The following is a 230,686-nucleotide window of genomic DNA, read 5'->3' on the forward strand; positions in this document are numbered from 1 at the left end:
GGCAAGCAGCTTCGCTGTGGCTGTGCTTTGATGAATACACAAATTTAACATTATGCAAAGGTCGAAAACTTTTACACATAAATGTGGACTTGACTCATTTTCATTGGTCACAAAGGCCAGCTTTTCTCCATCAGGAGACCGCTTAAAATCAACGATATCCCATTCAGCCTGTACTAATACTTGCTTTTCGCCGCTCTTCAGCTGATATTTGTTCACACTGGTAAATTCCCCCTCCAAATCAACCGCAACATATAAATGATTTGTATGTTCATCAATGTCTGCGCCATAACAGCGGGCAGGTCTCGGAAGCAAATGTTGTTTCAGCTCGTTTACTTGCAGGTCAAATACATGTAACTGATGGTGGATAAGAGTGTGTTCTTCCTTCAGTAAAAGGGTGTTATCGAACCATTTAACGGGCACCAGCTTAGAAGGGCTTGAGTAAATCTTCTCATTTCTTCCGGATGATGCATCATAGACCATGAGTTCAAACAATCCTTGTTCTTCATGGACCCTGGTGTAAACCAACTGCTTTCCATCTGGTGACCACGCACCAAAAAAGTGAAAATATGGATGATCTATCGCAATTGGTGTATACGTATTTACTTTCAAATCAAGCATTGTGATTTGATCCATTTCTTTTCCATCCACATCAAATAAAATCACCATTTTCTTTCCATCGGGCGAAAATACGAATTGATTCACCCTGCCATTAATCTCGGTTACTTGTCTTTTTTTCCCCGATGATTCATACCACACTTGAGGTGTTTCCGAAAGATCACAAATGAAGTAAAAGCCGTTATGGTATGCAATTGTTTTCTTTAGAACTTGTCCAATCTGTAAGATAGGTTCGATTGTTTTCAATTTGACTCCTCACCTTTTGAATGAAATATCTGTTAATTTAAAAATTGATTAACTCCCGGACCGATCGGCAAGCCCGCAATACTCCAGAGAACGAACATCACAATCCAAGAAAATAAAAATATTATTGAATAAGGCATCATGAGTGATAAAAGTGTCCCAAATCCTGCTTTGTGATCATATTGCTTCATAAATGTAAGAAGCATGGGTACGTACACATTCAATGGTGTAATGATATTCGTTGATGAGTCTCCAATTCTATAAGCCAATTGAATAAAAGCAGGATGGTAATTAACAATCGTAAGCATCGGAATAAAAATAGGAGCCATAATCAGCCACTTTTCCGATCCACCAAATATGAAAAGATTTAGAAAAGCGGTCAGAAGGATAAACCCAACGATAACAGGCAGGCCGGTTAAATGTAAATCTTGTAAAAGCTCTGCCCCATTTACTCCCAGCCATATACCCAAGTTTGACCAATTAAAATAAGCTATAAATTGCGCAGCAACAAATACAAGAACAATATATCCGGATATATCCATGATTGCTTCTGTCATCAACTTGGGCACATCCGCGCTTGTTTTTATTTTCTTGACTTTAATTCCGTAAGCTATAGACACCACAACAAAAAACAAAAAAATAAATGGTACGATTGAGCTTAAAAAAGGAGATGGAATCAGTCCCCCATCATCATTCCGCAACGGTGAATTTCCTGGTAAAATAAGACATAATACCAAACCAATATATATAAATCCGCTTATGCCGGCTGCGAGCAGTCCTTTCTTTTCAATGGCGGAAATGGAAAATTCATCTTGAGCCTTTGTCCCCTTAAATTCTCCCAGTCGCGGCTCAATTATTTTTTCAGTGACAAGCCCGCCTAAAAAAGTAAGAAGTACAACGGATGTCGCCATAAAAAAATAATTGTCTACAGATGTAACAACCAAAGTCTCATCTATACTTTTCGCTACTTCAGTTGAAATACCGGATAAAAGGGCATCCGTACCCGCCACGAAAATATTGGCGGTAAATCCTGCTCCCCCGCCGGCAAATCCCGCTGCCATTCCTGCAAGCGGATGTCTGCCAAGTGCATAAAATGCCATTCCTGCCAAAGGAGGGATAATCACAAATGCTGCATCAGAAGCCAAATTTCCTATTATTCCTGTAAAAACAACCGCATAAGGAACAACCCGCTTTGGCGCCCCTAAAATCATCCTTTTCATAAACGCATCTAAAAGTCCCGCCTTCTGAGCCATCCCAATTCCCAAAATCAATACTAAAACAACTCCAAGCGGATAAAAGCTTGTGAAGTTCGTAATCATATCACCAAAAATGAATTGTACCCCATCTTTTGAAAAGAAGCTTTTAATTTTCATAGTTTCTTGAGTTCTCGGATGAACCACCGAGACACCCAAAAAACTCGCCATTTCAGCAATGATCAATAACCCCACTATTAAATAGATAAAAATCATAAATGGATGAGGGAACTTATTTCCTACCTTTTCAACAAAATTTAAAAATTTCAACATAAATTTGTTTAAAGCGCTTACCATTTTCACATCCTCCTTTAATCCCCTTTTAGACAATTAATTAATTATGGAATATTTTCAGTATCTATTCCATAATTATATTCATTATACCTATTTTTCAAAAATTGAAAAGAGGGAATTTCTTTTTTAATTAGAGACTTTTTGCAAATTGACAATTTGCTGTAAGTGAAATGGATACTGCGTAAGAGCGCATCGTATCATTCGTATAATGGCAAAACACCACTGATACTGGTAAAATCTAATTTGAATAATGCGCCATGTCCGCCAAAAGTAAAACGGTTGGACGGACGAATTCGAAAAGCATGACTAGAAATGCTTGACAAACTTTCCATGGCTCTTTCAGTGTGACTCTCAACTCCGCGTTTACATCCTGAAAAATATCATTGTGATCGGCCATCGCCTCACCACCTTCCGAAAACATGATAGACTAAAAAACAATCGTGCGTTTACTGGCTATTGATCTTCACGTTTCATATCGATTCTTCATGGGACTTACTGCCAATGAACACCAGATAAAAAAATAAACTGAACCCCTATTGGATCCAGTTCAAATAAAAAAATATGAGATTGAAGAAAAACCAAAAGATTTACGATACATAAAGTCGGTACATAGAAGTTTCCTCATCCATCGATTTTGCGATCTCAAACGCTTCTAGCTGACTTTTTTTATTCTGTATGACCTCATACATAAATCTTAAAAGAAACATTAAATTGGCGTTGCCATCTATATAATCATCAGGTCCCATATAAGAACGACAACCACAATGAAGAAATGCTTTCGCAAGCGCTTCTGCTCCCAATGTACAGCCCGAAGCGATCACCTTCACATTTTTTAAGCTTGTATAACGCATCACATCGTGTTGATCAAAAAATTCTCCCCGAGGCTCACCAGGTTCATAGACTTCCTCACCAAGTTCAGGCAAACAAAACCTTTCTTCGTCCCCATGAAAATTCAAAATGAGATAATCAACCCTGTGATCCAGATCCTCACCGGACAACACATCCACCAGATCATTTGGCCGCCCTATCCAGTGTACAATAACCCTGGCTCCAAAAGATTCTAATGCTGTCCGAAGAGCAAATGATTCCAAATCACAATCTGGGCCTACAACTAAACTTACATATAACTCCGGTTTACTCATCTGCCATCTCCCTTTTTACAAAATATACAGCCCCCGACAGACGGATTCTATTTATCAAAACAATCAGATTCATCATCAGAGGGAATAAAGCCATTATACAAATGAACGCCCACTTTTTACCAATTATATCATTCGATCAAACATGAATTTTTTGTAGCGAATGATCGCCTGAACATATGCTTTTTTAAAAATGTACGAGATCAAAGTAGTTACAATGTCCGTAGTTTAAATCCACTATTTCCCAAATGACATTATTATACTCTCCTTGACGTTTCCCTTTTATTGCGTGGCATTTACTTAAATCAAACCAACTTTTATTTTATCCACATGGAGCACGTCGAGCTGGAAAACAAATGATGCGTACAACATCAATAACATTCAATCATGGAGTGGCGCACACCAGAGCCATTTTAATCCACGCACTCATATAGAGTGCGACAGCGAAAATTTCCTAATAAAAGGAAAATAAGTCCCTAAATCTAGTAGAATAACCTGTTTGTTAGGATTTTCGCCTACGTTCTTTTCAATTTTACCATATATTTACGTATTATACTGGGTTTTTTTGGTGCGGGTCCCCTGGAGATTTTATGTTCGCTTGGGGTCCGCACCAAGTCTACGTTTTATTTTATACGAACTGACGTTTCTCTTTTTAGATAAGAATTATTCAAGTTCTTCCATTAAAATTTCCTTTCCTTAATCAATTCGATCCTACCTAGCATTTGTCACTCCAATATTTATATAATAAAGGGTTGAAGAAAATATCGGAAATAAGCACTAAGCCGCTCAACACCAAAAAATAACAGCAATCCTAATGACACCATGCAAACTGATAACTTGCCCATATCAATCCAGTTACAATAACTAATAAAACAAGATGACCAATAACGTTACTAAAAATGGCTTGTCTTGAAATGCAATTGAGTTAGTTCATTTATCGAAAACATGTTCCCACTTCCAAATATAAATTCACCCATAAATACGATTGATTTATACAAATAGTCTCACCCGAATACATACAGTTTTACATTCCCCTTCCTATTTTTAAAAAAATCATTTGCAATAAAGCGAACTTCAAGCGGAGGATTGGGTCACAGAATGTGGTCAGTCAGACGTAACATTCTTACTTCTGCGAATCTCCACTGATGAAGAGCAAAACAAAGGCTAAGAGCGAAAGCGTCCTGTTGGCAAACTCAAGTAGCGACGACCTCGAAAAAGCTTACGCTTTTTCTAAGCGTAATATCGATTGTCGACCTGAACAAATCGGAGTTTTACTGGCAGTTGCCCCACTCTTTTTAACGAGGGAGCGTGCTGTAGTTGATGCGGGATAAATCTAAAAAGACTGGATTGGCTAGGAATCCAGTCAGAGGCAGGAAGTATTTTAGATTAAAAAATAATCAATTTTCTCTATATCCAATCGTTCTCTTTGAGAAAGTTTTATAGAGATTTAAATTTTTTATTCAAAATTCATTTGTATTCCTGTTTGTATTGCCGAGTTTATAAACAAATGGATATCAGCGGCAATCCCGAAAGAGGGATTGTTTATTCCCATTTCGTCGTGGTCGTTGGAGAATAGTGCTCCATTTTTTCTAATAAGTCGTTTATATCAGAATCAATAATAATCAAATCATTATATTTTGGATTCATAAATCCCTCATCAATAATATGGTTTAACATGGAAATTAATGGGTCGAAAAATCCATTTATATTTAATAAGCCACATGGTTTTTGGTGATAACCAAGTTGTGCCCAAGTAAACACCTCAAACCATTCCTCTAATGTTCCTGCGCTCCCAGGAAGAGCAATAAATCCATTGGCTAGCTCCGCCATTTTTGCTTTGCGCTCATGCATCGTTTCTACCACATAAAGTTGAGTTAAATGATTATGGGCTATTTCTACATCTATGAGCTTCTTCGGTATGACACCAATGACTTCTCCCCCATGATGAAGGGCTGAATCCGCTAATGCCCCCATACAACCGACCTGAGCACCGCCATACACTAACGTTCTATTACTAGAGGCCAACTTTTCACCAAACTTTTTTGCGTAATCCACATACATGCTATTCTTCCCTGTACTTGAACCGCAAAACACTGCTAAACTATTCAATTTCATGACACATCACCTTTACTGTTTTGATACCTTTTGGACAATTTTTCCTTATGTAGTAAAAAAATTTCTTCAATATCTATATCGTATTTATTAGCAATAACAACGGCGTTTCCCAATACATCGCCCAATTCTTCTGTTAAATTTTTCTTATGTTCCTCATACGGATAATCGGCTTCATCCGGCCTGTCTCTGCCTATTTCCAGTGCTCTAATTAATAGCCCTCGCTACTTCCCCGTTTCTTCTGATAAAAAACCAATCCGCACAAAGATATCTAGATCAGACCAGCCTCTTTGTTGATAATAATCCCGTATCCATTTTTGGAAATCTCTCGCATTCAACTTCAGGCTCTCCATTTTCAACCTATAGTTAAGCCTTATTTAGCATAACACAATATATAGATACTTAGAAGAATAGTTCTTTCATAATAGTTAGTTAGAAAGCTCCCCTCTTGTTTACTACGGCTGGAAAAAGGAGAAGATTCTTATTTCATTTTCCTTCCTTCGAAAATGAGTTTGATTGATAGGAAATGGTCAACTAAAAATTGTTCCTTACATTAGTACACACCCGACGTTACAATGAGCGATCTGATCTGCAAGAGATGATCTTCATCATATCTTAACGTTTTTTTAACAAAAAAATATAGACACGAAAATAATTTTATATTATTATGTCACCCTTGGCTTGATTAGAAGCAAAGGAGGTTTGGATCATGAAGCGTATTACCGCATCCAGACATATCGTTTTAATCATCTTTATGATTTCAACCTTTGCCATCGGGATGACCGAATACGTCGTAACCGGTTTGCTTACCCAATTTTCTTCCGATTTACATGTATCTGTCTCTACCACCGGATTGTTATTAAGTGTTTACGCTATCGGTGTAGCCATCTTTGGCCCATTATTACGGATCGTGACGATCAAACTTGCTCCAAAGCCACTGCTGATTGGACTCATGGCCATATTTATATGCAGCAACGTGATGGCGGCAACGGCAGCCAATTTTGAAGTGTTATTACTATCCCGGTTATTTTCGGCGGCTATGCATGCTCCATTTTTTGGGCTATGTATGTCAATTGCTTATAACATTTCACCTCCGGAAAAAGGAACAAGTGCGATTGCCGCGGTGCAAGGAGGTTTGACAATAGCAATTATGCTAGGTGTGCCTTTTGGTTCTTACCTAGGCGGAATTTTAGATTGGCGCTACGTATTTTGGTTCATTGTCTTCCTCGGGGTGCTGGCATTCATTGGCTTAATCGCATATACACCTGATCTCAAACCAGGAACGCCCCCTAATGTAAAGACCGAGCTGCGTATTTTTAAAAATAAACATGTCCTCCTTGTCTTGGCCATTATCATATGTGGATATTCCGGCGCTTTTACTGCCTATACATTTATCGAACCGATGTTGCGTGAATATGCGGGATTTGGCATTACCGGCATTACAACTGCCTTTTTCTGCTTCGGTCTCGGTGCAGTGATTGGGAATTTTATGTCCGGTGGAATTCGCACCGGCTTGTTAACGAAAAGATTGGCTTTCTCATTAGCCATCTTAGCCCTGACACTAGCCGCATTTACATTTGTGATCCGTATAACTCCATTGGCATTGGTCATGAGCTTTTTGTTTGGGGCCGGAACATTTGGAACAGCAACCATTCTCAACTCAAAGATTATTATTGGCGGCAAAGAAGCCCCCTCTCTATCGGGTACAATCGCTGCATCAGCCTTTAATTTAGCCAATAGCATAGGCGCTACATTGGGAACGTTCCTGCTGCATGGCGAGGTAAGCTACATGTGGATTACGATCATCGCGGCTTGCATGCTGGTAGTTGGTATGACGCTAACCGTCATGACAAAAAAAGTTGAAGATTTATCCAATTCATGACACAAACATAACCGGGATTAGGCGAACATAGTTCATGCAGACATTAACACATGATGGGCGTTATTAGTCCGCGCCCCCACTGATAGAAATCAGAACAAAGGCCAAGATCGAAAGCGCCCTGTCGGCAAGCTCAAACAGCGACATCATCGAAAAAGCTTTCCTTTTGGTCGTTGACAATGTTGTCGAAGCTTTCCTTGTCCTGCCGCGTCGCTGGCGCTCGTACGCCTATCCGTCACCACGCCTTTGTGATTCATCCTTGAAGAACATGCGATTGTCCTGCCAAAGTTTTTACTTTTCATGTCTACCCGAATCAATCGGGCTTCTATTGCCGTTGTTTTCCGGGATAAGCCTTTCTAATTTACGATCACTTTAAGCGGGAGTCCTACTACCGTTTCATGCGGGGTAAAAGAAGGAGTATGTGAATCTCCTCCTTTTGAGCCCTGTACCTTCCAATTTTCAAATGGCTGCTTTTCGCTCATCTCCGCTGGACAAGCAAGATACCAACGTTCTGATAAACGTTTTCTTAATAATCCTCATTGGACGGCACGATCTTGGCAAATTTCTTCATATAATATAGCGTTCTTACGTATTATGAGGTATTTTACAAAATTGATATTTTATAGCTTTACGTCAGTGTTGATAATGGGTTTTTTGAAAATAATAAATCCATAGAAACTCATTTCACTTCGTGCAATTTTGCAAAAAACAAGCGAAACAATCTCACTAAGCGCTCTCCTTCAATTGGAATTCGGGGTTGAAATTGTTAATGCCGTGAAAATGAAGCTTTGAATACCGCTCGCACTTTGTATGAGGACTGGATGGTAATACAGTAGTTCAAAAAAGGATTGAACTGATTCTGGGACTTTAATGAAGAACGGGACATAATTTTAATTAGAAAGAGAAACGCCAGCTCATAAAAAATTGAACGTAAACTTTGGTGCGGACCCCAAGCGAACATAAAATCTCCAGGGGACCCGCACCAAAAAAAACCCAGTATAATACGTAAATATATGGTAAAATTGAAAAAAAGATAGGCGAAACACCCAAAAAATAGTTTATTCTACTAGATTCAGGAAATGATTTCCCTTTTATTAGGAAATTTTCGCTGTCGCACTCCATGTGAGTGCGTGGATTGAAATCGTCAGTTTATCGGCGAATCCGAATAGCATATTATCGTCGCACTCCATGTGAGTGCGTGGATTGAAATTTTACACTTAAACCTGGCCGAAACGCATTGGCTATTGTCGCACTCTACATGAGTGCGTGGATTGACATTTAAATTTTTCTATTTTTTCTATTTTATTGTTTTGTCGCACTCTACTTGAGTGCGTGGATTGAAATCAAGAGTATAGCACGATATACTCTTCGCACTCTACTTGAGTGCGTGGATGAATGCCTCAGGAATGGCTCTGGTTTGATGGATGAGCACTTGATTAAAATCCATTTCGTAAAAAGAGGATTGAACTTTTAATACTAGGACTCTTAGGGACTAGAAATGATTTTTTTATTAAAAAAGCGAAATAAGAAGGGTGTAAGCTTTGGTGCGGATCCAAGCAAACATAAAATCCCTAGGGGATCCGCACCAAAAAAACCCAGTATAATACGAAAATATATGGTAAAATTGAAAAGAAGATAGGCGAAACACCCAAAAAATAGTTTATTCTACTAGATTCAGGAAATGATTTCCCTTTTATTAGGAGATTTTCGCTGTCGCACTCTATATGAGTGCGTGGATTGAAATTGGAAACTTTTGTTATTTATGATGAAACAATAGAGTCGCACACTATATGAGTGCGTGGATTGAAATTGTATCAATTAAATCAGATAATTTGCCACTTGTATGTCGCACTCTACATCAGTGCGTGAATTGATATCTTTACTAAAATATCCGCTTCTAAATAATGAGTCATGTTAACCTCCATTTTTCTTAAACGCCGTTTCCAGAACACACAAAAAAAGCCGTGAATGAACCACTTATCAGGTTCATCACGGCTTCCTGCAATCTATAAACTGTTTGACAATAAAGCGCAAACAGTTGTTATAACGGCATAATAATGATTGAGTTCGCTCATTAAATCATGATACTTGAAAAAAATCGCCTGGCACACTAATTCATCTACAGCAAGTTTTCAATTATCGATGTTATTCAATTTATGATGAGCGAATAACTGTCAAGAACACTGCCTTGTAGGATACCTCCACGACCATTATTTTAAAGATATCATTTAAAAATCAAGCCAAGTTTTACGTTATCGGATTCAGAAGCTCTCCCTGCTTTGCTAATGATTCAGTAGCTTTTCTCCGCAAATTATCACTACTACTTTTGCTTCCTTAGCTAAATCTATCTTTTACTTTTCTCTTCTATTCTATAATTTTCATGAGTAACTCCCTTTAATAACATCTTTATGTTAAAATTATTATATGAAATTTTCAAATTTCTTATTGAGTTGCTTTTATGTGCGTTGCTTCGGCAATAAGGAGCAAATATCCATAGGTTTTTCGGTCAACTCATTCCCTCTTTACCTTTTCCCACTTCACATTGTAAAATCGGAAAATGACTGTCTGCAAAATAAGAGATTGATCTAAGGGAGGTTTTATAGTGGAAAATCGAAATCTCATCAATTTAGGGAAACAGATATTGGAAGCGCAATCATTTAGTAAACTGATTGGTGCCACTCTCACAAAGTTTGCGGCAGGGGAAGTTATTTTGGAAATACCAATAAAAGATAGTTTGTTGCAGCAAAATGGGTTTGTGCATGGTGGTGTTTTAAGCTATGCCGCGGACAACGCGCTAACTTTTGTCGGTGGCTCTGTTTTAGGACCGCATGTTTTGACTTCAGAATACAAAATTAATTACTTGAGGCCAGCGGTAGGTGAAAAAATCATTGCGATCGGCACTGTTATTCATGCCGGAAAACGGCAAGCTGTATGCCGTTGTGATGTACAAGTACTGCATCATGGCGAAAAGAAAACTTGTGCCACCGCACAAGGTACAATCGTGACCATGGACCCAACAGCAAATAACAATAGTTGAACTATACATATACCTAAAGAATTAAAAATCTCGCAAATATGTACTTACTCATTTGGATTCTTTTATTTGTGTTTCGTCAAACAAATTGTAAAAGAAAAGGATCACTCATCTTATATGATTTTTGTTGCCGATAATTACATTATATAACGGCAATTCATATGGTTTGTGATTTAGTTACAGATTCGAAAAGATGGGGAACGTTGAAGAAAAGGGGTATAAAATGACTTTTCTACCATCTGCCATGAGTCTCGGCGCACCAGCTTATGAAGAAAAGAATACTCGTTATGCCTTCTAGAAAAACTTTAAACTCTCAGGGAATCAGTTGACTTTTCATTTTAAAATAGGGTGACAACGAGGGTGAACAAACAGCTTGTTAAAAAACTTTTGGTCTGTCTATTCTGATATGAAAGAACTATAGCTTTTCAACGCATGTGTCAATTGATCTTTTTATGAAGCATTAGTGGATGAACCTCTACGTTCAATGGAGTCACTGCAGTAAAACTTGCTTATTCATGTAAGTCATGTGGGGGCGACCAGATTTGCGAATCTCCAAACCTTTCTTGGTTTTAGTTCGCCCCAACTATGATTAGGTCTGAACTTATAAAGTGAAACTTCATTCAGTAGGCGTTTTCTTCCATCTCCTACTGAATGTTAGTTGAACCAATCGGGCATTTAGGTGCCGTTTTCTCCCACTTAGACCTTTTGTATCTATTCAGGTCTTGAAGGGGAGTCTTACGGCACCTTATGCGGGATAAAAATCACTGTATCTCAGCCCCGTCACTATAGACTTTATTCTAAGGGCTAAGGGCGACATGCCGCCCTTAGCACGATTATGTTGTTACGTTACTTATTCTCTCATCAAACTGCTAACGAAAACTATATTTTGCCAACATTTCTCCCCAATCAGCTATCCCTGCTTCTTGAAAACCCAAGCTCGCATATAGCTTTCTTCCTTGCTCGTTGTTCACGTGATACCCAAGCCATATGACATCAGTTCGATCTTCTCTGCTCTCGATGTCTTGAATGACCAATTTCATCGCACTCTTGCCATATCCGCGACCTTGAAATCGCTCATCAATCATGAATCTGTATATCCAATAGTTCCCATCATCGGAATCTAATCCGTACATTGCGAAACCGATCATCTTCTCCTCATAATAGATTGCCTTTATTTCCAAATTCGGAAAAAATTTACTTTCAGCAATAGAATACAGATTCGAGGCAATAAACACTTCCTGTTCTTGCTTAGGCTTTAGTTCAATACAATCTTCCCAATTACTCTCATCAATCAATTTCAAACTAATCAAATCTCGGATTCCTCCCCTTTAGTAGAGAAATCCATTGCGATGAATTCTCTACTACATTATGATGTACTACTGATGAAGCACCTTATTGATTTCATATACATACCACATCACTCCTCATAAGATGGATACCAACACTAAACTGTACAATGATAAAAAGAGAACGATCTCCCTATTTTGTACTTTCATATAATTCGACACAAGGAGACGAATTCCTTCTATAACTTTCGCTTTGTGTATTTATATGAAATTTATTGATCGAGATATCATCCAGAAACAGGCTCATTGGAACTTTTTCGTTTATGAGTTAATTTGTTTGATTTTTCCATTTAATATCATGCGCCAGCCTACCTGCTATTGGTTTCTACTTTTTCCATTTGTTTGCGTTATTATGGACTGTTGTGAAAAAAGCCAAATGCCCTCCAGCTTCAATCACAAAATGCGGGTTGCCACACGATGTCGCTGTTTTTGGTCTGCGAACCTCAGTCCTTCACTAATTATTAATAGAAAGAATCGGGCTTTTAATGGCAGCCGATTTCGATTTCTTGAAACGCGGGATCTTACTTTACTTAGTTAATACCGGATCAAATTAGTCTGTATCGCGATTTATGGCGGCAAGCGCATGAAAAATATGGATATGATATTAATGAATAGTCGCTCTATATCTATCAAACAAACAGTGTGTTGTCTCTATATCGTATCTAATATTAATATGGGCGCTTTGCCCTGGCTGTCAACCGTCAACCTCAGTCGTATAACCTTTCCAGCAATCCCAGCTCATAGCCCTTGGCGACCGCTCCAACCCTTGTCCTGACGTCAAGTTTTCGGTTAATAGCCGCCATATGATACTCTACCGTGCGCTGGCTCATCGCCAGCTCCCTGGCAATTTCTTTATTTGTTTTCTCTAGCGCGACCTTCTTTAGCACTTCCCTCTCCGTCGGCGTCAAATGATTGGACCCTGGCAGGGCGGCCATTCTCTCCGGCACCAGCCGAAGTCCGAGCATGCTCTGCCGAATGGCATTGATAATTTGCGGATAGGTCGCCTGTTTGGATAAATAAGCGTGAATACCCAGCTCGTAAGCTTTATGCACATATTCATCATAGACATACCCCGATAGCACAATCAGCTTGATTGCCATGTCGTAAGTCCGCTTCAATTCCGTCGCCAGGTCAAACCCATTCATGCCGGGCATTGAAATGTCGATCACGGCGACATCCGGATTAAGTGTGCCGATACGCCTGAGCAGTTCGTGTGGCTCACTAAATGTCCCAATGACCCGCATATCCGGCTCCCTTTCCAGCCGATTCTTCAATCCTTCCATAACCAACGGATGATCATCTAGCAACAGAACTTTGATCGGCGGTTCCATCTTTCGCTTCACCTCCCTGTTTCGGCAGTCGAATCCGGACAATCGTTCCGTGCCCAACTCCCGAATCAATATCAATTCCGCCTCCAAATTGGGCGACCTGACTGCCAATTGTGACTAGTCCGAATCCTTGAGGACCTGTCCGAATGCCGCTTACATTTTCCGGGTCGAACCCAATGCCATCGTCGCTGACCTGTCCACAGAATGCTTCATCAGTTTCCCATAACTTAATCTCTAATTTGTCGGCCTTCGCATGCTTGACCGCATTATTGACAAGTTCACGAACAATGCGGAACAGCGTCATCTTATATAACGGAGGCAATGATTCTGGTAGCCTGTTATCCAACTTGATCGGCGGTCCCCCATTCTCCTTTACGATACGTGTAAGCCAGCGCATCGCCGTGCCCAGTCCCGCCTGATCAACAATGTGCGGGTACAGATCATCACACAACATACGGATGTCATGCTGCGTATCATACAAACATTTCAACCAAACGGCGGTTAGCCGCTTTTCACTTTGTCCAGTATCATGTAATTCTTCCAAATCGCGTGTTAGGAAAATTAGATTTTGTAAAATATGATCATGCAGATAGTATGACATTCGTACTCGCTCCGCCTGTTGTGCTTCCAACAAATGGTATTCTGAGGTTTCCCCAGGCAGCCCGCTTTGTGCTCCGCGAAGCTCGTCAAGTAAGGCGGCTCCCGTCAACAAGCGGACGGTTTCCAACTTCACCTTGTCGATCAGGCCAAGCTCCTCGGGGGTAAAGGAGGTGTTATTTGTTTTCGAGCCAAGCCCTAAAAAGCCGATAACCGTCCCATCAGGCTGCATTAAGTCCATCACCTGCGCAAAGATGCCCGAGATAGATTTGCGGGGATCGGGAAGCTCCGCAATCTGAGTGTATGGCCCGGTTCCATATACAACTGCGTCATCCCCGCGATACCAGACGAAACACAGCCCTTCAATATCTGTCACGCTATGAATAAGCTCTGCAGGCATTCGCAATAAATCATGACTATTGCGATGCTCAGCAAATCGAATCGACATCTCTAGCCGCTGCCGGTCAAGCCGGTCTTCCCTTCGCTCGCGTTGTCGTTTGAAGCGGTTAAGGCTGAGCTGATGAAGCAGTGTCAGGACAACGAACCCGCCGCACAACGCAAGTGTTGCGGGGGAGGCACTGCTCCGGACAAGTGCGGCAATCAGCATCGTCGCAATTCCTGCATACAGACTATGAATAGCCAAGCGGGGAAGATAGAAACGTATGTCGAGCAGCTTCTGCCTGGCCCACAGCAATAATATAGCAGCGGGGAGAACGATGAGACCTGCCAGCGTCATATCCGGCAGCGCTATGTATTCTCCCCATAACAGGTCGGGCAGCGCGTACAAAAACAGGTACGGCAGCAAGCCGAATGCCAGCGCGGCAACAAATGTAAGCAGCCGATTCTTCTCAGCGCGATCCATCACGCGCCAATACGCAGCTGCAATCGCGAATATAGCAAGCAATGTGCCGATGAGAGTGGCATGAAGGACGCTCCGGGTCCACCACGGAATGGCTCCCCAGGCGAAGACGAGCAAAACATACACAGCGAATAAGGCAGCCAGTACCCGATAGGCCGCCATCGCCGAACCGATCCAACCAGGGACTGAACGAAATACGAAGGGTACAAAGAAAGCAAACAGCATGTAAGGTAGCCAACTTGCAACAACGGGCAAAACCAATCCGGTAAGTGCCGTTTCAGTCGAATAGACGAATAGCAGTGTGGCTGCCATGAATATATTTAGCGCGTAAAAGCGGCGCACCATATAAGATTCGGGCTTGTTCCGATAAGCCATCAGCCCGATGACGATTAGAGCCAGCTCCGCACTGACGGCGAACATGCCCTTGTATACGTCCGTCGCCGCCGCGTCGTTCCGGACTTCGAAGCGCCCCATGCCGTTACGCTTGAATAGAAGCGTCCCCGAACGCTTTAGATATGCGCGGTCGCCAAGCTTCATTAAATCCGGTTGTTTACCGTCAACGGCCATCAGGCGGTCGCCTATGCGCACGTCCCATTCTTCCGCCTGACCGGCGGGATCGATGGAGACGACGGTCCAGACGCCCGCATCTTCGCGGAACAGTAAGCCCGTATATGGATTCTGCAGTGTAGCAGTATGAATATAAGCCGCAACAATTAAGAAAAGCAGGGCCGATCCGTATACGGCCAAATTGTATTTGCGAACAATTTTCGGCAAATTGCATCACCCCTTTTCGAGTGTACCATCTTTCCGACAGCCATGAAATGCCTGATGATGCATTACACCAACATGATTTAGACGCCAACAAGATACAGCGTAATCATCCCCCATACAAAGTTTACGAACAGATGCAACAGGATAGCGCCGTAAATATTTTTGCGCAACTTAACCAATATTTCTTCCGGGATAAAGATGGCAAGCGGTACGAACGCCCAATTCATCGGGATTTGCCACATATGATAGAGTTGGAAAATGATAGCGATCCACATCCAATCAAACCTGAGGCGACCCACTTTTCTTAATAAATAGCCGCGAAAATAGACTTCCTCGCCGATGAAGTTGCCAACCAGACCAATCAACAGCAACAACCAAGGAAAGTCATAATACCCCTGATTGAAAATATGCCACTCTCCCATATGGAACGCCGGGAAGCCGTTCAACCAATCAAACAACGGTGGAAACACGTATTTCATATAAGGCAACGATATGAGAGTGAACAGTATCGTCAAGATTGGAAAGACAATTAGCAAGCCTTTCAGGTCAAGCCTGGCGAAGCCAAGATATACGAGTGATTCCTTGAACGATAGTCCGTCCTTGTAACGCAGCATGAGGAACGGAACGAACAAATGCCAGCCAAAGGACATAATGACGAGCGCTAGAAATTGTACATATAACGCGGATAAACCTGTCCACTCCATAATGGGCTCGCGCAACGGATAAGTAAACAGGTACGCTAGCAGACCGGGTAACAATCCTAAAAACAGGTAGAAGGCAATTTCTTTCTTCGTTTTGGCTTCATACTTTCGGACGAAACGGACATATTTCGGATCAGACAGGTTGAAAAAACCGGCCAATTTTTGATAAATCGTGGACATGACGAGATCCCTCCAAATAAGATCAAAGTAAGCGTTCATTTATTTTTACGCTCCTTGATCATACCGGAGTTCGCCGACAGATGAATCCGTATTTCCCGTCAATTTTAGACATGCTCACGCATTTTTTTTGCGTGATCACGCAATAAAATGCCTAGCTTCAATCTGCTATGAGACCTTCATTACATGCGCTTCCAACATCATCGAATTCTGTGCCATGGTGTTCTTGATGCCACTTCAATCTATTCCCGTTGCGCCCTTTAGAGTTTGAAAACACGAGCCGATTCCCTTCTTACCTAACTGGGCTTGGACCAGGCTCGCCAGCCTAGCTCGTAACCCGAATAGCAGGAATATCGCAAACGGGATTAGAGCGATTTCTCCAGAGTAGTTAGCAACGATCGTTCCGTTTGTCGGCAAAAACCAATTTTCCTCTCATGGATTGAAATACCCCAGCCTTCGGTGCGCAAAGAACGTCGCATTCTATTCCGCAATCTACCGCTTCGGGATTGATAATAATCGTTCATTTTTCTTTACAAACGTAATAACCACCTATCCCAAACCGGATAGGTGGCTATTAAACTTTAAACAATTCAGCATAAATCGCAAGTCATAACGATTTTTAATATCCTTTTACACGCCAATGAAAAATTATTAACGAGTTGAATTTAATAATCTCTCTTCTTCCCTCTGAAAGCCAGGCTATATCATCGTATTTTCAATAAAAAATTCAGATTCCTCATTCACACCTAAAACAGTTTGTTTATCAAGTGTTATTTCCATTGGAAAAATGGCGGATGTCTTTTCCGAAAACAGCCATCTTCTCCCTACACCCGTTAATAGAATAAAAACGCCATTTTCAATTTCTTGCATAAAACTTAAAGAAGAGTTCGTAATCGGATCATGATCACTTTCAAATATGTTGATTTTTTTCAAGCGCTCACCGACCCTTGGTGCATCTTGTACAACTAAACCAATTTCACTGATATTTAAAATATTATTTATTGAAAATGGGGATTCACAAATTGGATTTACATGATATCGAGCAATGAATTCTACTATATTTCCGGCTGGATCTGTACAATAACAAGCATGTGCAGGCCAAAATGAAAAGTCTGCCTCGTCTTCTCCGTCTTCTAGTAAAAGCGTTGTTTTTCCTTTCAACCATGCCTTTGCTTCTTGAAATTGATTGGCTGGAATATTGAAAGCAAAGTGATAATATGGTTCCCCCACCACATTTTCATTCGTAAATTCTAAAATGCTTGTTCCCGCTTGAATTTGAAAACTATTTGGCCCTTCCGCACACATAGAAAACTCTAAATCTCGCGTATAAAATCGTTTCATTTGTTCCAATTTATTTGTTTGTAACGTGAGTAATTTTATTTGCAAAAATATCAACCCCCTTTAAATGGCTCACTGAATATAAACTCCATTTTACTATATAGTTAAATTTTTTGATAGTTCAGGAATTTGTTTTTAACGTTACTATCATTTTCACTGGAATAGCTGCCACGCATACCAATCTAGCAGGAGAGATATTACCTCTCCTGCTAAAATAAATTTCATGGGGAAAATAAGGAAAATCACTCGTTTTTCAATATACCTAAAATGTACTTTGCACTTGGCTCACAACATCATCAAACGTCTTTTCCCTGTCTATCCTCATTGAAAGTGTGATTACATAACCATCAAGATCTCTCAACGTAAGCTCACGTGCGTTCCAGGGACGATCAATAGGACCTTCCACAATGAAGGCGTTGGCCGCACTTGCTTTTTCAGCATACAAATCAACATCTTCCACTGAAAAATGTAAAACAACTCCCTTCCCATTAGAACTCTTGTCATTTTCCTCCGACTCTAACACCAACAAGATGTCTTGATACTTTTTACCTCGAATATGTGCCATTACAACATTTCCATCTTTGTCCGGCAACTCAAATACAGGTTCAAAGCCAAGCACATTTTTGTACCAAGACAGAGAAGTTTCCATATGACTGACAAAGAGCTTTACAAAAAAAGGCATAGGATAAAATTCCATTGTGTTTCCCTCCATGATTAAGATAAGTCGAATATAAACTATTACGCAGCGTGGGGGTCAAGCAGGCATTTCCATATTGAACAGACATGCCTAATAATCATTCTTATGTTGGATATTCCAATCCATGGATAAATACTTAATTTTTTCCCTTTTAGGAAAGATTTTGATGCATAAACAGCAAGCTTGAGGTACAATAGAGCTGATTCATAAGGCCTATATTTGCTCATATTGGTCAAAATACTAAAAATGTTTCATTAATAGAATTCAAGTACAGCAGTTTTTGCGGCCCCAAGGAATTACTTGAAGTTTGCTCTACACCTCTTTACAGAAAACACCGAAATTTCTTGAAATAAAAGTGGGATGGGTTGTCCAATTGGCTGAGAATTGAAAGAATAGGAAGGGAAAACGATGACCAGGAAAAGAATAAGAAGATGGAAACTAAGAAAAAGGGGATTACTGACAATTTTTGTCACGTTGCTTGGGATAGGCATTATTATTTCGATTGTTACAGAAAATAAGCCAGCAATATCTGATGTTCAGAGTGCCAATAAGAAAATAGAAAAACCAGTTCTTACCAAAGAAGCTGTTGAAAGTCTCTCTAAACAAGCCGATGAGGTTTTAAAGCTGGTCGCCTCTTCGGGCGGATCAGCTGAAGCAGAACAAAAAATGAAAAAATTAATGTCTCAAATCAATCAATACAAGATGAAGGATGATGTCATTGGACAATATATGAAAATGTTAAACTCCTCTTTAGAAGCTGTTCATTCCTATCGAAAGGCGGATACTGATGAAAAAGTGTTGGGTCAGGTGTATCCAGACTATCTCACTGCTCTGGAAAAATTAAAAGAAACAGATTCTTCACTAAGTTTGGAAGAAATCGATCAATTCGTGTGGTTTTATGCCGCGGCGGCTAATTACGAGCAGGGACAAAGGAAGCCTGAAGAAATTACGATTAGCATGGTGGGCGATAATTCGTTCGGCACATATCCGGAAGCCCCTGAGCATTTGCAGTTCGATTATGTGTTTGAAAAGAATAATGGTGATAATCAATATGTATATAAAAACAGCCTTCCATGGTTTCATTCCGATGACTACACCGTGATCAATGCGGAAAGTGCTTTTACAACGGAGACGAAGGCCCAACAAAAAATGTGGAGAATTAAAAGCCATCCCAAGTATGCGGCCTTTTTACCGGCAAGCGGAATAGAAGCGGCTAATTTGGCAAACAATCATACAATGGATTATTTTGAGGCGGGATATCATGATACATTAAAAGCTTTTGAGGAACAAGATGTGGCTGTTTTTAATGAAGGTATGCCGCTCATTGTAAACATTAAAGATATTGAAACAGTTTTTCTAGGTTACGATTACCGCTACAGAAAATCTGCCGATACATACCTCCACAATATTATTAAGGATGTTAAAAAATATAAAAGAAAAGATAATTTAGTGATCGTCAATATGCATTGGGGAATTGAATACAAGCAAACACCCGTTGCCTATCAAACCAAATTCGGTCGTGCCGCTTTGGATGCCGGAGCTGATATTATCGTCGGCCATCATCCTCATTGTTTGCAAAGCATTGAAAAGTACAATGGGAAGTATATCATATACAGCATGGGAGACTATGCGTTTGGTGCCGACCCAACATTAAAATCACGTGAAACAGCGATCTTCCGTCTCACCTTTGCAAAGGAAAACGGTTCGGTAGTCACAAAAGGGCTGAGAATTGCCCCGGCTCTCGAAAATTCAAATAATAGCGAAACAGAAAATAACTATCAGCCGCTCCCGGTATTTGGCGAGAAAGCGAAGGAAATCGTGGATGAATTAACGAGGATAAGCACCCTTATCCCGAATGGTGTCAGTGAGATTGATTATTTTGACCCTTTTCTTGAAAAGGAAACTAAATAATGAGCTGTCCAAAAGCCGGTTACTCAGGCTTGCGGACAGCCCTTATATATTCGTTTTATAAAATCGCAATAATGAGAAGCACTAACAGAATAGCTTTTTTCCTGTGAAAAACACTTGATAGCCCCTATGTTTAATAACAAAACGATCGCTCATTCATCATTTACAATGATCAAAGTATGCTTCATTTTAGTAAAAGACCTACTATCGTGCTTCATGTAACAAATTTCTCAAGAAACGATCAACAATAGCAATCCGAACAGCAGCAAATCCCCCCACCCTCCCTTTATTAAAAAGGACACATTCTAGCTTGCAGTAAAGCTCACTGGATGAAAAGAGAATAACTTCGAGCTTATTTATACTTAAATCCATGAATGAGACTTCCAACTGCATTGCCATATTAAATAAAGCGAGCCAAGATCCAAACCATCTAATCCCCTTATCTTTTCAAAACTTTATTCTCTTTGAAACAAAGGGATGGTTCTCCTGCTTCATCGCTTGTGAAAATTGGCCAGCTTGGTGTTTCTTGAAAAAATTGAAACTTACATATTGTATATTCGTATTACATATTAAATAAGATTGGGGAGGTGATTTTAATGAGTGATCAAACATTAACATGTAAATCATGTGGAGGTTCTTCCTTTGCTGTAGGGCAATTGGGACATGGCTATGCAAATATCAGACCAGTGAACAAAAAGCTAACAACAGGTTCACCAATCCTGCTCACCTATTGCCAAGATTGTGGGGAAGTCGCTTCCATAAAAGTAAAAGAACTCTGTAATTTAAAGCAATATTAACATGTTTATTGCTCGATCTTCTGATTTAAAATAAACCCGATGAATTGATATTAAAGGGATATATACACTTTCATGAGCATGTCTTGCGAATGTCAGCAATGCCCGCAATGAATGTTGATTTGTTCGTCGGCTAAAAGATGTTCTGCCAATAATGAATCTCTTCTCAATTTCTTCCGTTTTCCCTTCACAATGCATCCTTCCCGAAAAAGTGGCAGCCACTATCTGCCCGAGCATTTCTTGACCTATCACCTCTCTGTTCATTAAGAGAACCTTGAGGATCGGGTGCGGACGGAAGCAATTTTCCTAGGTCAAGTGCCAAGGGAAATTTTTTTACTGATGAAAAAACGATGGCAAAATGAATTACTAAGCATTATAATAATACATATCACCCGATACATATTACATGTTTTATATAAGAGAAAGGAGATTTAACGATGGCCCCGCCGAAAAAATTTACACGGCAAAAAATTATCGATACCGCATTCGAGATTGCCAAAGCCGAAGGAATTGACGCCATCACGATCCGAAAAATAGCCGCAAAATTAGGCAGTTCTATCGCTCCAATTTACGTTAACTTCACGGATGTCGAACAATTGATTCAAGAGGTCGTAGCTAAAACCTTGGAAGTGTCAAGGCAATTGTTAAGCGAACAGCAATCGGGAGAGCCGTTCCGCGACATCGGAATCGCAAGTATTCGTTTCGCAAAAGAATACAGTGTACTGTTCAGAGATTTGGTTATGAAAAACAATAGTCATATGAAGCACAATGAAGACCACGTGAACATCTTGGTTCAGCAGATGAAGAGCGATCCGCTTCTTAAAGGCTTTTCCGATGAGGAGCTAAAGCAAATTTTGCTCAAGATGCAAATTTTTCAAACCGGTTTGTCGGTGATGGTAGCAAACGACTTGCTGCCTGACGACTTTAACGAGGAGAAAATGATAGAAATGCTTGACCGCACCGCGGATGATGTCATCACCGCCGCACGTTTACGCCAAAGTAACCAAATGTCAGAGGGGGAAAATTTACGATGAATCATAAGCTGACACAGTCGCTTCTTGATGCGTACATGTCCAAGGTCATTTCCAGAAAAAACATCCACGGTGCCGTGATTTGCGTAGAAAATGGAAGCGGCGCATTGTCTTTCACCAGCAGTGCGGGAAACATCCAGCCTTCTGATTTCTACTTTCTCGCAAGCGTCACGAAATTGTATGTTACTGCGGTCATGTTGAGATTAAGAGCGCAAAACCGTTTGCGGCTAGAAGATAAAATAAGCAGATATCTCCCCACGGACATGACAAGCGGCCTCCATGTCTATAAAGGAATCGATTACACACAAGCCATTACGATTAAACATCTCATGTCCAATACAAGCGGATTGCCCGATTACTTCTCAAATGATGTCTTTAGCGAATTTCTTAGCGGTAAAGATCAAGCGTGGTCATTGGAGAAGACGCTCACGCTGATCAAACAAAAAAAGCCTAGATTTATGCCGGGACAAAAAGGAAAGGCACAATACTCCGACACCAATTACCAGTTATTAGGCATTATCATCGAAGCAGTAACAGGCACAAGCGTCAAAGATGTGTTTAAACAGTTTATTTTTGACGAGCTCGGGCTAGAGGAAACGTATGTATTCGAGGATGTGAACGACTCGCGTCCAGTTCCTCTCTACTATAAATCGAAACCGCTCCATCTGCCCTGCTACATGGCATCAATTGCTTCGGAAGGAGGAATCGTCGCCACCGCGAAAGACACGATGACTTTTTTAAAAGCTTTTTTCAACGGGCATTTCTTCTCGAGGCAAGAATTGTCCGAGCTGCAAAAAAACTGGAATCTCCTCTTTTTACCGGGCACCTTTTATTACGGAGTCGGAATATCCCGGCAACCCTTGTCATTAAGGGGGCTAAAAAAGGGATTGCTGGGACATTGGGGCCAATCGGGGGCTTTCGCATTCCATGATCCCGAGAAAGATCTTTATTTTACAGGCACAGTTAATGAAGTTACAGGACATAGCGCCGCTGCGCGGTTAATGAATAAAATTAAGAAGTCGGCCTAGAGGGTAATCGTGTAGCATGTCCCATAACAGGATTCCTGGACACTTTGTCGGTTTGCCGCAAATGATATACGCGGATAAAGTGAAACTTCATTCAGTAGTAGTTTTCTTCCATCTCCTACTGAATGTTAGTTGAACCAATCGGGCATTTAGGTGCCGTTTTCTCCCACTTAGACCAATTTTCTTTGGGGAACGCGCCGTCCTGGCCACGAGCCAACGTCAATTCTAAGTTTGATAGACATTCAAATGTCCCATTTACTCAAACAGCCCTATGAAGGTAAAAAGGGGTCGTCAGAAAAGTCATGTTGCAGCTTGAAAACTAAAAAACCAAACCCAAGATTGCCGTAAAATCAACATTCTTGGGTTTTACATTTTAGTGCACTTACTCTAAATTGAACTTTTTAAACAGCCGCTTTTATTATTTGTTACTATTTTTAGGCAATACTGGTACCCACAGTTCGTTTCTTGGTTTGTGCTTTGGCGGGTAAAAACATTCGATACAAGGTATGTCGGCAAGTTCGTATCCAGAAGCGGGAACCCATTCGGCATATAAACGTTTCCTTACTTCCGCTATATTCGGAAAAACTGCCCAATCAGCATGGGTAATAGAAAGGCTCTCCATATCATTAGGGACATCTCCATCGTAGCGTACTCCCATAAAATACGTGAATTCTTCATCCATGATGGCTGCTTCGTTACCGCAAACCCCCAAAAGACTTTCAAGTGTACATTTTGGATTTTCCCAGGACATATCTATCAACTGCTGCGTAAAACCATCTTTTTTGGCGTTATTCCAAAGAGTAGGAATAGTTTTAAAAGCGCTATTTGTCTTCACTGACTTGCCCTTCCCTACAATCCTTAATTCAAAATCAAGCTTCTGAATTCGATACTCCATCTCGTATCTCCTTTTATTGAAATTTGAAGAAAGTCTTTGACAAGCTTAAGTATGTAATTGGCTATATCCAAAATGTATGAAGCAAGCATCATGGCTGCAAATATATCCCAAAAATATATACCCTCCTTTTCAATACGTCTGCATTTTGTCCATTTTGGAAAAATAGATTGAAAAATGTCTTCTCATATAGGAACTAGTGACAAATATTTTACCTCGATGCTTTCCAACATATTGCTTTCTAATCCTTAAACTAAGCCAATACTGTAAGATTGCTTTTGAAATTTCCCTATCTACGATCCTTTACATTCATCGTAAGAAGTGCTTCTTAAACCGTATTCCAAATATCCAATCGCATGCGGCAGGGGATGAATAGTAAGTATTAGGAACCAACGAAGCAATCTACTTGAATAATCACCATAATCGAATTGTGTGACACCCATTTTTAAGCATCCCAATTCTTTGACTCACATGCTATAATACAAACAAATGAAATAAGGTTCCTTACTTATGTCGTGGGTCATTGCATTGGCTGTATCTGCTTGTGCATTATTTCTTGTCAGTAATGCTGAATCGAAAATAAGAAAACTAGAAAAGAGAGTTTCAGAATTGGAGAAACAATGATAGGATCCATACAACGTAACAATGCCGATGAAGTAGCAATTGGTTATGCATTTTCCTGCGTTCATGAAAAGCATCAAGATTAGGGTTGTTTTCCGAAAATTGCGACCTTGAATTCAATTATAACATCTTTTTAAAACAAATAATCCGATTGGCTTCACTAAATCCCAATTTAAGATGTACCGCTAAGCTTTCCCTATTTTCTAATTCACAATCACTGGCAAACTCCTGGCAACTCTTTTTCTTGGCCCAACGTTCACAAGCATGAACTAATTTTTTCGCATAGCCTTGCTGGCGGAATGCTTCCTTAACATAAAGCCCTTCTAGATATCCTACCGGACTTGAACTTGTCCCTTCAACATAATCGTAGCGCAATTGGCATTGTGCAAATCCTATTGCGTCGTCGCCATGATAAGCCAAGATCACAACGGCATCCCGCTGCTCAATCAGCCCGCTCATTTCTTGTATAAATTCCTGTAAGGTGTGCTCGGGCCAAAGCAGCAAAGCAAGTCGGGCCGCATCTTCCGTTTCTGATATTGTCGCCTCTTTCAGCATACAAACACCTCCAAATGAATTTTCAATAAACCGCCGCTGAAACACCGAGTTTATCATAACAACTTGATTTTAAAACAGTTCGGCCAAGTGAAAACTCTGTCCAGAGATCAGTTCCCCTCACAATGTTTTCTTTAAAATAATCATATGGATTAACTGCTTTCCACCTTCATAAATCGGTTGATCATAATGACGAATAAAAAAGTCATCAATTTGGTGTGAAATCGTAAAGCCACAAGCCTGATAAAAAGGGATGGTTAATGGGCTGTCCCCTGTTCCAACGAGCATGGTATGCCCTTTATTTTTGTAATGCTCACAAACAAATTGAACCAATCTTTTTCCATACCCTTTGCGCTGTTCGGAAGGTTTTACTGCCAGATTTTTTATCTCAAAAACGCCCTCACCTTCATTTGTTACGACACATAACGCTTTTACTTCACCATCTATTTCAAGGACAAACATCTCTCCACGTTCTAAGTATTGATCAATCATATCTTCTTGCTCGTCAGCAAGAAGCAATAGATGCAAGAATCTTTTTTTATGCTCAAAAATTTGCTTAATCATGTTACTCTCCTATTTTTATTTTTGCAACTGCGCAATGACAATTCTTTAGGCGGAGGAGAAAACTTTTGGCAGCCTAAAAACCATTTACCTAATTATGCGAGTTAAACCACATCCATAACACATGAACCACACCATTAAATGGATACACGCTTGTCAATTTACAAAGTTTTTTTCTTTCTTTAATGTACCCATCCCAAAAGCATGGAAATCGGATTCTCTTGATCAAATTCTGAAACTTGCTTCAAAGAAAACAACTCCTAGAAAATGATTGAATTAACCAAATAGGCTATTCCATAACATTCAAACTCCGGTTCTTTACCTATCTACATTATACAAAAGAGTATCATGGATAAGAACAGATTTATTTGATATCAACAGAATGGCACTTAAAAAAAGAAAGCTTATTTTACTTTATAGAAAAAGAAAAGAATCTCATTTTGAATAGAGTTCATTAAATGAGATTCTGATTCCCTCTACAAAGACTTGTTCTTTCGTTTAACATCAGCTCCGTCTTCTTTCCGTGAGTTGTATAGAATTGAATGGATTCACAACATTTTCAACTTTATTTTTAGGCATTGATTCGTAAGTATAGAATAATCAGTTGGCTAGGGCTTCTATGTTATTCTAAAACTTGCTCTCACCTTGGCTGCTGCAACAGTGGATGAGATATTTCTTTGATAGTAATGGACAGTTTTAATAAAACACCCTACACATGAAAGGAAAAAAAGCAAAACCCTTTAAAAGTCTTCATTAATCAAATCAATTATGACCCCCATAGTAGCTTTACTTCCTCACTAAGAGCAATAAGAAGTTGAGATGGCCTCATATGAAACCATCTCCATCAGCATAAACCCTTCCATATTGGTTCTACCAAAGTACAACTGTTTGAATGCCCCCACCTTATTCATGGTTGTAGGAAGTGAAGATGATTGCTGTATTCCGGTTGTGACAAAGCCCCATGCCCTTTCTATATCGGATAAATCAAACGATCTATTGTTCGATTTTATTTATTTAGTCATTTTGTTTTCGTAAAATGATCCATTGCCCAAGTAATGCGATGAATACTAAAAATCCTGCAGCAAACGGAAGATGAGATGATGATAAGCCCTGAGCCATTGCCATTCCGCCAAGCGCTGCACCTATCGCACCACCTAGATAGTTGGCAGAGCTGTTTAGTGCAACAGCCACTTTGCCATGCCGGGGTTGTGTGTGTAGTAATGCATGTTGCTGTGGTGCCACTGAAGCCCAGCCCATTGCTCCCCAAATAAAAATAGGAAAGTATGCAAAAATAGGAAATGCAAGTGCGTATGGCAGGCTAAACATTCCAACACTCAATATTGCGAGAATCCCTACCATAAGTAATGCGGGACGTCCTGTTCTATCAATGAAATTTCCAATTGAAAGACTTCCTATAACACCTCCAAGGGCCCATGCCCATAAATATGGGGTGATCGAATGAATACCTTCCAGATTCTTTAAGACGGATGCAATATACGTATAGAGTCCTAGGCTTGCTATGCTGGCTAAAAATGTAATACCAATGATGGCTAATACGTTTTTATTGGTCATCATTGCAACTCGTTGACGCAATGATGGCGGAGCTTCTGTTGAAAAATCGGGGAAGAAAATCATCATCCCGATTGTCGTGATAAAACCCATGACCGCAATAATCCAAAAAGCCCCTTGCCACCCAACCTCGTTTGCCACAATTAATCCGAGGGGAACTCCCATCACCGTCCCTATGCTCATGCCTCCTAGCGTGATGCCAAGAGCTCGGCCGCGCTTTTGTTCAGCAACAAGTGAAGCGGCCGCAGTTGAAGCCAACGGTGAAAAAAGGCCGGCTCCAATCCCTGCAGCAGCACGTGAAATTAATAAAAAGGAATAATTCGTAGCAAGAGCACTGGCGCCATTCGCTACGGTGAATACAGCAAACGCCAAAACCAAAACCGTACGAATCGGTTTCCCGGCCAATAGTGTTGCAAAAATGGGAGCAGCCAATGCGTAACATAAAGTAAAAATACTGACGGCTTGTCCTGATTGTGAATCGCTTATATGGAATGTCGCACTCATATCGGGCAACAAGCCCGCTACGATGTAGGCGTCAAACCCGAGAGTGAACATTCCAATAGCGAGAAGAAAAACGTTTCGCATTGTCTTATCTCCTTCCTATTTTTACCATTTAACTATAAATATGGTATTCATGACTCATTTGTTATAACTGTATGTTATAATATGAGATACTTTAATAGTTAAGATATTACCAAATTAATGTTTATATAAGGAAGATCATATATGTTATAGGGCTATAGAATATTGTTATAACTATGGGGTGAGTGTTATGAATATGGAATGGATTCGAAATTTTTCTGAAGCTGCAAAGTATAAAAGCTTTTCTAAGGCAGCAAAAGCAAATAATCTTTCACAACCCGCTTTAAGTAAGCAAATTCGCAGTTTGGAAAATAATCTTGATGTTATATTGTTTCATAGAACACCTGCTGGGATAGAGCTGACAGAAGCTGGAGAATATTTTTATCATCAAATTAATACTGTGTTGGATGAACTCACTCGTATTCGATATGAGTTAAAGCAATATAACAAGAATAACCCGGTCGCAATAGGGAGCTTGCCTAGCATCGCGACCTATTATTTGCCATCAAGAACAAAAGGACAGCAACTGTGGGGCAGGCCTTTATCTTTGATGGTTCAAAACACTTCCGGCGAACTTGTACAGTCATTGCTGGAAGGGAGGCTTGATGCAGTCTTCGTTGATAGCTTGTATATAGGCGAATCGCTGTGGCACCGTGCATTATTTACGGAAAACTATTATGCGGTTTTTCCTAACCATCATCCATTTCGATCGAAAGAAACGATTGAGCTTGCTGAACTGTCCACAGAACCATTGATTGTTCATCAAGCCCCTTGTGATACAAGAAAGCATTTGATAGAACAAATGGAATCTCTTGGTCATAAGCCTAACATTATAAGGGAAGTTGCTTTCGGAGATTTTATATATGGTGCTGTAATGTCTGGAATGGGAATAACGATCGTACCTGAGTTAGTGGCTAAGAATATTGGGCATCTTGAACTTTTTGTATTACCGATTACTGATTTTGGAAGAAATAGAACCATTTCATTAGTCACGAAAAGCAGTAAAATAGGGGCAGCTGTATATCAATTTATAGAAAAAATAAGTGAAACGCCAAACAAAAATGAGAGATCTAAGGCAGGACAAAAGAGCGTAATGGAAACTGCCCGCTAAAGTGCCAGAGCAAAGGGGACATACGAAAAAATGACAAAGCGATAAAGAAATCGGTCAAAAGTAGAGGAAATTGAGATGCATACCCAGAAAAGAGCCAAGCGGTTCTTTTTACAAATAAAAAGCAACTGAGTGGCTTCCTAAAGGTGCATTCCGTTATATCCCCTGCGGGTAAAGTCGTTTCCGGCTCCTTTTTAAGCGCATCATTTTCATGTTTAAAAAGAATTTTTGGATGGTTATAGAGATGCTGAAGTGACAAGTTGCCTTTTGGGCAGTGTATGATGGTTTATAAAAAGTTTCATCCGTCTTGATCATAATACAAAAAAGCTAGCAACCTTCATGAAAACCTTCAAACAATTGACGTTTATCGTTTGGGAAACCGTCAATTATCTAAGAGCCGCCGTTCCCAAAAAGAGTAACATCCCACTGTCGCTGATCCATTCCATAAATTGACTAGCAGTAAATAAAAAAACATAGGAAAACGCAGAGGTTTTATTCCTCTGCGTTTTTCCGCACAACTCGCCCCTGATTGTAGAAGCCTGGGCTATATCATTTTTATTTTTAAATCGCCTGTATTGCCCCTTTAGGCAATCAGGTAGCATCCATGATATCTTGTATGGAAGTCTGGCGATAGCCTCTTTGATTAAACAGGGCTATTAACGTTCTAATAATAAAATCCCGTGTTTCATCTACCTTATTTTTTCCTCCGATTCATCAATATTCATTTCATCTAGATATCTATACTGCAGAGTAAAATATCATTATAAAAACGATCATAATCAACAACTCAATGCTTGTTATAGCGACTAAATCGTTCAGATGATTTGTGACTTAATGTATGTCCGGAAGCCACATACTCTTTTTTGAGAGAAAAAAAGTAAAATAGACCTCCGGCCATCCAATATGGCTCCCAAAACAATAACCTCCAAAAAGTGGCGTATCGATCCAATTCCAAGTCTAAAATACCTAACGCATGTAAAGCAATCGTCATGAAGTTGACCAAACCATATACAAATAGTAGAATACCCGCACTCTTTATAATAAAATAAAGAACCTTTTTGATCCAAGAGTTTCTCCAATTGACCAATAGCATTAACAGCAGGATCGCTCCAAGCAATTTTATAAATCCCGTAATCCAAACAACAATAATGAAGGCCGGATCTGGATGTAAAGCCTGTTCATAAATAGCGCCACCTAAGGACTTAACACCATTCATGCCGCCCATTGCCCAGTAGAAACTCATACCGGCAAATAAAACTGTCCATAAAACTCCTACATATAAAAAATATTGATTGATTTTTATTCCCATGAGTTCCCTCTCGTTTCATAAACAGTTGGATGACCTCACTAAAAGTTGAAAGGTATGTATGATTCCTTTTTTGTATGACACGTGATTACTTGAAAATTTAGATAAGTAAAGACTGATTTGCCACTTTACATTTATTCTACACTTCAACACAACGAGCATCAAACATACCTTCACGTGATGTCCCGGTTGAAGTCCAATCATGATTAGGTGAACTTTATTTGAAGATATGACGAAAGCTTTGTATGCTCGGATGATCAGAACTATATCGTTTATCATGGCCGGCTGCCTTATTTGGAATGCTCTTTTAAAAAGATTGCTAAACCACTAGCATTGTAAAAAATACAAAAAGTGATAAATTTTGCTTGCCGCAGGCTGGTCATTGATTGATTACTTAAAAAAGGCGCACTGAACTAAAACGTCGATGGTTGCCCAATGATGATGAGTCAGCCTTTGTTTTATTGTCGATTTATTAGTTTTAGGCTTGAGCTCCTTCAGCTATTTCCGTGGCCGGCCTTCCTTTATAAGCGCTTGATGGCTCAATATGCCGTTTCTGATAGTTGACACCAATAAGGCGCAGGAGCTGTAATATCCGTTATGTTGGTATGTTGCTTTTGTTTGGATTTTAATGGTCTCACACAACTCATACGCGATGATCGCTAACCATCTCTGGTTCGAGTTCCCCTCCGGCTTATAGGATAACGGTAATTTTCCAAATGTAATAAGCGTAAATCGTTTTCAACTACGTAGATTCGGGTATAGATTGATGAACAACCATTTTTACCATCTCCTAAAGTTGAAGTTGGTGGGTAACCACGCTTTTTGCGTCTTACTTCTTCTTTAGGAGACTTTTTTATGTCAATCTGTAATTTTTTTCCATATATAGCAGTCGTAAACAGCCTATTAGATTCCTATTTCCCGCATTTTTACCATGACTTTTTTCGTCCTGTCCTCCATATCGATGCCACTGGATTTCTCAAGTCGCATTTCGCTCACGATTTTACCGTCGCGCATAAACATAATACGCTCCGTCCTAGCCGCAACCTTTGCGTCATGAGTTACAAGAATAACCGCTGTGCCTTCGGAGTTAATTTCAGAAATGATATCCATCATTTCCTGTGCGGTTTTTGAGTTAAGCGCGCCAGTCGGTTCGTCACCGAAGATTATTTCAGGATTGCTAATCAGTGCGCGGCATATTCCCGCACGCTGAAGCTGTCCTCCCGAAACTTGTGTAATATCACGGTTTTCCAGCCCGGCAATACCAACCTTTTTCATAAGGGCTCTTGCTTTTTCAGTAATCTTCTCAGCGCTTTTTCTGTTATCCCGCATTGCAGGAAGAATGATGTTATCGAGAATGTTCAAGTTTTTAAGCAAAATCGGCTGCTGAAAAACGAAGCCCATTTTAGTTCTGCGTATATCCGCAAGCTCCTTTTCACTAAGTGATGATAAATCCTTGCCATCAAAAGAAACCTTTCCACCGTTAACGTCGTCCATTCCACTCAGCGCATACAACAATGTCGATTTCCCTGAGCCCGAAGGCCCCATAACCGAAACAAATTCTCCCTCGTTTATTTCAATGGACACGCCATCGAGAACAATTTGTTTTTCATGCCCTACCTGGAAGGATTTCACTATATTTTCACCGATCATAATCTTCTTCATAATGACCCCTTTATATTTTCAGATATTTTTATTTGTCCCGAGCTCGCTGTGCCGATTAAGGTTGCGATAAGTACTGTGCATATCATCAGCAATGGACTCCATACATATGCAGAAAGCGGATTGGTAACAAACTGAAACGACAACGCGCCAAACGATGAAATAACCGTGCTTGCAAGTACTTCTCCTAGAGTATTTGCCAGAAGCACACCCAGAACAACTCCTATCATCAGAACGAAAACCGAGCGCGAAACATACTGCGCCGAAATATCCGTGTTTGTAAAACCGAGCGCTTTTAATATGGCAATGGAATTTCTATCTTTTGTAACGAGCATTTTCATAAACAACACTGTAACCAGTGCCGTAATCATGAGCGCAACGGCAAGTGCGACATACGTGGCCTTTTTGACGGAACTTATTGTCGATCCGAATGTTTGTGTAACAAATTCATCAATATCGGAAACTTTCGCAAAAGCGAATTTATTCGCATATTCCGAAACCTTATCGTCAGCAAGAGAGGGGTCCGACAGTTTGGCACACACAATGCTCCATATAATATCCGCAGAATGATCGGTAAATACAGCCTTTGCGGTTTTGCCGCCGTTGGTAATGTCGGAATAAATTCCGCTTACCGTGAGATCTTTTTCTTTGCCGCCAATCACCAATGTAATGACATCGCCCACCTTTTTGCCCATCTCATCGGCGTTTAGTGCTGACAGCGCAATTTCGTTTTCTCCGGCGGGGGCTCTGCCTTTGGAATATTCGATAGGAAAGATGGAATGGTCGCCGATTTCAATTTTAATATTTTCCTCCGTTCCATCTTCCATTTTTGCTTTGAAAGTCTTTGTTGTCATGACGGCATACCGTTCAATGGCGCTGTCGCTGTCCATCGTTTTTACAATTTCATCGGCTTTTTCAGAAATATTGTCGGCCTTTTGTAGATCAATGCGCAAATCGTAGTTTCCAACCCCCATATATTCAATGAAGCTATTGGATGAAATCGTATTGTATAAGTTCTGCGGAACAATGATAATAAAAGTCGAAATCACCAGCACCGCAAGAATTGTGGCGTAAAGTCTTTTCCTTGCGAGCACATCTTTGATACCAAGAAAAACATTTGTATGAAACAGCCTGTTCGCGCTTAGATGAAAACGTTTTGCACCTGCTGTTTTTTCCTGTGAAGTACCAAAGCGTATCGCTTCGGCTGCAGATATTTTCCGAAAACGTCTCAGCACTCCGCTTACATAGGCAATAATCGCAAGAAATACGAGCAATATCCCGATGATGGCGAAAAGCAAGGCATATGAGGAATTTTCGCTTTCTCCCATATAAAGCCGTATATTTTCAAGAAGCATACCTTTGAACACAAACGAAAGAGCATAGCCGAGAATGCTGCCTGCCGCCGCAATCGCCGCATACTTCGCCAAATACATCTTTTTGATGTCGGAAACACGCAACCCGATTGCCTTCATAACGCCAATTTCCCGGTAATCATCTTCGATTTTCGCAAGGAGTGTAAATCGTACGCACATCAATGCGATGGCAATGACAAGTGCGCTGACAAGAAGGATAACCGCAATCATCATCCCGTCTGAAAGTGCGTTCATCATTTTGAAAAGCTTATATGTCACCGTTGGTCCGTTCGCTTCAAGTCCCGCGGACGTATAAGCAGTTTCAAATGCGCTTAGAGCTGACAAATCCTTTAATCGAAACTCAATCAGATACTCCGTACTTCCAAGGCTTTTGATTTCCTCGTAATCATTTTTGCTTACAAGAAATCGCTTTGAGGAGGAGAGTGAGGAATTCATCTGCGAATCACGGAGAAATCCCGCTACGATGAAATTTTTTCCAGAAACCTCCACTTTGTCACCAACTTTTGCCGTGCCATCCTTCATATAAACTACTGGAACATAAATCTCCCCATCGGAAACCTTTATCACATTTCCGTCTAGATCTAGGAGATAATCAAATTTTTCACTCTGTGTGCTGAAACCGTTGTCCTGAACACTACCCGCAAGCGAGTTTCCGTCAATGACAATTTTCGCACCTTCCATATTGAGAAATTCAACTATTTGAAACTCCTCGACATTGCTGTTTTGCTCCGCGAAATCAGCAAGCCTGACAGTATCAATAGCACCTGAGTGCATCTGCATAAAATGCGGCGTTTTCGCCTGCTTCATGAGTGTATCTATCGCACCCGAAAGATTGACGACAAGAATCGCCGAAAGAGAAACAAGCATCGCCGCGGCAACGACAAATATCATCGTTGTCAGCGTGATTAGCTTGCTCTTTGAAATGTCATTACGGATTATTCTGAAATACATAGGTCACCCCTGTTTATATTTTTTTTCGATTCTTGAATATACCAATATTGATTGCAAGCGGCGTTCATAAAGCTCTGCCATCGTGAGAACTCAACTATTTTTCCGAAGGGCAACCTATACAATCTTGCCAGTAAACCAATCTGCGACCGCAGTCTTGAGTCAAAAAACGAGCTTACCAATCTGCCATAGCCAGACTTATCCGAAAAGACACAAAGCAAATTAGATCATGCTCTTACAAAAAGACTGTCGTCTATCACCATTATAAAGCCTGCGTTTATAGAGACTCCTGACGCGGATGGCCTGCCTGTTTCCCAAAAAAAGCCTGAACGAGGGAAGCCCACTTTCTAAAGATGAAATAAGCAAACCTGATCAAAGAAGAACAAATCTTTGAATACTCATTCTCCATTTCCGCTGCCAAACATTTTCATCATGTGCATAAGACTTCCGCTTTCAACTTTAAGCATCCTTTCTACATTGAATATGAGCGCCTTTATACGTGAAACACGCTCTTCATCCGTCATATTCACCATATCACCATCAAAAACGGTATTCGTATATGCAACAACCATCTCCATACATTCATACGGGTACGGTGTACTGAACAGGCCTTGCTCAATGCCCTCCCGAATAATTTCCGTCAGTATTGGTGTAACTCCATTGATGATCACTTTTTGTATTTTCTGATGCATAAGCGCATTCTGAGGCCTGTGAATGTGCTCCATTATTTCTTGGCTGCTAGCTCCACTTATGTTCAGTGACATGACAACACGGATAATGCGTTCAATGACAGGTGTGCTCTTATCGGCGGCTATTTGCTGCGCCGTCCCTAAAAGACGGTTACTATACCGCTCAATCAGTGCATCCATAATATCCTCCTTCGATTTGAAGTGATGATATAATGTCCCACGCGCAATGCCGACCTTTTCAAGAATATCTTTCGTACTCGTGCCATCAAAGCCCTTCTGGCCAAAAAGCTCATCTGCCGCATCAAGAATTTCATTTTTGCGTTCCACTGCCTCTTTTCTCATTTTATCCCTCCTTACAGACCGACTGCCTGTCTATAAAATTGTAACATTGTAATGGAGGATGTCAAGAGTAAAAATAACAGAACCCTAGACAAAAAATGATCGGACATGGCAACCAATAAAATTTTATGTAAACTAACCAGGCTGATGCCATTTTTCGATCACAATGCCACGGGTTTGATCTCGATTAGGATAGCGTGGAATCCACTGTTGCGCCAATAGTCCCTTTGTGCAAAGTTCACTTGATCACCTGCTTAATAAAGCAATATGGTGAAAGTTTTACTCAATAAAAAAATAACCCCTTATACATATGACATTGAAGAGGTTATTTTTTGTAGGTAATTTAAAGAGCTGTTTAGCTAATGTTACGTGACAATAAAGTCTCGTAATATTGTCTTTATCACAAAAACATCATTTTCTTTTTTGCCTTCAAGTTTTTCCCAATATTACCCACTGTGATATTCATTACGGTCCTTACGTACGTTTTAGAAATTGAGAAATTCCCGATGATAGCATGCGCCTTTAATTTCCAATTTTTTTACCGTCAAAATGTTGCCGGCTTACTTAACCAAACCGACTATCCCAAGACTCTGATTCTACATTCCATCAGAAAAAGAAATAACCCCTGCCCTTCAGGGGTTACAGCCATATGCTAAGCTGTAATCCCTAACCCAGCGGCTGTTTCTACTTGATTGCTGGCATGATATTTGGGAATTTCTCAGTTCCAAGCCCAAACTTCTTACGGTACGGTCCCCGCTACTCATCTATTGACACTCTCTGCTTTTCCTCCTTGCATCACGACATTTTCTCGATCCGTTATTTCTCCCAAATTAATACGGCTCGTTCTAAAATTGAATCCCAAGTTTCTTTTCCAGCAGTGACTTTTTCTGCATCAAAATCTACATAATAGACAGCATCAACTTTTTTACTTTCTGGAAGTTCAAAGACATACCCTTCCTTATTAGGATCCTCCCCATTCTTAATAAGTTCTCTTGAAGGTGAATCAGCGATTGTTTTTGTATAATAAATAAAACTTACATTCTTATTTTCTCCTTCAATTTCCATTTTCATAGGATGGGTTACGTTAACACTAGCATAGCTTTCGCCATAATAACGGGAAGCCAATTGATGGTCATTCTGTTTTTCAATTTTGACGAGGTTTTCTGAATATGGAATGACCGTTTCATAATAAAAAACATACGCAAATACCCCAAATAAAACGATAGCCGTTGCGACAGCAGAAGCAATTGAAATCAGTATTTTTTTCTTGCGCCATTTTTTACTGATTTTCTTAAAAAGAGAGACTTTATTTTCTGCCGGAATATAAAGTTCACGCTTCATGGAGTCGTATTCCTTTTGACACGTCTCACAATGCTGTAAATGCTCATCGACCATTTCTTTTGTATCTTCGCTGACTACTCCATCAACATAAAGAGGCAAAACATCTTGTATGATGGTACATTTAATCTCTTTCATGATTTATCTCCTCCATATACTCCAAAATTTTCTTCCGGGCTCTGTAAAAGGTTACCCTTGCCCATCCGGCGCTTTTTCCAAAGAGTCTTCCTATTTTCTCAAAAGGCAGTTCGCCAAAAGTGCGTAGTGAAAACACTTCTTTGTATGGCTCATCCATCGAGTGAAGAAACTGATGAACAGTAAAAGCCTCTTCCTCGTTCATCAAATGTTGTACAATTTGCACTCCCGTCCCTGGTTCATCAATGAAGTCCGAGTTGATTTGCCTTTTCATTTTTTTATAATGAGAAAAATAGGTGTTTTTGGCAATTGTAAAAAGCCATGCTCGAATATCTTTAGAACCATCAAATTTTTCGATTGCCTTTAATGCTTTAAAAAAAGCCTCTTGCGTCATTTCTTCCGCTACACCTTCATCATGACTTAATGATTTCATAAACAAATAAACTTCTTGAAAGTATTCGCGATAGATTTCCTCAAAGTCCACCTCTTTTCACCCCTTATACTGATATAACTCCCAGAACTTGATTACGTTACAAAAAATACTGACATATTTTACACTCAGAGCCATTACATGATCCTCACGATTGCCGATCTTCCTTTAACATCGACAAATTTTCCACAAACGAAATAAGGCATATTCAAACGAAAATGAATATACCCGCCTCCATTACTTTATGATATGGTTGATTAAAACTTATATTAAACTGTATTATTTTCCGTATTTAGGATAATAAAATAAACACTGTAAACTCGCCTGCCTGTTAGCTTACGTATGTTTCTACTCTCTGAATGTTAACATAAATATCCTCTTCCTTGTCAGTTATTCTTCTGTAAGAAAACAACTCTGTTGCCACTTCACAGTTCCTAAAGTGTTCTTTTCCTTCTTACTATAAAACATCCCTCGTAAAAACATCCCTCGTAAAAAATATCCAAATCGCGATGTAACTAGTAAATCCAGAATACTTTCCGTTCCAATGCCATGCCGAAGTGTATGCGGGTACAGTTTTCCGCAAAGGAACAACGAGCCGCAGGGCTTTGCAAGAGCCTATCACATACCCGCCACTCCAGTGTAAAGCCGTGGAAATAACACTCATTTGTGAATATACTTGATTGCCAAATACTGCATCAGTAACCAGCAACAATTCTATTTTGTCGGCAAAGATATTTCATCTCTATCATTCATGTTGCAAATGGAACGAATATCTACATGATCAAGCAACTCTGCAGGTGAACCATATCCTTCAAAGGGCCAATTATGTGATATATTCGTTAGTAGTGATCTTCGAATTGCTCAAAAAATCGCACTTTCTGGATGTAGTGGTAGTTTCCTTAGCTGCTTTTGGACAGCGCCATATAACTTAAAGGAAAAGAGGTTTTTCCTATGAAAACAATACTGATTGTTGAAGACGATGTCAGTTTAAATAAAGGAATTATGCTGACGTTGGCGCAGGATGGTCTCAACATTAGGCAAGCGTACGACATCTCTTCAGCCGAAAGAATATATAATGAGGAACCAATTGATTTAATTATTTTGGACATCAACCTTCCAGACGGCAATGGCTTGGAGTTTTGTGAATCCGTTCGGCAGCGATCGCAAGTACCCATCATTTTTCTGACTGCAAATGATCTGGAAGTGGATATTGTCACTGGATTAGAACTTGGCGGAGATGATTACATTACGAAACCATTTAGCTTGATGGTCTTACGAGCCAGAGTAATGGCAGTGTTTAGAAGAGCGGATCCGGAACGAGCAGATAAGATGGAGATAGACGATCTTTCTTTTGATTTTGGAAAAATGGAATTTCGCAAAGCGGATCAGTCCATTCTGTTAAGTCGTACCGAGCAAAAATTATTAAAAGTGCTCTTGATGAATCGAGGAAATATATTAACGAGAGAACAGTTAATGGACAAAGTATGGGGCAAAGAGGCGGAGTTCGTTGATGAAAATGCCTTAACCGTGACGGTGAAACGATTGCGGGCCAAAATTGAAGATCATCCGTCTGAGCCAACCTATATCAAAACAATTTATGGATTAGGATATGCTTGGATGGGAACGAACGAGTCATGAGTAAGCGGCGCGAGAATGAGTTTAAACGAATATATGGTCTATTTGCCGCGTTGTTTCTTTTGCTGAGTGGATTATATATCGGGGGAATACTGTACATAACCGGATGGAAAGCGACAACAATTTGGTTGTCGCTTGGATTTGTTATTGCCATCTCTCTGACCGCTAGTGCATGGGTCTTGATCCTGCAATCAAAAGTGGGCTCAGTCATCCAAGCAGTCGATGAGATAGTGGAAAAAGCTATCAGTGGAAGAGATGGAATTGTAAGTTATGACGAGACTACCCTCTCTAAACTTGAACACAAAATGGCACGCTTTATTGGGATGGTTAACGCAATGGAGAAATCTCAAAAGGATGAGCAGCAAAAAATCAAGGCGCTTATCTCTGACATTTCCCACCAAACGAAAACACCGCTTGCCAATATCATTTTGTATAGTCAGCTATTGGAGGAACATATCCCAAAGGATGATAATGCCCGTACATATGTCGAGCAAATTATAAACCAATCGGAAAAACTGGATTGGTTAATCCAATCTCTCATTAAAATGTCACGGTTGGAAACAGGTATCATTAAAATCCAAACCGAAATCGGTCCAGTGCTGCAGACCATTAAAGCTGCCGTTTCACAAATCTATGCAAAAGCAGAAGCAAAAAAGATTTCAATTGAAATAGCGTGTCAGCATACACCGAAAGCGAAACATGATCCAAAATGGACGACAGAGGCGCTGTTTAATATATTGGATAATGCCGTCAAATATAGCCACCCCGGCGGAAAGGTCGTTATATCTGTCTATGCCGGTGAAATGTTTACCCGAATTGATGTCGCCGATCAAGGAATTGGGATTGATGAAAGCGAGCTGAACCTTGTATTCCAGCGGTTTTATCGGTGTGCTAAAACGAGCAAATGTGAAGGAATCGGGATCGGTTTATATTTGACCAGAGAAATTATTGCGGCTGAGAACGGATATATAAAAGTCTCCTCGAAACCAAGTGAAGGGTCGGTGTTTTCTGTTTTTTTGCCCGTAAGCTGATGAATGTGTCAACACTGTTATATTTGAGACATGTGCATGTTAGAGTTGCTTGATACATTTAGTCTGTACGATAAAGTGAAACTTCATTCAGTAGGAGTTTTCTTCCATTTCCTACTGAATGTTAGTTGAACCAATCAGGCATTTAGGTGCCGTTTTCTCCCACTTAGACCTTTTGTATTCACTCAAGATTTTGAGGTGGGAGTCTTACGGCACCTTATATGCGGGATAAATTGGTACAGACATTTTGTTTTGAGGAGATGAGTGTTTTGACTATATTACAAGTAAAAAACCTTAGGAAATACTACGGAAAAGGCGAAACGACTGTGAAAGCGTTGGATGGCGTTTCTTTAGACGTAAAGAAGGGAGAGTTTGTCGCCATTGTTGGTACGAGCGGAAGCGGAAAAAGCACACTGCTCCATATGCTGGGTGGACTGGATCGGGCAACAGCAGGCAAAGTCTATGTAGATGGGCATGATATTTTCGCTATGGATGATGAAAGTTTGACCGTTTTCCGGCGGAGATCAGTCGGGTTTATCTTTCAGCATTATAATTTAATTCCGATTTTAAATGTGTATGAAAATATTGTGCTGCCAATTCAACTGGACGGCGTAGAAGTAGATCGGCTATATGTGGATGAAATTATGGAAGCGCTGGGACTAGATCAAAAAGTGCATAGCCTGCCGTCCAACCTATCTGGAGGACAACAACAGCGAGTGGCCATTGCGCGGGCCCTGGCAACAAAGCCTTCCATCGTATTAGCAGATGAACCAACCGGAAATCTCGATAGTAAGACAAGTCAAGAAGTCCTGATTTTGATGAAGCAGATGAGTTCAAAATTTCATCAAACGATGGTAATGATTACCCATAATGATGAAATTGCCCAACTGGCTGATCGAGTCATTCGAATCGAAGATGGTAAAATCGTCAGCAAGTCTGACAGCCGAGGTGAGGAGGCGTGATTCGGACCAAGAATCGGAAAACAGTCATTCATACCGCTAAAAAAAGTATGAGGGCTAATCGGAAACGCAATATCATTATTGCCTGTGCCATCGTTCTCACAACACTGCTTATCACTGCTGTATTTACGGCCGGCTTCAGTATTAATAAATCGATTGAATGGGCACAAATGAAAACTGTTGGCGGTGATGCGCATGCCAGTTTTCAATATTTGACACCGGATGAAGCAGAGAAAATCGCACAGCACCCTTCCATTAAAGAATATGGAAAAAGAGTCGTTGTTGGCGAAGTAATGAATAAAAGACTAAAAGAAAAACGGGTAGAGGTCTTGCAAGCGGATGAACAAGTTGCCAAGCATTTTTTTATCGATTTGATCAAAGGAGAACTGCCTAAACGTGAGCAAGAAATTGTATTGAATACGTGGACACTTGATTTACTCGGCATTCCTCACAAGATTGGCGAAAAAATGCGGTTAGATTTGGATATCAACGGTGAAAAAGTGTCCAAAGACTTCATATTATCTGGGTACTATAAGGCAGATCAACATGTGGCAATGGCGGGGTTGGCATTTGTATCACAGGACTTTATAAAAAGTAACTTGAATCAGATTGACCCGCAAGAGACGAGAAAAACCGGGACATACACTAACACCACCACGGTTGATGTCATGTTCCATAATGCATGGGGTCTAGAAAAAAAGGCTAAAAAAGTGATGGCCGATACCGGAGTCGATGCAAATTACGGTGTGAATTGGGCCTACTCCAGCACTACTTTGTCAGAAAATATACAAATGCTTATACCTTTGCTCGTGCTTGTACTTATTATTATGCTAAGTGGCTACTTATTAATTTACAATATATTCCATATTGCTGTTGTGCAAGATATTAAGTTTTACGGTCTTTTAAAAACGATCGGCACGACGCCGAAACAATTGAAAAAAATTATTTCCATTCAAGCAAATCGTTTGTATATCATAGCGCTGCCTATTGGGCTGGCATTAGGTTATGGTGTCGGAATGTGGGTTACATCAATGGCGTCTACTACTTTATCTGGTATCAATGATAGTGTTATCTATTCCGTACATCCAATCATTTTTGTTGGAGCGGCGCTATTTTCTTATGTGACAGTACGAGTTGCCGCCAGTAAACCGGGGAAAATGGCAGCCAAAATATCGCCTGTTGAGGCTGTAAAGTTTTCCGGTGTCACTAAAATTGGCAAAAAGAAAACGAAGCGTTCCGTACATGGGGCTACATTGACGAAAATGGCCATGGGAAATTTATTAAGACAAAAGAAAAAGCTGTTTTTGATGCTGGCATCTGTATCTTTAAGTATTGTTTTATTCAGTATCGTCTACACGGTCATTTCTTCTATTAACGTCAATAAATACTTGAATTCTTTCATATCTGGAGACTTCGTTGTGATGGAAACACAAGATGGAAGTACGAATATCGAAGGAGGGGATCCGCTTACGGAAGAAGTCGCCGAGGAACTACGTGCGATAGACGGTGTGAAAAACGTTGACCACGTGTATTTTATAGAAACTTACATGAAGATGAACGAAACGATCAAGAACTTCTTAAAACCGTTGGCAGCATCTGAAGATCCGGATCAGCCAATTTATCGTTCTGTTTTAGAAAACGGGAAGATCAGCACCGAGCTTTTTGGCATTAGCCGCGGATGGTACGATGTACTTCAAGAGAATGATATCGTTGCTGGAACTTTTAATCCGGAGAAGTTTGCTTCTGGACAATACGTACTAGTGACCCAAGCTTTTTTAGCAGAAGAAGGAGACCTTCCGACTTATTTTACACCTGGTGATCGAATCCACATAGATACACTAGGAAAAAGTTATGAAGTAATGGCTGTTGGCAAGTTGGATGCCTTTTACGCTGCCGGGACAAAGTCCTATGTACCCGCAGGTATTAAGATATATTTGCCGGCTGCAGAGCTTAAGGACACTGACAGCGATGCCCAGATCCTTTCGCTCACCCTTCATGTAGAGCCTGAAGCGAAAGACCATGCAGAACTTGCGGCCCAAGCTATCACGGACTCTTCCGGTGGTTTGATATTAAAATCTCGAGATGATTACAAGGAAGAATTGAGTGGATTTATCCGTGTGTTCAAGTCTATTGGCTATGGATTGAGCTTTATCATCGCATTTATTGGAGTAATGAATTACATCAATACGATGATCACTGGTATCCTTTCACGCCGAAACGAACTTGCTGTACTGGAAAGCATCGGTATGACGAAAAAACAGCTCAAAAAGCTACTTTTTTACGAGGGATTGCTCAGCGTTATGCTGACAGGTACGATTGTTTTGACGGCAGGCCTGTATATAACATATGCGGTAGGGAAAGGCATAACAGAAAGTATGGACTTTACAGAGTTTCAAATGAGTATTTGGCCTACATCCCTAGCTATTCTGCTGTTAATGACTATTTCAATCACCATAACCTGGGTCGCTTATTCATTACTTTCGAAAGATACAATTATAGAAAGATTACGGGAAGTGGAATAGTGTTAAGAAGCTTAAGATCAATAATAGCAGAGACCGCCCCCCTTAACATGTAGTACTTGACAGTAACTTTAAAAATGAAAAGCACCTCGATGTTAGTATGATTAAAATAAAAATTCATTACAATCATCATTCAAAGAGGTGTCTTTTTCATTACAAGCTAGTTCTTTTTGGAATGGATGTCGATTTAATAAAGAAAGAAATGAATGTTATTCCACACTCATATTTGATGATGAAAGAACGGTTCATCATATAGGGACATATCATGTTTATACGATTGATTTTTGGGCTCATCCATTTATCGAATTGATTAGCTGAAAAAAGTATTCAGGCTTTTGAGTCTTATTGAGGTTATACCATGAATGCAGTGTATCTGGCGCAAATACATCTAAGGTTTTCAGCACTTCCATCGCAAATTCCAAAGGAGCTACTCCTGATGCGGTTACCAAATTCTCATCAGATACTGCGGGCCCTAGCTCATAATATTTTTCTCCTTTATAATGGGGACAAGTCATTTTCATATACTCCAAGTGATTACTTGTATGTTTTCTAGAATCTAGGTAACCAAAGTTTGCCAATCCCAGCGTTGCGCCACAAATTGCCGCAACAATAGTTCCTTTCTTTAAAGCTTCGCCAATCTTTTTTAAGATAGGGTCATGAATAGCTTCTTCCCACGTATTCCCTCCAGGCAAAACGATAAGATCTCTACTCTCAAACGCACACTCATCAACAGACATATCCGGTTTTATTTTCAGTCCACCCATTGTCGTAATCATTTCTTTCGTCGTTCCTACTGTCAGGACTTTTAAAGGCGCTACATCCTCTTTAAAATATCTGCCTGAATTTAGTTCGGCCATTAAATATCCATATTCCCAATCCGACATTGTATGAAATACATAAAGATACGCTTTTTTCGTTTGCATCCAACTACACTCCATTCACAATTGATATAACCTATTATAAAACACCTTCCCTGACAACTAGCGTCAGGGAAGGAAAAATACTTGAGCTCTCCCATCATGGCAGAGCTTCTGAACCCGTTTGTAACAACATTTGTATATTCAGAAAATAAAAAAATATAAACAGAGGTGATTTTCATATTTATGAAGAATCAGCCTTTTGTCATAATTGAGGAGGTCTAACGTAAAAAATGGCAGAAACCGTACCAGATCTTCAACCCCCTATTTTTAACCGTTTTCCACCAAAAAATTGATTGGTAGCGATTTTTATATTCCTCATATTTTGATATGATTCACTTCAGGCGTTTAGCATCTTTTCACTCCCCCGCCATTAATTGAATAGACACCATAAGACGGTAGGTTATTTTCTGCTGGCAAGCTTTTTATATACACCCTTCTAAGACTTTGGTTCCACCACTCTCTACTTTTATTTTGCATTGAACAGCAACTGAAAGTAATACAGTGAAACTTCATTCAGTAGGGCTCCTACTGAATGTTAGTTGAACCAATCGGGCATTTAGGTGCCGTTTTATCACACTTACACCTTTTGTATTCACTCAAAATTTTGAAGTGGGAGGCTTACGGCACCTTACATGCGGGATAAAGTGCGTACGTAAAACAAATAGTATGTATAAGAATAGGTGCGTTTAGACGTATAGCGAAAAATTTTTTACATTAAAAATGTAACGAAACAACATTTTCTTGGATATATAAAAGAGTAAACTCTTCCGACGTTTGCTACATATATGAAAGGAGGGAAACGGTGAACACAGCAGATGTCTATCAAAAATACGCCAGCTTTATATTTAAATACTTATTAACCTTGACGAATAATGAACAAGCTGCCGAGGAATTAACGCAGGAGACGTTTTATCAAGCCATTAAGTCTATTGATAACTTTCACGATAGCGGAAAAGCAAAATTTTCTACATGGCTCTGTTCGATTGCTAAAAATGTTTGGTTGCAGGAACTACATCGTGAAAAGAAAAGACATCAATTGGCGGAATCATTAAGTGATGAAAAAAAGCTAGCTTATAATTTGGAAGAAGAATACTTTAGAAATGAAGATAAAATTCAATTTTTCAAACTAGCACATCAGCTTAGTGAGAAAAAGCGAGAAATACTTTATCTCAGGTTATTAGGAGATTTATCTTTTAAAGAAATCGGCTCTATTTTTGGAGAATCAGAAAATTGGGCGAGAGTGACATTCTATCGTGCAAAACAACAAATGAGAAAGGGTGATAAAGGCGATGAATCATAGTGTTTTCAGAGATCTAGTGCCAAACTATATTGAAAATTTAACGACTGAAGAGACAAATAGACAAATGGAAAAACATATGGAGCAATGTGAGGATTGTCGGGAGTATGTAAAAGAAATGCGGGAAGACTTATCCATAGAACGTAGAAATGAACAAAAAGAAGAGAACAGAAATATTGACTATTTGAAAAAAGTGCGCTTAAAGAACAGAAAAAAGATTATTACTATTACTGGGGCACTGCTATCTCTTTTTCTTGTTTTATCGATCAGTTATTATTTCCTCTTTGTTCATATGTGGATGGCAGATAAAAATGATGTGGAAACAACCATCCAACAGCAAGATTCTAAAGTGACACTAACCTTTCAATCAAAAAACGACAATCGTTATCTGTTGGCTGTGGGAAACCAAACAGCAAAACATGATTATACCGATTTTATTACCATTTATGAAAGTTGGAATGTTTTTTCAGATACAAAACTAAATCCATTTTCAGAATTAGCAAAGGCTCGTCAAGATGGAGATCGTATTACGTATATTTTTTTAGATGAAAATACCTTACTATTGGACAATGGAGAAAAAAAGAAACTGACTGATGAGGATAAAATAACAATTGAATATAAAGACCATTCCGAAGTAATCCGATTAAAGGATCTGTATCGTGCAAAAAATAATAACTAAATTTGAGGAATAATTAACACGATACGATGGTGTTAAAAGACATTCCCATTGTGCTTGCACCGGGTGGTTATGGTCTACTGGAGGCAAAGGATTTCGTGGAATCAACATTATTGTGTATTATTTATGGGGCAATGGAGGGGGAACAAGTGGTCAGTTTTTTATTTCTGCCTGAATTTAGTTCGGCCATTAAATATCCGTATTCCCAATCCGACATTGTATAAAATACATAAAGATACGCTTTTTTCGGTTGCATCCCACTACACTCCTTCACAATGAATATTACCTATTATAAAACACCTTCCCTGACAACTGGCGTCAGGGAAGGCACCATTTAGGCTGTTAAGCAATCCCATGATTGTATCAATTCCGTTATAAACGTTAGCATAAAAGTGAAACCGCTTTAGTAAAAGCATCTTATCATAGAGTCAGTGAATTTTATGATTTTTCAAAAAATATGATAGTAAGATACGTGTACATTGTACCTTAAAGTTTCCGCAAAGATCGTGTGGAATTTTATTTAATGAATAACATAAAGTCTTTGGCGAGGAAAACTTGACTCATACTATCGCATCGTTTATGATTCAATTGATTTAATAATCAAAAAATATTTAGGAGGGCATTGCATTATGAAAAAGATTTGGGCTGTTTTATTAGCTCTTTTGCTAATCCCCACTGGCAGTTCATATGGGGAGACGCCCCCTGTTAATGATGGAAAACTATTGGTGGAATTTTATGATGCAGATGGCACATTCATAGAATCTTATTCTGGTCAAGAAGCAGAAGAACTTCTGAAACCACCTATAGACCCGCCAATTTTGGAAGTACCTGAAGTCACTGATGATATCCCTCATGTACATATTTATAATGAAAATAATTTCATAATAGATTCAACGGATGAAAATGTTCTGAAAGCCCAAAGTAAGGCCGAGGCGGCAGTGAAAGCAGCTTCTTTACAAGCTTATAAGTATGATCCTGCCTCGTTTACACACAATATTTGGATTGCTGATGGAGCATATTTTCATCAACCCCAAAGTATAGAAATAAGACCTAAGAAGAAAATGAACTCTATAATAACGAGAGTATATCGTCAAGGCTCTGCAACTCCAGTGGGAAGCGTGAAAATCGCAAACTTTTCAAGTGTAGCAAATATCCCTCTTCATAAGTTTACAAAGTATAGTGGAAATTATAAGATTCAGTTGCTAAATGAAGATCCCAATCAGCCAACGATCTATCTAGATACTGCGCATCTTTATTATAAATAAAATGATATGCTGCGGCTTCAACATGTCCGGTTTTTTGCACGATCTGTATCTTTTTTCTGATGGATGGTGAGTGCATATTGCTGATGAATCATCTTTTTTCGCTTACGCTAACCTTGACCTGAATGATCAGCCGTTCTTTGATTAAGTTTCTATATATATTTAAAAATGCATCATAGTATAGTTTGTCAACTAAAAACATTGAAACAGCTTCAACAGGAGCTATTTTTAACCATTCCCAATCAATTCATATAAGCTACAAATCAAATTCCCGTATGGTAACGGGCCATTCCAAATGATTATTTTTCAGACTCAACAGTAGAAATGAGATTGTCTATTTGTGGTTTGGAAGAGCCGACAAATTACATATATTAGATGTTGCATCCATATTCCCTTTATCCAAAAAACCCCTCAACGAATGAACAAAATGCTTATGGTTTCACATTGGGAAATTTGAGCGTTATGGTCAACCCCGAACCAAGCTCCGCTTTTGCCTCCAACTGAATAGCTTATAGGTTGTTGCTTGTGCAGTTTCTGTTGGAGACTGACGAATCGAGTCGGGCGAAACTTTTTCCCTTAACCTGTTTTAACGTCGCGACGATAAGAAAGCTAACAATCACCAATAGGAGCCAAGAACTCACCTTGCCCAGATGAACGAGATTCCACGCATCAGTTTGGTTTGGATATTTCCAAGCCCCAAAGAACGTTGCGATATTTTCGGCGATCCAAATAAAAAATCCGATGAGTACAAAAGAAAGGGTGAGCGGCATACGGTAACGGGTTCCACCAACCTCGTAGAGAACCCAGGATTGCCAAAAGACGATGATCACAAGTCCAGATAACCACCAACGAACGTCAATCCAATAATGGTGGGTAAAAAAATTCAAATAAATCGCGGCCGCAAGAGCCGCCACTGCCCAAAAAGGCGGCCATTTCACCAGTTCAATCTTGAGCCTCCTCCATGCCTGGCAAAGATAGCTAGCCACACTTGCGTACATGAATCCGCTATACAAAGGTACTCCAAAAATTTTGAAATACCCTTCCTCCGGATAAGACCAGGAACCCATATGTACCTTGAAAATTTCAAGCGTCAGTCCAATAAGGTGGAACACGGTGATCACCTTTAGTTCATCCCGTGTTTCAAGCCCGGACTTCACCATCCACCACTGCATGAGAAGGCAGATGATGAGCAGCCAGTCATACCGAGGCAGGAAAGGAAGTGGTATAACTTTTGTAATAGCCAAAGAAGCAAAAATAACGACTGGAAACAAACACGCGAGGGCCTGTTCCCAACCAAAACGAACGAATTGTTTGAATGCTCTCATCCTTGGACCTCCTGAGTTTTTTCTTTTAACCATATTGGGTGCTTTCATCGCTTCGGAAATATATTCCAGACAATTCGGACAGCTGTCCATTCTTGTGTATATGGCCAAAAGTCTCAAATGCCTAATACATACAATTCACTAAAAAACGTTATAGCCGTTATACACCCCTGTCAAACGAGGTATGGTAAAAAGCAAACTAGCGAATATGCTTTACTGTTTCATTCGCGATGCAAAGCACCCACCAAAGCAAGAAGCGGAATTCCGATAAGAAAAACAGAAAATCTTTTAAAAGCGAGTTGAACCGTTTTTCAGGCATCTCACTTATTTCGTATATCCTTGATTCTAACCGATTATTTATCGTTTATCAATAAATAATTATCTTTTTTGGTTATATTTTTATTGATATCCAATCGTCCCTATAAAAAAACGTCGCACCTACATTTATAGGCACAACGTCTATGCTTCATGCTCCAATATCATCAAATTGTATAACCAACCCATTGTATTCTTACCATGGCAGTAACACTTGAGTTAGATATTAATGGCGTATGATCTTTTAAGTCCTTTAAGGTGAAAAGAGTATTCGATAAGATATACTGACGTAAACTATATAACTAGGAAAATAATTGTAGGGGCTTGATGCTCTATCCTGCTCTATTTGCGCTGAACCGGCGGAAATAATGAATGGGGATAAAGCGGCATAATAAAAAGCCCATATGGAGGAACATCAAACCAGTAATTGCCGTTTGTATGTTGTCATCATCACGATAACGATAGTTCGTTACAGAATCTATAAAGGATGGTTTAAGCAATCCAATGTCGCTCTAGTAACGTAGTGTTTTTACAGGAACATTACATATTTCGGAAATCTCCCTATGGAATACACATTATGATCCTTTCAACGAAAGTTTCATGATAAACTGTTCACCAATTGGTCCCATTTTTCTCTTACCTATATCTACAAAACCTACTCTTGAATATAGGCGTTGAGCCGGAATATTTTTATGATTAACAGCTAAGACGATTTCATCACAATTAGGAAATTCAGCTTTAACAAAATCACGTAATAACAGCATACCTTGCTTGGCATAACCTTTTCCTTGTTTGGCATGATTAATTGATAATGCAGTTAGCAACATAGCTTTCGGATTATTTGAATACTCCTTTACACGTTCAGTTGAATGTAATAAAAAGAAACCTACAGGTTCATGATCACTGACAATCACAATCCGATGTTGTCCTTCCGCCACCTCTAACATATTGCTTGGCAAGGCCGTAAACTGTTCCTGTTCTTCAGGGAGTTTAAAAGAATGAAGCACTTCCAAATGTTCATCGGAAAACATTTTTAACGCAACATAATCCACTTTTTCCATAGCGTTACTGCTCCTTGGTTTTTATTTGTAATCTAACGAGAAATATCGTCATCATTACAGCAATTAGCAATCCTCCAAACACATAACCCCAGCTGAAAAATGAAACAGAATAAAGCGATCCTTCCTCAATCTTTCGCATAACATTTGCAATATACAAAGGATTCATATCATACATAAATGTGCTTATTAAATATATTAGAATTTTCTCTATGATACAAGGAACCAAAAAACCTAACGCATAAAAAGTTTTACTGTTTCCCTTACAGTAGACTGAATAGTACCATGCTCCAGCTGTATAGGGTAAGACTATCAATAAAACACCTAAAACATGCTTTAAATTCAAACCTATCAAGAACGGTACCGAGTATATCAGTACATAAGTCGATAGTATAATCAACCAGCCTAAACACAATTTAAGAAAAGCTATATATCTTTGTTTCAACTTTTACACCCCTCTTTTGTGGTGTTTTTACTGTTTCACATTTGGAAATTTGAGCGCTATGGTCAACCCCGAACCAAGCTCTGATTTTGCCTCCAACTGAATGGCTAAATCATAAGCCATCTTGCTCACTAAAAAGAGTCCCATACCTGTTGCTTGTCTTGTATAGGTACCTCTCCCTCCAGTAAAGCCCTTATCAAAAATAAATGGTAAATCTTCTTCAGAGACACCAGGCCCATTATCTCGTATAGATAAAATGGTTTGTTCACTCGCTCGATCATAACCCGTTTCAAACTCCAAAATGGGATCATTCTGATTCTGCGCAACGTATTTCGTACTGTTAAAAATGATTTGTTCTATGATGAAAGCTAATCCTTTGCGGTCGGATAAAATCTCCATCTCTTCACCTTTGAACTGTACTTGAAAACCGGATTCATCTAGTAGTGTTTGATGGTCTTCAACAGTCTGTTTGCAAAATGCGAGCACATGTATTGGTTCAAAAATATAATCTTTATGAGCAGCCCCAAGCCTTGCAAAATACAAAATTCGCTCTACGTCTCCATGCATTTGATCTCTAATATGAAGCATACGCTGTCTCACAAGGGGAGACATTTCGTCACTGCGGTTATCTAATAGCAATGTCATCAATGAGAGCGGCTTTTTAATTTCGTGAACCCATCCTTCGATATAGTTTTCATAATCGGCGAGTTCAATGACTTGATCATTCAGTTCCGCCTGATATGACCTAATGGTACTTCCCATCCTACGGATAAATGACCAATGAGTCTTAGGAGATACGCGGCATAATCTTTCTTCGTTCGCTTCATTCGGTTCTGACAAAAAATCTTGAAAGACAGCTTCGATGATTTTTTGCTTTCTTATCATCAGGAATACAGACAATAATATCATCGCCAGTGTAAAAATCATCATGAGTCCCACTAACACCTTAAAAGTTTCAGGGTAAGCCAGCCAAGCTAAATAACTAAAAAGGAGGCTTATAGCCATTAAGATAAGAAACCATTGTTTATGGGCATGAATACAATCATAGATTTGTTTTATCCATTTCATGGCTTCTCCTGCCCCCTCAGTCGATAACCTTTGCCCCTGATCGTCTCAATTTGATTCTCCAAGCCTAACTGCCGCAATGTTTTTCGTAAGCGAGTCAGATTTACTTGAAGGGCATTTTCGTCTATATATTGGTCTGTTCCCCATAAAATTTCACTCAGTGTTGATTTGGTTACAACCTCAGGTTTATTTTGCACTAAAGCCAATAAAATTTTTCCTTCATTCGCTGATAATAATAACGATTCGGATCCTTTATACAACGTAAACGTATTGGGATCTAATGAAAAACTGCCACCATCGATCAAGTCTGGTTGTCTTTCAAACCTTCTTAGCAAATTCTGAATGCGCGCCAATAATCGGTCTCGATTACATGGCTTAGTGAGATAATCATCTGCACCTAAATGAAGACCATGTAATTCATCTTGCAACTTATCTCTGGAAGTAAGCATCAATATGGGACCAATCCCTTTGGATTTTAGACTTTTACATATTTCAAATCCAGATTGTCCCGGTAAATTGATGTCCAATAAGACTAAGTTTGGTGCCAAAGTGGCAATTTGCGCGACTACATCATGAAAGTCGGTAATTGCTACTGCTTCAACCCCTTCTTTTTGCAATATATCCATTAACTCTTCTCTCATCAATAAATCATCTTCAACAACAGCAATCGTCGCCACTTTGACACCTCCTTCTACATAAAAATGTAACCTTTCTTTAATCTATATTTGGCTTCCAGCGCAATTTATCGATCTCATGACCTGCTGAACGGGCAACGGCTACTCCATAAATCACAAAAATGAGGATGACGACACATGCAAAGGCAAAGGAAATCGGATAAAGTAACGCATTGTCTTCGATGCGAATCACCACAAATGAAATCATTGCCTTTATCCCAACAGCCGCACTCACACATGCCAGAGACATAGGTAACAGAAAAGCCAACAACACTTGTCTATGCATCGACTTTTTCATTTGATTCCGTTTTGCTCCCAACATGGAAAGTGTTACATAGCGCTGTCCAGTCTGCTTCATCTGTGTCAAAAATTGTAAAGCTAATACCGTACAAGCAATAATCAAGAATAAGAATCCCACATATAGTGTCGTATAACTTCCCGCAACAACATAGAAGAGTTGACGTCCAAAGTTTTGCAAATAACTTTCAAACTGAAAGCCCGAAGATTGTAATAAGTCTCTGGCTTCCATCATGGGTTTCATTAAACCTTGCTCATCTTGCAGCTTTTGTGGGATGCGAAAATTCCAATAAGACACATAAGTTTCCGTATTTAAAAATTGTTCAAACATAGGGTCGGGGACGATAAATGCGGAATGAATTTCTACCGAACGGTCTGCGACTAACCCTCTCATCGGAGTGGATGCTCGTATAGATATTGCCTGATCATGAATGCTCATCAAACTTTGCCCTTCTTTTTCAGCCTTTTCAAGAATACGATCTAATACAGGCATGCGTTCTAAATTATCCATATGCAAAAGGTCTGGATTAAAGTATAGAGCAATTTCATCTGCATGCAGGTTCAGTGGTTTTTCTCCTATTGCCTTTAAAAGTCCATTATAAGATGATTCGGGAATGAGGTAAGGTGCTTTTGCATCAATCTCTAGGACCCCAAGCAAGTTAAGTGCATCGGGGTTTTCCGAACTAATCGTGTAACCTTGCATTTCTCCGGATAAAAGCTGCTCTTTATAGTCGCTTGGCAGAGCCATAATGAGCTGCTCTCTTAATTCAGACCAGTCTACCAACGATGAGGGCGAGTTGCCATCCCCTTGTTCATCCTTATATTTCATTTTCCCGATTTCTAATAGATTCAAGTCCTCTACATATGGTACCATTTTTTCTGAAGTAAGAAATTGCTCAACCTTTTGATGATCTCCATGAACCGTAAAATCATATAACGAGGAAGTCCTAGTAATAGCACTATCGAAACCGATAATCGTTGAAGCACCATTTGTGATCAAAATGATCGACAATGTGATGAGGATCGATGTTACAGCAACAGAAATGGATTTATTCGCTACATTTTCCTGGAACTGCCTTAAAGTAAATGTGCGCAGCCCTTTCGTAGATTTACCCTCGGACAAGCTTGCCAATAAGCCAAATAGTTTTCCAAATCCCCTCATAAAAAAGATCGTTCCCAAACATCCGAGAGCCAATGCCACAAACAAGAGCAGTCCTGCAAAATCCATAAAACGATATAAAACAATCCAGTAGGCAACACCTAGTAAGACAATACCCACTAAAATATGGAGTATGTTGCCTTTAAAATGTCCCCTATCTTGTTTCTTATCCATTTGCTCATAAAGTAATTGATGTACCTCTTGATTAAATAATCTTCCGCCAAGAATGACTAATGCGATGAGCTGGATGAATAAAAAACCAATGATCGTAAAGATTATCGCGCTTACCGACAAGCTTATTTGATGACCGATAATTCCCTGTCCGACTAGTTTAGAAACCGTCAAGCTGATGATTTCCGCTAAAAATCCGCCTATTAAAATCCCGCCAATGAGCGCCAAAATTGACGTCATAAGCCCCTCTGCTGCAAGTTGAAGAACTAGACGCTCTTTGCGCATTCCTAACATGAGATAGAGTCCAAACTCTTTGCTTCTCCGATTTAATTGGTACTGATTCGCAAATAAAATCAAGAAAAACAATAGGAATAAGGCAAATAGATACACAAGGGGCATGAGCGATAAGAGTTTATCGATCGCATCACTTTCAAATTCTTTCAAGAATAGGATCACATCTTGTCTTCCAAGTGAAAGAATGATATAAAACGAGGCCACTGCTGTGACTAGTGTTGCAAAGTAGATTAAATTTTCCTTCCGACTTCGATTCGCATTACGATAAATCAGCCTATAGAACATTTGCGCTTCCTCCCCCAAGCTGAGCTAATACCTTTAAAATTCTGTCATAAAATTTCTCGCGAGACTCATCTTGTTTGCGACGCAGTTCATGAAAGATGACACCATCTTGAATAAAAAGAATTCTGGAGCAAAAGCTTGCAGCATTCGGGTCATGGCTGACCATTAAAATGGTTTTTCCACTACTTCTATTAATTCCTTCCAGCTTATTCATTAAGATTTTTGCAGAGCGTGTGTCCAATGCTCCTGTCGGTTCATCTGCAAGAACGATATCTGGATCAGAAATCAAACTGCGGGCAGCAGCCACCCTTTGCTTTTGTCCTCCAGACATCTGAGATGGAAATTTATGAAGGATATCGGTAATTTCAAAAAAACTGGCCAGCTCATCTAACTTGGCACGTGCTTTCGCAAAATCCACCCCATGAATAGACAGCGGCAATAGGATATTTTCTTGTCCCGTTAAATTATCTAGCAGCGCAAAGTCTTGAAACAAGTACCCAATTCGACTACCCCGATATTCTGCTAAATCTTTACTGTCAAAAGCACTGATGTTTTTCCCATTTAAAAGTACCCGCCCGGCAGTTGGCTTGATGATCGTGGCAATGCAGTTTAATAACGTCGTTTTACCAGACCCGCTTGGTCCCATGATTCCTAAAAATTCTCCTGGGAGAATATCAAAACTGACACCGTTTAAAGCTTTTGTTATATTGTCTTTCTTTCCGAAGTTTTTTTGTAAGTCTTGAACCTCTAGTAATTTTCCTTCTCTGGCCATGCATAACTCCCCTTTTTTATGATCATTTTTGAAATCGAATTGAGTTATACACATTATAACCAGCATAAAAGTCTAGGAACACTTACAGATGATGTAAGGAAACGTAACTGATGTTAATCACTATATATAGTGTCCCGCGATCGTTCATTTATCCCGCATTAACTGGCAGTAAGCCCCTTTGCTTAGAAATCTAAAATGTAAGTAGAAAGTGCTGGGTCAACTGCCAGTAAATGCCCGATTGGTTCAACTAACATTCAGTAGGAGATGGAAGAAAACTCCTACTGAATGAAGTTTCACTATATGGAATAAGCATGACCTCCAAAGGACATGTGCCATTAAACAAGTTTGCCTAATAAAGCTCCTGCCCATGCCTGAACAAATCACATATGCAATAAAGCAAGATGTTTTTTAGTTGCTGTCGCCATTATGATTAAACATTTAGAAAAGATTATATCTAAGTATCGCCAGCTCGACTTTATCCGTTGACGACATCTTAAAATAACAGGATGTTAGTTCTTCTTCCGCTCAGTTCGATTGTTCAGTTTCTTTTAAAAATGACCCTTTTCTACAATAACCTCTTCATTTGAATTTTTGATAACAATATCAAAACTTCGATGAAAAGGATGCATAAACAAATCATATTGAATTCTACGCTCTTCATGAGATTGCCTTACATAATGGATGTCTATTCCTCTCTCCGAAACATCCCGTTCACTTCTTCTCATTAACTCCGTTTCTCCATCCGTATATAAGTAAATGGTTAAATCGTACAAATCAGGATTGGTAAATGCAACACTCATTCCTTCAACAATGGTTATTTTGTTTTGTGAAGAGAGTAAACTGCTCTTTATATAATGTGTCCCAATTGTATAGAGGTCTAAGCCATCCCTGATCATGTTTATGTCTCTCTCTAAAGCTGATACATGATGAGCTGCAGGGTGACAGGCGGTCATTTTATAATGATGATTCTTATTTTTGTATTCATAATCTATTACAGCATATTTCCTAAGATGAGAGCCAATTATATATGGATCAGTATTCAGCTCATTAACACCTTGTTGTTCCAAAAATTTTGCAAGACTAGTTGCAAACGTTGTCTTTCCCGAAGCACCATGGCCCGAAATCCCAATGATTAATCTTTTATCTGTTTTATTTATAAAGTTAGCTATCCCTTGTAATATCTTGTCCATCATTCTCCCCTTTTTCGGTTTATGATTGATTTTCATTAAGTATATTCCAATTCCTTCTACAAAACATGCGATATTACCGCTTTAATTGTCTTCTAGTAGTAGCAAAGCAACTTCGGGGGGCCTTTCAATATACCAACCAAAAAGAAGCATGCTAAAATACAGCACGCTTCTCCTATAGATATGTTATTTATATTCTGAAGCTATGATTTTTCTTTCTTACTAAACATTACATAAGCAATAACTCCAAATAAATAACCTATACCTGCACCTATCACAATTGTTAACAATAGAAAGTCGAGGAAAAATATGCCGAAAACGACACCAATGGCACAACCAAAAATCATTCCCAATGGTATTAAACTATCTATTAAAACTTTAGTGTCTTTTGATTTTTTCATACCGAATGTTCCCTTCTATGTTACTGATAAAGCAACATCATTGGCATTGCTAATCTTTTTCATGGCTAGCCTTAACCGATCATGTATTTGAACATTGGCTTTTAGGTGACACGGGATTTAGATTTAGGCATACTCATTTACGAATTTGCTCCCTGTCGTTGATCATGTTTCTAGTGCGTATCCTTCAAACCTCACCCGATCAATTCCAGGACTTGCCTTAGTTCACTTTATTTTTTAAGAAAAAAACAATCCTTTTTGTTAAAGGGTTGTTGTGAACAAAATTTATTTTAATCATAACATTTTAAAGACGCAAAAGCGCATCAGGTGAAAACTTTATTCAGTAGGAGTTTTCTTCCATCTCCTACTGAATGTTAGTTGACCGAATCGGGCATTTAGGTGCCGTTTCTCCCACTTAGACCTTTTGTATTAACTCAGGGATTTTGAAGTGGGAGTATTACGGCACCTTACATGCGGGATAAAATCATTCAAAAAACAGAACAGTTTAAAAAATTTATTTTTCTCCCAAGAAATAAATAATTCATCAAGTTGCTTCATTCTTCTTCATCACTTTTCAACTACACTTTCATTCTCCAAAAACTGGGTCCATAATCTGTATTCTCAACCAAAACATTTAAATCAGAGGCAGGTAAAGCTTCTCCAACTGTTAACTGATGCATGTTATTTTGTATAGGAGAGCCAAAGGAGAATTCCAGTTGTTTGGCATTCAAATCAAACAATATAGAATGCACGGTTCCAAAATGTTGTTGATAATTATGCACAGTTAACCCCTCAGGATACTCTTGTAATAGGAAACTTCGCAGATGATTTTTCGAGATAAGATCATTGCTTTTTAAACTATTTTCCATAAAATCATAACGTACTTTGGACTGTTCCAACATGCTATTTTCTATTCTCGAAATATGAGGGAATAGGGCATGGTTAGTGGCAATCATGTATTCTGATTTGTTGGTGCTCTTTTCTACAGCTCTTTTTCCATCATAAGTTTCGATTAAAGCTGCATGACCATCAGCATCTGCTAAAAGCAAATTCATATTTGTTCCAATAGGCATATCCTCTATATAAGAAATTCCTTCCTCAACGTCTTTACAATTTTCAAGTAACGCCCTGACGATCACCATAAACTGTAACCCTTTTATAGTCGGCTTTTTCATTCCCGGGTGTTTTCCAACTGGCATACCGCAAGCAGCAAAAGCTACACAAAACCCTTTTTCATTTAAGCCTTCGCTTCGACCGAAATATGAAACGGAAAATCCAGTATGACTGTATTTCCCCTTTACTTTTGTTGTGCAGAGTCTCATATCAGAGATGGCTGGGGACAGGTCGTAGTTTCTTAGGACATACGTTTTATGATCATTTGTCTTAATCGGTAAAACAGCACCCAAACTACATCCACCTAGTTGTAGCAACGCTTCATCGAAGAAGTTAAGATCACTTGGCTTTACATTAAGCTCATCTGCAAACCCTTGTAATTCTTCGTTTAAACCTGGACAATACTGGTTCATGAGCTTTTCCATATCCTTACATTTTGCCTCGTCTATTGGTTTGACTGATAAAACTGTATTCTTTGCTACAGGATTCTTTTTTATTTCTTCTCCTTGCCTTCTACCAATTTCATAACTAGTGCCTTCAAGATACGAAAAAGAAGCTTGAATGGTTTCTTTCATAATTTATCTCTCCCCGGTCAAAATGATGGATGCATATCGCGGAAATACATACCAGGTATTTCAAATACGCATATTCTTAAAAGAAATGAACTGACTTCTTCCCATAAAGAATGACAAGCATCAGCAAATCTTTGAATTTCCCTAAGCCAAATTCAATAAGAATAGATTTGCATTGCTCAAACCTTCAGGGATGGATAAAGGGTTCCCTCGTAAGTTTTGCCTTTTATTCCTGGATATACATCATAATTTCCCCCCTTTATTTCTATGTATATATAAAGAATAAACCCTCCAGCAGGTGGAGAGTTTACCCTATTTCTATATAAAAGCTGTTGTTTAATGATCGTTCTTGGTAACCCGTACACATATTTTCGTGATAAACTCGGAAGGATGTCTGTTCAAATCTGGTCGGATCTCTCTTATATTCAAATCGTAAGGAACAAGTCCTTTTTCATAGATCTCAAACGCATTCCCTACAGGGGATAAATTCTGTTCGATTAGCCAGCTTCTCAACTTTTCATATCCTGCATCCAACTCTGAATAGGGGCCTTTCACAGTCAGGCATGCGTATGTTCCACCAGCTAACATACTACAACCGTCTATTTTGTTCGTTTCTTTTATTGGAATCAGCAGCTCCACATCTGCCTCTTTTTGATGTAAGTCTCGTTCGTGAAAAACAGCCATGAGATTACCGATAATCTCCAGATTAAAAGCATAAACTCGATCAAACAACTTCTTAACCAACTGATCAATAAATGTAACGTTTATTTTCTCACGAACCGTATAAACTAGTAGTTCCTTTCGTTTTTCCATAAAACAGTCGGATAAAAGCGGTTCTGGTATGATAGAAGCCTCTTTTTCGATTTGTAGTTTTAATCGATTCATCTCTTCTATTTGTTTGGAAATTTTCTTTTTTTCAGCCTCAAGTTCAGTAACCTTATGTTCTAATATGCTTTTCCAGTTTATTTGATCAGAGTTTTCAATCAGTTCCTTAATTGTCGCCAAAGAGAGATGACAGCTTTTTAAAAGCTTAATTTTTTTCAAAGTTTGAATTTTATCATAGTCATAATAACGATAGTTGGTTACAGGATCTATATAAGAAGGCTTTAGTAATCCAATGTCGCTATAATAACGTAAAGTTTTAACAGGAATATTACATATTTCAGAAAATTTGCCTATAGAATACATTTTTTCATCCTTTCAACATATTTTCTTTAGCAAGTAAAAAATGTATGAAATGCAATTAACCATGCCTGCCTTACAAATGCAATAAGAATTCTTTATAACGGAGCTGTCGATGAAAATGATGGGTGAACTGGTCGGAGTTAATATACACACTTGAATAATGATTGTTTTCGGCCGCTTGGCAAACGGCTCCCAACAATCCGCCATTTTTAAATGATCCTCATGTCTCATATAATCAATCTTAACCGCTGCATCCTGTCAAACGTGGATGAACGGGAGTCTACAATTATTTTTGGAAGTTGGCAAGTGTCTTCTTTTTATTTACGCAAAAAGATTTTATCTGCTCGGAAACTCTCTTACAGCTTCTACCTTACATTTAACTCCTTTACTCCACAACTTTTATATTGATCATCGAAGAAGCAATAATAAGTCACAGCCTTTATAAAATAGCTTGATCATTTTCCAACCACTTCCACAATCGAGCCCGTTTGTTTTGAAATTGCTCATATGAAAAACCATGGAATCATCTGGTTTTAGATGCTCCATGGTTTTGATGAAGTGTGTTAAAGCTTTATATTTTATACTTTGGCTGCCCAAATTTCTATTTCAATTTTTATCTCAGGTAAACCTAGCTCAGAAAGATATCCAATCGTCATTGCCGGATAATCATTGCTAAATAAATGATCCCACTCTGAATCTAAGAAATCCCAATCAATTATCTCAGTAGCCCATATGTTTACTTTTATAATATTTTCAGCACGTAACCCTTCGGATTCCATCACTTTTTTTATATTGGTAAACGTATTACTCACTTGCTCATTCATATTTTGCGGAAATTGCCCATTTTGATCCATACCGACTTGACCTGATGCAACGTATAACTCTGCATTCCTTGGGATTTTTGTGATATGTGTGTAATTCCCCACCGGTGCAGGCATACTTGATGGGTTTTTCCTTGTAACTTTTCTGTTTTCCATTTATTCACCGCCATTTAGAAATTTTCTGCCGTTTTTCTAGAAAATCAAATGTAGACACACTTCACCTGTGGAATGATTTCTAGAAAAAAACAGCAGTAGAGTATCCATATCCAAAAGATAAGAACTTAAGTGATTTTTTCTTCATGGGTGGACACTCCTCTCTCTAAATGACAGCATTCTTTACGTAACTAAAAAAAGAATCTACGGTTTATTGCTAGTTTCAACCTAGCATTGCTTTAATTAGATTTTTATTATCAGGATAAAAAACTTATTCTGTACGAACATATTGTCACATAGAGCAAGGTTTTTATCAAGCTTTATCTTAAATAGTCGCTCTTTGTTTTATTGGTTGAAATAAAGTTTGATTAAAAAAACTTTTTTCACCAGAAAAGAGGTTGTCGTTGATGAAATACGAAATCAACGCTTCGTGTGCGCAGTGTTAAAAGAGCTTAATAGTAGTAAATAATGATTTGAAAAATTAGCTACTGAGTTCAATTATTCAAAACGGTAGAACCCAATTTGATGTTTTTTTATATTTACAAAATCAGCATTTTTTGCGTACTTTTGATTAACTTTTATTTACATTTATAAACGTCCATATTAAGGGATTTTAAGAACAAGATGTCATTTATGTAAAAATATTCTTGTTTAATAAAAGGGTGTGTGTTAACATTATTTCGAAAATTATATCAAATATTAGGAACTTTTCTAGTAAATCATGACACTGATGGTGTGCACATATTACAGAAGCATCTGCAGAACGATTAATCTATCCAAAATCAGTATATAAGGGGACATTGGACTATCTATAATAAAGGGGTGATAATGATTCATGCGGCTTCTCGTATTATTTTTGGCTACAGCCAATGCATTCATTCTTCTCTATGCACCTCAGCCCCTGCTACCTATATGGAAGAATGAATTTCAATTATCCATCTCGGCTGTTAGTCATACTATTTCTATCACCATTATCACCTTAGCTATAACCTCTTTTATGTTGGCATCAAAGTTTGATTTGTATAACCGAAAGAAAATTATTTTGTTAGCGAGTATAGCTTTAATTATTCCAAGTGCCATGATTGCCGTATCAGATTCATTCACTACGATCTTATTCTGGAGATTTGCATATGGTTTATTTATACCTGGTGTAACGGCTGTCATGATGGCTTATGCCTCAGAAGAGTTTCCAGCGAAACATCGAGGTAAAATCATGGGTATCTATGTAAGTGCGAATGTCGGAGGAGGATTATTAGGTAGGGTTATTTCTGGCCCAATAGCAGATCTCTTTTCCTGGAAAGCTGTTTTTGGATGTATGGCTGCGCTCTCTGCTGTTGTAGCTTTTCTTGTATGGATATATCTGCCCAACCCTAAAAATCAAACAAAAAAGAATAATGATAGTGCTCTTATTCACTTTAAAAACCCCACCTTAGTTGGAACATTCGCAATTGGTTTTGCACAATTCTTTGCATTTATTAGTTTCTTTACTTATATTCCGTTTTATGTGAGTGGAGCACCTTTTCACCTAACTGTTACGGAAGTTTCTTTATTATATTTAACTTATGCGTTTGGATTATTATCAGCACCCATATCAGGATATATATCAGATAAAATTGGAAGAAGATGGACGATGGCTAATGGGCATATAATCGCAGTTATAGGAATATTGTTAACCCTTTTCGGGACATTGCCAACAATTATTATCGGTGCTTCTTTATTAGCTTTTGGAAACTTCGCATCACAATCAGCTACTACAGCTTTTGTTACTGATATTGCAACAACATCTCGTGGAGCGGCTACTTCCCTTTACTTATTCTTTTTCTATCTAGGCGGAAGTCTCGGTTCTTGGATTCCAGGTATTATCTGGGATGAATTTGCATGGAACGGCGTTGTTCTTTCTACAACAGGTACAATTTGTATAGCGTTAATGATAAACGCCTCCCTAACAAAGAAGTCTTCGTCTCAACAAAACATTTCTGCGTAATAAAAAATAATTACTTTTATGTAAAAAGACTGGGGAAATTCCGCAACCTTTTTACGTAGACTAAATCTATTCCAAAATCAAATTAACATCTTTAACTGATTTCAGTTTTTTATAATGACTTTGCCAAGTTTTGCTTTTTCGTCATTGGTTGTTTCGTTTTCTAACTCAACAACAACTTTTATATGTTAAAGATTAAAAAGTTTACGTATGTTTTCTTTGTCAATAGCTACATGTGGCCCAAAAGGAAAAAAGTAACGGAGTTGCCATTGTTGTGTCTTCAGAGCCTGTTTGCTCGCAGGTTCAGTCCAGGGCGGATAGACTCGAAAAGCCGTTTTTCCTTTCTTGCCATTATGAGACATAATTCCCTTTTCGATAAGTATTTTTTTATCAAAAACAAACTGCCCTTGGTTTTGTGAACTGCTTACACCTATAACGACAAAATCTACACTATCCGTGCTGTCAAATGGGAGAATTATATCTATAGGTCGTTTCCATATGGTTACGAACTGACCTATTTTAACTGGTGTTGTCTTTGCTTCGCGAAAAACGATATCTTTCCCTTCCATTCCAAAACGGCAAGCACCATACTCAGCACTTTCTGGTTCTCGAATAACCTTACTCGTCACTGTCATTTCACAAGCTTCATAAACTTTCATAGCCATTTCCAACTGATGGGGCAGAATATTTGGATCAACAATTTGCTGCCCGGACTCCAATCTAATTTCCGATTTGTGAGTAGTCATATACCCTTCCTTTCTATGGAAACTATACATATTTCTTTGCGTTGTAAAATTATCCATCGAATACCAGTCTAGCACAATTACCTATTTTGCAAGTTTGAAATTTTTAATAAGTGAATTTAGCTTACTCAAAAGTTCAATTTTTGCCTTATCATCTAACCCAGTTAGCGGCTCGTCTAATAGTAATAATAGGAGATGGAAAAAACTCCCAATGCATGAAATTTCACTTTATGTGCCTCAAATATTTTCATGAATAACCTCTTCCATTTTCCTATAAGTTACTTACGGAAATTCTCTTGCAAATTAGAGAGCTATTACCCTGAGTTCTGACTCTCAATTTTATTCGAAAACAATTCCAGACTTTTTAAATTCAGGATCCGTTATCTAAATAACGAACATGCGCATAGCCCTTTATCCTTCTAAATGTTAAATAAGCAAAATTGAAATTGTTTGCGCCATTTTTAGATGCTCTGTAAGCATTAAGTTATCTGTCCGTAGAGCCTCGATAAAAAAAGCGAGCGATTGAATACCAAATAACATAAAATAGAAAAGCTCATTACGCCGTAGATTTACTTTTCTTAATACAAGCAAAATAGCAAAACCTATAAACAAAACTTCCATCAGTGGGGGGTTCCCTCCCCTAGATTCTCTATAAATCAATTTCTTTATTTTGTCTAAATGATAAAACCTAAACTTAGGCATCTCGTTTACGGTAAAATACAATAGCTACTGTAATAAATATCAGTGTCCATAACATGAAGATACCTGTTCCTTTCATTGGTGTAAGGATATTTATTTCATTAGAGGTAGGCGGCATGTACATATAATATCCTGCCGTATCCGGAAAAACATTTTTAATACGGGGTAGAAAATCTCTCAATAATGGACTGACAATGAAATAATGACCAAGCAGGACCACTAGAGCAGGAGTGGTTCGTCTGAGTAGAGCTCCGATAGCCGCACTGAGAAGGGTGGTTAATGTTAGATAGCCTGTTGCACCTGCTAAAGTTTTGATCATAGCGTCTATTTCAATCACGAATGCTGTGTCTCTTATCATCATAAAAGCATATAGTACGCCTGAGGCAGCAATGATAAACGCCATAGGAATGGTTACAATTGCCAAAGCTAAGAGCTTCATGGATAATTGAAACCCACGCCAAGGAATCGTAGTTAACGTAGTTCGAATCTGTCCACCCGTATACTCCGAACAAGTAGCTAAGATACCAAGAATAATGAACCCTGCTTGAAGATATCCCATAGAAGCAAGTCCTATATTCAGTATACTTTGCGTTCCTGCTGCCCCTTGTGGACCAGCAGAAGTAAAAGCTGCTGCTAAAACTACATTTAGAATGAATGTACCCATAAGAGTGCGCCATACCAACGGTAATGTAACTAATTTATCCAGTTCAGCACCAAGGATTCGTGTTATCTTTCTACTGGAAGAGGCACTCATGATGCAACGTCCCTCCTATGGAATACAATGGCGGCTACAATGAAAAGAACGGCTACCCAAGCAAACATGATGAAACCACCTGTGAATGGGGTGTGAAAGCTGTCGCTCCTAAACATAAACATATCAAGGCCAGCCATGTCTGGTAAGTAAAACGCTAATTCTGTAACCTTAGTAAGGAGGTAAGAGACTGTCACAACAGATGAATTTATCATGAGCACAGCAAGCGGGATAATCCCATTCTTAGTTAGAACCGTAATTCCAAATGCCAAAAGAGCGGTAAATACCCAGTAACAAACCGCGCCGATCAGTCTAGATGCCTCAAATGCAGGGGCGTATTCACCAAGAATAAGATTTGTTGCCAATACAGTTGTTAGAATAGCAACAATGGAAAGCAGTATGCTGATCACTGTCACAGCACTTGCTTTTGCCAGCAAAAAGTGGAAACGGGATGAAACAACGGTTAAACTCGTTGTAATCTGATTCCCTCCACCAGATTCACTGCTCTCTGTCAAATACTCACTGCTGACAGCAAGCACACCAAGAATAATCATACCTTGCACACCAAGACCTAATCCAATATAGCCAACTTCCGATAGTCGTGTGCTTACTCCAACTATAATATCCTCTTTTTCTACTATACTATCCAAGGAAGCAATGACCGCTGGGGCAAATGCTCCAATAAGAAAGGCAAGCCAAATGCCCGGCAGGGAAAACAATTTAGATAGTTCCGCGTTGAATGCCCTCATACAACATCACCTGCATATTTAGATGTCAGGGCAAAAAAGGCTTCCTCCAGCGTGGAATAGTTACCTATTACTTCTTCCAATGTTCCATCTGCAACGACTTTTCCATGATTAATAATCACAACATCATCAACAGTCTCTGCAAGCTCACCCATTAGATGACTGGATAGTAACACCGTTTTACCAGACGCAGCACGTTCACGTAAAAATGTCCGAATCCAACGAATCCCTTCTGGGTCGAGCCCATTTACAGGTTCATCTAAAACTAATATTTTTGGATCCCCAAGTAGTGCAGCCGCCATACCAAGTCTTCTCCCCATGCCAAGGGAATAACTCCCAACTCTTTTCCCAGCTGCATTCGTAAGACCTACGATTTCCAGAACTTCCTCGACACGTGACCGAGACAACCCTGCGGCACGAGCAATCCAACGCAAATGTGCCTGTCCTGTTCGCATACGATGAGCTCCAAATCCATCAAGTGCGGCACCTACTGTTGTTAGAGGATTCTGTAATTCTGCAAATGGCACTCCATTAATGAGTGCACTCCCTGAGGTGGCACGATCTAATCCAAGCAGGATGCGAAGTGTAGAACTTTTTCCTGCCCCATTTGGACCTAAAAAGCCAGTTACTCTTCCGGGTCTGGCTTTAAAACTGACACCTGATAAGATTTCTTGATTGCCGCGTTGTTTGACTAAGTTATGAATTGTAAGCAACCATAACACTTCCTTTCTGTTATGATTCTCATTATAAAGAAGCAAAGTTACATCTTGGTTATCATGTTGTTTACTTCTGGGTTAACTTTAGATTAAGCTCTGCCAATAGCTACTTTTGTGCCATTTTCAGTTGATATAAAGTCAGCTTTCAGCTTCATTTTTTTCAACATATAATTTGAAGCCGATAAACCAATTCCCGCTCCACGCTCATAGGATGAGTGATCCATGCCTGGACCTCTGTCTGCAACAATGATCTGTTCTTTTTCTACATCAACTACAATGTTGGCATACTTTCCCTCTGCTGCATGGCGAAGAATATTCTGAAATAAATTATCCAGAACTCGTGTCATCCATGTAGGATCTACTTCCCAATAAAAAGTCTTCTCTGTCGGTAAATCAACATCAAACTGAATTTCTTTTTCTTCAAATGCAGGATACCACGCAGCAACAGATGCTCTTACTAAACGTCCAATATCTGTTGGTGTCGGATCAAAAGGATATTTTCCTGATGTAAGCAATGTATAGGAAAGCAAATCATCCATTAGATCTCCGATTCTTGTAATCGTATGGTTCATCTCTGATAACGAGTTTTGTGCTTCTAAACTCATGGATTCTTTATTTAATTTGGTGATATGGCCCCTCAAAATAGTAAGTGGCGTTCGTAAGTCGTGAGATAAATTCGCAATCAGTCGATGTCGTAATAATTCCTCTTCATATTCTCGCTTGCGGCTATCTTCAAGCTGCTGAATCATCCAATTAAAAGAACTTCCTAATTGGTCTATTTCATCCATACGATCCGTTTGAACAGCTATTGGTGTAGGAAATGTGTTGTGATTAGCTGAAAATGACATAACTTCCTGTAAGCGGGTGAGGCGTTTACGGAGTCTCACGAAGAACAGCCCAGACATTACAACAAATGCGACAATAATAAAACCCAACAAGAGTAGTGTAATGTAAAATTGATGTAAGGTATTGATATTCAAATCTTCTTCATTGATAGAAACCCCAAAGGACGCAAAGAAGAAAATAAGCACAAGTGAAGGAAAAAAGATAAATAGAAAATGTCCTTTTAGAAAGCGACGAAATAATGATCTTGTCTGTTTCATAGTTTCACCCGATAGCCTATTCCCTTCAACGTTTCAATAATCTCTGGGGAATCTGGATGACGCTCCAATTTTTGCCGCAGTCGATGGATATGCACCATTAATGTTTTATCACCAGTTATGTAGGGTTCGTTCCAAATCGCTTCATAAATTTGTTCTTTTGGTAAAACTCGATTAGGGTGTCGTAAGAAGTACATTAAAATTTGATGTTGTTTCCCTGTCAATATAATTTCTTCTCCTGTGTACTTGTCATATACCATTTGGACTTCTGGATCTACTTCAATATGATTTCCTAATGCAATTCGTTCGGAATGTATACCACCACTTCGACGGATTAATACTTCTAATCTTGCAACTAATTCATCTGTATGGAATGGTTTCGTTAAATAGTCATCCGCAAATTGTAAACCATCCACCTTATCATCTATAGATGTTCTAGCAGATAACAGCAATATTGGAACAGCAGGTGCTGCCTTTTTTAATCGTTTTCCCACAGTAAATCCGTCTAAACCAGGTAACATAATATCCAAAATAATGATTTCATACAGATTTACTTCTTTTTCGGCTCCTTCACCAGAAAGCAGCCACTGAACTGAAAATCCTCGCTGTTCCAATTCTTCTTTTACCCAACTGCCTATTTTCTCATTATCTTCAATATATAATACTTTTCTTTTCAAGTAGCATCCCCCTCTCTGAACATTTTTCTATAAAATTCCTGAACCCTTAATACGCCTATACTTTCATTGAACAATATCCGAATATAAATATCCATTTTTTTTAGAAATACTTTCCATTAAAAGCCCGATTGTGGAAGAACACTAATTTTATAGAAATTTGTTAAATGAACTTGTTTAACAATATTTCTCTCCTATGACGAATACCTTTAGAACTATACTTCGCCTTCATTACAATAACATCCTGATTTTCAATAATCTTTAATGATTTACTCGTCCAAGCGCCATTGTCATTAATAAGATTCACAAGTAATTTATTATAAAGTGAAACTTCATTCAGTAGGCGTTTTCTTCCATCCCTACTGAATGTTAGTTGAACGAATCGGGCAATTAGGTGTCATTTTCTCCCGCTTAGACCTTTTGTATCAACTCAAGTCTTGAAGTGGTGTATACGGCACCTTACAGGCGGGATAAAAAGTCCGTTGTCATAACAATTGATCGCCTGTTTTTGGATCTCTAGGTGTTTAATCCCAAGCTCTTCAGCAATGATAATCGTCTCCTCTTGTGGTAATAAAGGAAATTGTTCGCGAATACCCAAAAACATCAGAAAATTCAGTCAAATGAAAGTAGTTTCGCTCCAAATATCCGATAAAAACTCATGTTGTCTGCCGGTTTTTATACCTTTTAACCTTGTAAACCGACCTAATGAGGAAACATCTTGAATTCTGATAATCTGCCCCACTGCCAGTTCCTCGACCCTCTTTAATCCACTTATCAATTTTAGATGTTCTTTTTCATTTCGACACAAAAACACCCCTCTAGATAATCATATCCAAAGGGGAAAAGCTTCGCAACTTTTTTATAAACGTTACGACTTTATTTTAAAGATGCATCTTTTTTATAAACATCGCAACTTAATTTTTAATTTACACAGATTCTATTCAAACAAACTCCCCCTCATTCCACCGTTACACTTTTTGCTAAATTTCTCGGTTTATCAACGTCACATCCGCGGTGTAGCGCCGCATAGTAGGCGATCAGTTGCAGCGGAATGACGGAGATGAGCGGAGTGAGCAGTTCATGGACATGAGGCAGTACGTAGCGGTCTCCCGCTGTATCAAGGCCTTTCATGGAAATGATGCATGTGTGGGCGCCGCGTGTCTCCACTTCCTTGACGTTTGCCCGAATGCTTCCGTTAACATTGGTCTGGGTTGCCAATGCGATGACGGGGGTTCCTTTTTCAATCAGGGCAATGGTGCCGTGTTTTAATTCTCCCCCGGCAAATCCTTCTGCCTGAATGTAGGAGATCTCTTTCAGCTTTAGCGCTCCTTCTAACCCGACAAAATAGTCGATGGAACGGCCAATGAAAAAGCAGTTGATAGTCGCGGGCAAATATTCAGCCGCAATTTGCTCGAATGCTTCTTTGGCGTCACATAATGTATCCATCGCGCTGGCGGCGATCCCCAGTTCTTTGACTAAGTCAAGGTCCGTAGGTACTCTTTTGGCAGCCCCCGCTACGGATGCCAAAATCGCAAGGACGGCAATCTGGGCTGTGTATGCTTTTGTGGAAGCGACGGCAATTTCCGGTCCGGCATGTAAAAGCAGTGTATCATCCGCTTCTCTTGAAAGGGTGGAGCCAGGCACATTCGTGATCGTGAGTGCGCGGTACCCCATTTCCTTCACTTTCACCAATACCGCTCTGCTGTCTGCTGTTTCTCCGCTCTGGGAAATGAAAATAAATAATGGTCTTTTGGAAAGTAAAGGCATATTGTAGCCAAATTCACTGGCGAGATGGACTTCCACCGGAATTTCCGCCAGCTTTTCAATCAGCTGTTTTCCAACCAATCCCGCATGATAGCTTGTTCCGCATGCCACAATATAAATTCGGTCGGCTTTCAGCATGGCATTTGTGATTTCCTCATTGATCTGTAGACGGCCGTTCTCATCCTGGTACGCTTGAATGATTTTTCTCATGACAAGTGGCTGTTCATCTATCTCTTTCAACATGAAATGCGGATACGTTCCTTTTTCGATATCTGTCATGTCAAGCTCCGCTTTGTAAGGCTCCCTGATGATGACTTCGCCTTGCAAATTATAAATGTCTGCACGATCTTTTTTCACAATAGCGATTTCCTTATCCAACAGTTCAACGAATTGATTTGTGACATGAATCATTGCCATGGCATCACTGGCAACAACTTGAAAGTCTTCTCCGACTCCGATCAACAACGGGCTTTTATTTTTTGCCGCAAAGATAACTCCTGGTGTTTCAATATCCAGCATCGCTATTGCATATGATCCGTTGAGCAAACGCAGCGTTTCACGAAAAGCTTCTTCCGCCTCCATCGTTTGGGAAAACTTTTCTACCAATTGAACGATGACTTCTGTGTCTGTTTCACTTTGAAGCGTCACATCACGTAAATAGGCTGCTTTTAATTCCGACTCGTTTTCAATGACCCCGTTATGAACCAAAGTAAATCGGCCTGACGCACTTTGATGGGGGTGGGCATTCCTTTTGCTGGGCGATCCGTGGGTTGCCCAGCGCGTATGCCCGATTCCTGACCGAGCACTAATATTTCCGTCCACTGCATTTCTGAGGTCTGCTATCCGTCCTTCTTCTTTAAAAACATGAATGCCGTCTTGATTCTCAACAGCGATTCCTGCCGAATCATAGCCGCGGTATTCAAGCTTTTCCAAGCCTTTTAATAAAATTTCCTTCGCATCATTTGTCCCAATATAACCTGTAATTCCGCACATTGTCTTTCCTCCAGTAAAAGGAGGGCAAGCAGCACGAGGGCATACTTGCCCTCTTTTTTCATTTTCTCGACCACATTTTCTTTCCTTTGTCCATCGAGTCGCCTCGATGCTTTCGAAAAGAAAATTCGACTGTGTGCCGCAGCCGGGAGGCATCCGCCGAACGTTCGATAAACCTCCTCCTCGTCAACTAGCGAGCTTATCAACCAACTTTCACTAGTTCTGGCGCTTATATAAAAAACCCCTATGCTCCTTTCCATTTAAAGTAAAGTGAAACATGAATATCATACTATATTCTTTTTTTGACGGTCAACCTATTACTAGATTTATATCTAAATTTTTTTAGGCATTATTTGATCTTTCTTTGCTTCAATAGCCCTGCCGCGATGGGGGTTAATAACAGGATGACCGCCACCGGCAAAAACCACACTCCAAATTCGCCGCTCCACCCCAGTGCAATGGATACTGATTCAAATGTGATGAGCACAAAAATAATAAGGCATATGTTTTTTATTTGATTGACCATCTTTCGGCTTAATAAGTAAAATTGTTTCGCATTGGATTCGTTTAAGCGTTCGGGATAATTATGAAGTTCCGGTCTTTTTTCGAAAAATCGCATGAATACAATGATGAATGCGCCCATCCCCGGCAAAATAAGCAATTTGGATTTAGAGCCCCAACGATCCACTTCACCAAGAGCATTATAATGTGCGGGCACTTTGTCGGGAAGTTGATTCCAGATGAAAATGAGTAAAAGAATGGAAGCCATATAAAGTGAACATCCGATAATATCCCAGAACCATTCACTCTTTGTTTTCGGTATCTTTAACTTGGGTCGTTCCCATGAATTTGACATTAGATCACTCCACAAAAAACTTTTATACACATTTTTATTGTCACTGAAATAAAAAACAGCGGTTATGAGTTATGATATAGATATGCTTTTAAGACAGAATCGTTGTTATGAGTTAGGAGGTTTCATATGAACAAAAAGGCGTTTTGGATAGCAACTTTCACGATTATCATATGGTCGTCGGGATTTGCCGCTGTTAGGGCCAGCTTACTCGGAGGATATACCCCTTCCCACCTTGTGCTTCTCCGCTTTTTGATCGCTTCCGGTGTTTTTTTATTATATGCTTTATGGCCGAGTGTTCATATAAAGTTGCCGGCAAAAAAGGACATTCCGCGCATTATTTTTCTTGGCTTCATGGGGATCAGCGTGTACCAAATCGGATTCACATTTGGCGTCCAAACGGTTTCCGCAGGCACCGCCAGTATGATCATCGGTTCAGCACCCATTTTTACATCAATTCTCGCCGTTATCATTTTAAAAGAAAAAATGGATTTGTTTGGCTGGATCGGCTTGGGGATAGGGTTTATCGGAATCATTTTAATTACTATCGGAACATCAGGAGCTTCTTTTACAATTTCCAAGGGTACTATTTATATTTTGATCAGCACGATCGCCACGTCCATCTTTTTTGTTTATCAAAAACCGCTACTGGCGAAATATCATCCGATTGATTTAACGGCATATTTTACGTGGGCCGGAACGCTGCCCATGCTTTTCTTTATGCCCGGGTTATGGGAAAACATTCAAAATGCCGACTTCGGCGCTCATGTATCTGCTCTTTATGTTGGTATTTTCCCTGCAGCGATCGCGTACGCCACGTGGGCCATCGCCTTGTCCGCAGGAAATGCCACGACCATTTCCAGCATGCTTTATCTGGAACCGGCGCTCGCCATCATCATCGCGTGGTTATGGTTGAACGAATGGCCCAATACTCTCTCCCTGATTGGAGGAGCCATTGCCCTCACAAGTGTATTTGTTGTGAATTTTGTAGGAAAAAAGCGATACATAACCAAAAAGAAACTTGAGTAATGAACGAGCTTCCAGCATGATGTGCCTCCAAAAGTTAGATTACCAATTCTAACTTTTGGAGTTCAGCACAAAATGGGGGAGTCTTTTTTGAGAAATTATTCATATGTTGATCTCCAAGGCAACCGGACAATGATCACTGCCCATTACGTCACAATGAATATATGAATCTATCAATCGTTCTTGCAACTTTTGTGAAACGATAAAATAATCGATCCGCCATCCAATATTCCTTTCCCTTACCTTGTTCATGTATGACCACCATGTATAAGCGCCTTCCTTATCTGGATAAAAGTGGCGGAACGCATCAATAAAGCCATGTTCAAGCAATCTGGAAAATTTCCCCCGTTCCTCTTCTGTAAATCCCGAGTTTCCCCTGTTCGACTTGAAGTTTTTTAAATCGATGTCTTGATGGGCCACATTGAGGTCACCACATAAAATGACCGGTTTTTGGCGATCTAATTCTTTTACATATACAAGCATGCGGTCTTCCCAATCCAAACGGTAAGGTAAGCGGGCCAAATCCCTTTGCGCATTGGGCGTATACACATTGACAAGGAAAAAATCCGCGAATTCCAACGTAATGATCCGGCCTTCTTCCTCAACGTCAGAATCACCAACCCCATATTTGACAGAGATCGGTTTGTGTTTGGTAAATACGGCTGTTCCGGAGTAGCCTTTCTTCACCGCATAGTTCCAATATTGTTCATACCCTTTCAGTTCCAAGTCAATTTGTCCAGCTTGCAGCTTTGTTTCCTGGACGCAAAAAATATCGGCATCCACTTGATGAAAGTAATCGAGAAAACCTTTACGTATGCAAGCTCTTAATCCATTGACGTTCCAAGATACAAGTTTCATCCCGTCATTTTCTCCTCTATTGCTATTCTCTCTACCTATTTTGCCACTGTTTTTATCAGTAAACAAGCAGCGCAAAACTTTGGTATGGGAGACGATACATTTTCATACAACAAAAGCGCCACCGCTACCCCATTAAAGGAACTGGGACACAACTAAATCAGCTGATGAAAAAACGAACAATAAAGTGAAACTTCATTCAGTAGGGATTTTTTTCCATCTCCTACTGAATGTTAGTTGAACCAATCGGGCATTTAGGTGCCGTTTTCACACACTTAGGCCTTTTGTATTCACTCAAGATTTTGAAGCGGGAGTCCTACGGCACCTTACATGCGGGATAAAGTGAAACTTCATTCAGTAGGAATTTTTTCCACCTCCTACTGAATGTTAGTTAAACCAATCGGGCATTTAGGTGCCGTTTTCACACACTTAGGCCTTTTGTATTCACTCAAGATTTTGAAGCGGGAGTCCTACGGCACCTTACATGCCGGGTAAATTGTCCTAGTGTATAATACGAAATCTTTTAGCGTAGTCAAAATAGGTAGTCTCCTGCGGGAATAGCTCGAGTTGGAGCTGTGCCCGCAGGAAAGCGACCTTTGCTTTCCGAAGAAGCTGAAAAGACCTGCGGAAAGCGAAATATGTTGACGTAGCGATGATAGGGATTTTTTAACACAAATAGGGGCATGTAAAAATGAAATAAACCGCATGGAATCAAGTTTAAAACCTTGATTTCACGCGATTTTATTCTCACGATCTTTATGATTATGAATCAGCTTTCAACCTATGTCCCAGCCTGTTTACAATTCCTTTTTAACTTCATATTTCTTCATTGTTTCAACAACCTTGTCAAAGTCCTTTTTTGATTTTACCGGTATTCCTTGTAGCAACTCCTGATGTTGTTTGCTTTCCAATTTTTTCACATCAATTTGAAAAAATGATTGGATAATGTCCGACTCCTCCGGCTTTCCATTGAAAATGGATAATGTGCCGTCTTCCGTAATGCCAAAATATCCGTTCATTTTTGACAAAGGTGAGATGTCATTCACTTTCTTTTCAAAAACAAGATAGTCTTCACTCATATCGACCAGCCGCCATTTTTCATACTTTGCCCAAAAGTCTTCGAGGGCCCATATTGTTTCAGTAAGCGTCTCTTCGCTTTCTTCTCCGTCAATATATACTCTTTTTAACTTGATGGTCAGTTCTAAGGGCTTTTCCGGAATCAGCAATTCCTTCTCTTCACTGGCTTGTACATGACTGGGTGATTGGTTGAGATCAACAATGAAAAAGCTGCCGCAGCAAATCATCGTGAAGGCTAATACAGCTTTCATTACAACACTCATCATGAATCACCTCAAGTTCTTAGTTCATTTTATACATATAGTGTGACCATACTTTTACATGATTATCCAATAAAAAAAAGCTTTTCCAAAAGAATTCCTCTTTTGGGAAAGCTTTATTTAGTTATGGTATACTTCTTGAACATCATCATCGTCTTCAAGCATATCGATGAGGTTTTCCAGCTTTTCTTCCTGCTCTTCCGTTAATGACGCATCGGTTTGTGGAACCATTGTCATTTCAGCCGTCATAAATTCAAAGCCGGCCTCTTCGAGACTTTCTTTTACATCCATGAAATTTTCCGGTTCTGTATATATTTCGAAGGCCTCATCGCTCGTTTCCATATCTTCCGCTCCAGCTTCGATTACCTGCAGCAACAGTTCTTCCTCATCTAAGTCATCATAGTTGCTCCTGTCGATCACCAAGTATCCTTTCCGGTTAAACATATAGGAAACACAACCGGTTTCGCCGAGATTTCCGCCATTTTTCGTAAAAGCGTGGCGGACGTTTGAAGCGGTCCTGTTTTTATTGTCGGTCAAACACACTACCATGACCGCTGCACCACCGGGCCCGTATCCTTCATAAATAATTTCTTCGTACTGTTCCGCATTTTGGCTGCCAGTGGCTTTGTCAATTGCACGCTTTATATTGTCATTCGGCATATTTGCCGATTTTGCTTTATCCACGACAAGCCGTAGCGCCGGGTTTGTATCCGGATCGCCCCCGCCACTTTTGGCCGCGACGTACAGTTCTTTGGCAAGCTTTTGAAATATCTTGCCGCGCTTTGCATCTTGTGCGTTTTTTCTGCGTTGAATATTTTTCCATTTGGAATGTCCTGCCATTTAAAATCCCCCTATCCTTTCACCTGTACTTAATCATATATTGAATCATCTTTTCTTGGCAAATAAGAAATTTTGGAATACCACCGAAAATATTTTACACTTTGAGCGAAACTGTTTGCAATCCGAAACTAGTTACAGACCGTTTTTCACCTTTGCCATCACGGTTTTTATAAATTGCATTCGCTTTTTGTACTGTTTGAACGTAATGGTTTCTAAATGATGCCTTCGATTGGTTCTTTCTTTTTTCCTGCTATTCATATAATAAATCCATTCACGGAAAATATCGGTTGGATACACGAGAGCAGCCAAAAACGGGGGATCGTTTTGATAACGATTGATTTCCATATAGTCGGAAAATAGCCGCTCGCTTGACCATTGAAGCGACGGCAAAATGCGATTGCAAAATTGAAGAAGATCAATGTGGCTCGGCCCGATGCTGATCAGGTCAAAATCTATTAAGTATAAAGAGCCGTCAGCTTTTCTTATAAAATTGTGGTGTGCAACGTCACCATGTAATATACAATACGGCCCCTCCAAGAAATAATCCGCATGGCGCTTCAAGAATTGAATGGCCCACTCCCCTGCAAACATGTAATGCTTCATATACGGGTAAAGGCCTGTATCTTCATAAGAACCCATTTTCTTTTTAAAATCCAGCAACCGTCTATCCCATTTTTTTAGTTGATCAAACAAAGCAAGATGGGGTGTAAACTGATCGGTAAATCGGGCTGTAGTAGCATGAAAATGAGAAAGAAGCGCGAGGGCGTCCTTTCGGCAGCGGGCGCTTCCATAGTGAAATGGTTCATCTTGCTTTTGTTCAATATGCCGGATTAAACCAAATACGCGACCATCAAAATAGATCGCCCCGATAGGATGAAAATCGTACGTATTCTGAAAGCCGTTTTCAAATAAATAATGAGTCAAACGGATTTGGGTATGCAACTTTTTTCGCGCGGCAAACTCCTTGACTATCCACCGTTCTTTTTCTGATTGTATGAGCCAAACCCCTTTTTTGACGTGAAAAATATGACGAAAATGGTGGCCAACTACCTTTTTTATATAAAGAAGGAGACGGTTTTCAAATCCGTCTCTCTTTCGTTTCGCTTGATTATTCATTTTCTTCTCCGGCTTCATCTCTTGGCATCTCGAATTGTCCCATTCCTCCCGGCATTGGCTGTGCGTATGGGTAAGACTGCCCCCCTCCATAAGGAGCGGCCATCGGGGTCCCATATGGTGCCGCCATCTGGGCACCGTATGGTGCAGCCGGCATCGCAGGGTATCCTCCATAAGGTTGTGTATATCCTTGCATTGGCATTCCCTGTGGCGGATCATCGTTATCATCATCCCAATCCATTCCATGCATGACATGACCGTGATGATATCCTTGATGATGATGACCGTGGTGATGATGCATGAATGGGCTTGATGAGCTGGAAGATTCGTCACCCCAATACTGCTGCGGCATCTCGTATTCCACTGCGGGCATCACTTGTGGCATTTGGCCATACATTGGCATTTGTCCGTACATCGGCATCTGACCGTACATCGGCATCTGGCCATACATCGGCATCTGACCGTACATCGTTTGCGGATAAGCCATTGCCCCTTGCACTTGCGGCATCATTGAATGCGGATACGGGTAACATGGATCACACACGGGCATAACCGGGTAGCAATAAGAATACATAGGCTGAGTATAACCTCCTTGTACAGGCATCACGGGCATTTCTATAGATTCTTCATGATGTACATGCTCTTTTTCTTTTACTGCTTGCTGAACTTGGGCCTGCGTTTGGCTCATATTCATCATATAATAATTATTAACGTCAATCTCCGGCAACGGCTGCGGCATTACTGGCTGATATATTTTGTGCGGTTTTTCTTTCGGCACTTCTTTAATCACCTCTTTTTTTGGTGGTTGTGCTTTTTTCGGCGGTTGTACTTTTTTCGGCGGTTGTACTTTTTTGGGCGGATGTGCTTTTTTTGGCACTTCTTTATGCCCATGCATTTGATGGTGATGCATTTCTTTTTTTACTGCAGCACCTCCTGCTGGCACCTTTATTTTCATACCGGGCATAATCATATCAGGGTTGGACAACTGTGCATTCATTTTTTTTAACTCTTCGAAATCCACGCCGTATTTTTGCGCGATCTTCCAAAGCGTGTCGCCCTTTTGAACGATATGAATCTTCACTAATTTCCCCTCCTCTTGCATACGTCCATATAGTGTATGATTGTGTGGGCAAATTGTTATTTTTTCCTCTTCAAAATACATATGAAATAATGAAAGCCTTTATGAGTCTTATAAAGATCCGTCTCGTACCGGAAGAGTTCAAGCGGCTGTAAATATGTGATACTATTTAATCGTAAGCATTGGAAACGGAGGACTCCTGATGAAAAAAGAAAGGAAATTGCTTGGGGAAGAAAGAAGAGCTTGGATACTGGAATATTTAAAACAAAACAATGGTCCGATAACCGGAACGGCTTTGGCGAAAAAAGCAAATGTCAGCAGGCAGGTTATTGTTGGGGATATTACATTGTTAAAAGCACATAACGAACCCATCATCGCCACGAGTCAAGGTTACTTATATATGCCGGTGATGAGCAGCGAACGTGTCGAGAAAATAGTAGCTTGCTGCCATGAGCGGGATATAACTGAAGAGGAACTCAATATCATCGTTGATCATGGGGTTACAGTGAAAGATGTAAAAGTGGAGCATCCAGTATATGGAGATTTGACCGCCTCCATCATGGTTTCGAACCGACAAGAAGTGAACGCTTTTTTAAAAGAAATTAACAAAACAAATGCACCATTATTGTCGCAACTAACAGCTGGGATGCATTTACACACATTGTCCGCACCAAATAGGCAAATGATTGAAAGGGCAGAGGCCGCACTTTCAAAAGCGGGGATTTTAGTCGAAGAAAACTAACAAGCGGAAATGCTTCAATAAGCGCACTTCCGCTTGTTTTCTTATCAGCCTCCCGAGCTGACAACTTCCACTTTGGCCACAAACTCGAGCCGGCGTAATTTCCCCAGAAGTTCATCCATATTGACATTCATTTCTGTCACATCCAGAGACAGTGTAACGTTTGCCCGTCCCTGTAACGGAATTGTTTGGTGAATCGTTAATACGTTGCATGAACAGCTAGCCACGATACTAAGCAGCTTAGATAGTGCGCCCGGCTTATCTTCAAGGAAAAAAAACAATGAAATGATTTTTTCTTTCACAACGGTATGGAAGGGAAATACCGTATCTCTATATTTATAAAAAGCACTTCGACTTAAATCGACTTGCTGAACGGCGTCCCATATCGACTCTGCCGTTCCCCGCTCCAGCAGAGCCTTTGCTTCCAACGTTTTTTTCATGGCTTCAGGCAAAACGTCTTCCCGTACGAGATAGAATTTTTGATCAATTTCCCTTTTCCCCACCATAGTTCCCCTCCATACAAAGAACTAATCCATAAATTCAAATTCGTAATCAAACAGGCGAACGGTATCGCCATCTTTCGCTCCCCGCTCTCGAAGCGCATCATCCACACCGATAGACCTTAATTGGCGGGCAAATCGGCGGACGGCTTCTTCCCGGGAAAAGTCGGTCATTTTAAATAATCTTTCAATCTTGTCACCACTGACAACAAAGCTTCCGTCCGGATCGCGCGTAATGGTAAACGGCTTTTCCTCCTCTTCATGTTTGTAAACAACCCGATGTATCTCCTTTTCATCAGGCAATTCTTCATGAAGGGGGAATTGAGGCGTCACTTCAAGTAAATCGGCTATGGCGAACAGAACTTCCCGTACACCTTCCCTCGTAATTGCTGAGATAGGATAAACAGGATATTCGTTCTGGAGCTTTTCTTTAAATGCCTTTATATTTTCTTGAGCAGAAGGGATGTCCATTTTGTTGGCAACAATGATTTGCGGTCTTTCCAGCAAACGCAAGTTATACTGCTGTAATTCCTCGTTGATCGTTATATAATCTTCGTACGGGTCTCTCCCTTCCATCCCCGACATGTCGATAACATGAACGATGACTCTTGTCCGTTCGACATGGCGAAGAAATTGATGGCCAAGCCCGACTCCTTCGTGCGCTCCTTCGATTAACCCAGGCAGATCTGCCATGACGAAACTTCGGTCATCATCCGTTGACACAACGCCAAGGTTGGGCTTAATCGTTGTAAAATGGTATTCCGCAATTTTTGGCTTTGCCGCTGATACAACAGACAGAAACGTGGACTTTCCTACATTCGGAAAACCGACTAGTCCGACATCGGCAAGCAGCTTTAATTCAAGTGTAACGTTTCTTTCCTGGCCAGGTTCGCCATTTTCAGCGACTTCAGGGGCTGGATTTGCTGGTGTGGCAAAGCGGACGTTTCCTCTTCCGCCGCGTCCTCCTTTGGCGATAACAGCTCTTTGACCGTCTTTGATCAAATCCGCAATCACTTCTCCTGTATCTTCGTCGGTCACAACAGTTCCAGGAGGCACTTTGACGATAAGATCTTCTGCACCTTTACCGTGTTGCCCTTTTGACATTCCGTTTTCTCCGCGCTTGCCTTTAAAATGCTTTTGGTATCTGAAGTCCATGAGCGTTCGCAGACCTTCGTCTACAACAAAGATAACGCTGGCTCCTTTGCCGCCGTCGCCTCCGGCCGGTCCGCCCATTGGTTCATATTTTTCACGACGGAACGCTACCATGCCGTTTCCGCCATCTCCACCTTTAACATATACTTTTACTCGATCGACAAACATTAAGGACACTCCATTCTGGCCATCTAACTTTCCAAACAAAACAATACTTGAATTTGATATTCATTTTCCGATAACTGTTCATATGTTACATGATCCGGATACACATCTTTGCGAAAGAGCCAACTTTTCAGTTCCGACTCATTTTCTATTATACCGTGGAATTGAAAAAGAAAACCGACGGTATCTTTTCCTGATTCGATTGTCAAATATAGGCAGTTATCATAAATAGGTAATGATACCCGGTTTAACTCTTCAAAAAATTCTCCCATCCAATCTGAAAGCAGTTGATCATCCAGATCCAGCTTTTCCACTCCGTTGACAATTTCATATTCAAGACGAAAACGATACCCTTTCCAGTTGTGTGTCAACAATAATTCAGCAAAGCGAAATAGCTTTAGATTGGAAAGAATTGCTTCCTGCTTCATTTCCAGTACAATTTCATCCATAATGCGCTTAGCCTGTTCTGTTTTTCCCATGGAAAGGTTTCCTTTAATTAACTGTAATCTATTTAACCACTCGTGGCGCGTATATCGAAGTATTTCTACTACTGTCCAATTTTCGCTCATCCCTTGTTCTCCCCAGTCTGGTCTTTACAAATTATATTATAGTATAACAAATTTCTCCTCTATGGAAGCGACTTAGAGTTGTACTTGAAGTAATTGTACCATTGATAAAATGACCGGTGAACATCTTTAGGAGGAAAACATATATTTTTGAGACATCAATTATTCACAAAAAAAACTCTAACCCCAAATGGTTAGAGTTTTTATCACTATTGTGCCTGCGGATATACGCTCACTTTTTTCTTATCGCGGCCAAGCCGTTCGAACCGAACAACGCCGTCCACTTTAGCAAAAAGGGTATCGTCTTTCCCGCGACCGACGTTTTCACCTGGATGAATCTTTGTGCCTCGCTGACGGTAAAGAATCGAACCGCCGGAAACGTATTGTCCATCTGCACGTTTAGCGCCAAGTCTTTTAGCTTCAGAGTCCCTGCCGTTTTTCGTGGAACCTGCTCCTTTTTTCGTTGCGAAAAATTGAAGATCCAATTTCAACATGTGATTCACCCCCTATTTTTAACGTTAACTTTTAAATAATCTTTATAATCACGTTCGATTGTTTCTAATGAAATAACCATGCCCTCAAGCAACAGCTGAACTTGTTTGGAAGTTTCCAACGGCAAGTCCGCGGGCAGCTTGCATGACAGATAACCGCTTTCCGACTGTTCTATGTTTAGAGTGACACCCGTCAGTGCCATCACTGCATTCAGGCTGCCAAAAGCAACTGCTGAAGCGCCGGCACAGACGATATCTGCGCCTTTTTCTGCAAACTCGGCATGCCCGGTCATCGTAAAAGATTCAATCTTGCCTTTGGAATCTTTATATATTTCAACGAGAATCATGGATCTGTTACGCGTTGATTTTTTCGATGATCAGTTTTGTATATGGCTGACGGTGGCCTTGTTTTTTACGGTAATTCTTCTTAGGCTTGTATTTGAAAACAACGACCTTCTTTTGACGGCCTTGTTGCTCCACCTTGGCAGTTACGGTGGCACCTTCAACAAATGGGCTGCCAACTTTCACATCTTCACCACCGACAAAAAGCACTTTGTCAAAAGTGTATGTGTCACCTTCAGTCGCATCCAACTTTTCAACAAAGATTGCTTGGCCTTCTTCAACCTTTATTTGTTTTCCGCCTGTTTCAATGATTGCGTACAATGTATCGCACCTCCTCAATAACTAAGACTCGCCAGACTCAGGTGTCTTATACTGGATAAGCGCTTGTGTACCTGTGCTGTGCGGTTGTAGCACGGGTGCTACAATCTAACATAAAAATACTATCACATTCTCATGCCTTATGTCAATAGCGCTTCTCTTCATTTTACTACTCTTTCTTTTACTTCGAAAGCGCTCTGATCAAAGATACTGCCAATTCATTTACTTGGTTTATTCTCAGATTCTATATTTGGGAGAATTTTGTTTCATATTCGATCATTGATTTCAAGTAGACTCAATGATGTTCAATCATGATACACGATATCCTTCAAGCGTGCACGTATTTGCTTTTCTGCAAAGAAGGCATGCAACATTTCGTTTTCATCCAGTTTTCCGAGCATTCGTTTCCCATCATCCACATGGATGACATGCTTACAGCCACGCCTGAATTGCTCCATGATCGAGGACACATATTCGCTTCCTTCCACCTCAATCACATCAAGCTTTTTAAAACCTGTTTGCTTCCCGCTATACCGCTCTAATAAAAACCGGATAAAGGAAAATCTCATTTGATTCCATTGGTGCCACAATGATGCATATAAATACACTAGAACAATCCACACATTCAGGTTAAACGGAAATACGATCAAAAAAAGACAAAGAAGAAACGTCAAAACAATAAAGGAACAAAGCAATGATTGTTTGAAAGCCGTTAAAAACGGTTGCCGGGAACTCAAATATAAATAAATAACCTTGCCACCATCAAGCGGCCATACAGGCAGAAGATTAAACAAAAAGACCATTATGTTAAACTGTTGAAACATTGTTGCAAATTCCATCGAAATGACTTCATTTGTCCCCAGAATAAAGACAGTTGCCGCCATCCATATATGCTGAAAAGGACCGGCAAGGACGACAAGCAGTTCTTCAATAACAGGCCGATTTCCATGTTCATCCACTTCACAAATACCACCAAACGGCATAATCAAGATGCGATTGATTTTCCACGAAAAAAAATGGGCACAAGTGGCATGTCCCATCTCGTGAATAAAAACAATCAAAAACAATGTGAGCAATTCCCAATAATAACCCGTGATAATGGCAAAACAAGCCACAATCCAAAAGAGAGGATGAAAATGTATCTTTCTTAAAAGTCGTCCGTAGTTATTCAACATTAATCACCTGGAGGGGATCAATAAAAACATCTCCCTTTTTAATGGCAATATAAAATTTTCCTGAATAACTTTCTTCACCAGATGACACGGTTCCCAACACTTTTCCGCCTTCAATACGTTCATGTGGTTTTACATGAAGCTTGTTCAGATGGGCATACCATGATTCAGTATCGTCTTCATGTTGCACAATCACTGTGTTGCCGGTATCTGCTTTTTTTCCTGCAAAAATAACGATTCCGCCGGCAATAGCTTCAACCTGAGCCTGATGTTCCGTTTCGATCATGATCCCACGGCCATCTTGATCGAAATTTTCGGCGATTTTAGCTCCAACAGGTAAGGCATAGTCTGTTTCTATCCCCGTTTGGATAATGTCTCCATCTGCCTTGTCCTTGTCGGGAAATAGAGCAAGCGGTTTGCCAAAACGGCCTTCATACCACTCAGAAACAGCGGCAAAACGGAATTCCGTTTCCATTGCTTCGTTGACGACTGATTTAGCCGCTTGAAATGCCGGGGATTCGGATTTGTAAATGATACTGACAAGGAGAATGAGCGTTATGGAAGCGAGAACTTTGAATATAAATACTTCACGATTCCAAAGAGGATGAAATTTTTCCTGATTTTTTGAATCATATAGAGAATGCTCATCCGTATAATTGCTGTCAATCCATTCATTTGACCACTGAATACCTTTATCCTTTTTCCGGTCATAGGACTTTCTTCTCTTGGCAATTCGCTTTTTTATTTGATTTACCCGATGGTTCACACCCCGCCATCTCCCTTACCAAGTTTCTACTACCCTATGACTTGTCTCTCCCTATTATGCTTCGGTTGTGAAGAAAAGACGGGGCGTTCCTTTGTAAAATTAATTGTATGCTGTTAGTTGTTCGCGAAGCAGAATACAAACTTCTCATAAAGTTTTTCCTCACTATTCCGAACGAACATTTTAACTTCCAAAGTCACTTTCCCGTAAAGAATTTTGATGTTCGTTTTGCGATGTTAACATCGCCACCGCTGTCTGTTCTCCTATTTCTGCTCCTTTGATGGCCGCTCGTTTCATTGCAAACAAACGATGTGCCCGCTAATAGGTAGACTTTTTTTCAGAAAATCTCTGGTTTGGACAGGCAAGATCAGAACCGCTTGATGACAACTTATTGGAAACTTGCGCTGGTTGAACACGACTACGCCTGAACCGAACCCTGTTCATCGAAAGCGTCGAGGCTGCCATCGCCATTGTCGCACTCTATATGCGCCTGAACCGAACTCTGTTTATCGAAAGCTCCATATCCGATCATGATCTCCCGGCCGCTGAAATGCCGATTTGCAAATTCCCAGTCCGAAACACAAAAAACCTATAAAAATGAATAAACCGCATGAAATCAATTGAAACACCTTGATTTCACGCGGTTTATTTTCACGATTGGACGAATAGCAATTCGTTTTCAACTTATGTCCCAGCTTCACCGATTATCGAGATCCAAAAAGCTGTTTAATTCGAGTGAAGAATCCGGATTTATCTTCTTCCAGGGGCTGAAGCGGTACAGATTCCCCAAGAATCCGTCTTGCGATATTTCGGTATGCGATTGATGTTTTACTTTCCGGATTGAGGGCAATGGGTTCACCCTCGTTGGATGACTTGATGACTTCTTCGTCGTCTTGCACGATACCGAGCAGATCGATGGATAAGTGCTGTGTAATATCATCCACGTCGAGGACATCACCCTCACGCATCATCCTCGGCCTGATTCTATTAATAATCAATTTGGGAGGCTCAATATTCTCTTCTTTTTCAAGAAGGCCGATAATTCTGTCCGCATCACGGACAGCGGAAATTTCAGGTGTCGTTACAACGATCGCCTTGTCTGCTCCGGCAATCGCATTCCTGTAACCTTGTTCAATTCCCGCAGGGCAATCAATGAGAACATAATCATAATCTTGCTTGAGCTCGGCCACAAGTTCTCTCATCTGCTCAGGTGTGACCGCCGTTTTATCGCTTGTTTGTGCCGCTGGAAGCAAAAACAGCTTGTCCTCAAACCTTTTGTCTTTTACAATTGCTTGGTGAGGCTTGCAACGCTTCTCAACAACATCTACAAGATCATAAATAATCCTGTTTTCAAGCCCCAGCACAACATCGAGATTGCGAAGGCCAATATCCGTATCTATCAAACACACTTTTTTCCCCTGCAAGGCAAGTGATGTACCCAGGTTTGCCGAAGTTGTTGTCTTTCCGACTCCTCCCTTGCCGGATGTTATTACAATCGCCTCACCCATAATAATGTCCCCCTTTAAATCTCGTAATATTCGGTCGTAAGTGTTTTAACACTTGTAATCGATCAATGATAATTTGATGATTCCTGTCTATGTAGGCACATTCCATTTGGTGACGTTCCTCCTGATCGTAATGGTCGGGAGAACGGCTGATGCAATCAGAAATTCTTAACTGTGACGGGGTCATGAATGAGGCAACGATAACGGCTTCATTTCTGCCCGTGTATCCGGCATGGGCAATCCCTTTTAATGCCCCCATGATAAAAATATTACCGCCTGCCCTTACCGTGCCGCCTGGATTAACATCTCCCACGAGAAGTAAGTCCCCCGGCACTTCTAAAATTTGCCCGGATCTTACGATCGTTGCGACGGAAGTTACTTCCTGGCTCTCGATGACCGTTTTGGCCTCTTCTTTTGAAATGACATTGCTGTCTATTTCCTCCACGATCAGGTTTTGTTTTTGCCGAATAAGTTCTTTGATTTCTTCTTCTTGTTCAGGATTTAAATAGCGGTTGCCCGTAAGAATGCGAACTGAAATAAGCGGACTTTCCTCTAATCCTTGAAATTCCGCAAGCTTCTCTTCCAGCTCTATTAAAATATCTTCATACGAACAACGATCATTTAACTGAAGCGAAAGACCGCTCTTCGTTCCTTTAATCATTACATTTTGTCTTTTCATGAATTAGCGGGCTTCAAGGAATTGCATTCATTGGGCCCTTACTTCTCCTTTCAACGACGAACATCTTATCCGGTACAGTTTGATGAACACCAGCAAGGTTCATTTCTTCTATTTTCGACAATCGCTGGCGATTTCCCTTTTTCGTGGGCAAATTTTCATCATCTCCGTATTATTCGGATGACAGTTGCTTATGCAAATGTTGCAGCCATCTTGTATATGGGATAAAAATGATGAAATAGAAAATTAAATTCAGTACAAGAGATGGCAGCAGTCTGTTTTCAAGAAACTCCATCATTGTTACAGGAACATTGAAAAGCAGTATGTTTAATCCAAAAATGAGCGATTCCACCAGTGAAATATTCACGATCACAATCAGCCCTACAGTCAGCACATTGATATGTAAAATCCTGATCATTTTAGAAGCTATGTAGACGGAAATGGGAAATAAAAACAGGTAAGCCCCGATAATTCCCGTAAAATATATATCAAAAATCAGTCCGAATAACGCCGCATATATGATCGTTGTGTTACGAACAAAGTATATCCCCATCAATGTTAATGCGATCAACAAAAAATGAGGGATAACCATCCGGTCTTTAAATAAAGAGGCTGTTGTAAAAAAATCAGTAAATAGGCTTTCAGCGTAAAAACAAGCAATCAATACGAGAGGAAGAAGAACCCGCTTCATTCGTCTTCCTCCTTATCCCCGGATTGCATCGAGCGGGCAACAACCATTACGTGTTCGAAATCATAGAATTCGGCAAAAGGTTTAATATAAGCGATTTGCGACAGTCCATATTGATCAAGGGTCACTTCTTCAACCGTTCCAATTTCAAGTCCTTTTGGAAAAATACCGCCTAAGCCCGAAGTAATGACATTTTGTCCTTTTTCAATTTGGGCTTCATCAATGGGCAAATCCTTCATTATCAGCATTTTCTTTTCTTTGTCGTACCCGTCAATTAAACCATGAACGGAACCCTTTGCTTGAATCAAAGCGGAAACCCTGTTTTTTGTATTATCCGAACTGAGCAATTCAATCGTTGATGTCATTTCTGATGTAGAAACAACTTTCCCAACAAGTCCTTTGGACGTAATGACGGCCATATCAGGCTTTATGCCGCTTTTTGCCCCTTTATCGATAACGATCTTTTCAAACCACCGGTCTGGTGTTCGGCCGATGACAGTGGCCTGAATCGGGGTAAAATCTCTCAAGCTTTCTTTTTTACCAAGAGCCTCGCGCAATTCAGCATTATCTTTTTTGAGCTCGGTCATTTCTTTTTCAAGTCTCGCCACTTCTTCCAAGCGAGCTTTTAATTTTTTGTTTTCTTTATATGTATTTTGCAACTCTTCAAAGCCCTCGAAAAAACCCGCTATCTTGTGTGCGGGTTTTGCAACGAGGGATTGGCCAAAACCCACGACATCTTTCACAAATTGCTCTGGCCGTGAGATATTGTCTCTGTCCCTTAATGAAAAACCGATTAAAGAAACAAGAATAATGATTCCGATTAACAAGATGATCAGCCGCTTGTTCAGAAAAAAATGTGGCATTAAAACCCACCCCAGTTTTCAATTAGCCGGTATCTGTCCCTTCTAAAAAGGGAGTCAGATGTCTGCATAGGAAAGCAGAAGGCCGCAAAATAAAGACGACCTCTGCCAATTTTCTCAATTAAAGTAAATAAAATCTTACGCACGATTTTTAAACATGTTAATATGGTCCAGCGCCTTCCCGGTTCCGATCGCTACACAATCCAGCGGTTCATCCGCAATCAGAACAGGCATTTTTGTTTCGTTGCTGATGACTTTATCCAAATTGCGAAGGAGGGCTCCTCCTCCTGCAAGGACAATTCCTCTATCCATTATATCTGCCGCAAGCTCAGGCGGTGTATTCTCCAACGTGTTTTTCACAGCATCAATGATCGTATAAACCGTATCACGGAGAGCTTCCGAAATTTCTTCCGCCGTAATTTCAATTGTTTTGGGGAGCCCTGTCAATAAATCACGGCCGCGAATTTCCATCTTTTCGTTCGTTTCGACTGCTCCAGCCGAGCCAATTTCAACTTTGATAGCTTCAGCCGTTCTTTCCCCAATGAGCAAATTATATGTTTTTCGGATATAGTTGACAATGGCTTCATCAAAATTGTCTCCGGCAATTCGAATGGAATTGCTTGTAACAATCCCTCCCAGGGAAATGACTGCCACTTCCGTCGTTCCGCCGCCAATATCCACGACCATGCTTCCAGTTGGTTCCCAAACAGGCAAATCAGCACCGATCGCAGCAGCGAAAGGTTCTTCGATTGGATAAGCTTCCCTGGCTCCCGCCTCTCTAGTGGCATCGAGCACCGCCCTTTGTTCCACTGCTGTAATTCCGGAAGGCACACATACCATAACGTACGGTTTGCCCCCAAAAGCTCCTTTTGCTTTTCCTGCATGTTTTATAAAATATTTCATCATCGTTGCTGTCGTTTCATAATCGGCAATAACGCCATCTCTCATTGGCCGCATCGCCACTATATTTCCCGGCGTTCTGCCGATCATCTTTTTGGCATCATTTCCGACTGCAACGATTTTCTTTGTCTCGGTGTTGATGGCAACCACTGAAGGCTCCCGCAATACAATTCCTTTCCCTTTGACAAAAACAAGTGTATTGGCTGTGCCCAAGTCAATTCCTAAATCTTTTGTACCGATTCCAAACATGTATGTATCTCCCTTTCTACCCCATTACAATTGGTCAGGATGGACTTTATTATGAATTGTGTTTTATTACGACCTCATTACAACTTTGAAAAAAAATCACAAGACTTATTATATCTTATCATTTATGAAAAGCATAGTGTCACTTAAATCCTTTTTCTTTCATGTTGACATATTGGTAAGCGACGACTGACGATACACTGAACCATGCGAAGTCAAAATGGTCTTTTTCGCGCTTTTCAAAGCCTCTTTGTCATATAGACATCTTCCCTCATCGGGTGGATAATTAGTGATGTAGCGGCTGCCTAATGCGATGCTTACTCCCCGGAGTGTATTCTCGAAGTATTGAAGCCACCGAAGTGGAAAACAGATTTTTCATGTTGAGGTATATACTTAATATAGCTGATATGGTTAAGATAAGAAACCACTTCCATAACATTTAGTCTAGATAATACGAACGAAAATGAATATGTTTAAAAAATGAAATCAAAGCCTTGCTCGACTGTGGGGCTTTTGATCCGCCTGTTAATCTAATTAGCATTCGAATCATTCATTCTGTAACTAGAAGTTACAAAAGCCTCGTAGAATTTTTCATGATCACAATGTATTTCTGATCTTTTATCTAATCATTCCTCTTCTAGAATTTTTTATGAAATTACCCATTTAAATCTACATCTGCCTAAACAATGATTACCCTGTTTGTCATAGATTCTTAACAAAGCGTCATACATGGCATCAGCCAAATGGCGCCTATTTATTATCGGATGAACCCTCCTTTTCAAATGCGCACAAATTGAAAAGTTAAGCCAAGTCAATGGAAGGCAATAGCTTCAACTGGTTCTACCCGCTAAGTTGCACTTTTATCAATATTTTAAAAATCTTCTTTTTTATTTGCTGGAACTTTAGCTGGCATAAAGGGAATTATACCTGATTCCTCCTCATATACCAAGGTGCATTTTATCGTGCGCCGTAGGTTTCAAGAAAAAAGCTCACTTTTAAAATGTTGAAGGGCTAGAATAGATGTCACTTTGTATATTCGATAAGAAAGTCTTTTTCCCATTGAAAAATGGCCATTATTTCAATTTATAGTACCTCGCGCATGGAATATAGCGTCTATTTTCTTCCATATAGGCAATCGTTCGAAACTTAATTATACCGAAAGCTGGCTCTCTTTTGTATGGTATATATGAGATATTAAAAAAATTGAAAGCTTTATCTTCTTATTTAAATGATCAGCTTATAATGCGGCAACAGACGCTCATTAACTCAGAAATTTCTGGTGGAAGAATCGGATTCATAGCCCGCTGCAGGGGGTCTATTTTTTCACCCACATCATTATTGGGAGACCGTTCTCCTGATAACTTTGCTATACCCGCACAACTTCTTTCTCTGTAACGATGATTCTTGCAATTTTCATCCTGAATCAAAATCTTGTTTATTTCCTACAGTTTGCCGAGGTTGGGCCGTCAGGATGCGGCTTTTGGTGCTTAGTTTGCGAATCTCCATTCCAAAAGTTTTGTTTGTCTATGTGGGAAAATCGTAAACCAGGTGGAGAAAACAACAAGATTACTTTCTCCACCTGGTTTTTCGGGACTTTTAAAAAACCCCATTATCCTAGCAAACATGTATCTCCCTTTCTAACCCCGATGCATTCCAATAAACATGTTGTACTCCCTAACGTCTTATCATATAAAACCTTTTTCTTTCATGCTGACATATTTATTATCGCCGATGATCAAGTGGTCGAGGATTTCGATTCCCATCATTTTACCGCATTCAACGAGCCTGTTTGTCACCTCAATATCCTCTCTCGATGGTGTCGGGTCTCCTGATGGATGATTATGAAAACAGATGATGGAAGCGGCCGATCGGCGGAAAGCTTCCTTGAATACTTCTCGAGGATGAACGATAGAAGCGTTTAAGCTTCCGATAAAAATGGTTTGTCGGTGGAGAACTTGATTCTTGGTATTCAAATAGAGGCACACGAAGTGTTCCTGTGTTAAAAAGCGCATATCGTTCATAACATAATTCGCACCATCTTCAGGAGTGCGAATGATGTAACGATCATCATAGGTGAGGTTGCCGATTCTTCTCCCGAGTTCTATCGCGGCAGCAATTTGTACCGCTTTCACTTTGCCGATTCCTTTAATTCCCATTATCTCTTCCAGAGCCGCCTCTTTTAGCCATAATAACCCATCAAATTGTGCCAGCAGCTTATTCGCCAGTTGAAGAGCCGATTTTGACTTTGTTCCTGTCCTTAACAAGATCGCCAATAGTTCCTGATTGGAAAGACTGGCTGCGCCATGTTGAATAAGTCTTTCGCGCGGCCTGTCTTCAATGGGAAAGTCTTTGATCATTAAAGTATCCAATTTCGCTGTTTTTTCATCCTTTCATTCGTATTGTTGAAAAATGGGGAAGCCGATTTTTTCAAGCATTCTTGCAACACGGGCGATTGGAAGACCGACAACTGAAAAGTAATCCCCGTGAATTTCTTTTACCAATAAGGATCCCCATCCTTGAATGCCATACGCGCCTGCTTTATCTAACGGTTCATCTGTTGCAATATAGCGTTCAATCTCTTTTTCTGACAGTTCCCAAAAAGTGACTTCCGTTTTTTCATAAAATGTTTCAATGGTGTCCGCAAAGAATACGGCCACCCCGGTAAAAACGAAATGGGTCTGTCCTGATAATGTTTGTAACATTTGAAAAGCATGCTTTTTGTCAAAAGGCTTGCCTAACATATCGCCATGAATCGCTACAATTGTGTCTGCGCCAACCACGCAGCTATCACCATGATGCTTAGCGACGGCTTTTGCTTTTCGAGCGGCCAATTCCATCACCATGTTCGCTGGAGATATGGAGTCGGAAATCGTTTCATCTACTTGTGGGGAACAAACCGTAAATGGAATATGAAGCATTTCTAGAAGTTCTTTTCGGCGGGGAGATGTGGAAGCTAAAACGAGTCGGGGCATAAAGTTTCTTCCTTTCTTGGGAGATACACTATTATCGTACCAAATCAAAACCGAAGAAACAATACTTGCTCTTGGTCCCAAAAAAGAGAGCCCGGCTTTTACGCAGCGGGCTCTTGACCTAGGTCATGATATGTTTTTAAAAAGAGCAACAGCGCTTGCTGGGCTTTAGCCAAGCTGTCCGGGCCTCCTGATTCCGTAAATTCAAGAAGAGCCTTCTGCGCTTCTGTTAAATATTTACCTAAATCGTTAATACCGTCACTTCCCTCATTATTTTTACTAATTGATCCTAACTTTTCCCCGATTTGCTTTAACTCATCTGGATCTGCTGCACCTTTCAGTTCAGCGCTGGAAGCTTGTCCAAGAAGACTCTGAAAGATTTGTATTGAATCTGACAATAGGGCAGATTCAGCCTCCGAACCTACCTTAATTTCCTTTTCCGGAATGGCAAATTCTTTCGGGTATACATCAATGCCCGATGTTGCAAGCTCTTGTGACCAAACCCTCGCCGAAGACACATCTGCCGTTACCCCGATAAACAGAAAATTTTGCCCGTCTACCGCAATCGTTGCGCTAGGTATGCCTTTCTCAGAAAGCTTATCGACAGCTGCTTTTGCGGCTTCCTCTGTATTAAATACACCGCCTTGGATGACCGCAGTGTTCATTTCCGGGGCTTTTACGGATAAATTAGCGGTTTCCGCTTTTCGATTGGCAGCGGGTGATACAGACGCATCCGTCAACTGGGCATCGTTTTCAGAGTTAACGACCAGCTTATACACAAACAGTCCAAACGCCAGTCCAACCACGATTGCCAACACTGTGGAGAGGGCGACCCCTGCTTTTTTTGGTGAAAAACTTTTGAAAAAATGTCGCGGACCTTTTTTGTTTGTTTCTTTCGGCAAATGGGTATTGATAGGTTCATATTCTACATCAGGCTCATTCTTTTTGTTTTCTGGCAAAACCCAGTCAAAGTCTCCCGTTTCGGCTTTGTCACCCGCTGCCGCCGTCTCGTTCTCTGCTTTTGTCCAGTCATTTATGACAATATCCTTTAAGACCTGGCTTTCTTGTCCATTAATATGAACCTTCATTTTTTGTTTGCCGGCTTTTCTTTTCTTTGCCATATGCTATATTCCTCCCGATCTATTTTGTATTTTGCCTTATGCTAGCATGTCAAAATAAAAAAAGGACAAGACTTTTGTCGTCTCGCCCGGGAAGGATTTTCGCCAAATTACTAGTGTATTCCTAAAAAAGGGAAAAATACCAAAGAAATATTTCATGATGAAAAAAATAGGCCGCTAACGTTCCAATTGAAATAAAAGGACCGAATGGAATGTGATCTCCCCTCTTGAATGTGCCTGTCAATAGCCCAAAAGCGCCAAAAACAGCTCCAGCCAACGAAGCCAGAAAAAAGGATAGTAAAACAATCTTTGTCCCGAGGGCAAAGCCGATCACGGCAAACAACTTGATATCTCCGCCTCCCATGCCTCCTTTGCTGACAATCGCAATCAGGAGAAGCAACGCAAATCCCGTTGCGGCTCCCGTGACTGAAGTCCACCAGGGGGAAAGCGGTTCTATAAGTCTTTCAATGAAAAAAATTGCTGTAAAAGCTAATAATATTTTGTCAGGAATCAGCATATAATTAATGTCTGTCATAAAAATAATAACAAGCAGAGAAATGAGGGTACAGGCAAAGAGAAATTCAAAGGTCCAGCCAAACCTGGAATATGCGTATACAAATAACAATGCGGTTGAAAGTTCCACCACCGGATAAAGAGGCGATATTTTTGAACGGCAATGCCTGCATTTTCCCCCCTGAATGACAAATGACAAAACAGGAATCAGCTCCAAAGGAGACAGCCGTTGGCCACACTTCGGACAAGCCGATCCCGGTTTTACGACAGACTTCTGGGCAGGTACTCTCATTCCCACCACATTAAAAAAAGAACCTAAAAGAAGACCGTATATAAAAACAGCAAAAGTCATGGATTGTGATACCTCTCTTTATGAAACTCAACTAGCTCTAATCAGTTTCTTTTTCTCCCTGCACGTATTTCGCAACCCTGTTTCTGCCTGCCCGTTTTGCGCCAATATACAATGCTCGGTCAGCGTACTTTACCAATGATACAGGATCATTGGCATGTTTTGGAGCGGTTGATACTCCGATGCTGGCTGTAATTGATACTTCGACTATATTTCTGGCAGGGTCGAGTTCATTATGCACAAGAAAAGGATGGTTGGCAATGGCTTGGCGAACCGTTTCAGCAAGCTCGTGTGCCTCTTTGTCATCTGTATCCGGGAGAAGGATGACAAATTCCTCACCTCCGTACCTGGCTAGAACGCCACGCACAGCAACAAGCGCTTGCAGCCTATCAGCCAGTGTGATTAAAATTTGATCTCCCGCCTGGTGTCCATATTGATCATTGATCGTTTTAAAATGATCGATATCGACGATAATGAGAGAAATGCATTCTATTTTTTTATCCTGAAGATCCTTAAATTTTTCATATATGTATTTATCAAAATATCTGAAGTTGGGAATCTTCGTCATTGGACAATATTCGCTTTCCCGTTTCGTTTCTTCATAATGACGGGCATTGCTTAGCGCAACCGCCAGATAAGAGCACATAATATCGACAATCATCAGTTGAAACTTATGAAAAGCATTTTTCCTGGAAGACGCGAGAAATAGAACGCCTTCGATTTGTTTTGCCTGCATGATCGGAACACATATGACACTCTCGGCATGATTCGGAGAATATCCATGTGAAAATTTTCTCCATTCTGACTTTTCCCCATATATAAGGCCTTTTTCCCGCTTTAAAACGATGCCGCAAATCCCCTTGTCCTTCGGAATAGGTGGAATCATGTTTAATATATCACTGTCTTTTTCATATTGTCTGACCACTACCAGCATGTCACCCTTTAAACCAAGTATATAGGCCCATTCAACTGGAAATGTTTTTGTGATTTTTTTCATAAATAAATTTAATACTTCTTCGACATTCAAGCGTTCAGCGAGTTGATGCCCAATTTCAGCGGCGGTTTGCAAATGCAAATTTACCCGCAAAGAAGATTGGTACATCTTTAACACGAGCAAAGAACTTAATACGGGAATCCCTATTAAAGCAAATGCGGCCGGACCTATAATATTATTCAAATAGAACAAGCCGATTCCTAACGGATAAACAACAAGGCGGAGACAAATGTCCCACAGCAATCCACTTCCAAAAAGCGTGCTTTTCACATTTGTAAAAAAACGCAACAAACCCCGTAATAATAATGCAGATGAAAAGCTAAGAATGACATAAGTTGCGATTGGAAATACAGCATTGTGTGAGGAGTCATAGCCAACTTCCCCACCTGCCGCAAAAAAGCCAATCCCTGATATGAATGATATGCACGTGAACATAGAAGAGTATAAGAGGTAACGGTAAAATTTCTGCGACTGATCTTTAATGGCAAGCATGGAAACGACCGTCGCCAATTGGAGAAGAACCATTTCATAAAACATCCCGTAAGAAAGAAAAACGGCAATCGATATCCATTGCGTTAAAAACACGACTGTTTTATTGACCGTCAGCGGAATACACGCGATAATAACAGCAGTAACTGAGAACGCAAAAATGTCCCAGAAGCCGACATATTGGGGTGGAGAAATTTGATAGGCATACCAGTGACATATCGGGACGATCATGAGCCATAAGGCCCATGTAATTATTTTTTTCCTCGTATTCACACACTCCACCCCTTATTTTATAGTTATTAAGACTTAGGCTTATAGTCATATTAACAAATTAAGGGGACCTTGTCATTGGTTAGTGGTTAAGCGAATGTTTAAGCTGGATGGTTCGTTAATAATTTTACGATAGCCGGTTTCACTTCCGAAATAAAGTAAAGCGAGCCGGTAACCGCCAAAACTTCGTCTGAATTCAATAATGGAATAAATCTTTTCAGAAGTGCCTGCCAATCTTTTTCCACTTTGGCTACTGCTATACCGCTCACTTTTTTTAACTTATCCGCAGGGGCAGCCCGTGGAAAGTCAAATTCAGTAAAATAAATATTTTCCCCGAGCTCTTTTAACAACGGGAGCATGCTCCCCAAATCCTTATCTTCAAGCGCAGCAAACACAACTGTCAACTTTTTCCCTGGAAAACGCTGTTTCATGGTAGCCACAAAAGCACGCAGCCCTTCGGGATTGTGCGCCCCATCGACGATGATCATAGGAGTCTTGCTGATCATTTCCATTCTTCCCGGCCAATACGCTTTGACCAACCCTGTTCGAATATGCTGTTCTTTCAACGAAATCATGTTGGCATCTTTTAAATAAAGCAAAGAGGCCACTGCCAGAGACGCATTTTCAATCTGGTGGGCTCCCATTAGAGACAATTCTAACTGATCAAGTTCCCTTCCATTTCCAGTAAAGCGGAAACGTTCTCCCGTAGCCCGGGGTTCGTACTGACTAACTGAAAAGTCAATGCCCAGTTGGAAAAAGGGAGCCGCTTTCTCTTTTGCTTCTGCTTTTAATACGCGCATCGCCTGATCTTGTTTCACAGCCGTAAAAACCGGGACACCGTCTTTGATAATACCGGCTTTTTCATAAGCTATTTTTTCGACCGTATTTCCCAATATCCGAGTATGATCCATTCCTATATTGGTGATCACAGAGAGTACTGGATAAACAACATTGGTCGAGTCAAAACGGCCGCCAAGCCCTACCTCCAACAAAACAAAGTCAACTGGACGAAGCTCGGCAAAGTAATACATCGCCATCGCCGTGATCACTTCAAATTCTGTTGGGGACCCCAGCTTGGACGATTCCAATTCCTCTACCATTGGCTTAATGGTATTGGCAAGTGATATGATTTCTTCATCCGAAATCGGAATCCCGTTCACACTGACTCTTTCGTTAAACTGTTCAATATATGGTGATGTAAAAGTTCCGACATCATATCCGGCTTCATTTAAAATAGAACGGCAAAAAGCCACTGTCGAACCTTTTCCGTTTGTTCCGCCAACATGTAGCGCCTTCATGCGTCTTTCGGGATGCCCGAGCCGCTCCATCAGCCATTCCATGCGATCAAGCCCTAAATTGATTCCAAACTTTAGCCGTGAATGAATCCACTCCATTGCTTCACTATATGTATTCATCCGTTGTCCTCCCATCGGTCCTTCAATAAAAAGAACGTGAATCCGCATGGCGGATTCACCCTTCTTGCCCCATCATGTAGCTGATTTTAATTCCGCCATGCGTTCTTCAACCGCTGCTCGCTTGGCAAGATAGTCTTTCTCTTTGGCACGCTCTTCTTCTACAATGGCCTGCGGAGCCTTGCTGACAAACTTTTCATTGCTTAATTTTTTCTGAACCCGCTCCACTTCTTTGTTCCATTTATCCCACTCTTTTTCCAAGCGGGCAATTTCTTCATCAATATTAATCAGGCCTGCCAATGGGAGATAAAGCTCGACACCGGTTACGACCGCTGACATCGCTTTTTCGGGCGCCTTCATCCCCACCTCCATTTTAAGCTCCTCGGGGTTGCAGAATCTTTCGATATATATACGATTCTTTTCCAGGACGGAAAGTACTGTTTCATCCTTCGCTTTTAACAGGAGAGTGATTTTTTTGCTCATCGGAGTATTGACTTCCGCGCGAATATTGCGGACAGCGCGAATGATTTCCATTAGCGTCTTCATTTCACTTGCTGCCTGTCGGTCGGTCAAATGTTCATTTACTTGCGGCCAGGAAGCAACTGTGATGGATTCTCCATCATGTGGAAGATTTTGCCATATTTCCTCGGTAATAAATGGCATGAACGGATGAAGCAAACGCATCGTATGATCCAAAACGTACGCCAAAACAGAGCGTGTCGTATTTTTGGCAACCTCATCATTACCATATAATGGAACTTTTGCCATTTCAATATACCAATCGCATAAATCATCCCAAATAAAGTGATAAAGCACCCTTCCGACTTCGCCAAACTCATATTTATCAGAAAGTCTAGTCACCATTTCGATTGTGTCATGTAATCTTGTTAAAATCCACTTATCAGCGACCATCATTTCCTGCTCTAAATCTATGTCTTCATACGTAAAACCATCCATGTTCATTAAGGCAAAACGCGAGGCGTTCCATATTTTATTGGCAAAGTTCCATACAGATTCCACCTTTTCCATACTGAATCTGAGATCATGCCCCGGCGAGCTTCCCGTAGCAAGGAAGAACCGCAAAGAGTCCGCCCCGTATTTTTCAATCACATCCATCGGATCGACTCCGTTGCCGAGCGACTTGCTCATTTTACGGCCATCGGCATCGCGTACAAGCCCATGAATCAACACATCGTGGAAAGGTTTTTTGTCGGTAAATTTGAGCCCTTGGAAGATCATTCTGGAAACCCAGAAGAAAATAATATCGTATCCGGTCACTAAACAGTTGGTTGGGTAGTAGCGCTTATAATCGTTTGCATCCGTATCCGGCCAACCCATTGTGGAAAAAGGCCATAAGGCGGAACTGAACCAAGTATCAAGAACATCGTTATCTTGTTCCCAGTTTTCCTCATCCTCCGGCGCTTCATGACCGACATACATTTCCCCCGTTTGTTTATGGTACCAGGCCGGAATCCGGTGTCCCCACCAAAGTTGCCGGGAAATACACCAGTCACGGATGTTTTCCATCCAGTGCAAATATGTTTTTTCAAACCGGTCGGGTACAAAGTTGACTTTCTCATCCGTTTTCTGCAGTTCAACCGCCGCTTGGGCAAGAGGCTGCATTTTGACAAACCATTGGGTTGATAAGTAAGGTTCGACAACTGCCCCGCTTCGCTCCGAATGACCGACAGAATGCATATGCTCTTCAATTTTAAATAATATTCCTTTTTCCTGCAGGTCTTTGACGATTTGCTTTCGGCATTCAAACCGATCCATTCCTTGATATTGGCCGGCGTTTTCATTCATCGTTCCATCTTCGTTCATGACGAGGACACGCTCCAGATGATGTCTGTTGCCAATTTCAAAGTCATTCGGATCATGGGCAGGCGTAATTTTTACAGCACCCGAACCAAACTCCATATCGACATAATCATCGGCCACAATGGGAATTTCTCTTCCAATGATCGGCAGGATGACCGTTTTACCGATCAAACCCTTATAGCGCTCATCTTCGGGATGAACGGCCACCGCCGTATCACCAAGCATCGTTTCCGGCCTGGTTGTGGCAATTTCAATCGCCCCGGACCCGTCGGCAAGCGGGTAGCGCATATGGTAGAAAGCTCCTTGGACATCCTTATAAATAACCTCGATATCTGAAAGTGCGGTTTTAGTGGCAGGATCCCAGTTAATGATGTACTCGCCGCGATAAATAAGGCCTTCTTCATACAAACGGACAAATACTTCCCGAACAGCTTTGGACAACCCCTCGTCAAGCGTAAATCTCTCTTTCGTATAATCGAGACCCAGCCCGAGTTTTTTCCACTGCTCACGAATAAAAGAAGCATATTCTTCTTTCCACTTCCACGTTTCCTCAAGAAATTTTTCCCGCCCCAAGTTGTAGCGGTTTTTTCCTTCTTTTCGAAGCTGTTCCTCTACTTTCGCCTGTGTGGCAATCCCTGCGTGATCCATTCCGGGAAGCCAAAGTACATCATATCCTTGCATTCTTTTCATCCGTGTTAAGATATCTTGTAATGTGGTATCCCACGCATGCCCTAAGTGAAGCCTGCCCGTTACATTCGGCGGCGGAATGACAATTGTATAAGGCTCCTTTTTATGATCATTTTTTGTTTCAAAGAATTTTCCGGAAAGCCACCAATCATAACGATCTTTTTCAACCTTCTGCGGATCGTATTTTGTGGCCATTTCCAGCTCCTTGTTTGACATATTCTCTTCCTCCTCTTATTGAATATGGTTGAATGGTGAAGTAGTTGTTGTGGCGAGCAAAGCTAACTCTTTCTTTTCACACAAAAAAACCCTTCGTAAAAAAGGACGAAGGGTTTTGTTTCGCGGTACCACCTTTTTTCCGGATAAAGGAATGAACATAAATCCGGCTCTCTAATATCGATAACGGCTCTTCACCGGCTTCCGTTACATGATAAAGTTCGCGGAAGCTGCTCAAGGGCGACATTCCATTGTCCTTGCTTAGGAAATCTTCCAGCTTTGATTCCCCTCTCTGAAAGCAGGATACAATATACTCTTCCCTGTCATAGCAATTGCTTATTATGTATTATAGTATGAAAATCGGTTGACAAAGTCAACTTTTCCATGGCCTCTTTTCACATTTTTTTCCGTTGCACATATTTTATTCAAAGGGGATTTTTCGGAGGTGGGACGCCACAGTTTTGCACTTGAAATTAAAGTTTATATAGCCTGAAGCGCTGGTACACCTAGTGTTTCAGGCTATTTTTATTTTATACATAAATTTATATAGCGAATCAAATGGGGGATTCGCATGTATCTAAAAAAACACGTCAAAAAAAACGGCCGTATCTTTTTGATGGCTATTATGATAAAGAAAAAGGACATTCCCGAACCATTACGATTGAGAAGGTTGGATATCTGGATGAACTGGAAAAGCAATATGAAGACCCCATCGTTTTTTTTAACGAGAGGGTTCAGATCCTTAAACAGAAAAAGGCGGAGCGATTATCCCCTATTTCCATGGAGTTTTCTCATGACGAAAAACTTATATACGGTCAAGACTAACGAAAAAAGTTCGGTTATGTTGTACTTAGTCAGACCTACCATGAACTCGAAATTGATAAGTTCCTTATGAACAAGCAACGTGGTTCAAAAATAGATTTTAGTAGTAATGACATTAAGAAACTCTTTTCAAGGCTGCTATATCCAGCCTCGAAGAAAAAACCTTTGAAAATAGAACACGATACTTTTAAAAGCAAAACTATTCATTGGATGATGTTTACCGTTGTTTATCCTTTCTTTATTAACATAGTTCAGCGCTACAGGTACGACTTAACGAACGTATTAACACCTGTATGGGCGTAAAAGCGATATTGTGACCATGACGTGACAAATTATTACTTTGAAACTGATAAAAATGATCATTTAAGAAAGAAAGGCGTATCCAAAGAACACCGGCCCAACCCTATTGTTCAAATGGGATTATTCATAGATAATCTGGGTATTCTCATTACCTTCGAGTTGTTCCTGCGTAATACGAACGATTGTCTAACATTTAGGCCGGGACTTTCACGAATCCAAAAAGAATATAATCTTGGTAAAATCATAGTTGTTGCCGATAAAGGCATGACCACTGGAGACAACATCTATTACACCCTGTCCGGAAAACATGGTCATGTATTTAGTATGTCGGTACGAGGCTGTACGAAGTGCCGATAAAGAGTTCAAAGAATATGTGGTGGATGAAGATGGTTACACGTGGTATGGCTCAGAGTATAAAAGAAAGTCGCTCTTTATCCCCGAACCATATACGTCACTTCAAAGAATGAGAAAAAGATAAAAAAGTGGTCTATGAAAAACAGGTGGTCTTCTACAGTGAAAAATATGCGAAAAAGGCAAAGGCAGACCGGGCAAAGGTCATCGCAAAAGCAATGGATATTATTCAAAAGCCCGGAAAATATTCTCGAGCGACTACCTAGGGTGCCGCTAGTTATATAAAGAATATAACGTTTGATAAGGAGACGGGTGAAATTCTTTCGCCAAAAACATTCCTTGAGCTTGATTTGGAAAAATTAAAAGCGGAAGAAGCTCTTGACGGCTACTATGCGATTGTAACAAGTGAATATAAAGAAACTGACGATCGTATTATCGATATTTATCGAGGATTATGGTAAATTGAAGAATCCTTTCGTGTGACCAAAAGCGATCTTGAAGCACGCCCTGTTTTTGTTTCCAGAGAAGAACACATACATGCGCATTTTCCAACTTGTTCCATCGCACTGACCAGTGCCAGGATTATTGAACTCAAGTTAAACCACAAATACAGTATTGGACGCATTCTAGAAAGTCTTTCTAATTCAGAGTGCACGCACTTGAAACAAAACTGCTACTTGTTTGATTATTTTGATGAAATCCTTAATGATCTCGGATCCATTTTTAATATTGATTTTTCCAAAAGAATTCGTTCCCTTGGTGAAATTAAAATCCGCTATGATTTTTTGCAAAAAACAACAGCCACAAACCCAGTATTTGCAAGGGTTCGTGGCTGTTTTCCATACATTATAACTGCAAAATTCAGGAGTATATAAAAAACCGGGGCTGACTAAAAAGTCCAACTTAGAGTAAAGGCGCTAAAACTTAAAACCCAAGAATGTTGATTTTACAGCATTCTTATGTTTTATTTTTTTGCTTTTCAAGCTCCAATATTACTTTTCGGACAGCCCCGGGAAGTGAAACTAATCGCGTTTATTTTTATCTTTGTTGTCCTCTTCATCGGTCAAAGCATCACGGATTCCTTCAAGCACCGTTTCGGAGATCGTCTCGGGCAAATTTTCCAACTCTTCCTCTACCTCTTTTACCTCTTCCGGTACATCCTCACCATTGATAATACCGAAACGGAATTTTTTCTTGCTCATGTTCATTCCTCCTTCAATAAAGTTAAATTATATTTAGTATACTCGCTAATTCTCAAAATTTCATTGACATTGGATTAGCACCGCATAGTTCTCTCACCTCAAAAGAGATATATACAGAATATTCTTTTAGGGTATGATCAATCCTAACGACCGAACTGGATAAGTTTGGTAAATATAAGGTATAACCGTGCGTAAGATCTCCACACGACTCACGGTCGCTCACCCTCCTATGTCTCTCCGGATCGGGAGTCCATACATTCCTTCGTCCTGCGTATCCATGAGATGGAGGCCAGATATGCTCCTTAGCTAGGTCATTTGCTCGAATGGAATAAATAAGCTCCGGCTCTGCACTATTGGTGTTTGTTTTGGGAATGAAGCAAGTAATCATTCGGGACAGCGGATTTGCGGATGAGAACCAGCGCAGCGCCGTTTAGCAGTGCTTCGAATATTTCGTAAGGCGAAGGGGCGAATGTTATCGTTCTTTGCTGCCGTCTGATGTTGTCGATCTGTTTCCGATGAGCGATATTCAGCAAGGGATGGTGTTTCACAACATGCGCCATGAAGGGTGCGGGCATTTATCACGACCAGTTTGTGTACAAAGTGTCGGTGCCCGGCCTGGAAGAGGAGAGGATTTGCGAAGCGATGGGCCGTTTGGTGGAGCGCCATCCAATGCTTAGAACCGGATTTTGTCTGACGGATTTCGCGGTTCCGGTCCAATTCGAAAGGGAGAGGATCGACGTAGAGGTGGAGGAAGTGAAATTGTCATATTAAAGCCTATAAAAATTATTTCCGCAAGAGAAATGAACTTCCTTAAGGGATTGAATTTACCACCGTCCTGTGCGCAATCGTGAAGCTTCCGCCGTACCTTTATAATATGAAAATCGTTGATAGAGTCAACTTTTGCATGGCCTCTTTTCACATTTTTTTCCGTTGCACATATTTTATTCAAAGGGGATTTTTCGGAGGTGGGACGGAAATGAAGAGAAGAATAAATCAACATACTTTCCAGTCATGGATAAGGACGTTTAAGGCTGTATGTAAACAACTCATTATCCCGTTTACCATTTTTCAGGCGATCCGCACAGTTTTGTTTCCGACTACTTTTGACGTGTTGTTGTTGACGGTTTTTATTGCGACCGCACTCGTTTATCATTATGAATTAATTTAATAATCCCCTTTCCAATTATGATTCGGAAGGGGGATCCTGCATTTGTCTTTCATATTCCTCCAGGCGCATAACGATATATTCCGTGTTTTTCATATACCAATATTGTCGTTGAAGTCCTTGAACACATCTTAATTCATGTTTCTCTTTTCCCGCAGAATAGTAGTTTTCCACTGTTTGATACATTTTTCCCGGCTGAGCTAAATAGCCTAAAAAAAGAAGCATTTCCTCTTTTCTAAAAGGAAAATATTTAAAATAGATGTGAAGCCAGTCAATACACTCATCAAACGCCTTCGGATACGTTTCCATCGTCCGGGCCAAAAAAGGGAGTAGATCGTGAATCGGCGATGCGGTTCCAGCTTTTTCAAAGTTTGTAAAATATCCAAAGCCGCTTTCATGGTATAGAAAATGTTCTGGCGATAATTTTCCGTGGATAATCACACTTCGGGCTTTTTTCTCATCCTCTGTCACTTCGTACCATTCTTTTAATTTTCCAATGGCGTATCTTTGGGCCAGGGCAATCTCATGGTAATAAGAACAAAAAAGCAGTTGAAAAGGAGACATATACCAAGGTTTTTCCGATCGCTCCACAAATTGTTCCAAACCTTCTTTTTCTTTTTCCCACCTTGACAGCGTTTGTTCATAATGTTCTTTTCGATCATCTGGTGAGACCTCCACTTCCCGGGCGGAAATGGTGTGGAGACGCGCCAACTCCCGAAACAGTTCCTGATTTTTCTTAAATTGTCCTTCTCTTTCTCTATTTTCCAACCAGGGCATTAAATAATACAAGCTGTTCCCAGACAACACAGCATACCTTCCATCCAATGCGGGATAAATGGGCACGATGCGATAATACCCTCTCTGGTACAAAAGCTGCACATACTTAAGAAAATCGATTCCCCGATTGGCGTTAATGCGCTTTAGTGCAAATTCACCTTTATCTGTGTAAATTTTATACACACGTCCAAACCTCTCGGCAAATTTCAAATTCAGGCCATAAAGGCCGGCAATTTCCTTGAGGCTCTTTACAGGATCGTCCATCGTTTCATCACCCGCTTACTGTGCGTATGGCCTATGGATTTGCATAAACCGGCAGGAATCTCTTCTACTAACAATCATTACATCCATAAAAACAAAAGGAGGACATTCCCCCGCATCGTCCTCCCCGCCTTTACCATTATTTTCTATAAGCTGTTTTTTCCGGTATATATAACACTTGCCCTTCATATAGCTCGTGCTCTGATTCTAGCTTGTTGGCTCTTAAAATTTGCTGAACACTGACTTCATACTTATCGGCCAGTCTTTCAATTGAATCCCCTTGTTGCACAAGACAAACTTTTATTTTTGCCGGTTCATCATCTTCTTTTCTGGAAAAGAAATCAGCGAAAGACATCGTATGATATTTCCCTTTCTTTTTCTTCGGCTTTTCTTTGTATTTAGGTTGGGCCTTATCGCTGCTTTCCTGACCGCTTGATTCGTAGGAGGAAGTTTCCTCGACCTTTTGCGGCGACTCTGTTGAAGATGAGGAGGACTCATCACTTTTTTCCATTTCTTTGAAAAACTTTTTTGCTCGCATCGCAAGTTCATCCATATCCATTTCCGGAAGGACAGGAAATGGGAACGGAAATGCCGGTTGATGCTGGAGATGTGCAGGAGGATCGGCCTCGTTGGAATCAGAAATGGATCTCGCCTCCGCAGTAAAAGGTTCATATAGACTGTCGCTTTCTGCAGAATGTTTACCAGCTTCCTCCTCCGTATCATTCCTGTTTATACTCTCTAGCGTCTCTTCCTCAGCATGTTGCAGTTGAATTTCAACTGCACCTTCCCCGCTTTCCTCATCAATATCGCTTTGTTCTTCATGTTTGTCCACGTAAGAACTTCTTTCTGGCTCATCCCCATCGTCCTTCTTAATTTGTTCCTCTCCTTGGGAATCATGTAGCCCATAAACAATGACTTCCGCGTCAATTTTCAAACAGGAATTCTCTGGAAGATCATAATCAAAACTTTCGACCTCTACAAATAATTCATCGACATTCGCTACTCGCTGTTTCGGGATGGTAATATCGACAGGAAATTGATGGGAAAATACGAAATCCCCCTCTTCACGTTCCTGAACTTGTATAAAATGACCTGTATCATCATGCGGCTGGTCTTCTCCATGCTCTGGTATAACCGGTTTATATTCTCCGGCAAGCCCCAAATATCCCCTTAAAAAAACGAAATCATCTTCTTCTAAAATGGATATATTCGGATCCAATGAAATTGACACAAGTTCATCGACTTCCTGTCCGCTTTGAAACAAAACGGATTCTTCCAATGAAAACTTGATGGACGATTGTTGTTGATCAGGCAAGACGGCTTCCTCCTTTCACTCCGTGCCAAAAATATAGCTCAATTACATCGTATGATTCTAAAAATGAAAATATGATGATGAAAAGTGAAAGTGAAGGAAGCTCTTGACAGTTGTTTTTCCAAGATGAAAAATCTGGATGCCTCCAATCGTCATAAGCAACCAATTCAATATACTAATTATAGTAAAAGCTAATCTGAAATGGCGGATTGCCAGATGTGCACCATGTAAACAGCCTGCATGTTACATGCTTTAGGCGGGCTTGGAGGCTCACATTTTATACTTTTTAACATACAAAAAAACCGGGAAGCAATCCCGGTTTTCCTATTTTGTAATCGCGACAAATGCCCGTTCAGCGGCATCCAGCGTCTTTTCAATATCTTCATCTGTATGGGCTGTGGATAAAAATAGTCCTTCAAACTGCGACGGCGGTAAAAAGATGCCGTTGTTGGCCATTTCTTTGTAAAAAGCAGCAAAGAGAGAAAGGTCGCTCGTTTTTGCTTTGTCATAGTTCGTAACCGTTTCATTTGTAAAAAAGAAGCCGATCATGGAACCCGCCCGGTTGACGGTATGCGGTATGTCGTATTTGCTTGCAACTTCCGTTAATCCTTTTTCCAACATTTCCGCTTTGCGGTTAAATTCTGTATATGCTTCTGGCGTAAGCTGAACAAGCGTTTCATATCCGGCTGTCATGGCAAGCGGATTTCCCGATAAGGTTCCCGCTTGGTAAATAGGCCCACTGGGCGCAATTTGTCTCATAATTTCGGCTTTTCCTCCGTACGCCCCAACAGGAAGACCCCCGCCAATCACTTTTCCGAGGCAAGTAATGTCGGGTGTGATGCCATAATAACCTTGTGCACAATGATAATCAACGCGAAAGCCTGTCATCACTTCATCAAAGATGAGTAAAGCACCATATTCCGTTGTCAATTCACGCAAGCCTTCAAGAAAACCTTCAACCGGCGGAACAACGCCCATATTGCCTGCGACCGGCTCCACGATAAGACCGGCGATATCTTCCCCATACTGTTCAAAAGCAACCCGTACACTGTCCAGATCATTGTATGGAACAGTGATAGTGTTTTTGGCTACCCCTTCCGGAACCCCGGGGCTATCCGGCAAACCGAGGGTGGCGACGCCAGAGCCCGCTTTAATCAAGAGGGAATCCCCATGACCATGGTAGCAGCCTTCAAACTTGATGATTTTATTCCTGCCAGTATAACCTCTTGCAAGTCTCAGTGCACTCATTGTTGCTTCAGTTCCTGAAGAAACCATGCGAATCACTTCGATAGAAGGAACACGTTCCTCTACAAGCTTGGCCAGTTTGTTCTCCACCAAGGTTGATGCCCCGAAGCTTGTGCCCTTCTCAGCCGTGTCTTTGATAGCTGAAACAACCCGTTCGTCGGCATGACCCAAAATAAGCGGCCCCCATGACAGCACATAATCGATATATTCGTTTCCATCAATATCGAAAATACGGGCTCCTTTTCCCCGTTCCATAAAAATCGGGTCCATTTCCACGGATTTAAATGCACGTACAGGGCTGTTTACACCACCTGGCATCAACGTTTCCGCTTCCTTAAATGCTTCCTTTGATCGATTGTAAGAACGCATCCATAAAACCTCCTATTTATCCTCTTGCAGCCATTTCACGGCATCTTTTGCAAAATATGTAATGATAATATCTGCTCCGGCCCGCTTAATGCTCGTCAACATTTCCAACACAGTTGCCCGTTCATCAATCCAGCCATTTTGGGCCGCGGCTTTAATGAGCGAGTATTCCCCACTTACGTTATAGGCAACAACCGGAACATTGAAGTTGTTTCTTACATCACGGATAATGTCAAGATAGGATAATGCAGGTTTGACAATTAAAAGATCTGCTCCTTCATCCATATCCGACTCTGCCTCACGAAGGGCTTCCAACCTGTTTGCAGGGTCCATTTGGTATGTTTTCCTGTCTCCAAATTGAGGTGTACTGTTGGCCGCATCCCGAAACGGTCCATAAAAGGCGGAGGAATATTTCACAGCGTAGGACATAATGGGCACATCCTGAAATCCGCTGTCGTCCAACCCCTTTCTAATAGCAGCAACAAAGCCGTCCATCATATTAGAAGGGGCAATGATATCCGCACCTGCTTTCGCCTGGCTGACCGCTGTCTGTACAAGCAATTCAAGACTGGAGTCGTTCAAAATCACACCGTCTTCGACAAGCCCACAATGGCCGTGATCCGTATATTCACATAAGCATGTATCGGCAACGACCAATATTTCAGGAGCATGCTCTTTGATCACACGGGTCGCTTTTTGAACAATTCCTTCGTCATCATATGCCCCTGTTCCACAGTCATCTTTTTCATCGGGTACTCCAAACAAAATAACCGATTGAATCCCCAGTGACACAAGTTCATCAATTTCATCCTTTAGCAAATCCAAGGAAATTTGCTCTACACCCGGCATCGAAGAGACTTCATTCCTTGTATTTACACCTTCCACGATAAAGAGCGGATAAATAAAATCTTCCGCATGGAGATGGGTTTCCCTCACCATTTTTCTTAAATTGGCGGATTTCCGCAGTCTCCGATGGCGTTTAAACTGAATGGGTTCCATTGCTATTCTTTCCTTTCTTTTTGTCCGTAAAATTGACACAGCTCATGAAACATCGAGTCGATTGTATAGTTTCTCGGACAAATTTTCACGGAAAATCCTTCTTCCTCGATCGCTTTTTTCGTCACTTTGCCAATGCTGGCCAAATTTATTTTACCAGCATGTTCGCGCAAATGATACTGATTCACCAATTTCATAAAGTGATGAAAAGTGGAAGGACTTGTAAAGCATGCCACATCCAACTGATTGTCCCGCAAAATTTGGACAAGCCTGGTGACATCCTTAGTCGGATAAAACGTTTCATAAACAATCCATTCGTCAGCGATGATACCTCGTCTGCGAAAATGCTCCGCAACTGTCTTGCTTGCCAAGTTTCCCTTTGGAATAAGCACTCGATTTGCGGTATATCCTTGTTGAAAAAATTCACGTCCAAAATCTTCAGCCGTATAAACGTTTGGCATAAATTCGGCTGAAATATGATAGCGTCTTAGTTCCGCTCTCGTTTTTTCTCCTACTGCCGCAAAGCGAATATGTTGTTTAACGAGTTCAAATGACTCGCGCCCATGTCCAATATGGCGAAAAAAGTATTTTACCCCGTTCCGGCTTGTAAAAATAATCCAATCATACCGATCGAGCGATCGAATAAAACATGGGGCATTCAAGTCTTCATACGGACGGAAGTCAATCAACGGCACCATGTAGGGAATTCCGCCGGCAGAAGCAACATCATGGCAAAATTTTTCTCCTTGCTCCCCGCCCCTTGTAATGAGGACATGCTTCCCTTTTAAGGGATGCCTTTCCATCATTGGTCCAGTTCCTTCTTAACTTTTTCAATCAACTCGCCGGCTCCTTGCTCCATCAAGCTTTCTGCCGCCTTCATACCCACCTTCACCGGATCTGTGCCTTTCACGATTTCATTATAAAGAAGTTTTCCATCAGGTGAAGCGACGAGAGCTGCCAGTTCAATCGTGTCATCTTCCAGGATTCTTGCATATCCGCCGATGGGGATTTGACAGCTTCCATCCATTTTATGAAGGAAAGCCCGCTCGGCATTGACTGCTCTGGCGGCTCTTTCACACGTTAGCTTCGCCAACTCTCGAAGCAATTCATGATCATCCTCACGGCATTCAATCGCCAGAGCTCCTTGCCCAATGGCCGGCAAACAAACATCAGGATCTAAGTACTCCGTGACAATCTCGTCATTCCATCCCATTCGAATTAATCCCGCGGCAGCCAAAATAATCGCATCATATTCTTCTGTTTCCAGCTTACTAAGCCTTGTATCAATATTGCCGCGTATCCACTTGATTTCTAGGTCAGGTCGCTGCGCAAGAATCTGGGCGCTCCTTCTCAAACTGCTCGTGCCAACGATAGATCCCGGAGGCAGTTCCTTCAGCTTGACATTCCCTTTTGAAATAAAAGCATCACGATGATCTTCTCGCGGGGGAATACACCCGATCATTAAACCATCGGGCAATTCTGCAGGCATATCCTTCATGCTGTGAACAGCCATATCAATCTCCCCATCGTACATGGCCTGTTCAATTTCCTTAATAAACAGCCCTTTTCCGCCGACTTTGGATAAAGTGACATCAAGGATGCGGTCCCCTTTAGTTACAATTTCTTTCACTTCAAACTCAAACGGGGCACCAAGTTGTTTCAGCTGTTCTTTCACCCAATTTGTTTGCGTCAAAGCCAACTTACTTCTCCTTGATCCAATCACAATTTTTCTCATTTATATTGCCTCCAAACGACATGAATATTTAAGAATCCCAATAATGAAATGTGGATAGTCGGCTGTTCAGGAAAAAGTTAATCAAGACCAGCAAAAAAGCCGCAGTGTTCCATAAAGCCAACTTCCGTCCATACAGTTGCTTTTTCATATGAAGATACAGTATAAGCCCATAAATGCCCAGTAAAGCAAAGGAACCGACTATTTTGGGATCATACCAATAAAAGACTGAGAGTTTCATAACCGCCCAGCGGAGTCCGAGGATTAAACTTAGTAAAAGCATTGGCACCCCAATGACATTTAACGCAAAGGAACTCCTTTCCAGCTTCGCCAAATCCGTTAATCGCCATAACTTCTTTTTCCATTTTTTCCTCTTCAACAAACGATATTGAAGCAGATACAAAATGGAAAAAACGAAAGAGATAGAAAAAGCTCCGTACGATAATATCGCCATCGTTATATGAATTAGGAGCAGTTCGGACATGAGCTGTTCCGCAGAAACCGCGAAGCTTTGCGCAGGCGCGAAAGCGTGAATCGCCATAAAAATAAAACCAATGATATTTGTAAAAAAAACAGTAAAGTCCACTTGAAATATTTTATGGATTGCCAGCGATAACGTAATGAGCACCCACGTATAAAAATACAATCCCTCAAACAGGGTCAGCACCGGAAACCTTCCCGCATGATACATATATATAAACAAAAAGATTGTTTGAAGAATCCAAACAATCGAAAGCAACCGGAAAGCAAGCCGGCTTGCCTCCCGGTTTTGTTGAACAAAATCAATAAAATAAAACAGGATAGATAAAGCATAAATCACAATGACAATTTCCGGGAGCCTCGCCAAAATCAATTCAATCATTGTATTTTTCCTCTATGAGTGGAGAGAAGGCAGAGCTGCCGCGAAGCGTATTTTTTTCTTATCTGCGCTTTTTTCCGATTCCCGCTCGCCTTGCGCTTCCTCCACTATATCCAAGTCAAAAATTTGTTTGAAAAGAGCTATTTTTTGGGCAGCATCCCGTTCTCCCGAAAATTCCTTCACTTGCAAAATTGGATCTTTTAAAAGCTGATTAATAATGCTTTTCGTATGTTTACTCAATACTTTCCTTTCGCGATCCGTTAAATCTGGCAGTTTCCGTTCAATGCTTTTCATTGTTTCCGCTTGGATAGATAAAGCTTTTTCTCTTAGAGCGGCAATTACCGGAACGACTCCCAGCATGCTCAGCCACTCTTTAAAGTTTGAAAGTTCATGTTCAATCATTACCATGATTTTCTCTGCAGCAGCTTTACGCTCAGCAAGATTTTCTTGGACAATTCCTTCCAAATCGTCTATGTCGTATAAAAAAACGTTCTCCATTTGCGATATGGCAGGATCAATATCACGCGGTACGGCTATATCAACGAGAAAAAGCGGACGGCCTTTTCTCATTTTTTCCATTACAGTCATCATGCCGCTTGTAAGAATGTAATCTTTAGCTCCAGTCGAGCTGATCACAATATCCGCGTCCATGACAGTGCATTGGAGTTCCTTTAAGGATTTGGCATGTCCGGAAAATTGGTCGGCCAATGTTTTTGCCCGCTCAAATGTCCGATTGATAACCGTTACTTTTGTGGCACCATTAGAATATAAATTTTTAATGGCAAGCTCGCTCATTTTTCCTGCGCCAATAATTAACACATGCTTGTCCTGTAAGTGGCCAAACACTTTTTTGGCGAGCTCCACCGCGGCATAGCTTACTGATACGGCATTTGCTCCAATATCCGTTTCGGAATGGGCACGCTTGGCCAATGTAACCGCCTGCTTTAACAAATGGTTAAACACTGTGCCGGTTGCTCCGTTCTTTTGTGCCAAAAGAAAGCTGTCACGGATTTGTCCCAAAATTTGGGTTTCGCCGAGAATCATGGAGTTCAGACCACATGTCACTTTAAAAAGATGCTTGACAGCCGCGTCACTTTCATAAATGAATAAATGCTCTTCGAATTTACTTTTGTCGATTTGGAACCAATCAGACAAAAATTGCTTTATATAATAGCGCCCTGTATGAAGTTGATCCACCACTGCATACACTTCCGTCCGATTGCAGGTGGATACGATAACATTTTCCAGAATGCTTTTTCTGCCTTTTAACTCCAGCATGGCTGAAGACAAATCATTTTCGGCAAAAGCAAGCCTCTCCCTGATCTCCACGGGGGCCGTTTGATAATTTAATCCTACAACGATGATGTGCATATGAATATAGGCACCTCCATGTAAATGCTACTACAACTAGTATACCATTTAGATTAGAAGAATTCTAAAAAAGATGTGAACAGAAACCGAAATATGATATATTTAAGTGCGGAGACGACTGATCAGCCCCGACTAGCATAAGACAGACAGCACGGCGGCGTATTTTGCCGCACAGGCTGAATGACTCATGACCTCGAGGGGCTAGGAGCCGCAGCCGGATATATAAATGCGGAGACAAGCTGCTGATTTCATTCACCTCATGTACAAATTCCTCGAATAAACTTCGTGCTGCTTTGTGACTAGGTGAACGCTCTCCTGTATAGGAAGTGCCTTAGGAGCGCATTCTTCTCCGTTTCAGCTGAGATCTAGCTTTCCTTATGACTTCGACGGGCAATAAGCGCGTAGACAGGCTACCTGGCTTCTATCACATCGTGAAAGCTTCTACGATGAAGCTTGGCGACGAGGTGAACTCTGGATAAGCTTTGCCGAATAAGCGTGTATTCTTCCTGTATTCAGCGTGGCCGCAAAGTCGAATATATGATAGACTGTTGACTTCAATCCATCTTGGCGTCAATCACCGCAAGTGTATATTCGTCCCAGGGTTATGACCTAAAGGTATAGAGGGCGAAAACCAAACACCTTTACTGATAGGCTTGTGAACAAGCCTATTCACAAGTTATAATCCGGATTATTCCCTTAATGGAACATATCAAATAAACATACTGAAATCAATGAATTAGAGTTGGGTGTGAGTATTTTGACAAAAAAGGCAATTCTTTCCGGAATTACGTTTTTGGGCTTTGGCCTATACTTCCTGCTACAACAATATAATGTACAATTCTTTGACGGGTTATACACCTGGCCGACGCTCATCATCATTTTGGGCGTCGGTTTTATCACCCAGGCTTACAAGCAGAAAGATTACGAATTTATTTTGCCGGGCGTCGTCCTAACAGGTATTGGCATTCACTTTCATGTCATCCATAAGTTCGAGCTGTTTCAAGACCATGCCGGAGTGTTTCTTTTGCTTGTCTCTGTCGGGTTGTTGCTGACATATATTAAAACAGGATCAGGATTTATGTTGGGGTTGCTTTTTTTAATCGCCGCAACTCTCCTACTGTTTTTTGACCGCTTAACTCAGTGGGCAGCCGCCAAGGGTTATGATCTTTCAGTCGTTGAGAATTTTTGGCCCATATTCTTTATTGGTGTTGGATTATACTTTCTATTTCTCCAGCGAAAAAAATAGCAGCAGGAGCATATTCCAAATCAGCTGGTCGAGATAACCATTTTCTCCACAAGCTTTTTTTATATGCCCGAAAGTCAAAGACGCGTGATCTTTTCAATCAGTCAATTTCCGAGCAGCTCTATAACCAATTTTTGATGGCCAACAGATCAAAAGCCAAGCTGTAAAAAAGGCTGGGACATAAGCAAATACGAAATAGCAAAGGGGCCGGGACAAAACCCTGTAAAATGAAATAAACCACATGGAATCAAGTTTAAAAACCTTGATTTCATGCGGTTTATTCTCAAGATTTTACTACGTCAACATATTTCGCTTTCCGCAGGTCTCTTCAGCTTCCTCGGAAAGCAAAGGTCGCTTTCCTGCGGGATCTTCAACTCGAGCTATTCCCGCAGGAGTCTACCTATTTTGACTACGCTAAAAGCTTGCGTATGATACACTAGGACAATTGATCCCGCATGTAAGGCGCCGTAAGACTCCCACTTCAAAATCTTGAGTGAATACAAAAGGGCTAAGTGGGAGATAACGGCACCTAAATGCCGGATTCGTTTAACTAACATCAATAGGAGAGGGAAAAAAACGCCTACTGAATAAATTTACTTTATTGTTCGTTTTTTCATCAGCTGATTTTGTTGTGTCTCAGCCTCTGATCAGGAAAAAACTCTATCTTAATTTTGAAAATCTCCCAGTATTCCCCATACCTTATCCTTGCCTTCCCCTGTTTCCGAGGAAAAGACGATGATTTTGTCTTCCTGTTGCAGGTTTAACGTTTCTTTTGCCATTTTAACGTGTTTTTGCCACTTGCCCCTAGGGATTTTATCCGCTTTTGTGGCAATAACTATACAAGGCAGTTCATAATACTTTAAAAAGTCATACATGAGTACATCATCATCCATCGGGGGATGGCGCAAATCAATAATCAGCAGAACTGCTTTCAGCTCTTTTCTGCTCGTAAAATACGTTTCTATCATCTTCCCCCAGGCTTCCCGCTCTTTCTTTGATACCTTCGCATATCCATAGCCGGGAACGTCTACAAAAAATAGCTTTTCTTCAATTTTGTAAAAGTTTAACGTCTGGGTTTTTCCCGGCTTGGATGAAGTCCGGGCCAGGCTTTTGCGGTTGATCATTTTATTTATAAAAGAAGACTTCCCCACATTCGATCTGCCGGCAAGGGCAAATTCCGGCAGACCTTCATTAGGATATTGTTCCGGTTTTACGGCGCTAATGACGAGCTCTACATTGTTTACATTCATTTTGCTTCTCCTGTCAATGCCAATTCAAGCACTTCATCCATATGGGATACGGGATAAAATGTTAAAGACGCCCGAACACTTTCTGGAACATCGTCAATGTCTTTTTCATTATCCCTTGGTATTATAATCGTTGTCAGGCCTGCCCGGTGGGCGCCCATCGCTTTTTCTTTTACACCGCCGATTGGCAATACTCTGCCTCTGAGTGTAATTTCCCCTGTCATTCCTACTTCCTTTTTTACCTTGCGGCCAGTCAATGCTGACACAAGAGCAGTAGCAATCGTAATTCCAGCTGAAGGCCCGTCTTTAGGAACCGCTCCTTCCGGAACATGAATATGCACATCACATGTTTCGTGAAAGTCATCGGGCAATTTCAACTCTTCCGCTTTGGAACGGACATAACTAAATGCGGCTTGTGCCGATTCTTTCATAACATCGCCAAGCTTTCCCGTTAATATGAGCTTTCCTTTACCAGGTGTTAGCGTCACTTCGATTTGAAGCGTATCGCCTCCCACTGTTGTATAGGCAAGCCCGGTCGCCACTCCAATCTGGTCTTCCATTTCAGCTTGGCCATAGCGGTACTTTTTCTTGCCAAGTAAGTCCTCTAAATTTCGTACTGTGACAATCACCCGCTTCTTTTCCCCGGAAACAATCATTTTGGCGGCCTTTCGGCAGATTGAAGCAAGCTGTCTTTCCAGTTCACGAACGCCGGCTTCCCTCGTATAGTAACGGACGATGTTCCTCAAAGCCTCTTCCTTGATTTGCAACTGGCTTTTGGTTAAACCATGTTCCTTAATTTGTTTTGGTAATAAATGGTCTTTCGCTATATGAATTTTTTCGACTTCCGTATATCCAGCAATCGTAATGATTTCCATCCGGTCGCGCAATGGCCCCGGAATGGTTGCCAAATCATTGGCCGTAGCGAGAAACATCACATTGGAGAGATCGTATGTTTCTTCGATGTAATGATCGCTGAAAGTTTTATTTTGTTCCGGATCAAGCACTTCCAACATGGCAGAAGATGGATCTCCACGAAAATCATTGGACATTTTATCAATTTCATCCAAAAGAAAAACAGGATTTATGGTCCCCGCTTTTCGCATTCCCTGTATAATTCGGCCAGGCATCGCACCGACATAAGTGCGCCTGTGCCCTCTGATTTCCGATTCATCCCGAACGCCACCAAGCGAAATTCTCACAAAATTCCTTCCCATTGATTGGGCAATGGAGCGGGCCAAGCTTGTCTTACCGACTCCCGGGGGACCGACTAAACATAGAATCGGGCCTCTTAGTGATTTCGTCAATTGCTTAACAGACAAATACTCAAGCACGCGCTCCTTGACGTGCTTCAACCCGTAGTGATCACGCTCCAGAATTCTCTCCGCTTTATTGATGTTCAAATCATCCTTTGTTGCTTTCGTCCATGGCAAAGCGATAAGCCAATCCAAATAATTTCTTATAACCGAGCTTTCTGCAGATGTGGCGGGGACCTTTTCATACCTGTCCAACTCCCTGAGCGCGGCCATCTTGACATGCTCGGTCATTCCGGCTTTCTCAATTTTTTCGGTAAGCTCCGCAATTTCCCCGGTCTTCCCTTCTTTTTCGCCAAGCTCTTTTTGGATCGCTTTCATCTGTTCACGCAAATAGTACTCTTTTTGAGTCCTTTCCATGGATTGTTTGACCCGCTGACCAATCTTTTTCTCCAAATGAAGTACTTCTTTTTCATTGTGGATGATTTCAATCACTTTGGCGAGTCTTTCTTTCACATCAATCGTTTCTAAGATTTGTTGCCTGTCCTGCAGCTTTAATGGCAAGTGTGACACGATTATGTCAGCCATTCTTCCAGGCTCTTCAATATCAGAAACGGTCGCAAATGTTTCGGCCGAGATTTTTTTGGAAAGCTTGATATATTGCTCAAAATATTCAAGCATCGTTCTCATTAATGCTTGAATTTCAACATCTTTTTCTTCATCGTCCTTAAAAAGCTCCAAATCGGCTGCAAAGTAATTTTCCATCGAAACATACTTTTTCATTTCAGCCCGGGTAAGCCCCTCTACAAGAACGCGGATCGTTCCATTTGGCAGCTTGAGCATTTGTTTGACTTTCGTCAGCGTCCCCATTTTATATATATCGTCCTCACCGGGTTCATCAATGGATGTATCTTTTTGAGTCGTCAAAAAAATAAGATGGTCGGTGAGCATCGCCTGTTCCAATGCTTGTACGGATTGTTCCCTCCCGACATCAAGATGCAACACCATTGTAGGGAACACAAGCATTCCACGTAATGGAAGCAGGGGAACGAACGATTCTTTTTGTTTCGTCACATTCGTGCACCTCCCAATAAAATATCTTCCTTTATAAAAAGACGTTCTGACCGCTTATATCATTTTAGCTTATGAAGACAGTTTATGTCGAGGAACAGGCATTGTTACATACATTGGTCCAAGTTCAAAGCTTTTGTACAAATCGGCAAGTCGCACTAAACACTTTTCTTACTGTCCTTTTCAAATATATCCGGGAAAACAAATTCATGTTCGGCGTTGTTGACGAACACTGCTGAAAATACCTCTTCTATTCTTGAAACAGGAACAATTTCAATGCCTTGAATGTCTTTTAAAATCGCTTGCATGTTTTCTTTTGGAATGAGTACCGTTTTCGCTCCGGCCCGTTTGGCCGCTTTTACTTTCGAATAAATTCCCCCGACAGGTTTCACATCCCCTTTGATACCGATTTCCCCTGTCATGGCGACAGTGTTTTTCACGAGCAATTTATAAACGGCGGAATAAATCCCCGCGGCCATCGCAACGCCGGCCGAAGGACCGTCGATCGGAATACCGCCCGGAAAGTTTACATGGATATCGTACTGATTCGCCGGAACTCCCATCGACCTTAATGCCGTTAACACATTTTCCAATGAACCTTTCGCCATGCTTTTACGTTTAACCGATTTTCCCTGTCCATTAAAGCTTTCTTCCTCGACGATTCCGGTAATATTGATGGAGCCGGCATCCTTTGAAGGAATGACGATAACTTCAATTTCGAGGAGTGCGCCGCTGTTTGGCCCGGTAACCGCCAGTCCATTGACGATGCCCACCGTGGGCGTTTTTCCTATTTTCTTTTCATATTTTGGTGTTAATTGGCTCGCCTGCACAATCCATTCCAAATCAGAGTCAAGAATATGGTTCCTGTTCTCCGTGATGACAATTCCCGCGGCAATTTGAATCATATTTACGGCTTCTCTACCACTTGAAGCAAAAGACGATAAAGTGGAAAGACCCTTCTCCGATATAGAAAGATTGACTTTATTTGCTGCATTTTTTGCTACGCTCATTATTTCAGGCTGGTCAAGTTCCCTGAAAAAAACCTCCATACAACGCGAACGGATGGCTGGGGGGATTTCACTGGGCGTCCTGGTAGTGGCGCCGATTAACCTGAAATCGGCAGGAAGCCCTCTTTGAAATATTTCGTGAATATGCGCGGGAATTTGATTGTTTTCTTCACTATAATAAGCACTTTCAAAGAATACTTTTCTGTCCTCCAAAACCTTCAACAGCTTGTTCATTTGGATTGAATGAAGTTCGCCGATTTCATCAATAAATAACACACCGCCATGGGCATTCGAAACAGCGCCTTGCTTAGGCTGCGGAATTCCCGCTTGTCCCATCGCCCCCGCACCTTGATAAATGGGGTCATGCACCGAGCCGATTAACGGGTCTGCGATTCCTCGTTCGTCAAATCGGGCTGTAGTCGCATCAAGCTCAACAAATACGGAATTTGAACGGAAGGGAGAACGCGGATTTTTTTTAGCTTCTTCAAGAACAAGCCTAGCGGCTGCTGTTTTACCTACTCCCGGGGGGCCATAAATAATGACATGCTGGGGATTTGGGCCGCAAAGTGCTGCCCGCAGTGCTTTGATTCCATCCTCCTGGCCAACAATCTCTGCAAAGTCTGTTGGACGGACACGTTCAGATAGCGGTTCCGTTAATTGAATGGAGCGCATTTTACGCAGTTGCTCCATTTCTTTTTTCGATTCGCGATCAATTGTTACTTTTTGGGTCCTTTGATTTTTGAGCAAGTTAAAAAAATAGAGCCCGATAACCGTCCCAAAAAATAATTGAATGAACAAAACTATGACTGTCCAGTTCATCGCCTTCCCTCCTGATCACTTTTTTTGCATATGGGTAGTATCTCCGTAGGCGATCAGGAATAAACGGTACATTTCTTTCAAACAAAAAAAGGAAGCAATTTTGCTTCCTTTCATCTTATATTATGCCCCTTTTAAAATGGTACCGTCTTCCAGTACGAGTTTTGGAGGCAAGTCGTTCAAAACGGACTCTTTTGTAATGATACATTTTTTGATGTCTTCTCGAGAAGGCAAGTCGAACATGACATCCAGCATGATGCTCTCAATAATGGAGCGAAGGCCGCGCGCTCCGGTTTTTCTTTCAATTGCTTTTTTAGCGATTTCACGGAGGGCCTGTTCTTCGAACTCAAGTTCCACGTTGTCAAGCTCAAGCATTTTTTGATACTGCTTGACGAGGGCATTCTTTGGTTTCGTCAAGATTTCAACGAGCGCGTCTTCGTCAAGAGGTTCCAAGCTTGAAATGACAGGAAGGCGTCCGATAAATTCCGGAATTAACCCAAATTGAAGCAGATCTTCCGGCAGCACTTTGGCCAGTAATCCTTTTTCCTCAACCTCATCACCTTGATTATCAGAACCAAACCCAATCACTTTTTGTCCAAGGCGGCGTTTGATGATCTGTTCAATTCCATCAAATGCTCCTCCACATATAAAGAGAATATTGGTTGTATCAACTTGGATGAATTCCTGATGGGGATGCTTCCTTCCGCCTTGGGGCGGAACGCTGGCAACGGTTCCTTCCAAAATTTTCAAGAGAGCTTGCTGTACCCCTTCTCCGGATACGTCACGTGTAATGGAAGGATTTTCCGACTTTCTGGCGATTTTATCTATCTCGTCAATATAAATAATCCCTCTTTCCGCTTTCTCCACATCGTAGTCTGCGGCTTGGATTAATTTTAATAAAATGTTCTCGACATCTTCCCCGACATATCCCGCTTCAGTTAAAGAAGTCGCATCCGCAATCGCAAATGGCACATTCAAAATCCGGGCGAGTGTTTGGGCAAGGAGCGTTTTTCCGCTTCCAGTCGGTCCAATTAAACAGATGTTACTTTTCGTCAATTCCACATCATCGATTTTGCTGTTGGAATTTATCCGCTTGTAATGGTTATAAACCGCTACAGCAAGTGATTTTTTCGCCTGTTCCTGGCCAATTACATATTCTTTTAAAATCTCGCGAATTTCACGCGGCTTCGGGATATCCTTAAACTCAAATTCCTCTTCTGTTCCAAGCTCTTCCTCGACTATCTCGGTGCAGAGCTCTATGCATTCATCACATATATATACACCTGGTCCGGCAACCAGTTTACGAACCTGCTCCTGTGTTTTTCCACAAAAGGAACACTTTAGTTGTCCTTTTTCCTCATTGAATTTAAACAATGAACTCTCACCCCTTTAATAACTATACGCTGGTTTCATCGTGGAAATGATGCTGCTGTTAAATAGTTATGTATTGCATTGTAGCATACTTTTTCATAAAATATACAATTTTTCGCTCATGAAATAGTATGTTGTGTTTCTTGCTTGATATGTCGGCTAAATTTATTATGTATGTATTTCGGAAGCTTTTTATGTTTGAATAGCGAAAAATGATTGGAGCGGTCCCGCACTGGCAAAATCTGTAATTGGTATAAAACAAGGCACGAAGTAACCCGCGCCTTGTTTTATCTATCGTATGTTGAGTAAGTGAACGTTATGTTTATTTATATTATGCACTAGTTTTACTGTTTTCAACAAGAAATTCGACTGCTTTTTGAATTTTTAAGTCGGCTTTAATGTGATCAAGGTTTTCGCCGAACGCTTTTTTAACTTCTTCAACAGACATATTATACGTATCCGCCATTTTTTGAAGTTCTTTCTCGACGTCTTCATCACTTGCTTCAAGATTTTCCGCGTTAGAGATAGCCTCGAGCGTTAGGTTCATGCGAACGCGTTTTTCGGCGTCCTCTTTCATCTGGCTCTGAAGCGCTTCTTCATCCTGGCCGGAGAATTGGTAATATAAATCGAGGTTCATGCCTTGCATTTGCAGACGCTGTTCAAACTCCCGCATCATGTTCTGCAATTCATTGTCAACCATCACTTCAGGCAAATCGATTTCTGTATTGTCCGTCGCCTTTTCAACGAGCGTGTCACGCAGTTTCTGATCCGCTTCTTGCTCTTTGCTTTTTGTCAAACGTTCTTTGATCGATGCTTTTAACTCATCAAGTGTTTCAGCTTCATCGTCGACGTCTTTGGCAAACTCATCGTCAAGCTCAGGAAGCTCTTTCGCTTTAATTTCGTGAACTTTTACTTTGAAAACAGCAGGCTTGCCGGCTAATTCTTCCGCATGATATTCCTCTGGGAATGTGATTTCCACATCTTTTTCCGCACCAGGCTCAACCCCTACGAGCTGCTCTTCAAAACCAGGGATGAAGGCTCCCGAACCTAATTCAAGCGAATAATTCTCTGACTTGCCGCCTTCGAATGGTTCTCCGTCAACAAAGCCCTCAAAGTCGATGACGACCGTGTCGCCCTCTTCAGCCTTGCCTTCCTCTTTAATCACGAGTTCTGCTTGACGCTCTTGGAGCATTTTCAATTCATTCTCCACATCTTCGTCTGTTACTTCCGTATCCATCTTCTCCACTTCTAACCCTTTATAATCACCAAGTTTTACTTCGGGTTTGACTTGGACAGTTGCTTTGAAAATTAACTCTTTGCCTTTTTCCATTTGCTCAATGTCAATTTCCGGCTGATCAATCGGCTCGATTCCCGTTTCCTTTATCGCGGCCATATAAGCTTCAGGCAGAATGACATCAAGCGCGTCCTGATACAGGGCCTCTACTCCGAAACGCTTTTCAAATAAAGAACGCGGAATTCTTCCTTTACGGAAGCCGGGAATGGACACTTGCTTGACAACTTTCTTAAAAGCTTCGTCAAGTCCTTTGCTTACCGTTCCTTCATCAACTTCCACGGTAAGAATCCCCTTATTTCCTTCTAACTTTTCCCATTTTGCTGACATATTTATTACCTCCAACCACGATTACTTCATTATTTAAGATTATGTAAACCTTATAACTTTTGATATTACTGGCACTGGCATAACCATTACATTGTAACATAATATTATTTTCATGAAAAGCCATGTACTCAACCCATTTGTTCTGATACTTGTTCAAGGAGCTCCAAAAATGAGAGGACTTCATCAAGCTCTGTCTCTTCCAATCCAAGTTTTTCCGCCGCCTTTTTTTTGTTCCAATCCTCCCCGTACATCATTCGGCTATATCCGCGGTAGACGGCTGCCCATAGCATCATTTTTTCGTATTCGGGTTCAAAAGGAAACATCAGGAACTGATGGCGCTTTATCATTTCTTTGACCTGTCTCATCAAAACCGGATTTTCATGTTCAAGTTCTTTTTCCAACTCTGATTGAACTGATTGAAAAAAAGGTGTTTCTGTTACGTCTGGAAGAGTTGACGGATTGAATGTCCCCGAAAAGCCTAGCTTTCTGACTTCAACTGTTCGCTCGATGTGATGTTCTTTCAAAACATTCAAAGCGACTGTCTGTAAAAACGGATGCGCCTGGCCATTCTTCAGTAACCCCACAACCGATTCCAAGTAAGGCTGAATATTTTTATCAGCCAGCGAACCGAGTTTTATAATCTGCTCTTGAAAGCTTCCTTCGGTTACCTCTTCTGCGGACACGGATTTTTCTACAAAATCGTTCTTTTTATTGTCAACTGTTTTTTTGCTAAAGTTCAAAAGCGTTTGATAGTGCTCTCTTTTGTCTTCCGGCACATGTTGCTCTTCAAAAAGGGTTTCCAGTGTGTGGACCACCTCGTCATGCAAATGTAATTGTATTAAAATCATTAAATAAAGATCGAATACTTCATAATAATCTCCTGCTCCTTGCAGAAGCATTTCTTTCGCAATATCTTTCGCTTCTTCATAATCTCCCTTTTCATAAAGAGCGATTACAAGCGCTTTATCAATTTGAGGGTCTTCAGGCGACAATTCTTTTGCCTGCTGCAGCAAATTCACCGCATCTGCATATTGATGATTTTCCAAGCTGTCAATCCCCTTCCGAAACAGCCTTTCTTTTAATCCCGGAAAAAGGATTACGTTATCTTTTTTCATTTCCATCCCTTCTTATCTGTCGACACAACTTCTATAAGATAGTAAAAAATAGTTTAGCACGAGCCTCCCTCAAAAACAAACATGAAAAGAGTACAAATAAGAAGGAATATTTGTAATTTTAATAGAATATACATGATATAGGACAAAATACAGCAAATTTTTCACTCAAAAGCTGGAAGGAGGGGTATTCACTGGCTGGTGCACTGCAAGGAATAAGAGTGCTCGACCTATCCAGAGTTTTGGCAGGACCGTATTGTTCCATGATACTGGGGGACTTGGGTGCTGAAGTCATTAAAGTGGAAGCGCCCAATGGAGGAGATGAAACGAGAAAATGGGGACCCCCGTTCAAAAAAGGAGTGAGTGCCTATTATTTATGCGCCAATAGAAACAAGAAAAGTATCACTGTCAATTTAAAAACAGACGAAGGCATAGAAATTATTAAAAAACTCGTTGGAAAAAGCGATGTGTTAATCAACAACTTTAAAACCGGGACAATGCAACGCCTTGGATTGGGCTATGAATCTTTAAAAGAAATAAACCCCGGACTCGTATACTGCTCCATTACCGGATTTGGAGAAACAGGACCATATAAGCATTTGGCCGGCTATGACTTTATCATCCAAGCAATGAGCGGCCTCATGAGCATCACGGGGGACGAGCGTTCCGGGCCCCAAAAAACAGGTGTGGCCATATCCGATGTACTGACTGGTTTATATGCCTGCATTGGCATCCAGGCAGCCCTCATTGAGCGCCGGCATTCGGGAATAGGGCAAAAAATTGACATGGCGCTATATGACAGTGCGGTAAGCGCTTTAATCAATATGGCAAGCAATTACTTAATGTCGGGAGTTGCTCCCAAGCTGATCGGCAATGAGCACGCCAACATCGTTCCTTATCAAGCTTTTTCGACAAAAGACGATAAAGTTGTCATTGCTGTCGGCACTGACAAGCAATTTATGACATTATGCGAGATTTTGGACGTTCCCCATTTGGCATGCGACGAAAGATTTCTGACCAATTCAAAACGGGTCGAACATCGCGAACAGCTAATACCGCTTTTGCAAACGCAACTTTTCACAAAAACGGCCGCCGAATGGATCGATCGTTTCCGCGAGAAAAACATTCCATGCGGCCCGATTCAAAGTATGGACCAATTGGAAAGCGATCCCCAGCTTCAAGCAAGAAGTATGTTCCATTCTATGGATCATCCAACAGCCGGAGAAATCAAACTGGTTGGAAGTCCGTTAAAACTATCACGAACACCGGCCGCGATTAAATATTACCCGCCTGATGCCGGAGAGCATACAATAGAAGTTTTGCAAGCTCTCGGCTACGGAAAAGATCAAATACAATCTTTGAAAATGAACAATATCGTTTGAGGAGGGGTCCCATTGAATTTCGATTTTACCGAGGAACAATTGTTATTGAGAAAAACAGTGCGCAACTTTGTAGACAAAGAAATCATGCCTTATATCGGTGAATGGGATGAGAAGGGAGAGTTTCATCCGGAAATCATCAGAAGACTTGCCACCCTTGGATTAATGGGGGTTTGTATACCGGAAAAATATGGCGGCAGCGGCATGGACTACAACTCCCTCGCCATCGTATGCGAAGAGCTTGAAAGAGGAGATACGGCTTTTCGCACGGCGGTGTCGGTACATACCGGCTTAAACAGCATGACACTGCTGCAATGGGGAACAGAAGAGCAAAAACAAACATATTTGGTGCCGCAAGCAAAAGGGGAAAAAATTGGAGCATTCGGCTTGACCGAACCGAATGCCGGGTCTGACGTAGCCGCCATGCAGTCTACCGCTGTCAAAGATGGAGATTATTATATTTTGAATGGCCAAAAAACATGGATCTCCCTTTGTGATGTGGCCGATCACTTCCTTGTGTTTGCCTATACGGATAAAAGCAAAAAGCATCATGGCATTTCCGCGTTCATCGTAGAGAGAACGATGGAAGGGTTCTCATCAAAAGCCATCAAGGGCAAACTGGGGATACGCGCGGGAAATACCGGCGAGATATTTTTTGATCATATGAAAGTGCCAAAGGAAAACTTGCTTGGCGAGGAAGGAGAAGGCTTTAAAATTGCCATGTCTGCACTGGACAGCGGCCGCTTTACAGTAGCTGCGGGCGCCTGCGGACTGATTATGGCCTGTTTGGAAGCAAGCTTAACGTATTGCCATGAAAGAGAGACATTCGGGAAAAAGATAGGGGAACATCAGCTTGTCAAGCAAATGCTCGCCAATATGGAAGCAGGCTTGCAAATGAGCCGGCTGCTCGTATATCGGGCCGGGGAGTTGAAAAATAAAGGCGTTAGAAATACACGGGAAACATCCCTTGCCAAATGGCAAGCATGCGATTTTGCCAATAAAGCGGCAGACGACGCGGTGCAAATTCATGGAGCTTATGGATATTCCAACGAATATCCCGTCGAGCGCTACTTAAGAAACTCCAAAGCGCCAGTTATATATGAAGGAACTCGGGAAATTCATACAATCATGCAAGCAGATTATGTGTTGGGCTACAGGAAAGATAAGCCGTTAAATAAAATGCTTCCGGCCTGGCCGTTTGAGGAGTAACATGTTTGCTCGTTATTCGTGGCTTGGAAAAAGTTTATATTGGATTAGATAGATAGTTTTTCAGGATAAGTGCCTGAGCATTTTTGAAAAAGTTGGATTGTATTTTCGAAAAGTGAATAGTCTTAAAGCAGTGATTAAAAAATTGGCAAGTATTCCTCAAAAAGCGGATATGATCTAGTAAAAAAATAGTTCAGCACAAAAATACCCGATTGAATCGATCCACATTGCAGAAAAGGAAGGACCAAAACCATATAAAAATGAGTAAACCGCATGAAATCAAATTTAAAACCTTGATTTCACGCGGTTTTTTCACGATTTGTAAGAATAGCAATTCGTTTTTAACTATGTCTCGCCCTCTCTTGCATTCTTGTTGGATACGAATAATATCAAGCTCGTTCGTATTCGGTCTCCTTGATCAAAACCTGCCTGTCTGCCATTTCTTTTATATAAAGCGGACCCGGAACGATCTGTTCGGGAGGAAACACACCTCTTTTGTTAATGACGCCAGTTCCGATCATTTGGGCCACGACAGAGATCGTATTGGCTGTGGCTCGCGCCATGGCTGTCACGTTTTCCCGGCGGTCTTTATATGCCGCCATCTCATATGCAAATGTTCTATTTTTAAAATCCTTTTCACCTGAGACAATGACACGCAGCAAAACAACGTCATCCCGGTCCCCCAATTCCGTAATGGGGTTGAGTACCTTTAGTAAAACATCACGCGGCTTTACGTTCGTTTTACCTATTTGAACCCAATAATCATTCCGGGTTAAATGGAGGTCGACAAGCAATTGAAATTTGTCGCGGTGGCCCGGGTAGCGGATCGTTTTGTATTCCAATGTATTTAATTCCGGATACGACTTGGACAACGTCGACGTTCCTCCTGATGTATGAAAAGCTTCCAGTGGCCCGAATTTTTCAAAATAAATTGGCTCCACTTCTGATAAGGAGGGAACTTCCTGTTTCTTTCCGTCACGAATAATCAAGGATGGATCTGTATAATGATCGAGCAGCCCTTCCAAAGAAAAAACATGATGATATTCAAGCGGAGGCTCCGGCCGAAGCGGAATGCCGCCGACATATAGTTTGATCGATTGCGGGGAATCCAGTTTACTGGCGCCATAGCCAGACAATATATTGATCATGCCGGGCGCTACACCTAGATCGGGAACCAAAGTAACATTCGCCCTCTTAGCTTCCTCATGAAGCGCCAGGACTCTATAGGTAATGTGGCCAATATGTCCCCCAAGATCCACCACACTCGTTCCGGCTTCAATCGCCGCCTTTGCAACCTTTTCATTAAATGAGTAAAAAAGGGCGTTGAGAACAACATCATAATGTTGTAAAAATCGAACAAGCTCTTGCGAATTGCCCGCATCCAAACGGAACGCCTTTATTTTCGGGGAATGTATTTGGCGGCACACTTCCTCTGCCCGTTCCAAGTCGATATCCGCCAAACCCACCGCCTCTACATGTTTCCCTTTTACAAGATCCCTCGCCGCTTCCTTACCCATCAATCCTGCCCCTAATACTGCTGCACGCATACTTCTTCCCCTCCCCAGCTTTTTTATCATTTTATGCCGGGGGCGACGGAAGAATTAAAAGAGCGTGCAAAAATACAAGCGAATACCTCTTTTAGCGAATGAATCAGCCTTCGCCATATAGACTTTCAGAAAAAGAGGTTACTTTATCCCAAACAGTAAGGAAGGATTTTATTACCACTTAATGAAGGGCGGGGCAAATAACGCTTCTTCATCATTGTGAATCCCAAACAGTATAATTTTTATTACCAGCTAGTGTGTCTCTTTTTTGGTGCAATAACCACCAATCTCGGCAATTGTACAAAGAAATCGAAAGCGCTTTTAATTGATGTTGGATTGATTCACTTTTCCATACTTTTCTTTCAAAGTATATGTTAATACTTTACCTTGTAAATTTCTTGGCAACATCTTCACAAACTCGACTTTATGCGGGATTTTATATTTCGCCATTTTTCCAGTACAGTATTCAATGATTTCTCTCTCACTAACATCTTGATCATCATGTAAAGCGATAACCGCCATTGGCACCTCTCCCCACTGATCATGGGGGACTCCAATCACTGCCGCTTCCCGTACTGAAGGATGCTCATGTAAAACGGCCTCTATTTCAGCAGGATAGACATTAAATGCTCCTGAGATAATCATATCTTGCTTTCTTTCTACCAAATAATAAAAGCCTTCATCGTCCTGTCGAGCCATATCACCTAAGCCAAGCCACTCCCCCCGGAAAGCTTCATTCGTGGCTTGAGCATTATGATAATATCCTTTGCAAAGTGTAAGACCCCTAACAAGGATTTCTCCCACTTCTCCTTGCTTTACTTCGTTGCCATCTTGATCTACTATTTTTAATTCCATTCCCAACATAGGCAAACCGACGCAACGGTCTTTTTTTCTCATATATTCATGATGTAAATTGGCAGCGCCACCAAGCTCAGACGCGCCATAAAATTCATTTAGTTCTGCATTCGGAAAGAACTCGAGCGCTTTTGTCTTTGTACGAGTCAGTAGTGGTGCACCAACTGAAATAACTGATTTCATTGAAGATACATCAAAACTATTTTTTATTTCATCTGGCAATGCAAAAATCGCGTCTAACATGGGTGGCGCTAAAAAAGCGGTAGTGGTCTTTTCCTGATCGATCGCTTTTAATACTTCTAATGGATGGAATTGTTCTACTATATGAATCGGATTTCCCACGAACAGATTCGGCATTGCAATGGATATCGCAGCCGCACCAAACAGCGGCCCGGCAGCAAGTCCCTTTCCATTTCGGCTAATTGAAAATTCAATACTAAAGTGTGTAAGTACGAGATATAAACTTCTATGAGTATGAATAGCCCCTTTGGGAAGCCCAGTTGTTCCACCCGTGTACATCAAACATAATTCATCTAACTCGCTTAACGGTTCCGCTATTTCGGGCTCGCTGGCAGGGAAACGTTCTATCCATTCGTCATATATTGTAAAAGATAAGCGATCTTGATTCCCAACAGTGACAAAATATTTTGTTGTCAACAATTCTTGGTGAATTTTTGAAACCTCATCACCAAAACGGTAGTCGTACATAAATAATATAGCTCCGGAATCATCTAACACATGCTTTATTTCCCTCGCTGTAAAACGTGAATTTATCGGGACATACATAGCGCCAATTTTGCTGCAAGCTACTATGATTTCAAATAACTCATTGCCATTAAACAACATAAATGCCACTTTATCACCTTTTTGAATTCCTCTATCCAGTAAAGCGTTGCCCAATTGATTGACCCTATTATTAAATTGACGATAGGTAAATCTCTTCCCTTTAAATGAAAGCGCTACCTTTTCCGGGTAACGAATAGAATTGAGCTTGATCGGATCGCCAACAAGCATCTGCTTCATTTTTACCATCTCCTTTCGGTTTATGATTTGTATGAGCGTCGCACTGGAAGATCATATACTGCTTATTTTTCTCCTAAATGAGTACAACGTTAATACAATGAAGCACATTTTTCCTACTTCACTCATTCTCCACAATTCCATGATCAAAATGGAAATTGGTTTAAATGCTGTCCCCCGTCCATTGTGACGACTTCTCCATTCATAAAAGAAGCCTCATCTGAGAGGAGAAAATAGGCAAGTGCCGCAATTTCCTCAGGTTTGCCGCACCTTTTTAAGGGAATCGATTGTAAAGTTCTTTCCGCCATTTTCTCAGAAAGCACCAACTTATCAGCGCCGCCTGTTCCTTCAATTGGTCCGGGAGCTATTGCGTTTGAACGAATGCCATACTTGCTGCCCCATTCTACGGCAAGGGTGCGAGTCAAACTTAACACGCCAGCTTTGGCTGCGGCACTATGAACAACCCCTGCCCCGGCATCCCAGGCATAGGTGGCCACCATATTTAAAATGGTCCCTTTTTTCTGTTCATTTATCCAATACTGCCCCACTGCTTTTGTACAGTAAAACGTTCCGTTCAGAACAATATCAATGACTGAGTTCCACCCGTTAATGGATAAGTCCTCGGCAGCCACGACAAAATTGCCGGCGGCATTGTTCACAAGGTGATCGATCGTGCCAAAAACGCGGATTGTCTCTTCAACCATTCGTTTTACATCTTCAATACTGCGGACATCCATTGGAACATATGCTACTTCCCCTTTTGCCGTTTCCATCAATTCATCTTTTACAGCTTGCAGACGTTCTTCATTTCTTCCCGTGATGACGACATTCGCGCCTTCATTCGCAAAGCGCCGCGCCATCGCTTTCCCTAATCCACTAGAACCGCCTGTAACAATAACAACTTCATCTTTCATATCATATCCTCCCTGTATTTGCTGAAATGTTTGAAAAAATTCTTTATGTTATTGTTTGCTCCGTATAATACGTTTTGTATTGCTCTCTTAATATATTTTTTCTAATTTTTCCCGTGGCAGTGATCGGCAGCTTATCAACAAATATAACTTCTTTTGGTACTTGAAAGGCACTGAGATGTTCTTTACAATGCGTGACAATCTCGTTTTTCGTGACATTTACGCCTTCCTTCGGAATGACAAAAGCGGTGATTGCCTCTATCCAATGGGCATGTGGCAATCCTACGACGACAGCGTTTTCAATCTTTTCATGTAAGAGCAGAGTTTGCTCGACTAGAATGGATGCTACATTCTCACCCCCTGTTTTAATCATATCTTTCTTTCGATCCACAAACACTAATAAACCATCTTCATCAAAATATCCCAAGTCTCCTGTATGATGCCAACCATATAAACGGCTTTGCTCAGTTTCATCCGGCCGATTATAATAGCAAGCCATCACGTTGGGCCCGCGATGAACAATTTCTCCCACTTCACCTTTATCTAAAATATGACCATCTTCACCCATAATGGCTGTGTCATTAATAAGAGAAGGAATCCCCCAATACGATCCGAATTTGCTCAATTGATATTCTGGCCCAAAAATAACGGTTGCCGGGTACATCTCTGTTTGCCCCGTAGCTAAACAAAACTTTGCCTCAAATTCCTCAATACCGCTTTTTAATGTTTTTTCATCCATCGGCGCCATCGCATATACACAATAACGCAACGATTCAGTATCTTTCTTCGTTCTTGTCGGAACATGGAGCAGCGCACGATACATCATCGGAAGTCCGATCATAATCGTAATCTTTTCTTTTTTTACCGCTTCCAGATAGGAAGCTGGTTCAAATTGCCTAAAAACGACCATCGTACCGCCAATATGAATAAAAGACATCACAACCGAGTGCAGGGCACAATGAAAAATTGGCAAGATAACTGCCACGATATCATCTTTTTTAATCATCATCTCGACAATATTGCCCAAACTGGAAATAAAAACGGCGACATGGGGTATGGCTACTCCCCTCGGACTTCCAGTCGTACCGCTTGTATACATAATTTGCGCCAAATCCCGATCTTGAATATGAACTTCAGGTTCTAATGTATCTTCGCCATGTAAGAGTGCTTCAAAACTGCTCTGGTCACTACTTTGGCTACCCATATATAATATGTTGGGACAGCTTTTTTTCATCACATCGGCTTGTTGAATAAAATCTTTATCGACCATTATTAATTTCGCTTTTACATCCGATATGATGAAATTCTTTTCTTTCAGACTTACAGCGGGATTGATCGGAACCCAAACCAATCCGGCTTTTTGAATACCCAATATTGCCACAATAAGCTGCCAAGAATTCGCGCTAATTGTGACAATCCGATCCCCTTTTTCGAATCCTTTTTTTAATAAATAATGTGCAAACTGATTTGCTGCTTCATCCAACCGGGAAAATGTCATTCTTGTCTCCCCGTCAATGATCGCTATTTTATTTGGATGCCGACTTGCCGAACGCCGCACGATATCACCAACAGCAATACGATTGATAACTGAGATATCATTCATTTTTTTATCCTCCCAACTATTGTGAATAAAAGTCCAAGAATGAGATCATTTGAATGTTGCTGTTTTCGCAAATAATCATTAGCTTAAAATGGTACTATGCTTTTTCGTTGGCAGTGGAAAATCTTTCCTTCCAATTAATTCAAAACGATTGGAAATTTCTTTTCTTAGATTTCTGGGCATAATCAGCTCATCAATGACTAAATCTCCGGCAAGTTTAAAAATATCATATTCTGCCCTATACTCATCCCGAAGCATTTTCACCATTTCTACTTTTTCTTTAGGATCGGTTATGCTTTGAATCTTGTTAAAATAAACAGCATTTATCGCCGCTTCCGGACCCATAATGGCAATTTCGGCTGATGGCAAAGCAATGGTCGCGTCCGGTTCATATGCCGGCCCGGCCATTGCATAAATTCCAGCCCCATACGCTTTACGAACAACTACACATAGCTTGGGCACATTAGCAACGGAGCTTGCATATATAAAATTTCGCCCGCGTCGTAAAATACCAGCTTGCTCCACTTGAGTACCCACCATAAACCCGGGGGTATCACAAAGGAATAATAACGGGATATTATAAGCATCACATGTCCAGACAAATTTCGCCCCTTTATCAGCAGATTCTGGAAAAATAGCCCCTCCTTTCACCGCGGGCTGATTGGCAACGATTCCTATCGTTCTGCCATCCATTCTTGCAAAACCTGTAACAAGTTCTTTCGCGTAATCTTTTTTCACTTCCAAAAAGCTGTCTCCATCTACAAGGCAGTCAATTAATTCTTTCACATCGTACGCCTGATTTGGTTCTTGCGGGATAATCCGATCTATCTCTTCCGGACTGCGACTTGGGCTTTTGGCTGCTACTCTTTCAGGCGCCAATTCAAAATGATCAGGCAAATAAGACAGTAATTTTTTGACCGTTTCGGCCGCTTCTTCTTCTGTTTTGACAACAAAATCAACCGAACCGCTTTTCTCCGCGTGCATTCTTGCACCACCCAACTCTTCCACATCCACCTTTTGGCCGGTCGCCATTTGAACCATTCGCGGAGAAGCGATTGCCATCCCAGCCATTTCTTCCACCATTACCACGAAATCGCAAAACACTGGCATATAAGCTGTTCCTGCAAAGCAAGGGCCATATAAAACGCCAATTTGGGGAATTCTCCCCGACATAATACTGTGATTATAGAAAATTTTACCGCCAGAGTATTTTTCAACATGGTAGCCATTCGACTCATCAATTCTTCCACCAGAAGAATCGATTAAATAGAGAATAGGCCTCTTTCCTTTTAACGCAGCTTCTTGTGCGCGCAAAATTTTTTCACCGTGTTTTTTTCCAATAGACCCTGCTTTGACCGTAAAATCACTTGCTGTAAAATAAATGAGTCTGTCGTCCAGCTTTCCAGCACCCGTTATGATGCCATCATTAGGTAACTCTTTCTCAAAAACATTTGCAAATGTTCCCGTCTCATAATATATATTATCTTGGCCGAAATAGAGCCTAAGCCGATCCCGGACAAACAGCTTGTCCATTTTCTTTAATTTCTCATGATTTCGCTGCGGCCCTCCTTTTCGAATCCGCTCTATTTCATTCATTACGTTTTGCTCTCGATTCATCACCACTCAACCTTTCATCTGTACATATTTTCTTTATTTAAAAAGCTCGTTGTATACATTCCTTCCGTAAAACGGCTATCATTCATTGTGTCTATTAAAATGGGCAAATTCGTTTTTACCCCTGTAATCTCAATTTTTGCTAAAACCTCTTTCATTTTTGCAATGGCTTCAGCCCGCGTACCGCCATGGGTAATGATTTTTCCAATCATTGGATCGTAAAATGGCGTTATGACATTTCCTTCTGCCACACCAAAATCAAAACGGGCTCCATGCTCAGGTAATTTTAATGTTGTCAACATGCCGGGAGATGGGAAAAAGCGCACGGGATCCTCTGCGTATAACCGGCATTCGATGGCGTGTCCATGTTGTTTAATATCTGTTTGTTCAACATCCAATTCGTATCCTGCCGCAATGTTTATTTGCATTTCAACTAAATCAACCCCAGTCGTTTCTTCTGTTATTGGGTGCTCCACTTGAAGCCTCGTATTCATTTCCAGAAAATAGAAGTTCATATGTTCATCAAAAATGAATTCCATCGTTCCTATATTCTGATAACCGATTTCCTTGGCGCCCTTAAGAGCTGTCCTTAATAGATTCTCCTTTACTTCTTTTGACAAAGCGGGGGTGGGCGATTCTTCAACCACCTTTTGATGCCGTCTTTGAATGGAACATTCTCTTTCATATAAATGAAGGGCATTTCCTTTTTGATCACATGCAATTTGTACTTCAATATGGCGGGGATGTTCAATCCATTTCTCAATGAACAACGCTCCATTGCCAAAATACATTTCGGCTCTTTTTTGGCTAGGATTAAAATGTTTCTCTAATTCAGCTTCACAATGAATGACCGACATGCCAATTCCCCCGCCTCCCGCACTTGCTTTCAGCATAATTGGATAACCAATTTCTTTGGCCAGTTGTTTCGCATCTCCAATATGTTGTAAACTCTTTTGAGAGCCGGGAACGACTGGAACACCAGCCTGTTTCATTAAATTACGCGCTTCTAATTTATCGCCCATTTTTTGAATGATCCCCGCCTGGGGACCGATAAAAGTGATCCCATTAGTTTCACACTCCATGGCAAAATCACTGCTTTCAGATAAAAAGCCATATCCCGGATGAATCGCATCAATATTTGCTTTTCGAGCTGCTTCCATGATTGCCTCCACATTCAAATAACTTTTTTGCACCTGTGGTTCCCCAATATAATAGGCTTCATCAGCCATCTGAACAAACGGGGCATCTTTATCAGCTTCGGAATAAACAGCTACGGATTGAATATTCAATCTCTTCAACGTGCGAATAATCCTGGACGCAATCTCACCACGATTAGCCACTAAAACTTTCTGCAACATCATTTGTATCTCCCTCTTTATTCGCGGTATAAATATCCCTACATCAATCTGTTTTTTTCAGCTTGAACAACTTTGTCTTTTTAGAAACCCGACTGCTTACATCTTCAGCAAGCTATAGAAACTTACAACGTTCAAGTACTACATCTTGTTCATTCATTTTTTATTTACGAGTATTTTCACTTTTGATGTGGCGACTTCCTCTTCCGTTTGCTTGACCAACTGTTGACGGACCGTCACCAAACCTGTTTCATTCTTATGCCCTGTTAATTCCGTCACTTCCAGGTTTACGTGAATCGTATCACCAATAAAAGTTGGATGATAAAAACGCACCTCATCCATACTGTAAAAAGCAACTACAATACCAGGTTCAAAATGCAGTAATCCCGATCCAACAGAAAGAACGAGCAAACCGTGGGCAATTCGTTGTTGAAAAGGTGTTTGCCGTGCATATTCAGCGTCCGTATGGAGCGGATACCAATCTCCGCTTAGAGAAGCAAAATTTACAATATCCGCTTCGGTAATGGTCCTCCCTTTTGACTGCCATGACTCACCGATTTGATACTCTTCAAAATATTTTGCGAACAATTGTTATGCCTCCTCATCATGCTCGATGGCTTTTTTACGCAGAACAATCTTTAATACTTTCCCAGTTGCGTTTCTCAAAGTTAACGCCATCTTCCTTATATCTATATATCAAGTTGCTTCACTAAAATCTCCTTCATGATTTCCGTCGTACCGCCGCCGATCGTTTGAATTCTTGCATCCCGCCAGTAACGCTGTACAGGAAATTCCATCATATAGCCGTTTCCGCCGTGGATTTGCACTGCTTCATCACATACTCTACTAACCATTTCGCCCGCATAAGCTTTTGCCATCGTTGCTTCGGTTATGACATTTTCACCTTTGTTATAGTTGTAAATGGCACGGTATGTGATATATCTTGCCTTTTCGATATCGACAGCCATGTCAACCATTTTGTGGCGCAACACTTGGAACTGGCGGATCGGCTTCCCAAATTGAATGCGTTCTTTGCTATACTTCATCGCCTCTTCTAGCGCCTTTTCCGCTAAAGCAATGCTCGATAAAGCAAGAGTAAGGCGCTCCCACTGAAAGTTTTCCATTAAATATTTAAAGCCTTCATTTTCTTTTCCGAGTAAATTTTCTTTTGGTATTTTCACGTTTTCAAAGAACAGCTCCGCAGTGTCCGAGCCCCGCCATCCTAACTTTTGCAGCTTCTTTCCAATTGAAAAGCCTTCCCAGTCGGTTTCAACGATGAACAGGCTTATATTTTCGTGAACGGGACGCTCCCGCGTTTTGGCCGCGACGACAACATAATCGGCATTTGCCCCATTTGTAATAAATGTCTTTGTTCCATTTAAAATATAGTACTCTTCTTGCTTTTTGGCAGTTGATTGTATAGACGCGACATCGCTTCCTGCATATGGCTCTGTAATGCCCAATGCCGCCACCATCTCTCCTTTTACAGACGGAATTAAGTACTTTCTCTTTTGTTCCTCATTGCCAAACCGCCAAATGGGTGTAGAGGCAATTCCGACATGGCCGCCGATCGAGGCGCTTACTCCTCCCGAACCACAATTCATTAACTCCTCCACAAAGACGGTTTCCATAATGAAATCCGAACCCATTCCACCGTATTCTTCCGGGTATTTAATTCCTAAATATCCAAGCTCCCCACACCTTTTAAACAGGCTTCTCGGAACTTGGCCCTCTTGTTCCCAGCGCTCGATATGTGGAGATATTTCCTTGTCGACAAAGCGGCGCACCGCCTTGCGGAAGATCTCATGTTCTTCTTGAAACATCCAATGCTTCACCCTAGCACACCCCTTCAATATTCTTCTAATCCCAGTTGTTTTGCGATAATTTCTTTCATAACCTCGTCTGTTCCGGCGCCTATTCGATGCAGCCGGGTGTCCCGCCAAACTCGCTGAATCGGATATTCCATCATATAACCGTTTCCGCCTAATATTTGCAAAGCGCGATCCGCCACCCAATGAGCTGTTTGCGCAGCCGCCATTTTAACCATTGAAATTTCTTTACTCGGAATTTCACCTTTTGAAAAGCGGTAAGCAAGTGCATACGTCATTTCTTTACACACTTCGATTTCTGTTTTCATGTCGACAAGCAAATGGCTGATCACTTGGAAATTGGCGATTGGCTGTCCAAATTGTTTTCGCTCTTTTGCATAACGATAAGCATATTCATACGCATATTCGGATATCCCGATCGAGCCGGCGGCGGAGATCATTCTTTCACCTTGCAACTCCCACATAATTTGAGCAAATCCGTTCCCTTCTTTTCCAAGTAAATTGTCCAAAGGAACTCGGACATTTTCAAACACAATTTCGGCTGTATCACTTGACCTCATCCCGACCTTATCTAGTTTTTTACTCACCGTAATTCCCGGCCTATCCATCTCAACAAGAATCATGCTCAGCCCTTTATACCCTGGCGCATCAGACGTGCGAACGACAAGAGTAATGAAATCAGCTCGCGGCCCATTTGTAATAAACATTTTTGCTCCATTAATGACCCAATCATTCCCGTCTTTCACCGCTCTCGTCTGAATCGATGCGACATCAGAGCCATGATTAGGTTCCGAAATACCAATGGCCGCCAGCTTTTCACCTTGAAGAGCCGGTTTTAAAAAACGCTCCTTTTGCTCCTCATTACCAAACTCTAGTATTGGTGGGGTCGCCATATCGGTTTGGACACCGATCGCCATTGGAAAACCGCCAAAGCCCGTGCGACTTAACTCTTCCGCCAAAATAACTCCCGCGAAATAATCCCATCCTTGCCCGCCGGCCTCTTTCGGATAGCGGAGGCCTAAAAAACCAAGCTCGCCCATCCTTTGTAGAATCTCTCTTGGAAATTCACCTTTTTCCTCCCATTCGCCTAAAAATGGCGTCACCTCTTTCTCTAAAAATTGCCGAATTGTTTTTCTCAATAAACGATGTTCCTCTGTAAAATAGGGCGCATAATTCATCGATTCATCACCTTGCTTTTCCCCCTCACTTCACGTTAAATGAATCAGGAACTTCTATTTCAAAACGTAAAATATTCGATCCAAAGCATTTTCCTAAATGATCAATCCGCATCGAAGAAGAACCTCCACCATCCAACGCTTCATAACAAACGAAATTTAACGCTTCAATATTTGGAAGTTCATACCGATTGATCTCCCCCAACACAAGGCCTTTAAAAAAAGCTGTCATTCTAGCAACAGTCATTTGTTCAACAAGAAGGGGATAGTAATCTTTGTGATTGGCAAATACCGCGATATTCACCGTATTTCCTTTATCTCCTGAACGAGCATGGGCAATTTCTTTTAACTTGACCTTAGCCACTAAATATCACACCTCCTTTACTTCAACTGTTACCCTCTCTTCAACCAACGTTCTCGGTATAAGAGATGACCACATACCAATTTGCTGTCTCGTCGGTATATTCCCGATATATGACATGGATGGCGGGCCGTTTAATCCCAGCGGCGGAAATAAGCGAAAGAAAGAATCCGCCTTTTGCTTGCTTTCGGATTTTACAGCCATGCGCAAGTATATTTCATTCAGCTCTCCTTCCGGCTCATGAGACAGAGGTCCATGCAAAGAGTTATAGCCGACATAATCCGCTCGGATTTCATCAAATTCAAGCTTTTTTCTTTCCATCTGCCGGTAAATAATTTGCTCAGCCAACTTTGCCTTTTCAAATGCGTCGGGCCAACAATAGCCAATAAGCACTTGCCCCAAAAAGCCGTCTGCATATCCCATCACGACTTTTAAATCTGCCGGTTTTTCTTTCCCTTTTACACCTGTTACCTTCACTTTATGGGGCGCGATTTCCTCTAACTGGACATTTGTCACATCCATCACAACATCCGGTGTCACATATGCCGCCGGATCGTGGATTTCATATAGCATTTGTTCTTTGATCGTTTTCTTGTTCACGATCCCGCCACACTCTTCCACCTTACTGATGACGAATTCCCCGATCTCATTGACTTCGGCAATGGGGTAGCCAATCGTTTCATACCCTTCGACCTCTTGCCAACCGCCGATAAAATTTCCTCCCGTCGACTGAGCGGAGCATTCTAACAAATGTCCCATAAAAACGCCGCTTGCCAACCGGTCCCATTCATCTTCCAGCCAGCCAAATTCATATATCAACGGAGCTAAAAACTGCGCAGTATCCGTTGTCCGGCCACTAATTACAATATCAGCCCCTTGCCTTAACGCCTCCACTAACGGTTGCGCTCCAAGGTAAGCATTGGCAAACAGCAATCTTTCTTGAATATTTTTCGCTAAAGGCCGCTTTGTCTCCACATCTTGAAAAAAGACCCCTTTTTCCTTTAATGGATCAATATCGGATAAAATGTTATCACCGGTGACCACCGCGACTTTCAAATCCGTTATGCCCAGTTCCTTTGCCATCTGCAATACGATTGCTTGTGCCCCTTTTGGATTTAATCCGCCTGCATTCGTCAGTATTTTAAACCTTTTCTTTTTTACATAAGGTAAAAGCGCTTTCATAAATAGGTATAAATCACGTGTATACCCCATATCCGGATTTTTGTCTTTATCTTTGGCAAGAATGGCCATCGTTAATTCAGCTAAAGCATCAAAAGCCAAATAATCGACATTTCCATACTTTGCGTTGGCTATGGCGCCATCTACTGAATCTCCATAAAATCCTTGGGCAGCACCTACTCTGATTGATTTCAAGTAAGGTCATCCTTTCAAGTACTCGTTATTCCATTTCTACGACTACATCATTTTCCTGAACAAAATCTCCTTCCTGTACATTTATTTTCGATACTTTTCCGTCCAGCGGCGCTTCCACTGGAATTTCCATTTTCATGGACTCCAAAATAATCAAAGCATCACCTTTATTCACCAGATCTCCTTCGCCAACTTGAATCTTCCATACGGTACCACCCATTGGTGCATATGCCTTCATTTATTTTCCTCCTCACTATTTACCTTTCCATTCCGGTTTCCGTTTTTCTAAAAAGGCTGAAGCGCCTTCTTTTAAATCTTCACTGCGAAATGATACCAAGCGAAGTGTCGATAATAAATCAAACGACTTAGCCAAATCTATTTGTTCTGTTGTATAAAATGCATCCAATGCCAATCTTACTGCAAGGGGGCTATACGAACAGATCGTTTCTGCTACTTTCCAAGTCTCTTCCTCTAATTGAGCGTGCGGAACGACTTTATGAACAAGATTTACTTCCTCGGCTTCCTTTGCAGATAACACTTTCGCTGTGAGCATCATTTCCATTACTTTTCTTTCCCCAACAGCACGCCGAACCCACGGTAATATCACAAAAGGAACTAATCCTAATCGCAATTCAGTTAAACCAAGTGTGGCCTGATCTGAAGCAATGGCGATATGGCTCATTGCTGCCAAACCCGTCCCGCCACCCAAAGCGGGGCCATTTACAGCCGTAATAATGGGAGTTGAAACCTCGGCCCCTAACCGAAATAATTCATTACTTTTTATTCCCTCATCATATAATTGTGGCACCGGCTTCACAAAGTTCTCTTTAAACTCTTTCAAGTTACCACCTGCCGAGAATGCTTTTCCACTGCCAGTAACAACAATGGCCCGAACTGTTTTGTCCCGATCAGCTCTTCGAATAGCGTTCACCAAATCTCCCGCCAGCTGTTCTGTCAATGGATTCCTTAATTTCGGGAGGTTTAATTGTATTTTTACAACATGATCACTTTGTTCATATAAAACGGTTTCATATGCCATCCTCTTCTCCCCTCACTTTGCATAAAGTGTTGTTGCGAATGAGCTAGTTGCAAATATATAATGCAATTTACATGCCAAATAGTTAACATGGAACAAAGCTTAGAAGATAGCGTCTCCCTGTTCAAAAACGTTCCGCTCATTTGTTTTAATATTTGTACAATTGTGTCGTTTATTGTATATTTGATTATAAAGTGAAACTTCATTCAGTAGCCTCCTACTGAATGTTAGTTGAACCAATCGGGCATTTAAGTGCCGTTTTCTACCACTTGGACCTTTTGTATCAACTCAGATTTTGAAGTGGGAGTCTTACGGCACCTTACATGCGGGCTAAAGTGAAACTTCATTCAGTAGGGCTCCTACTGAATGTTAGTTGAACCAATCGGGCATTTAGGTGCCGTTTTCTACCACTTGGACCTTTTGGTATCAACTCAGGTCTTGAAGTGGGAGTCTTACGCACCTTACATGCGGGATAAAGTGAAACTTCATTCAGTAGGGCTCCTACTGAATGTTAGTTGAACCAATCGGGCATTTAGGTGCCGTTTTCTACCACTTAGACCTTTTGGTATCAACTCAGGTCTTGAAGTGGGAGTCTTACGCACCTTACATGCGGGATAAAGTGAAACTTCATTCAGTAGGGCTCCTACTGAATGTTAGTTGAACCAATCGGGCATTTAGGTGCCGTTTTCTACCACTTGGACCTTTTGTATCAACTCAGATTTTGAAGTGGGAGTCTTACGGCACCTTACATGCGGGATAAATGAGACATGAATGGGGAAGAAGGTGTCATAATGAAAGTGAAAAAAATCCTTTCTACAAACTTCATTTCTTTATCCAAACACCACAAGATAAAAGATGTGTTAAGTTTATTTTTAAAAAAGCATCAGGATATTGCTTGTGTCGTAGAAAAGCGCCGCCTAATCGGGATTGTGACCAAATATTCATTATATCGTTTGCTCTTAACGACAAACGACATTCATCACCCCGTTAAAGAGGCCATCATTTACAATCCCATCACATTAAATCAAAACGATAACATTTATCGTTCAAGAGAGAAGCTAGTGAATCTGAAAGTCGCCCATGCCGTCGTTGTTGATGATCGCAACCATGTTGTCGGGATTATTTCCAGATCTAATATATTTCAAGGACTCGTGGCGGAAACACAACATTTATCAAAGAAGTTAAATAATTTAATGAACAACCTGCAAACGATGATCATTTCGGTCGATCTAAACCTCACGATTACAACCCTTAATCATTCAGCGAAAAAAATCATTGGATCATCGAACGAAAATAGTATTGGTACACATATTGGGCATTTTCTTCCGGAGCTAACGCAACATATTGTAGATGTCATTCAAACAGATCAATTAATCGACTTTGAAAACACCGTGATCAACAACACCACATATATCAGTTCTTTTATCCCCATTAAAGCGTGGGGACAAATAAACGGAGTCATGATCGTTTTAGAAAATGTTTCAAAATATGAAAAAATCGCCAGTGAATTGGAAACAACAAAAAGAATTGAAAAAATGCTCGACAGTGCTTTGGAAGCCGCCTACGACGGCATAGTCATCACAGACCCAAACGGAAAGATCATGAAAGTGAATCAAGGGTTTTTAGAATTACTGGATTACCATCATGAGAATGAACTAATCGGAAAACCGATAGAAACCATCGCTCCTGAAATACCAAGCGAAAAAAGTATTAAACAAAGAAAACAAATAGAAGGTGAATATATACATATCAACGGCTATAAATCTGTAGTAACGCAAACACCGATATATCGAAATAATGAAAATATTGGAATCATCATTAAAATCATCTTTAGACAACTAGAATTATGGAAAGATTTATTTCATCACATGGATCGGCTGGAAACAGAAATATCTTACTATCGGAGCAAATTAAAGGAAGTCTCCGAACAAGAAGCACATTTTAATCACATCATTTCATCCAGTCCACTCATTCAAAGCTTAAAAAGTAATGCTCATGTTGCTGCCAAAGGATTTTCTAATATATTAATGACAGGTGAAAGCGGGACAGGAAAAGAATTATTTGCCCAAGGTATTCACAATGCTTCCGGCAGAACGGGACAATTTGTCAAAATTAATTGCGCCGCCATTCCCGTTGACTTACTGGAATCTGAACTTTTCGGTTATGAAGAAGGAGCCTTTACGGGGGCAAAAAAAGACGGCAAGGCAGGAAAATTCGATCTTGCCAATGAAGGGACGCTGTTTCTGGATGAAATTGGAGATATGCCGATTTCTTTACAAGTAAAGCTGTTACGTGTTCTTCAAGATAAAAAATTCGAACGGATCGGCGGCACAAACACCATTTATACAGATGCAAGAATCATTTCCGCGACTAATAGAGATTTACTTAGTATGGTACAAGCGGGAACATTTAGGGCAGATTTATATTATCGAATTAATGTCATTCATCTACACCTTCCGCCATTGAGAGAAAGGAAAGAAGACATTCCCTATCTTTGTGACTATTTTATCCAAAAATTCAATCAGAAAATGAATAAAAAAATTCGCGGGGTCACACCCGAAGCATTGCTCATGTTAAAAGACTATCATTGGCCAGGGAACATAAGAGAGTTAGAAAATATTTTAGAGCGTGCTTTTCACTTTTGCAATAAACAATGGATTCTTCCCGAGAATATACTTCTAGATCTCCCAAAAGAAAGAAAAACAATTAAAGCGGAAAGCAATCATCATAAAAACAACTTGTCCAATGCTAAAAAAATAATGGATGATACGGAGAAAAAACTGATTATTCAAGCCCTTACTACAGCAAACGGAAATCGAACAGAGGCCGCCAAACTATTACATATTAGCCGCTCTGCTCTCTATTACAAGATGAAAAAATATCATATTAAAGAGTTAAACGATTTCCATTAGCGGCTTTTTCTTTTTGATGAACATGATGATTTTTCCACCTGTTACTTGGTGGCTTTGGTTCAAGACAAACACTTATCCCAAACAAAAACGGGGAACCCATCATGGGCCGCCCCGTTTTCTTTCCCACGCAGTTCACTCCAGTCCCTCTATCCAGTAGCCCGCTTCCGCAAACGATTAATAAATTTCTCTCCAAAATTGCTCTGGATTCTCTATTTTCACATCATCATATTCGCATACAATCTCTTCAAGACCGATTGGCGCGTCAAAATCAACTTCATACCAAGGATTTTTGTCTGGCGGACCAAAGCTAACCTTCAGGTTTTTTTCAGTTATATCAAATACCATGCTTCTAAGTGTACCCATTCCACTGGAATAAAAATGGCAACAGGGACCATCTGGATAGCATGTAGAAAGCAGCTTCCTTATCTTTTCATCATTCAAATAAGGGGCTTCTCGCAATAATGAATTCCACACGGAAGAATAACGCATTTCGGAATGCCAAAAATGATATTCATCAAATTCTTTCATTTCTGGGCTTGTATAGTGATTGGTGGCGACTAATACATCACCAAAAGGTTTCCGTTCGGAAATTCTTTTCTTGTCGGTTGAAAAACTTGCCACCTCAAAAACAGATGCATGATGCGAAGCATCTGCTACTAAAAAGTTCGCATTCGTACACAACGGGATTTCTTCAAGCAAACATTTCGCTTCATAAACATCTTTACAGCGGTCTAAAATGGCACGAATGGCAACCCAAAACTCGCAGCCGTTTCCAGCGAGAGGTTTCAAGTAGGCGGTACTGGACATGGAAACAACGAGTCCATATTCATTCATGCCGTCCATTCTGCCCGCATTTTGCAGCGAAAAACCAATATGCTTTGGCTTTCCAGTTACCCGGGTAATGCATAAGCTTCTTTCATCCCTTACGAAATATTCATAGCTCCTTCCCACATAAAAATGTCCATCGCTCGTGTTTGAAGGGAGCACCGCAAATTGGCAGCAATGAGGAGAGTCGTGATATGAATTCGCGTAACCAATTATTTTTTCGGATTCTATCCCTACTACATCAGCAAACCCTTGGATTTCATCCACAAAACCGGGACATATTTTATCTATTAACATCATTCTCTTATGGGCAATTGCCGGAGATATATAGTCCCGTCCTTCCATGGGACTAATAAAATAAGAGATATCTTCCGGATAATTCTCTTTTAAAGTAATGGCCCGCTGTTTTCCTACCTCATAATGGCTTCCCTCAGCCACATGAATGTCAAATATCATAGGGTCTTTTTTTTCATTATTCAGCATATCCTTGCATCCTTCCTTTATCATATTGTTTTTCAAAATCTCTATACGAGATAACGTCATCCTAGCATAATAAAAAAATTAGGTCTATTGCGAAAAATAAAAACAGGCACATATAGCATAAAAATAAAAAAGCTGAAATGTAACAGTCTATAATGGTGACCTACCCTTTCATCCGCGAATAAGAAAAACACTCCGATCTCTGTCAGAGTGTTTCCCAGCACCCACCCTCTTACAACATTCTTTTTGCTTCTGTACCATCATGATCGATCCAACTCTATTAGAAAAACGCAATCACGTGATGACGAGATACTGAGTTGTTTCACACAATTATATCGATCATTCAGCAACATCTTTTTCCGATACGGCACGATACACAATAAACGCCAAGATCACCGCTGCTACCGACATCATAAAAGCAATGAAGTATACGAGTTCAACCCCAGCCACCATCGCCTGGTGAATAGTGGCGGAATCCTGGGGATTATTTGCATGTTGCAAAAAGTGAAGCTGTCTTGTGTTCATGATGCTAATAAACACCGAGACGCCGATAGCCCCGGCCACCGGCTGCAATGTTGTCATCACGGCAGTCCCATGCGGATACAAATGTTTTGGCAGCTGATTTAAGCCATTTGTCTCCGCAGGCATCATGATGGCCGAAACCGATAGCATCAATAGAATATACCCAACGATGACTACCCATAGAGGCGTATCCGTATGTAATCTGCTCATCATCAACATCGTTCCGCTCAACACAATCGTGGCAGGGATCATCAACACGCGCGGGCCAAATTTATCAAATAAATGACCCATGAACGGCGCCATTGCCCCATTCAATATACTCCCAGGCAGTAAAACGAGTCCTGCGGTGGCTGCCGTTAAAGCCAGCGGTCCTTGCATATAAATCGGTAAAATGATTTCGGAAGCAAACATGGCCATCATAATAATTAAGAACATCAAAACCGCGTGTGTATACATCGGGTATTTAAAAACCCTTAAATTCATTACCGGTTCATCCAGTTTTAGCTGTCTGATGGAAAATAAAGCGATACCTACAACTCCGGCAATGATTGGAATATAGACAGTTGCGCTGAAAAATCCGCCCTCACTTTCTCCCATCGCGCTAAACCCATAAATAATGGCGCCAAATCCAATGGTTGAGAACGCAATGGACGGGATATCAATCTTCGGTTTCGTCACTTCCGACACATTCATGAGATATTTATAAGCAAATGCGATCGAGAATAAAGCGAATGGAATCACAATGATAAATAAAAAGCGCCATCCCAAGTATTCTACAATGACACCCGACAAAGTTGGTCCAATAGCAGGAGCAAACATCATGACAAGACCGATAACCCCCATCACCTTTCCTCGTCTTTCCGGCGGAAAAACCAATAAAAACACATTAAAGATAATGGGCATAAGCAATCCTGTTCCAGCAGCCTGGATTAAGCGTCCAACTAATAAAATCGGAAAAGTGGGCGCAGCAGCACTGATGACTGTGCCAACCGTAAAAACGATCATCGTCCCCAAAAATAATTGTCTAGTTGTGAACCATTGCAATAATAAGGCAGAGACCGGAATAACGATCCCCATCACCAACATGAAACCTGTAACCATCCATTGGACTGTTGGCAACGAAATGTGAAATTCTTCCATCAACGTCGTAAGGGCAATATTTAATAACGTTTCGTTTAACAGCGCAAAAAAAGCACCCACGATCAAAGAGATCATGATCGGCATTACTTTTACATTCGGATCGTCAGCCAGAAACTCGTACTTTTTCATTTGTTGATTGTCTTTCATACAAATCTCCTTTATTCAGTAAAAAATAGGCATAACCCATCCTGTTCCGGCAGCCTGGATTAAACGTCCAACTAATAAAATCGGAAAAGTGTACGCTGCAGCACTGATGACTGTACCAACCGTAAAAATGAGTATCATCCCTAATAATAATTGTCTAGTTGTGAACCACCATTGCAATAATAAGACAGAGACAGGAATGACAATCCCCATCACCAACATAAAACCTGTAACCATCCATGGAAATGTCCGTAATGAAATGTGAAATTCTTGCATCAACGTTGTAGTAAAGGCAATATTGAAGAGCGTTTCGTTTAACACTACAAAAAAGCCCCCACGTTCAAGGAAATCATAATCGGTATTACTTTTACATTCGGATCGTCAGACAGAAACCCGCATTTTTTCATTTGCTGATTGTCTTTCATACAAACAAAGCTCCTTTATTCAATAAAGTGAAACTTCATTCAGTAGAAGTTTTCTTCCATTAGTTGAACCAATCGGGCATTTAGGTGCCGTTTTCTACCACTTGGACTTTTGTATCCACTCAAGATTTTGAAGTGGTGTATACGGCACCTTACATGCCGGATAAAGTGAAACTTCATTCAGTAGAAGTTTTCTTCCATTAGTTGAACCAATCGGGCATTTAGGTGCCGTTTTCTCACACTTAGACCATTTGGTATCGACTCAGGTCTTGAAGTGGGAGTCTTACGGCACCTTACATGCCGGATAAAAAGTGGCAGGTCCACTTATATTGTTAAAAAAACAAACTCGTGCAGATTCAACAGCTCTCTCTTGAGTAAACACCCGCAACAGCCAGTACATGAGATCCGCGCATTAAATCATATCGACCTTTTCGATATTTCTGATTGACCAAAAGGCGATGACAATGCCGATCACCGCAAGGAAGAGCGGAATATAAACAATGGAAGCTGTAGAGAAAACTGGGTTATGCGAACTGATAAGAGAAACGATTAAAATAGACGATATTATGGTTGCCGGAACCGAATATTTGCGCATTCCGAAATATAGCGGGATTAAACTGGTTCCCGCTGCAGCAAACGCGAACGTGACCATACTCAACAGTTGTTGGCCTAAAGCAGCTGTAGAAAAGGTTCCCGGGATAAACTCAAAATATGAATCAAAGACGATAATGGAAACAAGCACAAACACATTGGAAATGAAAATCGTGATAAAAGTTAATAAACCAATGATCCATAATTTGACTACTATAAACTTCTTCCTGGGAACGGGATATGTAAAAAGGACATTGGTTGTTTTATTTTTAAATTCTTCAATAATGAACTTTGTAATTAATACTGCGGCAAAGATAATAAACGTAGCCCTTACCAACGTACCCGCAATTAAGAAAGCTTCATCATAGCTTGAAATCCCGACGTTTCCTTCCAGTTTTTCTACATAACCGATGCAAACGAGCAATGCTGCAATAAGGATGTTCGCAATAATGACTCCCTTCACATACCATCCTAATTTGAATTTCTTTAATTCCAATTTCATTAATGTAAACAATGAACAATCACCTCGTACAATGTGTAATCAATTTACCCGGATGTGCTTTCTTCTTTGTTGATTAATGCCAAAAAATATTCTTCCAACGAAGTTACTTGTTTATTGATGGATTCAATTTCGATCCCATTTAGAATCATTGTCTTAGAGATGTCTGTTTGGGATATACCTTGCTCATAAATACGAATCATTCTTTGTTGGATAATTTTAAAATTGGTAATCTGCAGCTTATCTTCAAGGACAACACATGCTTGTGTCGGATTGGTTGTCACCAACTCAATATATTCCGTGTTTTCCCCTTTTAATTTCTCCATAGACACTTCGGTAATCAATCTTCCCTTGCTTATCACTCCGATCGTATCGGCCATTTGCTCGATTTCAGCCAATATGTGACTGGAAACTAACAACGTGATCCCGTACTCTTTGCATAGTACAAGAAATAAATGTCTGATCTCTTTGATCCCGATGGGATCGAGCCCATTAATCGGTTCATCAAGAATCAACAATTCCGGCCTGGTGATAATGGCTCTGGCGATGCCCAGCCGCTGCTTCATGCCGAGTGAAAATTGCGAGATGGATTTGTTGTCGACATGTTTTAAATTCACCATGTCCAACGCTTCTTCAATGGCATGATGATGATGGTAACCCATGTATTCACAATGAAGCTCCAAATTTTCCCTAGCTGTCAATTTTTCGTAAAAAATGGGATATTCAATCATGCTGCCCATTCTTCCCAACACGTCATATGACGAAGATGTTAGCACTTGACCAAATATTTCAATCTCTCCGGATGTCGGCTTAACCAAGTTTGTCAGCATTTTCATGATAGTTGTTTTTCCGGCGCCATTTGGTCCGAGAAATCCGTAAATTTCTCCTTTCTTAATATTCATGCTGACATTTGAGACAACTTCTTGTCCTTGAAAACATTTCGTCAAGTTGCGGGTCTTAACGATATACACACAGTTCATCCTTCCTGACTCCATTCAGTAGTTTGGTTGCTGCTTTCTATCTTAACAACCGGCTGTTTCTTTTTTCTTTCTGAAACCTTAAGAATTTCTTAAGTTGTCAATAGGTAAATCGCTTGAATGTGATTGTAAAGGTTGTCTTTTCATTCGGTATACTATGCAAGTGTATTTTTCCGTTCATTTTTTCCACAAGCCTTTTTGTAATGGTCAATCCCAAACCGCTTCCTTGAAATGCTTTGTTTCTTGACTCTTCCAATGTAAACATTCTTTCAAATACTTGATCCTGCTCTTGCTCCGCTATCCCCTTTCCTTTGTCCCACACTTCGACATATACCTGTTTATCGTCATAGAACAAAGCTAAGCCAACCACATTCCCGTCCCCGCCATAGCGAATGGCATTGGACAATAAATTGTGCAAAATCCGATCCAGGGCCTCCTTATTGCCCAATACATATACGGGCTCCTCAGGGAGTTGGAGATCCACTTCAAGGCCATTTGCTTCTACAAAATCATAGAATGAAAGTATATTTTGTTTACACACTTCAATCATATTGATTTTTGTTAATTGGATTTGTTTATCGCCGGATTCTAATTTGGCCAGGTCAAAAAAAGCATTCATGAATTGAATGATTTCCAGCGTTTTTTTCTCGACATGGCGCAATCGCCTTTCCCTTTCTTTTAGAGCGATGTTTTGATCATTTTTCAGCGTTTCGATATAGCCCAACACAACCGTTAATGGCGTTTTTAAGTCATGTGAAATGTTTGCCAACATTCTCTTCATGGAGTGTCTTGATTTTTCAAACATGGCCCTTTCACGTTGTTGCTTATCTAATAAAAGATTGATTTCTATCAATAACGCTCTCAATTCTTGATCGTCTGTCAGCAATAAAAGTTGCTCTTTGGAATCCTGGCTTAATATACTGTTGATTTTTTTGGCCATATACATTAGGTGTTTATTCCTCGTTTTCTTTTGTTGCTGTTGTACAATGATAAAAGCAACCAATACACATATAATGGCCAGCAACACAACGTTCATGTTAAAACTCCCCAAGCCTGTATCCAATGCCCCAAAGGGTCTTGATATACTTTGGATTGGATGGATTGTCTTCTATTTTTTCCCTCAACCGGCTTATATGCACATTAATAATGTTTGCATCCCCATAATATTCTTCATTCCAAACAGACCGGTATATTTGCTCTTTCGTAAATACTTTTGTTGGATGCAAAACAAATAGCTTTAATATTTCCCATTCTTTTGATGTTAATTGAATAGATACCCCATGTTTGCTGACAAGGAAATTGTCCATATCAAGCTCAAGCTCATGAACGTGAATAATCGGTTGATGAACATTCTCTTTTTTACTGGAATAACCGGCCCTTCTGAGTGCGGCTTTTACCCGGGCCAGCAGTTCGATCATCGAAAAGGGCTTAGCGATATAATCATCTGCGCCAAAGCCCAATCCCAGCGCTTTATCGACATCACTATCTTTGGCGGATAGGATCAGAACAGGAACGAGACTCTGTTCCCTTATTTCTTTTAAACAGTCCATTCCATTCATTTTCGGCAACATTAAATCCAAGAGAATCAAGTCAAAAGAGTGTGTATAAAACAACTTCATCGCTTCTTCTCCATCAGATGCATGCAGCATACGGAAGCCCTCTTTCGTTAAATACGTTGTAACCATTTCACGAATCGACTCGTCATCTTCAATAAGCAAAATATTTTCCTGCATCGTTACATGCCCTCATTCCACAAATGATCTACATTAATTTTACTACAAAAATAACAATGATTTCGCAAACTTTACGAAACCACCATGATTACAGGTACCATTATTTCCCCATGTTTTAGCATGTTGCTTTGTGAATTAGTTGTCCGACATCTGTCTGCCATTGACAACATGATACACCTTCATTATAGTCATAATAGATATTACTACTATATAGGAGGGGTACCTTGGAACATGTTATAGACAAATTTGAAGAGATTGGTTTTTCAAAGAATGAAGCAAAGGCTTATATGGCACTGCTCGCAAAGTCCCCATTGACTGGATATGAAATTAGTAAAAAAAGCGGTGTTCCCCGATCAATGGTTTATGCGGTAGTTGAAAAATTAGTAGCAAAGGAAGCGATCTTGGAATTACGAACCGATCCACCGACTTATGTTCCAATACCTGTAAAAGAACTCGTGATGAATCGAAAAAAACAAGCGGAAGAAACCTTTGATTTTTTAGAAAGAGAACTGAGCACTATTGAAAAACCGGTAAAGGTCGAAGTCATCCAACATTTAGAAGGTCGAAAATATATTTTAAATGCTATGAAAAAACTAATGAACGGTGCATATGAAGAGATTTGGCTTTCTTTATGGGAAGATGAACTGGGGGATTTACAAACGACTGCAGAAACACAATGTAAAAACGGAAAAGAAATGTATTCAGTGCTCTTTACAGATCAAGAAACGGACTCTTTCGGCAAATCTTTTTATCATCACAAACATACCTCTACGATTGAAAAACAGCGAATGGGGCAAAGATTATCTATTGTGATTAGAGATCATGAAGAAGTATTAATTGCAGGTTTTATAGATGGCCAGATTCCACAAGCCATTCAAACGAAAGATACGATGCTCATTCTTTTAGCAAAAGAATATATACGCCACGATATGATGATGAAAATAGTGGGCAACAAATTTGGCCATGAACAGCTTGATGCACTTTGGCGTAAGGATGACTTATGCAATTACATTGTTCAGAACGAGAAAAAGCAAGGTGAATAATAGTGTATGCGGAAGTTTTTTTGGTGGGGATTTTAGCCGGGTTATCTCCTGGTCCGGACTTTGTTGTCGTAGTGAAAAACAGTTTAATGTTGGGGAGAAAAAACGGGATCTTCACGGCATTGGGAATTTCTTGTACACTTATTGTCCACATTACTTATACCATTTTAGGGTTTACGATTTTATTGGAAAAATGGCCGATGCTCTTTCAATTCGTTAAACTTCTTGGCGCAGGATATTTACTGTGGTTAGGTTTTCAAGGTATTCGATCGCGGGCAAAACCTGAAGCTTCTCCTGTTGTCTCTTACCAATCTGCGGCACCAACTACATGAAGGAAAAGTTTTTGGCAAGGATTTTTATGCAACGTCTTAAATCCCAAATCTGCCTTGTTTTTTCTAAGTATTTTTTCACAATTTATAGATGCAAATACTTCGGGGTGGTTGAGATGGATTTATGGCGGAGAAATCATTTTTGCTGTGAGTCTGTGGTTTATTTTGCTGGCAACACTGATTTCCAATCGTTATTTTCGAACATTTTATCAAAAACATATGCATTGGTTTGACCGCGGACTAGGTGCCATGCCATGTTAATGATTTTTGGAGTGATCATTGGCTACACGACAGTTTCATATATTGCAGAGGAGGTTGTCATTTGGCAGTAGAACTATATGTAGAAAATAGCTTTCTGAAAGAATGTCAAGCCAACATCGTTTCAATGGATGGACGGTTTGTCTCATTCAATCAAACCATTTTTTACCCGGGAGGAGGCGGCCAGCCATGCGATAAAGGGTTGATGCAACAGGAGGGACAAGCTTACAAAGTCGTAAACATTAGAAAAGAAAATGGAGAAATTGTTCACGAGCTTGATCGCCCATTACAAAGTAGAAGTAGTCCAGTAATCATGAAGATTGATTGGCCTTGGCGGTTTCGAAATATGCGATATCATACATTATTACATGTGATTGCCGGATATATTTACCAACATTACAAAGCATTGGCTACGAGCAGCCACATTGAAAAAGAGTATGCCAGAATAGAGTTGGCTTTTCCAGCCGATGTAATCGAAACCGTTCCGTTTGAACAACTCGATCAATCGCTTAAAAACGTATTAGCACAACCGCACGATGTTCATACTACAATCATTAGCAGAAAAGAGGAGGAGAAAAAGGAAGGAGCTATTAAAACGGTCATCAACCTTTTGCCACAGCAACTTCATAAAATTAGAATTGTTCAAATTGACAATATCGACGAACAAGCCTGCGGAGGAACGCATGTGAAAAACACAAAAGATATTGGGGATTTTTCTATCATAAAAATTCAAAATAAAGGCCCTAAGAAAAAAAGAATAAAAGTGAAACTCATTGACTAAGCTGGCGTGTCAATGAGTTCAGTAAGGCAACCGTTGTGCCTCCAAAACACTGGCCCTATGGTTAGGATACGCGCCCCTTTCCACTCATGGCGAAGCTGCTGGAAAGGGCTTGTGCTGCAAAGTAATATGGCCTGTTTCTGAATAGGAAACTGATCTAGATGTAGCCAATTGAATCAAAAAGGAAAGCCATACCCACTCTTACTTGCGGGTATAGATATAGTTAAAAAGGGCCTTAATGTTCGCTGTCACTTTGGAAAATATGCGCATTTTTAAAATCCTGCCTGCATGCACTCACCCTCGACTTTAAATGGTGTGTCACCTTTCCCTATTCCTTTGTTATTTTGCTTGCCCATAACGCATGTCAGCCTGTTACACTTATATGTAAGCTTCGCTTTCTGCACTATTTTACAACCGGTAATGTTATAGTGAATGTTGTACCTTGCTGTAGGGCACTCTCAACTAAAATCGTGCCTTCATGCGCTTCAATCAAACTTTTCACAATCGCCATGCCTAAGCCTGTTCCTTCAGAATTATGTTCGGTCGTCGTGCCACGATAATAACGATTAAATAGATTTTGTTGTGTTTCCTCTGTCATCCCTACCCCGTTATCTTGGATACGTATCATTACCACATTTTGTTGTCTTTCAATCGTTGTTGAAATCATGACAGGTTGTTCATTATGGATGACTGCATTCAAATAAATATTATGGAGTGCCCGCTTTAATAAATGCGGATCAAATGTCATAGCTGCATCCTGTATTTCCGTTTGCAATTCAAATTGGTGCTTTTGTGCGCGCAAATCATTGCTCGTATCGGCTATCACATGTTGAACAAACGATACTATATTTTGTGTTGTTGTACGAATGGGTACAGACTGTGAGCCATCAAAGCGCAGCGCTAAATTCAAGTCTTGCACTAGTTGCTCCATATGCGTCCCCTTATCATCAATTTCTTGAATGAAATTTCGCTGTTCCTCTTTTGACCACTCATAATCAGGATTTAATAATAATGTGGAATAGCCTTTAATATAGGTTAAAGGTGTTTTCAAATCATGTGAAATGCCCGCAATCCAGTCGCGTTTCGCTTCCTCCACTTGTGCGCGCTCGACCTTTGCTTTTTGCAATTGTGCCCGCATATGATCAAGTTGAGTGATCACTTCTTGATATACGCGAAAGCGCATTTTAAATTTCCCTTTGCGCTTATACACTTTATGCCGCTCTTTAAGGGGTGAAAAGTCTTCATTCTCAAGTTGGCCAATCCATTTCATCACGAGTAATAAGGGGCTGCCAAAATACCAGCCGAACCATATGAGCCATACGACTGTAACAAAGCCAATAACAACCGCTACAAACCATTCATAACGTTCATCGCCAAACCCCAGCTTCGGCAAAATTCCTTCCATCGCAAGTGGAACAATAAACGCCAGGAAAAATAGCCAAAAGACAAAGCCCAATAATAAATGCTGAATAAAGCGTTGTTGGATTTTCATGAATCATCACCTGTTGGCGGAATAAATTTATAGCCAATCCCTCGCAAATTCACGATAATACTTGGCTTCCTCGTATGATCACCCAACTTTTTACGCAGCTTTGCGATATGAATCGTGACGGTTTTTTCTTCCCCAAACACATCTTCTCCCCATACACGCTCATAAATTTGTGAAGTCGTAAACACGCGGTTTGGATTTTCACAAAAGAAATGCAGTAATTTCAGCTCTTTGGCAGTAGCTTGAACGATTTTCCCATGCACAGTTAATACAGCCTTATCTGGTGAAAATGTGAATGTGTCATATATATAGCTTTTCATTTCAGGTTGATCTGCTTTTTTTTCGTATACACGCTGACGGCGTAAAATCGCCCGTATTCTTGCCACAACTTCCAGTGGATTAAAAGGCTTTGTAATATAATCATCGCCGCCCACACTGAGTCCGGTTAATTTATCAAAATCACTGGAACGCGCGCTAATAAATAGAATCGGTGCTGTTGTTTGCTGACGAATAGCTGAACATAATGCAAAGCCATCCCCGTCTGGCAACATGACATCCAACAAAATAACATCGAAGTTTTGACCCGTTATCGCTTGCAGCGCCTCTGCTTTCGTTGACGCTGTTGTAATATGTGTAAAATGCTCTTTTTGCAATGTGATGTCAAGCATTTTTAAAATGCCCGCTTCATCATCCACTATTAAAATGTTTGCATCATCTTTCATGCGTTTCCCTCTCTTCTCTTTCTATCCTAACAAGTTTTTTCATCCATACCTATCCTTTTCAGTAAAAATTACTTACATTTTCCTGCTTATTTACTTTCTTTTTACTTTCATCTTTTACGATTGTCTTAAGCAATGAAACGGGAGGCTTATGTATGAAAAACATAATTGAAACACAGCAATTGACAAAACAGTTTAAGCTTGAATCTGTCATTAATCAAGTAAGTATGAATATTAAAGAAGGAGAAATTTATGGCTTTCTCGGTCCAAATGGGGCTGGAAAAACGACGTTGATGAAAATGCTCTTAAATTTAGTGAAACCAACATCCGGGAAAATTTTCATTCAAAATCAACCTATTATACCAACATCTTATGAATATCTAAAAAACATCGGCAGCCTTATTGAATATCCGATTTTTTATGAGGAACTAACCGCACAAGAAAACTTGCAAATGCATTGTGCTTATATGGGTTATAAAGACCAAAGCCATATAAAAAAAGTGTTAGACATTGTAGGCTTGCAGCAAATTGAAAAGAAAAAAGTAAAGAAATTTTCTCTCGGTATGCGTCAACGTCTGGCAATTGGGCGCGCCATTGTTACCAAACCGAAAATGCTGATTTTAGATGAGCCCATTAACGGGCTGGATCCCATCGGCATTAAAGAAGTAAGAGAGCTGCTTGTCACATTAAATCAGCAATATGGCATGACCATTTTAATTTCAAGCCATATCGTTTCAGAGATCGAATCCATTGCAGATACGATTGGCGTATTACATCAAGGTGAATTAATGGAGGAAATTTCGATGCATTCCCTGCGTGATCAACAACAATCAACGATAGAAATGGTTGTAAGTGACACGAACAAAGCGAAACGATTATTGGAGGAAACATTCAACGCTAAGGTGCGAGTCGTGAATGCTAGAACCTTGCATATTCAACAAATAAATGAAAAACCATCCACATTAACAAAGCATTTAATCATGCACGGTATTGATGTAGAAGAGGTTGAAACGGTGCAAAAATCGTTGGAAGAATACTTTGTCAATCGTATTAATGGAGGGAAACAGCATGCTTGATTTAATTAAATTAGAATGGCGCAAACATCGTATGGCACGATATTTTACAAACTTTTTCTCTTGTGTGATTGGCATTTATGGCTTTGTGGCTTTTATTTCATTAGCTTCAAAAAATGATGTTGACGGGGCTATGGGTTCATTTCAAGAATTTATGTCACTCATACAGATTTTTTCGAATATTACATTTATCATTTTGGGCAGTGTTATTTTATCTCGCTTGATCATTTCCGAGTTTCGTACGAAAACGATGCAAGTATTGTTTACCTATCCTATAAAGCGTCAAAAAATTTTATTTGCCAAATTAATGCTCGCTTACTTATTTACGACAGGATGTTTATTTGTTGGCATTTGGCTCATGCAAATCATCACATACTTTTTACAGCCATCACTCGGGTTATTTGAAGGCACGGTCACACCACAAGGTTTATGGGCGACATTGCCAAATACAGTGACGAACGCGTTCATGATGGGCGCTATCTCATTAATTCCGTTATTTTTCGGTATGCGGAAAAAATCGACCGCCACTACGATTACATCTGCTGTCATCATCGCTTTTTTGATGAACTCAACGGTTTCAAATGGCGGTGCCTCATTCAGCTTAGCGAATGTCGTCATCATTCCAATCATATTAGCGTTGTGTGGAATTGGCATTGCTTATTTATCATTCCGCAACATTGATGTAAAGGATGTGGCATAAATGATCCGAAAAATCCTATTTGTGCTATTGCTTAGCGTCATCACCGTAGCCATAATTCTTTTTATGAAAGAACCGGCTGAGACCATCGCAATAGGTGAATATAAAGCAATGCCACATATCGAAGTGACACTCGATGAGTTAAATATCGCTATTTCCGACTCGCCTGATGATCAAATACACGTTCAAATGCAAGGACATACATTAAAAAAGCATAGGCTGACAGTCAATAAAGAAAACAATAGATTCGTCATAAAGGAGCAGCAACGCAAAAAAAAATGGCAAGAAAATATCCGTTTTCGTCCAACGCCAACCATCATCGTGCAACTCCCCAAATCCCAAAGTAAATCACTGACACTGAAAAGTGCGTATGGAGATGTCACCATGGAAGATGTAGCCTTGGATACAGTACAAGTTGAAACATCTTCAGGGATGGCTTATTTAAAAAACCTTTCCACTTCAAATGCTGAACTTCATACGAATGATGGGAATGTGACAATCGCTAAAAGCGCTCTGGAAAACTTGAATATTAAAACAAATGCAGGTGATATCGCCATAAAAAAAAGCACCGGAACAGCGCATACGATACAAACGGCGGATGGGTATATCGAATTGAAAGAGGCAACAGAACAGCCAAATCTCAATATAAAAAGTGTTTCTGGAGATATTAGTATCGACTATCTAAAATCGCCAACATCACTTCAATTCATAACAGAAGGTGAAGATATCGAAGTGACATTACCAAAATATGATAAAAAAACACATATGATCGGCGATGGATCAAATATCCTTTCAGCCAAAACGAAAGATGGCGGGATTATGATTAAATAGAACTTTAAGTAATCTATCATAATCGTTACTTGTTTAAACCATATAGCCAATAGAGATTTTACCTTCACTAAGCCCAAAAGTCGAGAGTAAAACTAGAAAACCCGAAATCGGCGAGTAGATCTAAAAGTGGAGAGTAATTCACAAAAGCCGAGAGTTAAGCGAAAAAGCGGAAAGTAATTCATAAAAGTCGAGAGTAATCCAAAAGTGGAGAGTATTTCCCTGAATTCGAGAGTAAAGCGAAAAAAGCAGATGATAATCCATAAAAGTCGCAAGAGTTGATATTAGTCAAGTCGTGAAAATAAAACCGCATGAAGTCAAGCTTTTAAATATGATTTCATGCGGTGTTTTCATTTTTCAGGCTTCGATCTGAGCCTCATTTTGTACTATTTCTATCCATAATCAGTAATCCATAAGTGTATTTTAGCCCCGCATACTACAGAAATACAAATTAGGGAAGCAATACTCAAACAAGCTATTTTTCAGCACAAAGATGATTGAAGCATTTTGTAGAAAGATTTTTTGAGCGGCCATTTTCATTTTCCCCAGCAAAAATTGCGTTCAAACCTTGTCATTTTCTAAAGTTGAAAAGGGATAAAAGTCCTCTGGCAAGCGTTTAAATGGCAATAATTTGAGATTAACACTAGCAGCTCCTGATGTGTCCGTCTCATAAATTTGTTGGAAAAAAAGTGAATAGGCTACCCTAAATAAACTCTATGATTCTGTACTTTTCTAGTACATGAGGGAACCATTTATCGTAAAATCTATTTTTTCATATGAACACTGATCTGTTGGAGTCATAAGCTTTATTCTTTTCTCATTCCCCTGCTACTCAGTTATTCCGTTTTTCTCCATTTCTTTCTAAAGACAGTAAACATGCCGTTGTGAGTATTTCTACACCATTTTCCATTGCTTCTTTTTTAAAGGTCATATTCGGATGGTGCAAGCCGGGCTTTACATCGGCTCCCAGAGCGAGCATAGTCGCTTTCATATCCGGTCTTAACAAAGTATAAAAATGAAAGTCGTCTGATCCCGATGTCTCAATGGCCGGCACAAAGTTGCCATTGCCCAACACTTTTATAATGGCTTGACCCATTATTTGCTCGGCTTCAGGGTGGATGATAGCTGCCGGAACATCATCAACGAATTCAATGTCTATCGGCACTTTATAAATTTGTTCTAAATGCGTGAAAATCCTGGTCAGTTTTTTCTTTATATCATCCATGACTGTGTTAGATTGCGCGCGGACATCCAATCCAAATGTTGCTTTTCCCGGGATAATGTTCAGATTTTCTGTTCCTGCATGAAAGTTAGTCATTTTAATACTTGCCGGCACTAATGGAGATGTATGAATGTCCTTAATCTGCTGTTGGATCGCATGGCCTACTTCAATTGCATTTACCCCTTCGTGCGGTCTTGCTCCATGATGGTCCGCTCCGTTTATTTTCCCTTTGATAAAGACACATCCGCCATGCTGAATCCCGGGAGCACAATGTGGGTATGGCAATTCATTTTGAGGCCGAAGATGGATTCCAAATAAGTAATCAAGGTCATCAACGCACCCTGCTTCAACTACTTTGACAGAACCATTGCCAAGCTCTTCCGCCGGTTGAAAGATAGCCCGAACTGTTCCAGATAGCTTTGACTCTACTTTTTTTAAGCGGAGCATAACCGCGGTAACAATTGCCATATGAGCGTCATGGCCACAAGAATGATTCGGTTGCAATTGTCCGTTCACTTCTTGCAGCAAAGCATCCATATCGGCGCGCAGTCCTATTTTTGGACTGCCGTTTCCCACATCTACGTAAAAACCTGGTATAGATGCGAATGGGACCGGGCGAAATCCATGATCTTCAAAAAACTTGATTAAATAAGCCGATGTTTCCTTTTCTTCCCAGCTCACTTCCGGATTTGCATGCAAGTGCTCCCATAACGCGTACATTTCTTTTCTTTCCAAAACCGAATCACTCCATTTTTTTATTTGCTGTATTTTTGTTATTTTACACCTGTCAATACTGCCATAACCAATCCTATTCCGGCTATTGCCCACCAAATGATAATGAGTCTCCAGATAAACTTGACCCAACGGTCGTACGGAATTCCCGCAACTGCCAAGTAGCCCATCAATGCTGCGGATGTTGGAATCACTGAATTGCTGATGGCATCACCATATTGAAATGCCAATACCGCTACTTGCCGTTCAATTCCCAACAAATCGGCTAATGGCACCATTAAAGGCATCGTTGTTGCTGCTTGTCCGCTGCCCGACGGAATAAAGAAATTCAGGAAAATCTGGAACACATACATGCCGATAACGTTCAATGTTGCCGGCAAACCGGAAATGATATTGACGAGGTAATGAATGACTGTATCAATAATGACGCCATTTTCCATAACAACAAGAATCGTACGGGCAAAACCCACGATTAATGCTCCAAAAGCAACCAATTTCATGCCTTCTACAAAAGAGGAAAAGGTTTTATTGATTCCTAATCCGCCTATCATACCGCCAATAAGCCCAATCACAATAAAAGAAGCCGCCAATTCATTTAAAAACCAATCCCAGTTGAATACTCCGTACATATTAATGCCGATCCCGCCAGCTAATGTAAAAAGAACAAGCATATGTCTTTTCGTAAATTTTTCTTGAAAACCCGAATGAATATCTTTCTTATCAACTGTACTAACTTGCTGCTCTACCTCATACATAACCGAATGTGATGTATCTTTTTTTACTTTGCTTGCATAACGCATGACATACATGATACCGGCACTCAGTATAAAAATATAAACAATTGCCCGAAACGCAAACCCTGAAAAGATAGGGATTTCAGCTATACCTTGGGCCACCCCTACTGTAAACGGATTCATCATTCCGCCTATAAATCCACTCGCAGCTCCCAGAGAGATCATTGCTGTTCCAACGACGGCATCATAACCTAAAGCCCTTGCAATGGCGATTCCTATCGGAACAAAAATAATGGACTCTTCCGCCATACCAGTAGTGAAACCAAGAATGGAAAAGATAAGCATGACGACAGGTATTAAAAATTTTTCATTTTTTCCCATTTTCACCACAAGCTTGTGAATGCCTGAATCGATTGCGCCAGTTGCCTGGATTGCTCCAAACGCTCCACCCACTAAAAAAATATAAAAGATAATGGTTGCTCCTTTTTCCATACCTAGTGGAATGGATGTGAAAATCTCAAAAAAGGATACAGGACTTTTTTCCACATAATGAAAACTATTCTCGACTACAACTTGCCTTCCATCAATTTCATGCCTTTCATACTCTCCCGCCGGTATCAGCCATGTGCCCATCGCAACGATCAGAATAATGGTAAAAATAATGGCGTACGTATGTGGGATGACCCACCTTTTTTCTTTCATACTAGCCTGTCAACCCCTCTTTTTTTATACATAGTTTTTCAATGATGTCCTCATCGACAGAGATGCCTAATCCAGGATGATCAGTTATATTTACGTGTGGCAAAGAGTATTGCAAATTCCCCGGTTCAATCGTAAACTTGGTAGGCCCGGATAGCTCCGTAGACACAATATTTTCTCCTGCCAGCGCCACGTGAAATCCTGCTGCAGAAGCAATGCTAGATTCAACCATCGATCCGATTTGGCACTTCATTCCGAATAACTCAGCTTGAGTTGCGAGTTTATAAGACGGATAGATTCCACCACTCTTCATTAATTTGATGTTTATATAATCAACAGAGCGATGTTCCGTCAAAGTCCTTAGGTCTTGTGCCGTTACCATACTTTCATCGGCCATCAACGGTATCGTACTTTTCTCTTTTAAACTTCTAAACATAGATACATCCATCGCGGCGATAGGCTGTTCCACCCAAGATATATTAAATGGCTCTAACTTTCGCATCATTTGTTGGGCATTTTGCACACTTTCCCATCCTTGGTTAATGTCTAAACGAATGAGCACCTGTTCGCCAACCGCATTTCTGACAGCTGCGACTCTTGCAATATCCTTTTCATGGTCAATACCAAGCTTCATCTTGATTTCTCGATACCCTTCCGCTTTCGCCTTTAACGCTTGTTGGGCAACTTCTTCTGGTTCTAAAATACTCAATACTTTCGGAATAGACGGCTGTTCTTTTTTCCTTCCTCCTAACAACATATAAACAGGTAATTGACTGACTTTTCCCAAAATGTCATAACAGGCAATATCAATCGCCGCTTTTGCCGCACCATTTCGCACCAATGCGGTGTTCATTTTTTGGTGAATTTCCCGAATGTTTCTCGGATCCTCTCCCATCACCGCCGGAAGTAGTTGATGTTTTAACGCGTGAAATACACTATATACCGATTCTCCCGTCACATGTTCATCGGGAACACTTTCTCCATAACCCACAATTCCTTCACTTGTATATAACTTTATGATGATGGCTGGCATGGAATGATAAGAAGCGTACGAAATGATGAAAGGTTCTTTTAAGGGTAAATCAATTTGGAAAATTTCTGCTTTGGTTATTTTCAATTTGTATCTCTCCTTCTTGACATCGCTTTCAAATAAATGTCGTTTTGATGTCGCTAATATAAAAACAAACTATAATAAACTTTGTTGCTTGTCAATGGCTTTTGACCATTTAGATTGATCATCTGCTTCAAATACCGGACTAGTGTGTCCTTGTTGGTCCATCAAAACGGGGCGGGAACAGAATCCTGTAAAAATGAATAGACCGCATGAAACCACCCGTGCAAAAACCTTGATTTCAAACGGTTTTATTCTCACGATTTTACGAATATCAATCAGCTTTCAACTTATATCCCAGCCCCTCATAACCATCTTCATTTTAGCTTAGATTCCCCAATCTCCTGCGCAGCGCCGTTTCTATATGTTTACGGAGAATATAAACTTGTCTTGGCCTGCCGATATGATAACTCTGCTCTTGTCCATACAGTTCTATATATCCTGCTTCATACAACCGCTTCACGAACCGTTCAGATGTTCGAATGGAGACTTGTGTATAAGCCGCCAGCTCATTGACAGTGAATGGTTGAAAGTCGATTGTTTTCATAAAGCTGAAAAAGCGCTGCAATGTTTTCATATTCGCTTTTATATCATGAGCGATTTGTTGCATCCATTCATCAGTCATCCGAATATTCTCGTGTTTCGTTTCCCCAAAAACAGGCCCGATTTTTTCTTTCGTTTCAGTCAGTATGTATCCATTGCCTTCCTTTTTACTCAGAGCAATTTGCACCGCTTGCCCGGCATTTTCTTCCGCTTCTATAAGCTGTCTTCCATAGCCAACACCAAAATAAATCTGCTTATCAAGGTTTCTTTCCAGTTCCGTTAGCCAGTTCTTATTTGCTTGATCTAGTAGATTTTTTTCAATAAATCCTCGTGTAGAAATCAACACGATCATATGTTTATTTTTTAATTTAAGGCGCTTGCTTTGGTGGAAACTGACCATCGGTTGAAAGTAGGAGTAGATGACATCATAGTCGCTTTCTGAAAAAGGCCGGTTATCTTGCAATGATAAATACATCACGGCAATCATTCCATCCTGAAGACGTGAAAACAAGACCCGTTCATAGGCATCATATAATGCCTCTTCTTGAATTTGATCATTGTCGACCATATATATGACGGGTATATGTTGTTTTTTCAACATATCATATACAAAGTGAACGCTAGTGATGGCCATCTTCGTTTGGCCGCTCCTGTATCGTTCGAGATGAAAATTCGCTATCTCCTTAAAGTTGAAATCCTTGCTGATGGCATCATCATAAATCCACTGATAAACATATATTTGCTTATCATGCAACTGAAAATCAATATCTTTCGACAAGCGCTCCAATGCGTCTCGATTTGGAAGATCAATGGAAATGTCATGTATATGGATCTTATCATGTAAAAGGCATTTCATGATCGAAGCAACGATCATGTACTCATGAAAAGGAGGGAATGTAACAGGCTTTGCTCCTTCCAGCGCCTTGTCCCGATAATAATATGAAACGATGCCTGAAAAACAAACAACATCCGTTTCTTGAGTCGCTTGCTGATGCAACTTTTTTACATCCGTTGGCGTTTCATAAATATATGTTATAAGCTTTATTCCAGGGAGGGATTCTGCCAACTTCCTAATTCGCCGAACGGAATGGGCCGTACCAATATATCCAACCTTCACCACCATGCCTTTCACCCCGCTATATACAAAATCTTCTTCCTTATTGTATCTAAAAGTCCGTAGACTTGCTAAGTCGGGTTTTATATGGAAGTCTTCCACTATAGAAGTAGCGGCTTACATCAAGTAATTCTGTACTTTTTACTACAGTTGCCGTTTTGATGTAGTAATCGTTACAGGCTAAGAATTTGTCCGATTTCAATTAACGCATCCATAAAGAGTGCGACCAAGATGGGACACGACTGGCGGCGAAAACACGTATTTCAATGACCCAACCGCAAAAAAACAGGGAATTTTCATTTTATTTTCCACACTTTTAATCTAAGCATTTCAATCCGTCTACTCTATTAAAGCCAAATCTTTCTTCCCTTTATCCCTGCTATAAAAAGATAGCGCCATCCTTTTTCAATCAGGACAGCGCTTTCGGTTTTCATCAATGGTTGCCATTCATTCTAATATCGCCTGCATCTGGGCTTCTTTATATTTCTTCCACAATTATAGTTTTCTTCAATCGTTTCTTTAACTTCCCTTTCATAAACCGGATAGTAATGTTCATTTCTAATAATCGTTCTATTGACATTTATAACTTCAGTTGGATGAATATGCTTTCTGACTCGTTTTCTTGTTTTTCTTCTTACAATTTTTTTAGTAGGGCTAACGATTGTCTCTTCTCTTTTTTTATCATGGCAATTTGAACCCATAATAAAAGAACCCCCTTTCTAATGTTAATATAATATATGAAGAAAGGGGAAGACTTGTCTAGACGACAAGCCCGAGATTTCATATTTTGTCAAAAATAGTCATGTTGCCAGACTTTTACTTCTTTTTTCCCAAGTAGTGCATTCTGCGCCATATTTTATATTTAATGACAATCCCAGTTGTAAAGCACTTTGGAAAAATCCCGCTTTTTTAAGTCATCCAACGCAATAAAGAAGTTTGCAACTCCCGCATCTCCCCACATAATGTTCAAATCATCATCCGTATCAACTTGCAATAAGAGGGTATCAAAAGTTGGGTAGTCACCGTACGCTCTTGGATCTTCTTGGGTGAAAAACGGATATCCTCCAAGCTTTGAACCTTGTCCATCCGCGATATCATAATACGCATCCATGATCTCGTCGTGCATATCATCATCTTCATCTGTTGCATGATCTAATAAGGCATCGACTTTCGTAATAGCGTTGAAACGATAATCATTAGCCGACACAATTTCTTCTGAACGCTCAAAGGATAATACACATTCCCCTTCTATGGGAAAATAACTGTCATCCCTAAACGCGGGAAATTCCGTCATCCATTTCGACTCATCAAACTCAATTGTTTCATGATAAACGACACGGAATGTATCTTGATTCGTCATATCATCAAAATCTAAGCCATACACATCGTCGTCGGCAACAAAAAACTGTAAAATGCCTGCCGTTGGATAGTCAGGGATTGATACTTCCATTTCACTAAAATTGATTTGCGCCAGCAAACGCAAGGGATCTCCATTTTTGGCTGTTGGATAGGGCTCCTTTTTAAGCCAATACGGGCGCCCCCCGAACTTACTTTCCAAAGGTGTCGTGCTTCGAGTTTTCCCGTGAATCATAAGACTCGGCTTTTTGCTCTCTGCTAATTCTTTGGCAAAAGGCTGTAATTGTTGTGGTAGTTTCATTTCTTCCCCTCCCTCGGAACATTCGTTCTTACTATACTGTAAAAAAAAGCAAAAGTATAGCATTTTCTTGCCCTACTCCGGCCCTTAAAATCGTAATGTATCATTTTATTAAACTGCAACCCAGAACTGCTTGACTTTTAAAAATATTGAAATTATTGTGTTATTAAAAAACAAATATCTGATCCTCAGTATTGGCCTTATAAAGAACAGGTTGGAAAAAACGGGGCTAACTTCTATAGAGATAAAAAGATGCTGGTTTTATATAAGGAAGTTTTTTTACGGAGATAAAAAGGAGGAATACTATGCCACATGAATTAGCTAAAGCTATTTTATATATAAAACAAAGAAAATGGGTAGATCTGACACATGCTTTCGGTCCCGACACACCCCATTTTGAGGCTTTCAATGACGCAACTTTTGAAACGTTATTCAACCATGATGAAGGGTTTTTCGCACAACAATTTTCATTTGCCGGTCAATATGGAACTCATATTGATGCTCCCATTCATTTTATCCGTGATACTCGCTATATTCACGAGCTTACATTAAAAGAACTTATTCTCCCGCTCATCGTCATCGACGTTTCCAAAGAAGTTGAAAACAATCATCATTTTACTTTATCCATCGACGACTTATTCGCTTTTGAAAAAATTCACGGAAAAATTGAGCCAAACACCTTTGTAGCCCTTAGAACAGACTGGAGCAAGCGTTGGCCCGATAAAGATGCCTTCAATAACAAAGACGAGGAAGGAAATAATCAAATTCCCGGTTGGGGTATGGATGCCTTACAGTTTTTATTTGAAGAAAGAAAGATTCAAGCCATTGGCCATGAGACATATGACACGGACTCGGCTATGGAACTCCAAAAAAACGGCGCATTAATTGGAGAATATTACGTTCTTGATCAAGACACTTACCAAATTGAGCTTATGGCCAATTTGGATCGAGTTCCGGCCAAAGGTGCTTATATTTTTAACATCGTAGCGAAACCAGAAAACGCCTCGGGGTTCCCTGTTCGCTCATTTGCCATCTTGCCTGAAGCTGAATCATAACGTTATCCTATTTGCGCGCAAACCTTGCAGGAAGTTTCTTGCACCCAGACCATTTTACATATATCAACAGCGAGAAAAAATAACTAAGACAAATTGAAAAGGAAACGATGAAATAAAGCCCGCCGAATTGTCCAATTATCGTTACTACTAAAGGAAAAATCCCCGCTTACAAGCCTAAAAACATACGGGGATTATTTTTGTGCATTATATAGCGCCGGCACATGGACACTCACTACCTCGAATATTTGCTCGTCATCTATAGTGTTTTGAATATTCCTAATAATAAAATGACACTTTCTATGCCATCGTTCATCTCGCCAACCTGCTTAGTGATAGTCGGATCAAGCACTACCTCTGGCTGACTCCATGCTATATCGAGTTAATATTATTTATGTGGTCGTACTTTCCAATAAAGTCGCCTTACATTGCAAAAAATATGTTTCTTGCGAAACCGAGCCGCTTTATCAATGACATCAGATAAAATCCGTGATCACAAGCAGCAATCGTATACATTTTTTATCCATCATAATCTGCAATGGAAACGCACTCAGAGAGAAGTTTGACATCGTTCGTGTCTCACCATTTAACTGTGAGGTATATTTGCCGTTTAAATAAATGCTTTTCAATATGCCAAACTTAGCTTATTCAGCTATAAAAGTTGCGCAGTAGTCCTTTTATTTATCAACGTAGGGAGATGGAGCGATTGGCAATTGGTTTTTTGTTAGCGAAAACGCTTTTATAAACACGATCACCTTCCAATTTTTTCAAAATATCGACTTGCATTTCCCCTGTACATGCAATACGAATAAACTCATGGTTCACAATCTCTACTTCAATTTTCAACACTGCTGCCGTCGCCTCTGCGATACTTTGCACAATCGGTTGAATATCCATTAAGTTCATTGCTACACCACCAATACGATAGTTAATTACACATTATAACAAAAATCGACTTTTCGACATAATTGTTTTTGAAGAATGCAAGATGTTCCCTTTCGTATTTTTTGCAAGACGCGGGAAAAACCTAACATTCTTGTTTGATCTTGCCAAACATTCCCTGTAGTACAACAAGGTCAAGCCAGGAAGCTCTTTACTTATTGCCATAAGTGGAAAATAAAGCATCACCAAAATAGTATAATGATGTTTACAAAAAACCTTTTACTTCATTAGTGTAATAAAGTAAAATAAGTATGTCAGGTAGATGGGAGGTCGTTTTATGATTGGCATTATAGATTACGGAGCCGGCAATTTGCATAGTGTTGAAAAAGCTGTAATAAAGCTTGATTTTCCAACTAAAATCATTGCTGAGCCCAGGGATTTTACAGGAATTGATAAAATCATTTTCCCTGGTGTGGGTAACGCGAGAAAAACAATGGAAATGATTAGATTCCATGGATTGGATGATAAAATAACAGAAGCGATAAAAGCAGGAATCCCATTCCTCGGCATTTGTTTGGGTATGCAGCTTTTAATGGAATATAGTAAAGAAAATGATGCAGATTGTCTATCAATCTTTGAAGGAGCCGTTTACCCCTTTCAAAAAAGCATAAAGGTTCCTCATATGGGCTGGAACGAAGTTCATCAAAAAAGACAGCATCCCATTTTCCGCAATATTCCGAATAAATCAGATTTTTATTTCGTCCATTCATTCTATGTCAAGCCAAATGATGAGTCCGACGCGATTGGGATCACAGATTATGGCCAAGATTTTTGTTCAGTAATCGCAAAGGACAATGTCATTGGTGTACAATTTCATCCTGAAAAGAGCGCAGAAGCGGGACTGACAATATTAGAAAACTTTTGCGGCAATTTCTAAGGAGGCAGCATGTTTATGCTAAAAAAACGAATCATTCCAGCAATTGATGTTGCAAATAACCAAGCTGTTAAATATGTGCAATTTCGGAACCCTACGGTTATTGGAGATCCAGCAGAACTGGGCCAGAAATATGCTGAACAAGGAGCCGATGAAATCCTCTATTTAGACACGACGGCTTCATTACACAGTCATGATGTTAAGTATGAATGGATTCGGCGTGTCGCGGAAAATTTATATGTCCCGTTTTCTGTCGTAGGGGGGATTCGCGCCATTGATGATTTCAAGCATGTGTTACGTGCTGGAGCTGATAAAGTGGGTGTTAATACAGCTGCTGTCAAGAAGCCAGAATTATTAACGGAAGCAGCTGATATTTTTGGCAAGCAATGCGTCGTTTTGGCACTCGATGCCAAGCCGATTCAAAATAACGACGGTGAAATTATTCGCTGGGAAGTATATACACATTCAGCACATGAAAGTAGTGGAATGGACGCGATTGAATGGGCCTGCCGCGCGGAGGAATTAGGAGCCGGAGAAATAGTTTGTACAAGTATTGATCGAGACGGAATGAAGAATGGTTATGATATTGAACTGCTGCATTCATTAACAGAGGCCGTTAACATTCCAATCATAGCTTCTGGTGGTGCGGGAAATGTAGCACATATCCACGAAGCATTTAAAGATGGAAATGTAGATGCGGCATTAGTTGCTTCATTATTGCATTACGAAGAGTTAACCGTTAGGGATATCAAGAAATACTTGATACATCATGATATCCCTGTACGTAATCATATATAGAACAAAGCTTCAATCAGCGCACTGCTGATTGTTAGTTAAGCCGATCGGGCGATGAAAATTTTTATCGCCCCTTTCGAGTCATACTGCCAGTTACCGCCGGACAAAATAAACCCAAGGATAATGTTACATTCCTTGGGTTTTAGCCTTGCTAAATATTCTGTAACAGTCTAACAGCCTTTATGACTGAGTTGCTTAGATCAGTCAACTTGGGATGCCCGATGAATTTGCGATTCCTTGAAACCATATGAGTAAAAAATAGCTAGGGTGTCATTGAAAAGCAAAGCCCCGAAAATGCTGTTCACATTCTCGGGGTTTAAGTTTTAAATGCATTTGCTTTAAATTGGACTTTTTCGACAGCGCTACCCAATAAATTTTAAAAGAAGTGCCATCTGAAAATCCTTCCCTTTTTGCTCTGTAATGATTTCACATATTAGTGATGAATGATTGTCCCGGTGTTTTTTCGGATTCGGCCTCTTTTTTATGATATAGAAGATCATGATGCTAACTCTTTCGTAAAACTCCCTTATTGCGACCATTCCTCATACTTCGCCATCACTTTTTTTCCAAAATGCCTCCTTAATATTGTGTCATATATTGCTCCCTTTCCCATGCGTGTACTTGGGTCCGGAACATATCCCATTCGATTTCTTTTGCCTCTACAAAGTGTTCAAGCAAATGGCTGCCTAAAGCATTCGTAACGACTTCATCCGTCTTTAGCAATTCGAGCGCTTGTGCCAACGTGGCTGGCAGATCAACGATGCCATATTCCTTGCGCTGTTCTTTTGTCATCACATAAATATTTTTGTCTACTGGTTCAGGTGCTGTTATGTTATTTTTGACTCCGTCCAATCCGGCAGCCAATAGCACAGCCATTGCTAGATAAGGATTCGCAGCAGGATCGACACTGCGGACTTCTACACGGGTGCTTAAGCCGCGTGAAGCCGGGATACGAATAAGCGGGCTTCTGTTTTTTGCCGACCAGGCCACATAACAAGGCGCCTCATAACCCGGAACAAGCCTCTTATAAGAATTGACAGTTGGGTTTGTAACGGCTGTGAAACTTGGTGCGTGCTTTAATATTCCTGCCAAAAAACTTCTCGCTGTATCACTCATTTCCAACGACCCATTCGGGTCATAAAAAGCATTTTCTCCTCCCTTGAACAAGCTTAAGTTACAGTGCATCCCCGACCCATTTATACCAAACATTGGTTTTGGCATAAAAGTTGCCAGCAAACCATGTTTACGGGCAATCGTCTTAACGACCAATTTAAAGGTTTGAATATCATCGCACGCCCTTAAAGCATTTTGATATTTAAAGTCTATTTCATGTTGACCCGGGGCCACCTCATGGTGGGATGCCTCAATTTCAAAGCCCATTTCTTCTAATTCCAACACAATATCACGCCTGCAATTCTCCCCCAGATCGGTTGGAGCAAGGTCAAAATAACCGCCATGATCATTTAATTCGAGTGTTGGTTCACCTTTTTCATTCAGTTTGAATAAGAAAAATTCAGGTTCAGGGCCAACGTTGAAATCGGTAAACCCCAGTTCTTCCATTTCTTTTAAAACCCTTTTTAGATTATTACGGGGATCTCCTTCAAATGGCGTCCCATCGGGATGATAAATATCACAGATCAGTCTGGCTACTTTTCCTTTTTCTGATGTCCAAGGAAAAATAACAAATGTATCTAAGTCGGGATATAAATACATGTCTGACTCCTCAATTCGGACAAACCCCTCAATCGATGAACCATCAAACATCATTTTATTGTCTAAAGCTTTTGGTAACTGGCTAACGGGAATTTCCACATTTTTGATCGTTCCAAATAAATCCGTAAATTGCAGACGGATGTACCGGACATTATGTTCTCTTACCATTTCAAGTACTTTTTCTCTGTTCATATCTTCAGCTCTCCTTGTTGTCCATTATTTTTAGCTAAAAAGGAATGTTATAATTCTAATTCACCATGGCAAATATAGGTAGCTTCTCCTCTTTTCCAAACATGACCTTGTTGGTCCCATCTTACCGTCAAGTCTCCTCCAGGAAGATGAACGGTGATTGGCACGTGTTTATCAAGAAATTCATTCATTGTAGCGGCAACTACCGCAGCACAAGCGCCAGTACCGCAAGCCATTGTGATCCCTGATCCTCTCTCCCATACTCGGTAGTCCATCTCCTGACGTCCTTTCACTTGAACAATTCCTACGTTGACCCTTTCCGGAAATAGACTGGCATGCTCTATGACTGGTCCCACTTTCTCCAGCGGAAAAGCATTCACTTCATCAACAAATATGATTGCATGGGGATTGCCCATCGAGACGCAAGTCAAAAAATACTCTTCTTCCCCAAAGGTATGAGGTTCATTTATTGCCGCAACGAAAGGATCACCTTCCATAGGAATCATTCCTTTTAATAATTTCGGCTCACCCATATCCACATTGACATATTGAACAAATTGTTTTTTATCCAATTCCACTTCAACACTTACCACACCACTCAATGTTTCAATCGTAAAGCGGGGTTTCGTCGCGTACATGTGGTCAAATACAAACTTGGCGACACAGCGTAGACCATTCCCGCAATTCTTCGCTTCGGAACCATCTTCATTAAAAATTCTCATTTTAAAATCAGCCATTTGCGATGCGCAAATGAGAATGATACCATCGGAACCAATTCCAAAATTGACATCAGAAACCTTTCTTGAAAGTGCTGGATATTCTCGTTCTTCCAGTACATTGTCTGGATCGTCCAATTGATTAAAAATAATATAATTGTTTCCCAATCCATGCATTTTCGTAAAAATCATCCCCTCATTCCCCCTTAAAAGACGAATTTGGAAGTGCTAAGCCTTGCTCTTATATCATCAAAAATGCGCTGTTCTTCCTCCCGGCGATCGGCTTGAAAAGTTACTGAAAAACGCACATATGGACCGGCATCATCCCAAGGAACAGTCGAAATCAAATGCTCCTGTATTAAATATTGGCTAAAATCTTCTGCTGATTGAAATTGCGGACCGTTTTCTACTGCCTTCGGAATTTTTGTATATAAGAAAAAAGAGCCTTTTGGTTTTTTCGCATGAAATCCACTTTCACGTAAAATGGCTGATAAAGCATCGTGGCGCCGTGAATATTTCTCTGCAATTTGTGTTGTGATTTCAGGGTGTGATAAAGCGTAAGCTGCAGCTTTTTGAATAGGAATAAATTGCCCCGAATCATAATGATCCTTTACCGTTGCAAATGCTGAAACAAGTTTCCGGTTACCCGCGATAAAACCAATGCGCCAGCCTGTCATATTGAATGATTTTGATAAAGAATGCAGTTCAACGCCAACCTCTTTTGCACCTGGAACCGATAAAAAGCTGAGCGGCTTTTGACCGTCAAATACAAGCGCGGCATATGCGGCATCATGGACAACGATCAGTTCATGTTTTTTGGCAACATACACAACCTCTTCGAAAAATGCCCGATTCGCTACAGCGCCTGTTGGATTGTTCGGATAGTTTAAGTAAAGTAATTTAGACCTTTTCAATATGTCCTCAGGCAATGAATCAAGTCTTGGAAGAAAAGAGTCTTTTTCTAGCAACGGTAATTGTACAACTTCTCCACCTAGATATTTCGTATGAGTGCCTAAAATCGGGTAGTTGGGCGAAGGCATGATCGTTATATCACCAGGATTGATAAATGCTGTTGGCAGCATGGCTAATGCCGATTTTGAACCAATGACATGATTCACTTCTTCTTCTGGATCAAGATCATCTACCCCAAATACTTCTTTCATATAAAATGCCGCGGCATGCTTAAACTCAAGTATTCCATTATCAGCATAAAAACGATTTTCTGGTTTTTTGGCTTCGTTTGCCAATTTTCCAATGACCCTATCATCCGCCATGTCATCCGGTTCACCGACACCAAGATCGATTAATGCCTTGCCGGGATTGTTTTGCTGCGCCACCTTCTTCGCTCTTTTTATTTTCTCAAACTTATAAACTTCATCTTTAACACCAAATTGTGCTCCACCTATTCGGTCCGCAAAAAGTTGTTGTATATAATCCATTGCCAACATAATTGATTCCTCCACACTTTCACGACATCTTTCTCATCATATAATCATGACATTCCATAGCAGCTTCTTTTCCTTCTTGAATCGCCCAAACAATCAAACTGGCACCCATTCGGGCATCTCCTGCTGTAAAAACACCTTCTTCATGTGTGTGATATGTGCCGTTTTTGACTGCGATATTAGAACGATGGTTCACTGTTATATTGCTATTGGTGAACATTTCTGTTTCAGGGCCTTCAAAGCCTACAGCGAGTAACACCAATTGTGCTGGCCACATTTTTTCCGTTCCGGGAATCACTTCTCTTACTTTTTGACCATTTTCCATAAAAGTTGTTTGAATGTTGGCGCTTTTTACCCCTGCTACATTTCCGTTCCCATCACCCACAAATTCTACTGTTGTTGTGGCAAACACTCTCGGATCCCGCCCAAATACACTAGCAGCTTCCTCCTGACCCGTATCCTGTTTATGAATAAGTGGATATTGCGGCCATGGATTGTCATCAGATCGGCTATTAGGCCGCATCGGATAAATGTCAAATTGCACAAGACTTTTACAGTTCTGACGCAAGGCGGTAGAAACACAGTCTGTTGCTGTATCTCCACCTCCAATGACGATGACGTCTTTTCCTTCTGCGGAGATAAAGTTTCCATCAGCCAAATGGGAATCCAGTAAACTTTTCGTATTTGCATGTAAGTAATCCATGGCAAAGTGGATTCCTTCAAGTTCCCTTCCCGGAATCGCCAAATCCCGAGGCCGAGTGGCGCCGATACAAAGGACAACCGCATCATTTTCTGAACGTAATTGTTCAAGCGATCGTTCCTTCCCCACTTCCGTATTGGGAACAAATTGAATTCCTTCTGCTTGCATTAACTTGATTCTGCGCTCGACAACATGTTGTTCAATTTTCATCTTAGGGATTCCGTATGTTAACAAGCCGCCGATCCGATCCGCACGTTCATAAACCGTCACCATGTGTCCTTGTTGATTTAAAATAGAGGCGCAAGCGAGCCCGGAAGGACCAGATCCGATAATGGCCACTTGTTTACCTGTCCGTTGTTTAGGAATTTGGGGTTGAACCCATCCTTTTTCAAATGCTTTATCAATAATGGCGCGTTCGATGTTTTTGATGGTGACAGAATCATTGGCGAGCGAGGCGACACATCCGCCTTCACATGGGGCCGGACAAGCACGTCCCGTAAATTCCGGGAAGGGATTTGTCCGGCTTAAGCGCTCGTACGCCTCCTTCCATCTTCCTTTATAAACGAGATCATTCCATTCCGGGATTAAGTTATAAAGCGGACACCCCGTTGTCATCCCTGCCAACTCACTGCCATTTTGACAAAAGGGAACAGCACAATCCATACAACGAGAAGACTGTTCCCGTAACACTTTTTCAGAAGGAAGCTGGGCGATCTCTTTCCAGTCTTTCACTCTTTCCAGCGGGTCACGATAGAGTTCTGAACTCCTTCGGTGGTCGATAAACCCAGTTATGTTTCCCATCTACCTAACCCCCTATCTACATTCAGCTGTATTGCAAATGTCCGTTTTTCCCGGATTCAGCAAGAATTCTTTTATATTCTGTCGGAATCACCCGCACAAAATGGGAGACAAAGCAGTCCCACTTTTCCAAGATTTCCGCGGCTTTCGTACTTTTTGTATATTGATAATGTTGATTGATTTGTTCTTTTACAACATTCATTTCTTCCCTATCTTGTAAAGGTTCAATGATGACAAGTTCTTGATTGCATTGTTTCTGGAAAGTTTCTACTTCGTCTACGAGAACATAAGCAATTCCCCCTGACATTCCTGCCGCAAAGTTTTGGCCTACTTCTCCAAGGATGACTGCACTGCCTCCCGTCATATACTCGCAACCATGGTCGCCGATTCCTTCGACAACTACATGGGCACCACTATTTCTTACACAAAATCTTTCCCCCGCCATCCCGCGAATATATGCTTTTCCGCTCGTTGCCCCATAAAATGTCGCATTACCAATGATGATGTTTCGTTCAGCCAAGAAAGTGGATTTTGGTGAGGGAAAAATGGCCATGTTCCCGCCAGATAATCCTTTTCCGACGTAATCATTGGCGTCTCCCTCTAATGTCAACGTCACTCCTTTTGGTAAAAATGCCCCAAAGCTTTGACCGGCTGAACCGATAAAATGAAACGTTATCGAGTTTTCTTGTAATCCTTCCAATCCGAATGTATTTGAAATTTCACTTCCCAGCAGCGTTCCGACGGAGCGATTCGTATTACAAATTGATAGCACCGCATGAATCGGTTGGGCATTTTTTAATCCCTCATGGTAAATGGGCAGCAGTTCACGCCTATCCAAAGTTTGATCCATTTCATAGTCCTGCTCTTCTTTAGAGTGCTTGTCGTAAGGGAAATCATATAAAATGGGCGACAAATCAAGTTTTTGCGCTTTCCAATTATCTGATGGAGCAGGTTTCAATAAATGAGTCTGTCCTATCATTTCATCCAATGTTCTGAACCCTAATTCAGCCATATATTCACGAATTTCTTGAGCAATAAAATGCATCAAATGAACAACATGTTCCGCCGTACCGACCATATTTTTACGAAGGATGGGGTTTTGAGTCGCGATTCCAACTGGACATGTATCCAAATGACAAACTCTCATCATGATACAGCCAAGGGAAACAAGTGGTAATGTTGAAAATCCATATTCTTCTGCGCCAAGAAGAGCGGCTATGACCACATCTCGTCCACTCATCATTTTTCCATCCGTTTCCAGTGTCACTTTATGCCTCAACCCATTCAGCTTTAATGTTTGGTGGGTTTCAGCAAGCCCCAACTCCCAAGGCATACCAGCATGTTTGATACTTGAACGGGAAGCTGCTCCAGTTCCGCCATCATAACCACTAATTAAAATCACATCCGCTTTCGCCTTGGCCACACCTGCGGCGATGGTTCCAACTCCAGATTCTGAAACGAGTTTTACATTGATTCTTGCTTTAGGATTTGCATTTTTTAAGTCATAAATGAGTTGGGCCAAGTCTTCAATGGAATAAATATCGTGATGGGGTGGCGGCGATATCAATTCAATGCCTGGAATCGATCCCCTAGTTTTTGCTACTTCAGGTGTTACTTTGTGACCTGCCAATTGCCCCCCTTCACCGGGTTTGGCTCCTTGGGCCATTTTAATTTGGATTTCATCACAATTCACCAGATAGTGGCTCGTAACCCCAAATCTTCCTGATGCCACTTGTTTCATTCTGCTGCATTTGGAATCACCGTTTTCCATTGGTTTGAATCTTTTCGGGTCTTCCCCACCTTCACCGCTATTGCTCTTTCCACCAATTCGATTCATCGCAATCGCGATTGCTTCATGAGCCTCTTTACTAATCGATCCGTATGACATCGCCCCTGTTTTAAACCTTTTAAAGATTGACTCAATCGGTTCCACTTCTTCGATCGGCACTGGTTTTCTTTCATCATTGAAGTCCAGTAAGCCACGCAGTGTCGTCTGTTGGCTGATTTCCTCCTGTAACAGGCGGCTATATTCTTTGTATATTTCATATTTTCCTGTGCGAACGGCATGTTGTAACGTATGGATCGTTTTCGGTTGGAATAAATGTATCTCCCCGTCATAACGCCATTGAAAATCCGACCCGGTTTCCAAATCTGCTTTTTCCGAATGGAATGCACATTCATGGCGCAAACGGACTTCTTTCGCGATATCTTCTAATGTCATTCCACCAAGTTTCGAAGATGTATTTGGAAAATAACGATCGATCACTTCCTGACTTATCCCCAAAGCCTCAAAGATTTGCGCACCCATATAACTTTGAACGGTTGAGATGCCCATTTTGGACATTATTTTCATGATGCCCTTTGTGACTGATTTCACATAATTTCTGGACGCCTCATCAATGGAAAGACTATCTTCCTCTTCTTCAACTAATAAAGGAAGTGATTCGTATACGAGATAAGGGCATATGGCATTGGCGCCATATCCAAGTAACGCCGCAAAATGATGTACTTCTCTCGGTTCTCCGGATTCTACAATTAAACTCACTTTGCTTCGGTTGCCGCTTTGAATTAAATGATGATGAACGGCGGATACTGCAAGTAATGAAGGGATCGCCGCAAGTTCTTCATTTACAATTCGGTCACTGAGAATGAGGATATTGCTCCCGCGTTCAATCTCTTCATCTACTCTCTGGAACAACTCATCGACCGCGACTCCCAAATCTCCTTGACTGGGGAATAAAGTTGAAATACGTGCCGCCATCCAGTCCTTTGTTTGTAAATCGCCTATTTTTCTCATTTCTGAATCTAATAAAATCGGTGTATTCAGACGTATTTTTCTAAATCCCTTTTGTGTAGGTTGAAATAAGTTGCCGTCGGGTCCTAACATGACTTCAACTGAAGTAACAGACTCTTCCCGGATCGCATCTATGGGCGGGTTGGTGACTTGAGCAAATTTCTGCTTGAAATAATTGAATAACAGTTGAGGTTTCCTTGATAATATGGCCAAAGGCGCATCATAGCCCATTGAACCAATAGGTTCGTAACCATCCATGGCCATCGGTTTTAACACTTTCTCCCACTCTTCATTTGTATAGCCAAAGATCACCTGTCTGCGAAGCGTTTCTCCATCCGATATTTCCTTGGCTTGAGCTGTATTTTCTGTAAAATGTTCTAAAGGTACAATGTTTTCTTCCACGAGCTTCTGATAAGGTCTCTGGGAAATAATCAGTTGTTTGATTTCTTCATCTTCATATAAACGGCCATTTTCTAAATCTATTAAAAGCATTTGTCCCGGTTTCAAACGATCTTTTTTGCTGATTTTTTCTTCCGGAATATCAACAACCCCCACTTCGGAGGAAAGACATATAAAATCATCATCCGTCACAATAAAGCGCGCTGGCCTTAACCCGTTTCTATCAAGGCATGCTCCCACAAGTTTTCCATCCGTAAATGCCATTGCGGCCGGCCCATCCCATGGTTCCATAAAGCTGCTGTGATACTGATAAAACGCCTTTTTCTGTTCATCCATTTTTTCATTATTTTTCCATGGTTCCGGAATCATCATCATCATGGCATGCGGCAATGACCATCCCGATAACACGAGAAACTCCAACACATTATCAAACATCGCAGAGTCGCTGCCATCCATATCAACAATCGGCCGCACAATTTCAACTTTTTCCATTAAGTCGTTTTTGTATGTTGCTTCTCTGGCATTCATCCAATTCACATTTCCTTTTATCGTGTTGATTTCACCATTATGCATGGTGTAACGATTGGGCTGCGCCCTTTGCCAACTCGGAAATGTATTCGTGCTAAAACGATTATGGACCAGCGCCATCGCCGACTTATATAATTCACTATTTAAATCAACATAATAATCTTTCAATTGTTCAGGCAGCAGTAAACCTTTATAAATAATCGTTCTCGCTGAAAAACTGACAGCATAGTAGTGCTCATCATTGGCGAACTGAGCATTTTTAAGTACCTTTTCAATCTTTCTGCGAACTTCATACAATTTTCTTTCAAACTTTATATCCCCTGGTTCGTCATATGGAGATTTCACGAATACTTGGCGGATCACCGGTTGTGTTTCTTTTGCCTGCTGATGTAGATTACCATCATTTATTGGCACCGTCCTCCAACCATGCAATCCCAATTTTTCTGTTTCAATTGTATGTTCAATGATTTTTTCACAACGCTGTCTGGCGTTTTTTTGCTGCGGAAGGAAGAACATTCCTACGCCGTATTTCCCCGCATCGGGTAGACGCTTTTCCGCTTTTTCCCACTCCGCTTGAAAAAATTCATGAGGAATTTGGGTTAAAATACCAGCTCCATCCCCTAACAGCTGATCTGCGCCCCGCCCTCCCCGATGATCAAGCCTTTCAAGGGCCATTAATGCTTGGGATACAATCGAGTGAGTTGGCTTACCACTGATATGCGCAAGCAGGGCAATCCCACAAGCATCATGTTCTAATTGAGGATCATACATCCCTTGTTTGTCTATCGTCCACGTCCGATGCATATCGTATCCTCCCCTTATATCCTTTATCTATTTTTTTATGTTAATCAATTTGAAGCCAAATGTATTTAGAGTTATTGGTGAATCATTTACACTTTTTTGATAACCCTACAAGCAGGCAATATTGCATTTTAGAATGGACAATGTTCATTTTTTCATTTTTATCCTGTTATTCATGTATTGTCCGTACAATAAATAAGGTTGCCGGGGAATCTTGATGAAATCCCCTAGCAACCTGTTCCAGTTTATTTAAAATTGTTCACCTAATTTCAGAAGGATTTTTACCAGTGTATTGTTTAAACTGCCTGCTGAAAAAATGCAAATCATTATAACCAAGGGCATATGCAGCTTCCGTTACTGTCATGCCGGTAAAATGGAGTAGATGTTCTGCGCGTTTTATACGAGAATAAACGATGTATGACTTAACCGTCTGCCCAATGATTTGTTTAAACTTTTGAGAAAAGTACCGCTGAGAAAGATTGGCGCGTGCCGCCAAACTCTCAATCGTATGCGGCTCTCCAGGATGTTGTTGAACATAATTGGCGATTTCATGAATCGTTTCCAATAAGCTATGACTGGCATCCCCCAACTTCTCTTCCTTTTCTTGCTCTTCCCTTAATAGATGAATCATCAACTGCTTCAAAATCAATCTCCCTTCAATTTCCGCACCATATGTTTTCACTAAGAACAAACGAACGTATTGGGTCAACAGCGATTCAAAACTAATCGTATTTTCTAGAATTCGATGTGAGGCAGGGATCAATCGAGGTGTTTCAGCTATATCAAAATGAATATACGTTAACACTAGGGGATTTTGGGGATTATGTGTCGCTTCCGTCTCATCACCTGGCCTAAACAAGAAACAATGACCTTTCCCTACATGATATGGCTTGTTGTTTAGTAAAACAGTACCCTCACCACTCCAAACATAAAATAAATCATAATTAGGCATGGGAGTAGCTCTTTTTCTCCACTTCCAATTCGGTTCACAATGAATAGTGGCTAATGCCGGTTTCAACACAAAATCGTCTGGATTCAGATAAAGCATCCAACTCCCTCCTTTTCGAAAATGAAAAACCTTCTGTATCATTTAATCGTATCAAGCCCCATTTAGCAACCGGTCCGTCTTAGATGAGTGTAAATATAATTAGTTTCATCTTAGTAGTTTTCACAAAAGAATATACCTAATTCCCCAATATGTATATAGAAAACGTTTTAGGTATGGAAAAGTGTAAACATTAGAAGGTTATTTGACTCAAAAATGTATTATCAATCCACCAACAGTGTGGCTCCCTGTTGCATAATACCCTATAATGACAAAAGCAAGTGAGGTCATTAACGAAGGTGCCCTCATCAATTGAACAGCTAATGACCACTTTAAATAATTTTTATGACCGATTACTCCTCTTATTGGACTCTTTCCTTTTTTATTATCTATTTACAAACACCCCTTATTTAAAATTTTCAAAAAATACCCTATATTTTTATGTTAAAATCTTATATAGACTTACCAAATTACAGAAAAGGAGACAAGAAATGATATCTAACATTTCAACCACCAAAACCAATGCTAAAAGATTTCTATTAGACTTCCAACTGCTGAATGATTCAAAGACTCCATCTAATAAAAATGAATCAGAGTTAGCTTTAAACATTATTAGAAATTTAGAATGTATACAGCTTGACCCCATTGCTGCCGTAGAAAGAAATCATCATTTAGTCCTTCAAGCAAGACAGCCAAACTACCGTGTAGAAATACTTGAAAAGTTAATATCTAACCGTCACCTCTTTGAATATGTAGCTAATGCCGCTTGCATTATTCCTATAGAGGACTTTCCTAAATTTAAGATAATACAAGATTTTTATATAAATACCATTCATACATCCACTCAAAGTCTTAATGAAATAATGGAGAAGGTAATGGATCAAATGATGAAAAGTGAACCGCTACCTTCAAGGGCTTTAAAATCGGACAAAATAGTGAAAGGATATTGGGACAACGCAAAACCTACAACAAAAGAAACTACATTAGCATTAAATATATTATTTGATTTAGGTAAAATTACAGTAGCAAAAAGAAACGGTAATGAAAAATTCTATACTGCTACAGAAAATCATGTGCCTAAATCTTTTTTAAATGAACGCTCAAATATTAGTATCAATGATTCAAAAGAAGCGTTAATAAGAAAATATATGAAGGCTTATCGTATTTTTGACTTTGAAGATCCAAGATTTGGTTGGTTTAAAACTACCGCAAAAGAACGCATAGCAATACGAGATAAACTTTTACATCAAGGGATAGTCATCCCAGTCGACATAAAAAATGTAAAAAGACAATATTACATTTTAACTGAAGATGTAGAAAAGTTGGAAACATCAGATGAGTATACTGATTGTTCTACCGTTAAATTTCTTCCCCCCTTGGATAATCTGTTATGGAGAAGGTCTAGAATAGAGGATTTATTCAACTTCAGCTACAAATGGGAAATTTATTTTCCCGAATCGAAAAGAGAATTTGGATATTACGCAATGCCAATACTCTATGGTGATAAGTTAATTGGTAGAATCGACCCTAAATATTTGCGCAAGAGCAATATATTACAAATTAAACTGCTTCAGATAGAAAGTCACATAAAAATAGATTCAAAATTACTTAACGAACTAAGAAAAGCCTTAAAACAGTTTGCCGTGTTTCATAAAGCTAAAAATATTGTCATAGAAACTACTTCACCTAAATCACTTATTAAAAAAATAAGCATCTAGAAGAGTAAACGGGTGCTCATAAAGCGGGTACCTCGCATTTTTATTTCTCCTGAATTTTTGATGAAATAAGATCTAACAGCTCCGTTGGCGCATTTAAAAATGTATAGTGGTCACCTCGCAGCTTCTGAAATTGAACTTCTCCATACTCTCTCTAGCCATCCATTGTTTCAAATTTAACTTCTTTATCATTATCCCAGCTAATTACTGTAATAAGTATATTGGCATGTCAAAACAAAACTGTACAAAAAATGAAAGGTGCATTAACTTGTATCATTTGGTGTAAAATGGTTTAACGATCCTTCTATACGAAAATTGTTGAATCAAAAAGTCAAATTCAAGTAATTGTTGGCAAGGAAAAACTCTGCCACTAACGAACTCTGCTTTAATGATTTTAATTGTCGCCTCAGCGACCGCATTGTCGTACGCAGCCCCTTTTTCAAACAATGACAGTTTGATATCAAACGTACCTAAGTCTTGAACAATCACGCTGCTTTTAAACTCACTTCCCCGGTCAGAGTGAAACAATTTAAGGCGACTTAAAATGTATTTTGTTTATTTAGAAAGAATAATCCTCGCAAATTTTTATTTGCAAACTTGACACCGAATCGACAATTTAATTATTTGAACATTTCCGTATATATCAACAACGTGGACCATCTTCTTGACTTCGTTAATATAATGAAAAATTCCCTCCACTTCCTCAAAAAACCATCGACCCACAAAGTAAAAATAACAGGCAACCCATAATCACCGTATGTAACACTTCATTGATCTGCTCCCAGCTTTGTTCATCCAGTCGCGGCTTTTTTCACTCGTTCGTAATCAACACTCAAATCGGCAGCATTACTGCTGTCCATTTTTTGTCCATAGTCTCCATCCCAAACTTATGTTTTTATATTGCCTACGAAAGTTCTTCTGTGTATGCAAACGGAAAAATTTTGAGAAGGATAATTTGGATTAGATGTAGAAAAAGAAAAAAAGACTCGTGACAAAGTTGAATATTTTTCATCGTAGAGAATATATACAGGAAGTACGCACTTTTTAATGAAGGGAGGAATCTGATGAATAAATTTCTAGATGACAATTTACATGAAACGAGAAATAACCTAGTAAAGGAGATTACTTTACTAAGCGATGCTCAATTTAACAGTAAGCCCAGTATGAATAAATGGAGTATAGCACAAGTTTGCCATCACTTGGTTTTAGTGGAAGAGGCATCCATAAAGGCTATTGCATGGGGGTTAAAAGAGACTGATTGCGCCCCAAAAGAGCGTAAAAATGTTAGCACTATATTATTGAATAGAACAAAAAAGATTAAAGCTCCAAAAATCGTTGAACCAGATGTAAAACCATTTAAAGTTCAGCAAATAATTGACTTGTTGACCCATTCCAGAAAAAAGTTGATGACTTTTCTTAATACTTTAGAAGATAAATCTATGCTGGCGAAAAAATCAGTGATGCATCCAGCTTTGGGTGAATTACCCCTTGATCAATGGATTGAACAAATATATTTGCATAAACAGCGACACATAGAACAAATAAACGAGTTAAAATTACTATTAGGGGCGACACCCTAAACCTTGCTTAAGTAAAGCCCGGCCAGCGCCGGGCTCTTTTTGTTCGCCTATGCTGGGAAAAAGAGTAACACTTATGCGTCACTTTTGCTCTCAATTATATTTTTTGTCAGCTGTATAAACCGGATGCCGACATCCCTAGCATGGCTCGACTAAGATACCTTGCTTTAAGTCAATTCGGCTACGTACACAATATCTACTAGAATACCCGGAACCAATGATATAAAAGGTAAAAAATCTTGCAATTGTATAAATAGAATCCGTAGATTTCACAAAAAACCTCTCAAAATTCATGTGAATTCCTGCATATTCAGATCAACAGGCATACCCTTTGCCGTATAAACCATACTCATATCATTATTTCTTAAAAGAAAAATTTTTTGCTCTGTATCTGAAAAGATTTTATTCTCTTCGTGTTCTTCTACTATCCGAAATATTTGTATCCCATCAGGTACATAAAATGCCGCAAATAGTGTTTAAAAGTCCCCCCTCTCTCCTCATCCCCATAATACGTCAAGGAGGGAGTTTTTCCTGCATTAAAAAAAGCACCCGCTAAGGTGCCTTATAATACTTCACGAATATGTTAAAAAAACTTGTTATTACTCTATATCTCAAGATAAATTGCCGCGATAATATTCCTGTATTTAAAACTTAAACGACGTATGCCCTACCTCTCATACATCCTTACGACTCCGTAGTCGATCCAGTGTGATTAAGTTCTTAATTATTTTAATCAAGAACGCCACATCATTTATTTCACCTTTGATATTTCAAGTTCATTCGAAAAAGCATTCCTTCTATTGTACCATGTATATAAAATAAAAGAAACCCCCATTTAGCTTCATACTTCTATTCCCGCTTTTCAACATCCCATCCGGCTTTCCCTTTGAATAGTCCGGCTCAATTGGTGAAATGGTAGGCCTTACCCGAAAAGATTTCAATTTTGAGAAAAACGAAATCAAAATAAAAGCTATACAAAAGAGAGCATCATCACCACTTTCGAGAGATGTTTGTGTCAAAAAGCTTTTCGTTTTTCAGCGTATTCCCCATAAAAAATAAAAACACCCCAAAACGTTGATATAGAAACGCTTCAGAGTATTTCCCATGGTATCAATCTTAACCCAAATATAAAGACGTCCCAGGAGAGATTCGAACTCCCGACCCACAGCTTAGAAGGCTGTTGCTCTATCCAGCTGAGCTACTGGGACATATTATTTTGAAAGACATTATTAATTATATGGTTGGCGCTTCATAAAGTCAACCTTTTTTTAAAAAATAAACTCTTATTATCAAATTGTCAGGCCGTCATTCCTCCTCAAAAGCAGCTTTTTATCCCGTATCATCCGCCCGCACTCCAACTTGTCGGCATTTGAAGACGCTTTGTAGGGGAGCAATTGTCTGTAAAATCCTGATCAATCCAAACGGGTCCGGGTTCACAGACTAAAACAACACCGCGTGTGGAAACGCCAAATGTTTATGCTTTTTTACTTTTCAACAGCAAAGCCAGTGGCAATGAAATGAGAACTGGAATGAAGTAAAGCAAAAATACATCACCCGCCGCCCATACAGATGCTGCATCTTTCATCCGCATGACTCCTGTAGCGCATAAATCGCAGACGCTAAGTGATTACCCGGAGAACAGGGTAATCGATAAAGAAGGATGCATTAGCCGGCCGCGTCCATTATGTGCTGAGGCGTAGCCTGCGATATTTAACGGGACAGCAGATATCCCGACATTCACAATTGGCATGTTGCAAAAGCACGATACCGGACTGATGAAAAAATAATCATATAAAGCTGTCGCTAAATTGTGAGGCTATTCATTATATATGTATCGCTTCCCATAATGGCCAAACCCGCCAATATGAGTGGCAATGTCCCTGTCTTATTATATAACTTCCCGGTGACAGGAGTAAACAGTGTCATCACAAATGCTCTAGCATCATGCAATCGAGTTTGCAATCCCCCTCACAAGACTGCATTAAAAAAGCGCCTGAGGCAATAGACAATACGGCGTTCAAAGTAATGCTGTACGTAAATCTTTGATGGGCAAGCACACTAAAGTTCAACAGCGGAAATTCAAACTGCCAACTCTCTTTTTACACATAAGACCAACAGGATCACCTCTGCTAAAACCATGGAGATTGTCCGTTTGTCTAGCCAACCCCACGACCCTGCTTCCGCAAAAGCGGCCAGCAAGAACAAACTGCCGCCAAAAGAAAAGACGAGTCCCCAAAGATTAAAGCGGGTTTTTCACTTATTCCTGTTTTAGGCGAGTACTTCAGAATGATCACTATCGCGCCCACTGCGACTGGCGTGTTAAAACAAAATAATGCCTGCCAATCAAACATAATCAATCAAATCAATCAAAAACCCGGCAAGCACCGGGCCAACCAAGTGCTAAAGACATGTTCCAGAGGCTCATCCCAAATGCCTGCCGCCGTTTGTCGACCCTCTGATAAGCGTTATCGTAGTCGGCATTAAAATGCCGCTGAAAGCATCTTGACGCATACGGGAGATCATTAGTATTCCAATAGACCAAGAGACTTTCATCAATAGCGAGCATGTAAAAAAGCCCGATAAATGCCCTCATATAAACTTTTTTAAAACCAAAACGGGCACAAACAGCCTTCAAAAGGTACAGCGACTCCAGCAACCAGCATTGCGCTAACGGCAACTTTGCGGCAAACTCTCCCATAAACGATGAATAGCAATATTAATTGCTGACATGCACTGCTGAAAAGTTCCGGAAAAAAATGGCGGAAATAATGGACCAACATGCCTTTTCATTTGCCGCTTTCTTGTCCAGCCACAATGCCGCTTTCAAATGCAAACTATAGGCATTTACCAAATTTATTACTAAATCGTAACTATGTAGACTTGCCTATTACCGGGCTTCTGCCAGTTTTTTTATATACCGCTCCAGCTTCTTCATCGCTTGGGCACGATGACTGATGTTGTTTTTCGTTTCCGGCGTAAGCTCGGCCATGGAACAGTCTTCGGATGGAACGTAAAAAATAGGGTCGTACCCAAAGCCGCCCGTTCCTCTCCGCTCCTGTAAAATGATCCCTTCGCATGTTCCATTTACCGTAATCGTTTTGAGTTCCGGCCCGGCCAATGCCAGCGCACAATAAAAGCGGGAAGTGCGGTCTTTTTCCTTGACCCCATCCAGCTCCTGCAATACTTTATCAATATTGGCATTATCGTCTTTTCCAGGCCCGGCGTACCTGGCCGAATAGACGCCAGGTCTTCCGTCTAGCGCGTCGACCATTAAGCCTGAATCATCTGCCACAACGTATTGACCTGAAAGTTTGGCTATTGTCTCTGCTTTAAGGATGGCATTTTCCGCAAACGTTTCCCCTGTCTCCTCGACATCCGGAACATCCGGAAAATCGAGGAGTGTTTTTACCTCAATTCCATAGCGGAAGAACAACTGTTCAAATTCTTTTGCTTTCCCTTTATTTTTCGTAGCCACGATAATACTTTTCATCAGCACTCACCGCCCTCATCCACTTTTTCGGGTTTGCTCCCGATTTTGAGGGCTATTACTCCCAATGCCTCTCTTTGCATATCAAACAATTGTTTCATTCCCTTTTCTGCTGCGGCCAGCATGTCATGCAGTTGGAGAGCAGAAAAGGTCGCTTCTTCCCCAGTTCCTTGCAGTTCAACAAATTCTCCTGAACCTGTCATGACAACATTCATATCTACAAGTGCGGCGCTGTCTTCGTGGTAATTCAGATCCAATAAGACGCCTTCCTCTTCTACGATACCGACGCTTGTAGCAGCCAGAAAATCTGTAACAGGAAATCCCGCTATTTCTTTTTCTTCGGCAAGTTTGGCTATTGCCATTGTCATGGCAACGAAGGCGCCAGTTATGGAAGCCGTTCTCGTTCCGCCATCCGCTTGGATAACATCGCAGTCAATCCAGATCGTTCTTTCACCAATGGCATTTAAATCAACAACTGCCCGAAGCGCCCTTCCGATCAACCTCTGAATTTCCATCGTTCTTCCTGAGACTTTGCCTCTAGATGATTCTCTGATATTCCGGGTTTCCGTAGCCCTTGGCAACATGGAGTACTCAGCCGATATCCAGCCCTTTCCTTCCCCGCGCATAAAAGGCGGCACCCGCTCCTCAATACTTGCCGTACAAATCACTTTCGTTTCGCCGACAGTAATGAGCACTGAGCCCTCAGGGTGCTTTAAAAAGTCGGTTTCAATATGTATCTCTCTTAATTCATCCGCTTTTCTTTCATCAATTCGCAACTGCTTGTCCTCCTTTATCATTCGCTGAACCGCTTCATGAGATCAATTATTATAAAAAACAACAGAGGCTGCACCAATTTTTTGTCAGCCTCTTTCACGTTCCTCTTTAGTATAACAAAAATATTTGAATTAATAACTTCCGGTATTCACTTTTTCCGGACGGGAAACAGGAGCTGTTAACGGTTCACCCTTTTCGTTCACCAATTCCTTCTTGCCTTCCACAGATATGGCGACACTTTTCACATCATTCAATTCTGTTAAAGAAAGAACCAAAGATTGAAGTGTTTCTTCCGAAATCATTTGCTCTTTGGAACTGCCCAGGACCGCTTCATTAAAGTTTAAGGTGATAACCCCTTCTTTTATTTTAGGCTCCTCGAGTAATTGGATGTCGCTGCTCATTCCACTAACTAAAGCGGTCATCATTCCGGGACCTTCTATCAATTCATTGACGATTGCGGTTACGTCATCCATCTCAGTGTTTGAAACCCGTTTTGTGACAGGGACATAATACGGTTTGTCATTTGACTGGGCTAAATAATAAACAGTCAATGGCCGTGTATTTGTAATATCTGCAACCCCGGTTTTCTCTACATTAATGCCGTCCTGTCTCGATACTCCTTTTTCACTGAGCGGAGTTTTGTCCACCGGCATTTCATTTAGTTTATGGCCATTCATCCTCAGTTCGACACGGTCAATTGTATCGAATTGTGTCAATGTCCAAGTAATCGCCTGTAAAATTTTCTTTTCATCTTTTGCTTCGTAATTGGCAAATTCCTCTGAAAAATCAACAATGGCCGTTCCGTCTTGTATATCTACATCCACTGCTGTATCTGCGGGAAGCACAGTTCTAAAACCGTTTGGCAAAATGTCGGTGACCGGTCCGTCCGCAACAAGGTATTCCAAGGCCTGCTTGGCTGCACTATCGGAGGCAGGAAGAGGAAGTGATTGGGAAACGACTAATCCGTTTCGGTCAATCAAGTATAAATCTCTCATGACTGTACTTTCTTTCTCTTCCTCGCCTGTAGTTTCTTGTTCCTCTCCTTCTTTTTTCGGAGATGTTTCGATTTCCTCCCCTTCTTTTTTCGGAGATGTTTCGATTTCTTCTCCTTCTTTTTTCGGAGATGTTTCGATTTCTTCTCCTTCTTTTAAGTAGGAGACTTCCTTGGGAGGATCCAACTTTTCTTTTCCTTTGTTCAACAGACCACAGCCAGATATGAACCCGCTTGCTGCCAAAATAACGATCAAGGCGGCCAATTGCGCTCGTTTAAACATACCTACCCCTCCTAATTATCCGGTTTGTACTTTTATGTATACGAGCTGTTTTGTCCAATTAGACCGCTTGGGCACATGTTTTCGGAAACAATTTAAGAAAAGCGCAAGCCCCCGTTTAGCAACGTACAAACGGGAGCACTCCAAAAGAGAAAGTGAAACTTCGATCAACGGAGCTTTCAGTCCGCGTTTCAAAAGCAGAACAAAGGCTAAAGCGGAAGTACATGCTCAGGCAGCGATAACCTCGAAGCTCCCGCCTTTCTTCGTGCGATGACGATGTTCCCTGAAGACTTCCTTGTCACTTGCACTCGTACATCTTGGACGTCGCAACGCCCTTGTGATCGACATCCTTGAAAAACATGAGATGTGTCGGGCTCCCAAGCTTTTACTTGTCCTGTCGCCCCAAACCAATCGAGTGGTTGATCCAATGCCATTTTCCTTTTTACATGAATTCTTAAAGTAGGTGGGCTTACTTCCAGCTAATGAAGAATAAAGTGAAGAAAAGGGCCCAGAAGATTGCTTCAAAATCATATTTATTTTCTTCTTTCATAAGCCTTGTAAAGCTTTGCATCGAGCAGAACAAAACTTCTTCATATAAGCGATGGCGCAGATTGCTAAACTCCATGTTCTTTAAATTGAGCTTCGTAAATCTTTGAGCGGAACAAGACTTTTTCGTATTAGTTCAGTTTGTTGACTGATCGTTGTGCTCTAAATTCACTTTTTTGAAAAAACAACCACACAAAAAAGCGGAGCTTTTTAGAGAGGAGGAGGAAGTTTGCTTGTTGTTGGGGGGCTGACACTGGACAACGCCCGTTTACTTCGCAAGAAGAATATATACAAAAACTTTACTGCTTAACTTGAAAAAACATATCCCGCACTGGGATATGTTTTGCAGTTTATATTTTCATAACGCCCTTTTCAATGCTTGCCGTTTGAATGGATAGATCGCTGATTCCCAGCCAGTCGGATGCGATTTTTCCAAACAGCTCTTTAGATCCGGTTGTAAAAAAGCGATGTTCCGGAGGAGCGGATTCGATATTTAATGTTTTTTTATAATGGAGAATGGCGCTTACTTCGCTGGCCGTCTCCTCTCCCGAGCTGATGACTTGGACTTGGGGTCCCATTTCTTTTTCAATGAGAGGTCCCAATAACGGGTAATGGGTGCAGCCAAGAATCAGTGTGTCTATATCCGTTTTCTTCATCGGTGTCAATGTTTCTTTGACAATTTTTTTGGCGATATCGCTATTATATTGAAAACTCTCTACAATGGGAACAAACTTGGGACAAACAAGCTGAGTCACTTTCGATTCCATATTGATGGCGATGAGTTCGCGCACATAGGCTTCGCTCTTGATTGTCCCTTCCGTTCCAAGAACGCCGATTCGATTATTCTTTGTTACTTTTAAGGCCGCTCTTGCCCCGGGAGAAATGACACCGATTACCGGTATGGGAAGTTCGGACTGTATTTCATCCAGCACGACAGCAGTAGCCGTATTACATGCAATGACGAGCATTTTAATATTCCATTCCATTAAAAAAGAAGTCATTTCCCATGTGAATCCCTTTACTTCCTCTTGCGGTCTCGGGCCATATGGGCAGCGGGCCGTATCACCAACATAGTAGATGTGTTCATTTGGAAGTTGCCGCATAATTTCTTTTGCTACAGTTAATCCTCCAATGCCTGAATCAATAACTCCTATTGCCTGTTTCAATAAAAACGCCTCATTCTTTTTTCATTTCGCGATGCAGCTTCTTCAAATTGTCCTTTAAATGCATTACTTCCTGCTCTGAAAAATCCTGAAGAACATCGTGCAAATACTGTTGTCTTTTCTTGATGACTTCGCCGATGATTTTTTCGCCTTTTTCTAATAAATGTATGCGAACGACCCGCCGATCTTTCGGTTCTTTTACCCGTTCAACGAGCATTTTTTTCTCCATTCTGTCTATGAGATCGGTTGTTGTGCTGCAAGCAAGGAACATCTTGCCCGAAAGATCGCCAATCGTCATGTCCCCTTCTTCAAACAGCCATTGCAGGGCTATAAATTGCGGAGGTGTAATTGAATAGTCGGTTAGCAATTCTCGTCCCTTCTGTTTGACAATCGTCGATATGTACCTTAGATCCTTTTCAAGCGCGGCAATGATTTGATCATTATGTTTCAGGATCATCTTTCCATCCATTCATGAGGCTCCTCCCACATCCTTTTATATGCATTGTCGCTTTTTTTAAACAAAAAAACAAGGGGAAACACAGTGATTTCCCCTTGGTTTATAACAATTTCATTGATTCTTCAATAAATGCCGGAAGGTCTTCCGGGGTTCTGCTTGTGACAAGCTGATTAGAGCAAACGACCACTTTTTCATCGTGGTAATCGGCCCCTGCGTATTCCATATCGACTTTGATGGATTTGTACCCGGTGGCTTTTCTTCCTTCTAAAGCTTTTGCCGTAATCAGCAATTGTGGACCGTGGCAAATGGCGAACACGGGTTTTTTTGCATCCATGAATGCTTTCGCAAATTCGACAAAGCGGTCATCGGCACGGAGCTGGTCCGGTGAAAAACCTCCTGGAATAAACAAGGCATCAAACTCATCTGCTGAAACCTCGTCAATCCCCTTATCAATGGAAACACTGTCCTGTTCCTGTTTACCCTTGACAACTTTTCCCGCTTCTTTTTCAATCGTGACAACCGTATGGCCGGCTTCACGAAAAGCCTTTGCAGGCTCTGTAAACTCCGAGTCTTCAAACAGGTTTGTTATGACGGTTGCAATTTTGCTCAATTGGAACAACTCCTTATATGTGTTTCTATTTTCTTATTTGCCCTTTACGATTCTTCTCAAACCAAAAGTGACATATTTTTGGATAAGTTATCACAGAACAGCCTTTTAATTCACAACCTAAATTTGTTCATGGTAAGATGAAGTGAATCTACAACAAAGAAACATGTGATTTTCAACTGACTGTGGACTGGAGTGACTTCTTTTGGAAACGAAAAGAGCATTGCCGATTTTATTTGCGGTTATGTTTTTTGTTATGGTGGGATTTGGGATCATTATTCCCGTTCTTCCGTTTTATGCTGAACATATGGGGGCTTCCCCGGCTGAATTAGGGCTTTTGATGGCTGTCTATTCTCTAATGCAGCTCTTATTTTCTCCCATGTGGGGAAGGATATCCGACCGGATCGGCCGTAAGCCCGTCATGATGATCGGCATATTCGGTTTGGCGCTATCCTTCTTCATGATGGCCCTGTCTTCGCAGCTTTGGATGCTGTTCGCAGCAAGGATCATCGGGGGATTTCTCTCTTCGGCCAATATGCCAACGGTTATGGCTTATGTGGCAGATATTACGACTGACGAGGACCGTGGAAAAGGGATGGGCATCATAGGCGCGTCCATTGGTCTCGGCTTTATTTTTGGCCCGGCGATCGGCGGAATTTTTTCAAAAACAAGTTTGAGCATGCCTTTTTATGTAGCGGGTATTTCGTCGCTCTTTACGTTTGTTCTAGTGATGTTTATTCTAAAAGAATCGTTACCTAAAGAGGTACGGGGTGAACAGGCTCAAAAAAAGGTGTCCATTTTCCGGGCATTGCAAGGACCTGTTTCTGTATTATATATCATGCAATTTTTCACTTCGGTTTCATTGGCAGGGCTTGAAGCGACATTTGCCTATTTTGCCGCAAAAACAGCCGGATTGGGAACCGTTGAACTTGGATATCTGTTCATGATCATGGGATTGGCGGGAGCGATAGTTCAAGGCGGCCTTGTTGGGAGACTTACAAAAAAATACGGAGAAGGCGCCGTCATTCAAGGCGGAATTATTGTTTCTACCATCGGTTTTGCTCTAATATTGCTTGTGGACAGCTTTACTACAGCAGCCATCTATTTGACTATTTTCGGTATTGGAAACGGCGTGATCAGGCCAAGTGTTTCCGCTCTTCTGACGAAAAAATCAATGACCGGCCATGGAAGCACAACCGGGTTGCTCTCCTCCTTTGATTCGCTCGGCAGAATTATCGGCCCGCCGCTTGGCGGCTGGCTATTCTCTATCACAATTGGCCTTCCGTATATTTCGGGAATGATTATTTCAGTGCTGGCGTTTATTTTGTATCAATTGTATAAAGGAAAAGCAAGACATTATAAGTCGATGTCATCTTAAAAAAACAAAACCGGCGTCCTGATGGAAAGCCGGTTTTGTTATATGCTTCTGTACCATAACTATATGCAAAGGGGAAAAATCCGCTAATGGTACAAGCCAAAATAAAAGCATCACCCAAAGAGCAATAGTTGACAGTATCCATCATTAAGGCATAGCCGTAAATGTTTTCCGGTACATCCAAAATTCCCCTGCAATATGACCATGTTGGCTGAACCTCCCGTCCAGTTGGCAATGAGTGCCGAACGTCTCGGGAGCATAAGACCCGTTCAAAAGCGCATAAGTAATGGTAAATCAGCCTATGAATCGGTAAGACAGACTGCGGAATTCCAGCACTTTGCTCTAGATGGATTTCGAATACGCTTGTGATTACAAGCTCCCGATATCCAACAGAGCCGACACCATGAGTTTTTCTTACTCTCTTTCAACAATTCTGCTTAATATAGAAAGGACAAGTCTCAATTCCTCGATGGTTACTTTCGAGTAATACTTCTTTACAAGCAGTTCATCAATTTTGTTAAGAAGCTCCAAGTAATCCCTTCCCCGGCTGCCAATATATATATAAATTTCCCTGCGGTTGGACGGATTCACTTGGCGCTCGATCATCTTCTTTTCTTCCAACTTCGGAATTACCTGGCTGACGGCACTTTTTGAAATATTTAAATAAGAGGCAATGTCATTCGATGTCACGGGCGCATTACGTATGATATATAACATCATCATTTCCTGCTGCGGAGTCAAACCGAAACTTTCCAATTGATCGGCCTCTTTTATTTCATGTGAAACCAGCAGCTTGAATAGATCAAATTTCTCGTTAATTTGTTCGATCACTTTCAAATATTCTTCCATAAACTCACTTCCCTGTTTGCTTTCTTTAACAGATACGAGGGAGATACAACCATTTAGTTTAACAAACTTAACTATATGTTTATTATTTTAATCTGTCAATCATTTTTAATATTGGTTTTAAAATAGTAAAACTGATCTTCTTTTTTCTCTTTCCTAAGCAAGGGATCAATCTCTTCATCTTTCACATAGTGATCAAAGAAAGCCAAAGTGTACCGGTTCATTACTTGATGGAATTGATCTATGTCAACATTCCATGACAATAAAGGAGAGAGAAAGGGGAAATCTGTAAAAGTATAGTGATCTCCTGCTATAAAAGTAAGCATATAAGTATCTCCTTTAATTCCCTCTTTATAGTGAAAATCGGCAAGCTCGGAAATTTTATCGTGATACTTTTGAAATTCCTCCTGGGTGATATTCGTATACTGAATTTCTTCTTCTGATAAATAGAGATAATCTTCATCTAAAATAAACATAAAAGGTTGTTCAAACCCTGAGCTGGCTACCGGTTCATGCAAAGGTCCATCTATGTTGATTCCTGCAGAAATCCTGCTATCATCCAGCAAAGCTTGTGCAGCTGTTGAACCCCCATATGAATGGCCGAATATACCGATTCTGTCTATGTCAATCTTTCCAGTAAACAAACCTTGAGGATCCTTATCATTGATACTTGTTAATTGATCTAGTACATAGCTTATATCTTCTGATCGTGCTTTAACATCTCTCTCATCTTCAATATTAAATGAATAAGAATATGCGTCTGTTTGATTCATCATCTCCCGTCCATCCGGGAACTTCGTATAAGCTGCATCATTCGTATGATCAACGCTGACAACAACATACCCATGACTGGCCAATTCCTCCATTTGGGAAAAACTTTGCATTCTGGTACTGCCAAACCCATGGGAAAATAAAAGAACCGGATATTTCTTTTCTTGATTGGATACAGCTATATCTTTTATGCTGTTAGTTTGTGCATACTTCAAATACTCGAAGAAATAGCGCGGAACAGAAAAAATGAATTCCATCGTTCCTGACCATTCTTCATAAGGAAAGGATTCATATTGAATGTCCTTCGCATTATCTTCCACCTCTGCCGGATACCATATTTGTATCATTAATTCCCGATCTTTTTGTTCTGAACTATGTCTGGATTCATCTATCAAATGCCTTGAGTTCATACCTACTTCAAAAGGACCTGTAGGCTTTGGAAGTTGAAATACAGGCATGACAGTAACTAAACCGTAGCTGCTGAACGAATAAATGAGAATAAGCGTAATATATATAAGCTTTTTGACCTTCTTTTTTTGATTGGCGCATTCAAGTGCGGCTTTTTCTGCGTTCCTTTGTATGAATGACTTTAATGTCAACAAAGTTAAAAAAATAAATAATATATAGGTTAATCCCATTTGCCATCGGTAACCCTCAAACCCCAAGTGAATAACAAAAAGGAAAAGTGCGATGACATTGATGCTTATTTTTACCTTTGCATTAAATCTAAACAAAAAAGAAAAAAGCCACAAAGTATGAACTGCTATTAAAATCCCCTCAAACAACCTCAATAATCTCAACTCCTATTTAAAAATCCATTTAGTTTAGTTAACTAAACTTAACTATATATTATAAGAATATAAATGTCAATTTTTTAAGAAGAACTCTATAAATAGCGATCAACCCCAGATATTCCCCACCATAACGGAAACAAGCAAGCAGCTTCAAGCAGCCATTGTTTTTAGGAGCAAGAACGGATTTTACTGGATAATGGAAAACCGGCCTCCTAGTGGAAAGCCGGTTTTGTTATATGCTTCTGTACCATAACTATATGCAAAGGGGAAAATCTTGTATGATGGATTAAATACATAGAAGAGAATGGTTGAAAGTTTCGTTCGTTCTGAATATTTGCTCATTATTCTATATACGCTATTTTTTACATAAAGTAAAGAAAGCATACCGCTACAACCAGATTGGGGAAACTAATTAAAGCAAGTCTTGTACTCACTGTGGTTCTTTCGTTTCGTTCTCCTGAAGATTCGCTTGTATAATTGGCTCTCATCCGATCCCCACTCACAAGCGCTCCCGACATCAATGCCGCTAAGCCAAGAAACAATACTCCAATACCCCCGGTAATCAAGACAACCTTCTCCATTCCCCACACTGCGAGACTAAATAACACAGCAACAAAGGATAAAAGAATGCCTATGATTACATATTTCACTGTCTCTCCCCTCCTTATCTCTATATACGCTCGATATGGCAATTAGTTTCAAGTAAACAACCTGTTATTTCAATATTTTAAAAAAACAAAAAAATCCTGTAAAAATGAAATAAACACAAGTTTAAAACCCTTGATTTCACGCGGTTTTATTCTCACAATTTTCACGAATATTAATCAGCTTTCTATTTATGTCGGCCCCTATTTGTGTTAAAAAAATCCCTATTATCGCTACGTCAACATATTTCGCTTTCCGCGGGCACGGCTTCAGCTTCCTCGGAAAGCAAAGATCGCTTTCCTGCGGGATCTTCAGCTCGAGCTATTGCCGCAGGAGTCTACATATGTTGACTACGCTAAAAGGTTGCGTATTATTATACCCTTGGACAATTTATCCCGCATGTAAGGTGCCGTAAGACTCCCACTTCAAGACTTGATGAGTTGATACAAAAGGTCTAAGAGGGAGAAAACGGCACCTAAATGCCCGATTCGTTCAACTAACATTCAGTAGGAGATGGAAGAAAACGCCTACTGAATGAAGTTTCACTTATTGTTCGTTTTTTAATCAGCTGATTTTGTTATGTCACGGCCCTGCCAAATTGGAATAAGCCCTTCCATATCCGTGAATGGGTTAGGGTCTATCTAGTCATACTTTTTTAAACGGATCACATTGCCAGGTTGCCCCTTTTTTATCCGACCATATCTAATAAACCGAAAAATAAAATAACCCAAACCACCCCAAAGTAAAGTGATACTAGTCATCATCACAATCAGAGCATCTAGTGACATGGAATCATCCTCACTTTTAGTCCAAAGAATCGTAACGGATATGCGGGATGTATATAATCAGCAAAGCATCAGAAAAAGTCCATCCCATATACCATCCTCTTTCTAAATAGAATCCCATTTAATGCAATAAATTATACAATATGACAACCCCTATTCCGGTCCCCACTGTCAATATTAGGCTTCTTGTCAAGAGCCCCACGGCCAGACATAACGCAGCAGCAAGGAGATGCGAAACCTCCCAGTGCTGTCCATCTTCTAAAGGAAGGAGCTCTTGGGCCAATAAGGCAGATAAGATGGCGGCAGGTATATAGTTTAACATGCGCATGCCCCACTCCGGAATATGAAGCTTACTAAAAACGATTAAGGGAAAAGCCCGGGATAAAAGGGTGACGATCGCTCCTCCGATTATGATGAATAACACATCCCACCTTATTTCCACTTTTCTATCACCATCCCGATACAAGCAGCGATGATTGTGCCAATCATAACATCAATTCCGGTTGGAACAACCTGACTGGCCATCACTGTAAAAATAACCGCAGCGGCAATAACGATTAACTCAATCGATATAGTGGGCCGATTTATAACTTGTAGTATAAGCAAGCCAATAAACATGGCGGGCAAGGCGAAATCAAGGCCGAAAGCTTCCGGTTGTTCAATCCATGAGCCAAAATAGCCTCCCGCCAAATTTGCCAATAACCAATTTACATAAGCCGTTACGTTTAGGCCAAGCATCCAGTGATAATTAGCATCATTTCTTTTAGCCAACTGATAGGCTGCTACACCAAATGTTTCATCTGTCAACAAAAATCCATTTATCATATTCTTCTTTGCAGACAAGTGACGGAAATGGGGAGCGAGAGCAGCGCTCAATAAAAAGTATCTCAGATTCACAATAAAAATGGTCAAAATAATAGATAAGACAGGAGCACCTGCAACCCACATTCCCGCAGCAATAAATTGAGCCGAACCCGCATACAAAAGTAATGACATAAGCGCTATTTCCATTAAGCTTAATCCGGCTGTTTTTTCCACTACACCGGCGGCAAAACCAATACTTAAATACCCTAATACAGTCGGTAAACAATCCTTCACACCTTGAAAAAAAGCATGAAGGGAATCGTTTGTCTTAATCAACTTTTCCATCTCTTATATGTCCCTTTCACACATGAACTCAAGAAGAAGTTAGCTCTACTTCCAGTCGTTTGTTGTTTTTTCCTTTGCTGCTAACCTTAACGAGCTTCATTTCACCAATTTCCTTCGTATTTGCCACATGTGTGCCGCCGCAAGCCTGTTCATCAACAGAATCAATCTTTACGATGCGAATTTGCGTAACAGTTGGAGGCAACAAATTCACAACCGTTTTGACCAGACCGGGACGATTCTCGGCTTTTCTTCGTGATAGCCATTCATATTTGATTGGATGAGATTCTTTAATGATGTGATTCGTTTCGCTGACAATTTCCTCATATTGATCATCGCTCAAATCGTGAAGATGATTAAAGTCTATTCTCGCTCTATGAGGATAAATTTTATTACCCGTGCACAATGCTCCGTACTTTTTATAAACAACCGCTCCCAACACATGTAATAAAGAATGATGCCTCATGAGCCCCCACCGTCTTTCCCAATCGACTTTGGCTGTCACCTCTCCCATTTTTAATCGCGCGGCATTTTTGATGAAGTGGATGATTTTCCCACCAGCCCTTTTGACTTGAAACACTTCAAACGAATTGCCCTCTTGAATCAATTGGCCGGTGTCACACTCTTGTCCCCCACCGGTTGGATAAAAGACTGTCTGATCGAGAACGACCTTATCCCCGTCAATCGACAAAACCTGAGCGTCACATGTTTTTTCGTATGAATCGTTCAAGAAAAGCTCTTTTGTCATCTTTTCATCATCTCCATATTAGATGTTATAGAACTAACCACTAAAAAATTTTGAAGAAAATACGGTTCATTTCTATTTGAACCGCTTTCCTTTCACAACATGACTTAAATCAATATTTGTTCTCCAAAGAGCATCCAATTTATCAGGCCCAAACTCTTTCGTAATTTCCTCAATCATGATGTCATGCCTAATATATTCAGTAGCTACAAGCACAAGAGCCGGATCCTGCGTTTTTACAGCCCATGCAAACGAGTTTTCAGTGAAATTGGCAATCAGCACTTCTTCTCCGTCACGGGCTGCAATCGTCAAGTGACCGCCCATACGCTCCTTTACAACCTCAGGCGGCATATAGTTGTGGTGAAATGTTAACCCCAACTGCGTATTCGGGGCCCCAAAAAGGATGGAGAAAATGTGAATATCATCCTCGACCCGCTGATCAATCGCCTCTTTGATTAGGGGAACTTGCTTTTCCCAAACAGACAGCCATAGCTCATTTTTCGCCGAACGTATGATATTCAGCATTTCTTCTATCACATGCTCATGGCTTCGAATATGCCAAATCACATCTGTTTCACGTTCACTTTCGATCGCTGGCAAATGCTGTTCCAATACATCGAAAGTTTCGGCAAACGATTTGCGAAGACGCTCGATTAAATCTTTTGCGGGTATTGGTGAATACTTTACAGGTTCGGAAGGAACAACATAAATCGCCCCTTTATCCAATAATTTTCCTAAAACCTCATAAATCATGGATCTGGGCACACCCGTACGTTTGCTCACTTCATAGCCTGTAACAGGTGAGTTTTTTAATAAGCCGACATAAGCTTTACACTCATATGGCGAAAAACCCAACTTCTGGAGCTCTGTAAAAATGGCTTCCATCAAGCGTTCTCCTTTAGTAGTTATTTATATACCTACTATAAAATGGGCAATCACGTTTGTCAATAACAAAACTCTCCCAATAAATTTGACAGGGTCCGTTCCCCGATGTATTTGCTGCCATAAATGAATACCAGTACTTCTTATACTGTGGGATAAAGTGAAGCTTCATTCAGTAGGCGTTTTCTTCCATCTCCAACTGAGTGTTAGTTGAACAAATCGGGCATTTAGATGCCGTTTTGTCCCACTTAGACCTTTTGTATCAATTCAGGTTTTGAAGTGGGAGTATTACGGCACCTTATATGCGGGATAAAAGCTCATTTCCCAATAAAAGCTATAAAAGAAGAATTTTTTTTAAATGGGCAACGCATACAAAATTCAAAAAGACTTCTATATAAGAAGTCCGCAAATTAAGAGTGGGAAAACGCCCCCCTCATCCGATTAAAACCCCATTTTCACAATGAAATAACCCCAAATAACGATCGACATAATGAGAAATGCAATGGCATAAATCATTGTCGTTTTATACTCTCTTTTTAGTTCGACAATTCCATTTTCCTTCTTTAAAATAGTTGCAATCGTAGAGGTGGAAAGTTTCACCGTTTTCATTTTTTGATAAAATGTGATTTCATGCTCATTAGGCTTCGTCATAAAACCTATTACGAAAAGAGCAATAATAGACAAAATCATCGAGATATAAAAATGGTCAAAGTTTGGTGACAAGTGAATGATTCCACTTTTATTCAATTCTCCTAAAACAATGAAACTAATTACGCCAACTGTCATGCTAGCAATGGCGGCTTTACTATTCATTCTTTTCCATTCAAAGCTGGCAATAATCGTCGGCATCCAAGATACGGCAAAAATGGAACCAGCGTATATGGAGATCCAGAAAATCGTTGATGGTTGCATGATTGCAACGATACAAACGAGAACAGCAATGAAAACTTGTGCGACCCGTCCCAAAATCAGTCCTTTCCTCTCATCCATTTGTATATGCAAAATATTCTCAAATAAATCTTTAGCAAGCGCAAAGCCTGTTAAGACAAACAGTGTCGAAGCCGTTGACATAATCGAAGCCATTAAACCCGCCAATCCTACACCTGCCAATGATGGTGGAGTATAGTCCATTAATCCAACGATAAACATCCGATCAGCCGGATCAATTCCTGGCTGTAGCACTTGCATCGCTGCCGCGGCTAAAAAAATAAAAAGCTGCATGAACGGGGCGCAAAAAATACCAATGACAGCTGTTTTCAAAATAACGAAATCATTTTTTGCCGGAAAGACACGTGACACCAATGCAGGCGTACAACTAAAAAATAGTATCCACATGATGAATTGAGAAATAACCCAACCGATTGGCCTTTCCGCCGCACCTGTCATTCCCCAGTAATTGGGAATGACTTCTCCCAAATTTTTAATTTGATCTAAACCTGCTTGTCCGATGATAAGTGGAGCGATGATCAAAGAAATCGCAAGCATCGTGAAAAACATAAGCGTATCAGTCACCACCACACCAAACATGCCGCCTAACGCACTAAAAACTAAGAGAGCCCCAGTAAATAGTAAAATCAACAGCGGGAATGGAATGTCCAATATTTCAGCTAAAACAACTCCAGCCCCGATTAATTGGACGACTCCGTACCCTAATAATGCAACAATCATAATACATACGGCAATAACGGTTACCCATTTGTTATTAAATCTTTTTTCGAAAAACTCCGGTATTGTTTGACAATTCAATGATTTCATTTTTCTGCCGACATATATGACAGCAATAAGCGTCCCAAGCCAAGCGCCAAACGAGCCAAATGCCGCATGTGGAACGGGCCCTTCATTATAGATCATCCCCCCAATTCCAAGCAATGTGACAGCGCTTAAATAAGTAGCAGCTAAAGTGCCTACGATCAAAACAGTAGAACCTTTTTCTCCCATGACATAAAAGTCATCTTTACTTTTCACATACCTTGTAACAATAACACCGGCAATGATATAAACAATAATGACAGCAAAAAACACAATCTTCTCCATGGCATTAATCCCCTTCTTTACTTCTCATATCGGCTTCTAATTTTTTAATCGTTGGCAAGTATTCTTTTTTTAAAATCCATATGACGACCGCCGAAGAGATGAGAGTTGTAACGATTGCATTTACAAATAAAATGAGTACACCAGTGTTCATTTTACTAACCTCCTATTATACAAGTGAGATAGGCATGTGCTGTGAACAGGTTAACACTGTCCAACAGCGGTTTTACGTAGCAAATAGCGACACCTCTTTTTGATCATTTCACGTCAATCTACTATCAAAACGAGTTCATCCCTATCAAGTGTTTTTATATTTACACCACTCTAGTAAAAATATGTTTTCGTCACGATTTTACACTTTCTAAATTTACCCATTCATTCGGCGCATGAAGATTCCCTCCTGTCAGGCCCGTAACAATCGTTCCGGTAAAAGAACAAAATGAAAACGATTTACTTTTAATGTATTGGCGGGCTTTTCTTAACGCTTTAAACATTTCTTGTTCTGGATCAATGCAAAATCCTTAGCATGTGAATCCATAGAACGTAACATCTGGTGGCGAATCTTTTAACCATTCCGCCAGCTGTAAGAAAACGCTTTCAAATAAAAGTTATAGCGCCCTTCCTGAACAGGCGGTTTCACGCAAAAAAACAGTGAAAACTTTATCTGGAATATTCTCCACCACCTTGTTGACACATAGGCAATGTCCTTTTCCAGAAGTTTTCATTCCAAGTCCAACAGGCAAACGATTTGGTTCATGCTATAATATTAAATATAAGGATACCTCCCATCAATTATGGTTGTGAATTCATTTTATCAGACGGTATCCTTTTTTACTTTCTAAATAAACAAAGAGTCTGAGACCCAACTAAATCAACTGATAAAAAAACGAACAATAAAGTGAAACTTCATTCAGTAGGGCACCTACTGAATGTTAGTTGAACCGATCGGGCATTTAGGTGCCGTTTTCTCACACTTAGACCTTTTGTGGTCAACTCAGGTCTTGAAGTAGGAGTCTTACGGCACCTTACATGCCGGATAAATTGTCCCAGTGTATAATATGCAGCTTTTAGCGTAGGCAAAATAGGTAGAATAGCTCGAGCTGAAGATCCCGCAGGAAAGCGACCTTTGCTGTCCGAGGAAGCTGAAGAGACCTGCGGAAAGCGATGATAGGGGTCTTTTTACACAAATAAACCGAACAATTATAAATGAATTGTTCGGCTTTTGCTATTTTGATGTATCGGCATCAGTCCATCTCGCCGCCCTGCTCCATGCAACATATTCCACAAACATTGGAATAGAACTTCCCAAGAAACCTTTACAGATAAGAGTGCTACTTATAGATAGGTAAAACGATCAACTATGATGCTCTTCTTTCTCGCGGCCAAATAAAATAAGAGATAGAAATAACAAAATCAATCAGGAGAATGGCTGCCCACACTTTTAATGTACTGAAAAATACGGAAGTGCGTGCTGGATCATCAACTAAGTAAATTAAGGAGATTAAAAAACCTGTTCCAATTACATAAGCGAACAAATGCTGAAAAGAGCCTTTTAAAGAGTGGCGAGCGTAGGAAAAGCCAGTCTTTCTCTCTGGCTTTTCCCCCTGTTTTTTCACGTAATATAAGAACCTTTCATCAGCCCACCTAATCATACTTTTTCCAAATGCAACTGAAACGCCTAAATAAATAGCAGCAATTGCATGAGCTCGTGTGGCCGTACCCCCATTTAATAGATCAAAAGCAGTCACGATTAAGAGAAACAAATCGATGACAGGTGTTAAAGCTAAAAAGAAAAAACCCATTTTTTTACGGTTGAATACATAACGAAACACGAGCCCGAGCAAAATGACAACCCAAAAACTAACTTCGGCTAAAATAATTGCCCAAACAATCACACTCATCCGATCACCCCTAATTAGCACAGTTGTATTATTTAAAATCAGTATACACCAATGTTTTTTTCAATACAATTGTGTTATTTAATTGTCCAACATATCTTTGTATGTTAAAATCCACATATGCCAAAAATTGTGGATCATGAAAAAAGACGTAAACGGATTGCAGAGGCGATGTGGAAAGTTATTTTGAAAAAGGGGATGGAAGGAGCGACAGTACGAAATATTGCCCAAGAGGCGGGACTATCATTAGGTGCGTTGCGCCATTATTTTCCCAATCAAGATGAATTGATTGTGTATGCGATGGATCTCGTACAAGAAAAAGTTACAAAGCGCATTCGGACTAAGTCGGAAGGTGATTTCTCGCCAAAAGAGATGGTGATGAATGTTTTATTAGACATAGTTCCCATCAATGAAGAACAGCTCATAGAAACGGAAGTCTGGTTTGCTTTTATGGCACATGTAAAACATCGGAAAGATGAGCTGCCAATACCTGAAGATGGGGTCTTTACAGTCGTGCAACAAACCATTCATTTCCTTGATACACATGGCTTGTTAAAGCCTGGCTTGGACATTGATATGGAAATTGAAAGGCTATATGCGCTCGTTGATGGGATAGCGATCCACGCTTTGTTAGACCCTAACCGCTTAAGTAAGAAAAGAGTCATTAAAACAATCGAATACCACCTTGATTCCATCTGTGTTGACCCGCTGTAAAATCACACCTTTTAAAATTTTATAATTTTGACATGGCACCCCTACAGAGAATATATCGTAATTTGGACAGTCATTACTTAGTAGGATTTGCTCAAAAGTCGCGAGTATTTCGTTAAAGTGGATAGTAGTACCCTCGAGTGGAGAGTATTTCAATAAGGTGAAAAGTATTGACTCACGAATGGTGGGTATTACGAAAATGTGAAGAGTAGTAGCCCTCGAACAGCGAGTATTATGAAAAAGTAGAGTGTAGTACCCTCGAACAGCGAGTTTACGAAAAAGTAGAGTGTAGTACCCTCGAACAGCGAGAATTACGAAAAAGGAGAAAGTAATACCCTCTAGCAGAGGGTGCTTCCATAAATGTGAAGAGATTAATCCACGGATGTGAGTATTACAAAAAATGTGAAAGCCCTCAAACAGCGAGTATTACGAAAAAATACCCTCAAGTGGTGGTATTGGTTACGAGCTGCGAATAATGTTGAAAAAAGCGGATAGTAATTGTTCAGGAATTAAGGAAATCACCGACTCACCTAAAAAAGGCTGTCGAGCAAAAACTCGACAGCCTGGCTGGACTGACTTCCTTACGGAAAGGCGTGATGTTCTGATCACTTCCCGCTTAAAAAGAGCAGCGAATACCTTTTGTAAAAAAATCCATCTTACATACTTTCCGTTATTTTGTCTTCTAGCCCAGTATCCTCCTCAAATTTCCCTTTGTTTCTGCGGAATCTTTCAACCGCTCGATATAGCGCAGGGATTATGACCAATGTGAGCAATGTCGACGTCGTCAAGCCGCCTATAACAGTGATTGCCAATCCTTTTGAAATCAAGGCGGCAGAAACTGACTCCACATCGGCTGATATCGCTAGCGGTATTAACGCGCAAATGGTTGCAACGGCAGTCATGACGATCGGTCTTAAGCGAATTTTTCCTGCTTCCACGATGGCTTCTTCTACTTCCATTCCGCGTTTACGGTTATTTTCAACCCGGTCCAAAAGTACAACCGCATTCGTCACAACGATCCCGATTAGCATTAACAACCCGATTAATGAACTCAAAGACAGCGGTTGGCCGGCGATGAGCAAAAATCCAAATGAGCCGATTGGCACGAACAAAATGGAAGTCAAGATGACCATTGGTGTCAACAAGCCATTAAAGGTCATACATAAGATTAAAAATACCAGGACGATCGCAATGACCATCGATACACCCATATCGGTATATTGCTTCGTGATTTCTTCATTAGCCCCGCCTGTTTTTAAGCTTACTCCTTCAGGCAGTTTCAATGCATCGACATCTTTTTGTACTTTGTTTGACTCCGCTAAAATGCTATTCCCTTTTATTTCCGCGGTTACTTTTGCCAACGTTTTGCCGTTCTCCCGGTTAATCTCAACAGGTGTCTTCATTTCAACGACTTCTGCCACGTCTTTCAGCGGCTTTACACCTCTTGGAGTTGGAACTTGTAAATCTTCCAATCCCGATTTGCTCGTTATTTTTTTATTGTAATTGATCGTAATATTGATTTTCTCATCTTTTATTTTGTAATCCATTAATTCAACAGCATTTAACTGTTCATTGATCAGTCCCATTAATTGGTTGGAATCAATGTTTAACTCTGTTCCCTGCTCATTTAAAGAGATTGACCATTTTTCCCGAGCTTCATTCATTTCATTTTTTACATTTTTTAATTGATCGTTTTGCTGCAATAAGTTTTCCACTTGTTTTGAAGCCTTCTCCAACGTTTGGAGATCATCACCATACAATTCAATGGCCACAATATTCCCCGAAGGCCCTTGTGCTTGTGATAACTCTTCAACCTTTATGTCTGCCTCTGGAACATCCGCTTTGACAAGCTTGGATAGCTCCTTTTTTAATGAATTGATTTCTTCGTCGGCTGTATAGCCTTTTTTCAATTTCACGATAAAGCCGGCTTCATTGTCTTTTTGCTGGAATGAGATCGGATCAGCCGGTTTACCAACTTCAGCACTGCTATAATCAATTTCCTTCTTTTCACCTAAATAGTTTTCCACTTTTTTGGCGATTTTGTCTGTTTCTTCCAGCTCTGTCCCTGCGGGCAGCGTCATACTAATGTTTAATGATGTGCTACTTCCCGCGGGAATGAGCGAAAACCCCATGAGTGGCACTAATGACACTGAACCGACAAGCAATAGGATCGAAAGAATGATCACCACGCCTTTTCTTCTGATCGCAAGACGAAGAAGTTTTTCATATCCTAACACCATTCTGCCTTCTTTTTCTTTCGACTTCACTTTTTTGAAAAAGGCGTTCCCTAACACGGGGATAAGCATAATCGCCACAAAGAGTGAAGTTAAGATGGAAATCGCAACGGCTAGAGCAAACGGACGGAACTGCTCCCCAATCATCCCATCTACAAAGGCAACCGGTAAAAAGACAATACAAGTGATAAAAGTGGATGAGGCAACGGCAGTCATGACTTCTTTCGTTGCTTTGAAGGCAATCTCTTTCCTGCTCATTGTGCTGCCTTTTTCCTGCAGCCAACGGTACATATTTTCTATGACGACAATACTATCATCGACAATTCGTCCGATTGCGACTGCAAGCCCCCCCAAGGTCATAACATTCAACGTATAGCCAATATAATCCAGTGCCATGATCGTAACAAGAATGGATACTGGTAAGGAAATGATTGAAATAATCGTCGCGCGGAAGCTTCGTAAAAATAAGGCGATGACGATGATCGTAAATAATGCTCCAAACAGTCCTTCTTTTACCAATTTGGAGATGGACGTATCAATTTCCTTGCCATAATTCAGAATAGGATACTTTTCGTACTTCGCTTCTTTCTGATATTCATCAAAAATACTTTCAACTTTGTCTGTTACAGCAACCGTGTTGGCGTCTTTCTCTTTTGTAATACTGAAAACAAATGCCGGCTCTCCGTTGTAACGAGAAATTTCTTGCTCTTTTTCCGTTTGTTTAATAGTGGCAATATCAGATAATTTTACACTTGCTGCCGCATCTGGTTGTTGGCTGGTAATGATCAGTTTGTTCAAATCTTCAACGGATTGAATGGTACCTTTTATATCAACGGGTATTGTTTTCCCATCATTTTCAACCGTTCCAACTGTCACATCGGCATTTTTACTTTGCAGCGCCTCCTGGACAGCTTGTAAGCTGATTCCTTTTTCCAACGCTTTGTCCTGCTGTAATTCTATTTGCCAACTATTTTCTCTGAGTCCGGTAACCTCTACACCTGCTACCCCTTTCACTTTTTTGAGCTCGGGCATAATGGTGTCAGTTATTTTTTTCTGAAGTTTATCGCGGTCTTCTCCTGTTATTGCAACTTGATAAACACTATTTAACAAGTGATCTATCGTTAAAACTTGTCTATCGGCATTTTCAGGCAATGAAACACTGTTCACAATCGCTTCGAGTTTACTGTTTACCCTGTCAAGATCAGTCCCGAAGGGATATTGAACTTCAAGCGTGACCATATTACTTGTAGTTGAAGCAATGACATTTTCCGCTTCATTTGCCGCCAATATTTTTTCTTCCAGTGGCACAGTAATATTTTTCTGGGTTTCTTCAGCAGACTGTCCGGGAACTGCTATTTGAATAAATAAAGTGGGAAAGGAGAGATCTGGCATGATCGCCTTTTGAATTTTCGTTGTTGAAAATAATCCTCCTCCCAAAACGAGGATACAAAGAAAAAATACAGCTATCCCATTTTTTAGACTCCATTGTGTGATTCTCGACACTTTTCTACCCCCTATAATGACTTCAAACAAACGATAACAATGCAATATGAACTGTATATGAACAAAAGTGGCCGCAAAATGAAATTTGCGGCCACATCTGCATTTTATCTTTTCGGTTTGTTTTTTAAGGGGAGTGTAATGATGAATTTGGTTCCTTCTCCAAGCTTGCTTCTTACGTAAATATTACCATGATGTAATTCCAAGATTTTTTTTACAATGGCAAGCCCGATCCCGCTGCCATTTTTCTTTGACCGGGACTGTTCTGCTTTGTAAAATCGCTCAAAAATATTTCTCAAATGTTCCTCGGCTATACCGATTCCGGTGTCTTCAATTTCAACGATGGCCATACGAGTCTTTTTCGTTAATCGAATCCCGATGGTACCTCCGTCCTTATTATATTTAATGCTGTTATATATGATATTTTGCCAAACTTGGTGCAGTAAATCCTTGTCTGCTACAATATACGTTTTTGGCAAATCTACAGTAAATTGTATGTCTTTTTTCGACCACTCCGGTTGTAACTTTAAAATAATCGCTCTGATTTGTTCATCAACGGAAAAAACTTTCGGTTCAAATGTGTGTTGGTCCGATTCCAAAGATGCCAGTTGAAGCAAGTGGCCACTTAAGCGGGAGAGCCGTTCACTTTCCGATTCGATAATCTGTAGAAATTCCAGACGCTCCGCACTAGGCAAGTCTTTCTCCCGCAACGCTCTGGAGAATCCGCGAATCGAAGTAAGGGGAGATTGAATTTCATGGGAAACATCTGAAATAAAGTTTCTCCGCATTTGTTCGAGTTTCTTTAAATCTTCCGCCATGATGTCAAAATTTCTTGCCAACACACCGATTTCATCTTTTCGTTTCCAATTGAGATGAATGTCAAAATTCCCCTTGGACAATTCTTGCGTTACTTGAGTCATTTTTGTTAATGGCTTGACGATAAAGCGGGAGACAATCAAAATTAAAATACTGCCAGAAATCAATATGCTTAAAAAGCCCAAAATAATTACTTGATAAGCATCCTTGTTGAGATCGCTATCACTGACATAAACAAATAATGCATATTGTTTGTCATCTTTTTGAAATGGAAGGCCGACGATTGGATTATTCGGGTCACTCCCTTCTTCCCGATAGACACCTCCTTTTAAAACTTGTTGAATCCTCTCTTCTGAAATTGATCTTTTGACTGTTCCAAAAACCTCCGGCGCTCCTTCCGAATCATATATAGTGAAATCGATAAGCATAGGCTTCAACAATTCATTTGCCACATTCTTCAATTCTGACATATCATCAAATTCTCTAAATAACGTAATAATGCCTTTTCCTTGTTTAATAAACATCTCTTCTTGCTCACTCCCAAGGATTTCCCGATATAATAGAGTAAGCGTGAAAAAGCCGATGACAAGACTAATCATAACTGTAATGATATAGACGATTACAATCCGGGTATATAATGTCTTCATTTTTTCACTTCCAATTGATAGCCTAAACCGCGGACTGTCAAGATTTGGAACTGGTTCGTCCATTTTTCAAACCGTTGACGGATACGTTTGATATGAACATCCACCGTCCTTTCATCGCCTTCGTAGTCAATTCCCCAAATTTGTTCGATTAACTGGCTTCTCGTAAAGATGTTTCCTGGATAACTGGCCAATTTAAAAAAGAGCTGAAACTCTTTAGGCGGCAACATAATGATTTGACCATCTATTTCCACCGTTTGTTTTTGTTCATCCAATTTCAAATGGCCGATCGTAATGATCGAAGAATAGGCTATCCGGTAGCGGCGCAGTAGCGCTTTTACGCGTAATACTAGTTCAACAGGGTCAAACGGCTTCACGATATAATCATCCGTTCCACTTTGAAAACCATTCACCTTATCGTTAGACTCCCCTTTCGCAGTGACCATTAATATCGGCACAGTCGAAAATCGGCGGATTTCCTGACATACGTCAAAACCATCCACCTTTGGCATCATAATATCAAGAATCACTAAATCAATTTGATTGTTCTCTATGACATCCAAAGCTTCTTCACCGTCAAAGGCTTGTAAAATCTGAAATCCTTCGGGCTCAAGGTAGACTTTCATGAGCCGCTGAATATGAGGGTCATCTTCTGCTACTAATATCCGAATCACTTTCCATCATCCTTAAATTGGTATTCTCGTTTTCTGATTCCACCCACATATTATACTATTTTTATAGCAGATACTTATACACAAATGGGATTGTTTTTTCTGGTATAACAGTCATGTTCTAATCGCATAAACCGTAAATGCGGCGTCATCAATCACAATGAAGGATGCGAGAAGAGGCCTTAATGGTTAATGTCTAAGCATATTCCAACATACAATAGTGGTCTTACCATTTTATACATGACCATCGCTTTGAAAAATCAAAGTTTTTGCATAAAGAGATGTGTTATGTGTAATCAATCGACAGTGACTTGCATTTTTGTAACAATCTTTTACAAACAGATATATAATGGACTGCATAATAGCTGTAATGAAGGGTAATATATAAATTTAGAAGGAGGTAAAAAATTGCAACACTCTCAGAATGCTCGTGAAAGCGGCAATCAGAAAAGCAGAGATGGTCAAGTCCAGCATCAACATAGCCCTAGCAATAAAAAAGCTTTGGGATGGACGTTTTGGATCATTACTACCTATATGATTATCGAGGTAATAGGTGGAATTTATACAAACAGTCTTGCTTTGTTATCGGATGCGGGGCATATGCTCAGCGATGCAGTGGCACTTGGTTTAAGTTATCTTGCTATAAAGTTTGGAGAGAAGCAAGCTACTTTGACGAAAACATTTGGGTACAAGAGATTTGAGATTTTGGCGGCATTCTTAAATGGTCTTACATTAGTTGTCATCTCTATTTACATATTTTATGAGGCTTTTCAGCGGTTTTCGAATCCTCCTGAAGTGATGAGCTCAGGAATGCTCATGATCGCAACGATCGGATTAATTGTAAACATCATAGCTGCCCTCATTCTTATGAAGAGTGACAGAAAAGAGAACTTAAATGTTCGGAGTGCTTTTCTGCATGTCTTGGGTGATTTGTTGGGTTCAGTAGGCGCAATTGTCGCGGCGCTGCTCATGATATTTTTTGGATGGGGCCTTGCCGATCCGATTGCAAGCCTCCTGGTGGCCATCTTGATTATTATTAGTGGATGGCGTGTTACAAAAGATTCTTATCATATTTTAATGGAAGGGACCCCAACTAATATAGATGTTCTTGAACTTAAAAAGGCATTGCTCGAAGTAAATCAAGTGGAAGAAGTACATGATTTGCATGTGTGGTCGATTACATCTAGTTATCCGGCATTAAGCTGCCACTTAATTGTGGAATCACAAGCCGATCACGATCAAGTTTTAATGGAGGCGAAGCGGATTCTCCAACATGACTTTCATATCAAACATTCAACCATCCAGGTAAATAAAAAAGGCTCCCGTTCCATGGAAGATTACCACTATCATTAATAAAATTCTATAAAGAGCCTTTTCTATGCATTTGTTAAAAGGCTCTTTATGATGGACTGGGCGCAATTTCTAGAGCGATTCGTTCGACAGATGTTACTTTGGATTAGGATGCCACTAGTATCTAGGTTCTTCATTTTTAGAGCGATTCGTTCACCAGATGTTACGCCCCTGATTGTGTAAACGGCGTAGCCCAAGTAGTCAACGAATCTTGCATAACACTGGCAAGTGCACTTTTTTTTCTCAATCTCCATATGCTCGCGTTACAGTCGAGCTATGGATTTGTGATAGGAATTATGAGTATGATGTTTCTAGAGATGAGGATTGTAACCTATACAAAAAGTCTACCTATCTTCCGTATGATGGATAAGAGCTATTTTCACAATCTGATGGACATGCTCATCCAGCAAAGAATAAAAAACCAATTTTCCTTCTTTGCGATATTTGGCAAGTCCCATATTTCGAAGGTAGCGCAAATGGTGTGAGGCTGTTGCAGTCGTTGAGCCAATAATTTCGGCTACATCACAAACACATAGTTCATCTTCGAGGGTCAGAGCATATGCCACTTTTAAACGTGTCGCATCAGCTAAAGCCTTGAAAAGCAATTCAACTCCATTCACTTCATTTATCCTCTGTTGCACCCGAGTTACCACATCTTGATGATAACATCTAGTTTCACACGTATCAGGCACATTTTTTATTGTTTTTTCAATCACTGAATCCCCCTCCATTCGATTATAGTGTAAGTTTCCTTCAAATAATTTTCAATTATAATATTCAAATGAGTATTTTAATGAGGTGCGCACACTGTTACAATTAACCCAAACTATGAAATTTGATGGATTAGATGTTTTATTTCCATCAATCATTGGAAAGGGCGGTTAATGAAAATATATCAAACTATTATAATAGGAGCTGGACAGGCTGGGCTGGTAATGGGCTATTATCTGAAACAGTTAGATCAATCTTTTCTAATTATAGACAAGTCTGAAGCAATAGGATCATCATGGAAGTCAAGATATGATTCCTTAATACTGTTCACACCAAGACAATACAGTTCCTTACCTGGTTTAAAGCTGGCAGGAAATCCACATGATTATCCAACAAAAGATGAAATAGCGGATTATTTAATCACTTACCGTGAAACATTTCAGCTTCCAGTGCAAACCGGCATAGAGGTATCCCGCATTTGGAAGGAAAACAACCACTTTTTGATAGAAACAAACAAGCAGATTTACGAAGCTGAAAATGTGGTGGTCGCGACTGGTCCTTTTCAGAAGCCGCATATACCTGCTTTTACAAAAAACTTGTCAACTGATATATTACAATTACATTCTTCCGAATACAAAAACCCTGCCAACCTTAGAAAAGGCAATGTGTTAGTTGTAGGCGGCGGCAGCAGCGGCGGCCAAATTGCCGTCGAATTATCCGAAGAACGGGAAACCTATTTATCCATTGGCCATAAGTTGCAATTTTTACCTAATCAAATAGGCAATAAAAGCATATTTTGGTGGTTCGACATGCTTGGAATCACGAAAGCAGCCCCTGATTCATGGCTGGGAAGAAAGGTGCGAGCCAAGGGGGACCCTATTTTTGGATATGAATTAAAGAAGGCCATCGAAATGGGAAAAGTGATCCTAAAAAGCAGGGCTATTTCCGGAGAAGGGACAACTGTACAGTTTCAAGACAAGTCCATTTTACATGTGCAAAACATCATTTGGGCAACCGGATTTCAATCGGATTATAGCTGGATCAACATCAAAGGGATTCTTGATCAGCAAGGTATGCCCCTGCAAACAAAAGGAGAAACAAACATACCTGGCCTATACTTTTTAGGGCTTCCCTGGCAAACTTGTCGTGGTTCAGCACTCTTGCTGGGTGTTGGCAAGGATGCGCAGTATATAGCCGAACTCATTGACAAAAGAGATTAAAACAATATCGAATGGAGTGAAAAATTTTATGAACAGCAAGAAATTGGTCTTATTCACTTTAGGCTTTATCGCATTGCTGGTGGCAATCGTTTTTCTGGTAAACCAACAAGATAAAGATACGCAAAGCAATAAAAAAGCGGAGCACCCTCCTATTGAACAGCAGCCCACAATGGGGAAAACGGATGCGCCTGTTTCAATTGTGGAATTCGGCGATTATAAATGTCCTTCTTGTAAAGCTTGGGGAGAAACAGTATTCCCACAATTAGAGAAAGAGTTTATTCAAACAGGGAAAGCCACTTTTTCCTATATCAATGTTTTATTTCACGGAGAAGAATCTACATTGGCAGCATTGGCTTCCGAGTCGGTATATAAACAAGATCCCGATTCATTTTGGGCCTTTCACAATGCTGTTTTTGCTCAACAGCCTGAAACACAACAGCATGATAATCAATGGGTAACATCTGAAAAATTAGTAGAAATCGCCAAAGAAACCGCTCCTGAAATTGATCTCAAGCAGCTAGAGGAAGATATCAATACGGAGGGCACGAAAGAAGAAGTGAAAAAGGATGATGATTTAGTAAAAGAATTTAACGTTGAATTGACACCGACAATCATCATAAATGGTGTTATGGTGGAGGACCCATTTGACTATGACGCAATTGTATCCTTAATAGAAAAGGAACTGGAAAAGAAGAATGAGTAAATCTAATCCATCTGACGCTCATTCAAAAGGCTATATTCTTTACGCAGCCTGGGTGGTCTCTGTTGTTGCAACTTTAGGGAGCCTGTACTTCAGTGAAATAAAAGAATTCATACCATGTGAGTTATGCTGGATTCAGCGAATTTTCATGTATCCTTTGGCCATTATTCTTGGAATTGCGGCATTTGACAATGATAAAAAGTTGAAAAAGTATGTATTGCCGCTCTCCATCACTGGGGGCTTCATTTCCTTATATCATTACATGGTTCAAAAAGTCCCTGGATTTGCCAGCATTAAGCCCTGTGTACAAGGTGTGCCTTGTAATATGCAGTATATTAACTGGTTTGGTTTTGTGACGATTCCATTTTTGGCTTTGACCGCTTTTACAATCATCACCATTTTAATGATCGTATTGTATAAGCCATTTGGAAAAAATAAATAAAAGGTGCTTGGTTACGATTTAAAAAAGCCATTAAACAAACACTTGTCTCCCTCTCTCCTTGTTTAAAATACATGAAACAAGAGCAGCTCTACCCGGATTCTTCCGGGTAGCATTGATATATTGTTCACAATATTAAACTGACATCAAATACTCAGAAGGCATAAGGAATCCGAAAACGATTCCTTATGTTACTTATACTTCTGCTTTCAGCTTGAAATCACAGTCCCTCCAAATAAACCAGTCTCGTAATAGTGAGTGTATTGAAAGGGCTCATTTGGAGACTTTTGCTATTTTAGCCATCCATATTTTTACCTCTTCCCACTCATTCCTTTATATGATACATAATGCTTTGAGAATATGAATGCCTTTGTCAATGGCCTGACTCCTGTTCTTAAGATGAAGAACCCACATGATCGACATATTCTTCAGTTTTTCTAACATCCCTTATGGGGATGTCCTTTAACATGATAAACATATGAGTTTTATCCTTCGCCCGTTACCGGTATTTGTGATTATGATTCAATATCGCTATCCTATAATCATGTTAGCGCGATATTTAACGAAAAATTAAAATCACACCTCCCTTTTCCAAACTTTGAAATGCCCTAGACCATTGTTATCTCGTATGTCAATGATTGAATCGTCTTTGTTTCTGCATAAAATCTCGATATCTTATTTGTAAAATGTCCAGTAGGTGGTGTGAATTTGAAGAAAATATCAATCAAAATCGGCCTTCTCTTTTTTTGTTTGATCTTTACAATGGAAGTCTGCTTGTTTTTTCTGTTGCATCAAAAAATTGCCCACTCAAGAATTGAAGAAGAGCTTTCTGCACTTGTAAACCGGGGCAACAATCATCGTGACGTGTTGGAAACATACTACAATGAAGAAACAATCCACCACATCGCTTTAATGGAAGTAAAATCGGTTACCGAGGTTGTGATCACCGATGAACAAGGGAAAATAATCATTTCCTCCACGGATATCACGAATCAAATCCGTCAGTTAATCAAAGCAGAAAAAAAGGATATCCCCAGAAGTGGACAAATCATTGAAAATGACTGGAAGTCCAAGCCCTATATTGCCACAGTCACCCCATTTGAAACGGGGATAAAAACTGGTTATGTATACATGTTCCAAGATACAAGCCAAGTAAAACAATTAATGAAACAACTTAATAAACATTTTCTCATTGCGGGAATCGCCACCGCCATTGTGACAGCCATTATCATCCTGATTCTCTCGCGTTTTATTGCAAAACCGCTCATAAAAATGAAGGAAGCGACTAAAAAGTTAAGCCGGGGAAATTTTTCCATTCAGTTAGATAATAAAAGCAATGATGAACTGGGAGAACTTGCGGGATCCATTCAACGGCTTGCTGATGAACTGAATCATCTTAAAACAGAACGGAATGAGTTTTTGTCTAGCATTTCCCATGAACTGAGAACACCCTTAACTTATATGAAAGGATACGCAGATGTCGCCAAAAGAGATAACTTGAGCAAACAGGACAGGGAGCATTACCTGAACATCATAATGGACGAAACAGAAAAGCTAACAACCCTTGTAACTGAATTAATAGAGTTGGCTCAACTGGATAACAACGCTTTTACAATTCATAAGGAATGGTTCCCAGTCAGCGAAGCTTTGAAAAAAATAACGAAAAAAATACTGCCCTCTTTCCATGAAGCTGACATTACATTAGTGGTCATTTGTCCCGAAAATATTCAAATCTATGCAGACCCCGTCCGCTTCGAGCAAATCTTAACCAACTTGTTGGATAATGCGAGAAAATATTCTCCCAACGGAACGATTACAACCTTGGAAGTTGTACACGAAAACGGGGATGTAAAGATTGCTATCCGTGATGAGGGAAAAGGCATCCCGAAAAAAGATATACCCTTTATTTTTGAACGGTTTTACAGAGTCGATAAATCACGCTCCAGGGACTTAGGAGGGACAGGCCTTGGATTGGCTATTGTGAAAGAGTTGATTTATGCCCATCATTGGGAGATTGAAGTTGCCAGTGAAGTGAATAAAGGTACCACTATTACGATAATAGCAAGAGGTGAGTCATCATAGTGCGAAAAATTTTAATTGTAGATGATGAAGAACGGATGAGAAAATTAATCACATTATATTTATCTCCGGCCGGGTTTGAGTGTATTCCAGCATCCTCTGGCACCGAGGCGTTAGCCTATTTATCGAAAAAGTCATGCGAACTGGTCATCCTTGACGTCATGATGCCTGACATGGACGGCTGGGAAACTTGTCAGAAAATCAGGGAGTTCTCCGACGTTCCCATCATTATGCTGACAGCCAGAACGGACAAAACCGATGTAGTAAAAGGGTTAAGTGTGGGAGCGGATGATTATATAACAAAGCCCTTTGATTCAGGTGAACTCCTTGCCCGAATAGAAGCCATTTTTAGACGAACAAAACATAAAGAAGATACAACCATCCGTTTTAATGGCCTTATTTGGAATCCGGACTCTTACTCCATCAATTATAAGGATAAGCCCATCCAAGTCACACCAAAAGAGTTTTCCCTTATTGGTTTATTACTTAAATATCCAAACCGCGTATTTACAAGGGAACAGCTTCTCACCATCATTTGGGGCCTGGAAGCGGGAACGGAAGACAGGACAATTGACTCCCATATACGTAACATCCGGGATAAATTAAGAAATGCCGGTTTTCCTATTGATAACCACCTTACCACCGTTTGGGGGGTGGGCTATAAATGGGAAAATGACTGACTGTACACCAGGAGGAAAAACAATGAAGTTAACAAAACTCACCGTGCTTGCAATCTCCTCATTCATTATTATGACGGGTTGCTCACAAACTGAAAAAAAATTTACCTATGAAAAAACAGATAAAAAAATAGACCATGTTCACGGCGCTGGCTTTTTGGAAAATGATCTTTATGTTGCCACCCATGAAGGAATTATAAAGCATGATGGGCAAAACTGGTATACAACGACTGGAAATAATCATGATTATATGGGATTCACCATGACAAAAGATGCTTTTTACTCAAGTGGCCATCCGGCAGAAGGGTCGAACTTAAAAGATCCGCTCGGGTTAATTAAAAGTACCGATAAAGGAAAAACACTTGACCGGCTTGCCCTCTATGGCGAATCAGACTTTCACTACTTGACAGCCGGTTATGACTCCGACACGATCTATGTCATTAATCAGGAGTCCAACTCGGAGCTTAAAACGGGCATGTATTACACAAGGGATGAAGGAAAAACGTGGGAATCCAGCAAATTTTCCGGGATAGAGTCCGATTCGATTGGCAGTATTTCTGCCCACCCGAAAAAGAAAGAAATGATTGCCGTTTCTACGAGAGATGGTCTGTATCTATCTAAGGATAACGGAAACAACTTTGAACTGATGACAGATACCTTTATGGTCCCGGCGGTATTTTTGCTTAAAGATGCCATGATTTACTCAACTATAGAGGATAAAGGCATTCATCTGTATCATCAAAATATCAATGAAAAAGAGGCCGCTGAAATACAAATTCCCAAGATTTCCGATAAGAACCCGATCATGTTTATAGCAGCAAGTCATGAAAAACCTGAGCAAATGGCGATCATAACATACGCAAACGATATTTATATCACGAACGATTCCGGGAATAATTGGAAACAAGTCTCCAAAGAAGGAAAACTTGAATAACAGAGGGAACATCCCCCTACGGGGGATTTTTTATTGGCTGGTTCATCCCAGAAAAAACAACTATATCGTCATTCACATTTCTTTTCATCTTTCTGCACACTTTCTCCACACGCAGGTGGGATAATAATTGTAAGGAAAGATCATGAAAACCAAAAGGATGAATGGAGTGTTGAGTGATGATGCATGGATATGGTTACGGAGGAATGATGGGCGGATTTGGCGTGTTAGGGTATATCATCCATTTACTCCTCACTGGAATCGTCGTTTACATCGCGGTCAAGCTTGCCATGAAAAAATAATGACGAAAGGTGAGAATATGAAAAGCTCTAAAAAAAAGCTATTAATCGGATTCGGAATCGCCTTTGTCGCCTTATTGTCAGGTTGCTCTTTCAATCAAGCTCCTGATCAGGATAAGGTAAGCTCCCCGCCGCCTGAACAAAAAGGAAAGAACGCACTCCCCATTCCCCCCCTGCTTGAGGATAAGAATCCGGCAGACGATGTCGCGGAGTTTTATTTAAAAGCGCAAAAATCAACAAAATCATTTTTGGATGGGGTCGAAACCGAATCATACGGATATAATGGGGATTATTTGGGACCGGTCATTCAGGTACAAAAAGGGGAACAGGTGAAAGTCCATATTAAAAACGAATTGGGCGATGAAGAAACGACCGTTCATTGGCATGGTTTGGAAGTCCCGGGAAGTGCTGATGGAGGCCCGCATAACGCCATAAAGCCAAACGAAATATTTAGCCCTTCCTTTACCATTACCCAGCCAGCGGCAACATTATGGTATCACCCCCACCCGCTCCATAAAACAGGAGAACAAGTGTACAAGGGATTGGCTGGTTTATTTTATATTGAAGATGAGGTATCTAATCGGCTGAATATCCCCAAGTCGTATGGAGAAAATGATTTTCCTATTGTCATTCAAGATCGAAATTTACGGGAAGATGGCCAATTATCCTATGACCTGAATATGATGTCTTTAATGCATGGGATGCACGGCGACACGCCTCTCGTTAATGGTGTCTTCGATCCCTATCTTGAAGTTCCCCAAGGGAAGGTCCGTCTGAGACTTCTGAATGGGTCCAATGCCCGGATCTTTCAACTGAAACTAAGTAAAGATAACCATTTTTGGCAAATTGCCAGTGACGGCGGTTTTCTTGAAAAACCGGTTAAAATGGATCAAATCGTGTTAGGGCCAGCTGAAAGAGCAGAAATGATTGTTGATTTTTCACAATATAAACAAGGTGATAAAGTTCAACTTTTTGATCAGGATGTACGCCTCATGAATTTTATTATAGGAACTCCGGAAAAAGAGAAATTCGAAATCCCTGACCAACTGACAACAATCGAAAAAATCAATCCTCCTTCAGGAACTGTCACAAGAACATTTGCTTTTCAAGGCATGGGTAATTCAGTTAACATCAATGGCAAACAAATGGACATGAATCGCATTGATGAAGAAGTCCAGCTCAATGCTACCGAAATATGGGAAATTACAAATATTGATAACGGGATGATGGGTGGAATGGGAATGCCTCATCCTTTCCATCCACACGGGGTACAGTTCCAGATCCTTGAAAGAAATGGGAAAGAGCCGCCTGAAAATGAACAGGGGTGGAAAGATACGATCCTCCTCATGCCTGGCGATAAAGTAAAAACAATTGCCACGTTTAAAAAAGATGGGGTGTTTATGTATCATTGTCATATTCTCGAACATGAAGATGCCGGAATGATGGGCCAGTTTGAGGTCAATTAGCGAGACCGCCTGAAAAAGTCTGAAGGTTGGTGGTGTTATTGGGGAACAATCATATGATTCAATGCGAGTTAGATGAGCTTAAAGGCATGGGGCAATGCGATTCGGATGTACTGGTAGCCGAATTAACAAAAAATCAACAAAAAATTCAAGCAAGCTATGAACTGTACTATCATAAGAAACAAGATGAATCATGGATCGAGCATTATTATTGCAGCATTTCTTTTAAAAATGCAACACCGATCCACTTACTAAAAGAATTACAAAGACTCGTAGCCAGTACACATAAATACAAACACCCGTATGGTATAAGCAAAGATCAATACTTGTATACATGGGTTGATCTTCAACCAAACGGCCAACTAAAAAATATTTATTCCGGAGTCCAAAAAAGTCCCAAAACAGCCATAGAAGAAGACTTTGAAACAATTCAACAACGATTTACACAGTATCGGCATCTCATCACGGCTCAAAGGTACTCCGACATGGAAATTGACAGGCACATCCGAATCATCTCTCGCCAATATAAATTTAATGCCGAACATGTTGTACCCCAATCTTGGTTTAAAGCCAAAGAACCCATGAAAGGAGACTTGCATCATCTATTTGCCTGTGAGCCTGAATGCAATAGCATCCGTTCCAACTTTCCATATTATGAATTTGATGCAAACACAAAGCAGGCAAGCTTACGTAACCAATGCGGTTTATATGAAAATGGCCGATTTGAACCCGAGTACGGAAAAGGGGCGGTTGCCCGAGCCACTCTTTATTTTCTATTGCGTTACCCGACCAACATTTTAAAAAAATATAAAAAAGCGATTTGTCTTCCGTTATTGATCAAATGGCATGAGACATTCCCTGTAAACGATTATGAAAGACATAGAAATAAAGCCATCTTTGAAATTCAAGGGAATCGGAATCCTTTTATCGACTTTCCTGACTTGGCAAACCGGCTGGCGCCAAACCTTTAGCTTTTGGAATTACTATGTTGATAAGGAGCTGGGACACAACTAAATCAGCTGATTAAAAACGAACAATACAGTGAAACTTCATTCAAGGAATGCTTTTCTCCTTGAATGTTAGTTGAACCAATCGGGCATGTAGGTGCCGTTTTCTCCCACTTGAACCTTTTGTAGTCACACAAGATTTTAAAGTGGTGTATATGGCACCTTACATGCGGGATAAATTGGCCTAGTGTATAATGCGCAAACTTTTAGCGTAGTCAACATATGTAGACTCCTGCGGGAATAGTTCGAGCTGAAGATCCCGCAGGATAGCGACCTTTGCTCTCCGCGGAAGCTGAAGAGACCTGCGGAAAGCGAAATGTTTTGACGTAGCGATGATAGGGATTTTTTTAACACAAATAGGGGTCGGTACATAAGTTGAAAGCTGATTCATATTCGTAAAAATCGTGAGAATAAAACCGCCTGAAATCAAGGTTTTTAAACTTGATTCCATGCGGCTTATTTCATTTTTACAGGGTTTTGTCCCGATCCCTTTGCTATTTCGTATTTGCTTAAGTCCCGGCCCCTTTTGACTTAATCAATTTTCAACAGTTTGGCATTGATGGCTACAATGACAGTACTTAGTGACATGAGGATCGCACCGACCGCCGGGCTTAACACAATTCCCATCGGATAAAGTATGCCGGCCGCAAGAGGAATAGCAACGATATTATAACCTGCCGCCCACCACAAGTTTTGTAACATCTTCCGATAAGTGGCTTTTGAAAGTTTAATAATATTCAAAACATCCATTGGATTGCTTTTAACCAAGACAACATCTGCCGTTTCAATTGCCACATCAGTTCCAGTGCCAATCGCAATCCCCAAGTCTGCTTTGGCAAGAGCGGGTGCGTCATTGACCCCGTCTCCTGTCATGGCCGTCCGCAACCCTTCTTTTGTCTGAATATGAACGATTTTATCGGACTTTTCATGAGGCAACACTTCCGCAAAGATTTCATCCATCCCAAGTTTTGCACCAACGTACTGCGCCACCTTCGTATTGTCGCCCGTGAGCATAATCGACTTGATATTCAATTCGTTTAATTGGTGAATGGCTTCTTTAGCTGTATCCCGAATGATATCTGCCAGTGCGATCATACCGGCAATTTTTCCATTGACCAAAGTAAAGACGACCGTTTTTCCTTCAGCGGACCATTCATTAAATGGCCCTTCATCAAAGGAAAGATTTTGAGACCGCACATAGCCAGGGCTTACTACCATGATTTCTTTTCCATCCACCTCTCCCTGAAGCCCTTTACCGGTAAGGGATTGGAAGTTGCTTACAGACGGAATCGAAAGCTGTCGTTCTTTTGCGGATTTCAAAATGCCGCGGGCAATGGGATGCTCTGAATGGGCTTCAACCGCTGCAGCCAATGATAACACTTCTTCTTCTGCATAAGGACTTGAAGCAGCGATATTCGTCACTCCAAACTCTCCCCTGGTCAACGTTCCTGTTTTATCAAATACAACCGCCTCGATGAAACGGGCATTTTCAAATGAGGCACGGTTTCTGATCAACAATCCTTTCTTGGCAGCAATGGATGTGGAGACAGCTACGACGAGAGGAGCCGCAAGCCCGAGCGCATGTGGACAAGCAATGATGAGAACGGTGACCATTCTGGTGATGGCAAAAGAAACAGAATAACCAAGTGACAACCAAATAACAAACGTGAGCAATCCAGCGAGAAGCGCCCCGTAAAACAGCCATTTTGCGGCACGGTTGGCAAGATCCTGGGCTTTTGATTTGGATTCCTGCGCTTCTTTCACAAGCTTGATCACCTGAGAAAGATACGTTTCCTCGCCAGTCTTCTTAATCGATATAATAAGAGATCCTTCTCCATTGACCGAACCGCCTATGGCTTCGTCTCCTGTTTCCTTTTCCACTGGAACAGATTCCCCGGTCAACATCGATTCATCGATAGTTGATTTCCCTTCAATAATTTCCCCATCCACCGGAACTTTTTCTCCAGGCCTGACCAATACATGGTCACCATGGCGCAACTCGGTAATATCGACTACTTTTACATTGCCGTCTTGATCTATAATACTCGCTTCCGAAGGCATTAGTTTTGCCAATTCTTCCAGTGCTTTGGAGGCGCCCATGACAGAACGCATTTCAATCCAATGGCCTAGAAGCATAATATCAATTAATGTAGCCAGCTCCCAGAAAAAATCCTGTTCTGCGAAGCCAAATGCCGCCGCCGAACTGTAGACATAGGCAACAACAATCGCTAACGTAATGAGCGTCATCATCCCTGGGCTTTTTTCTTGTATTTCATCTTTCGCACCAGTTAAAAACGGCCAGCCACCGTAGAAAAAGACGATCGTTGACAGGGCAAACGATATGTACATATCACCAGCAAAGCGCCAGTTGACATCCAGAAACATTTGGATCATAGGAGACAAGATCAAGATCGGAATCGTGAGAATCAGGGAAATATAAAAACGCTTTTTAAAATCTTCCACCATATGGGCATGGTGGTCATGGTGCCCCATGTGGCCGCCCTGATCTCCCCCGTGTCCGCCATGAGCATGAGAATGCTGCTTTGCATGGTCATGGTGATGATCACCGGAATGAGGGATGTCTGTTTGTTGGTTGGAATGTTCGCGGTCGTTTTTATCCATACTGCTTCCTCTCCTTTCTGTTTATTTACCCCATTTTACACGTAATATGTCCAGAAAATATGCAGAGTAAACAAGCGCATGCCCTATAAAAATATTGTTATCAGTGGAAATGATCAGGTAAAATCACTTTCTGAATAAAAGGTGTTTGAGTATATAGGAATAAGCACAGCAAGAAAAATAGGAAGCCCAGCAAAAAAGGATTCTGGTAATAACGCATCCATTTAAACTGCTCTTTCAGCAAGGGAAGTATCTCATATGCCAGCAAAAAACAGATCAATAGCGCAAATGTAAACATCAACATAAGGGCTTTATCCCAATCTGCAGGCTCTATCATTTCTCCAAGCATGGCGCCCATCATTCCGGCCATCACTCCCGATAGCATACCTTCTAATAGGGCAAGAAATGAAAAAGATGAGCCGATGAGCGCGCCCGCGAGTGCCCCTGCCCCCATCCCCACTGCAGTAGATAACAATAAATGCCCTTGAAACACAATGCCTAGAAGCGTTCCAGCAAATAATCCCATTCCCATCGCCATCGACATGGCAAAAATCATTCCTTGCATAACTGTTACTTTTTTTCTTGCGAAAAAAGCGCAAACAGTCACTCCGAAAAAAAATGTGAAAAAGACGGAAATAAGTAATATCAACCCAGTCGTCATCTAAACCATCTCCAAGACTTTGTACAAGTATATGGCTCCCAAAAGAACAATTAGCACTACATATTCCCTTACATAAAAATTGTCAAGAAAAATGCAGATATTCTGCATATATTTAGGGAATTCTATTATTAGATCATCTTTTAAAAGGAGCGGTTTGATGATGAAAAAAGTTTTTTATCCCATCCATTTATTCATCATTGCCGGGGTGCTCGTTTTTTCTGGTTGCGCGGCTTCCGGACAAGACAACAACCAAAATGGGACATCGGCCAATAATGGACAGGAGCAAACAAAGCAGGAACAAAACAATGGAAAACAACCGAGCAAAGAAATGCAAGAAAAATTCGCTGCCCCTCCAACCGATTTTAACGATCAAGCGTCTACAAATCTTAAAATAGAAAGCACAAAAAATGTAACGCGGATCAATGAGGAGCAAACAACCAGAGCGGCCACTCTTGTTTCTCAAACAATTTGGCCGGCGACACACAAGGAGAATCAGCCGGGGACAGTGATTTTGGTTCCAGAAGGCCAGTGGCAAATCAGTATGGCAAGTGCCGACTTAATCCATCATCCGAATAATGGTCCTGTCTTATTTACGAAAAAAGACGCCGTGCCCCAAGAGACGCTGGATGAAATCAAACGGCTTAGACCTGTGGGAAATGAGGCTGGAACTCAAATAATGGTCATGGGGGACGTCTCCGAAAATGTCTTGAAGCAGCTTGAAGAGTATAAAGTACAACATATAGAAGGAAGTGATCCCGCAAAATTCGCGGCCGATATTGACCGGGTGTATGCCGAAGTGGCGGGAGAAGTTCCCGAGAGTGTGATCATCGTTTCACCTGAAGAAAAGGCCAAGTTATTTTCACTTCCCGCCGTTAACTGGATTGCGCATATGCCGGAGCCTGTTTTATTTGTGAACAAGGACGACATTCCTGAAGCGACCCTTGCTGCTCTAGAAGTAAGGAAAAAGAAACCGAATATGTATATTTTGGGGCCGGAATCAGTGATTTCAAAAAAGGTAGAAGATCAACTTGGCGAGATTGGGACAGTAACAAGAATCGCGGGTGAAGACCCGGTTTCCAATGCTATTTCCTTTGCTCAATTTAAAGATGAAGACACTGGTTTTGGCTGGGGGATGAATGAGCCTGGACACGGTCTTTCCTTTGTATCGACGAAAACCCCGGAATTGGCCATTGCCGCTGCCCCGTTTTCACATTTAGGCAAACACGCACCGCTCATTTGGCTCGAAAATGGTAAGCTTCATGAGGATATTTACAAGTTTTTGGCAACCATCCGCCCGACATTTACAAATAACCCTCAAGACGGACCATTCAACCATGCCTTTATGACGGGAACTTTTGATCAAATTTCGTTCAAGACCCAGGGAATCATTGATGAGAAATTGGAAATTACAAATGCGAGCGGCGGCGGACACGGGGGCCATTAGAAAAAGCTTTTAAATTGTTCCGTTAATGAAATGGACGAAAAGACAGCTTGCTTGTATGAGTTCGGTATTGTACCGGGCTCATATTTTTATGTTTTTCTTTATATTTGGCTAATTGTGGAACATAAACATTCAAATGGAAGGCACTTCATCTAAAACTCCGTCTTACTTAACTTAAAGCAAGATCCGTATTTCTCTTTACCAACTGACGATTTTACGGCGGCAAAGATAGCCAGCCATCGTTTGAAATTCTTGCCATTACATTTTTTCAAGAAACGAATGTAAAAAAAATTATTTCCATGCTGTGTCCTCTCCTTCAGGTTTAACTTCATACCTATTGAGGGTATATGGGGTTAACGGGTACATTCAAAAAGAGTTGATGAAGAAAACAGGAAAATATGCATTTTTTTGCAGTTTATTCAAATCTTCCAAGGGGAAAATAAAAAATGAATACCTCAAAAGGAAGGATGATTTGGTGAATAACCAAATGTATGAACAATGTATCCAAGCTTGCCTGGAGTGCATGGAGGCGTGCAACACCTGTTATGATGCTTGCTTACGAGAAGAGGACATAGCCAAAATGGCTGACTGTATTCGTATGGATCGGGAATGTGCAGATATATGTGCTTTTGCAGCCAAGGCGATGCAGTCTGGCAGCCCATTCGCAAAACAAATTTGCCAATTGTGCGCGGAGATTTGCGAAGCTTGCGGAAATGAGTGTCAAAAGCATGATCACGACCACTGTCAAAGATGTGCGGAAGCTTGCTTTAAATGTGCGGAAGAATGTCGAAAAATGGCTTCTTAATGCATAAATGGGGAAAGGAGAGCATTTGTTATAAGAAATAGCATATGCTCTCCTGTTTCATGAAGCGACACGGACAATACTTCCAACAACAGACGAGCAGAAATGTCCCCATTTAAAACATCTTCCCCATTTCATTTTTATCATCGAACAGAAAGGACAGCTACTGATATATGCCAATACAACTTGTTTGTTACGAACTTAAACGATTAATGGAAGATTACTACAAATGCGGGGACCCTCATATAAAGGCGCTCATTCATTCTGATATAAAGCTTTTAAGTAAAGCTTTATTTTATTGTGACCTCTCGAAATAGACTGAATTTAAACACATTTACACCCCTCTAAGCTGTTACTGAAACTACACATCAAACGATGCCCGATGCCTGTTTTCTTCAATCGACTTGCTGGAAAAGTTTACACAAATAAGGGGCCACATTACAACCAATATGTTATGGTATCGAATAAACCGAGTAATATTAGTATAACTCCCGCTACCCGTTGAACCCAGAGCCCCATTTTTTTACTTCGTTTCAGCAGGGAGCCACTTAAGCCAAGGAAAGAAGTCATCCCCATTACGACAAGCACGGGGATGGAAGTCCCAATTCCGAACACTGTGGGAAGAATCATTCCGTATGAAGAAGCCAAAACAATCGGCATAAGAGTAACGAAAAATATGACAAACATGGTCGGACAAAAAGCAATAGAGAAGCTTGCGCCCATTAAAAAGGAGCCTATTTTTCCACTGCGCAGTTTTAACGGTATTTTACTCGCCAGTCTATTGATGATGTTTAGTTGAATAACCCCCATTAAGAAAAGACCAAGCAAGATAAGGAACGGTCCGATCACTTTGCGGAAAAAAGGAAATAATATGATGAGATTTTCTTCAAAGCTCCGTCCCGCCAACCATACAAATAATCCCAGCCCGCTAAACACTACAATCTTGCCAAGGATAAAAAAAATAACATCGCCCCAGTAACGAGAATGTTGCAGGCTCCGATTTCCATAAAGTGTAATCGCGCCTATATTTCCAGTTAGTTGGCAAGGAGCCAGAGCGCCTATTAAACCGAGCACAAAGGCGGCCACAATAGGTGCTTCTGCTCCGTGATACAGTGACATGAAAGGCTCACTTAATAATTGGCTTATTTTGCTGATTTCTTGATACATATGGATCAACCTCAGTTACTGATGGATTTCATGATTCCTGTCAAAGTTGCTTCATTTTATCAGGCATAAGAATGTAATCCGGCGATCACTAGATTGACAACGATGAGATTAAAAATAATAATGACAAACCCAATGACCGCAAGCCATGCCGTTTTCTCCCCGTGCCAGCCCCTTGAAAGACGCAAATGAAGAAATGCCGCATAAAACAAAAAGGTAATAAGCGCCCATACCTCTTTGGGATCCCATCCCCAAAAACGTGTCCAAGCAATCTGGGCCCAGATCATCGCGAATATTAGCCCGCCAAGAGAAAACACCGGAAAACCGATCAAGACAGATCTATAGCTGATTTCATCCATCAGATCCAAGTTTACCTTTCTGACCACCGGATGAAGAATTTGGCTTATTCGCTTTCTAGTGAGAAGCCGTATGGCCGTATAAAAGACTGTCCCTGAAAGCAAGGTCCAAATGACCGTATTTAGCTTTCTCGCATGGATGATGGCCGGCATTTCAACAATCGGGCTGAAGCGGTCCGGAGTCGACATAGTCCCCTCGTTTGGCCCTACAAGTGCAGGCAATTGGTATTTCATGACTTTTTCATTGCCTTCTTTGTCTACCCAGTTAAATTCAGCCTTGTAGTCGGCGATTGCAAAAGAGGATGTGACAGCAATAAAACCAATCACACAAATAACGCCAAACATGATCACTTCCAGCATAAATGATCGTTTGTCTTTTACCGTGGGGTTGATTGCCTTGAGCAAATAAATCAAGCCTGCCACAAAACTGATAGCAAGTATCGCTTGTCCAGTTGCGGTTGTTGATACATGAATAAACAGCCAATCGCTTTGCAATGCGGGAATGAGAGGGTTGATTTCACGGGGAAACATGCTTCCATAGGCTATTAAAATAGCGGCTACGGATAAAGCAAAAATCCCTAACACATTTATTTTATAGATAAAATATATGAGAATAAAAGCCCCTACAATCATCATTCCAAAAAAACTAATAAACTCAAACATATTACTGATTGGGGCATGCCCTCCCGCGATCCAGCGCGTGACGAAGGAGAAAATTTGCGAAATGAAACCGGCAATAGCCAATGCAATCCCTATTTTCCCCCAACGATTTTTATGAGATGATATCTCTTCTTTTCCTTTTTTCCTAATCGCTCCAGAGAAGAATAGCACCGCAATTAAATACAGTACAAATGCGGCATATAACAAACTACTGCTTATTTGTATAAAATTTAACATTTATTTTCTCCCTCCCGTGTGCTGGTCTAGTGGTTCAGGTATTGACGTTCCATTGATAATACCGGCAATTTCTCTTTTTAGCCCGTACCAATTTTTATTGGTGTGAGCAGCAATCAGCACTTCTCCCTCATGCTTTTGCAACCAGATGCGGCGATGATTCCAATAGGAACCCTGGATCACACCAATCATAAAAATCAAACCGCCAACTCCCACAACCCAGAGAGTGAGATCTTTTCGAATCACAAGCGCAGTGGCATTGCGGGTTGTAATCCCTGAAAACGCCATTTTATAGTCGGTTTCCCCAAGCGGCTCAATGGTTTGGCGAATAGCGGTAAAACTAACTTCTCCATCGGGATGCTCCGGCGAAATCATGTTAAATAAAAAAGCGGGATTATTGGGAACAGGCGAATTATTTTGCGGCTCGCCGTTATCGGCAAAACCTGTAAAATCGGGATAAAAGCCCAACAGTTCTACTTGATAGCCGTTGCCTAGATCGTATATATCCTTCGGGTCAAACAAATCAATGGCCAATTCGCCTTTGGAACTCTCCGTTTTTTTGTCCAGGAAACTAAATGACATGCTTTTAAACTCGTCAAGTTTATAATCGACTTGATAAACGCCAAATTTGTCAAACTTTAAAGGCTCATTCACACGAATTTTTGCTTCCTGCAACTTTGTGAGGTTTCCATCAGCACCCACTGTTTTATTTGAATCCCGCTCATATAAAATGACATCGGTTTGGAAATTTTTAATGACACCACCTACCCGATCGAGCGCTTCCCGAAATTCCTCTCTATCGGTTTCCTTATCGTATAGTTCCCTTTTAAACCCCTTGCTTTCCAGTACGTATTTTTCATCAGTGCCCGGAATGGTTTTTCTTTCCCCATCCCGAAGCCACAGCACTTCATCCACATACATGCCGGGAACAAAGCGAAGCATGCCCCCGATTAAAAAAATAATCAATCCG

At 40.6% G+C, this 230,686-nt stretch carries 193 protein-coding genes, 1 tRNA gene, 8 pseudogenes and 2 other annotated features (1 of these 204 cut by a window edge); of the genes and pseudogenes, 49 read left to right on the forward strand and 153 right to left on the reverse strand.

The window, feature by feature from the left end; genetic code table 11:
- From JOC94_RS01585 to JOC94_RS01610, 6 genes and pseudogenes are all read right to left on the reverse strand, one after another.
- Positions 1 to 861: TolB-like translocation protein (locus JOC94_RS01585; protein WP_205178106.1), on the reverse strand; the 861-nt coding region annotated here is incomplete at its 3' end.
- Positions 862 to 893: 32 nt separating this feature from the next.
- On the reverse strand, positions 894 to 2,408 hold the full coding sequence (locus JOC94_RS01590; RefSeq protein WP_205178108.1) for an AbgT family transporter: 1,515 nt from the start codon (positions 2,406 to 2,408) through the stop codon (positions 894 to 896).
- 235 nt (positions 2,409 to 2,643) lie between these two features.
- Positions 2,644 to 2,802 carry a hypothetical protein gene (locus tag JOC94_RS01595; RefSeq protein WP_171974069.1) on the reverse strand — a complete coding sequence of 53 codons (159 nt, stop codon included), beginning with the start codon at positions 2,800 to 2,802 and terminating at the stop codon, positions 2,644 to 2,646.
- Between the two features lie 190 nt (positions 2,803 to 2,992).
- Positions 2,993 to 3,547: a delta-aminolevulinic acid dehydratase gene (locus JOC94_RS01600; RefSeq protein ID WP_205178110.1), complete on the reverse strand. Its 555-nt coding sequence runs from the start codon at positions 3,545 to 3,547 to the stop codon at positions 2,993 to 2,995.
- Positions 3,548 to 5,086: 1,539 nt separating this feature from the next.
- The gene (locus tag JOC94_RS01605) at positions 5,087 to 5,659 is read right to left on the reverse strand and encodes an LOG family protein (RefSeq protein WP_205178112.1); all 573 of its coding nucleotides are present in this window, start codon (positions 5,657 to 5,659) and stop codon (positions 5,087 to 5,089) included.
- Positions 5,656 to 5,994, reverse strand: a pseudogene (locus JOC94_RS01610) (MazG nucleotide pyrophosphohydrolase domain-containing protein). The gene JOC94_RS01605 and the pseudogene JOC94_RS01610 overlap by 4 nt, the downstream one beginning before the upstream one ends.
- Before the next feature lie 371 nt (positions 5,995 to 6,365).
- On the opposite strand from JOC94_RS01610, the gene JOC94_RS01615 reads away from it, so the two are divergent.
- Both JOC94_RS01615 and JOC94_RS01620 read left to right on the forward strand, forming a co-directional pair.
- Positions 6,366 to 7,538 carry an MFS transporter gene (locus JOC94_RS01615; protein WP_077114258.1) on the forward strand — a complete coding sequence of 391 codons (1,173 nt, stop codon included), beginning with the start codon at positions 6,366 to 6,368 and terminating at the stop codon, positions 7,536 to 7,538.
- 2,599 nt (positions 7,539 to 10,137) lie between these two features.
- Positions 10,138 to 10,572: a PaaI family thioesterase gene (locus JOC94_RS01620; RefSeq protein WP_083717771.1), complete on the forward strand. Its 435-nt coding sequence runs from the start codon at positions 10,138 to 10,140 to the stop codon at positions 10,570 to 10,572.
- 866 nt (positions 10,573 to 11,438) lie between these two features.
- Here JOC94_RS01620 and JOC94_RS01625 read toward each other — a convergent pair.
- From JOC94_RS01625 to JOC94_RS01650, 6 genes are all read right to left on the reverse strand, one after another.
- Positions 11,439 to 11,879, reverse strand: coding sequence for a GNAT family N-acetyltransferase (locus JOC94_RS01625; protein WP_077114260.1), 441 nt, complete (start codon positions 11,877 to 11,879; stop codon positions 11,439 to 11,441).
- Positions 11,880 to 12,622: 743 nt separating this feature from the next.
- Positions 12,623 to 13,246: a response regulator transcription factor gene (locus JOC94_RS01630; protein ID WP_205178114.1), complete on the reverse strand. Its 624-nt coding sequence runs from the start codon at positions 13,244 to 13,246 to the stop codon at positions 12,623 to 12,625.
- Positions 13,212 to 15,119 carry a sensor histidine kinase gene (locus JOC94_RS01635; protein ID WP_205178116.1) on the reverse strand — a complete coding sequence of 636 codons (1,908 nt, stop codon included), beginning with the start codon at positions 15,117 to 15,119 and terminating at the stop codon, positions 13,212 to 13,214. Before JOC94_RS01635 ends, JOC94_RS01630 begins: the two co-directional genes overlap by 35 nt.
- Positions 15,120 to 15,550: 431 nt before the next feature.
- Complete coding sequence (locus tag JOC94_RS01640; protein ID WP_205178119.1) at positions 15,551 to 16,390, reverse strand: CPBP family intramembrane glutamic endopeptidase; 840 nt, start codon at positions 16,388 to 16,390, stop codon at positions 15,551 to 15,553.
- Positions 16,391 to 17,047: 657 nt separating this feature from the next.
- On the reverse strand, positions 17,048 to 17,734 hold the full coding sequence (locus JOC94_RS01645) for a hypothetical protein (RefSeq protein WP_205178121.1): 687 nt from the start codon (positions 17,732 to 17,734) through the stop codon (positions 17,048 to 17,050).
- A gap of 214 nt (positions 17,735 to 17,948) precedes the next feature.
- Complete coding sequence (locus JOC94_RS01650) at positions 17,949 to 18,383, reverse strand: VOC family protein (RefSeq protein ID WP_205178123.1); 435 nt, start codon at positions 18,381 to 18,383, stop codon at positions 17,949 to 17,951.
- A gap of 408 nt (positions 18,384 to 18,791) precedes the next feature.
- On the opposite strand from JOC94_RS01650, the gene JOC94_RS01655 reads away from it, so the two are divergent.
- From JOC94_RS01655 to JOC94_RS01670, 4 genes are all read left to right on the forward strand, one after another.
- Positions 18,792 to 20,294, forward strand: coding sequence for a CapA family protein (locus JOC94_RS01655; protein ID WP_205178125.1), 1,503 nt, complete (start codon positions 18,792 to 18,794; stop codon positions 20,292 to 20,294).
- Positions 20,295 to 20,887: 593 nt separating this feature from the next.
- A complete protein-coding gene (locus JOC94_RS01660; RefSeq protein WP_205178127.1) occupies positions 20,888 to 21,088 on the forward strand; it encodes a hypothetical protein in 201 nt (66 codons plus the stop codon).
- Positions 21,089 to 21,522: 434 nt separating this feature from the next.
- Complete coding sequence (locus tag JOC94_RS01665; RefSeq protein WP_205178129.1) at positions 21,523 to 22,119, forward strand: TetR/AcrR family transcriptional regulator; 597 nt, start codon at positions 21,523 to 21,525, stop codon at positions 22,117 to 22,119.
- Positions 22,116 to 23,144, forward strand: a complete 1,029-nt coding sequence (locus JOC94_RS01670) for a serine hydrolase domain-containing protein (RefSeq protein WP_205178131.1) — start codon at positions 22,116 to 22,118, stop codon at positions 23,142 to 23,144. The genes JOC94_RS01665 and JOC94_RS01670 overlap by 4 nt, the downstream gene beginning before the upstream one ends.
- Positions 23,145 to 23,559: 415 nt before the next feature.
- On the opposite strand, the pseudogene JOC94_RS01675 reads toward JOC94_RS01670, so the two are convergent.
- The 4 genes and pseudogenes from JOC94_RS01675 to JOC94_RS01690 form a co-directional block, all read right to left on the reverse strand.
- Positions 23,560 to 24,062: pseudogene (locus tag JOC94_RS01675) on the reverse strand (GyrI-like domain-containing protein); the annotation flags it as partial.
- A gap of 712 nt (positions 24,063 to 24,774) precedes the next feature.
- Positions 24,775 to 25,209, reverse strand: a complete 435-nt coding sequence (aac(6'), locus tag JOC94_RS01680; protein WP_205178133.1) for an aminoglycoside 6'-N-acetyltransferase — start codon at positions 25,207 to 25,209, stop codon at positions 24,775 to 24,777.
- Between the two features lie 117 nt (positions 25,210 to 25,326).
- Complete coding sequence (locus JOC94_RS01685; protein WP_205178135.1) at positions 25,327 to 25,770, reverse strand: GNAT family N-acetyltransferase; 444 nt, start codon at positions 25,768 to 25,770, stop codon at positions 25,327 to 25,329.
- A 1,011-nt stretch (positions 25,771 to 26,781) separates the two neighbouring features.
- A complete protein-coding gene (locus JOC94_RS01690) occupies positions 26,782 to 27,921 on the reverse strand; it encodes an MFS transporter (protein WP_205178137.1) in 1,140 nt (379 codons plus the stop codon).
- A gap of 187 nt (positions 27,922 to 28,108) precedes the next feature.
- Here JOC94_RS01690 and JOC94_RS01695 point away from each other — a divergent pair, with 187 nt between their 5' ends.
- Positions 28,109 to 29,029: a LysR family transcriptional regulator gene (locus JOC94_RS01695; RefSeq protein WP_205178139.1), complete on the forward strand. Its 921-nt coding sequence runs from the start codon at positions 28,109 to 28,111 to the stop codon at positions 29,027 to 29,029.
- Positions 29,030 to 29,813: 784 nt separating this feature from the next.
- On the opposite strand, the gene JOC94_RS01700 is transcribed toward JOC94_RS01695, so the two are convergent.
- The 6 genes from JOC94_RS01700 to JOC94_RS01725 form a co-directional block, all read right to left on the reverse strand.
- Complete coding sequence (locus JOC94_RS01700) at positions 29,814 to 30,335, reverse strand: DUF3995 domain-containing protein (RefSeq protein WP_205178142.1); 522 nt, start codon at positions 30,333 to 30,335, stop codon at positions 29,814 to 29,816.
- Between the two features lie 900 nt (positions 30,336 to 31,235).
- Positions 31,236 to 31,994: an ABC transporter ATP-binding protein gene (locus JOC94_RS01705; protein WP_205178144.1), complete on the reverse strand. Its 759-nt coding sequence runs from the start codon at positions 31,992 to 31,994 to the stop codon at positions 31,236 to 31,238.
- Positions 31,991 to 34,315, reverse strand: a complete 2,325-nt coding sequence (locus JOC94_RS01710; RefSeq protein ID WP_205178146.1) for an ABC transporter permease — start codon at positions 34,313 to 34,315, stop codon at positions 31,991 to 31,993. Before JOC94_RS01710 ends, JOC94_RS01705 begins: the two co-directional genes overlap by 4 nt.
- Positions 34,316 to 34,710: 395 nt before the next feature.
- Positions 34,711 to 35,343: a TetR/AcrR family transcriptional regulator gene (locus JOC94_RS01715; protein WP_077114302.1), complete on the reverse strand. Its 633-nt coding sequence runs from the start codon at positions 35,341 to 35,343 to the stop codon at positions 34,711 to 34,713.
- Between the two features lie 813 nt (positions 35,344 to 36,156).
- The gene (locus JOC94_RS01720) at positions 36,157 to 36,816 is read right to left on the reverse strand and encodes a zf-HC2 domain-containing protein (RefSeq protein WP_077114303.1); all 660 of its coding nucleotides are present in this window, start codon (positions 36,814 to 36,816) and stop codon (positions 36,157 to 36,159) included.
- Entirely contained in the window at positions 36,803 to 37,297 is a 495-nt protein-coding gene (locus tag JOC94_RS01725; RefSeq protein WP_077114305.1) for an RNA polymerase sigma factor, read from the reverse strand. The genes JOC94_RS01720 and JOC94_RS01725 overlap by 14 nt, the downstream gene beginning before the upstream one ends.
- A gap of 897 nt (positions 37,298 to 38,194) precedes the next feature.
- On the opposite strand from JOC94_RS01725, the gene JOC94_RS01730 reads away from it, so the two are divergent.
- From JOC94_RS01730 to JOC94_RS01745, 4 genes are all read left to right on the forward strand, one after another.
- Entirely contained in the window at positions 38,195 to 38,881 is a 687-nt protein-coding gene (locus JOC94_RS01730; protein ID WP_205178148.1) for a response regulator transcription factor, read from the forward strand.
- Positions 38,878 to 39,909, forward strand: a complete 1,032-nt coding sequence (locus JOC94_RS01735) for a sensor histidine kinase (RefSeq protein ID WP_205178150.1) — start codon at positions 38,878 to 38,880, stop codon at positions 39,907 to 39,909. Before JOC94_RS01730 ends, JOC94_RS01735 begins: the two co-directional genes overlap by 4 nt.
- 266 nt (positions 39,910 to 40,175) lie before the next feature.
- Positions 40,176 to 40,868: an ABC transporter ATP-binding protein gene (locus JOC94_RS01740; protein ID WP_205178152.1), complete on the forward strand. Its 693-nt coding sequence runs from the start codon at positions 40,176 to 40,178 to the stop codon at positions 40,866 to 40,868.
- Positions 40,865 to 43,387, forward strand: a complete 2,523-nt coding sequence (locus JOC94_RS01745; RefSeq protein ID WP_205178154.1) for an ABC transporter permease — start codon at positions 40,865 to 40,867, stop codon at positions 43,385 to 43,387. The genes JOC94_RS01740 and JOC94_RS01745 overlap by 4 nt, the downstream gene beginning before the upstream one ends.
- A 287-nt stretch (positions 43,388 to 43,674) precedes the next feature.
- Here the strand turns inward: JOC94_RS01745 and JOC94_RS01750 are convergent, their stop codons facing one another.
- Positions 43,675 to 44,307, reverse strand: a complete 633-nt coding sequence (locus JOC94_RS01750; RefSeq protein ID WP_205178156.1) for a type 1 glutamine amidotransferase family protein — start codon at positions 44,305 to 44,307, stop codon at positions 43,675 to 43,677.
- Positions 44,308 to 45,106: 799 nt separating this feature from the next.
- On the opposite strand from JOC94_RS01750, the gene JOC94_RS01755 reads away from it, so the two are divergent.
- Together JOC94_RS01755 and JOC94_RS01760 are read left to right on the forward strand one after the other, a co-directional pair.
- Positions 45,107 to 45,604, forward strand: coding sequence for an RNA polymerase sigma factor (locus JOC94_RS01755; RefSeq protein ID WP_205178158.1), 498 nt, complete (start codon positions 45,107 to 45,109; stop codon positions 45,602 to 45,604).
- Positions 45,594 to 46,280 carry a zf-HC2 domain-containing protein gene (locus JOC94_RS01760; RefSeq protein ID WP_205178160.1) on the forward strand — a complete coding sequence of 229 codons (687 nt, stop codon included), beginning with the start codon at positions 45,594 to 45,596 and terminating at the stop codon, positions 46,278 to 46,280. The genes JOC94_RS01755 and JOC94_RS01760 overlap by 11 nt, the downstream gene beginning before the upstream one ends.
- A gap of 163 nt (positions 46,281 to 46,443) precedes the next feature.
- Here JOC94_RS01760 and JOC94_RS22750 read toward each other — a convergent pair.
- Positions 46,444 to 46,533: pseudogene (locus tag JOC94_RS22750) on the reverse strand (glutamine amidotransferase); the annotation flags it as partial.
- A 373-nt stretch (positions 46,534 to 46,906) separates the two neighbouring features.
- Here JOC94_RS22750 and JOC94_RS01765 point away from each other — a divergent pair.
- Positions 46,907 to 47,542 (forward strand): hypothetical protein, encoded by a 636-nt coding sequence (locus tag JOC94_RS01765; protein WP_205178167.1) that lies wholly within the window; start codon positions 46,907 to 46,909, stop codon positions 47,540 to 47,542.
- Positions 47,543 to 48,048: 506 nt separating this feature from the next.
- Here the strand turns inward: JOC94_RS01765 and JOC94_RS01770 are convergent.
- From JOC94_RS01770 to JOC94_RS01820, 11 genes are all read right to left on the reverse strand, one after another.
- The gene (locus JOC94_RS01770; RefSeq protein ID WP_205178169.1) at positions 48,049 to 48,864 is read right to left on the reverse strand and encodes a DUF817 domain-containing protein; all 816 of its coding nucleotides are present in this window, start codon (positions 48,862 to 48,864) and stop codon (positions 48,049 to 48,051) included.
- A gap of 887 nt (positions 48,865 to 49,751) precedes the next feature.
- Positions 49,752 to 50,237 (reverse strand): GNAT family N-acetyltransferase, encoded by a 486-nt coding sequence (locus JOC94_RS01775; protein ID WP_205178171.1) that lies wholly within the window; start codon positions 50,235 to 50,237, stop codon positions 49,752 to 49,754.
- A 469-nt stretch (positions 50,238 to 50,706) separates the two neighbouring features.
- A complete protein-coding gene (locus tag JOC94_RS01780) occupies positions 50,707 to 51,744 on the reverse strand; it encodes a sensor histidine kinase (protein WP_077114323.1) in 1,038 nt (345 codons plus the stop codon).
- Entirely contained in the window at positions 51,741 to 52,418 is a 678-nt protein-coding gene (locus tag JOC94_RS23320) for a response regulator transcription factor (protein WP_205178173.1), read from the reverse strand. Before JOC94_RS23320 ends, JOC94_RS01780 begins: the two co-directional genes overlap by 4 nt.
- Positions 52,419 to 52,455: 37 nt before the next feature.
- The gene (locus JOC94_RS01790) at positions 52,456 to 54,621 is read right to left on the reverse strand and encodes an ABC transporter permease (RefSeq protein WP_205178175.1); all 2,166 of its coding nucleotides are present in this window, start codon (positions 54,619 to 54,621) and stop codon (positions 52,456 to 52,458) included.
- Positions 54,611 to 55,390 (reverse strand): ABC transporter ATP-binding protein, encoded by a 780-nt coding sequence (locus JOC94_RS01795; RefSeq protein WP_077114329.1) that lies wholly within the window; start codon positions 55,388 to 55,390, stop codon positions 54,611 to 54,613. The genes JOC94_RS01790 and JOC94_RS01795 overlap by 11 nt, the downstream gene beginning before the upstream one ends.
- A 548-nt stretch (positions 55,391 to 55,938) precedes the next feature.
- Positions 55,939 to 56,580, reverse strand: a complete 642-nt coding sequence (locus JOC94_RS01800) for a uridine kinase family protein (RefSeq protein ID WP_077114381.1) — start codon at positions 56,578 to 56,580, stop codon at positions 55,939 to 55,941.
- A gap of 200 nt (positions 56,581 to 56,780) precedes the next feature.
- A complete protein-coding gene (locus JOC94_RS01805; protein ID WP_077114330.1) occupies positions 56,781 to 56,978 on the reverse strand; it encodes a hypothetical protein in 198 nt (65 codons plus the stop codon).
- A 575-nt stretch (positions 56,979 to 57,553) separates the two neighbouring features.
- Positions 57,554 to 58,663, reverse strand: coding sequence for a C45 family autoproteolytic acyltransferase/hydolase (locus JOC94_RS01810; RefSeq protein WP_077114332.1), 1,110 nt, complete (start codon positions 58,661 to 58,663; stop codon positions 57,554 to 57,556).
- A 333-nt stretch (positions 58,664 to 58,996) separates the two neighbouring features.
- On the reverse strand, positions 58,997 to 59,848 hold the full coding sequence (locus JOC94_RS01815; RefSeq protein WP_077114334.1) for a MerR family transcriptional regulator: 852 nt from the start codon (positions 59,846 to 59,848) through the stop codon (positions 58,997 to 58,999).
- A 575-nt stretch (positions 59,849 to 60,423) separates the two neighbouring features.
- On the reverse strand, positions 60,424 to 60,822 hold the full coding sequence (locus JOC94_RS01820; protein WP_077114336.1) for a RidA family protein: 399 nt from the start codon (positions 60,820 to 60,822) through the stop codon (positions 60,424 to 60,426).
- Positions 60,823 to 61,654: 832 nt separating this feature from the next.
- On the opposite strand from JOC94_RS01820, the gene JOC94_RS01825 reads away from it, so the two are divergent.
- Positions 61,655 to 62,803, forward strand: coding sequence for an MFS transporter (locus JOC94_RS01825; RefSeq protein WP_077114338.1), 1,149 nt, complete (start codon positions 61,655 to 61,657; stop codon positions 62,801 to 62,803).
- A gap of 185 nt (positions 62,804 to 62,988) precedes the next feature.
- Here the strand turns inward: JOC94_RS01825 and JOC94_RS01830 are convergent, their stop codons facing one another.
- From JOC94_RS01830 to JOC94_RS01870, 9 genes are all read right to left on the reverse strand, one after another.
- Positions 62,989 to 63,546 carry a MepB family protein gene (locus JOC94_RS01830; RefSeq protein ID WP_077114340.1) on the reverse strand — a complete coding sequence of 186 codons (558 nt, stop codon included), beginning with the start codon at positions 63,544 to 63,546 and terminating at the stop codon, positions 62,989 to 62,991.
- Between the two features lie 423 nt (positions 63,547 to 63,969).
- The gene (locus JOC94_RS01835; protein WP_077114342.1) at positions 63,970 to 64,164 is read right to left on the reverse strand and encodes a prolipoprotein diacylglyceryl transferase family protein; all 195 of its coding nucleotides are present in this window, start codon (positions 64,162 to 64,164) and stop codon (positions 63,970 to 63,972) included.
- Positions 64,165 to 64,237: 73 nt separating this feature from the next.
- Complete coding sequence (locus JOC94_RS01840) at positions 64,238 to 64,996, reverse strand: ABC transporter permease (protein ID WP_077114344.1); 759 nt, start codon at positions 64,994 to 64,996, stop codon at positions 64,238 to 64,240.
- A complete protein-coding gene (locus tag JOC94_RS01845) occupies positions 64,993 to 65,742 on the reverse strand; it encodes an ABC transporter permease (RefSeq protein WP_077114346.1) in 750 nt (249 codons plus the stop codon). Before JOC94_RS01845 ends, JOC94_RS01840 begins: the two co-directional genes overlap by 4 nt.
- Positions 65,739 to 66,452, reverse strand: a complete 714-nt coding sequence (locus JOC94_RS01850; protein WP_077114348.1) for an ABC transporter ATP-binding protein — start codon at positions 66,450 to 66,452, stop codon at positions 65,739 to 65,741. Before JOC94_RS01850 ends, JOC94_RS01845 begins: the two co-directional genes overlap by 4 nt.
- 92 nt (positions 66,453 to 66,544) lie before the next feature.
- Complete coding sequence (locus tag JOC94_RS01855; protein WP_077114350.1) at positions 66,545 to 67,558, reverse strand: HAMP domain-containing sensor histidine kinase; 1,014 nt, start codon at positions 67,556 to 67,558, stop codon at positions 66,545 to 66,547.
- Positions 67,555 to 68,232, reverse strand: a complete 678-nt coding sequence (locus JOC94_RS01860; RefSeq protein WP_077114352.1) for a response regulator transcription factor — start codon at positions 68,230 to 68,232, stop codon at positions 67,555 to 67,557. Before JOC94_RS01860 ends, JOC94_RS01855 begins: the two co-directional genes overlap by 4 nt.
- A 954-nt stretch (positions 68,233 to 69,186) precedes the next feature.
- Entirely contained in the window at positions 69,187 to 70,986 is a 1,800-nt protein-coding gene (gene glmS, locus JOC94_RS01865; RefSeq protein ID WP_205178177.1) for a glutamine--fructose-6-phosphate transaminase (isomerizing), read from the reverse strand.
- 346 nt (positions 70,987 to 71,332) lie between these two features.
- The gene (locus JOC94_RS01870) at positions 71,333 to 71,839 is read right to left on the reverse strand and encodes a DUF1648 domain-containing protein (protein ID WP_205178179.1); all 507 of its coding nucleotides are present in this window, start codon (positions 71,837 to 71,839) and stop codon (positions 71,333 to 71,335) included.
- Between the two features lie 126 nt (positions 71,840 to 71,965).
- Here JOC94_RS01870 and JOC94_RS01875 point away from each other — a divergent pair, with 126 nt between their 5' ends.
- On the forward strand, positions 71,966 to 72,865 hold the full coding sequence (locus JOC94_RS01875) for a DMT family transporter (RefSeq protein ID WP_205178181.1): 900 nt from the start codon (positions 71,966 to 71,968) through the stop codon (positions 72,863 to 72,865).
- A gap of 99 nt (positions 72,866 to 72,964) precedes the next feature.
- On the opposite strand, the gene JOC94_RS01880 is transcribed toward JOC94_RS01875, so the two are convergent.
- The 5 genes and pseudogenes from JOC94_RS01880 to safA all read right to left on the reverse strand — a co-directional run.
- Positions 72,965 to 73,720 carry an exodeoxyribonuclease III gene (locus JOC94_RS01880; RefSeq protein ID WP_205178183.1) on the reverse strand — a complete coding sequence of 252 codons (756 nt, stop codon included), beginning with the start codon at positions 73,718 to 73,720 and terminating at the stop codon, positions 72,965 to 72,967.
- Between the two features lie 794 nt (positions 73,721 to 74,514).
- Entirely contained in the window at positions 74,515 to 75,060 is a 546-nt protein-coding gene (locus JOC94_RS01885; protein WP_236016938.1) for a BofC C-terminal domain-containing protein, read from the reverse strand.
- A 114-nt stretch (positions 75,061 to 75,174) separates the two neighbouring features.
- Positions 75,175 to 75,894 carry a YebC/PmpR family DNA-binding transcriptional regulator gene (locus JOC94_RS01890; RefSeq protein WP_205178185.1) on the reverse strand — a complete coding sequence of 240 codons (720 nt, stop codon included), beginning with the start codon at positions 75,892 to 75,894 and terminating at the stop codon, positions 75,175 to 75,177.
- Between the two features lie 132 nt (positions 75,895 to 76,026).
- The gene (locus JOC94_RS01895; RefSeq protein WP_205178187.1) at positions 76,027 to 77,010 is read right to left on the reverse strand and encodes an aminoglycoside phosphotransferase family protein; all 984 of its coding nucleotides are present in this window, start codon (positions 77,008 to 77,010) and stop codon (positions 76,027 to 76,029) included.
- A 931-nt stretch (positions 77,011 to 77,941) separates the two neighbouring features.
- A pseudogene (gene safA, locus JOC94_RS23460) lies at positions 77,942 to 78,088 on the reverse strand (SafA/ExsA family spore coat assembly protein); the annotation flags it as partial.
- 199 nt (positions 78,089 to 78,287) lie between these two features.
- On the opposite strand from safA, the gene JOC94_RS01905 reads away from it, so the two are divergent.
- Entirely contained in the window at positions 78,288 to 78,827 is a 540-nt protein-coding gene (locus JOC94_RS01905; RefSeq protein WP_205178198.1) for a transcription repressor NadR, read from the forward strand.
- 44 nt (positions 78,828 to 78,871) lie between these two features.
- Here JOC94_RS01905 and JOC94_RS01910 read toward each other — a convergent pair whose 3' ends face one another.
- The 21 genes from JOC94_RS01910 to JOC94_RS02005 form a co-directional block, all read right to left on the reverse strand.
- Positions 78,872 to 79,330 (reverse strand): ACT domain-containing protein, encoded by a 459-nt coding sequence (locus tag JOC94_RS01910; RefSeq protein WP_077114367.1) that lies wholly within the window; start codon positions 79,328 to 79,330, stop codon positions 78,872 to 78,874.
- Positions 79,331 to 79,351: 21 nt separating this feature from the next.
- Positions 79,352 to 80,644, reverse strand: a complete 1,293-nt coding sequence (obgE, locus tag JOC94_RS01915; protein WP_205178200.1) for a GTPase ObgE — start codon at positions 80,642 to 80,644, stop codon at positions 79,352 to 79,354.
- Positions 80,645 to 80,667: 23 nt separating this feature from the next.
- On the reverse strand, positions 80,668 to 81,210 hold the full coding sequence (locus tag JOC94_RS01920; protein ID WP_205178202.1) for a Spo0B C-terminal domain-containing protein: 543 nt from the start codon (positions 81,208 to 81,210) through the stop codon (positions 80,668 to 80,670).
- Between the two features lie 206 nt (positions 81,211 to 81,416).
- Positions 81,417 to 81,701, reverse strand: coding sequence for a 50S ribosomal protein L27 (gene rpmA / locus JOC94_RS01925; protein ID WP_077113057.1), 285 nt, complete (start codon positions 81,699 to 81,701; stop codon positions 81,417 to 81,419).
- Positions 81,702 to 81,706: 5 nt separating this feature from the next.
- Positions 81,707 to 82,045 (reverse strand): ribosomal-processing cysteine protease Prp, encoded by a 339-nt coding sequence (locus tag JOC94_RS01930; protein ID WP_205178204.1) that lies wholly within the window; start codon positions 82,043 to 82,045, stop codon positions 81,707 to 81,709.
- Positions 82,046 to 82,052: 7 nt separating this feature from the next.
- A complete protein-coding gene (rplU, locus tag JOC94_RS01935) occupies positions 82,053 to 82,361 on the reverse strand; it encodes a 50S ribosomal protein L21 (RefSeq protein WP_205178206.1) in 309 nt (102 codons plus the stop codon).
- Between the two features lie 14 nt (positions 82,362 to 82,375).
- Positions 82,376 to 82,457: a sequence feature (ribosomal protein L21 leader region), on the reverse strand.
- Between the two features lie 206 nt (positions 82,458 to 82,663).
- Positions 82,664 to 83,533: a M50 family metallopeptidase gene (locus JOC94_RS01940; RefSeq protein ID WP_205178208.1), complete on the reverse strand. Its 870-nt coding sequence runs from the start codon at positions 83,531 to 83,533 to the stop codon at positions 82,664 to 82,666.
- Positions 83,523 to 84,296, reverse strand: a complete 774-nt coding sequence (locus tag JOC94_RS23330; RefSeq protein WP_205178211.1) for a peptidoglycan DD-metalloendopeptidase family protein — start codon at positions 84,294 to 84,296, stop codon at positions 83,523 to 83,525. The genes JOC94_RS01940 and JOC94_RS23330 overlap by 11 nt, the downstream gene beginning before the upstream one ends.
- Before the next feature lie 180 nt (positions 84,297 to 84,476).
- Positions 84,477 to 84,599 carry a hypothetical protein gene (locus JOC94_RS23135; protein WP_268920941.1) on the reverse strand — a complete coding sequence of 41 codons (123 nt, stop codon included), beginning with the start codon at positions 84,597 to 84,599 and terminating at the stop codon, positions 84,477 to 84,479.
- Between the two features lie 398 nt (positions 84,600 to 84,997).
- Entirely contained in the window at positions 84,998 to 85,801 is an 804-nt protein-coding gene (minD, locus tag JOC94_RS01950; RefSeq protein WP_205178213.1) for a septum site-determining protein MinD, read from the reverse strand.
- Positions 85,794 to 86,477 (reverse strand): septum site-determining protein MinC, encoded by a 684-nt coding sequence (gene minC / locus JOC94_RS01955; RefSeq protein ID WP_077113063.1) that lies wholly within the window; start codon positions 86,475 to 86,477, stop codon positions 85,794 to 85,796. The genes minD and minC overlap by 8 nt, the downstream gene beginning before the upstream one ends.
- 169 nt (positions 86,478 to 86,646) lie before the next feature.
- Positions 86,647 to 87,165 (reverse strand): rod shape-determining protein MreD, encoded by a 519-nt coding sequence (mreD, locus tag JOC94_RS01960; protein ID WP_205178215.1) that lies wholly within the window; start codon positions 87,163 to 87,165, stop codon positions 86,647 to 86,649.
- Entirely contained in the window at positions 87,162 to 88,025 is an 864-nt protein-coding gene (gene mreC, locus JOC94_RS01965; RefSeq protein WP_205178217.1) for a rod shape-determining protein MreC, read from the reverse strand. The genes mreD and mreC overlap by 4 nt, the downstream gene beginning before the upstream one ends.
- 135 nt (positions 88,026 to 88,160) lie before the next feature.
- A complete protein-coding gene (locus JOC94_RS01970) occupies positions 88,161 to 89,171 on the reverse strand; it encodes a rod shape-determining protein (RefSeq protein WP_205178219.1) in 1,011 nt (336 codons plus the stop codon).
- 1,682 nt (positions 89,172 to 90,853) lie between these two features.
- On the reverse strand, positions 90,854 to 91,525 hold the full coding sequence (gene radC, locus JOC94_RS01975) for a RadC family protein (RefSeq protein ID WP_205178522.1): 672 nt from the start codon (positions 91,523 to 91,525) through the stop codon (positions 90,854 to 90,856).
- A 33-nt stretch (positions 91,526 to 91,558) separates the two neighbouring features.
- Positions 91,559 to 92,140 carry a Maf family protein gene (locus JOC94_RS01980; RefSeq protein ID WP_205178221.1) on the reverse strand — a complete coding sequence of 194 codons (582 nt, stop codon included), beginning with the start codon at positions 92,138 to 92,140 and terminating at the stop codon, positions 91,559 to 91,561.
- A gap of 98 nt (positions 92,141 to 92,238) precedes the next feature.
- Positions 92,239 to 93,258: a hypothetical protein gene (locus tag JOC94_RS01985; RefSeq protein ID WP_205178223.1), complete on the reverse strand. Its 1,020-nt coding sequence runs from the start codon at positions 93,256 to 93,258 to the stop codon at positions 92,239 to 92,241.
- A 121-nt stretch (positions 93,259 to 93,379) separates the two neighbouring features.
- Positions 93,380 to 94,120 carry a prepilin peptidase gene (locus JOC94_RS01990; RefSeq protein ID WP_205178225.1) on the reverse strand — a complete coding sequence of 247 codons (741 nt, stop codon included), beginning with the start codon at positions 94,118 to 94,120 and terminating at the stop codon, positions 93,380 to 93,382.
- Positions 94,121 to 94,157: 37 nt separating this feature from the next.
- Positions 94,158 to 95,873, reverse strand: a complete 1,716-nt coding sequence (locus tag JOC94_RS23335) for a sensor domain-containing diguanylate cyclase (protein ID WP_205178228.1) — start codon at positions 95,871 to 95,873, stop codon at positions 94,158 to 94,160.
- 98 nt (positions 95,874 to 95,971) lie between these two features.
- Positions 95,972 to 97,285, reverse strand: a complete 1,314-nt coding sequence (locus JOC94_RS02000; protein ID WP_205178229.1) for a bifunctional folylpolyglutamate synthase/dihydrofolate synthase — start codon at positions 97,283 to 97,285, stop codon at positions 95,972 to 95,974.
- A gap of 72 nt (positions 97,286 to 97,357) precedes the next feature.
- Positions 97,358 to 100,006: a valine--tRNA ligase gene (locus JOC94_RS02005; RefSeq protein ID WP_205178230.1), complete on the reverse strand. Its 2,649-nt coding sequence runs from the start codon at positions 100,004 to 100,006 to the stop codon at positions 97,358 to 97,360.
- 98 nt (positions 100,007 to 100,104) lie between these two features.
- Positions 100,105 to 100,339: a binding site (T-box leader), on the reverse strand.
- 222 nt (positions 100,340 to 100,561) lie between these two features.
- On the opposite strand from JOC94_RS02005, the pseudogene JOC94_RS23625 reads away from it, so the two are divergent.
- Positions 100,562 to 102,273 (forward strand): annotated as a pseudogene (locus JOC94_RS23625) (IS1634 family transposase); the annotation flags it as partial.
- A gap of 225 nt (positions 102,274 to 102,498) precedes the next feature.
- Here the strand turns inward: JOC94_RS23625 and JOC94_RS02015 are convergent.
- A complete protein-coding gene (locus JOC94_RS02015; RefSeq protein ID WP_205178232.1) occupies positions 102,499 to 102,678 on the reverse strand; it encodes a hypothetical protein in 180 nt (59 codons plus the stop codon).
- 482 nt (positions 102,679 to 103,160) lie between these two features.
- Here JOC94_RS02015 and JOC94_RS02020 point away from each other — a divergent pair, with 482 nt between their 5' ends.
- Together JOC94_RS02020 and JOC94_RS02025 are read left to right on the forward strand one after the other, a co-directional pair.
- Positions 103,161 to 103,355, forward strand: a complete 195-nt coding sequence (locus JOC94_RS02020) for a hypothetical protein (protein ID WP_205178233.1) — start codon at positions 103,161 to 103,163, stop codon at positions 103,353 to 103,355.
- A gap of 299 nt (positions 103,356 to 103,654) precedes the next feature.
- The gene (locus tag JOC94_RS02025; protein WP_205178234.1) at positions 103,655 to 103,846 is read left to right on the forward strand and encodes a hypothetical protein; all 192 of its coding nucleotides are present in this window, start codon (positions 103,655 to 103,657) and stop codon (positions 103,844 to 103,846) included.
- A gap of 15 nt (positions 103,847 to 103,861) precedes the next feature.
- Here JOC94_RS02025 and ysxE read toward each other — a convergent pair whose 3' ends face one another.
- The 8 genes from ysxE to hemA all read right to left on the reverse strand — a co-directional run bounded on the left by ysxE (position 103,862) and on the right by hemA (position 112,762).
- Entirely contained in the window at positions 103,862 to 104,884 is a 1,023-nt protein-coding gene (ysxE, locus tag JOC94_RS02030; protein ID WP_205178236.1) for a spore coat protein YsxE, read from the reverse strand.
- A 136-nt stretch (positions 104,885 to 105,020) separates the two neighbouring features.
- A complete protein-coding gene (spoVID, locus tag JOC94_RS02035) occupies positions 105,021 to 106,196 on the reverse strand; it encodes a stage VI sporulation protein D (RefSeq protein ID WP_205178244.1) in 1,176 nt (391 codons plus the stop codon).
- Positions 106,197 to 106,517: 321 nt separating this feature from the next.
- Complete coding sequence (gene hemL / locus JOC94_RS02040; RefSeq protein ID WP_205178246.1) at positions 106,518 to 107,807, reverse strand: glutamate-1-semialdehyde 2,1-aminomutase; 1,290 nt, start codon at positions 107,805 to 107,807, stop codon at positions 106,518 to 106,520.
- A 12-nt stretch (positions 107,808 to 107,819) separates the two neighbouring features.
- Positions 107,820 to 108,803 (reverse strand): porphobilinogen synthase, encoded by a 984-nt coding sequence (gene hemB, locus JOC94_RS02045; RefSeq protein ID WP_205178255.1) that lies wholly within the window; start codon positions 108,801 to 108,803, stop codon positions 107,820 to 107,822.
- Between the two features lie 2 nt (positions 108,804 to 108,805).
- Entirely contained in the window at positions 108,806 to 109,606 is an 801-nt protein-coding gene (locus JOC94_RS02050) for a uroporphyrinogen-III synthase (RefSeq protein WP_205178257.1), read from the reverse strand.
- Positions 109,603 to 110,535, reverse strand: a complete 933-nt coding sequence (gene hemC, locus JOC94_RS02055; RefSeq protein WP_205178266.1) for a hydroxymethylbilane synthase — start codon at positions 110,533 to 110,535, stop codon at positions 109,603 to 109,605. Before hemC ends, JOC94_RS02050 begins: the two co-directional genes overlap by 4 nt.
- A gap of 28 nt (positions 110,536 to 110,563) precedes the next feature.
- Positions 110,564 to 111,394 carry a cytochrome c biogenesis protein gene (locus JOC94_RS02060; protein ID WP_205178270.1) on the reverse strand — a complete coding sequence of 277 codons (831 nt, stop codon included), beginning with the start codon at positions 111,392 to 111,394 and terminating at the stop codon, positions 110,564 to 110,566.
- 12 nt (positions 111,395 to 111,406) lie between these two features.
- Positions 111,407 to 112,762, reverse strand: coding sequence for a glutamyl-tRNA reductase (gene hemA / locus JOC94_RS02065; RefSeq protein WP_205178272.1), 1,356 nt, complete (start codon positions 112,760 to 112,762; stop codon positions 111,407 to 111,409).
- A 748-nt stretch (positions 112,763 to 113,510) separates the two neighbouring features.
- On the opposite strand from hemA, the gene JOC94_RS02070 reads away from it, so the two are divergent.
- Entirely contained in the window at positions 113,511 to 114,008 is a 498-nt protein-coding gene (locus JOC94_RS02070) for a LiaI-LiaF-like domain-containing protein (RefSeq protein WP_328799756.1), read from the forward strand.
- Between the two features lie 662 nt (positions 114,009 to 114,670).
- On the opposite strand, the gene yihA is transcribed toward JOC94_RS02070, so the two are convergent.
- From yihA to JOC94_RS02100, 6 genes are all read right to left on the reverse strand, one after another.
- Positions 114,671 to 115,255: a ribosome biogenesis GTP-binding protein YihA/YsxC gene (gene yihA / locus JOC94_RS02075; RefSeq protein ID WP_205178276.1), complete on the reverse strand. Its 585-nt coding sequence runs from the start codon at positions 115,253 to 115,255 to the stop codon at positions 114,671 to 114,673.
- Positions 115,252 to 117,576 carry an endopeptidase La gene (gene lon, locus JOC94_RS02080; RefSeq protein WP_205178278.1) on the reverse strand — a complete coding sequence of 775 codons (2,325 nt, stop codon included), beginning with the start codon at positions 117,574 to 117,576 and terminating at the stop codon, positions 115,252 to 115,254. The genes yihA and lon overlap by 4 nt, the downstream gene beginning before the upstream one ends.
- 155 nt (positions 117,577 to 117,731) lie before the next feature.
- Positions 117,732 to 119,399: an ATP-dependent protease LonB gene (gene lonB, locus JOC94_RS02085; protein WP_205178279.1), complete on the reverse strand. Its 1,668-nt coding sequence runs from the start codon at positions 119,397 to 119,399 to the stop codon at positions 117,732 to 117,734.
- A 120-nt stretch (positions 119,400 to 119,519) separates the two neighbouring features.
- Positions 119,520 to 120,770, reverse strand: a complete 1,251-nt coding sequence (gene clpX / locus JOC94_RS02090) for an ATP-dependent protease ATP-binding subunit ClpX (protein ID WP_077111233.1) — start codon at positions 120,768 to 120,770, stop codon at positions 119,520 to 119,522.
- Between the two features lie 328 nt (positions 120,771 to 121,098).
- Positions 121,099 to 122,388 carry a trigger factor gene (tig, locus tag JOC94_RS02095; RefSeq protein ID WP_205178280.1) on the reverse strand — a complete coding sequence of 430 codons (1,290 nt, stop codon included), beginning with the start codon at positions 122,386 to 122,388 and terminating at the stop codon, positions 121,099 to 121,101.
- A 128-nt stretch (positions 122,389 to 122,516) separates the two neighbouring features.
- Positions 122,517 to 123,503, reverse strand: a complete 987-nt coding sequence (locus JOC94_RS02100) for a tetratricopeptide repeat protein (protein WP_205178281.1) — start codon at positions 123,501 to 123,503, stop codon at positions 122,517 to 122,519.
- 191 nt (positions 123,504 to 123,694) lie between these two features.
- Here JOC94_RS02100 and JOC94_RS02105 point away from each other — a divergent pair, with 191 nt between their 5' ends.
- Positions 123,695 to 124,882: a CaiB/BaiF CoA transferase family protein gene (locus JOC94_RS02105; protein ID WP_205178524.1), complete on the forward strand. Its 1,188-nt coding sequence runs from the start codon at positions 123,695 to 123,697 to the stop codon at positions 124,880 to 124,882.
- A gap of 12 nt (positions 124,883 to 124,894) precedes the next feature.
- On the forward strand, positions 124,895 to 126,088 hold the full coding sequence (locus JOC94_RS02110) for an acyl-CoA dehydrogenase family protein (protein ID WP_205178282.1): 1,194 nt from the start codon (positions 124,895 to 124,897) through the stop codon (positions 126,086 to 126,088).
- Between the two features lie 386 nt (positions 126,089 to 126,474).
- Here the strand turns inward: JOC94_RS02110 and JOC94_RS02115 are convergent, their stop codons facing one another.
- From JOC94_RS02115 to JOC94_RS02180, 14 genes are all read right to left on the reverse strand, one after another.
- Entirely contained in the window at positions 126,475 to 127,662 is a 1,188-nt protein-coding gene (locus JOC94_RS02115) for a saccharopine dehydrogenase family protein (RefSeq protein WP_205178283.1), read from the reverse strand.
- Positions 127,663 to 127,950: 288 nt separating this feature from the next.
- Positions 127,951 to 129,507: a class I adenylate-forming enzyme family protein gene (locus JOC94_RS02120; protein ID WP_205178285.1), complete on the reverse strand. Its 1,557-nt coding sequence runs from the start codon at positions 129,505 to 129,507 to the stop codon at positions 127,951 to 127,953.
- 143 nt (positions 129,508 to 129,650) lie between these two features.
- Positions 129,651 to 130,418: a 2,4-dienoyl-CoA reductase gene (fadH, locus tag JOC94_RS02125; protein WP_205178287.1), complete on the reverse strand. Its 768-nt coding sequence runs from the start codon at positions 130,416 to 130,418 to the stop codon at positions 129,651 to 129,653.
- A 43-nt stretch (positions 130,419 to 130,461) separates the two neighbouring features.
- Positions 130,462 to 132,018, reverse strand: coding sequence for an AMP-binding protein (locus JOC94_RS02130; RefSeq protein WP_205178289.1), 1,557 nt, complete (start codon positions 132,016 to 132,018; stop codon positions 130,462 to 130,464).
- A 78-nt stretch (positions 132,019 to 132,096) separates the two neighbouring features.
- Complete coding sequence (locus tag JOC94_RS02135; protein ID WP_205178291.1) at positions 132,097 to 133,632, reverse strand: acyl-CoA carboxylase subunit beta; 1,536 nt, start codon at positions 133,630 to 133,632, stop codon at positions 132,097 to 132,099.
- 14 nt (positions 133,633 to 133,646) lie between these two features.
- Entirely contained in the window at positions 133,647 to 134,990 is a 1,344-nt protein-coding gene (locus JOC94_RS02140) for an acetyl-CoA carboxylase biotin carboxylase subunit (protein ID WP_328799757.1), read from the reverse strand.
- A gap of 150 nt (positions 134,991 to 135,140) precedes the next feature.
- A complete protein-coding gene (locus JOC94_RS02145) occupies positions 135,141 to 135,572 on the reverse strand; it encodes a MaoC/PaaZ C-terminal domain-containing protein (protein WP_205178293.1) in 432 nt (143 codons plus the stop codon).
- A gap of 101 nt (positions 135,573 to 135,673) precedes the next feature.
- The gene (locus tag JOC94_RS02150) at positions 135,674 to 136,819 is read right to left on the reverse strand and encodes an acyl-CoA dehydrogenase family protein (RefSeq protein ID WP_205178295.1); all 1,146 of its coding nucleotides are present in this window, start codon (positions 136,817 to 136,819) and stop codon (positions 135,674 to 135,676) included.
- A gap of 14 nt (positions 136,820 to 136,833) precedes the next feature.
- Positions 136,834 to 137,991 carry an acyl-CoA dehydrogenase family protein gene (locus JOC94_RS02155; RefSeq protein WP_205178304.1) on the reverse strand — a complete coding sequence of 386 codons (1,158 nt, stop codon included), beginning with the start codon at positions 137,989 to 137,991 and terminating at the stop codon, positions 136,834 to 136,836.
- A gap of 25 nt (positions 137,992 to 138,016) precedes the next feature.
- Entirely contained in the window at positions 138,017 to 138,352 is a 336-nt protein-coding gene (locus JOC94_RS02160) for an AtuA-related protein (protein ID WP_205178307.1), read from the reverse strand.
- Positions 138,353 to 138,358: 6 nt separating this feature from the next.
- Positions 138,359 to 139,723: an acyclic terpene utilization AtuA family protein gene (locus JOC94_RS02165; RefSeq protein ID WP_205178309.1), complete on the reverse strand. Its 1,365-nt coding sequence runs from the start codon at positions 139,721 to 139,723 to the stop codon at positions 138,359 to 138,361.
- A gap of 25 nt (positions 139,724 to 139,748) precedes the next feature.
- On the reverse strand, positions 139,749 to 139,958 hold the full coding sequence (locus JOC94_RS02170; protein WP_205178311.1) for a biotin/lipoyl-binding carrier protein: 210 nt from the start codon (positions 139,956 to 139,958) through the stop codon (positions 139,749 to 139,751).
- 15 nt (positions 139,959 to 139,973) lie between these two features.
- Positions 139,974 to 140,759 carry an enoyl-CoA hydratase/isomerase family protein gene (locus JOC94_RS02175; RefSeq protein ID WP_205178313.1) on the reverse strand — a complete coding sequence of 262 codons (786 nt, stop codon included), beginning with the start codon at positions 140,757 to 140,759 and terminating at the stop codon, positions 139,974 to 139,976.
- Positions 140,714 to 140,962, reverse strand: a complete 249-nt coding sequence (locus tag JOC94_RS02180) for a hypothetical protein (protein WP_205178315.1) — start codon at positions 140,960 to 140,962, stop codon at positions 140,714 to 140,716. Before JOC94_RS02180 ends, JOC94_RS02175 begins: the two co-directional genes overlap by 46 nt.
- Before the next feature lie 585 nt (positions 140,963 to 141,547).
- Between JOC94_RS02180 and JOC94_RS02185 the strand changes: the two genes are divergently transcribed.
- Positions 141,548 to 143,668, forward strand: a complete 2,121-nt coding sequence (locus JOC94_RS02185; RefSeq protein ID WP_205178323.1) for a sigma 54-interacting transcriptional regulator — start codon at positions 141,548 to 141,550, stop codon at positions 143,666 to 143,668.
- Between the two features lie 174 nt (positions 143,669 to 143,842).
- On the opposite strand, the gene JOC94_RS02190 is transcribed toward JOC94_RS02185, so the two are convergent.
- From JOC94_RS02190 to JOC94_RS02220, 7 genes are all read right to left on the reverse strand, one after another.
- Positions 143,843 to 144,976 carry a C45 family autoproteolytic acyltransferase/hydolase gene (locus JOC94_RS02190; protein WP_205178326.1) on the reverse strand — a complete coding sequence of 378 codons (1,134 nt, stop codon included), beginning with the start codon at positions 144,974 to 144,976 and terminating at the stop codon, positions 143,843 to 143,845.
- Positions 144,977 to 145,312: 336 nt separating this feature from the next.
- Positions 145,313 to 146,764, reverse strand: coding sequence for an MDR family MFS transporter (locus JOC94_RS02195; protein WP_408021897.1), 1,452 nt, complete (start codon positions 146,762 to 146,764; stop codon positions 145,313 to 145,315).
- Between the two features lie 33 nt (positions 146,765 to 146,797).
- Positions 146,798 to 147,100, reverse strand: a complete 303-nt coding sequence (locus JOC94_RS22770) for an MFS transporter (RefSeq protein WP_328799758.1) — start codon at positions 147,098 to 147,100, stop codon at positions 146,798 to 146,800.
- 513 nt (positions 147,101 to 147,613) lie between these two features.
- Positions 147,614 to 148,306: an ABC transporter permease gene (locus JOC94_RS02205; RefSeq protein ID WP_205178330.1), complete on the reverse strand. Its 693-nt coding sequence runs from the start codon at positions 148,304 to 148,306 to the stop codon at positions 147,614 to 147,616.
- A gap of 32 nt (positions 148,307 to 148,338) precedes the next feature.
- Complete coding sequence (locus JOC94_RS02210) at positions 148,339 to 149,262, reverse strand: ABC transporter ATP-binding protein (RefSeq protein WP_328799759.1); 924 nt, start codon at positions 149,260 to 149,262, stop codon at positions 148,339 to 148,341.
- A 106-nt stretch (positions 149,263 to 149,368) separates the two neighbouring features.
- The gene (locus JOC94_RS02215; RefSeq protein ID WP_205178334.1) at positions 149,369 to 150,304 is read right to left on the reverse strand and encodes a sensor histidine kinase; all 936 of its coding nucleotides are present in this window, start codon (positions 150,302 to 150,304) and stop codon (positions 149,369 to 149,371) included.
- Between the two features lies 1 nt (position 150,305).
- The gene (locus tag JOC94_RS02220) at positions 150,306 to 151,001 is read right to left on the reverse strand and encodes a response regulator transcription factor (protein ID WP_205178336.1); all 696 of its coding nucleotides are present in this window, start codon (positions 150,999 to 151,001) and stop codon (positions 150,306 to 150,308) included.
- A 224-nt stretch (positions 151,002 to 151,225) separates the two neighbouring features.
- Here JOC94_RS02220 and JOC94_RS02225 point away from each other — a divergent pair, with 224 nt between their 5' ends.
- The 3 genes and pseudogenes from JOC94_RS02225 (at position 151,226) to JOC94_RS02235 (ending at position 153,409) form a co-directional block, all read left to right on the forward strand.
- Entirely contained in the window at positions 151,226 to 152,044 is an 819-nt protein-coding gene (locus JOC94_RS02225; protein WP_205178338.1) for a TrmB family transcriptional regulator, read from the forward strand.
- Positions 152,045 to 152,067: 23 nt separating this feature from the next.
- A pseudogene (locus JOC94_RS02230) lies at positions 152,068 to 152,631 on the forward strand (LysE family transporter).
- A 61-nt stretch (positions 152,632 to 152,692) separates the two neighbouring features.
- Positions 152,693 to 153,409 carry an alanyl-tRNA editing protein gene (locus JOC94_RS02235; protein WP_205178340.1) on the forward strand — a complete coding sequence of 239 codons (717 nt, stop codon included), beginning with the start codon at positions 152,693 to 152,695 and terminating at the stop codon, positions 153,407 to 153,409.
- Between the two features lie 400 nt (positions 153,410 to 153,809).
- Here JOC94_RS02235 and JOC94_RS02240 read toward each other — a convergent pair whose 3' ends face one another.
- Together JOC94_RS02240 and JOC94_RS02245 are read right to left on the reverse strand one after the other, a co-directional pair.
- Positions 153,810 to 154,898 (reverse strand): sensor histidine kinase, encoded by a 1,089-nt coding sequence (locus JOC94_RS02240; RefSeq protein ID WP_205178343.1) that lies wholly within the window; start codon positions 154,896 to 154,898, stop codon positions 153,810 to 153,812.
- Positions 154,895 to 155,617: a response regulator transcription factor gene (locus JOC94_RS02245; protein ID WP_205178345.1), complete on the reverse strand. Its 723-nt coding sequence runs from the start codon at positions 155,615 to 155,617 to the stop codon at positions 154,895 to 154,897. Before JOC94_RS02245 ends, JOC94_RS02240 begins: the two co-directional genes overlap by 4 nt.
- A 152-nt stretch (positions 155,618 to 155,769) precedes the next feature.
- Here JOC94_RS02245 and JOC94_RS02250 point away from each other — a divergent pair, with 152 nt between their 5' ends.
- The 3 genes from JOC94_RS02250 to JOC94_RS02260 are packed head-to-tail and all read left to right on the forward strand — an operon-like array spanning position 155,770 to position 158,215.
- On the forward strand, positions 155,770 to 156,690 hold the full coding sequence (locus JOC94_RS02250; RefSeq protein ID WP_205178347.1) for an ABC transporter ATP-binding protein: 921 nt from the start codon (positions 155,770 to 155,772) through the stop codon (positions 156,688 to 156,690).
- On the forward strand, positions 156,683 to 157,387 hold the full coding sequence (locus JOC94_RS02255; protein ID WP_205178349.1) for an ABC transporter permease: 705 nt from the start codon (positions 156,683 to 156,685) through the stop codon (positions 157,385 to 157,387). The genes JOC94_RS02250 and JOC94_RS02255 overlap by 8 nt, the downstream gene beginning before the upstream one ends.
- A complete protein-coding gene (locus tag JOC94_RS02260; protein WP_205178351.1) occupies positions 157,388 to 158,215 on the forward strand; it encodes a DUF4097 family beta strand repeat-containing protein in 828 nt (275 codons plus the stop codon). It begins immediately after the preceding gene.
- 829 nt (positions 158,216 to 159,044) lie between these two features.
- Here JOC94_RS02260 and JOC94_RS02265 read toward each other — a convergent pair.
- The 6 genes from JOC94_RS02265 to JOC94_RS02290 all read right to left on the reverse strand — a co-directional run bounded on the left by JOC94_RS02265 (position 159,045) and on the right by JOC94_RS02290 (position 166,024).
- Positions 159,045 to 160,169 (reverse strand): amidohydrolase, encoded by a 1,125-nt coding sequence (locus JOC94_RS02265; protein ID WP_236016940.1) that lies wholly within the window; start codon positions 160,167 to 160,169, stop codon positions 159,045 to 159,047.
- 38 nt (positions 160,170 to 160,207) lie between these two features.
- Positions 160,208 to 161,602, reverse strand: coding sequence for a YfcC family protein (locus tag JOC94_RS02270; protein WP_205178353.1), 1,395 nt, complete (start codon positions 161,600 to 161,602; stop codon positions 160,208 to 160,210).
- 1 nt (position 161,603) lies between these two features.
- A complete protein-coding gene (locus tag JOC94_RS02275; RefSeq protein WP_205178355.1) occupies positions 161,604 to 162,716 on the reverse strand; it encodes a mandelate racemase/muconate lactonizing enzyme family protein in 1,113 nt (370 codons plus the stop codon).
- A gap of 316 nt (positions 162,717 to 163,032) precedes the next feature.
- Positions 163,033 to 164,376: a hypothetical protein gene (locus JOC94_RS02280; protein WP_205178357.1), complete on the reverse strand. Its 1,344-nt coding sequence runs from the start codon at positions 164,374 to 164,376 to the stop codon at positions 163,033 to 163,035.
- A gap of 443 nt (positions 164,377 to 164,819) precedes the next feature.
- Positions 164,820 to 165,068 (reverse strand): CotD family spore coat protein, encoded by a 249-nt coding sequence (locus tag JOC94_RS02285; RefSeq protein ID WP_077111194.1) that lies wholly within the window; start codon positions 165,066 to 165,068, stop codon positions 164,820 to 164,822.
- A 161-nt stretch (positions 165,069 to 165,229) separates the two neighbouring features.
- A complete protein-coding gene (locus JOC94_RS02290) occupies positions 165,230 to 166,024 on the reverse strand; it encodes a YwqG family protein (protein WP_205178359.1) in 795 nt (264 codons plus the stop codon).
- 302 nt (positions 166,025 to 166,326) lie between these two features.
- Here JOC94_RS02290 and JOC94_RS02295 point away from each other — a divergent pair, with 302 nt between their 5' ends.
- On the forward strand, positions 166,327 to 167,076 hold the full coding sequence (locus JOC94_RS02295) for a cyclase family protein (protein WP_205178361.1): 750 nt from the start codon (positions 166,327 to 166,329) through the stop codon (positions 167,074 to 167,076).
- Between the two features lie 681 nt (positions 167,077 to 167,757).
- On the opposite strand, the gene JOC94_RS02300 is transcribed toward JOC94_RS02295, so the two are convergent.
- Complete coding sequence (locus tag JOC94_RS02300; RefSeq protein WP_205178368.1) at positions 167,758 to 167,979, reverse strand: hypothetical protein; 222 nt, start codon at positions 167,977 to 167,979, stop codon at positions 167,758 to 167,760.
- A 313-nt stretch (positions 167,980 to 168,292) separates the two neighbouring features.
- Here JOC94_RS02300 and hisH point away from each other — a divergent pair, with 313 nt between their 5' ends.
- Positions 168,293 to 168,892: an imidazole glycerol phosphate synthase subunit HisH gene (gene hisH, locus JOC94_RS02305; RefSeq protein ID WP_205178370.1), complete on the forward strand. Its 600-nt coding sequence runs from the start codon at positions 168,293 to 168,295 to the stop codon at positions 168,890 to 168,892.
- 15 nt (positions 168,893 to 168,907) lie between these two features.
- On the forward strand, positions 168,908 to 169,687 hold the full coding sequence (gene hisF / locus JOC94_RS02310; protein WP_205178372.1) for an imidazole glycerol phosphate synthase subunit HisF: 780 nt from the start codon (positions 168,908 to 168,910) through the stop codon (positions 169,685 to 169,687).
- A gap of 576 nt (positions 169,688 to 170,263) precedes the next feature.
- Here the strand turns inward: hisF and glnA are convergent.
- From glnA to JOC94_RS02340, 6 genes are all read right to left on the reverse strand, one after another.
- Positions 170,264 to 171,589: a type I glutamate--ammonia ligase gene (gene glnA / locus JOC94_RS02315; protein WP_205178382.1), complete on the reverse strand. Its 1,326-nt coding sequence runs from the start codon at positions 171,587 to 171,589 to the stop codon at positions 170,264 to 170,266.
- A gap of 47 nt (positions 171,590 to 171,636) precedes the next feature.
- Positions 171,637 to 172,494 carry a diaminopimelate epimerase gene (dapF, locus tag JOC94_RS02320; RefSeq protein ID WP_205178383.1) on the reverse strand — a complete coding sequence of 286 codons (858 nt, stop codon included), beginning with the start codon at positions 172,492 to 172,494 and terminating at the stop codon, positions 171,637 to 171,639.
- A 14-nt stretch (positions 172,495 to 172,508) separates the two neighbouring features.
- Complete coding sequence (locus JOC94_RS02325; RefSeq protein ID WP_205178385.1) at positions 172,509 to 173,750, reverse strand: LL-diaminopimelate aminotransferase; 1,242 nt, start codon at positions 173,748 to 173,750, stop codon at positions 172,509 to 172,511.
- 19 nt (positions 173,751 to 173,769) lie between these two features.
- Positions 173,770 to 175,248: a glutamate synthase subunit beta gene (locus JOC94_RS02330; protein WP_205178387.1), complete on the reverse strand. Its 1,479-nt coding sequence runs from the start codon at positions 175,246 to 175,248 to the stop codon at positions 173,770 to 173,772.
- Between the two features lie 22 nt (positions 175,249 to 175,270).
- Entirely contained in the window at positions 175,271 to 179,770 is a 4,500-nt protein-coding gene (gltB, locus tag JOC94_RS02335; protein WP_205178389.1) for a glutamate synthase large subunit, read from the reverse strand.
- A 256-nt stretch (positions 179,771 to 180,026) separates the two neighbouring features.
- Positions 180,027 to 180,815 (reverse strand): helix-turn-helix domain-containing protein, encoded by a 789-nt coding sequence (locus JOC94_RS02340; RefSeq protein WP_205178391.1) that lies wholly within the window; start codon positions 180,813 to 180,815, stop codon positions 180,027 to 180,029.
- A gap of 488 nt (positions 180,816 to 181,303) precedes the next feature.
- Between JOC94_RS02340 and JOC94_RS02345 the strand changes: the two genes are divergently transcribed.
- A complete protein-coding gene (locus JOC94_RS02345; protein ID WP_205178393.1) occupies positions 181,304 to 182,530 on the forward strand; it encodes a DNA glycosylase AlkZ-like family protein in 1,227 nt (408 codons plus the stop codon).
- A 201-nt stretch (positions 182,531 to 182,731) separates the two neighbouring features.
- On the opposite strand, the pseudogene JOC94_RS22775 reads toward JOC94_RS02345, so the two are convergent.
- Positions 182,732 to 183,079 (reverse strand): annotated as a pseudogene (locus JOC94_RS22775) (hypothetical protein); the annotation flags it as partial.
- A 512-nt stretch (positions 183,080 to 183,591) separates the two neighbouring features.
- On the opposite strand from JOC94_RS22775, the gene JOC94_RS02355 reads away from it, so the two are divergent.
- Complete coding sequence (locus tag JOC94_RS02355; protein ID WP_205178402.1) at positions 183,592 to 184,107, forward strand: DinB family protein; 516 nt, start codon at positions 183,592 to 183,594, stop codon at positions 184,105 to 184,107.
- A 1,131-nt stretch (positions 184,108 to 185,238) separates the two neighbouring features.
- Here JOC94_RS02355 and JOC94_RS02360 read toward each other — a convergent pair.
- The 10 genes from JOC94_RS02360 to JOC94_RS02405 all read right to left on the reverse strand — a co-directional run bounded on the left by JOC94_RS02360 (position 185,239) and on the right by JOC94_RS02405 (position 192,412).
- Positions 185,239 to 185,312 (reverse strand) — tRNA-Arg (locus JOC94_RS02360).
- Between the two features lie 595 nt (positions 185,313 to 185,907).
- On the reverse strand, positions 185,908 to 186,054 hold the full coding sequence (locus tag JOC94_RS02365) for a hypothetical protein (RefSeq protein WP_205178404.1): 147 nt from the start codon (positions 186,052 to 186,054) through the stop codon (positions 185,908 to 185,910).
- Between the two features lie 412 nt (positions 186,055 to 186,466).
- Positions 186,467 to 186,781: a hypothetical protein gene (locus JOC94_RS02370; RefSeq protein WP_205178405.1), complete on the reverse strand. Its 315-nt coding sequence runs from the start codon at positions 186,779 to 186,781 to the stop codon at positions 186,467 to 186,469.
- Between the two features lie 210 nt (positions 186,782 to 186,991).
- A complete protein-coding gene (locus tag JOC94_RS02375; protein WP_205178407.1) occupies positions 186,992 to 187,594 on the reverse strand; it encodes an XTP/dITP diphosphatase in 603 nt (200 codons plus the stop codon).
- Positions 187,594 to 188,367 carry a ribonuclease PH gene (gene rph / locus JOC94_RS02380; RefSeq protein WP_205178409.1) on the reverse strand — a complete coding sequence of 258 codons (774 nt, stop codon included), beginning with the start codon at positions 188,365 to 188,367 and terminating at the stop codon, positions 187,594 to 187,596. Before rph ends, JOC94_RS02375 begins: the two co-directional genes overlap by 1 nt.
- Before the next feature lie 129 nt (positions 188,368 to 188,496).
- Positions 188,497 to 189,639, reverse strand: coding sequence for a GerMN domain-containing protein (locus tag JOC94_RS02385; RefSeq protein ID WP_205178414.1), 1,143 nt, complete (start codon positions 189,637 to 189,639; stop codon positions 188,497 to 188,499).
- Between the two features lie 206 nt (positions 189,640 to 189,845).
- Positions 189,846 to 190,064, reverse strand: a complete 219-nt coding sequence (locus JOC94_RS02390) for a hypothetical protein (RefSeq protein WP_205178416.1) — start codon at positions 190,062 to 190,064, stop codon at positions 189,846 to 189,848.
- A 468-nt stretch (positions 190,065 to 190,532) separates the two neighbouring features.
- A complete protein-coding gene (racE, locus tag JOC94_RS02395) occupies positions 190,533 to 191,348 on the reverse strand; it encodes a glutamate racemase (RefSeq protein ID WP_205178418.1) in 816 nt (271 codons plus the stop codon).
- Positions 191,349 to 191,358: 10 nt separating this feature from the next.
- A complete protein-coding gene (locus tag JOC94_RS02400; protein ID WP_205178420.1) occupies positions 191,359 to 191,814 on the reverse strand; it encodes a MarR family winged helix-turn-helix transcriptional regulator in 456 nt (151 codons plus the stop codon).
- Between the two features lie 88 nt (positions 191,815 to 191,902).
- Positions 191,903 to 192,412 carry a type 1 glutamine amidotransferase domain-containing protein gene (locus JOC94_RS02405; RefSeq protein WP_205178422.1) on the reverse strand — a complete coding sequence of 170 codons (510 nt, stop codon included), beginning with the start codon at positions 192,410 to 192,412 and terminating at the stop codon, positions 191,903 to 191,905.
- A gap of 202 nt (positions 192,413 to 192,614) precedes the next feature.
- Between JOC94_RS02405 and JOC94_RS02410 the strand changes: the two genes are divergently transcribed.
- Complete coding sequence (locus JOC94_RS02410; RefSeq protein WP_205178424.1) at positions 192,615 to 193,787, forward strand: MFS transporter; 1,173 nt, start codon at positions 192,615 to 192,617, stop codon at positions 193,785 to 193,787.
- Positions 193,788 to 193,868: 81 nt separating this feature from the next.
- Here JOC94_RS02410 and JOC94_RS23340 read toward each other — a convergent pair.
- The 12 genes and pseudogenes from JOC94_RS23340 to JOC94_RS02465 form a co-directional block, all read right to left on the reverse strand.
- Positions 193,869 to 194,078 (reverse strand): annotated as a pseudogene (locus JOC94_RS23340) (DUF819 family protein); the annotation flags it as partial.
- Positions 194,079 to 194,198: 120 nt separating this feature from the next.
- Positions 194,199 to 194,633, reverse strand: coding sequence for a MarR family winged helix-turn-helix transcriptional regulator (locus tag JOC94_RS02415; protein WP_205178433.1), 435 nt, complete (start codon positions 194,631 to 194,633; stop codon positions 194,199 to 194,201).
- Positions 194,634 to 194,728: 95 nt separating this feature from the next.
- Complete coding sequence (locus JOC94_RS02420) at positions 194,729 to 196,192, reverse strand: alpha/beta hydrolase family protein (RefSeq protein WP_205178435.1); 1,464 nt, start codon at positions 196,190 to 196,192, stop codon at positions 194,729 to 194,731.
- Positions 196,193 to 196,557: 365 nt separating this feature from the next.
- On the reverse strand, positions 196,558 to 196,845 hold the full coding sequence (locus tag JOC94_RS22780) for a DUF5316 domain-containing protein (protein WP_205178438.1): 288 nt from the start codon (positions 196,843 to 196,845) through the stop codon (positions 196,558 to 196,560).
- 636 nt (positions 196,846 to 197,481) lie between these two features.
- Positions 197,482 to 197,628, reverse strand: a complete 147-nt coding sequence (locus tag JOC94_RS23465; protein WP_205178440.1) for a MetS family NSS transporter small subunit — start codon at positions 197,626 to 197,628, stop codon at positions 197,482 to 197,484.
- A 118-nt stretch (positions 197,629 to 197,746) separates the two neighbouring features.
- Positions 197,747 to 198,067, reverse strand: coding sequence for an AzlD domain-containing protein (locus JOC94_RS02435; RefSeq protein ID WP_205178442.1), 321 nt, complete (start codon positions 198,065 to 198,067; stop codon positions 197,747 to 197,749).
- Positions 198,058 to 198,774: an AzlC family ABC transporter permease gene (locus tag JOC94_RS02440; protein ID WP_205178444.1), complete on the reverse strand. Its 717-nt coding sequence runs from the start codon at positions 198,772 to 198,774 to the stop codon at positions 198,058 to 198,060. The genes JOC94_RS02435 and JOC94_RS02440 overlap by 10 nt, the downstream gene beginning before the upstream one ends.
- Before the next feature lie 28 nt (positions 198,775 to 198,802).
- Positions 198,803 to 199,519: an alanyl-tRNA editing protein gene (locus tag JOC94_RS02445; protein WP_205178446.1), complete on the reverse strand. Its 717-nt coding sequence runs from the start codon at positions 199,517 to 199,519 to the stop codon at positions 198,803 to 198,805.
- Positions 199,520 to 199,591: 72 nt separating this feature from the next.
- Entirely contained in the window at positions 199,592 to 200,401 is an 810-nt protein-coding gene (locus JOC94_RS02450; protein WP_205178448.1) for a TrmB family transcriptional regulator, read from the reverse strand.
- A gap of 438 nt (positions 200,402 to 200,839) precedes the next feature.
- A complete protein-coding gene (locus JOC94_RS02455; RefSeq protein ID WP_205178450.1) occupies positions 200,840 to 202,432 on the reverse strand; it encodes a sodium:solute symporter family protein in 1,593 nt (530 codons plus the stop codon).
- A gap of 4 nt (positions 202,433 to 202,436) precedes the next feature.
- Positions 202,437 to 202,583, reverse strand: a complete 147-nt coding sequence (locus JOC94_RS02460) for a hypothetical protein (RefSeq protein WP_205178452.1) — start codon at positions 202,581 to 202,583, stop codon at positions 202,437 to 202,439.
- Positions 202,584 to 203,787: 1,204 nt separating this feature from the next.
- On the reverse strand, positions 203,788 to 204,330 hold the full coding sequence (locus JOC94_RS02465; RefSeq protein WP_205178454.1) for a hypothetical protein: 543 nt from the start codon (positions 204,328 to 204,330) through the stop codon (positions 203,788 to 203,790).
- Positions 204,331 to 204,447: 117 nt separating this feature from the next.
- On the opposite strand from JOC94_RS02465, the gene JOC94_RS02470 reads away from it, so the two are divergent.
- Positions 204,448 to 205,041 (forward strand): TetR/AcrR family transcriptional regulator, encoded by a 594-nt coding sequence (locus JOC94_RS02470; RefSeq protein ID WP_205178456.1) that lies wholly within the window; start codon positions 204,448 to 204,450, stop codon positions 205,039 to 205,041.
- 653 nt (positions 205,042 to 205,694) lie between these two features.
- Here JOC94_RS02470 and JOC94_RS02475 read toward each other — a convergent pair.
- From JOC94_RS02475 to JOC94_RS02485, 3 genes are all read right to left on the reverse strand, one after another.
- On the reverse strand, positions 205,695 to 208,775 hold the full coding sequence (locus tag JOC94_RS02475) for an efflux RND transporter permease subunit (protein WP_205178458.1): 3,081 nt from the start codon (positions 208,773 to 208,775) through the stop codon (positions 205,695 to 205,697).
- 104 nt (positions 208,776 to 208,879) lie between these two features.
- Positions 208,880 to 210,235 (reverse strand): sensor histidine kinase, encoded by a 1,356-nt coding sequence (locus tag JOC94_RS02480; RefSeq protein WP_205178460.1) that lies wholly within the window; start codon positions 210,233 to 210,235, stop codon positions 208,880 to 208,882.
- Positions 210,232 to 210,906 (reverse strand): response regulator transcription factor, encoded by a 675-nt coding sequence (locus JOC94_RS02485; RefSeq protein WP_205178469.1) that lies wholly within the window; start codon positions 210,904 to 210,906, stop codon positions 210,232 to 210,234. Before JOC94_RS02485 ends, JOC94_RS02480 begins: the two co-directional genes overlap by 4 nt.
- A 405-nt stretch (positions 210,907 to 211,311) precedes the next feature.
- Here JOC94_RS02485 and JOC94_RS02490 point away from each other — a divergent pair, with 405 nt between their 5' ends.
- Entirely contained in the window at positions 211,312 to 212,256 is a 945-nt protein-coding gene (locus JOC94_RS02490; protein WP_408021895.1) for a cation diffusion facilitator family transporter, read from the forward strand.
- Positions 212,257 to 212,597: 341 nt separating this feature from the next.
- Here the strand turns inward: JOC94_RS02490 and JOC94_RS02495 are convergent, their stop codons facing one another.
- Positions 212,598 to 212,969, reverse strand: a complete 372-nt coding sequence (locus tag JOC94_RS02495) for an ArsR/SmtB family transcription factor (RefSeq protein WP_408021896.1) — start codon at positions 212,967 to 212,969, stop codon at positions 212,598 to 212,600.
- Positions 212,970 to 213,143: 174 nt separating this feature from the next.
- Between JOC94_RS02495 and JOC94_RS02500 the strand changes: the two genes are divergently transcribed.
- The 9 genes from JOC94_RS02500 to JOC94_RS02535 all read left to right on the forward strand — a co-directional run bounded on the left by JOC94_RS02500 (position 213,144) and on the right by JOC94_RS02535 (position 221,743).
- Positions 213,144 to 214,184 carry an NAD(P)-binding domain-containing protein gene (locus JOC94_RS02500; RefSeq protein WP_205178532.1) on the forward strand — a complete coding sequence of 347 codons (1,041 nt, stop codon included), beginning with the start codon at positions 213,144 to 213,146 and terminating at the stop codon, positions 214,182 to 214,184.
- A gap of 28 nt (positions 214,185 to 214,212) precedes the next feature.
- Positions 214,213 to 214,887 carry a DsbA family protein gene (locus tag JOC94_RS02505; RefSeq protein ID WP_205178473.1) on the forward strand — a complete coding sequence of 225 codons (675 nt, stop codon included), beginning with the start codon at positions 214,213 to 214,215 and terminating at the stop codon, positions 214,885 to 214,887.
- Positions 214,880 to 215,326 carry a disulfide oxidoreductase gene (locus tag JOC94_RS02510; RefSeq protein WP_077110208.1) on the forward strand — a complete coding sequence of 149 codons (447 nt, stop codon included), beginning with the start codon at positions 214,880 to 214,882 and terminating at the stop codon, positions 215,324 to 215,326. The genes JOC94_RS02505 and JOC94_RS02510 overlap by 8 nt, the downstream gene beginning before the upstream one ends.
- Before the next feature lie 699 nt (positions 215,327 to 216,025).
- Complete coding sequence (locus tag JOC94_RS02515) at positions 216,026 to 217,405, forward strand: ATP-binding protein (RefSeq protein WP_339162421.1); 1,380 nt, start codon at positions 216,026 to 216,028, stop codon at positions 217,403 to 217,405.
- Positions 217,405 to 218,082, forward strand: coding sequence for a response regulator transcription factor (locus JOC94_RS02520; protein WP_205178477.1), 678 nt, complete (start codon positions 217,405 to 217,407; stop codon positions 218,080 to 218,082). Before JOC94_RS02515 ends, JOC94_RS02520 begins: the two co-directional genes overlap by 1 nt.
- Positions 218,083 to 218,104: 22 nt before the next feature.
- Complete coding sequence (locus JOC94_RS02525) at positions 218,105 to 219,013, forward strand: F510_1955 family glycosylhydrolase (RefSeq protein WP_205178479.1); 909 nt, start codon at positions 218,105 to 218,107, stop codon at positions 219,011 to 219,013.
- Positions 219,014 to 219,189: 176 nt separating this feature from the next.
- Positions 219,190 to 219,312, forward strand: a complete 123-nt coding sequence (locus JOC94_RS23140; protein ID WP_268920943.1) for a hypothetical protein — start codon at positions 219,190 to 219,192, stop codon at positions 219,310 to 219,312.
- A gap of 17 nt (positions 219,313 to 219,329) precedes the next feature.
- Positions 219,330 to 220,775 (forward strand): multicopper oxidase family protein, encoded by a 1,446-nt coding sequence (locus JOC94_RS02530; RefSeq protein ID WP_236016941.1) that lies wholly within the window; start codon positions 219,330 to 219,332, stop codon positions 220,773 to 220,775.
- Between the two features lie 53 nt (positions 220,776 to 220,828).
- The gene (locus JOC94_RS02535; protein ID WP_236016942.1) at positions 220,829 to 221,743 is read left to right on the forward strand and encodes an endonuclease I family protein; all 915 of its coding nucleotides are present in this window, start codon (positions 220,829 to 220,831) and stop codon (positions 221,741 to 221,743) included.
- A 567-nt stretch (positions 221,744 to 222,310) separates the two neighbouring features.
- On the opposite strand, the gene JOC94_RS02540 is transcribed toward JOC94_RS02535, so the two are convergent.
- Both JOC94_RS02540 and JOC94_RS02545 read right to left on the reverse strand, forming a co-directional pair.
- Positions 222,311 to 224,401, reverse strand: coding sequence for a copper-translocating P-type ATPase (locus JOC94_RS02540; RefSeq protein WP_205178489.1), 2,091 nt, complete (start codon positions 224,399 to 224,401; stop codon positions 222,311 to 222,313).
- Positions 224,402 to 224,501: 100 nt separating this feature from the next.
- Entirely contained in the window at positions 224,502 to 225,059 is a 558-nt protein-coding gene (locus JOC94_RS02545; protein WP_205178491.1) for a hypothetical protein, read from the reverse strand.
- 160 nt (positions 225,060 to 225,219) lie between these two features.
- Here JOC94_RS02545 and JOC94_RS02550 point away from each other — a divergent pair, with 160 nt between their 5' ends.
- Positions 225,220 to 226,503 (forward strand): cell wall-binding repeat-containing protein, encoded by a 1,284-nt coding sequence (locus tag JOC94_RS02550; protein WP_205178548.1) that lies wholly within the window; start codon positions 225,220 to 225,222, stop codon positions 226,501 to 226,503.
- A 484-nt stretch (positions 226,504 to 226,987) separates the two neighbouring features.
- Positions 226,988 to 227,305 carry a four-helix bundle copper-binding protein gene (locus JOC94_RS02555; protein WP_205178550.1) on the forward strand — a complete coding sequence of 106 codons (318 nt, stop codon included), beginning with the start codon at positions 226,988 to 226,990 and terminating at the stop codon, positions 227,303 to 227,305.
- A gap of 435 nt (positions 227,306 to 227,740) precedes the next feature.
- Here the strand turns inward: JOC94_RS02555 and JOC94_RS02560 are convergent, their stop codons facing one another.
- The 3 genes in view from JOC94_RS02560 to resB are tightly spaced (at most 59 nt apart) and all read right to left on the reverse strand, a layout consistent with a single transcriptional unit that may run on beyond the window.
- Entirely contained in the window at positions 227,741 to 228,469 is a 729-nt protein-coding gene (locus JOC94_RS02560) for a cytochrome c biogenesis CcdA family protein (protein WP_205178493.1), read from the reverse strand.
- A 59-nt stretch (positions 228,470 to 228,528) separates the two neighbouring features.
- Positions 228,529 to 229,719 carry a c-type cytochrome biogenesis protein CcsB gene (gene ccsB / locus JOC94_RS02565; protein ID WP_205178495.1) on the reverse strand — a complete coding sequence of 397 codons (1,191 nt, stop codon included), beginning with the start codon at positions 229,717 to 229,719 and terminating at the stop codon, positions 228,529 to 228,531.
- Positions 229,720 to 230,686, reverse strand: the 3' portion of a protein-coding gene (resB, locus tag JOC94_RS02570) for a cytochrome c biogenesis protein ResB (RefSeq protein ID WP_205178504.1). 659 nt of this gene lie beyond the right edge of the window; 967 of the gene's 1,626 nt are visible here — the last part of the coding sequence; its start codon lies beyond the right edge, outside the window; it ends in the stop codon at positions 229,720 to 229,722.

This window comes from Siminovitchia thermophila (assembly GCF_016909185.1).
Lineage (GTDB): Bacteria > Bacillota > Bacilli > Bacillales > Bacillaceae_C > Siminovitchia > Siminovitchia thermophila.

Excerpts from the sequence above, each read along its gene's own strand:
- JOC94_RS02190 (WP_205178326.1), bottom strand. The coding sequence starts at position 144,976 with ATGCTGAATAATGAAAAAAAAGACCCTATGATATTTGACATTCATGTG.
- JOC94_RS01905 (WP_205178198.1), top strand. The coding sequence starts at position 78,288 with ATGAAAAAAGAAAGGAAATTGCTTGGGGAAGAAAGAAGAGCTTGGATA.
- JOC94_RS01640 (WP_205178119.1), bottom strand. The coding sequence starts at position 16,390 with ATGAACGCTTACTTTGATCTTATTTGGAGGGATCTCGTCATGTCCACG.
- JOC94_RS02050 (WP_205178257.1), bottom strand. The coding sequence starts at position 109,606 with ATGATGGAAAGGCATCCCTTAAAAGGGAAGCATGTCCTCATTACAAGG.
- JOC94_RS02345 (WP_205178393.1), top strand. The coding sequence starts at position 181,304 with ATGATATCTAACATTTCAACCACCAAAACCAATGCTAAAAGATTTCTA.
- JOC94_RS01715 (WP_077114302.1), bottom strand. The coding sequence starts at position 35,343 with ATGAGAAAAGAGGCAGTGGAACGCAAAAATGAAATTCTTGATGCGGCA.
- JOC94_RS02330 (WP_205178387.1), bottom strand. The coding sequence starts at position 175,248 with ATGGGAAACATAACTGGGTTTATCGACCACCGAAGGAGTTCAGAACTC.
- JOC94_RS01735 (WP_205178150.1), top strand. The coding sequence starts at position 38,878 with ATGAGTAAGCGGCGCGAGAATGAGTTTAAACGAATATATGGTCTATTT.
- JOC94_RS02270 (WP_205178353.1), bottom strand. The coding sequence starts at position 161,602 with ATGAAAGAAAAAAGGTGGGTCATCCCACATACGTACGCCATTATTTTT.
- JOC94_RS01710 (WP_205178146.1), bottom strand. The coding sequence starts at position 34,315 with ATGTATTTCAGAATAATCCGTAATGACATTTCAAAGAGCAAGCTAATC.
- JOC94_RS01835 (WP_077114342.1), bottom strand. The coding sequence starts at position 64,164 with ATGGAAGTTTTGTTTATAGGTTTTGCTATTTTGCTTGTATTAAGAAAA.
- JOC94_RS02005 (WP_205178230.1), bottom strand. The coding sequence starts at position 100,006 with ATGTCAAACAAGGAGCTGGAAATGGCCACAAAATACGATCCGCAGAAG.
- JOC94_RS01840 (WP_077114344.1), bottom strand. The coding sequence starts at position 64,996 with ATGAGTGCCTCTTCCAGTAGAAAGATAACACGAATCCTTGGTGCTGAA.
- JOC94_RS02530 (WP_236016941.1), top strand. The coding sequence starts at position 219,330 with ATGAAAAGCTCTAAAAAAAAGCTATTAATCGGATTCGGAATCGCCTTT.
- fadH (WP_205178287.1), bottom strand. The coding sequence starts at position 130,418 with ATGAAAGATGAAGTTGTTATTGTTACAGGCGGTTCTAGTGGATTAGGG.
- JOC94_RS01750 (WP_205178156.1), bottom strand. The coding sequence starts at position 44,307 with ATGCAAACGAAAAAAGCGTATCTTTATGTATTTCATACAATGTCGGAT.
- JOC94_RS02505 (WP_205178473.1), top strand. The coding sequence starts at position 214,213 with ATGAACAGCAAGAAATTGGTCTTATTCACTTTAGGCTTTATCGCATTG.
- JOC94_RS01590 (WP_205178108.1), bottom strand. The coding sequence starts at position 2,408 with ATGGTAAGCGCTTTAAACAAATTTATGTTGAAATTTTTAAATTTTGTT.
- JOC94_RS01685 (WP_205178135.1), bottom strand. The coding sequence starts at position 25,770 with ATGATTAAGCAAATTTTTGAGCATAAAAAAAGATTCTTGCATCTATTG.
- JOC94_RS02115 (WP_205178283.1), bottom strand. The coding sequence starts at position 127,662 with ATGATAAAAAAGCTGGGGAGGGGAAGAAGTATGCGTGCAGCAGTATTA.
- minC (WP_077113063.1), bottom strand. The coding sequence starts at position 86,477 with ATGAAAAGACAAAATGTAATGATTAAAGGAACGAAGAGCGGTCTTTCG.
- JOC94_RS02100 (WP_205178281.1), bottom strand. The coding sequence starts at position 123,503 with ATGAAAAAAGATAACGTAATCCTTTTTCCGGGATTAAAAGAAAGGCTG.
- JOC94_RS01695 (WP_205178139.1), top strand. The coding sequence starts at position 28,109 with ATGAATATGGAATGGATTCGAAATTTTTCTGAAGCTGCAAAGTATAAA.
- JOC94_RS01940 (WP_205178208.1), bottom strand. The coding sequence starts at position 83,533 with ATGTTGAATAACTACGGACGACTTTTAAGAAAGATACATTTTCATCCT.
- JOC94_RS01895 (WP_205178187.1), bottom strand. The coding sequence starts at position 77,010 with ATGAATAATCAAGCGAAACGAAAGAGAGACGGATTTGAAAACCGTCTC.
- hemA (WP_205178272.1), bottom strand. The coding sequence starts at position 112,762 with ATGCACATCATCGTTGTAGGATTAAATTATCAAACGGCCCCCGTGGAG.
- JOC94_RS01690 (WP_205178137.1), bottom strand. The coding sequence starts at position 27,921 with ATGCGAAACGTTTTTCTTCTCGCTATTGGAATGTTCACTCTCGGGTTT.
- JOC94_RS02440 (WP_205178444.1), bottom strand. The coding sequence starts at position 198,774 with ATGGAAAAGTTGATTAAGACAAACGATTCCCTTCATGCTTTTTTTCAA.
- JOC94_RS02140 (WP_328799757.1), bottom strand. The coding sequence starts at position 134,990 with ATGATGTTGCAGAAAGTTTTAGTGGCTAATCGTGGTGAGATTGCGTCC.
- JOC94_RS02120 (WP_205178285.1), bottom strand. The coding sequence starts at position 129,507 with ATGAAGCAGATGCTTGTTGGCGATCCGATCAAGCTCAATTCTATTCGT.
- JOC94_RS02465 (WP_205178454.1), bottom strand. The coding sequence starts at position 204,330 with ATGAGTGTGATTGTTTGGGCAATTATTTTAGCCGAAGTTAGTTTTTGG.
- hisH (WP_205178370.1), top strand. The coding sequence starts at position 168,293 with ATGATTGGCATTATAGATTACGGAGCCGGCAATTTGCATAGTGTTGAA.
- JOC94_RS01985 (WP_205178223.1), bottom strand. The coding sequence starts at position 93,258 with ATGGCAAAGAAAAGAAAAGCCGGCAAACAAAAAATGAAGGTTCATATT.
- JOC94_RS01720 (WP_077114303.1), bottom strand. The coding sequence starts at position 36,816 with ATGAAAGAGATTAAATGTACCATCATACAAGATGTTTTGCCTCTTTAT.
- dapF (WP_205178383.1), bottom strand. The coding sequence starts at position 172,494 with ATGATTTTTACGAAAATGCATGGATTGGGAAACAATTATATTATTTTT.
- JOC94_RS02355 (WP_205178402.1), top strand. The coding sequence starts at position 183,592 with ATGAATAAATTTCTAGATGACAATTTACATGAAACGAGAAATAACCTA.
- JOC94_RS01605 (WP_205178112.1), bottom strand. The coding sequence starts at position 5,659 with ATGAAATTGAATAGTTTAGCAGTGTTTTGCGGTTCAAGTACAGGGAAG.
- JOC94_RS02195 (WP_408021897.1), bottom strand. The coding sequence starts at position 146,764 with ATGAAAAAGTACGAGTTTCTGGCTGACGATCCGAATGTAAAAGTAATG.
- rpmA (WP_077113057.1), bottom strand. The coding sequence starts at position 81,701 with ATGTTGAAATTGGATCTTCAATTTTTCGCAACGAAAAAAGGAGCAGGT.
- JOC94_RS01820 (WP_077114336.1), bottom strand. The coding sequence starts at position 60,822 with ATGGAAAACAGAAAAGTTACAAGGAAAAACCCATCAAGTATGCCTGCA.
- JOC94_RS02060 (WP_205178270.1), bottom strand. The coding sequence starts at position 111,394 with ATGATTGAATTGATTTTGGCGAGGCTCCCGGAAATTGTCATTGTGATT.
- JOC94_RS02025 (WP_205178234.1), top strand. The coding sequence starts at position 103,655 with ATGAAGAGAAGAATAAATCAACATACTTTCCAGTCATGGATAAGGACG.
- JOC94_RS23465 (WP_205178440.1), bottom strand. The coding sequence starts at position 197,628 with ATGTCACTAGATGCTCTGATTGTGATGATGACTAGTATCACTTTACTT.
- JOC94_RS01875 (WP_205178181.1), top strand. The coding sequence starts at position 71,966 with ATGAACAAAAAGGCGTTTTGGATAGCAACTTTCACGATTATCATATGG.
- JOC94_RS01970 (WP_205178219.1), bottom strand. The coding sequence starts at position 89,171 with ATGTTTGGAATCGGTACAAAAGATTTAGGAATTGACTTGGGCACAGCC.
- JOC94_RS02280 (WP_205178357.1), bottom strand. The coding sequence starts at position 164,376 with ATGGTGGTGAAGGTTGGATATATTGGTACGGCCCATTCCGTTCGGCGA.
- obgE (WP_205178200.1), bottom strand. The coding sequence starts at position 80,644 with ATGTTTGTCGATCGAGTAAAAGTATATGTTAAAGGTGGAGATGGCGGA.
- JOC94_RS02285 (WP_077111194.1), bottom strand. The coding sequence starts at position 165,068 with ATGGGTTCAAATTGCCATGATAAAAAAAGAGAAGAGACAATCGTTAGC.
- JOC94_RS01830 (WP_077114340.1), bottom strand. The coding sequence starts at position 63,546 with ATGACTACTCACAAATCGGAAATTAGATTGGAGTCCGGGCAGCAAATT.
- JOC94_RS02540 (WP_205178489.1), bottom strand. The coding sequence starts at position 224,401 with ATGGATAAAAACGACCGCGAACATTCCAACCAACAAACAGACATCCCT.
- JOC94_RS01910 (WP_077114367.1), bottom strand. The coding sequence starts at position 79,330 with ATGGTGGGGAAAAGGGAAATTGATCAAAAATTCTATCTCGTACGGGAA.
- yihA (WP_205178276.1), bottom strand. The coding sequence starts at position 115,255 with ATGAATGTAAACAATGTAGAGCTCGTCATTAGCGCCGTAAAACCGGAA.
- JOC94_RS02460 (WP_205178452.1), bottom strand. The coding sequence starts at position 202,583 with ATGAACACTGGTGTACTCATTTTATTTGTAAATGCAATCGTTACAACT.
- JOC94_RS01595 (WP_171974069.1), bottom strand. The coding sequence starts at position 2,802 with ATGGCCGATCACAATGATATTTTTCAGGATGTAAACGCGGAGTTGAGA.
- JOC94_RS01660 (WP_205178127.1), top strand. The coding sequence starts at position 20,888 with ATGAGTGATCAAACATTAACATGTAAATCATGTGGAGGTTCTTCCTTT.
- JOC94_RS01890 (WP_205178185.1), bottom strand. The coding sequence starts at position 75,894 with ATGGCAGGACATTCCAAATGGAAAAATATTCAACGCAGAAAAAACGCA.
- JOC94_RS02340 (WP_205178391.1), bottom strand. The coding sequence starts at position 180,815 with ATGCTTTATCTGAATCCAGACGATTTTGTGTTGAAACCGGCATTAGCC.
- ccsB (WP_205178495.1), bottom strand. The coding sequence starts at position 229,719 with ATGTTAAATTTTATACAAATAAGCAGTAGTTTGTTATATGCCGCATTT.
- JOC94_RS01800 (WP_077114381.1), bottom strand. The coding sequence starts at position 56,580 with ATGGACAAGATATTACAAGGGATAGCTAACTTTATAAATAAAACAGAT.
- JOC94_RS02250 (WP_205178347.1), top strand. The coding sequence starts at position 155,770 with ATGAAAAACATAATTGAAACACAGCAATTGACAAAACAGTTTAAGCTT.
- JOC94_RS02175 (WP_205178313.1), bottom strand. The coding sequence starts at position 140,759 with ATGGCATATGAAACCGTTTTATATGAACAAAGTGATCATGTTGTAAAA.
- JOC94_RS02170 (WP_205178311.1), bottom strand. The coding sequence starts at position 139,958 with ATGAAGGCATATGCACCAATGGGTGGTACCGTATGGAAGATTCAAGTT.
- JOC94_RS02245 (WP_205178345.1), bottom strand. The coding sequence starts at position 155,617 with ATGAAAGATGATGCAAACATTTTAATAGTGGATGATGAAGCGGGCATT.
- JOC94_RS02240 (WP_205178343.1), bottom strand. The coding sequence starts at position 154,898 with ATGAAAATCCAACAACGCTTTATTCAGCATTTATTATTGGGCTTTGTC.
- JOC94_RS02400 (WP_205178420.1), bottom strand. The coding sequence starts at position 191,814 with ATGGATGGAAAGATGATCCTGAAACATAATGATCAAATCATTGCCGCG.
- JOC94_RS01650 (WP_205178123.1), bottom strand. The coding sequence starts at position 18,383 with ATGGAATTTTATCCTATGCCTTTTTTTGTAAAGCTCTTTGTCAGTCAT.
- JOC94_RS01980 (WP_205178221.1), bottom strand. The coding sequence starts at position 92,140 with ATGCCCCGACTCGTTTTAGCTTCCACATCTCCCCGCCGAAAAGAACTT.
- JOC94_RS01770 (WP_205178169.1), bottom strand. The coding sequence starts at position 48,864 with ATGAGAGCATTCAAACAATTCGTTCGTTTTGGTTGGGAACAGGCCCTC.
- JOC94_RS02015 (WP_205178232.1), bottom strand. The coding sequence starts at position 102,678 with ATGAGCAAGAAAAAATTCCGTTTCGGTATTATCAATGGTGAGGATGTA.
- minD (WP_205178213.1), bottom strand. The coding sequence starts at position 85,801 with ATGGGTGAGGCGATTGTAATAACATCCGGCAAGGGAGGAGTCGGAAAG.
- lonB (WP_205178279.1), bottom strand. The coding sequence starts at position 119,399 with ATGAACTGGACAGTCATAGTTTTGTTCATTCAATTATTTTTTGGGACG.
- JOC94_RS02255 (WP_205178349.1), top strand. The coding sequence starts at position 156,683 with ATGCTTGATTTAATTAAATTAGAATGGCGCAAACATCGTATGGCACGA.
- JOC94_RS01655 (WP_205178125.1), top strand. The coding sequence starts at position 18,792 with ATGACCAGGAAAAGAATAAGAAGATGGAAACTAAGAAAAAGGGGATTA.
- JOC94_RS02130 (WP_205178289.1), bottom strand. The coding sequence starts at position 132,018 with ATGAATGATATCTCAGTTATCAATCGTATTGCTGTTGGTGATATCGTG.
- JOC94_RS02525 (WP_205178479.1), top strand. The coding sequence starts at position 218,105 with ATGAAGTTAACAAAACTCACCGTGCTTGCAATCTCCTCATTCATTATT.
- JOC94_RS02375 (WP_205178407.1), bottom strand. The coding sequence starts at position 187,594 with ATGAAAAGTATTATCGTGGCTACGAAAAATAAAGGGAAAGCAAAAGAA.
- JOC94_RS02560 (WP_205178493.1), bottom strand. The coding sequence starts at position 228,469 with ATGTATCAAGAAATCAGCAAAATAAGCCAATTATTAAGTGAGCCTTTC.
- JOC94_RS02220 (WP_205178336.1), bottom strand. The coding sequence starts at position 151,001 with ATGCAGGAAAATATTTTGCTTATTGAAGATGACGAGTCGATTCGTGAA.
- JOC94_RS01705 (WP_205178144.1), bottom strand. The coding sequence starts at position 31,994 with ATGAAGAAGATTATGATCGGTGAAAATATAGTGAAATCCTTCCAGGTA.
- hisF (WP_205178372.1), top strand. The coding sequence starts at position 168,908 with ATGCTAAAAAAACGAATCATTCCAGCAATTGATGTTGCAAATAACCAA.
- tig (WP_205178280.1), bottom strand. The coding sequence starts at position 122,388 with ATGTCAGCAAAATGGGAAAAGTTAGAAGGAAATAAGGGGATTCTTACC.
- mreD (WP_205178215.1), bottom strand. The coding sequence starts at position 87,165 with ATGAAGCGGGTTCTTCTTCCTCTCGTATTGATTGCTTGTTTTTACGCT.
- JOC94_RS01815 (WP_077114334.1), bottom strand. The coding sequence starts at position 59,848 with ATGTATTCTATAGGCAAATTTTCTGAAATATGTAATATTCCTGTTAAA.
- JOC94_RS02535 (WP_236016942.1), top strand. The coding sequence starts at position 220,829 with ATGATTCAATGCGAGTTAGATGAGCTTAAAGGCATGGGGCAATGCGAT.
- JOC94_RS02445 (WP_205178446.1), bottom strand. The coding sequence starts at position 199,519 with ATGACAAAAGAGCTTTTCTTGAACGATTCATACGAAAAAACATGTGAC.
- JOC94_RS01760 (WP_205178160.1), top strand. The coding sequence starts at position 45,594 with ATGAATCATAGTGTTTTCAGAGATCTAGTGCCAAACTATATTGAAAAT.
- JOC94_RS02415 (WP_205178433.1), bottom strand. The coding sequence starts at position 194,633 with ATGGAAGAATATTTGAAAGTGATCGAACAAATTAACGAGAAATTTGAT.
- JOC94_RS01775 (WP_205178171.1), bottom strand. The coding sequence starts at position 50,237 with ATGGAAAAAGTGGATTATGTTGCGTTAAAAATGTTTTCCGATGAACAT.
- JOC94_RS02385 (WP_205178414.1), bottom strand. The coding sequence starts at position 189,639 with ATGTTTAAACGAGCGCAATTGGCCGCCTTGATCGTTATTTTGGCAGCA.
- JOC94_RS01780 (WP_077114323.1), bottom strand. The coding sequence starts at position 51,744 with ATGAAATGGATAAAACAAATCTATGATTGTATTCATGCCCATAAACAA.
- hemB (WP_205178255.1), bottom strand. The coding sequence starts at position 108,803 with ATGGAACCCATTCAGTTTAAACGCCATCGGAGACTGCGGAAATCCGCC.
- JOC94_RS02480 (WP_205178460.1), bottom strand. The coding sequence starts at position 210,235 with ATGAAGACATTATATACCCGGATTGTAATCGTCTATATCATTACAGTT.
- JOC94_RS01810 (WP_077114332.1), bottom strand. The coding sequence starts at position 58,663 with ATGAAAGAAACCATTCAAGCTTCTTTTTCGTATCTTGAAGGCACTAGT.
- JOC94_RS02555 (WP_205178550.1), top strand. The coding sequence starts at position 226,988 with ATGTATGAACAATGTATCCAAGCTTGCCTGGAGTGCATGGAGGCGTGC.
- JOC94_RS02000 (WP_205178229.1), bottom strand. The coding sequence starts at position 97,285 with ATGAATACATATAGTGAAGCAATGGAGTGGATTCATTCACGGCTAAAG.
- JOC94_RS01600 (WP_205178110.1), bottom strand. The coding sequence starts at position 3,547 with ATGAGTAAACCGGAGTTATATGTAAGTTTAGTTGTAGGCCCAGATTGT.
- glnA (WP_205178382.1), bottom strand. The coding sequence starts at position 171,589 with ATGAACAGAGAAAAAGTACTTGAAATGGTAAGAGAACATAATGTCCGG.
- gltB (WP_205178389.1), bottom strand. The coding sequence starts at position 179,770 with ATGCATCGGACGTGGACGATAGACAAACAAGGGATGTATGATCCTCAA.
- JOC94_RS01615 (WP_077114258.1), top strand. The coding sequence starts at position 6,366 with ATGAAGCGTATTACCGCATCCAGACATATCGTTTTAATCATCTTTATG.
- JOC94_RS02135 (WP_205178291.1), bottom strand. The coding sequence starts at position 133,632 with ATGAATCGAGAGCAAAACGTAATGAATGAAATAGAGCGGATTCGAAAA.
- mreC (WP_205178217.1), bottom strand. The coding sequence starts at position 88,025 with ATGCCACATTTTTTTCTGAACAAGCGGCTGATCATCTTGTTAATCGGA.
- hemL (WP_205178246.1), bottom strand. The coding sequence starts at position 107,807 with ATGCGTTCTTACAATCGATCAAAGGAAGCATTTAAGGAAGCGGAAACG.
- JOC94_RS01885 (WP_236016938.1), bottom strand. The coding sequence starts at position 75,060 with ATGATGAGTGTTGTAATGAAAGCTGTATTAGCCTTCACGATGATTTGC.
- JOC94_RS01990 (WP_205178225.1), bottom strand. The coding sequence starts at position 94,120 with ATGACTTTTGCTGTTTTTATATACGGTCTTCTTTTAGGTTCTTTTTTT.
- JOC94_RS02290 (WP_205178359.1), bottom strand. The coding sequence starts at position 166,024 with ATGAAACTACCACAACAATTACAGCCTTTTGCCAAAGAATTAGCAGAG.
- JOC94_RS02185 (WP_205178323.1), top strand. The coding sequence starts at position 141,548 with ATGAAAGTGAAAAAAATCCTTTCTACAAACTTCATTTCTTTATCCAAA.
- JOC94_RS01805 (WP_077114330.1), bottom strand. The coding sequence starts at position 56,978 with ATGAAAAAATCAAAAGACACTAAAGTTTTAATAGATAGTTTAATACCA.
- JOC94_RS01700 (WP_205178142.1), bottom strand. The coding sequence starts at position 30,335 with ATGGGAATAAAAATCAATCAATATTTTTTATATGTAGGAGTTTTATGG.
- JOC94_RS02180 (WP_205178315.1), bottom strand. The coding sequence starts at position 140,962 with ATGAAGTTTCACTTTATAATCAAATATACAATAAACGACACAATTGTA.
- JOC94_RS01665 (WP_205178129.1), top strand. The coding sequence starts at position 21,523 with ATGGCCCCGCCGAAAAAATTTACACGGCAAAAAATTATCGATACCGCA.
- JOC94_RS01730 (WP_205178148.1), top strand. The coding sequence starts at position 38,195 with ATGAAAACAATACTGATTGTTGAAGACGATGTCAGTTTAAATAAAGGA.
- JOC94_RS01790 (WP_205178175.1), bottom strand. The coding sequence starts at position 54,621 with ATGTTCTATAGGCTGATTTATCGTAATGCGAATCGAAGTCGGAAGGAA.
- JOC94_RS01630 (WP_205178114.1), bottom strand. The coding sequence starts at position 13,246 with ATGGAACCGCCGATCAAAGTTCTGTTGCTAGATGATCATCCGTTGGTT.
- JOC94_RS02510 (WP_077110208.1), top strand. The coding sequence starts at position 214,880 with ATGAGTAAATCTAATCCATCTGACGCTCATTCAAAAGGCTATATTCTT.
- JOC94_RS01920 (WP_205178202.1), bottom strand. The coding sequence starts at position 81,210 with ATGAGCGAAAATTGGACAGTAGTAGAAATACTTCGATATACGCGCCAC.
- JOC94_RS02325 (WP_205178385.1), bottom strand. The coding sequence starts at position 173,750 with ATGTTGGCAATGGATTATATACAACAACTTTTTGCGGACCGAATAGGT.
- JOC94_RS02545 (WP_205178491.1), bottom strand. The coding sequence starts at position 225,059 with ATGACGACTGGGTTGATATTACTTATTTCCGTCTTTTTCACATTTTTT.
- JOC94_RS01635 (WP_205178116.1), bottom strand. The coding sequence starts at position 15,119 with ATGTTCGCCGTCAGTGCGGAGCTGGCTCTAATCGTCATCGGGCTGATG.
- JOC94_RS01845 (WP_077114346.1), bottom strand. The coding sequence starts at position 65,742 with ATGAGGGCATTCAACGCGGAACTATCTAAATTGTTTTCCCTGCCGGGC.
- JOC94_RS01670 (WP_205178131.1), top strand. The coding sequence starts at position 22,116 with ATGAATCATAAGCTGACACAGTCGCTTCTTGATGCGTACATGTCCAAG.
- hemC (WP_205178266.1), bottom strand. The coding sequence starts at position 110,535 with ATGAGAAAAATTGTGATTGGATCAAGGAGAAGTAAGTTGGCTTTGACG.
- JOC94_RS01855 (WP_077114350.1), bottom strand. The coding sequence starts at position 67,558 with ATGAAACAGACAAGATCATTATTTCGTCGCTTTCTAAAAGGACATTTT.
- JOC94_RS02295 (WP_205178361.1), top strand. The coding sequence starts at position 166,327 with ATGCCACATGAATTAGCTAAAGCTATTTTATATATAAAACAAAGAAAA.
- JOC94_RS02450 (WP_205178448.1), bottom strand. The coding sequence starts at position 200,401 with ATGGAAGCCATTTTTACAGAGCTCCAGAAGTTGGGTTTTTCGCCATAT.
- JOC94_RS02215 (WP_205178334.1), bottom strand. The coding sequence starts at position 150,304 with ATGAACGTTGTGTTGCTGGCCATTATATGTGTATTGGTTGCTTTTATC.
- JOC94_RS02155 (WP_205178304.1), bottom strand. The coding sequence starts at position 137,991 with ATGAATTATGCGCCCTATTTTACAGAGGAACATCGTTTATTGAGAAAA.
- JOC94_RS02260 (WP_205178351.1), top strand. The coding sequence starts at position 157,388 with ATGATCCGAAAAATCCTATTTGTGCTATTGCTTAGCGTCATCACCGTA.
- JOC94_RS02470 (WP_205178456.1), top strand. The coding sequence starts at position 204,448 with ATGCCAAAAATTGTGGATCATGAAAAAAGACGTAAACGGATTGCAGAG.
- JOC94_RS23140 (WP_268920943.1), top strand. The coding sequence starts at position 219,190 with ATGATGCATGGATATGGTTACGGAGGAATGATGGGCGGATTTGGCGTG.
- JOC94_RS02300 (WP_205178368.1), bottom strand. The coding sequence starts at position 167,979 with ATGAACTTAATGGATATTCAACCGATTGTGCAAAGTATCGCAGAGGCG.
- JOC94_RS01765 (WP_205178167.1), top strand. The coding sequence starts at position 46,907 with ATGAAAAAGATTTGGGCTGTTTTATTAGCTCTTTTGCTAATCCCCACT.
- ysxE (WP_205178236.1), bottom strand. The coding sequence starts at position 104,884 with ATGGACGATCCTGTAAAGAGCCTCAAGGAAATTGCCGGCCTTTATGGC.
- JOC94_RS01795 (WP_077114329.1), bottom strand. The coding sequence starts at position 55,390 with ATGGCCAGAGAAGGAAAATTACTAGAGGTTCAAGACTTACAAAAAAAC.
- glmS (WP_205178177.1), bottom strand. The coding sequence starts at position 70,986 with ATGTGCGGAATTACAGGTTATATTGGGACAAATGATGCGAAGGAAATT.
- JOC94_RS01825 (WP_077114338.1), top strand. The coding sequence starts at position 61,655 with ATGCGGCTTCTCGTATTATTTTTGGCTACAGCCAATGCATTCATTCTT.
- JOC94_RS01880 (WP_205178183.1), bottom strand. The coding sequence starts at position 73,720 with ATGAAACTTGTATCTTGGAACGTCAATGGATTAAGAGCTTGCATACGT.
- JOC94_RS01930 (WP_205178204.1), bottom strand. The coding sequence starts at position 82,045 with ATGATTCTCGTTGAAATATATAAAGATTCCAAAGGCAAGATTGAATCT.
- JOC94_RS02455 (WP_205178450.1), bottom strand. The coding sequence starts at position 202,432 with ATGGAGAAGATTGTGTTTTTTGCTGTCATTATTGTTTATATCATTGCC.
- radC (WP_205178522.1), bottom strand. The coding sequence starts at position 91,525 with ATGATCAAAGACTTTCCCATTGAAGACAGGCCGCGCGAAAGACTTATT.
- JOC94_RS01870 (WP_205178179.1), bottom strand. The coding sequence starts at position 71,839 with ATGTCAAATTCATGGGAACGACCCAAGTTAAAGATACCGAAAACAAAG.
- JOC94_RS02550 (WP_205178548.1), top strand. The coding sequence starts at position 225,220 with ATGAAAAAAGTTTTTTATCCCATCCATTTATTCATCATTGCCGGGGTG.